Origin of the sequence: Rahnella sp. PD4 (assembly GCF_049199325.1) — a bacterium.
GTDB classification, from domain to species: domain Bacteria; phylum Pseudomonadota; class Gammaproteobacteria; order Enterobacterales; family Enterobacteriaceae; genus Rahnella; species Rahnella perminowiae.
The window spans coordinates 1-180,380 of record NZ_JBLZQF010000009.1; the positions used below are offsets into that span (position 1 = coordinate 1).

The window sequence follows — 180,380 nt, forward strand, 5'->3', positions numbered from 1 at the left end:
CGCTTTCCTCATTCAGTGTCAACCGTTTATTTCATCCGGTTGCCGCTGTTTTTAATCTTTCCGACCCGGTTACTTCGTGATGTTGTTCACGTTGTTCCCTGTCGATGGAGCGGCATTATAGGGAGTTGGATTTTAATGGCAAGCGAATAAATACAGTTTTATTCCGTTTGCCGTTTTTTTATCCAGAAGACGTTATTTATGGCCTTTTGCTATAAAGGAAGGCAATGCGGCAAGGCTTTCCAGTACTGCATCGGCGGCATTTTCACTTACGGAGGTTACGGGCTTGCCGGTACGCACTAAAATCTTATGCCCCACCCCCGCAGCGGCAGCTGCCTGCATATCCTCCAGTTTGTCGCCCACCATATAAGAAGAAGCCATATCAATGCCCAGTTCTTCTTTGGCCGTCAAAAACATCCCGGGTTGGGGCTTACGGCAATCACAAACCTGAGTAAACTCTTTAATGGATCCTTCCGGATGATGCGGGCAGAAATAGATACCATCGAGATCAACCCCGCGATCGGCAAGCGACCAGTCCATCCACTCTGTCAGAGTCATAAACTGATCTTCAGTAAATTTGCCACGTGCGATACCGGACTGGTTGGTAACCAGTACCAGTAAAAAGCCCATCTCTTTTAATTTAAGACAAGCATCAATGACCCCATCGATGAACTGGAAGTTATCGATTTCATGTACATAACCGTGATCGACATTCAGAGTGCCATCACGGTCAAGAAAGATTGCTGAAACTGGTTGTGCCACGAATTTGCTCCTGATGGCTGATTAACGGCGCCAGTATCGCATGTTTTCAATGTCTGTGAGAATGCTAACCTGGTTGACTTAGACGTCTAGACGCCTTAGCATCCACACCATACTACGGAGAAGACCTCCGCAGAGTTAAATTCACCACGTCACGGCAAAAAGACAGAATAAAAAAAATATGATTAAACTTTCTAACATCACCAAGGTTTTCCAGCAGGGTTCGCGCCAGATTGTCGCGCTCTCTGACGTGAGTCTTCACGTCCCTGCCGGACAAATTTATGGCGTCATCGGCTCTTCCGGCGCGGGGAAAAGTACTTTAATCCGATGCGTGAATTTGCTGGAGCGCCCGACTGAAGGCCAGGTATTGGTCGATGGTCAGGATCTGATGTCCTTTTCAGAGAAAGCACTTACCCGTGCACGCCGACAGATTGGCATGATTTTTCAGCACTTCAATTTGCTGTCGTCACGTACCGTTTTTGGCAACGTTGCTTTGCCACTGGAACTCGACAATCTGTCTTCAGCCGCGATTAAAAAGCGCGTCTCTGAACTGCTGAGTCTGGTCGGATTAGAAGATAAGCATGACGCCTATCCTGCCAATCTTTCCGGTGGACAAAAACAACGCGTAGCGATTGCCCGTGCGCTGGCCAGTAATCCAAAAGTATTGCTCTGTGATGAAGCGACCAGCGCACTGGATCCGGCCACAACCCGCGCAATCCTGGAATTGCTGAAAGATATCAACCGCCGTCTGGGGCTCACGATTCTGCTGATTACCCATGAGATGGACGTCGTAAAACGCATTTGCGATCAGGTTGCCGTGATCAGCGATGGCAAACTGATTGAGCAGGATAAAGTGAGCGAGATGTTCTCACATCCTAAGACTCCGCTTGCCCAGCAGTTTATTCAGTCAACATTGCACCTGGATATTCCGGATGATTACGCCGTGCGTCTGTTGACCACGCCTGAAGCGGGTCGAGTGCCCTTATTACGGTTAGAATTTACCGGCCAGTCAGTGGATGCTCCGCTGCTTTCAGAAGCGGTCCGTCGCTTTGACATTAATAATAATATCATCAGTGCTCAGATGGATTATGCCGGTGGCGTGAAGTTCGGGATTATGCTGACAGAAATGCACGGTTCAGAAGAAAACACTCAGGCGGCAATTCGTTTCCTGCATGAGAATCAGGTGAAAGTAGAGGTACTCGGTTATGTCTGAGGCAATGATGTGGTTAATGGGCCGGGGTATCTGGGAAACGGTCATCATGACGCTAACCTCTGGCTTCTTTGGTTTTGTCCTGGGTCTGCCTTTTGGTGTGCTGTTATATGTCACCCGTCCGGGTCAGATTGCAGAAAATAAAAACGTCTATCGCGTGATGTCAGCGCTGGTGAATATTTTCCGTTCTATTCCTTTTATTATCTTACTGGTGTGGATGATTCCGTTCACCCGCATGATCGTCGGTACCTCTATCGGTTTGCAGGCAGCGATTGTTCCGCTGACTGTGGGTGCAGCACCGTTTATTGCCCGCATGGTTGAAAATGCTCTTTTGGAAATTCCAAGTGGTCTGGTAGAAGCCTCCCGCGCGATGGGGGCAACACCGATGCAAATCATCCGTAAAATTTTATTACCGGAAGCTCTGCCAGGATTGGTCAATGCAGCTACCATCACGCTGATCACCCTCGTAGGCTATTCTGCTATGGGTGGCGCAGTGGGTGCGGGTGGTTTGGGTCAAATCGGTTATCAGTATGGTTATATCGGTTATGACGCAACCGTGATGAATACGGTATTAGTCCTGTTAGTGGTTTTGGTGTATTTAATACAATTTTGTGGCGACCGCATTGTAAAAGCAGTCACACATAAATAAAAACAGCTGTAATAGCTACCCTGTGAATGATTTATATCCGTTTATTGAGGAAAGGACATGTCTAACAAATTCAAATCCATTGCCATTGTCGGCGCGCTTCTGGGATCGCTGGCTTTAGTCGGCTGCGGGCCAAAAGAACAAGATCCAAACCATATCAAAGTGGGTGTGATTGTTGGTTCTGAACAGCAAGTGGCAGAAGTTGCACAGAAAGTAGCTAAAGAAAAATACGGCCTTGACGTTGAGCTGGTGACTTTCAATGATTACGTTTTGCCTAACGAAGCACTGAGCAAAGGCGACATTGATGTTAATGCCTTCCAGCATAAGCCTTATCTTGATCAACAGATCAAAGATCGCGGTTACAAACTGGTGCCGGTCGGTAACACATTCGTCTACCCAATCGCCGGATACTCTAAAAAAATCAAATCTATTGATGAACTGAAAGATGGCGATCAGATTGCGTTGCCAAACGACCCGACTAACCTTGGTCGTTCTTTGCTGCTGCTGCAAAAACAAGGTCTGATCAAACTGAAAGACGGTGTTGGCTTGCTGCCGACTGTTCTGGATGTGACCGAGAACCCTAAAAATCTGAAACTGGTCGAACTTGAAGCCCCACAACTGCCACGTTCACTGGATGATGCCAAAATCGCTCTGGCCATTATCAATACCACCTATGCCAGCCAGATAAACCTGACGCCGGAGAAAGACGGTATCTTCGTAGAGGATAAAGAATCTCCATACGTGAACCTGATCGTGGCACGTGAAGATAACAAAGATGCTGAAAACGTGAAGAAATTCGTTCAGGCTTACCAGTCTGATGAAGTGAACGCTGCAGCAAATAAAATCTTCAACGGCGGCGCAGTAAAAGGTTGGTAATTGTCCGAAATCAGGAACGTTACGTTTCTCCTGACTATTCATTTATAAGATAGTAGATTCGCAAATACATCTTTTCATAAATAAATAACAAGGCGGGCATATGCCCGCCTTGTTATTTCCTCAATACCTTGGTTCAATAACGCCACATTCTTTCCTGTAAACATATTAAAAAGCAGAGGATATACCATGCGTGCTTTACCTCTCTGTTTGTCGGCACTTTTGCTGGCGGGTTGTTCCCTGACTCAACACACACAGCCAACACCCCCTGCGCCTGTTGTTAAAGAAGAACCAAAACCTGTCAAACCCAAGCCGGCACCAGTGCGCCCCGCTCCTGTAAAGCTCTATAAAGATGCAGAAGCTTTAGTTGGAACCCCGTTCCGTGATCTTGGCGAAGTCTCCGGCGAATCTTGCCAGAGTGCTCAAAATGATACGCCACCAAGCCTGGCTGCGGCACGGAAGAGAATGCTGACCCGCGCATCCTATATGAAAGCCAATGCCGTGTTGTTGCATCAGTGCCAGATTATCAGCGGCGTACCTGGCTGTTTCCAGCAGGCAATTTGTCAGGGTTCTGCCCTGAACGTCACGTTTAAATGACCTCATTTTCTTTTGAGCAAATAGGGACCATTCACTCGCCCTATAAAGAGAAGTTTGCTGTTCCGCGCCAGCCCGGATTGATTCAGGACGGTGGCGGCGAATTACATCTGCATGCACCTTATAACCAGCCTGAAGCCGTCCGCGGGCTGGAAGAGTTCAGTCATTTATGGGTGATGTTTATTTTTCATCAGACGATGGAAGGCGGCTGGCGTCCGACGGTCCGCCCGCCACGTTTGGGCGGTAACGCGCGTACCGGTGTATTCGCCACCCGTTCAACTTTCCGACCGAACCCGCTCGGAATGTCTCTGATTGAACTGAAAGGGATCCGCTGTCAGGGCCAGGATGTCATTCTGCAGCTTGGCAGTCTGGATTTAGTAGACGGCACGCCTGTCGTGGACATCAAGCCTTACCTTCCCTTTGCAGAAAGCCATCCTGATGCACGCGCAGGTTTTGCCCAGCACGCCCCCGATGCCAATATGCCGGTCGAATTTTTACCTCAGGCAGAACAGCAAATTACCCAACATACGCATCAATACCCGCATCTGCGTCGATTCATCACGCAGGTTTTAGGGCAAGATCCCCGCCCGGCTTATCGCAAGGGTGAAGCCGCAGAGCGCGATTACGCCGTTCGCTTGCTGGAGTTTAACGTCCGCTGGCGGGTCTCAGGCTCAGTGAATCAGGTATTGTCTCTCGACAAAAACTAAATTTCCTCTGCGTCTCTTTTGACAATAGCAACTCGCTGGTAAACTAAACCACTTTTCACGTTTTGGCTGCTCATGGCAGCCCGATTGCAATTTGCAGTGCTAACGGAACCAACAACATCATGCGTACTACTCAATATCTGCTCTCTACTCTGAAAGAGACGCCAGCCGACGCAGAAGTTATCAGCCACCAGCTGATGCTGCGCGCGGGAATGATTCGTAAACTGGCCTCAGGCTTGTATACCTGGATGCCGACCGGCTTACGCGTTCTCAAGAAAGTTGAAAACATCGTACGCGAAGAAATGAACAACGCGAACGCCATTGAAGTGTCGATGCCGGTAGTTCAGCCCGCCGATTTATGGCAGGAGAGCGGACGTTGGGAACAATACGGTCCGGAGTTGTTGCGTTTTGTTGACCGTGGCGATCGTCCATTTGTTCTGGGCCCGACCCATGAAGAAGTCATCACTGATTTGATCCGTAATGAAGTCAGTTCGTACAAGCAATTGCCACTGAACTTCTTCCAGATCCAGACCAAATTCCGTGACGAAGTTCGTCCGCGCTTTGGTGTGATGCGTTCCCGTGAATTCCTGATGAAAGATGCCTACTCGTTCCACACAACACAGGAATCTCTGCAGGAAACTTACGATGCAATGTACGCAGCCTACAGCCAGATCTTCAACCGCATGGGCCTGGATTTCCGTGCCGTGATGGCGGATACCGGTTCTATCGGCGGCAGCGCATCTCATGAATTCCAGGTTCTGGCACAAAGCGGCGAAGATGATGTCGTGTTCTCGGACTCTTCGGATTTCGCGGCTAACATTGAGTTCGCTGAAGCGCTGGCTCCGGCGACTCCGCGCGCTGCAGCAACCGAAGCAATGCGTGTTGTTGAAACACCCAATGCCAAAACCATCGCTGAACTGACTGAACAGTTCCAGGTGCCGGTTGAGAAAACCGTGAAAACGCTGATGGTTCACGCAACAGCGGAAAGTGGCCATAAACTGGTGGCGCTGCTGGTTCGTGGTGATCATGAGCTGAACGAAATCAAAGCGGAAAAATTGCCACAAGTTGCTGTACCACTGACTTTCGCAACGGAAGCTGAAATTCGTGAAATCGTTGCTGCTGGTCCGGGTTCACTGGGTCCGGTGAACTTGCCGATGCCAGTTGTTGCTGACCGTTCCGTCGCCGCCATGAGCGATTTTAGCGCAGGTGCTAACATCGATGGTCAGCATTACTTTGGTATTAACTGGGATCGTGATGTTGCGCTGCCAGAAGTTGCCGATATCCGTAACGTCGTTGCTGGTGATCCAAGTCCGGATGGCCAGGGTACTTTAGTTATCAAACGCGGTATCGAAGTCGGTCATATCTTCCAGCTCGGAACTAAATATTCAGAAGCGATGAATGCGACCGTTCAGGGCGAAGATGGCCGTAATCAGGTAATGACCATGGGTTGTTACGGTATCGGCGTGACCCGCGTGGTCGCTGCGGCGATTGAACAGAACCATGATGACCGTGGCATTATCTGGCCGGATGCTATCGCTCCGTTCCAGGTCGCTATTTTGCCAATGAACATGCACAAATCCTTCCGCGTGAAAGATGCGGCAGAGGCGTTGTATAAAGAACTGCGTTCACACGGTATCGATGTGATCCTCGACGATCGTAAAGAACGTCCGGGCGTCATGTTTGCAGATATGGAACTGATCGGTGTGCCGCATCAGGTGGTGATTGGTGATCGTAATCTGGATGCAGAAGAGCTGGAATACAAAAACCGTCGCACCGGCGAAAAGCAGATGATCAAACAAAGCGATATCATTGAATATCTGCTGAGTCAGATCCCGCGTTAAGATCGGATAACAATTGTTTGCCATAAAAAATGCCCGCTTAAGCGGGCATTTTTATTGATGCTGTTGAGCCAGGCTTTCGTTATTAAAAAACGGTGTGCGCTATTAAGGGCAGGACTTCGTGGCGTCAAATTTGACATTTTTATCTGCCACGACAGCGTTCTGCATCTGCCCTTCTTCCATTGACGGTTCCGTCATGAAATGGCCATCCATAGAAAGGAAGACCAGCTGATTCGGTGCTTTACGTGCCGTAAGGTAGCCTTCTTCCAGTGACTGGTTTGCCGACATCGGGAACACTTTACCGGTCACACAATCTTTAAACGAGGCAACGTCTGCGCTGTATTGCATCATTCCATTCATTGCCATCGGCGTCTGAGGCAAATGTTGCTGCACCGGCTTCAATGTATAGTTGAACTGAGAAGTTATAGGCTCACCGCTCATGTCCAGCATTTCCAGATTTTCATCTTTCGGATGGAAATAACGTTTATCACCCTTGTTGCCAGTCAGCACCAATTTGTCGGCAGTCCGTGCCCAGCGTCCATAACTGGCAAATACCTGATCGCCCTCTTTGCTGCCCTGATATTCCTCCTGAAGAATGTAAGTACCATCCTGTTGCAGGAATAACGACATCTTCAAACCACTGCAATCAGCACACGGCAATACGCCGCTGTAACTCTGCTGCATAGCCTGCAAAGGTTTTTCATGATTGAAGGCGGCAGTATGACAACCGAACAATGATAACGCCCCGAGCGCCAGCACTGCACTAATAATGATTTTTTTCACAGTTTCTCCCCTACTGCTTTTTCCTGGTGCTGCGATAAAAATTGTCCTGCAACACGAATTTAGGGCTAACGTATTTTGCCCCGTAATGCTTTCGTCGCACCCTTGCGAACCTTACTTTCTACCCGGCGAATTTTAGACCCGCGGGTTGGTTTCGTCGCACGACGCGTTTTTTCTATCACCATCGCCTGGGAAATCAATGCTCCCAGCCGGGTCAAAGCCGCTTCACGATTCATCTCCTGACTCCGGTATTCCTGAGCCTTGATAATGACCCAGCCGTCGGCAGTAACAGAATGATGATTAAACGCCAGTAACCGCTCTTTATAGTATTCTGGCAAACTCGACGCTTTAATATCAAAGCGCAAATGGATGGCCGTTGATGTTTTATTGACGTTCTGGCCGCCGTTACCCTGAGCGCGAATCGCGGTTAATTCGATTTCGCTGTCGGGTATTTCCAGTTTTCCGGAAAGAATTAACACACTGATTACCTTGCTTCTTTAACAACAGACTCTTTCCATTCAGAAAAATGAATTTCTAAATTACTCTGAGCATCAGAAAGCCAAATAGTTCCGTCCTGCAAAGTCGCCTGTAAGTTCATGGTACGGTTGCCAAAAGCGGTCAACTGATTGAGCAACTCATCTTCTAAATAACGGATACGCAGGTTCTCAAAACCTCTGACTTTCCCCTCCATTTGTGACCACCAGACTTTTGCCGCACGCTCACCATACGCGTAAAGCACGACTTCGCGCGATTGGTTACAGGCTTTTTTCAGACGCTTCTCATCGGGTAGTCCTAATTCGACCCACAGTTCGATGCCATTGTGATCATTCTTACGCCAGATTTCGGGTTCGTCCTCTGCACTTAATCCGCGGGTAAAAGTCAGTCGTTCGTCAGCATGATAAATCCATGCCAGCAGGCGCAGCATCATGCGCTGTTCTGTTTCGGAAGGATGCTGTGCCAGAGTCAGGCTGACGTCATGAAAGAAATTACGATCCATATCAGCGATGTTGACCGCTGCTTTATAAATGGTTGCTTTTAACGCCATGGTAAACCCCTTGATAATAGACACACAGTGTACTTGAAAGCATCCTGCCGCGACCAGTTTTCCCCCGATGGTCATCCTCAATAATGGTTTTACACAAACGATTTACCTTTACAGGCCTGCTAATAACTCACACTCTCCTGTGCTATAGTCGGTAAATACTGAGAGCTTATCTTTCTGCGCTTTCCTCAGAGGGATACGCTTTTTAGGGAGAACTTATGCAACGATACTGTGAGTTGGTACGCCGTAAATATTCTGAAATCGCCAGCGGCGATCTCGGATATGTGCCCGATGCATTGGGCTGTGTATTGAAAGCATTGGACGAAGTCGCAGCGAATGCTGACCTTCCGTCTTCCGTTAGGGATCAGGCGGCCTACGCCGCCGCTAACTTATTGGTGAGCGATTATGTCGATGAATGATGAGTACCAACCCATCAATTGTGATGACTACGATAATCTTGAGCTCGCCTGCCAGCATCATCTGGTTTTGACGCTGAAGATGCGTAGCGGAGAAGTCGTTGAGGCAAAAGCCAACGATCTGTTAATGCGTAAAAAAGTGGAATATCTGGTGGTTGAGGTCAACGGCGAACAACGGGATCTTCGTCTGGATCACATTGAAAGCTTTAGCCATCCGGAAATTGGCACCGTTGTCGTCAGCGCTGAATAGCGATAACGATCGTCAATTTAACTCACGGGCAATCTCAGGATTGCCCGTTTGCATTTTACGATAAGCTTATTTTTGCAGCGGTGTCAGACTGGCGTAATATGCCGCCAGGTCACTGATATCCTGATCAGATAATGATGAACTAAAAGCCTGCATAATTCCCGCCTGCCCGCCACTTCTCTCGCCTTTTTTGTACGCGTGCAGTGACAGCGCCAGATAATCAGCATTTTGACCGGCAAGATTAGGGTAAATCGAATTAACGGCTTTACCCGTTGCACCGTGACATGCCGCACAACTGGCTGATTTAGATTGCCCGTCAGTCACGTTTCCGCCCGCCAGAGCAGGTGAAGTGATTAACATTAACAGCGCGATTCCTGCCACCGTTCTTTCCCCGACTTGCATCACTATTCCCTCAGGCAAATGACCACAGCCCCAATAAAGTGCTCTTTTGTTTATTACGCAGCTGACCAGACGATCCGCCATAACGCTTCGTTATTTTCAGTAAGAGACTGGCGGGTAGTAAACCAACCCGGTGCAGCCATCAGTTGATCATTATAATAAATCAAAGGAATACGATCCCGCTCCCATGGCGGTACACCTAATTCAGACCACAATTTTTTTGCCTGACGGGCACGATCCCGCCCGACCTTTTCGATAATTCCCTGTACCTGAAATCGCACAGTGATCTTTTCATCAGCACGTGGCTGGCGGATCAAACAATCAGCCGTCTGCGCGGTAAGAACATGATCCGCAATCAGACAACCCAGACCGTCTGGCAGCACCAGTTTTTCGACCGGATCCCAACAGAGGATCTGATCTTTAAGAGGCTGGTGTTCCGGCAATACATACAGACGCTGACGGAAACGCCGGACCATCATTTTCCCCAGCACTAACTGCGCCTGCGCATCTTCGCGACTTAAAGCGACTTCGTCCCATATTCTCTGCAATTGCTCACGCGAAGGCATTCTTGCGCCACATGCTCCCAGCCAGCGTCGTAATAACGCAGAGCGCCTCACCGCCGAGACATGTCTCAGCCCGTCTACCGACAAACTGCCTTGCTGGTCAGTGAGTGTTTTCAAAGATTCACTGAGTAATTCATCCAGCAACGCTTCCTGCTCTGCGCAAAGTAACGCGCTGCGGGCTGTAGCCTGAGCAAAGTGAGGCCAGCGGGCATAAAGATCAGGCAAAATATCCAGCCGCAAAAAGTTACGATCAAAGCGTGCATCCCGGTTGCTGTCGTCTTCGATCCAGGCAAGCTGATGCTGCGTGGCGTAAGCCTCAAGCTGGTTACGACTTAGATCAAGTAAAGGCCGTAACAAACGATATCCCTGAGCCGAACTGTCCGCGCTCATCGCCGAGAGACCAGCAGGCCCGCTCCCGCGTTTAAGCGCCAGCATAAAGGTTTCGCATTGGTCATTCAGGTGCTGTGCTGTCAGTAGCACTTCACCGGCCGTCAGGCTTTCAGAGAATGCCTGATAGCGTGCCGTTCGTGCCGCCGCTTCGATCCCACCATCCTGCGCATTGACCTGCACTTTAATCACGGAGAAAGGGATATCTCGCTGCAGACAAAATGTCTGGCAGTGCGCGACCCAGTCATCAGCAAACCGGCTTAATCCGTGATGGATATGCAATGCACGCAGCCTGATGTCCGGCAACGCGTTGTCGCGTAATTCTGCCAGGCCAGCGAGCAGCACGGAAGAATCCAGCCCGCCACTGAACGCCACGCAAAGTTTTCGTGCATCACCGATTTTATTGTGCAGGTGTTGTAAAAGAAATGTCGCCGGTTTTGAATTCATAAGATTATCAGGGTTCGTACAGTTCCAGCGGCAAGCCATCAGGATCGTTGAAGAAAGTGAATTTTTTACCGGTGTGAGGATCGGTTCTCACAGGCTCACAGATAATACCCGCTTCGGTAAGTGCGGAAACGGACTGGTCAATATTTTCAACGCTGAACGCCAGATGACGTAATCCGCATGCCTCAGGATGACTTGGCCGGGCGGGTGGATGCGGGAAGCTGAATAGCTCAATGGTGTATTGACCCTGGAGCGCAAGATCGGCTTTCCAGGAATCGCGTTCCTCACGGTAAAACTCACCCAGCAACGTGAACCCGAGAATGTCACAATAGAAGTGTTTGCTGGCCTGATAATCAGCGCCAATGATGGCGATGTGGTGGATCTGGCGAAGGTTAAGCATAGTCATGTCCTGTTGATTTATGATCTGCACGTTACTCAGCGCATCCGGACACGTCAATAAAAAGCCCTCCTGAAGAGGGCAGTTTGCTAGCTGGCTTCCGGAAGCTTTAAGACTTTGACCAGATATCGTCCGTCTTCTGTGAGCCGCGTTCCATGAATATCGGTTTCAAAGCCGGGATAACGCTCGCCTATCGAGCAAAGCATGATCAGGAAATCGAGCACGGCGCGGCTTTCTTCCGTGATCACCTCTCCCGGCATCACCACCGGTACTCCCGGCGGATAAGGCAGGATCATGTTTGCTGATACTTTGCCGACCAGTTCGTCAATGTCGCATTCATCAACATGGCCACGAACCTGATGCTGGAACATTTCGTAGGGCGTCATTTTCATTTCCGGCAGCACATCAAACGCCTCCAGCATTAAGCGTGGCAAATCGTGACGAACAATCAGTTTATGGATCCCTTGAGCCAGATCCTGAATACGCATGTTGCGATAAAAATCAGGATCTTCCGCATATAAATCCGGCAGCATATTTTTAATGCGCAGGTTAAGATCATAACTGCGCTTAAAATCCGTCAGGCCGCGCATCAGACTCATAGATTTGGTTTTATCAATGCCGATACTGAACAGGAAAAGCAGATTGTACGGGCCTGTTTTTTCAACAACTACCCCACGTTCATCCAGGAATTTGGCTACCAGCGCCGCCGGGATCCCCTCCTCTTCCAGCTTACCTGTTTCATCCATGCCTGGTGTCAGGATCGTCACTTTGATCGGATCCAGAAACATATGATCGGCATCTGCGTGCGCAAAACCATGCCAGTTCTGATCAGGATTTAATGGCCAGCACTCGGCCTCATCAATATGCTCAGGCTGCCAGATATCAAAGAACCAACCCTCAGTTTCTTCGCGTAACCGCTGGATCTCTTTACGGAAATGTAGTGCACGTTCAACCGAACGGTTAATGAGACGTCGTCCTGGATTACCACGCAACATCGCTGCGGCCGTTTCTGCGGAAGCCACAATACCGTAATTAGGTGATGTTGTAGTGTGCATCATATAAGCTTCATTAAAGGTACTTTCATTGTAATCGCCCTTAATGTGAATCATTGAGGCCTGCGAGAAAGCTGCCAGTAGTTTGTGCGTTGATTGTGTTTCGTAAATGACTTTCCCCGGAATGCGCTCGCCGCTCATTCCGCTTTTACCGTCATAAATCGGATGAAAATTAGTGTATGGCACCCATGCGGAATCGAAATGAATCGACGGAACATCCAGTGTGCTTTTGATGTAATCTGTGTTGTACAGCAAGCCGTCGTAGGTAGAGTTAGTGATCACGGCGTGGACAGGCCAGGTAGCGCCCGCGGTCTGCGCAATTTTCTCTTCGATACTTTCGCGGGTGAATTCACGCTTAGGAATTCCGCCAAGAATGCCATACGCGTTGCGATTGGGCCGCAAATAAACCGGTACGATATTGGTCATCATCATCAGATGGGCGAGCGATTTATGACAGTTGCGGTCAATCAGTACCGTACTGCCCGCCGGTGCCGCATACATTCCGACGATTTTATTGGCTGTTGAAGTGCCATTAGTAACGATATAACTTTGCTCGGCACCGAAAGTGCGGGCGATATATTCCTCCGCCTCGAGATGCGGCCCCGTGTGGTCAAGCAGGGAGCCAAGCTCCGTCACAGAAATCGACACATCGGCTTTCAGTGTTTTGGCCCCGAAGAAATCATAGAACAACGTTCCGACAGGGCTTTTTAAAAACGCTGTACCGGCCATATGGCCGGGCGTACAAAAAGTATATTTCCCTTCTTCAACATATGTAAATAGCGCTTTAGTCAGCGGTGGCGTAATGGTATCGATGTATTCATCAGTGTACTGGCGGATGCGTTTGGCAATATCCTCAGCCGCACTCAGGGCATATTCAAAGAAATAGAGCACCATGCGCATTTCATTAACGTCCACATCAAGCGTTGAATGCGTATTGATGAAAGCGTACAGCGGCAGATATTCATTCAGCTCATTAATGGCTGTACACAGCTCTTCACTGTGCTGATCCCAGTCAAAAATTGCGCCGCAAATACGGGCATTATTTTCGATGAGTTTGAGCAGATCTGCGCGGTCACGTGGATAAATGACCTGAAAACCAAGAAGTGTCAGCGCACTATCCAGTTCACGGATCGGCTCGTCTTTGTAGTAAGCCCCTTCCGGGCGCATGATAGCGATAATATTCATCTGACAAATCCTTCTGTTGTTTATTCTCTCAGGTAATTATAGAAACACGGTTAGTGCCTGCTGTGTACCCTTTACCGATGCGTTTACAGTGAATGGAGGAATATTTAAGAATGCTGGAAAGATCCAGCGATGAAAACGGACAATAAAAAAGGCCACGCTTTGCGTGGCCTTTTGAAATAACGAACAAGATCAGCAGTAGCCGTAAGTCATCAGACGCTGATAACGACGGTTACGCAGTTCTTCTGTACTCAGAACATCAAGATCACTGAGGTCAGCTTCCAGCTGTGCACGCAGGGAAGCCGCCATTGCTTCTACGTTACGGTGAGCGCCGCCCAATGGTTCAGGGATAACGGAGTCGATCAGTTTCAGTTCTTTCAGACGCGGTGCAATGATGCCCATCGCTTCCGCAGCAAGAGGGGCTTTATCCGCGCTCTTCCACAGAATTGACGCACAACCTTCCGGTGAGATAACCGAATAGGTGCTGTATTGCAACATGTTAACTTTATCGCCCACGCCGATAGCCAGTGCGCCACCAGAACCGCCCTCACCAATAACGGTACAGATAACCGGGACGTTCAGACGAGACATTTCGCGCAGGTTACGGGCGATCGCTTCAGACTGACCACGTTCTTCAGCACCCACGCCCGGATATGCACCCGGCGTGTCGATAAAGGTGATAATTGGCAGTTTGAAACGCTCAGCCATTTCCATCAGACGTAACGCTTTGCGATACCCCTCGGGAGCGGGCATACCGAAGTTACGACGAATTTTCTCTTTCGTTTCACGGCCTTTCTGATGACCAATGATCATCACAGCACGTTCACCCAAACGGGCGATACCGCCAACGATAGCTTTATCGTCTGCGAATGCACGATCACCCGCCAGTTCATCAAAATCAGTGAAGATATGTTTGATGTAATCGAGCGTATAAGGGCGACGAGGATGGCGTGCCAGTTGGGCAATTTGCCAGGCACCCAGATCAGAGAAAATCTTACGAGTCAGTTCAACGCTTTTCTCGCGCAAGCGTGCAACTTCTTCGTCCAGATTAATATCTAATTTTTCGTCTTGACGGCTGACTGCAGTCAGCGAGTCAATTTTCGCTTCCAGTTCCGCAATCGGCTGTTCAAAATCAAGAAAATTCAGACTCATAGCATTCCTATTTTAGTCAAATTCCAGTTCCACCTGCTCTGTACCGACCAGGCCTCGCAAATCCAGCAATAGTTTGTCCGTTGGCGTAACACGCCATGACGCCCCGAATCGTAGCCGGGCTCTTGCGTTTTCTCGTTGGTAATACAGATGCACTGGTATCGTCCCCGATCGATGAGGTTCCAACGATTGGCGGAGACGGTTCAAAAGCTGGTCATCAATTTGCCTGTCAGTCAGCGAGATAGCAAGACCGCGAGCATATTTTTCCCGTGCTTCACTGATGTCCATTATATCGCGGGCCATCATTTTAAGCCCGCCACTGAAGTCATCAAAGCTGACCTGTCCTGTGGCGATAAGGATACGGTCTTTTTCCAATAAATGCTGGAATTTTTCCAATGCTTCAGTGAACAACATGACTTCAAGACGACCCGAACGGTCGTCAAGTGTACAGATCCCAATACGGTTACCCCGTTTGGTGACCATCACGCGTGCAGCAAGGACAAGCCCGACCGCGACGGTCATTTTGCCCCGTTCCGTCGGGTGCATATCTTTCAAACGCTGGCCACCGCCATAACGTTCAATTTCTTTCAAATATTGGGTAATAGGATGGCCGGTCAGATACAGACCGAGCGTCTCACGTTCGCCATCAAGAACCGTTTGTTCCGGCCATGGCATTACATTCGCGTAAGATTTCTCAACCTGCTCAGGTGCTTCTGCCAGCACACCAAACATATCAACCTGACCAATTGCCTCAGCTTTAGCATGTTGATCTGCGGCTTTCAGTGCGTCGCTTAAGGAACTCATCAGCGCGGCACGATGGGGTCCCAGACGGTCAAACGCCCCGGACATAATCAGCTTTTCGAGGATACGTTTATTAAGCTTTTTGACGTCAGCACGCGCGCAAAGATCAAACAGTTCTTTGAAATAGCCACCTTCGTTACGCGCTTCAATAATGGCTTCAATCGGGCCTTCACCCACGCCTTTAATCGCGCCGATGCCGTAAACAATTTCGCCTTCATCGTTGACGTGGAAATGATAAAGGCCGCTGTTGATATCAGGCGGCAAAATTTTCAGCCCCATACGCCAGCATTCATCCACCAGTCCGACCACCTTTTCGGTGTTATCCATATCAGCCGTCATTACCGCTGCCATGAATTCCGCCGGATAGTGCGCTTTCAGCCACAGCGTCTGATACGACACTAAAGCATAAGCCGCTGAGTGAGATTTGTTAAAACCGTAACCGGCAAATTTCTCTACCAGATCGAAGATTTTAATCGCCAGTTCGCCGTCAATACCGCGAGATTTGGCCCCTTCTTCAAAGCCACCACGCTGTTTGGCCATCTCCACCGGGTTTTTCTTACCCATCGCACGGCGGAGCATGTCTGCGCCACCCAGCGAGTAACCGGCCAGAACCTGCGCAATCTGCATAACCTGTTCCTGATACAGGATAATGCCGTAGGTCGGCTCCAGCACAGGTTTCAGCGATTCATGCTGCCACTGGATATCCGGATAGGAAATCTCTTCGCGACCGTGTTTGCGGTCAATAAAGTTATCCACCATGCCGGACTGCAACGGGCCCGGGCGGAACAGCGCCACCAGTGCGATCATATCTTCGAAGCTGTCAGGCTTCAGACGTTTGATCAAATCCTTCATACCACGTGATTCAAGCTGGAATACCGCCGTGGTTTCCGAGCGTTGCAGCATGTCGAAGCTTTTTTTGTCATCCAGCGGGATGGCCGCAATGTCCAGCGGTGCCTCACCGGCTTTCGCCCGGCGGGCGTTGATCATCTCCAGTGCCCAGTCGATGATGGTCAGCGTGCGCAGGCCGAGGAAGTCGAATTTCACCAGTCCTGCGTATTCCACGTCATTTTTATCGAACTGCGTGACCGGATGGTTACCTTCGGCATCGCAATACAGTGGCGCAAAGTCGGTAATTTTGGTGGGCGCAATCACCACACCACCGGCATGTTTACCGGCGTTACGGGTGACACCTTCAAGCTGACGCGCCATGTCGATAAGCGACTTAACTTCTTCGTCAGCTTCGTAGATCTCTGGTAATTGCGGCTCAGCGGCAAATGCTTTTTCAAGCGTCATCCCAGGATCAGGGGGCACCAGTTTGGAAATGCGATCAACGAAACCATAAGGATGACCCAGAACCCGGCCCACATCGCGGATTACCGCTTTGGCCGCCATCGTACCGAAAGTGATGATCTGCGAGACCGCTTCGCGGCCATACATTTCTGACACGTGATCGATGACACGGTCGCGTTTTTCCATGCAGAAGTCGACGTCAAAGTCGGGCATGGAAACACGTTCAGGATTAAGGAAACGTTCGAACAGCAGGTCAAACTCGAGCGGATCCAGATCGGTGATTTTCAGGGCATACGCCACGAGAGAACCTGCACCGGAACCGCGCCCCGGCCCGACAGGCACGCTGTTGTCTTTCGACCACTGGATGAATTCCATTACGATCAGGAAGTAACCGGGGAAACCCATCTGGTTAATAACTTTAAGTTCGATGTCCAGACGCTCGTCATATTCAGGGCGTCTTTGTGCGCGCACTTGCGGATTCGGGAATAAAAACTCAAGGCGTTCTTCCAGTCCGATTTTTGATTTTTCGACCAGAAAATCTTCGGTGGTCATATCACCGGTCGGGAACTGCGGCAAAAAATACTCACCCAGACGGATGGTCACATTACAACGTTTGGCGATTTCCACACTGTTTTGCAGCGCTTCAGGCACATCCTCAAACAGCTCGCACATCTCATCTTCGCTGCGCATATATTGCTGAGATGTGTAATTTCGCGGACGTTTAGGGTCATCGAGCGTAAAGCCATCGTGGATCGCGACACGAATCTCATGAGCATCAAAATCACCCGGCACCATAAAGCGTACATCGTTGGTTGCCACTACTGGCAAACCACGTTCGGTCGCCAGGGCGACTGCCGCATGCAGATAGTTTTCTTCGTCTGCACGGCCGGTGCGGATCAATTCGAGATAATAGCGATCGGGGAAATACTGCTGATAGAAATCCAGGCACTGGCTGACTTGCAGATCATTTCCGCGGATCAGAAACTTACCGACATCACCCATTCTCGCGCCGGAGAGCAGGATCAGACCTTCATTCAGTTCTGCCAGCCATTCGAGATCAACGATCGGGCCGGCGGCGCCGTAACCGCGCTGATACGCTCTGGAAATTAATAACGTCAGGTTCTGGTAGCCCTGATTATTCATCGCCAGAACCGTCAGCTGTGCCAGTTCATCACCCAGGATTTCGCTTTGGACATTCACATCTGCACCGATAATCGGTTTTATGCCCGCGCCGTGTGCCGCGCCGTAAAACTTAACCAGTCCGCACAAGTTAGTGAAATCGGTAATCGCCAGAGCAGGCATGCCGAGTGACGCTGCGCATTTCACCAGCGGGCCTACCTTCGCAAGCCCATCCACCATGGAATAGTCGCTATGTACACGCAGATGAATAAAACGAGGTTCGGCCATATCCAGAGTCCAGAAATGAGTGAATTAAGGGTTTGTGTGCCTGTCTTTTTTAGCAATAAAAACGGGCAGGGACAAATGATACGTTATGCCAGCCCGAGCGCGCGTTTCACCGGAGAGAAACTTCGACGGTGGTGTGTAGTGGCTCCAAGACGGGCAAGACTTTCAAGGTGCACCGGCGTCGGATAGCCCTTGTGCTTCGCAAAACCATATTCGGGGAACTGAAGATCCAGTTCAACCATTTCACGGTCGCGGGTGACTTTAGCCAGAATAGAGGCGGCGCTGATTTCAGCGACTTTACTGTCCCCTTTTACTACCGCCTGGGAGGCCATCGGAAGTGCAGGACAACGGTTACCATCAATCAGCACCATATCAGGCGTGATGCATAAACCGGCAACAGCTCTTTGCATGGCCAGCATGGTGGCATGCAAAATATTCAGTTCATCGATTTCATGAGGCTCAGCGCGCCCGAGACTCCAGGCCAGTGCTTTCTCTTTGATTTCGATATATAACGCCTCGCGGCGTTTTTCGGAGAGTTTTTTTGAATCTGCCAGCCCGGTAATCGGATTCGCGGGATCAAGAATCACGGCAGCGGTGACAACGGCACCGACTAACGGGCCGCGCCCTACTTCATCCACGCCGGCGATACAAACGGCTTGTGGATAGATAAATACATCGTTCATCGGTTTGCCAGCTCCATGACAGCCTGAGCAGCCTGTTCATCTGCGTCACGACGAATACTTTCATGTAATTCAAGGAATGTCTCACGCAGTGCCTGACTTTTCTCCCCCCCTGCCAGTAACGGCAGCAAGGCGGCGGAAAGCTTGTCCGGCACACATTCAGTTTGCAGTAATTCGGTGACAATTTCCCGTCGTGCCAGCAGGTTTGGCAACGAAACATAGGGCGTTTTCACCAGACGCTCAGCCAGCCAGAAAGTGAAAGGCTTCATACGGTAACCCACCACCATCGGACATTTGGCCAGCATACATTCAAGCGCTGCTGTTCCTGATGCCAGCAAAGCAGCATCACTGGCAATCATCGCTTCCCGACCTTTGCCATCCAGTAAATGCGCAGGTAAGTCAGGCGCAATCTCAGCCTTAATTCGCTCAAACTGCCCGCGACGTTTGGCATTGACCAACGGCACTACGATGTGTAAATCAGGATAGGTTTGCCGCAGCTGTAAGGCTGTTTTCAGAAAATCCGCGCTGAGCATTTCTACTTCTGCATGGCGGCTTCCCGGCAATAACGCCAGACAGTGCACATCCTCTGGAATACCGAGTGACAAACGTGCAGCCTGTTTGTCCGGATGCAACGGCATTGCATCGGCCATCGTATGACCAATGAAACGACAAGGAACATTGAATTTGTCATAAAACGCTTTTTCAAAAGGCAGAAATGCCAAAACCAGATCAGTGGCTTTCCCGATTTTGAAAACGCGCTTTTGGCGCCAGGCCCAGACAGACGGGCTGACATAATGAATAGTGCGGATACCGCGCTGCTTCAAACGCCCTTCCAGCGTGATGTTGAAATCCGGGGCATCGATGCCCACAAATACATCAGGCTTCAGCTCGCTAAAGCGTTTGGTCAGATCTTTGCGGATTTTCAACAGACGTGGCAGTCGTTCAAGAACTTCCACCACGCCCATTACCGCCAGTTCTTCCATTTCGTACCAGGCTTCGCATCCTTCCGCCTGCATCAGCGGACCTGCGACCCCAACAAAACGGGCATCAGGATGATGCTTCTTCAAGGCTCGAATCAGTCCGGCGCCAAGAATATCACCGGACGTTTCACCGGCCACCAGGCCAATTGTCAGAACAGGCTTTTGCATTGTTTTCCGTAGCGCAGATCAGCGAATAATGCCACGCGTTGAACGCGCAAAGAAGTCACTGAATGGTTTAGCTTTCGGGAATTCAGCCGCGATAGCAGCGATTTCCGGTTGTGCTTCTTCCAGTGTTTTACCACTGCGATACAGTAATTTATAAGCATTACGGATAGCATGCAGATCGGCTTTTTCGAAACCACGGCGCTTAAGCCCTTCGATATTGATGCCGAAAGGTGTTGCATGGTTACCTTGCGCAATGACAAACGGAGGAATGTCCTGAGCCACCCCGGAACATCCCCCAACCATCACATGCTCACCGATAATACAGAACTGATGTACCGCCGTCATACCGCCAATGATCGCAAAATCATCCACCTCAACGTGACCACCCAGGGTCGCGTTGTTCGCCAAAATACAGCGATTTCCAATGACACAATCATGGGCAATATGTGCGTTAACCATCAACAGGTTATCACTGCCCACTTTTGTCAGACCACCGCCCTGAACAGTACCACGATGAATGGTAACGCTCTCACGAATATTGTTGCGATCGCCAACTTCAACGCGTGTTGGTTCACCGGCATATTTCAGATCCTGGTTAATTTCACCAATAGAAACAAACTGAAAAATGCGGTTATCGCGACCAATTTTGGTCACGCCATTAAGAACTACGTGTGATTTAAGCTCGGTACCTTCACCAATTTCTACCTGAGACCCCACGTAGCAGAAAGGACCGATATGAACTCCGGCACCAATAATGGCACCGTCTTCAACAATAGCGCTTGGATGAATAAAGGCGGTATTATCAATCATGTATTAAGACTCCCGGCGACGGGCGCACATCATTGATGCCTCGCAAGCGATCTCACCATCGACTTTCGCGACACCTTTGAAACGAGCAACGCCACGACGCTCTTTAATGAATTCAACTTCCAGAACCATCTGGTCACCCGGCAAGACCGGACGTTTAAAGCGTGCATCGTCGATTGCTGCAAAATAATACAGTTCGCCAGGCTCCAGTTTTCCCACGCTTTTAAACGCCAGAATGCCAGTAGCCTGAGCCATCGCTTCCAGAATCAAAACGCCAGGGAAAATCGGTTTGCCTGGAAAGTGGCCCTGGAAGAACGGTTCATTAAAAGAAACGTTTTTCACAGCGCGCAAAAATTTCCCTTTTTCAAAATCCAACACGCGATCAACCAGCAAGAACGGGTAACGGTGTGGCAGTAAATCCAGTATCTCTTCAATACGCAGAGTATGAGTGTCAGTAGTCAAAATACTCTTCCTGTCTATAAAAACTGATGGCATCAATAACACGGCCTGCCAGACCCTAAAAGAAGGTCATCAGGCAGGCCGCAAATAGGAACGTATGTCGCAGGTTCACTCAACGAAGGGAACACAAAGCAGCACCGTAGGTGGTAATTAATCTTTTTCGATTTTACGCTCGACAGCTTTCAGGCGCTTATTCATCTCGTCGATATTCATTACCAATGCAGCCGTCTTACGCCAAACTTTATTCGGCTGTAATGGGATACCGGAGGAGTATACCCCAGGTTCAGTGATTGGTCGCATTACCATTCCCATTCCCGTCACTACAGCCTGATCACAAATCTCCATGTGACCATTGATAACACTGGCTCCGCCGATCTGGCAGTAGCGCCCAATTTTCAGGCTACCGGCCATAATAACACCGCCAGCAACTGCCGTATTGTCTCCAATCACGACGTTGTGTGCAATCTGACATTGGTTATCAATGATAACGCCATTGCTAATGATGGTGTCGTCGAGTGCACCACGGTCAATCGTGGTACAGGCACCGATTTCAACGCGGTCACCGATAATGACAGTCCCCAGCTGTGGAATTTTGACCCAGTTGCCACGATCGTTGGCATAACCAAAACCATCAGCACCGATCACGGTACCTGACTGAATCAGACACTGCTCACCGATTTCAACGCGGTGATAAATAGAAACATTGGCCCACAACCGTGTGCCTGCGCCGATTTTTGCCTCTTTACCGATAAAGCAACCTGCACCGATGACAACGTTGTCACCCAATGCAACGCCTGATTCGATGACTGCATTTGCGCCAACCGAGACATTCTTACCTAGTGTTGCACTGTCTGAAATCACCGCACTCGCTGCGATATCCTGTGCCGGTGCTGGCGTGGTATCCAGCAATTGCGCCATCCGGGCGTACGTCAGGTAAGGGTTTTTAACCACTAATGCCGCTGTCGGGCAAAATGGCAGATCCGCTTCGGTCAACACTACGGCACCTGCATTGCAGAAAGCCAACTGTTCACGGTAACGGCTGTTTGATAAAAACGTGATTTGCTCAGAGTGTGCGGAATGCATTGAAGCAACGCCGGTGATGGCAATTTCGCCATCACCGTGCAATTGTGCATCCAACTGCTGTGCGAGATCAGCCAGTCGAATTGAAGACATGTTTATTTAACCTGTTTCAGCACATCAGCAGTAATGTCTTTGCTATTGTCAGCATATGCAATGGCATTAGCATCGATAACAACGTCATAACCTTCTTTACTTGCTACAGTTTTCACAGCGTCCTGAATACGGCTCAGAATTTTGTTACGTTCTTCGCCCTGACGACGACGGTTGTCTTGATCGAATTGCTGCGCTTTAGCAGAGAACGCTTCACGCTGAGCCATCACGTCTTTTTCAAGTTTAGAACGTTCACTGGCTTTCATTGTAGAGCCATCACGTTGCAGACGTTGCATTTTGGTTTGCAGATCACGTTCCTGAGATTGCAAATCTGTCGCACGGCTTTTGAACTCGTTTTCCAGTTGCTTTGCTACAGCTTCACGCGCAGGCATTTGTTGGAAAATACTTGCTACGTTAACGATAGCAATTTTATCAGCAGCCTGAACGCTAGCTGAAGAAGCCATCACTAAACCGAGGCCTGCGGCATATAACCACTTTTTCACTATAAACTCCTTCCATCACCCGTTGTGCCATGTGGCACATTAAATTACACAAAACACCTGATACGAAAACAATACACGGGCCGAAACCCGTGTATGAGATTTTTCATCAGGCCATTGCGATTCCGCTGAACAACTTCTGCCCTGACAGAACGTTACCAGGTTTTACCAATGTTAAACTGGAACTGTTCTGCCTTATCGCCTTCATATTTCTTGACCGGTTGTGCGTAGGAGAACACCAATGGTCCAAGTGGAGACATCCACTGCAACGCAAGACCTGAAGAAACACGAATATTACCTGGTTTACTGTAATCAGGAACACCAGCTGCCAATGTCTGCGGCGTATTTTCCCAACCTGTATCCCACACAGTACCGCTGTCCACGAACAGGGAAGTACGCAATGAGTTAGCGTATTTCTCACTAACAAATGGAGTAGGAACAATCAATTCCGCACTCAATACTGCCATTGCGTTACCGCCAACTGCGTCGTTTGAATTATCAATCGGACAGCCACTGTAAGACGTATTAGCCGTAGTACACTTGTAATATGCCGCTTTAGGACCAATGGTATTCGATTGGAAACCACGAACACTGCTTGAACCGCCAGCATAGAAGTTGTCGTAGAACGGAACTTCTTTACCCCCAAGACCATCTGCGTAACCTGCACGCGCACGGCCCATCAGCACCCAATCACGGTCCTGATTCAGTGGCATATAACTGGTTGAATCAAATGTAATTTTGTAGTATTCGTTATCAGAACCAGGGACAGTCACTTTACCGTTCAGGCTGGCTTTCGTCCCGGATGTCGGGAAGTAGCCGCGGTCGAGATTGTTATAACCCCAGCCGAGATTGGCAAAGAAGTCATTCGCACTGAAGTCAGCATCCGCATTGTCACTGGTGGTCACCGGCGGTTTTAGCCCGACAGAGTTCAGATAACGGAACATGGCGATCTGTGGCTCCATATTGGACAGATCGTTATGGACGTAATCTATCCCTAACCGCAATGAGTTGTTCTCATTGATTGGGAAACCAAGATTACCGCCAATACCGTAACTTCTGTTGGTATAGCTGGAGAGGTCTGCATCATCTGCTTTAAAGTCGTTATAGAAGATGCGGCCGCCCAGACTTACACCATCGACCGTGAAGTAAGGGTCAGTGATAGTGAATTCTGCATATGTCTGGTAGTCATTTTTAGTCCCGCTGATGCCAACGGAATTACCTGTACCCAGCCAGTTATCCTGCTGGACGCCTACCTGGAAGCTGACACCACTCTCAGTACCGTAACCCACACCAAAGTTAAAGCTACCCGTGTTACGTTCTTTCACTTTGTAGACGACATCAACCTGATCAGGGGAACCTGGAACACGCTGTGTATCTACATCCACGGTTTCGAAGTAGCCCAGACGGTTCAGACGCTCTTTACCTTTATCGACCAGATCGTTGCCCAACCAGGCTCCTTCCATCTGACGCATTTCACGGCGAAGTACGCTGTCCTTACTGGTGTCATTGCCTTCAAACCGGATATGACGAACATAGAAACGGTTTCCCGCATCAACGTTGATATGCAGTTTGACGGTTTTGTCTGCATCATTAATTTCTGGCTGAGTCGTCACACGAGGATAAGCATAGCCATAACGCCCCAGCATCTGCTTAATGTCGTTTTCCATTTTGGTGACTTTGGCGCCGTTATACAACTCGCCCTTATCAATTTTAGTCAGGCTTTGAACTTCTGCCGAGTGACCGGCCATGCTGCCCGTTACTTCAACGCCAGAAAGTTTGTATTGCTCACCTTCTGTAATGTTGAGCGTAATATAGATGCCTTTTTTGTCCGGCGTCAGGCTGACCTGAGTCGAATCAATGTTGAAACGGGCATAACCGCGATCCAGATAAAAACTGCGCAAGGTTTCAAGGTCACCCGCGAGTTTTTGTTTCTGATATTTACGGTCACCGACTACGTTCCACCATGGCACTTCATCACGCAGTTGGAAGCGTGAAATCAGATCATCGGTTGTGAAGGCATGGTTACCCACAATGTTGATCTGCTGAATTTTCGCAGAAACACCTTCGGTGAAGACCAGCTTCAGATCAACACGGTTACGTGGCAATGGGGTCACAACCGCTTTTACCGATGCACTGTATTTACCGACGCTGTAATAGAAGTCTTCAAGACCTTTCTCGATGCTACCGATGGTTGTACGGTCAAGAGCTTCGCCAACACGGACGCCAGAGGCCTCCAGGTTTTGCTTGAGCATGTCATCTTTCACCGATTTGTTACCGGAGAAAGTAATGCTGGCAATGGTTGGACGTTCTTTGACCTGAACAATCAGAGAATTACCATCGCGCAGGACACGAACGTCCTCAAAGTTGCCAGTGGCAAACAAAGCACGGATGGTATTACTGATATCATCGTCAGTCACCGTATCACCGACGCGAACCGGCATATTGAGTAACGCCGCACCGACGGCAACTCGCTGCAGGCCTTCGAAATGAATATCTTTCACTACGAAACCGTCTGCACCGTATACGGTGGCGCTGCCAAACAGCAGCGACGCTATGAGCAACTTTTTGATCGCCATCGTTGTTATGCGTTCTTCCTAACCTAATCTCCGGTCTTAAAGACGGGAGAAATCATTGAAAAGTGCAAGCCCCATCAACAACACCAGCAAAACTGAACCAATGCGGTAACTGAAGTCCTGAACTCGCTCGGAAACTGGCCCACCCTTAAGCTTTTCTATTGCGAGAAACAGCAGGTGTCCACCATCTAATACCGGTAATGGGAAGAGGTTGATGATCCCCAGATTGACGCTAATGAGCGCCAAAAACGTGAGATAAGACACCAAACCATATTCAGCTGACATTCCTGCGCCCTGTGCGATGGAGATTGGGCCACTCAGATTGTTCAGCTTCACATCTCCGGTAATTAACTTACCCAGCATGCTCACAGTGAGTTTCATCAGTTGCCAGGTTTTATCCCCGGCTTCATAAAACGCCACAAACGGACCATACTGACGGATTGTTTTATACTCATCAGGCAGCGGTATCACCTTCGGTACCACACCAGCAAAACCCTGTATTTTGCCTTTGCCTGCGGACTTCGTGTCCGGCGTCAGTGTTAACGTGACAGGATTTCCTGCCCTTTCAACCTCCAGCGCGATGGGTTTACCCGGATTGTCCCTTACCTGGATGACAAAAGACTGCCAACTTTCCAGAATCTGACCATCGACTTTAACGATCCTGTCCCCGGCTTGCAAACCCGCCTTTTGAGCGGCTGAATCTGGCTGCACCTCCTGCAGAACAGATTCTATCTGCGGCCCTCTCGGAATCATACCCAGAGATACCACGGGATCCTGCTTTTCAGGATCAAAGTGCCATTGACGCAGATCCAGGGTTTTCTCAACGACCTGGGACGAGCCAAATTGCGCCACGCCAACCGTCGTTTGATCATCACCAATTTCGCCCATTAACGCCATGCGAACTGAATCCCAATCAGGCGTTTCGATACCAGCAACAGATTTTAGTTCCATTCCGGGCGAAATATTGGATTGTGCGGCAACTGAATTGACAGTGACATTTGCCACGACAGGACGCACGCTCGGCACGCCGATGACGAAAACCAGCCAGTAAGCAAAAACCGCAAAAATGAAATTAGCGACAGGTCCGGCACTGATGATAGCAGCACGTTGCCAGATTTTTTTGTTATTGAAAGATTGGTGACGAAATTCAGGCGCGACTGCCTCGACACGCTCGTCGAGCATCTTAACGTAGCCCCCGAGCGGAATGATGGCCAGAACATACTCGGTCCCCTGACGGTCAGTACGGCGCCATAGCGCACGTCCAAACCCGACAGAAAAACGTTCAACACGGACACCACAACGACGAGCAACCCAGAAGTGGCCGAACTCGTGCACGGTGATAAGCACCCCCAATGCGACGATAAAGGCGGCCAGGCTCCAGAGTATGTTCATCATATGTCTAACTATTCCTTAGAAAACTTCTACCGTCATGGACGGATTAATACACTAACAGCATCAGACAGGCGAATACAGGGACTGCAGCCGTCAGGCTGTCGATACGGTCCAGTATACCGCCATGACCCGGGATCATATGACCACTGTCTTTGATACCTGCCTCGCGTTTGAACATACTTTCCGTCAGGTCGCCCAGCACAGACGCCAGTGCAGCCACAACGGAACAAATTAATAAGGTTGAAGGTACCACATCAAGAGGCGCATAGCGGCCAAATAGCCAGGCTATCAGGGCTGAAGTCAGAAGACCGCCAGTAAACCCTTCCCAGGTTTTTCCCGGGGATACTTTAGGAGCAAGCTTATGCTTACCCAGTAATTTACCAAACAGGTAAGCACCGGAGTCTGCCCCCCAGACCAGTAGCATCACATATAACAACCACCATGCGCCAGTATGATGATTTTCCGCATAACCGTATTGGCGCAGTGCGACCATCCCCCAAAAGAAAGGCACAATGGTCAGTATGCCAAAGACCAAACGCAGCACACGAGAGTGGCGCCAGAAGGCTGCCGAAGCCGGATACCCAACCACCAGCACCAGGGCCAGACACCACCAGGCAAGCGCTGCCCATAAGGAGCCTGCGACTTGCAACAAATGCACGCTTTGCTGGTAAGCCGGAATGCTCAGCATCATCGCCGCCAGCAGAAAACCACATAATATAGCCAGCCATATGCGCTGATTACGGCTTGCAAAACCGGCCAGTTGTCCCCACTCCCACGCAGCCAACATGCACACAACTAACGTCACGATGGCAAAACCGACAGGCGGTAACAAAAAGAGTGCTGCAATAACAATCGGTATTAAAATCAGAGCTGTGATAATGCGATACTTCAGCAAATGTTCTCCCTAGGACGCATCAGCGCCGATAGGTGTAGTCCCTCCGAAGCGGCGCTCGCGATGGGCAAAAGCCGTCAGCGCACCTTCAAAGGTATTTTCATCAAAATCAGGCCAGAGGACATCGGTAAAATAGAGCTCCGCGTAAGCAATTTGCCACAGCAAAAAGTTACTGATCCTATGTTCCCCACCGGTTCTGATCACCAAATCGACAGGTGCCAGTTCACTCATACAGACCGCTGAATTCAGCAATTCTTCGGTAATCTGTTCTGCCCGCAGTGTGCCCGCTTCAACCTGACCCGCCAGCGTTTTAACGCCTTGAATAATATCCCATCGGCCACCATAGTTCGCAGCAATGTTCAGGGTAAGTCCGTCGTTATTTTGAGTAAGTGTTTCTGAACGACGAATGCGTTCCTGCAGACGAGCACTAAAGCGACTGACATCGCCAATGACCCGAAGCCTGACATTATGTTTATGCAGGCTTTTAATTTCACTGTCTAATGCACGGACAAACAACTCCATCAATGCAGAGACTTCCTGAGCCGGACGATTCCAGTTTTCACTGCTAAAGGCATAAAGCGTGAGTGCATCGAGATGATGACTGGCAGCAAAACTCACCGCTTTGCGCACCGACTTCACTCCCGCTTTATGACCGAACACCCTCATTTTACCCTGACGTTTTGCCCAGCGTCCGTTACCGTCCATGATAATGGCAACATGGCGAGGCTGAGCGCAATACATATCAGACATCTGTTGATTTTCGAGGGACATAACGCGTACTCATTTCCTTTTATCAGAACACAACGGCTTTCTGGCTGGCATAACATTCTTCTGGCTGACGCCCGCTGGCGGCCTACCTTTCTGTCGCTGATGCGACTACACGCGCAAAAAAGCCGTGTCTCCCTTGCAGGCACGGCTTACACAGACAGATCACCGATTCCACCTTTAACATTCAGGCTCTGAAAAGCCAAATCTACTGTCAGTGTGGCGCAGACTATACCATTTCAATGTGATGCTAACAAACTGCTGCATAAGTACAAAAATAGCCTTAGAGCGCAAATCTATGAAGTTTCTCACACGCACTGGCTCTCGCCTGTGCGTCGATCTCCAACACTTCCTCAACAGAATCAGGTTCAGCACTCACTATCTGCTCCATCACCTGTCGATTCAGGAAAGCAATGTCGGTAAAACGAATCTTGCCATTGAGGAACGCAGCCACTGAAATTTCATTTGCGGCATTCAGTGCCGTCGTTGCTGCCTGACCGGTGTTGCTGGCTTCAATAGCGAGTTGCAAACAAGGATAACGGATGTAATCCGGTGCACTGAAAGTCATCGCACCCATATTACAAAAATCCAGCGCTTCGACTTCGGTTGTGACTCTGTGCGGATACGCCATCGCATGCGCAATCGGGGTGCGCATATCCGGTGAGCCCAACTGAGCCAGCACGCTACCATCGCAATAACGCACCATGGAATGGATCACAGATTGCGGATGAATAATCACTTCCATTTCAGCCGCAGAGGCATTAAATAACCAGCGGGCTTCAATATATTCCAGCCCTTTGTTCATCATGGTGGCTGAGTCGACGGAAATTTTACGTCCCATAGACCAGTTAGGATGTGCACAAGCCTGATCCGGTGTGACATCGCGGAATTTATCCAACGGCAATTCGCGGAACGGGCCACCGGATCCGGTTAAAATAATGCGAGAGATCCCATGGTTTTCGAGGGAAGCATATCCCAGTTGTTTCTGAACAGATTCAGGCAAACTCTGGAAAATCGCGTTGTGCTCACTGTCGATAGGCAATAGCTGAGACTGACTCTGGCGGACTGCGTCCATAAAAATGCGCCCGCAGGTCACCAGCGATTCTTTATTCGCCAGAAGTACCTGTTTACCTGCGCGCACAGCGGCGAGTGTCGGTAACAAGCCCGCTGCACCCACTATAGCCGACAGCACCTGATCCACATCATCAAGAGCAGCCAGTTCAGCCGCAGCATCAGAGCCAGAAAGCACCTCAGTACGGCTTGCGTGTTCTGCCAGAATGGCTCTCAGCGCGCGGGCAGACGGTTCATCCGCCATCGAAGCGTATTCAGGGTGAAACTCGAGACACTGCTGCGCCATAACGTCAACATTACGCCCCGCAACCAGTGCTTTAACGGAAAAATCGTCAGGATTAGACCGGACAACGGAAAGCGTGCTGGTGCCGACAGACCCTGTCGAACCAAGAATAGTCATTTTTTTCATGAAAATGCCCGGAATAGCGCTCGTAAATTTGGAAAGTGCACAGTCTGAAACCTCTTATCTGGCTTGTCTATGAGATTGTGCGAACCAGTAAAAAATTTAAAGCCTGCTAAAAAACAAAGCGCCGCAATTGCGGCGCTTTAGGAGAGACTTAAACCGGATTAAAATTCCATTAACTCGGTTTCTTTCTCGCTCAAAGCAACGTCGATTTTCTTGATGAAAATATCAGTCAGTTTCTGAATATCGTCCTGAGAACGACGGTCTTCATCTTCACTGATTTCTTTATCTTTCAACAATGCTTTGGTTTTATCGTTCGCATCACGGCGGACGTTACGTACGGAGACACGGCCCTGCTCTGCTTCGCCACGCACGACTTTGATGAGATCCTTACGACGTTCCTCTGTCAGTGCAGGCAATGGAACACGGATTGTCGCACCCGCAGAAGACGGGTTGAGGCCCAAATCAGAAGTCATGATCGCTTTTTCAACAGCAGCGCTGATGGAGCGATCGAATACAGAGATTGCCAGAGTACGAGAATCTTCCACCGTCACCTGGGCCAGTTGACGCAGAGGCGTTGCTGAACCGTAGTATTCCACCATGATGCCATCCAGGATGCCCGGAGATGCACGGCCGGTACGGATTTTGCTGATATGGGTTTTGAATGCTTCAACGCATTTTTCCATACGAATTTCAGCGTCTTTTTTGATTTCGTTAATCACGTTGTGAACCTTTGAAAGCTGATTACCTGGCAGACCATAACATCAGTATAGTCCGTGAATACTCATGCCAGCAGAGGCTGGCTGAACGTAATGTTCAATTGTGAAGGATCATTCCGCTTTAGAAATCAGCGTTCCTTCATTTTCACCCATCACCACGCGACGCAGTGCGCCAGGCTTATTCATGTTGAAGACGCGAATTGGCAGATTGTGATCGCGGGCCAGCGTAAAGGCAGCCAGATCCATTACTTTCAATTCCTGCTCCAGCACTTCCTGATAGGTCAGTGTTTCGTAAAGTGTCGCATCCGGGTTTTTCACCGGATCAGCTGAATACACACCGTCAACTTTGGTGGCTTTTAATACCACATCAGCTTCGATTTCAATACCGCGCAGACACGCGGCTGAGTCAGTGGTAAAGAAAGGATTGCCGGTACCGGCAGAGAAAATTACCACGCGGTTATGACGCAGCAAGCTGATGGCCTCAGCCCAGCTGTAATTATCACACACACCGTTCAAAGGGATCGCAGACATCAGGCGTGCGTTAACATAGGCACGGTGTAATGCATCACGCATTGCCAGGCCATTCATGACAGTTGCCAGCATACCCATATGGTCGCCTACAACACGATTCATGCCCGCCTGTGCCAGACCCGCGCCACGGAATAAGTTACCGCCGCCGATCACAACACCTACCTGAATGCCGAGTTCGACCAGCTCTTTCACTTCCTGAGCCATGCGATCTAATACACTCGCGTCGATACCAAAACCTTCACTACCCTGCAGGGCTTCGCCACTGAGTTTGAGCAGGATACGTTGATAAACGGGTTTCGCATTGGTAGCCATGGTGTCTGTCCTAGAAGCAATGTGTCTTAATGGATAGTCGGTTTTTACATCATAGCGTTGTCTGAATGACTTCACGCACAATGTAATAGGAATTTGGGGCTGGATAAAACGGAACCGCCCTTTCGTAGCGGTTCCATTTTAGGGTGTATCAGATACTGATTAAGACTGTTTAGTCATTGCTGCAACTTCAGCAGCAAAGTCAGTCTCAACTTTCTCGATACCTTCGCCCACTTCAAAGCGGATGAAGTTAATCACGTCAGCATTGTGTTCTTTCAGAACCTGACCCACAGTTTTGCTTGGGTCGATAACGAAAGGCTGACCTGTCAGAGAAACTTCGCCGGTGAATTTCTTCATGCGGCCTTCAACCATTTTCTCTGCAATTTCTTTCGGTTTGCCAGACTGCATCGCGATGTCCAGCTGAACCTGATACTCTTTTTCTACCACTTCAGCAGACACGTCCTCAGGCTTAACGAATTCTGGTTTGCTTGCTGCAACGTGCATAGCAATTTGCTTAACCAGTTCTTCATCAGCGCCTTTAGCCGCAATCAGAACACCGATACGTGCGCCGTGCAGGTAGCTGCCCAGCACATCGCCTTCAAGAATTTGAACGCGACGAATGTTGATGTTCTCACCGATTTTAGCAACCAGCTGAATACGCTCTTCTTCGAACTGAGCTTTCAGGACTTCAACGTCAGTCACTTTGCCTGCAACAGCAGCGTCCAGCACTTTGTCAGCAAAAGCCTGGAAACCAGCATCTTTAGCCACGAAGTCAGTCTGGCAGTTAACTTCCAGAATCACGCCGAAGTTGCCTTCGATTTTGGTTTTGATCACGCCGTCAGCAGCTACGTTGCCTGCTTTTTTCGCCGCTTTGATCGCGCCAGATTTACGCATGTTTTCAATTGCCAGCTCGATGTCGCCGTTAGCTTCAACCAGAGCTTTCTTACAATCCATCATGCCAGCGCCAGTACGTTCGCGCAGTTCTTTTACCAGGGCAGCGGTAATATCAGCCATTGTATTTTCCTCGATTATCTCAGTGCAAAAAGGGTTTTTGCGGTGAGATATTTCTCGCATTTAAGATAAGCAAAGGGGGCCAATAAAGGCCCCCTAACCAACATATTTCAATACCTGGTTAATAAGGGCTCTGCTGAGCTTGCCTTATTATTCAGCTTCTACGAAGCTTTCTTCTGCCTGAACAGCCAGATCTTGCGAACGGCCTTCACGGACAGTGGCAGCAACAGCGCTCAGGTACAGATTTACTGCACGGATTGCGTCATCGTTACCTGGGATAACAAAGTCAACGCCATCCGGATCGGAGTTGGTATCAACAATGGAGAATACCGGGATACCCAGGTTGTTAGCTTCTTTGATTGCAATGTGTTCGTGATCAGCATCGATTACAAACAGAGCATCAGGAAGACCACCCATATCCTTGATACCACCCAGGCTGTTTTCCAGCTTAGCCAGTTCACGAGTACGCATCAGCGCCTCTTTCTTGGTCAGCTTCTCGAAAGTGCCGTCCTGAGACTGAATTTCCAGATCTTTCAAACGTTTGATGGACTGACGAACGGTTTTCCAGTTAGTCAGCATGCCGCCCAACCAGCGATGGTTCACGAAGAACTGGTCGCAGTTGTGTGCAGCTTCTTTTACCGCTTCGCTTGCTGCGCGTTTAGTACCAACGAACAGGATCTTACCTTTACGGGAGGAGATCTTCTGCAACTCAGCCAGAGCTTCGTTGAACATTGGAACAGTTTTCTCAAGGTTGATGATGTGAACCTTGTTACGAGCGCCGAAGATGAATGGCTTCATTTTCGGGTTCCAGTAACGGGTTTGGTGACCGAAGTGAACACCGGCCTTGAGCATATCGCGCATGGAAACAGTTGCCATGATAAAACCTCTATTAAGTAGTTGGGGTTATGCCTCCACGTATCCCATACAACCGACCCTGCAGAACGAATTCCCAAGGCACCCCGGCGTATGTGTCGATACGTGTGTGTTATTACTTACGTTAATAAGTACACAATGAGTGATTTTGGCTTTAATCCCTCAGCGTCGTAAGACTCAGAGCGGATTGCCGGCGCGCTTTATACCATAAATAACGGCCCGGCAGCAACTTTTGTTCAGCAGATTGCTTCACGGGAAATGATAGTTTGGCAGCAAATATCAGGGCTGATACCATAAGTCACAGCTTATTATTGACGACATCGGTGTAGAAATAAAGCACACCTGATGCACAGAACCCGCAGGACAACACATGGCTATTTCAATCAAAACCCCCGAAGACATCGAGAAAATGCGCGTTGCTGGCCGTCTGGCCGCAGAAGTGCTGGAAATCATTGAACCTTTCGTTAAACCGGGCGTGAGCACGGGTGAGCTGGATCGCATATGTGCCGATCATATCGTGAACCAACAACAGGCGGTTTCAGCCTGCCTGGATTACCACGGTTTCCCGAAATCTGTTTGTATCTCCGTTAATGAAGTGGTGTGCCACGGTATTCCGAGCGAAGATAAGATTTTGAAAGAGGGTGACATCGTCAACATTGACGTTACGGTGATTAAAGACGGTTTCCACGGCGATACATCCAAAATGTTCATCGCGGGTAAACCGACGATTTTGGGCGAGCGTCTTTGCCGTATCACCCAGGAAAGCCTGTATATCGCCCTGCGCATGATCAAACCGGGTATCCGCTTGCGCACGCTGGGTAAAGAGATCCAGAAATTCGTTGAAGCCGAGAAATTCTCTGTGGTACGCGAATATTGCGGTCACGGCATTGGCGAAGGTTTCCACGAAGAACCTCAGGTGCTGCATTATGACGCAGATGACGGCGGTGTGGTGTTACAGGCTGGCATGGCCTTTACCGTTGAACCTATGGTCAATGCGGGTGATTACCGTATACGCACCATGAAAGACGGCTGGACAGTAAAAACTAAAGATCGCAGCTTGTCGGCTCAGTACGAGCATACTATTGTGGTCACAGATAACGGTTGTGAAATTATGACGCTGCGTAAGGATGACACCATCCCGGCTATCCTGACGCACGACTAAACAGTCACCCGCTCTGCGGAGAGGGTATAAATCTGTGAATCAAACCGGCGAAAGCCGGTTTTTTTATCTTTCACGTTTATTGGTCTCTCACGTGTAGGGCTGCGCACCCATGATTGAAAACTATTCGGCTGAAAAGAGCCTGCAACCGCAAACCACGCAGGATCTTATCCGCACTTACCCGCCACAGCCCGCCTCCCCTTCTGCCTATCCGGACGACGATTTAAACCGTCAGAGCCTGAAACAACATATGGAGCAGTTTCAGGTGTGGCTGGCAGATGCCTTCAATGCCGGGCAACGGGCGGAAGATCTGGTGGATGCCCGGACGCATTACATCGATCAACTTTTGCAGCGTCTGTGGACGTTCTATGGCTTCGACAATATTCCTGAAACTGCGATGGTGGCCGTCGGTGGTTACGGGCGCGGCGAATTGCATCCTTTATCAGATATTGATGTTCTGGTGCTCAGCCAGAAACGTCTCAACGATGAACAGGCGTTGCGGATCGGTGAGCTGATTACGTTGCTGTGGGACCTTAAGCTGGAAGTCGGACACAGCGTGCGTACGCTGGAAGAGTGTCTGCTGGAGGGATTAGCTGATTTAACGGTGGCCACCAACCTGATTGAATCCCGCCTGATTTGCGGCGATGTCGCGCTGTTTCTCAGTATGCAGAAACACATTTTCAGTGACGGATTCTGGCCTTCGCCAAACTTTTTCCGCGCCAAGATCGATGAACAGAATGAACGCCATCAGCGTTATCACGGTACCAGTTATAACCTTGAGCCGGATATCAAAAGCAGCCCCGGCGGACTGCGCGACATTCACACCATTTTATGGGTGGCCCGCCGCCATTTTGGTGCCACATCGTTAGATGAAATGGTGGCCTTTGGTTTCCTGACTAAAGCCGAGCGCAACGAACTGCTGGAATGTCAAAGCTTCCTGTGGCGCATCCGTTTTGCCCTGCACTTGCTGCTGCCACGCTACGACAACCGCCTGCTGTTTGATCGCCAGCAAAGTGTGGCACAGCTGTTGCAATATCAGGGGGAAGGCAATCAGCCCGTCGAACGCATGATGAAAGATTTCTACCGCATGACCCGCCGGGTCGGTGAGCTGAATCAGATGTTATTGCAGTTGTTCGATGAAGCGATTCTGGCCATCGGCCCGAATGAAAAACCACGGCCGCTTGATGAGGATTTCCAACTGCGTGGTGACCTGATTGACCTGCGGGACAGCACCCTCTTTGACCGCCGTCCGGAAACGATCATCGGCATGTTCCACCTGATGGTGCGCCATCGCGAAATCAAAGGCATTTACTCCACCACCGTCCGCCTGTTGCGCCATGCCCGACGCCATCTCAAAGAGCCTCTGTGTATGATCCCGCAGGCACGTGAAATGTTTATGTCGATTCTGCGCCATCCAGGGGCCGTGTCACGTGCGCTGGTGCCGATGCATCGTCACAGCGTGCTGTGGGCGTATATGCCGCAATGGGGGCAAATCGTCGGACAGATGCAGTTTGACTTGTTCCACGCTTATACGGTCGATGAACATACCATTCGTGTTTTGCAAAAACTTGAAAGCTTCGCCCATGAAGAAACCCGGCCAAAGCACCCTTTATGCGTGGAATTGTATCCGCGTCTGCCACAGCCGGAGCTGTTGCTGATGGCTGCCTTGTTCCACGATATCGCCAAAGGCCGTGGCGGTGATCACTCGATCCTCGGTGCGCAGGATGTGCTGGAATTTGCCGAACTGCACGGGCTGAATTCCCGCGAAACACAGCTGATGGCCTGGCTGGTTCGCTGTCACCTGCTAATGTCAGTGACAGCGCAACGCCGGGATATTCAGGATCCTAATGAAATTCAGCAATTTGCTGCGGAAATGCAAAGCGAAGTGCGCCTGCGCTATCTGGTCAGTCTGACCGTGGCAGATATTTGTGCCACTAACGAAACGCTGTGGAACAGCTGGAAACAGAGCCTGATACGCGAACTGTATTTTGCCACCGAAAAGCAATTGCGTCGCGGCATGCAAAACACGCCGGATCTTCGCGAACGTGTGCGTCATCACCGTCTGCAGGCGCTGGCATTGCTGCGTATGGACAATATCGATGAAGAAGCACTGCACCGGATCTGGAGCCGCTGTCGTGCAGATTATTTCCTGCGCCACTCACCCAATCAGCTGGCCTGGCACGCAAGACATCTGCTGGAACACGACTCCGCCAAACCGCTGGTGTTGGTCAGCCGTCAGGCAACGCGTGGCGGTACCGAAATATTCATCTGGAGCCCTGACCGGCCTTATCTGTTTGCCACCGTCGCCGGTGAGCTGGACAGGCGTAACCTGAGCATTCATGACGCACAGATTTTCACTAACCGCGATGGTATGGCGATGGACACCTTTATCGTGCTGGAACCGGATGGCAGTCCGCTGGCACAAGATCGTCATGAAGCGATCCGTTATGCGCTGGAACAATCCATGACGCAGGCTTACCAGCCACCCCGGACCCGGCATCCTTCGCCGAAACTGCGCCATTTCAGCGTGCAGACAGAAGTCAGTTTCCTGCCTACCCATACGGACCGCCGGACGTATATGGAACTGGTGGCGCTGGATCAGCCCGGCCTGCTGGCACGCGTCGGGGAGGTCTTCTCTGATCTCGGCCTGTCGCTGCACGGTGCGCGCATATCAACCATCGGTGAACGCGTAGAGGATTTATTTATTCTGGCAAATGGTGAGCGTCGTGCGCTGGATAATCAAACCCGCAAGGAAATCACACGCCGGTTAACTGAGGCACTCAACCCTGGCGACAAAATGTGATACAAGTACCACTATCTTTTAAAACCAATTCAGGAAAGAGAACAGGATGCAGCAACTACAAACCGTTATTGAACAAGCCTTCGAGCGCCGTGCAGATATCACCCCGGCTAACGTTGACAGCGTAACGCGCGACGCTATCACTGAAGTTATCAGCAAAATCGACAGTGGCGAATTGCGTGTTGCTGAGAAGATTGATGGCGAATGGGTGACGCATCAATGGCTGAAGAAAGCGGTACTGCTCTCGTTCAGAATCAATGACAACCAGGTTATGGAAGGCGGTGAAAGCCGTTACTTCGATAAAGTGCCGATGAAATTCGCGGACTACGATGAAGCGCGTTTTCAGCGTGAAGGCTTCCGCGTGGTCCCCCCAGCGGCAGTGCGTAAAGGCGCATTCATCGCACGTAATACAGTGCTGATGCCTTCTTACGTCAACATCGGCGCTTACGTTGATGAAGGCACCATGGTAGATACCTGGGCGACTGTCGGTTCGTGTGCACAAATCGGTAAAAACGTTCACCTGTCTGGTGGCGTGGGTATCGGCGGCGTTCTGGAGCCACTTCAGGCTAACCCGACTATTATCGAAGATAATTGCTTCATCGGCGCACGTTCAGAAATTGTTGAAGGCGTTATCGTTGAAGAAGGCTCTGTGATTTCCATGGGCGTTTACATCGGCCAGAGCACCAAAATCTATGACCGCGAAACTGGCGAAGTACATTATGGCCGCGTACCCGCAGGCTCTGTTGTTGTTTCCGGTAACCTGCCTTCAAAAGACGGTAAGTACAGCCTGTATTGCGCGGTTATCGTGAAGAAAGTAGATGCGAAAACGCTGGGCAAAACGGGTCTGAATGAGTTATTACGCACTATCGACTAAACTTGAGAAAAGCGGGTATTAATAACCCGCTTTTTTATCTTCTAAACGGCAAAGTGTGCAATTAATCAATGATTAAAGCCGCCGTTCAGTTCATCATGACACTCTGATTTATTCTCCTAAACGAAGGTGGCGCTATGTATGACAATCTGAAAAGCCTGGGCATTAATAATCCCGACGATATTGATCGTTACAGCCTGCGTCAGGAGGCCAATAACGACATTCTGAAGATCTATTTCCGCAGAGATAAAGGCGAGTTTTTTGCTAAAAGCGTGAAATTTAAATACCCGCGCCAGCGTAAAACTATCGTTGCCGATAATGCCGGCCAGGGTTATAAAGAAATTCATGAGATCAGCCCGAATCTGCGGTATGTGATTGATGAGCTGGATCAAATCTGTCAGCGTGATCAGGTCGAAGTGGATCTGAAACGTAAAATTCTTGATGACCTGCGTCATCTCGAATCCGTCGTGGCAAATAAAATTTCCGAGATTGAATCTGATCTGGAAAAACTCACCAACGGTCGCTGATAAATTCCGGTCAGAAGATGCGAATACAAAAAAGGTCAGGCTTTCGCCTGACCTTTTGAGGGTGCGGAGAACACGTCAGGGCGTGACGTTATTTAAGCAACTGTCCCCATTTTTCCACCCACGGAATCGCAACGGTTTCCGGCTCTGCAGTTTCCATCGCATCAATTTCCAGCATTTCGCCAATGCGCGACGCACCCTGCTCCTGCAATAAATCATCCAGTTTATGCCCGCCACCACAGAAATGATCGTAGCTGATATCACCCAGCGCAATCATACCGTAACGCAACTCCGGCTGATAACCGACAGTATCGCGGATGGCAACATATAACGGCGCGATATTGTCCGGTAAATCGCCCTGACCGGTAGTGGACGTCACAATCAGCACAAAATGATGGCGATAATACTGCCAGGCTTCCAGCGTGCCTTCCTCGAACAATTTCACCTCATGCCCCTGGCCTTTCAGCACGGTTTCCGCTTCTTCTGCCACCAGTAACGCATTGCCGTATACCGTACCGACAAAAATTCCGACTTCTGCCATGGGATTCACTCCTGTGTGAGGCCAATATTTCAATCAAAGGACTTAAATTTGTGGACTATCCTGACCGTAAGTTTCCGCAAACTCAACCCTTTCAAGCTGAGGGATTTTTCCCTGCCAGCCAAACTGCGTCACCACATTTTGCCAGCGATGATCCCAGCGCGCATGTAATGACAATAATTCTCCGGTCACCGGATGCGGCAGTTGCATATGGCTGGCGTGCAGCATCAGTCCTGAACAACCAAAATGCTGCGCCATGCCACGGTTTTGCTTTAAATCTCCGTGCGCGCTGTCACCGATAATCGGGTGGCGCAAATGCGACATATGGCGGCGCAACTGATGCTTGCGACCGGTTTCCGGTTTCAGTTCTACCAGGCTATAACGCGCCGTATCGTAACGACCGATAGCCACCGGCATTTCAACCTGAGCCAGGACGCGATAATGCGTGACGGCAGGCTGTGGCGCTTTATCCGGACTGGCAAATTTATCAGCGATTTTATCAAGCTCTTCCGTCAGCGCGTAATCGAGCGTACCGTCTTGCGGCACATATCCGCGAACCACCGCGTGATATACCTTGCTCATCTGATTATTTTCAAACTGCTGAGACAGCAAACGCGCCACCTCGCTGGACAGCGCCAGCAGCAACACACCGGATGTCGGCTTATCCAGCCGGTGAACCGTAAACACATGCTGACCAATCTGATCACGCAATGTTTGCATCACAAACACCGTTTCATGGCGATCCAGCCAGCTGCGGTGCACCAACATGCCCGCCGGTTTATTCACTGCGATCAGATATTCGTCCTGATACAAAATTTCCAGCATGTCAGTCTTCTATGTTCAGCAAATCGTCGAGGCGTTGCAACTGAGCCAGCAAACGTATTGCTTCAGGCATTGCCACTTCAAAATAAGGGGTGATAGCAAAACGGGTTGGCAAGGGCGCCTGGGCCTCAAGCAACGCGTACATACGGGGAACCAGAACCCATTGCAGCCATTGTTCAGCAGACAGGGTATCCACTGAAAACGGTTCTTTGCTTTCAAAGGCTTCCGCTTCCGGCGGCGTGGCATGCCACAATTTATCATCACGCATGACCTGTTCGATATCTTCTAAAATCTGGCGAACCTGGTTTTCTGTATTCATCAATGCCTCTCTTCGTTCATGGCCCCGGGCAGCCTACGCCGGGCGGCGCAAAGCATAACATTGAAGGACTGATGCCCCAACTTTCTGCATCGTATCCAATTTAACTATTCAGCCATAAGTTTTTCGTGGTAGCGATAAACGCCCGATACGGGCAAACTACCGCCACTTTTTTCTTTACAGATGTGTCCAATGTCCGCACAACACACTCAGAAAGCCCATGCAACACCCGCCAAAGCGATGCTGGCCTCCGTGACCGGGTACGCCATGGATGGTTTCGATTTACTGATCCTCGGCTTCATGCTCCCGGCCATCACTCACGAATTTAGCCTGTCGTCCTCACAAAGTGGTTCACTGGTCACCTGGACCCTGATTGGCGCCGTACTTGGCGGCGTGATTTTCGGGCCAATCAGCGATCGTTTCGGCCGCATCCGTGTACTGACCTTCACCATTGGGATGTTCTCCCTGTTCACCGGTTTATGCGCTTTCGCACAAGGCTACTGGGATTTGCTGGTCTATCGCACATTGGCCGGTGTCGGGCTGGGTGGCGAATTTGGTATTGGCATGGCGCTGATTGCAGAAGCCTGGCCCGCTGAAAAGCGTAACCGCGCCTCGGCTTACGTGGGTATGGGCTGGCAACTGGGCGTGTTAATGGCAGCCTTCCTGACGCCACTGCTGCTTGGGATTATCGGCTGGCGTGGCATGTTCCTGGTCGGTCTGCTGCCGGCACTGGCCTCTTTCCTCATACGCCGTACAATGGGCGAACCGGAAGCCTTTGTAAAAAACGCCCAGACCCGCAACGACGGCACGCTGTTTAGCCGTATCAGGCTACTGTTCCGTGATAAAGCCACCACCAAAGCCAGCATCGGCATTCTGATCTTATGTTCTGTTCAGAACTTTGGTTATTACGGTCTGATGATCTGGATGCCAAGTTATCTGTCGAAAAACTTTGGCTTCTCACTGACCAAATCTGGGCTGTGGACTGCTGTGACCGTTGTCGGTATGACCTTCGGCATCTGGCTGTTCGGCATGCTGTCCGACCGTTTCCCTCGCTGGAAAATCTTCCTGATTTATCAGATTGGCGCTGTTGTGATGGTGTTATGTTACGCGCAGTTAACTGACCCGACGCTGATGTTGTTCGCAGGTGCGCTGATGGGGATGTTCGTGAATGGCATGATTGGGGGTTACGGCGGCCTTATTTCCGATCTCTATCCGGTGCGTGTCAGGGCGACGGCGCAGAATCTGTTATTTAATCTCGGGCGCGGCGTCGGCGGTTTTGGCCCGCTGGTGATCGGAATACTTGTGGCACAGGTGTCATTTACCGCAGCAATTACGTTGCTGGCGGCGATTTATCTGCTGGATATTTTTGCCACCCTATTTCTGCTGCCGAAAAAACAAGGGCAGGATGATGTGTTAGGGGCGATTGGCTGAGTCAGTGGCTGGCGCTTCCGGCGGAATAGAAGCGTTTAACGAGGCAATATCTATATCTATCATTAAAAAGTTGGGGGCACTGTTTTCACAGTGCCCCCGGTTCGTTTTATAGCAATCCAGCTACCTCAGTGCTCCCTGCTCAATCCCTGAAAACTTTTCCTGTGGTTATCCTAACCGGCTATCCTTTGCATCGTCCCACTTTCATCCTGACGGGCTATCCTAAATCATCCTGACTAAAGTCCCTTGGTCATCTGTGACCCGCTCAGCTTCCTTTGTGAGCTCTCTTCTCCGTCCTGGAGGTGTCCCTGGTTTCGTCCTGAAACATCCTGGCATAATCCGATGCCGTCCTGACTCTTCCTGAGCCGTCCCCTTCTTTTATGAATCAGCCATCATCCTGATGTTCTGCTTCATGCTTCCTTAGTGCACAACTAGAATCGTTGATTTCGCGCTTCCGGGCAAGACAGGCTGTAAGCCAAAATCAGGCCAGGTAAGCCATGCCACAAACGATTCTGCTTTTAACTTATTGATTATAAAAATTATAAGTATTTTTATCGCAAACTTACTAAGTCAAATTAACGAGATCTCTTACAGGCTTTGTGAGAGATCTCTCACACGCTTGTGAGCCATTTATGCTCTGCGGGACGGAGTTTCAGATCATGATCAGGCGGGATAAACCGGGGTCAGCATTGTAAGGAATTCTGATAGCGATGGCGAGAGCAGCGTTCGTTTTTTACTGCCGAACTGTTCCAGCACGACATTACCGGTCACATTGCATAACGACACCATATCCAGCTCGGAATCTGTAGTCGCCAGGAAAACTGTTGGCGTCAGTTTCAGCCGCTTTTGGGTAACCAGATGCCCGATCAGATTTTCCTGCAAACGGGTGAAATCTTCCTGGCTCCAGACCTGCAACAGCGTCAGCGGATTTCCCTGCCAGCTGGCGGTCATATCCCCTGCATACTGCGTTGTGTAAAACTCATGAGCCTCAGAACGCAGTTGTAACTCCAGCGCCCGCTCCACATTTTGCAACGTCGCGTCAGGTGTAAATGTCTGCGTCAGCCAGAAAACTTTTTCATCTTCGGTTTTGATCACGCACGGCGAATCAACACCAAAAAGGGCTTCGCTGGCGGGTGGCATGCCGGTTTCCTCCTGCCAGAGTTCGACATAACGCTGAGTAAATCCTCGCAATGCTACAGAAACTTCAGACTCCATAATTCTCTCATCTTCCGGTAAGGCTGGGGTAAACTAGGGGATTATTTTCTATTGTACCTATTTCGTAAGGTGACAGCATGCCCTCATATCAGGATAACCCCGCACTGGCGCAACTGACGCTGGGCAAAAGCACGGCTTATGTCGATCAGTACGACGCCTCTTTATTGCAGGCTGTTCCGCGCAGCATGAACCGGGAGCCGCTGGGCCTCTATCCGGATAACTTACCCTTTCATGGCGCAGATATCTGGACGCTATATGAATTGTCCTGGCTGAATGCCAAAGGCCTGCCGCAGGTTGCCGTGGGTGAAATCAGTCTGAATGCCAACAGTCAGAATCTGATCGAATCCAAAAGTTTCAAACTCTATCTGAACAGTTTCAATCAGACCGTTTTCCCTGACTGGCAGGCGGTGCAGGAAACACTGACTCGTGATTTAAGTGCCTGCGCGCAAGGCGAAGCCACGGTAACCGTCAGCCGCCTGTCTGAGATTGAAGGTTCACCTGTCGGACATTTTGACGGTGTTTGCATTGATGAACAGGACATTGAAATCGACAGCTATGAGTTCAGCACCGATTATCTGGCCGGTGCCAAAGGCGACGAGATGGTTGAGGAATCGCTGGTCAGCCATTTGCTGAAATCCAACTGTCTGATCACCCATCAGCCTGACTGGGGTTCCGTTCAGATCCACTATCGTGGCCCGAAAATTGATCGTGAAGCACTACTGCGTTACCTGGTTTCTTTCCGCCATCATAACGAATTTCACGAACAGTGCGTTGAACGCATCTTCAATGATCTGCTGCGTTTCTGCCAGCCGGAAAAGCTCGCCGTTTATGCGCGCTATACACGCCGCGGCGGTCTGGACATCAATCCATGGAGATCCAACTTCCCGTTTGAACCTGCAACGGCAAGACTTGTCAGACAATAATGCGAGACGTTGCTCAAGAACTGAGCTAACGCTCTGTCAGCATTGGTAAAAGCCTGATGGCGGGGTTACTGTTAAATCGCATACGGCGCAAAAAACATGATCCGAAAATCATGCGTCGCAATCAGGTAGCAGAAAGAATCACTGCACCCGTTGGTGTCAAGGAGCAACTTTGATTACACATATCAGCCCGTTAGGCTCAATGGATTTGTTGTCACAGCTGGAAGTTGACATGCTCAAACGTACAGCGAGCAGCGACCTCTACCGTCTTTTCAGAAATTGTTCACTGGCCGTGCTTAACAGCGGCAGCCAGACTGACAGCAGTAAAGAACTTCTCGACCGTTACGAAAGCTTTGATATCAATGTGCTGCGCAGAGAGCGTGGCGTAAAACTCGAACTGGTAAACCCGCCGGAAGACGCTTTTGTTGATGGCAGGATTATCCGCTCACTCCAGGCCAATCTGTTTGCGGTCCTGCGGGATATCCTGTTCGTGAGCGGGCAAATCGACAATGCCGGTCGTTTTCAGAACCTGAATACTGAAAATTCAGCGCACCTGACCAACCTGGTGTTCTCTATCTTACGCAACGCCCGCGCCCTGCATCTGGATGAAGATCCGAACATGGTGGTGTGCTGGGGCGGACACTCAATCAATGAAATTGAATATCAGTATGCCCGCAACGTCGGCAGTCAGTTGGGTTTGCGCGAACTGAATATTTGTACCGGCTGTGGTCCGGGCGCAATGGAAGCACCGATGAAAGGTGCTGCCGTCGGCCATGCTCAACAACGCTACAAAGCGGGCCGTTTTATTGGCATGACAGAGCCGTCGATTATTGCCGCTGAGCCACCCAACCCCCTGGTCAACGAACTGATCATCATGCCGGATATCGAAAAACGGCTTGAGGCGTTCGTCCGTATTGCCCACGGGATCATTATCTTCCCGGGCGGTGTAGGTACCGCTGAGGAATTGCTGTATCTGCTGGGTATTCTGATGGATCCGGAAAATAGCGATCAGGTTTTACCGCTGATCCTCACCGGTCCGAAAGAAAGCGCCGATTACTTCCACGTTCTCGATGCCTTCATTAAAGAAACGCTGGGTGAAGAAGCCTGTAAGTTCTACACCATCATCATCGACGATCCGACAGAAGTCGCCCGCCAGATGAAACGCGCCATGCCGCTGGTGAAAGAAAACCGTCGTAACAGCGGTGATGCCTACAGTTTCAACTGGTCGATTCGCATTGCGCCCGATTTGCAGCATCCGTTCGAGCCAAACCATGAAAACATGGCGAACCTGAATCTTTATCCGAACCAGCCACCGCAGGAACTGGCCGCTGCACTGCGCCGCGCCTTCTCCGGTATTGTGGCGGGTAACGTGAAAGAATTTGGAATTCAGGCTATCGAAAAACACGGCCGCTTCAAGCTGCACGGCGATCCGGCATTAATGAAAAAAATGGACAGCCTGCTGCAAGGTTTCGTCGCACAGCACCGCATGAAATTGCCGGGCAGCGCCTATATTCCTTGCTATGAGATTTGTGCCTGATTTACCGGCCACACTTCGAAAGCAGATCTAAGGGCGACGTGAGTCGCCTTTATTATGGAGATTATCATGGCTATACATCTGCTGATTATCGATGCCCTGAACCTGATCCGCCGTATTCATGCGGTTCAGGGGTCGCCTTGTCTGATGACATGCCAGAACGCCATCGGCCAGCTGATTCAGCATACACAGCCCACACATGCCGTGGCCGTATTTGACGAAGATGACCGGGCAGACAGCTGGCGTCATCAGTGTCTGCCAGACTACAAAGCCGGGCGCTCACCGATGCCCGATAACCTGTTTGCGGAAATGCCCAGTCTGAAGGCCGGTTTTGAAGCGCAGGGGATCGCCTGCTGGCATTCTGCGGGTAATGAAGCGGACGATCTGGCGGCAACGCTTGCAGTCAAAGTGTCATCCGGTGGCCATCAGGTCACCATCGTTTCAACTGATAAAGGCTATTGCCAGCTGCTGGCACCGAATATTCAGATCCGCGATTACTTTCAGAAACGCTGGCTGGATATGCCTTTTGTGCAGGATACATTTGGCGTATTGCCTCAGCAACTCACCGATTACTGGGGTCTCGCCGGGATCAGCAGCAGTAAAATTCCGGGTGTACCGGGAATTGGTCCGAAAACAGCGGTGACATTACTGAAACAGACCGGTTCGCTGGACGAGATTTACGACAATCTGGAGGGTGTGCCGGAAAAATGGCGTAACAAGCTTGAAGAGCATCGTGAACTGGCATATGCCTGCAAACGGGTTTCGACGCTGCAAACCGACGTCGTCCTGGACGGCAACTTACAGCAACTGCGCCTGCCATAAAATGGGGGTAAAAAGGCGCTTCTTATTAAGAAACGCCATAACCAGATACTCAAAATAATTCGAGTTGCAGGAAGGCAGCAAGTAAGTGAATCCCGATGAGCTTACATGAGTAAGTGATTCGGGTGAGCACATGCAGCCAACGCATCAGCAACTCGAAGTATGACGAGTATCAGCGATCACGCTCGTCGCGGCGCCCGCCAATAGCCGACCAGAAACGGCGGATATGTACGGTGACTTCTTCACGATCGTGATAAAGCTGTTTCGCAAAGATCTCGGCATTCACGCCATTTTCTTTCAGACGTTCGTCGATGCGCTCAAGAATGTTAGAGACTTCTTCGTAGCGCTTTTTCATCGGCAACTTAAGATTGAAAATTGCCTCACGACACCAGCCATTGACCAGCCAGTCACACATGAGTGCAGCCACTTTCGCCGGTTTTTCGACCATGTCACACACCAGCCAGTAATTCTTGGTACTGGTGGATTTATAACGAAAGCCGTCTTCACGCAGATGAATAACCTGACCGGTTTCCATCAGGCTTGGCGCCATCGGACCGTTGTCGACTGCCGTGACCATCATGCTGCGTTGTGTCAGCTGATAGGTCCACCCGCCCGGACAAGCCCCTAAATCGACCGCGTACATGCCACTTGCCAGCCGTTCATCCCACTCATCAGCCGGAATAAAGACATGGAAAGCCTCTTCAAGTTTCAGCGTCGAGCGGCTTGGCGCTTCGGAAGGGAACTTAAGGCGCGGGATACCCATATAAAACGGTGAATTGTTATTGCTGTAGGAATACCCCACATAACAGCACCCCGGCGCGATAAAGAACACATGCACGACCGGACGCAGCGCATTTTCTTTTTTGCCCAGAACCTTGCATTCGCGCATCGCAGAACGCAGCGGCACCGTCAGTTTGCGACAGAACTTGGTCAGCTCTTTACTTTCATTAGTATCCGGCACTTCAACGCGAAGTTCCCCCCCGTTGGTGATCACGTTCTGGACCATCCCGACGATCGGAGAAACACGATCTTCCGGCGGTAAATCTTTGAGTAATTCACCTACCACAATTAACTGACGGGCAAAAATCAGCTCACGGAAAGGCAGTTCTTTAGCGATGCGGTCAGCATCATCAGGCTGATAACATTCAAATAATACATAACCGCTGTTTTCTTTGACGCGGGCAAAACCGAAGATTTCCATCTTTGCGGCTTTATCGGTAATTTCTGCTGCGCATTCTTTTTCAAAACCCTGACGGCAGTAGAGAGCAACTTTATTCATGGCGTTCGGCCTTTTTCTTCAGGCGCAATGCGCCGATCAACAACAAAATCCAACCGACCAGAAACATGGTACCGCCAATCGGAGTTACAAAAACGAATAAACGGAGGTGTGACAGCGCAAGGCAATAAAGGCTGCCGCTGAATAAAACGGTTCCCAGCGCTAAAAAGGCGCTGCTCCAGTAGAACCACACATTGCGCTGGCGTTGCATCGCAACACCCAGAATCATTATCGCAAGCGTATGTATACTTTGATAAGTTAAGCCGGTATGGATCCACGTCATTTCGGCTTCGCCAAGCGACTGGCTCAATACGTGTGCGCCAAAAGCACCGAAAGCGACGTAAATAAAACCGCTGATCGCGGCGAAAATCAACATTGCACGACTGGTCATTATGCGATACCCGTTATCGTTATTTGCCGATGAAAATCCTGATTAACCCATCTCATCAGCAGACTCACGGTTTCTATCCCCGGCGATCAGGCCTCATGCCTGATCGAAACGAAAGCGCAGTTTTTCCTGCTCGCTGGCTGCACGCGCGAGGATCCACTGACGAAAGGCGGCTATTTTACCCAGTTCTGCCTGACTGTCATGACAAACCAGATAAAAAGCATTTTTACTGATTAAAACTTCACTGAACGGACACACCAGACGTCCGGCCTCAATTTCGGTCTGCGCCATAACATTATTAACCAACGCAATACCCTGACCGTGGACAGCAGCCTGAACCACCATCGCACTGTGGCTGAAGATAGGTCCCTGCTGCACGTTCACGTGTTGTAACCCAAGCTGTTTGGTGTACGCCAGCCAGTCGCGACGGGAAGCATCGTGCAGCAAGGTATGATGGCTTAAATCGGCGGGCTCCTTCAGCGGATTATCCCCCATCAGCAATGAAGGAGAGCAGACCGGCAGTAAATATTCCGCATACAATCGCTCTGCCCGCAGCCCCGGCCAGTTACCCCGGCCGTGGAATATGGCGACGTCAACATCGTCGGCCAATTTATCTTCTTCACGGTCCACAGCCTGGATACGCACATCAATGCCCGGATAAGCTGAGTTAAAGCCAGACAACCGTGGCACCAGCCATTGAATCGCAAAACTTGGCGGCAAACTGACGGTCAGCGCGCCTTTGGCACTGCGTGCCTGAAGTTTACGCGTGGCTTCATTGAGAGCAGAAAATATCTCTTTAATATCCAGATAATAACTCTGCCCTTCTTCGCTCAGTAACAAAGAGCGATTGCGTCGGCGAAACAGCTTTAGCCCTAAAAAGTCCTCAAGTGACTTAATCTGGTGGCTAACCGCGGCTTGCGTGACAAATAATTCCTCGGCAGCCTTAGTAAAACTAAGGTGGCGCGCTGCGGCATCAAATACCCGCAAAGAGTTCAGAGGCGGTAAACGTTTTGACATAGAATGGATACTTCTTATTCGCCGGTTAGCGGGACGCCTGTCCGTAGGTTTTGGTATTAGTTTTTTTAATCCGAGACATTATAATTTGTCCGTTGAGGATGTACAGGCAAAAACCTATAGTGGCGCCACTTCCTGAGCCGGAACGAAAAGTAAATTGGTATGAGGATGCTGAGATACTTTTGGCTTGTGGTTGTGATGTTGTGTTTGCAATTGTCTGGCAATCCAGACGCGTAGCGTAAATGCTACTCACTTTTCACTTCCTGTACATTACCCTGTCTGTCCAAAGTGATTTTTTAGCACCGCAATTTGCGGTGCTTTTTTTTGCCCTTTTTACTGCAAAAGGGCCGCAAAGAAAGCACAATGCGGTACAAAGGCGAGCGCATAATGTGACAAAACCGGCCTCATCGCAAGAGGGGCCGGTTTTGTCATAAAGCAACGTGTGAGGTTACCTGAGCGACTGGCTCAAGGTATTCACGTCAGGGATCAATTCCCTTCTGCCATTTCTTTGATTTCAGATTTATTGATCTGCTGCTTGTTGCCATACGCATCGGTATAACTGATCATACCGGTATCACTGTCCGTGCTAGGTTTGCCTTCAGCAACAATGGTACGGCCATCATTGGTATGCATCACATAGTTGCTCGAACAGGCGGCAAGTGTTGTCGTCAGCAGTGCAGCTGAAATTACGGCGGCGATCTTCTTCATCTTAGACTCCTTGCAGATTAATATGCTTCAAATTCCTGGTAGGACTCCAGGCTAATGCTTCTAGTCTTCGTAATTCAGCATAACAAACCTCTGATAAATTTCCAGGTAACCATTCCTAAAATGAATAAGCGGCGGCTATTACAGATAAAACTGTATTCTTTCACTCAGGCCGAAGGATCTGATTTCGTATGACTGATTTTAACCCCCGGGATTTTCGTCAACAGTTTCCTGCGCTGTCTCAGGGACAATGTTATCTAGACAGCGCTGCCACGGCGCTGAAGCCACAGGCGGTGATCGAGGCCACCCTGAATTTCTACTCGCAGGAAGGAGCCACCGTTCACCGTAGTCAGCATCATGCGGCACAAACCCTCACAGATCACTACGAGCAGGCCAGAATGCTGGTGGCGCAGTGGATTAACGCCCCACTTCCTGAAAATATCGTCTGGACGCGGGGGACAACAGAGTCCGTCAATATGGTCGCGCAAGGCTGGCTGCGCCCGCGTTTACAGCCCGGCGACGAAATTATTGTCAGTCAGGCTGAACATCACGCCAACCTTATTCCGTGGCTGATGGTAGCTGAGCAGTGTCAGGCGCAGGTGATTACGTTGCCGGTGGATGAACACGGTATTGCGGATATCACCGCCCTCTCTGCCCTGCTGAACAATAAATCCCGCCTGCTGGCACTGACGCAAATGTCCAATGTCACCGGTGGCATGCCCGATATAGCCCGCGCCATTGCGCTGGCACACGCTAACGGCACCGTCGTTCTGATCGATGGCGCGCAAGGCGTTGTTCATTGCCCGCCAGACGTACAACAACTCGATATCGACTTTTACGCCTTCTCCGGCCATAAGCTGTACGGGCCGACAGGCATCGGCGTGTTATATGGCAAAACTGAATTACTCGAGAATATGGCCCCCTGGCAAGGCGGCGGCAAAATGCTGACTCAGGCCTCCATGACCGGTTTTACCCCGCAGGCTGTTCCTCACCGCTTCGAAGCGGGTACGCCCAACATTGCCGGTGTAATCGGCATGTCAGCAGCCCTGAAATGGTTAACAACCGTTGATCTGCACGCCGCGGAGAAATATACGCAAAATCTGGCGAATCTGGCTGAAGAACAACTTAAACAGATTGACGGTTTCCGCAGCTTCCGCTGTCAAAATTCATCCGTTCTGGCATTCGATATCGCCGGTGTGCATCACAGCGATCTGGTGGCATTGCTGGCTGAACAGGCCATTGCCGTGCGCGCCGGACAGCATTGCGCCCAGCCATTGATGGACGCTCTGGGCATCAGCGGAACATTACGGGCCTCATTTGCGCCATATAATAATGAACAGGACGTTATGCGGCTGGTCAGCGCGGTAGAATATGCCCTCGACCTGTTAGCCGGTTAATTCATTTTTTTTGAGGAATACCATGTTAGCGCCACATCCTTTTGGCCATGAGATCACCGAAAACTCCCTGACCGAAAAATTCGCGTCATTCCGCCAGTGGGAAGATCGTTACCGCCAGTTAATTTTGCTGGCGAAATCTTTACCGCCGCTGGATATATCGCTGAAAACGCCCGAAAATGAGCTGAGTGGTTGCGAAAACCGTGTCTGGCTGGGCGCAGAAAAAACGGAGAATGGAACGATGCATTTCTATGGCGACAGCGAAGGGCGGATCGTTAAAGGTCTGCTGGCAGTGCTGCTGACTGCCGTGGAAGGTAAAACGCCGGCAGAGATTCTGATGCGGGATCCACTGATGCTATTTGATGTATTGGGGTTGCGTGAGCAACTCAGTACCAGCCGTTCCAGCGGACTTAATGCGCTGGCAGAAGGCGTAATCACCCTCGCCCGTCAGGCTGCCTGAGCCTGACGCTGTGCTTTAGCCATCATTTTCTTCAGTACGTGGGATACCGCGACAAAACCAAACGTCGCGGTCACCATCGTCGCAGCACCGAAACCAGACGCGCAATCCATGCGTTTAACGCCTTCTGCGCTTGCCTTTGCAGCACATACTGTGCCATCAGCCTGCGGGTACATCAGCGGTTCGCTGGAAAATACACAGTCGATCCCAAGCTTACCTTTGCTGTTCTTCACCACCTTGAAATCATTTTTCAGACGTTCACGCAGTTTTGCCGCCAGCGGATCCTGAATTGTTTTCGCCAGATCCACCACGGAAATTTGGGTCGGATCAATTTGTCCGCCCGCCCCGCCTGTGGTCACCACCGGGATCTTAAAACGACGGCAATAGGCCAGCAGCGCAGCTTTAGGCCGGACGCTGTCAATAGCATCAATCACATAGCTAAAACCCTGATCAAGCATCTCAGCCACGTTATCGGGCGTAATAAAATCATCGATACAGGTGACTTTGCATTCCGGATTAATCGCCAGAATACGCTGTGCCATGATTTCCGTTTTTGCCTGCCCGACATTTTCACGCAACGCATGGATTTGACGGTTGGTATTGGTCACGCAAACATCATCCATATCAATCAAGGTGATCGCGCCAATGCCGGTGCGGGCCAGCGCTTCCGCCGCCCAGGAACCCACTCCGCCAATACCGATCACACAGACATGCGCCTGCGAGAACAACTCCAGCGATTGCTGACCATAAAGCCGGGCAGTTCCGCCAAAACGTTGCTGATAAGCGTCGGAGTAAGTAGCTGTCATGAAAAAATAAACCTCAGTGCGTTCGTAAACTTTGTCGTTTGAAATATTAACGGGTGAAAACTAGTTGGACGGCGCGTATGCCGTAAACAGCGGCTTGCCGTTCTGCGCTGATTTTAACACCCAGACGCGACCATAGTGATTATAAAATCCTGCTGAATGCCCGGCATCAGGGCCAATTCCCTGATACATATCGAAATGTTGTCCTTTAATCGCACCACCGACATCCAGTGCCACCATCAGACGCATATGATATTTACCGGTGAACTTGCCTTTATCGTTAAGCTCAGGCACTTCCGCCAGTAATGTTGTTCCTGCCGGGATCAGTGAACGGTCAGAAGCCACAGAGGCTTTGGCAATCAGCGGCACACCGCTGGCACCACGAACCGGAGCAAAAGGCTCTGGTTTGAAGAAAACGAATGACGGATTCTGCTCCAGCAATTCACGCACTTGTGCCGGTGTGTGGGTGTCCGCCCACTGGCGGATCGCCTGCATCGACATATTTTCGCGCGCCACTTCCCCACGATCAATCAACACTTTGCCGATGCTGCGGTAGGCATGGCCGTTTTTACCGGCATATCCGAAGAACATGAACGGGCGCCCGTCGCCGTAATCGACATAACCGCTGCCCTGCACTTCCATCATAAAGTTATCCATCAGGGAATTAGTCCAGGCAACCACGTAGTTATCGCTCAGTGCACCGGAATAAATTGAGGCGCGATCAGGCAGACGGCCGCGTTTTGGCGGCATACGATAAAGCGGATACTGGAATTCACCCTGACGGGTGTAGCGCGCCTGCACCACCGGCGTGTAATAGCCGGTCAGTTGCACATTACCAAAATTGTCAGCACCTTCCATCTGATACGCGCTGATGCCGTACTGGCTAAGGTTGCGGGTATCAGCCCCGGAGCGCAGCCATTGTTCGACAGCCTGGAATGTTGTGTTATTACGACCATATAAAGAAGAAGAGGCAATTTGTACCGCGGCGACCTGATTAGAGTAATCCAGCGCATTCACTGGTTTGCCTGTGGCATTCGGCTCATTCACATATTCGAGTGCATTATCCAGACGGCCATCTTTGTACTGCTGGCCCCGGTCAGTAGGTCGCGAAGAACAACCCGCCAGCACCGCTAACACCAAACCACCCAGCAGATATTTACTCCAACGTCCTTTCATTATTGCCGCGCTCTCTTACTTTCAGGAAAATGACTGGCGAAACGATAACAAACGCCCTATCAGAAAGGAATTGCCACAGCCGAAAAAAGTGTACTGAGCCAAATTGAACATCAAACGGCAATTTTGTGGATAAAAAGCCAGCAACTAAGTGCTTTATTTGAATAAATTCAAAAAAGGGTTGCACGAAATCTCATGGGGAGTATAGTTCGCCTCCATCGGACGCGGGGTGGAGCAGCCTGGTAGCTCGTCGGGCTCATAACCCGAAGGTCGTCGGTTCAAATCCGGCCCCCGCAACCAATTCGATTTCGATGCATAAAATGCTCAGTTGAATTGTACGATGAATTAAAGCAGTATACGGACGCGGGGTGGAGCAGCCTGGTAGCTCGTCGGGCTCATAACCCGAAGGTCGTCGGTTCAAATCCGGCCCCCGCAACCAATTCGAGACCGATGCATGAAGATGCTCAGTTCGGATAATGTGATGAAGTAAAGCTGTAAGAGTAGTGACGGACGCGGGGTGGAGCAGCCTGGTAGCTCGTCGGGCTCATAACCCGAAGGTCGTCGGTTCAAATCCGGCCCCCGCAACCAACTACTAAAAATCGGTTACAAACATCAGGCACCCTAACGGGTGTTTTTTTGTCTCTGAATTCCGCCAAGCGGCGGGAATAATCACCTCGCAGCCTCTCTGGTTATCCCCTGGCCAACATCCCACCTTCTGCAAAATATGCTTTGATCCCGGCCAGAATAGACTCTGCCACCTGCTGCTGAAAATGTGCAGTCCGCAATTTCTTCTCTTCACTGATGTTACTGATAAACGCCGTTTCCACCAGAATTGACGGGATATCCGGCGCTTTTAATACCGCGAACCCGGCCTGATCCACTTTATTTTTATGCAGATGATTAATCCTGCCCATACGCGTCAGCACTTCTTTGCCAAATTTCAGGCTATCGCTGATGGTTGCTGTCTGAACCAGATCAAACATCGTGTGATCCAGATAGCGGTCACCGCTTTTACTGACGCCGCCTATCAGGTCAGATTCATTCTGTGTTTGTGCGAGAAAACGTGCTGCGGAACTGGTTGCCCCTTTGGTCGACAGAGCGAAAACCGACGAGCCTTTTGCTGCACGGCTGGTAAATGCATCTGCGTGAATAGAGATAAAAAGGTCTGCCCGCAGTTTTCGTGCCTTTGCCACGCGGACTTTAAGCGGAATAAACACATCCTCATTGCGGGTCATATGCGCTTTCATATTGGGTTCACGCATAATCAGCTTCTGTAATCTGCGGCCGATCTGCAATACAACATCTTTCTCACGGGTCTTATATTTGCCAATCGCCCCCGGATCTTCACCGCCATGACCAGGATCAAGCATGATCACCAACGGCCGGCTTCGCCCCGCCTGACCATCTTTTGCCTTTTCCGGAGGTAGCGTTCTCGCCACATCTCCGCGGTTGTAATCTTCCAGTAACGCCAGCAGCGGATCGTCCTGAGCACTGATTTCACCCTCTTGCGGATAAAGATCGAGCACCAGCCGGTTATGGAATTCAGCGACCGGTTTCAGCGTGAAGACATGTGGATTGATTACACGCTTGAGCTCAAACACCAGGCGGACCGTTTTGGTATCAAACTGCCCCACCCGCGCCTGTCTGATATAAGGATCACTTTGCTGGACTTTTTCGCCCAACCCTTTTAACACACTGTTGAGATGCACATCTTCGATATCCACCACAACGCGCGGCGGATCGCTGAGCAGAAACTGCTTATATTTTAAGGGAGTGCTGGATTCAAGCGTAATTCGGGTATAAGTAGACGAGGGCCAGATACGTACAGCAATGACCTGTGAGCTGGCAGCAAAACCCACTTTACTCACGCTCAGTATCCAGGAAGCAGCTACGGTTTGCAGGAGGCGTCGTCTTCCGGGATTGTGGGTATCGTCAGTCATGCAGTCTCAAAAAGTGTCCAAAAGTAAAAAATAGCTGATAAAAAACTCATTTTACGAATTCTAACGAATCATATCCTGCATGTCATTCCTAAACATTTATTCGATTTATCAATTTGTTGTATGTTTGTGATGGGTGTTAAAACAAAAACAGAGATTTCTTACTTGCCACAGCGCCGCAAAAGAATAAAAATACAAAAATTACGAATAAAAATTCATACGAGGTTTTGCCGTGAAGGAACGTAGTACTGAACTGGTTCAGGGATTTCGCCACTCAGTTCCCTATATAAATGCTCACCGAGGCAAAACATTCGTTGTCATGCTCGGTGGGGAAGCCATTGAACATGAAAATTTTAGCAATATTGTCAACGATATCGGCCTGTTACACAGTTTAGGCATCCGTCTGGTCGTCGTTTATGGCGCCCGTCCGCAGATTGATGAGAACCTTTCTGAGCATAATTACGAGCCGATTTATCATAAGAATATTCGCGTCACGGATGCACGTGCGCTCGAACTGGTTAAGCAAGCCGCCGGGCTGCTGCAGCTCGATATCACGGCGCGGCTGTCAATGAGTCTGAATAATACGCCACTTCAGGGCGCGCATATCAATGTCGTCAGCGGCAATTTTATCATTGCTCAGCCGCTGGGCGTCGATGACGGTATTGATTACTGTCACAGTGGGCGTATCCGCCGTATTGATGAAGAAGCGATTCACCGTCAGCTCGACAGCAATGCGATTGTCTTGCTCGGTCCGGTTGCAGTTTCGGTTACCGGTGAAAGCTTCAACCTGACTTCCGAAGAAGTCGCAACACAACTGGCGATCAAACTGAAAGCAGAAAAAATGATCGGCTTCTGCTCTTCGCAAGGGGTAATCAACGAGGAAGGTAATATTATTTCCGAACTGTTTCCTAATGATGCACAGCAAAAAATTGATCAGATGGAATCCGGCGGCGATTATCTTTCCGGTACCGTTCGCTTCCTGCGCGGCGCGGTGAAGGCCTGCCGCAGCGGTGTACGTCGCAGTCACCTGATCAGTTATCAGGAAGACGGTGCACTGGTTCAGGAACTGTTTTCGCGCGACGGCATTGGCACGCAAATCGTGATGGAAAGTGCCGAACAAGTTCGGCGAGCAACCATCAACGACATCGGTGGCATTCTGGAACTTATTCGTCCGCTGGAACAACAGGGTATTCTGGTACGCCGTTCCCGCGAGCAGTTGGAAATGGAAATCGATAAATTTACCATTATCGAGCGGGATAACCTGACCATCGCCTGTGCGGCGCTTTATCCGTTTCATGATGAAGGGATTGGCGAAATGGCCTGCGTGGCGGTTCACCCGGACTACCGCAGCTCTTCACGGGGTGAAATGTTACTGCAACGCGTTGCCAGCCAGGCGAAACTCATGGGGCTGAACAGGCTGTTTGTACTGACGACCCGCAGCATTCACTGGTTCCAGGAGCGTGGTTTCAAACCAGCAGAAGTGGATGTGTTGCCGATTCAGAAACAGGAAATGTATAACTACCAGCGTCGTTCCAAAATACTGATCGCTGAGCTGTAACTCTCTCACTACCTGGCCTCAGTTATAAAAAGGACGCTTCCGCGCCCTTTTTATTTTGCTTTACACATCAGCGGGTTATTTACCCGTGTGCGGTTCCAGCGCCTGTTGCAACGTTGAGGTATCAGACCAGGTTTTAAAGCCCTCAGGCGCCGCGTATTGTGGCGACTTGCTGTCATTGCCTGAGACCTGTGACAACATCGCCAGACCAACCTGTTTTATTACGGCCTGATTGAAGTAATCCGCCAGCTGAGTTTGCGTCAGCCCGGCAATAACCCGGATAACATTCGTGCGGGTGTCAAATTGTGGATTTCCGCGGCTAAAATCATTTCCCAGACGGTCAGCTTCCTCATCTAACGTTTGCGGGTTTTGCTGCATTTCATTCACCAGCCCCTGTTTGTATTGCAGGAACTCGTCATCCTTCATTTCACGCAGACGTTTTTCGGCCTGCGGATAAAATGCCAGATAGCGCTGATACAGATAATCAGGTTGCCTGCTGTTACTTTGCAGCAGGAAACCAATCCCCCACTGTTTGCCTACCGGAATAGGAAAAGCAAACACTGCGTAACCCAGTTGTTCTTGTGTCCGAAGCTGACTGTAGAACCATGGCTGAATAATTTGTCCCAGCAAAGCACTGTACGCCATGCTCTGAACTTCATCATAACCGGTGGGGACATACACCGCTGCCAGCGCAGAGTCCGAACTTGTCCCGATACGCTGAATATTCGCTTTCAGCGGTCCGGTCACTACGGCCTGCTTGCCGCGCCACCACTGTGTCCCATGCTCACCCAACTTTTGCATGATTTGCGAAGACATCGCTTTAACCTGATCAGCCGTCATATTCCCCACGACCATCACTTCTACCGCAGCATGATGAACCAGTTGTTCACGGTAGGCGTTCACCTCTTCCAGTGTGATGGCGGAAACCAGCTTTTCACGCTCGCTGCGCTCGGTATAAGGCACCCGCGAAAGCAACTGAACCGGTTGTAACGCCAGCTCAAACGCTTTCCCTTTATCTGCTGAAGCTAAACGCTCGAGATACCATGATTTCGCCTGATCAAGCTGTTCCTGTGTCGGTTTGAAATCAGGGTAGTTATCGACCAGTGCGGCCAGTAAATCAGGCAGACACTCGGTGAAACCGGTAGCAGTAAATTGTAATCCGTTATCAGGCGATGTGCCGAACGTGATCCCACCAATGGATGCCTGATAGCTCAGCTGATCAAAAGCAACGCCGGTGAGGTAATCTGTCAGGCCATACAGCACCTGATTTTTAGCCGTGCTGAGAGACTGCTCATTGCGGAAAGAAACGGTCACATTCGCTTTAGGCTCATCAGCAAAATAGCGACTCGGCATGTAGAACACCCGCAACCCTTTATCTTCAACTAACAATTCAGGTTTCGTCGCCGTCGAATCTTTAGTGACCAGCGCAAGTGAGTCCGGAATGTACGGATTCAGCGCAGGCAGCGACAGAGAAATCCCCTGCCCCAGCGTCTTCCACTGCGAGTAGGTTTGTGCGGGAACTTTATCGATCTCATACGGCGCATTAACAAAGTAGGCCACTTTATTGTGAGGCTCATTCGGGCTGATGATCCAGTAACGTGCATTTTGCGGCGTCATTTCAGTTAGCCGTGATTCAATCGCTTTAGGATCATACTGGTCAGTAAGATACGGCGAGTCGAGAACATGCCCGACAGGTACCCGCAGCATGGTATCCACCAGCCATTCGACATAATCCATATCACGCGTCAGTGCCGGATAGCGGAAGTCGAGCGCCATAACGTGTGCAATCTCATCAAAATAGGATTTCCGGATCCCCTGAGCGCGCATTTCATTGAGATAGTTGAAAATGGCGGCAATAACGGTATCGCGTTGCGCCAGCCCCTTATCCGTCAGGGAAACAGAAATATTGAATACGCCCATATTACGGTTAACCATCGGATCCGCACCTGCACTGATCCCGTCGGCATAGCCCTGCTTCTGTAACCAGTCGGATAGGGTATTCGGGCTGCGGTTACCAATAAGGTAGCTGATATAGGTATCGGTTTTACTGCGAAAATCGGCACTATTGTTATCAATGGCAAATTCAATCCGCAATTCTTTGCGCGGCTGTGCAGGAACGAAATGGATAAACTCGCCCTTTTGGTCTGCAGTTAACGTCGGGACTGTAATCGGCGGCACGGCGGCATGATGATTGGCGATCTGGCCAAAGGTTGTGGAGGCCAGTTCAGCAAGTTCAGGCAAAGGTTTATTGCTATAAATCACACCGACCATGAGGTTAGCGGAATAGTAACGCTGATAAAAAGCCGTCAGCTGGTCATGAAGCTTACTGCCCGGTTTATCTTTCAACGTATCCAGATTACCCCCTGAGAAGCGGGCTGCCGGGTGCATAGGATTTAATGTTTCTGCGCGAACTTGCGCCATCCGCATACCGTCACGCGATCGGGCCATCGTCAGTTCAGCGTTCACGGCATTACGCTCACGGTCTCCGTTGGCGGGATCTAATAGTGGTTGGCCGATAGCATCCGCCAGGCGATCTACCGCTTCTGGCAAGGCATCGTTTTCTACTTCAAGATAAAACGCCGTGCGGTAAGAAGCTGTACTGCCATTATGGCTCCCACCGTGTTTCTTAAGGAATTCAGACAGGCTTTCCGGCTGAGGATATTTCTTCGAGCCCATCAGCAACATATGCTCAGTATAATGGGCAAGGCCTAACTGAGAATCAGGATCCTCCAGCGAGCCGACAGGAAGGGCCAATGCGGCGAGAGATTTGGGCGCCTGAGGGTCAGAAACCAGCAAAACGGTCATATCATTGGCCAGTCTTATTGCCTGATAGTGACGAGGGTCGTTTTGACTTTTATTGATAGCTTGTGCAAAAGGTTGCCAGTCAGCTGCACTTGAAACAACAGGAATCCCAACGCTCAATAACAACAGTACCCCGAAAACGCGGGTAACCTGTTTTAACATTGCCACTCTCCCTCAATCGAATAAATGTGCCACGCAGGCAATAAATACACGGTTCAATAACCGATGAACCTCAACACGCTGTTTTGAGCGATTGAGTCTGTTCAGACCGCGCAGAAACAGGATAGTTGTGAAAAAAAATCGAATCGGGATTTTCTTCCTGTGCTCCGTTATGTTTTAGCCACAACACTCATGGTTCCCAATAGGGGAAAAACACCCGGTTAAACCACTCTAAGCTGTTAACCCGCCATTGCAAGTAGCTTAACAGTATTTTTGCCCGGTAATATGCGGCTGACAGATGCCACTTCAGGGGGCAAAATCACATATCAAACGCTGCAATATGGCCTGATATTTTGTCGGCGTTTGAATTGCCGCAGTAACCAACTTGCAGGATTGTGCATATGAAGTGCCGTTAATCAGATATTCCCAATTTTTCGCAAAAGGCTCCGTCCCCTTCCCGGCTACAGAATAGGCTTCAAGCTGGGAGTGCGCTTCTGCCCACGCCTGTTGAACCTGCCACTGGCGCATAAAACCGTGGCTCAGTGACTGGTAATAATTCAGGAGCCCCAGAATGGAAACTGACAAGAGCAACATGGCGATCAGCGCTTCTGTGAGGCTGAAACCTTGCTGTGCTGAGCAGCTTTCATTCATTGCAGGCCTGCGCATCAGTCTCAGGACAAAAATCCAGCCATCCTTGTTTTAGTGGCGAAAAAATCAGATCTCCGCCAGCCTGCTTTTTACTACTGACTTGCTGATACTGTACAACGGGTTCATTGTCTTGAGTTAACCGGCCTTCACCACGGACCAGAAAGATATCCTCCCGAAAGGCAGGGCGGACACAGGCCCGGCCACTTCCTGAAATAATGATCCCAACCGCCACCTCCCGGCACTGCCAGTAGGGATCATGGCTGTCGCTCCATGATTGTCCTATGCCCCACGCCAATGCCGAAGCTGCATTTTCCCAGGCAACATTATAGCGATGCTGATTTGACGTCAGCGAAAGCCCGGCGGAAAGTTGCTGTTGCAGCGAATTAAGGACAATCAAGCCTAATCCCATCATCACCAGAATACTCAGGATCATGGCGCTCCCACGTTGTCTGAGTGAATCGCTTCTTTTGACTACGCTCGTCATAAAACATGGCCTGCAATCATCTCGTTAACCTGACGGTGGATAAAAGGATCTTTGCTCCAGCGGGCTTCCAGTTGCAGAGAATACAGACGGCCGGAGGCACTTTCTGCTACCTGCGTAATCGTAAATCGGGTCACGTTAACTTCAGCCGGATCAAGGAGTTTTTCCCAGCCAGAACTCCCGCAGTCATCTGTTCCGCGCTGGATTTCAATCCCCCCCTGTCGTAAACGATAACCAAAGTATTCAGATTCCGGTGAGCTGGTTTTATCCCATATTCCGTTACGGTTCAGGTCATAGATAACAATGATGCAGGAGCCAGGCGCTTCGCCGAGAGCGTTACTTATGATAAAAGATTTGCCCTCACAGTTTCCGTTACAAAAACCGGCCCGACGGATATCTTTGCCGATAGCAGAAATACTCTGGCGCAACAATTGTTCCAGCTGATAATGCCGGCCCAGACTCTGGCTTCTCTGGCGCATAAGCGGATAGATTTGTGCGGCACTGAGCATCAGCATGCTGCCAATACCCATCGCAATCATAACTTCGGGCAGCGTGAATCCCTGACAACGGGATGTGTTCACTGACATAGCCCGATACCCAGTAAAGGCTGAGTTTCACTACACATACGCAACCGCCCTCTGACGGAGAGAACGATTCGCACACTCCCTGCTGGATTTCTCAGCGTGATATGCCCGGCAAGTGCCGCATTCCGCAGGCCGTAAAAGCCCATATTTTTTTCAGGAACGTCGGCTAATTCAATGCCAGCTTCATGAAGGGCGAATATTTTACCCGCCGCATTACGGCAATCAGAGGGGCGGATGCCGGTTCCCACACACCCGTTTGCGCCGGAAATCCCCCATAAAACAGCAGAACGATTGTAATTATTGGCTTCGGCCTGGACTCCGTATAAATACAAACGCAGTTGCTGAGCCGATTGTTCAAGCTTCAATGCCTGCTGGTAACTGCGCCAGCTGTGGATTCCCCATAACGTACACATGGCAATCAGAGCCACAACAACCATCATTTCGATCAGCGACATTCCCTGCTCTCCTGCCCGCTCAAATGTTTTCATACCGCCAAAATAAGCGTGTAGATTTTTATCGCCACCGGCAAAGTCATTTTTTCCAGGATGTCTTCAGAGCAATCGGTGCAATAAAATACACGCGGCAAAAAATTTGCGTGATATCTCGCAGGGATAACATCAGGATAAAAATCGGAGTGGGAATCGTCAGGGAAAGGTGTAAAAAATGCAGCAAGAAACGTGAGAAGGGATAAATTACCGCCTGACCAGGCTGTCAGGCGGCACACCACAAAAAATCAGATCGCCACAGGCGCTTTGATTGCAGGATGTGGATCGTACCCTTCAATCTCGAAATCTTCGAAGTTGTAATCAAACAGGGAGGCCGGTTTGCGCTTAATCACCAGTTTTGGCAATGCACGAGGCTCACGCGTCAGCTGCAGATGTGTCTGTTCCATATGGTTGCTGTACAGATGCGTATCGCCACCGGTCCAGACAAAGTCACCGACTTCCAGATCACACTGCTGTGCCATCATATGCACCAGCAGCGCGTAGCTGGCGATGTTAAACGGCAGACCCAGGAAGATGTCGCATGAACGCTGATACAGCTGGCAAGAGAGTTTCCCGTCGGCCACATAGAACTGAAAGAAAGCGTGGCAAGGTGCCAGCGCCATCTGATCCAGCTCACCGACATTCCATGCCGACACAATAATGCGGCGTGAATCCGGATCTTTTTTTAGCTGTTCAACCACATTTGTCAACTGGTCGATTTGCCTGCCGTCAGCCGCACCCCAGGCACGCCATTGCTTGCCATAAACCGGACCGAGGTCACCCTTTTCGTCTGCCCACTCGTCCCAGATGCTGACATTATTTTCACGCAGGTAGGCAATATTCGTTTCGCCTTTCAGAAACCATAGAAGTTCATGAATGATGGAGCGTAAATGACAACGTTTGGTGGTGACCAGCGGAAAACCTTCCTGCAAGTTGAAACGCATCTGATGGCCAAAAATCGACAACGTGCCCGTACCGGTACGGTCCGCTTTAGGGGTGCCCTCATCGAGCACTTTCTGCATTAAATCCAGATACTGTTTCATGTTACCTCACGACAATTGTTTCTGCGGACGGCGATATGCCCAGACCATCATAATCAGGCCAATGACCACCATAGGAATGGACAGAACCTGCCCCATGCTGATGATCCCATCGAACAGGCCTAGCTGGGCATCCGGCTGACGATAGTGTTCAACGATGATGCGGAATAAGCCATATCCGATCAGGAACAAACCTGATACGGCGCCCATCGGGCGTGATTTTCGGATGAACACATTCAGAATAATAAACAGTACAACGCCTTCAAGCAGCAGTTCGTACAGTTGGGAAGGATGACGCGGCAATACGCCATACTGATTCAGCAATGGCTGCCATTTAGGGTCAGCCGCAGCAATCGCGATGTCTTCCTGACGTGAGCCCGGAAACAGCATCGCCCAGGGAACATCTGTGGTCACACGCCCCCACAGTTCGCCATTGATGAAGTTACCCAAACGACCTGCGCCAAGTCCAAACGGGATCAGCGGAGCGATAAAGTCGGAAACCTGGAAGAAGTTGCGTTTGGTACGACGGGCAAAAATCAGCATGACCACGATCACGCCAATCAGGCCGCCGTGGAAAGACATGCCGCCATCCCAGACTTTGAAAAGATAAAGCGGATTATCGAGGAATAAAGGCAGGTTATAGAAGAAAACGTACCCGATACGGCCACCGAGGAATACCCCCAGGAAACCGGCGTACAGCAAGTTTTCGACTTCATCTTTTGTCCAGCCGCTGCCTGGCTTATTGGCACGGCGTACCGCCAGCCACATCGCGAAGACAAAACCGACCAGGTACATCAGTCCGTACCAGTGGAGAGATACCGGTCCGATTGAGAAAATTACCGGATCAAACTGGGGAAACGCCAGATAGCTGTTGCTCATCTATCACCACAAATTGTTTATCATTATTGCCCGTTCAGGGGCCAGCAGGGAGCGAATAGTAGCATAGCCGGAAGGTTTTCCGGGGCTAAGCTGCTGGAAAAGTTCTGTAAAAAATCATCTCATCCAGCGCCGTGAGGCGAGCAGGATGAGGGTAACCTGGGGCAAAGCGTGGTATCCGGCGCTTATTTACCCCCGCGGATCAGGCCGCCCAGACCGCGTCTTTCCATAAAAGCAGCCGTCATATGACGCACGTCCGTCGTGAAATGCGCCTGTAACACCCGGCTGGCCAGTTCCTGGGCATCATGGAGTTCAATACGGCGAAGCAGATATTTTACACGGGCAACGCTGCGTCCGTTCATGCTGAGATTGCGAAAACCCATACCGGTAAGCAGTAATGCGCCCATCGGGTCACCCGCCATCTCGCCACATAAGCTGACATCCAGCCCGGCAGCCTCAGCGGTGGTAACAATTTGTTTGAGCACCCGCAGCATCGCCGGATGCAGGCTGTCATAAAGCCCTGCAACACGGGTATTGTTACGATCAACAGCCAGCAGATATTGCGTCAGGTCGTTGGTGCCGACGGAAATAAACTCCACTCTCCCGGCCAGTGCAGGCAGCATAAAGACCATCGACGGCACTTCTATCATCACGCCCAAACGCGCGCGCGGCAGTTCATAACCCAGTTGTTCTTCCACTTCACGTCCGGCGCGATCGATTAAGCGACGGGCCTCATCAATTTCTTCCAGGCTGGTGACCATTGGCAGAAGAATGCCAAGATTTCCGGTTGCGGCATTCGCACGCAACATCGCACGGACCTGGATCAGGAAAATTTCAGGCTGATCGAGGGTAATTCGAATCCCGCGCCAACCCAGACAAGGATTTTCCTCGCTGATCGGCATATAAGGCAATTGCTTATCAGAGCCAATATCCAGCGTTCGCAGGGTCACGGGTTTTTGCGGAAACAGCTGTAACATGCCCTGATATTGCGCGACCTGCTCTTCCTCAGAAGGAAAACCGCTTTGCAACATGAACGGAATTTCGGTGCGATAAAGCCCAACGCCGTCAACGCGACTGCCAAACAATTTTTCATGATCTGCGCTCAGACCGGCATTCAGCATCACTTTCACCCGTTCGCCGCTTTTCAGCGCTGCGGGTTGCTCAACGTCATCTTCAGCCTTCTGACTCAGCTCCATTTCTTCGCTAATCAGACGCTTGTATTCTGTGACCAGTACGGCTTCCGGATCAATGAGCAACTCACCACGGTAGCCGTCAACGATCAGTTGTCTCTGGCTGAGCAGTGCAGGCTGTATATCAGCGCCCATAATGGTCGGCACGCCCATTGCGCGAACCAAAATCGCCGCATGTGAGTTAGCTGCACCATCGCGAACCACAACGCCTGCCAGACGGTCTTGCGGCATTTCAGCCAGCAAAGTGGCTGTCAGTTCATCTGCAACCAGAATAAAACGTTCTGGCCACTGCGTGTTGCCCTGGATCGTATCATCAAGATGAAACACCAGCCGCTGCCCCAGCGCCCTTAAGTCACTGCCACGCTCACGCAGATAGGTATCCTGCAAGCTGGAAAACTGCGCCGCAAATTCTTCGACAACCTTTTTGACGGCCCACTCCGCCACTGCACCCTGATCTATCTGGGCGAACAGTTCGCGTTTGAGACGGGCATCATTAAGAAGGTGAGAATAGAGGTCAAAAATCGCTGCGCTTTCTTTCTGCGCACTCGCCGCGAAACGTTTACTGAAGCGACGGAACTCTGCACCGGCATCTTCCAGAGCGCGGGTCAGGCGCTCGCGTTCACGCACAGTATCAAGCGTAGACGCCATATAAACGTGGTCGAGCGAAGGCTGAGAGCTGTCCTGCCAGCCAACACCGATGGCCACGCCTGGAGATGCGGCAAGCGCACGAACGCGCGTCTGGCGAAAGCGTCCATAAAGCACATTAAGCTGTGCCTGAGAAAGGATCGCCGCCAGTTGGGTGGCAAGCGTGACCATAAACGACTCTTCACTTTCGTCGAACTGCCGGTGTTCACGTTGCTGGATAACCAGCACACCCAGCAACTGACGACGATGAATGATCGGCACACCCAGGAAGGATCGGAAAAGATCTTCTTTTACGGCAGGAATATATTTGAAGCTTGGATGGCTCTGCGCATCGGCAAGGTTGATGGGCTCGGCCAGACGCCCTACCAGACCGACAATACCCTGATCAAAAGCCAGCGTAATAGTCCGACCACGAGGTTTTTTCAAACCTCGCGTCGCCATCAGATAATAACAACGACGGTCATTGTCAGCGAGATAGACGGAACACACTTCCGTGTCCATCGCCAGGCAGGTTTCGTTGACCAGTACGTCCAGCGCATCATTGAGGCTGGACGCCATTGCTACCTTTTCAACAATTTCTCGCAAACGCGTGAGCATCTCTTCGTGACTTAGCCTCTTTTACGACGATAAGCGGGCGATATCCTGGGAAGGGAGACTTCCTGCATCGGCATAATAGTAGTGGAAAACTCTTTCATTACGCGACGATAAACATCGCGTTTAAATGACACCACCTGACGAACCGGATACCAGAAACTGACCCAACGCCAGCCATCAAATTCAGGCGTACTGCTGCGCTGCATATTGATATCAGCATCGTTACACATCAGTTGCAGCAAGAACCATTTTTGCTTTTGGCCGATACAAACCGGCTTTGTGTCCCAACGCACCAAACGTTTCGGCAATTTATAACGTAACCAGTTACGGGTTGAAGCCAGAATACGTACATCTTTACGGCCAAGCCCCACTTCCTCAAACAGCTCGCGGTACATGGCCTGCTCAGCGGTTTCACCAGGGTTTATCCCCCCTTGTGGAAACTGCCAGGAGTGCTGGCCGTATCGTCTGGCCCACAATACCTGACCCTGCTTGTCACAAATTACAATACCAACATTCGGGCGGTAGCCATCATCATCGATCACCGGACTACCTCAATCGCTTAAACTCATAGATGTTCTGATTGTTTCATACTACCAACAGGCGGTAAACCACTGGTTAATGCCGATCCGCATGAATAAAAATGGGATAACTCACAGTTATACGCAAAGTTATAAACAGATTTTTGGAATCACCCGCGATTTTATGCACTTTTTCTGTGGATAGGTATGTGAAGAACTTCAGAGTAAGCGGGGTAAAACTCTTCTTAACTTATTTTTAGCGGGAAAATATATTCATATTAAATCATTTTAAAACAGTATATTACCAATAATAAATGGAGTTATCCCATGCTTAAAAATGAGAGTTATCTCACACCTGAAAGTGATCTGGTGAAAGATCCACCAATGTCGTTTTTATCCACAGCGATCGTCTAAAAGTTGACGCTATCCCGCCAAAAAATGGATAAAACCCAGGCCGTCAAGCCTGTAAATCGAACCAGTGCTCTCATTCAGACAGGGTTATCCAAGAAATCTGTGGATAAGTAGGTGGAAGATCCTGTTCATTGTCGCCTTCAACAGGTGATCAACCTCAGCGGCGATGCACTCAATACGCCAGAAACCTCAAAAAAAACTAAGGCAAATCATGCTATTATTTCATTGATCCACAGGAACAACTTTTTATTCACTGTGCATGACAAAAGCAGTACGAAATTTAATCTATCGAGTGAGCATTGTTTTTTATGTCTATTCCTTTCCCTGCCGCCCGGCCCCCGCTCAATGAACAGGAACTGTTGTTGCGCGCGCAATCGCTGGCGGGTCATACATTGGGTGAACTCGCCGCCCGGGCCGGATTGCCCATCCCTGAGAATCTTAAACGGGAGAAAGGCTGGGTTGGTATGTTGGTTGAGGTGTATCTCGGTGCGGTAGCAGGAAGCAAAGCCGAGCAGGATTTTGCTGACATTGGCATTGAGCTCAAAACAATCCCGGTTGATTCCCGGGGCAGGCCGCTGGAAACCACCTTTGTTTGCGTTGCCCCGTTAACCGGCAACAGCGGCGTGACCTGGGAAAACAGCCACGTGCGCCATAAACTGGCCCGGGTTTTGTGGATACCGGTCGAAGGTGAGCGCCAGATCCCCCTGGCCGGGCGCCACATCGGAGCACCTTTATTATGGCAACCCTCTGAGGAAGAAGATGAGCAACTGCGTCAGGACTGGGAGGAACTGATGGATTTGATCGTGCTGGGTAAAGTCGAAAGCATCACAGCACGCCATGGCGAATATCTGCAAATTCGCCCCAAAGCCGCCAACAGCAAAGCGCTGACGGAAGCGATCGGGGAATTAGGGCAACCCATTTTGACACTGCCGCGCGGCTTCTATTTGAAAAAGCGTTTTACCGCAGCGCTTCTGGCCCGTCATTTTCAGCTTTAACCGATACCATTCCACGCGGTCTGCGGGATAGTTTGCTACGCTAAATATCACTATCTTCGGTACAACAAAAAGGAACGTTAACGATGATGAAAAAAACTTTAATGGCAGCCGGTGCTGCGCTTGTGGTGCTGAGCCTCGCAGGTTGTGCCAGCGACTATGTGATCTCAACCAAAGACGGCAATATGATCCTCACTGATGGTAAACCTAAGCTGGATAAATCTACCGGACTGCTGAGTTACACCGATGAACAAGGTAACGATCGCCAGATCAATAATGACAACGTCAGCCAGGTGATGAAGCGTTAAGCAAAACGCCTCTTAACCCGTTAAAGAGCCAGTTATCAGGACTGGCTCTTTGTTATTTTATCCACCGCCCGCATCGTTCTTCCCGCACACACTGCCACTTCCCCCATCTGCCAGCCTTGTATATAGTCAGTTAAGGCGCTTTTTCTAACAGGCTGACATTCTCAGATATAAAGGAAGACCGGCAATGCAATATCACCGTATACCCCACAGTTCTTTAGAAGTGAGCTTACTGGGACTTGGCACCATGACTTTTGGTGAACAAAACAGCGAAGCCGACGCCCACCAGCAACTCGATTACGCCGTTGCGGCGGGTATCAACCTGATTGATACCGCAGAGATGTATCCCGTTCCGCCGCGTCCTGAAACTCAGGGGCTGACGGAAACCTATATCGGTAGCTGGCTGAAAGCCCGTGGCAATCGTGAAAAGATCATTCTGGCGAGTAAAGTCTCCGGCCCTTCCCGGGGTAGTGACAACGCCATTCGCCCGGATCAGATGCTGGATCGCAAAAATATCCGCGCGGCACTGGATGCCAGTCTGAAACGTCTGAACACCGATTATCTCGATCTTTATCAAATTCACTGGCCTCAGCGCCAGACCAATTTCTTTGGCAAACTGAGCTATCAGTACACCGAAGAACAATCTCCGGTGACTTTGCTGGAAACGCTGGAAGCGCTGAATGAACAGGTTCGCGCCGGTAAAATCCGCTATATCGGTGTTTCTAACGAAACGCCGTGGGGCGTGATGCGTTACCTGCAACTGGCTGAGAAACACGATCTGCCGCGTATTGTGTCGATTCAAAACCCGTACAGTTTGCTGAACCGCAGCTTTGAAATCGGTTTATCCGAAATCAGTCAGCACGAAGGGGTTGAACTGCTGGCCTACTCCAGCCTGGCGTTTGGCACACTGAGTGGCAAATACCTTAACGGTGCGAAACCGGCCGGGGCACGTAATACGCTGTTCAGCCGTTTCACCCGTTACTCTTCACCGCAGGCTGAAGCGGCGATTGCCGAATATGTCGCGCTGGCGAAGAAACGTAACCTGGATCCTTCGCAGATGGCGCTGGCCTTTGTGCGCCAGCAACCGTTTGTGGCCAGCACACTGCTGGGCGCAACCACGCTCGAACAGCTGAAGATCAACATCGACAGTCAGGATCTGACGCTCGATGAGGAGATCCTTGCTGATCTGGAAAATATCCACAAACGCTTCACTATTCCTGCGCCGTAAACCCTGGTCGCAGGCAGTAAAAAAGGGCGCTCAGCGCCCTTTTCTTTTTTCACCTGCCCGGTCACGCCAGGCGGCGTTTCTGCATATTCTTCCAGATCCACAACCCGGCTATCGCCAGTGCGAATACCACACCGAACCCGATGCCAATCGCCACCACTGGCGCGCCAACCATCACCACCAGCGAATACAAACCGAGCATCAGCAGCATGGCGGTGTTTTCACCCAGGTTCTGCACTGCAATCGCATTACCGGCACCAACGGAAATTTTACCGCGATGCTGCAAGAGTGCATTCAGCGGCACCACAAAGAAGCCGCCCAGAATCCCCACCACCACCAGCACAATGTAAGCACTCAACATGCTGGTTTGCAGTGCGAAGACCACCACGGCGATACCGATAGCGACGCCTGCAGGCAGGCAGCGTTTCACGGTATCCAGACGGATTAATTTCGCCGCCGCGCCCGCACCCAACACAATCCCGACCGCCACCATCGCATTCAGCAACGTAGGGGTTTTGTTATCGGTGATGCCCAGCGCCACTGGCACCCACAGCACCAGCAGGAAACGCAGCGTCACGCCCGCGCCCCAGAACAGGCTGGTACCGACCAGCGAGAAGCGGGTTTCGCCATCCTGCCATAATGTTTTGCAGGCAGAGAAAAAAGTCCGGCTCATTTTTGCCGGATTCCATGACTGTCCCGGACGCGCAGGACTCAGCTTCGGAATAAACCAGTTTGCGACCACCGCCGCACCATACGCCAGCACGCAGATACCCAGCGCCGCCAGAATGCTCCAGTCAGCCAGCGCGCCACCGGCCACAGAACCCAGCAGAATCGCGGCAATGGTAGAGGCTTCCATCAGGCCATTGGCTTTCACCAACTGTTCACCACTGGCGATCTCGCCCAGAATGCCGTATTTGGCTGGCGAATACGCCGCTGCGCCAATACCGACCAATGTATAACCGAGGAACGGATTCAGTCCGGCGCAAATCACCGCCGCGCCTGCCAGTTTGAGCAGGTTGGCGACCATCATCACGCGGCCTTTGGAGAAACTGTCGGCAAACTGCCCGACAAACGGCGCGAGGATAATATAGGTCGCCACAAACGCCATTTGTAAAACAGGCTGACTCCAGTCGGGGTAAAGTTGCTGTTTGATCAGCGCCAGCGCGGCGAACAGCAGCGCATTGTCACCGAAAGCCGACAGGAACTGCGCCACGATCACCGCAATCATACTTTTTGACATCAGCGGCGATGCCGCCTTTACTGGCTGGATCATGCCTCAGTCTCCGGGTTTTCTGCCATCTGACGCAGGGTGACAAAATCGGGTTTACCGCTGCCGAGCAACGGTAACGCTTTAACGACACGAATATCACGCGGCACCGCCAGTTCCGGCAGCCCGAGTTCACGGGCGGCCTTGCTCAGTGCATCACGACGTAATTCAGGATCGGTGGTAAACAGCACCAGGGCCTCGCCTTTGCTGGCATCGCTGCGGGACGTCGCCGCATGCTGTTTATCCGGTGAAGCGCTGATCGCCAGTTGTTCGACGCTTTCCAGCGAGACCATTTCCCCCGCCAGTTTGGCAAAACGTTTCACGCGGCCCCGGATGGTGCAGAAACCTTTTTCATCCAGCGTGACGATATCGCCGGTGTCATACCAGCCCGCCTGCATTTCACCTGCGGCATTTTCAGCCTGCGGTGTTTCCAGCACACCCGGATTTTCAACGCGCAGGTAACCCTTCATGATGTTAGGCCCGCGCAGTTGCAGACGACCGCCCTCTTCAATGCCCGGCACGGTAATCAGACGTGACTCCATGCCCGGCAAAATCTTACCGACGGTATTCACTTTCGTCGCCATCGGTACGTTGATTGCAACCACCGGTGCGCACTCGGTCACGCCGTAGCCTTCCAGAATGCGGATACCGAATTTGTTCTGCCAGATTTCTTTGGTGCCTTCCGCCAGTTTCTCCGCTCCGGCGACCACATACCGCAACCGTGCAAAATCATACGGATGCGCAAAGCGGGCGTAATTGCCGAGGAACGTTGAGGTGCCAAACAATACGGTACAGTTCTGGTCATACACCAGTTCCGGCACAATGCGGTAATGCAGCGGGCTCGGATACAGGAAAACCCGCGCGCCGGTGATCAGCGGCGTCAGCAATCCGACCGTCAGGCCAAAGGCGTGGAACAGCGGCAGCGACGACATAAACCGGTCGCGCGGCGTGAAGTCAGCAACAGTGCGGATTTGCTCGACGTTAGCCAGCAGGCTGGCGTGCGAATGCACCACACCTTTCGGGTTACCTTCAGAACCGGAGGTGAACAGTACCAGTGCTGCGTCATCGGGCTTTTGCGGCAACATCGCGCGGCGAGGAAAGATCAGATGGAACAGGATCCACAGCTTATCCTGCGTGGTCACCGTGTCTTTCAAATCTTCCAGATAAACCCAGTTCGCCTCAGGTACATTCTCCGGCAGATGCGTCAGCTTGCCTTTTTCAAGGAACTGGCGGGAGGTAATAATGGTGTTGATCTGCGCCGCTTTCATGGCGCTTTGCAACCCTTTTGCACCCGCTGTGTAGTTGAGCAGCGCCGGAATACGGTTACGCATTGACGCGCCAAACAGCGCAGCCGCCATGATCGTCGCATTGGGTAACAGCATCCCCACATGTTCACCTTCGCGGGTAAAACGTTGCAAAATGCGACTCACGCCCAGGCATTTTTTCAGCAGGCCCTGATAGGTATCTTCTTTGAATGCGATATCAGCGATACAGGGTTTGCGACGGCCATAACGGGTTTGTGCGGATAATAATGCCTGATACAAGGTTTCCGGCTTGCGGGTATCCATACGCGCCTGCATCATAATTTTATGCAGTTGCTCACCGGCGAGAACACGGCGGTCGCGCGAGCGCGGCGCGTCCGGCATCGCAATGGTGGTCGGCGGTAAGAGGCTGATGGTAATTTTCGGGAACCAGCGGATTTTAAAGCTGCCGAACAACCGGCCAAACGGCGTGTATTCCGCGCCATCAATGCGCACCGGCATGACGGTCGCCTGTGACTTCGCCGCCACAAAGGCCGCACCGTCGTAAATCTTCATTAAAGAACCGGTAACCGTAATACGCCCTTCCGGAAATACAACCACCGGACGCCCTTTTTCCACTTCGCGGATCAGATGCTTAATCGCCATCGGTTTGGTCGGATCCAGCGGCATAAAATCCACGTACGGTTTCAGCCAGCGCATAAACCAGCTGTCGGTGATGTCGGAATACACCGCAAAGACCGGTTTTATCGGCAGGAAAAGCGCCAGCAGCATGCCATCAATAAACGAGACATGATTCGGCGTGAGGATTAAACGCGGGTAATCATATTTATTGTTCGCCGGGGTCACGCTGACTCTGAACATCAGGCGGAAAAGCCACCTGAAAGTAGCGAAAAGAAAGTGATACATGTTGGCCATCTCCTTATGTGTCATCCCTGATCTTGAAGAAAAGGTTGGGGAAACAGCATACTATAAGCCGCTGAAAAATGACGACAGTCAGAGAGAATTTAGGAGGGAACTGATCGGCGTGCCGGAGCTGAGGCAAAAAAAAACCTACGCATCCGCGTAGGTTGGTGCAAATTTAATCGGTATCAACATGCAGAGCACGTTGATGATTCACCAATCAATACCTCTGGGACGTTCAATTTAGCTGGTTTAGGAGAATCACCGCCAGCAGGCAATCGAAACATAATCCCGCAAAATGTAACCAGTGGTGAAAATAGGCCCGATTTATCATAAATCAGGCTAACTGTTTAAAAACCACCTTAAATACTTTGGACCTCGACTAAACAACTCATGGCATTTGGCCCCTGCGTCAGGCGCGACGTACCGATATCCAGCGTCAGCACATTCGGATTCCCCGCCTGCTCCGTTTCCTGCCACTGGCCGCCAAAGCCCGGATCAAACCAGGCGCCGGTGGACATCAGCACCACGCCACGCGTAATGCAGTCGTTAAGCGAAACACCCGCCAGACAACTGCCGCGTGCGTTGTGCACTTTCACCCGGTCGCCGTCCTTAAGCTGACGGCTGAGGGCATCTTCCGGATGCATGAACAGGGTTTCCTTACCGGCGGTTTTGTTCGACTGCGCCAGCGGCGACTGATCGAGCTGGCTGTGCAGACGATCTTTGGGCTGAATGGAAATCAGGTGCAATGGCCACTGTCTGGCACTTTCCGCGCCCAGCCATTCTACCGGCGGCTGCCATTCCGGATGCGGTGCGAAATCTTCATAGCCGTAACCGGCGATGGTTTCGGAGAACAGTTCGATTTTGCCACTGTGTGTCCCCAGCGGATTAGCGCGCGGACTTTTACGAAATTCCTCAAAGAACACGTAATCTTTTTCCGGTACCGGCAGTTCAACAAAACCGCGCTCCCAGAAGGTTTCAAAATCAGGCCATTCCACACCCGTGCCTTTTTGCGCTTCGCCGCACTGACGGTAAATATGGCGCAGCCACTGATCCTCATTACGCCCCTGAGTGAACTGCTCGCGGTAACCGAGACGGTCGGCAATATCCGCGAAAATATCAAAATCATTGCGCGCCTGATGTTGCGGCGCAACGGCCTGATGCATCGCCAGCACGAAGCGGTCACGCGATGAACCGCCGATATCGTTACGTTCCAGCGATGTTGTCGCAGGCAGCACGATATCGGCCATCTGCGCGGCCGGCGTCCAGACGTTATCCTGCACAATCACGGTATCCGGCTTCTGCCAGCCTTCGACCAGACGGTTAAGCTGCTGATGATGGTGGAACGGATTACCCCCCGCCCAGTGCACCAGATGAATATCGGGATAATGCAGCGTCTCGCCCTGAAATTCATACGGCTGGCCCGGATTGAGCAACATATCGCTGATGCGCGCCACCGGGATCGACAAACCAGACGGATTCGGCCCGGCACTGACGGCAGGCCCCGGCGTGTCATAACGCGGATTACCCACGCTGTTCATCGAGCCGTGACCGAAGGAGAAACCACCGCCCGGCAAACCGACCTGCCCGAGCATGGCAGAGAGGGCGATCATCATCCAGTAAGGCTGCTCGCCACGGTGAGCACGCTGTACGGAGTACGAACAGGTAATAAAGCTGCGCACACCGATCAGGTCATCCGCCAGACGCGCAATACGTTCAGCCGGCACGCCGGTTATAGCGCTCGCCCAGTCAGGCGTTTTGGGTGTGCCGTCCGTGTCGCCGCGCAGATACGCGGCAAGTTGCGGATAACCCACGCAATGGCTGGCAAGGAACGCCTCATCCTGCGCTTCTTTACGCTGAATTTCATACGCAACGGCCATCATCAGCGCCGCATCGGTGTTCGGGCGGATCGGGATCCACTCGGCATTAACGAATTCCGGACAATCGTCGCGCATCGGGCTGATGTTGATGACGCGGGTGCCTTTTTTCGCCAGCTGTTCCAGCGCCGGTTTCAGGGTATGTTCCACTGCACCGCCGGAAGCGACCTGCGCATTTTTCAGCGCCAGGCCGCCAAACGCGACCAGAATGTCAGCATGTTCGACCACACTTGGCCATGAAGTAACGCGTCCGGTCAGCGGCGTAAAAGTACCGATAACATACGGCAGGAAAAATTGCGCCGAGCCCCAGCTGTAATTGCCCTGCTGATCAACCCCGCCGCCGCCGGTGAAATAAAAACGACGCACCAGAGAACGGGCGTGGTGTAAACGCCCTGCGGATGACCAGCCATAAGAACCGTTAAAGATACCGGCAGCGCCGTAACGGTCGCGCACGCGTTTATTCTCTTCGGCCACCAGATCCAGCGCCAGATCCCAGTCCACTTCGACAAAATCCTCACGGCCACGCAGCGAGCGATCGCTGTTTTCGCGGTGTTTCAGCCACGAACGGCGCACTGCCGGTTTACGGATACGCTTGTCGGAATAAACCAGCGGCGCAATGGAATCCAGCAAAGGGGAAGGATCGGCATCCGCCTGATAAGGTTCACAACGGATCAACCGGCCATCTTCTACCACGGCAGTATACGCGCCCCAGTGGGCCAGTTGCGGATAGCGTTTTATCGACATATTTTCTATTTTTCTCAGCGCAGATAAGTGACTTTAAAAATACCATTCACTGCGCTGATAACTCAAAGCACAAATGTGGATAAACAGAAAAGGGGATGTGCTCCCCATTATTCATCGTTTGAGACGGGATGACCGTTTCAGGCCTGTGGCTGAGCGATCACAGGCGGTAGCCAGCTGTTGTAGCCGAAAGCACGGCGGCCGATGACGATCAACATCAATCCTAATATCAGTGCAAAAATCAGAATGATGGCGATAATTTGCAACGGCATAAAGCTGCCTGCCAACGCTGTCACCGCCAGACCGCTAACGGGTACCGAACACATATTCATCAGGCCTATAAGCCCCATGGTTTTCCCCAGATGTTTCTGCGGGATAATCTGGCTGCGTAAGGTGCGCAGGTAGACGCTGAATGCACCATCAAAAGCCATCAGTAATGCGTAACCGGCCAGATACATCGCATAATCGAGTGAAAGCGACATCAGGGCACCTGACAATATCATGCCGCAAAATGACAGGGTCCCCAGCGTGGAAAGCCCAAAACGTTTGGCAATTCGCGGCACAAAGAAAAACGTAATGATGGTGACCAGCGCTGCCGAGGTCTGTAATACCCCGAAGTAACTCTCAGGCAGATGAAACTCTTTGAGGATCACCGCAGCACTCACCACCAGCGCCGCACCGTATACCAGATTCACTACCCAGGTCAGCGCACACAGATGCAGCAGGATTTTATTCTGCTTAAGCACCTGAATCGCCGTAATGTTGGATTGCACAATGGACCGCAGACTCATCTTTTCTGCAATTTCCACGTCATGAGTTTCGAGGAACAGATAGTTAATAGCAGAGACAGCAAACAGCACGGCTGCACAGGCTAAAATCGCCCCGACGCCACCATAAACGGAAATTGCCACCGCCAGCGCCGGGCCGAGAACCTGCGTGGTCTGGTCGACACCCTGTAACATTGAATGGGCTTTCGGCAGAGCCTCTGCGGGGATATGGCGCGGTAACAGCGCCTCAGTGGCGACAAAGTTCAGCACATAGGCCACCGACAGCAGCGCCATCATGACCGCCAGCACCGGGAATGTGGCGCCGGGATGAAAGGTCAGGGTCAGGAAAGCGACCACCATTAACACACAGCGTCCGGCTTCCACGTTAAAGAAGATAAAGCGGGGCTTGATACGGTCAGCCAGAAAACCTGACAGCGGGAAAAACAGAATGCGCGGCAACCACTCAATCACGAATGCCAGCGAGGAAAAGGTGAGAGAACCGGTCGCTTTTAAAATCGCCAGCGGCACGGCAAACAGCAAAAACTGATCGCACAGTGACCCGGCAAAGCGGGAAAAGACGAAACGTTTTAATCCAAAACGATCACTGTTCATATCATTGCTTTCCTTAAAGGAGTTCAGGAGCCACCACAAATGAGGTGGCTCGGGGGATATCAGACCTGACGAAGGGTAAACAGCGATCGGGCGTATTGATCGGCAATCGTTAAGTGCTCGTCAAAACCCTGTTCTGCGGCACGCTGTGGCCAGAAATACTCGATAGAACCTTCACGGGTTTTCCACGACACCAGCTTTTTCGACAGATCCAGCGGCTTAGCGGTAACCTGCATATTCACCACATGAGCCGGCAGGCTGGCGGGCAATGTGATTTTCTCAATCACACCCACGTCGGCTTTAATAAAAGCAACGGCGCTCAGGCCGCGAGGTTTGAGAGTATCCGGCAGCGGTTTAAGTTTGTTCAGATGGCTGAGTACGTGCAGTTCATACGGGTTGATACCGTAGGTTCTTTCCACCAAATCCATTATGGTGTCGCCCCCTGTGCGCGCGCCCACTTCGATGATTTTGATTTCACCGGCAGGCGTAATACGTGCTTCAAAGTGCGCCACCCCGTAACGGATCCCCAGTGCATGACAGGCCCGTTCAGCTATGTCACGCAGTGATTGATTGTCACTGTGCAGCGACGGCATGCTGTGGCCGACTTCAACAAAATTCGGCTCTTCACCCAGATATTTGTCCGTAACTGCTATTGCCCGGTGATAGTCGCCCTGATTGATCACCTCAACGCTGACTTCCTGCCACGCCGGAATATATTCCTCGATCTGGAACAAGTCTTCCGGCGCAAAGGATTCACCATTGAGTGAAATCACATCGGTAACGCAACGGGCGAACACTTCTTCGATTTCCTGTTCGTGAGTGATTTTCAATACACCCAGACTCCCCGCCAGTTCACGCGGTTTAATCACCACCGGCAGACCGAACTCTGCAATCAATGTTTTCAGTTCGTTGAGCGTACGGAACGCAGCGAAGCGAGGCACCGGCAGGCCGGCGGCTTGCAGGATCTGCTTCATCACAAATTTGTCACGGCAGTGGGTGATCGTTTGGCAATCATTTCCGTAAAGCTGGTAATGCTCAGTCAGAAGGCTGGCGGCGCGCACGGTAAAATCATTCATCGGGATAACCGCCGCAGGAGTTTCACCGGTTTCCTGTTGATGGGCCTGTACGGCACGTAGCACAGCCTCTGCATCGGCCACATCTCCCGGTATAAAGCCGTCGAAAAATTTGATTGTCGGCGAGGTGCGATTTTTTGCCATCGTCAGTACCCGCATTCCGCCTGAAGCACGTAAAGCCCCCGCCAGCACACGCTCACGCAAAGCAAACTCACCGCCCAGAATCAAAATATAGGTGTTGTTCATAATAAAACTCCTGCAAGTCAGTAGTGGCCGTTATGCCGGCCATCGGATTAAAGGTCTTTACCAATCGTCCAGCCGCCATCAATAACCAGCGTGGAACCGGTCACAAATCGTGCATCGGAAGAAGTGAGATACATTGCCGCTTTTGCCACATCCTGCGTTTCGCCCAGCACAGGCAGGAACTGACCACGTTGGATCTTCTCCATCTGTGCCGGGTTGTCGTAGTAAGGTTCGGTAAGCGGTGTGCGGATAACGCCGGGCGCAATGGCATTCACCCGGATTCGATGCTTGCCGTATTCCAGCGCCAGCTGTTTCGTCAGGCCGATAACGGCGTGCTTTGATGAGACATAGGCGGTGCGATCAGGCTCGCCCATCAGGCCGGAGACCGAGGCGATATTGACGGCATTGCCCGGCAGGTTATGGCGAACCAGCTGCTGACAGAATGCACGTCCGGCAACAAAACTGGCGGTCACGTTAACGGCAAAAACACGTTCCCACAGTGACAGTGATAATTCATCGATCCGGCAGATTTCACGCGTACCGGCGCAGTTTATTAAGACATTGTTATCGCTGGCGTATTCTGCCGCTTCAAATACGCCATTCAGATGCACTGAATCGGTAATATCCAGCTGGTGGTGAACATACTCAGGTTCATTGGCGAAAACGGACGGGGAACAGTCAATACCCTCTACCGCATAGCCGGCGGCCAGATAGGCCGCCACCATCGATTGACCGATACCACTGGATGCGCCCGTGATAAACACTTTATATTTCAGGCTCATGCCGCTTCCTTCATCGTGCGCTGGAACGTCACCAGAATAATGTCACGCAGTGCCGTCTCCCCCGGCTGGCGACAGCCTATGGGTGTCACCGCATGGTATTTGTCGTGATTTACCACCAGCGTGTCGAATAACGTCTCCAGACGCAGCACCCGCTCAATATTTTTAGGGGTCGGGGCAATCAAATTATCGCCACCCAGCATGTTGGCGGAGGCATGGATCAGGTGAACAAACACCACATCCTCATCATCTTTATGCAGCCAGACAGGCGAGCTGTACGCGGGCGCATCACACTGCGCCTCATAGCGGAATAAATGAATGCCGACGGACAACTCTTCCAGCGGTCCGATACGCTTATAAGCTTCAACAAAAGCGATGTCGTCCTGCAAAATCGTCTGCATCAGGCGGTTAGCAGTAATATTTTCGGGCAGCAAAGGATAATGGCGAACAATACCGCCGGTGTCCGGATTGTATTTTTTAGTTTGCTTATATTCCGTAAAATGACCAAAACTGAGCTCACCCTGCTCATTACGCCGGCATTGCGCATAACCGCGCCAGCGATTCCCTGCAGAATAAGGATCCAGCGTCAGTTTTTCATATGCCAGTTTTAATTGCTCAAGTTCAGAAAGAAAAATATCTTTATTATCGCAATTGATATCAGGCAACGTTTGATAATAACTCCCGGGGATAAATGCATATCCCCCGGCCGCAAGATGATTAACATATTCCATATAAGACTCGTTATTAATTCAGGACAAAGAGATAAGGAACCACCATGATTAATTCGCTCCGGTTATGTCCAATACACCACTTTGCTATTATTGAGTCTGCCAATAAAGCGCCCGGCCGTAAGACGGCTTCCCTGACTGACGCTGCTGACACCGTGCAGATGACAGGCGTTCATGAAGTAAATATCCCCGGCATTCAGTCGCACTGAGAGGGATTCCACGCCCTGCAACTGGTGCGGAGGATAGGGATAACCGGTGTCCGTCACACCAAAGCGGGTGCGGCAAGGCTCATCCGGATCGAGATTCCACATTTTCAATTCGCCACCGCCCTGCGCCGCTTCCAGGCACACATTAAACGCAGTCACCGTCATGGCATCGGCAATTTCAAAATCATCCTGTTGCGCAAACTTAAGCTGGGCGCGGTCTTCATGCGGCATCAGCGACATGACACCGTTATCCAGCCAGCGACGGAACGTGGCAAAACAGGCGTAAGAATTCTTATAACGCGCCGGACCAAAATGGATCCCTTCGTCAAGGAATAAATCTTCCAGCGTACGGTTGAGGAACAGGGATTCGGTGGCATAACTGTCCGCGACGGACATCAGTTCTGCAACACTGGCGTTTACCCGGTTCACTTCCGCCATATAGTTTTCACCGTTACGTGAAAACTGCGTGGCGCCAATCTGATTGGTCAGAACAAAACCGTCATCGGCGCGGTTTCCGCCACCGTTGCGATTCACCATCTGATTAAACTTTTCTGCTACATCCTGGCAGATTTCTTTATCCGCAAAATTACGGATAATATACAGAACATTACCCTGATGATGACCGTGCAGAATAATATTTTTGATAATGCTGAAATCTACATTATCAGGCTCTGTTTCTAAATAACTAAAACCTTTTTTTACTGAACCGGACAATACCATCTTTTGCTGTTTTTCAGCCAATAACTCACTCATGACGTTCCTGCCAAAGAATATTAAAATGATAATCGTAAAAAAAATGTGTTATTAAATTAACTTGGGTGAAATAAGATGTCAGACAAATAAAGGCGAATACAGCATTCCCCCCTGAGACCATAAATTATTATCCCGACGTTCCTGATTAAGCTCTGAGTATTTACCTAAATTACGCTGGAATATTTCACCGTAATTTCCGACCTGATGAATGATCGCGCGGATAAAATCCGGACGCAGCCCCAGATTTTTACAATGCTGCTCTGACGGGTAAAGGAAAGTGCGCAGGTAGCCCGTCGCCTCCTGACTCATTTCAAGAATGTTTTTGCTGGTGACCTGTAAGTTTTCCGCTTCTATCAGCGTACGCATGATCCAGGTTACCGCTTTCAGCCACTGCGTGTCATGCGAGGACACTGCCGGTGACATGGCTTCCAGCGAGATACGATCCTGCAAGATAATATGCGCTTCTTTATCTTTCAGCTGAGCACGTTCGCCGGCCAGCAAATAGGAATCGAGACAGTAGATATTGCATTCGCCTAGCTGATAAGCCTGACGGGCCTGAGTCGGCGAATCAAACAGTCGGATCTCGCAAGAGAGATTTAAATTTCCAAAGTAACGCTTCAGATTCTCTTCGGTGGTGGATCCCCGCATGGCCGCTATCCGGCGCTCGCGGGTATACTTTACCTGTTCAACGGGTTCGAGCAAATTACCCGCCGGCGTCATCAGCACTTCGCCATCAAACAGCATCGGATGAACAAAACTGACTTCTGACTCGGTTTCACGCTGGAAAGTTATGCTGGAATTAAATGACCCCAGGTCAATCACTCCGTCACGCAGCGCCCGAAACCGGTCACCGGACTGCAACGGCATATAATGAATTTTTCCGACATCACCTAACACCGCCACTGCTACCGCCCGGGCTAAATCAATGTCGAACCCTTCCCAGCAATTGTGTAATACATTGCGAAACGACAATCCTTTAAAACCCAGACTAACACCAACATTCAGCACATCGTGCTGGCGGATCCGTTCAATAACCGTTTGGTTCAACATAGCTAACCTGTTAATTAAATTGATTATTATGACTAATTCTCACCAGAGGTTGCCTCTGTTGAACATCATACGGCTTGATGATAATTTGGATAGATATTCCAGAAACAAAAGAGCTATGCGTGAAAAGCACAAATGAGTTAGCCGAACTCCTTCCCAGTTTGTCCGTTTTTATTCAGGTGGTTGAAAAAGGAAGTTTTTCTTCAGCAGGACGGGAGACTTCGCTGGCCCCCTCTTCTGTGAGCCGGATGATTGACCGTCTGGAGAAACGCCTCAACGTGGTGTTATTTACCCGCTCGACCCGCTCTGTTGCCATAACCGAGATCGGACTGGAAATTTACCAGCAGGCGCTGACGGTACTGTCCGCTACGCAGACACTTTTCTCCCGGGCGGATAGCTTCAGCGATACCCCTCAGGGTGTGTTGCGTATCACCGCGCCAAACACACTCGGTAAGATTCTGCTCACCCCTTTTCTGCCCGCATTTTTACGCCGCTATCCGGAAATAAACGTCGAGCTTTCGCTGACCGATCGCGTCACTAATTTGACGCAGGACGCCTACGATCTGGCACTGCGCGTAACCGAAAGTCCACCGGAGAATATGGTAGCCCGTGCCCTGATGCCTATCGATTATGTATTGGTTTGTGCTGCGGATTACGACGAAGTACTGCCCGATTTCCCGGCTGCACTCACCAAACACAACATTTTTTTCCCCGATGAACGGCAATTTCGCGGTGCCTGGCGTTTTTGGCACAATGATATAGTGGAGACCGTGACGCTGGTTCCACGGTTGATGATCAATAACAGCGACGCCATGATTGATGCCATCTTGCAGGGTGTCGGCATTGCGCTGATCCCCACTTTCATCGCCAACCGATATATCGCTAATGGTAAATTGCATCGCGTGTTGCCTGAATGGCGAGTGGAGAATCCCCTGCCGCGTAACACCTACGCAATCACCCTTCCCAATAAACTGCTGCCACTTAAAACAAGAGTGTTTATCGATGATTTTATGCAGTGGATTAAGGAGGAAGGAAGGGTGTAGTCAGAATGAAACCAGATTGACGTTTACGCCGGAAATCGTTTCCCAGCAAAATCGCTCTCCCCGCCGCCGCCTGCGCAGGGGAGGCGCAAAACCTTCAGGTATTTTTCCCGTTACATCCCGCTTACATCCTAAAGTTGCGATCAGCATCCTTGCAGCCAGCGGTCTTTTCCGCAAAACTGGTCCGTGTAAACGATTACCCTCACGGAAACAGAAGTGTTATGGCAACGATTAAGGATGTAGCAAAACTGGCAGGCGTATCGGTTGCGACCGTATCACGCGTGATTAACCATTCCCCGAAAGCCAGCGACAGCTCGCGGGAAGCCGTACAGAACGCCATGCAACATCTGCAATATCATCCCAATGCCAACGCCCGTGCCCTCGCCCAGCAGGCGACCGAAACACTGGGGCTGATCGTGGCTGATGTATCCGATCCCTTTTTCGGTGCGATGGTGAAAGCGGTTGAACAGGTCGCCTATGCCACCGGTAATTTTCTGCTGATTGGTAACGGTTATCACAACGTTGAAAAAGAGCGTCAGGCCATTGAGCAATTGATCCGCCACCGCTGTGCGGCATTAGTCGTGCATGCCAAAATGCTCCCGCAAGATGAGCTGACCAGCCTGATGCAGCAAATCCCCGGAATGGTGCTGATTAACCGCACGTTACCGGGCTTCGAACAGCGCTGTATTGCACTCGATGACCGCTACGGTTCCTGGCTGGCGACGCGTCATCTGATCCAGGCCGGGCATCAGCGCATCGCGATTTTGTGTTCTAACCATGGCATTTCCGATGCCAGCGACCGCCTTCAGGGCTATATCGACGCCCTTAACGAACACAACATCCCTGTCGATGACAAGCTGATTGCATACGCCGAACCCGATGAAATCGGAGGCGAAAAAGCCATGGCGGACTTATTAGGATTGGGCAAAGGTTTTACGGCAGTGACCTGCTACAACGACCCGATGGCCGCCGGTGCATTATCAGTCTTAAGCGATAACAGTATTGATGTACCGGGCGAAATTTCGCTGATTGGCTTTGATGATGTGCTGATTTCGCGCTACCTGCGCCCGCGTCTGACCACCGTACGTTATCCGGTCGTGGCCATGGCAAGTCAGGCAGCGCAACTGGCATTAGCGCTGGCAAATGGTCAGCCGTTACCGGAAACCACTCACATGTTCAGCCCGACGCTGGTGCGGCGTCACTCGGTGAGCAGCCCGGCCAACAGCTAAAGAAGTTGATGAAAAAGATGCACCGGCTTATCCGGGTAATCCAGGGCATCGCCGATGTATTTCCAGCCAAAACGTTCGTAATAACCGGTGAAGTCGGCGTACAGATATAACTCCCCGAAGCCGCTGCGGCGGCTCTGTTCCTGCACAAACTGCTGTAACTGCTGCCCCAGTCCGCGCGAGCGGAAATGCTTATCCACGTATAACGCCGCCAGCCACGGGGTAAGATCCTGACGACTGATTAAATCGCAGCGCCATAACCCCACGGTGCCTGCCAGTCTACCTTCGTCGAGTGCAATAAAAGTTTGCGGTAAGTCCGCGCCGGACAGGCTGCTTCGCACCACACTGGCAAAAAATTCGCGACTATTTTCGCTGCCAAACGCCCGCCAAAGCCAGTCTGTCACCGCGTCCTGAAATTCAGGACGTTCACTCAGATTAATAATCTTCATGGTGTTCAGACCAGCTTTCCCTGAAAAATCGGTACAGATTCAAACAGATACCCGTCAAACTCCGGCGCATCAACATCTGACAATTCCATCAGTGTATTTTTTACATTTTCCATATGCTGCCACATCGCCTGGTACGAGCCCATGACGTCGCGGCGTCGCAGGGCAGCCAAAATATTCTGATGATCAGCCAGCCATTTCAGGCGGTAACCCCGGGTAGCAATATGGCTGTGTAACTGTTTCCACAGCGGACTGGAATCCCGGTGCATCCAGATATTTTTCACCGAATCGAGCAGCATCTGGTTTTGTGTCGCACCGGCAATCAGCAGGTGGAACAACTTGTCGTTGTCACCGCTTTCATCGTTAGCCACGATAGCGGTTTGTTCCTGCTCAAGCGTGCGACGCAGATTTTCGATATCCGCTTTGGTCGCCATTTTGGCGGCAAACGCGGCAATATTACTTTCGAGCAACTGCCGCGCCTGTAAGATTTCAAAGGGCCCGATCTGCCCCTGATACATCAGCTCGTCTTCCCCTTCTTCCTGAGAAGGAATGCGGATCACATACACGCCGGAACCCTGACGGATATCGACTGTGCCCTCAAGTTCCAGCATCAGTAAGGCTTCACGCACTATCGTCCGGCTGACGCCGTAGTTTTCCGCCATATTGCGTTCGGGCGGCAGGCGGGATCCCACGGCAAAATGCCCTTGCTTGATTTGCTCACGCAGGTCGTGCCCGATTTCCTGATACTGCTTTTTGTCCTGCGAAACCACACCTTTTTCCACACAATCACCCTGATACACGAAACAAGAAAGACCGGATGTTACTGTATCAGAGATAGTGCCTGATCCAGCACTTTTGCACCGTTTAACGTGCCGTAAGCCACCATGTCGATCACTGCGATCGGAATACCGTGTTCATCGGTCAGCTTTTTATTCTCCGTCAGCTTAAAACGCACCTGCGGCCCGAGCAGCACGGCGACGATATCGCGTCCATACGCCTCAAGCTCATCGCGCAGATTGTTTTCCGGGATCGCGTAGATCTGATATTCCATACCCCGGGCAGCGGCTTCTTTTTCCATTTTGGTGACCACCAGTGACGTGGACATTCCTGCCGAACAAGCTAAAACAATTCGTTTCATGGTATTTCCTTAGGTTATTTTTCCTGGTCATCCAGCGTTAAAGACAACACACCACTTTCACTGAGCGATTTAAACCAGTGAGATGATTTCTTCTGACGGCGATCACGGTTGTTCTCCAGATCAATCTCGATCAGTCCGTAACGGTTTTTAAAGGCGTTCATTGGCGAGACATTATCGGTAAAGGCCCAGAGCATATATCCCTGACAATTGGCACCGTCCTCCCGCGCTTTTAACGTCCAGTAAAGATGCTCGGCAATAAATTCAATACGATAGTCGTCCTGAATTTCCCCGCTGATGGCATCGCGGAACTGATCTTCATTTTCGATACCCATGCCGTTTTCCGCCACAAACCACGCAATATTTCCGTATTCGGTTTTAATGCGCATCGCCATGTCGTAAATAATTTTCGGGTATATTTCCCAGCCACGCGATTTATTCATCCGGCGACCGGGTAATTCAAAGTGTTCGTAGTAATACGCCGGATGGAATGGCGTGTTTTTATTCCATTCGCGGGAAGGTGCTTTCACCCGGTGCGGGTAATAGAGATTAATACCCACTTCATCCACAGTATTGTTCCGAATAACGGCCAGTTCCTCTGCGGAATAATCAAAATGCACGCCATGCTTTTGCAGTAATTCCAACAACTCCTGCGGATATTCGCCGTTAATCATCGGATCTAAAAATACGCGGTTATAGAATAAATCGTATAAATGTGCCGCCTGCTGATCATGTGCTGCTGTTGAGCGGGCGTAAGTCACTTCCGGATTTAAAATGACCCCCACCGTGCCCGAGGCGTTATAGCCTTTACGGTAGAACAGTTCGACAACGCTGGCGGTCGCCAACACTTTGTGATGATTCCACTGCATCCATTTGGCGGTATTTTGTTCAAACGGCCAGCGAATTGCATCCAGATAGACACGGGTTTGTACCACCACCGGTTCGTTGAAGGTAAACCAGCGACTGACTTTTCCGGCATAGCGCTCAAAGACTTTTTCTGCGTACAACACAAATAATTCGACAACTTTTTTCGAACTCCAGCCGTCGTATTTCTCGATCAGAAACGCCGGTAATTCATAGTGTTCCAGGCACAACATCGGTTCGATGCCGTGACGTTTCATTTCATCGAGCAGGTCGTCAATATATGCGGCATACTCTTCATCGACGGTACCCAGTTCGTAATCTGTCAGAAAGCGTGACCAGTTGACGGACGTGCGGTAGTGGCTCAGTCCGCTGGCTTTCATCAGCGCCACATCTTCCTGATAACGATTGATAAAATCGGTGGCTTTCGCCGGACCGTAGCCGTTGTGCCAGACGTGGCGGTTATTTTTGTACCAGAGATCCAGATACGAATCCTGCCCGTCTTTTTTGCCGCTCCAGCCTTCGGTCTGCCATGCAGAGGCTGCTGCACCGAGAATAAATCCCTCGGGGATGGCGATTGAAACCTGACTCATAACGTTCCTCTTTGTCCGAATAGTTTTACGCCGTGGCGGCCTGTTTCTGGCTTTGTTGCGCGGCTTCCAGCTGCGCCTGATCGGCACGACGCGCGGCCACTTTCACGAACGGCAGATAGATCAGTACCGCCACCAGAATGCAGCCAATTTGGGTGATCACCGCCCCCATCGACCCGGCAGTCGACAACCAGGCATTGATCACCGGCGGTGTGGTCCACGGCACCATCACCACCGCACGTCCGGCGAATCCGAGGCTGGTGGCAAAGTAGCCGATGGTGCCGGTAATCAGCGGCGTGATGATGAACGGAATGGCGAGGATCGGGTTGAGCATGATCGGCATACCAAAAATTACCGGCTCATTGATGTTAAAGAAGCTTGGCCCAAGCGACAGTTTGGCAATTTCGCGCATTTCTTTACGGCGGGTAGCAATCATCACCGCCAGCAGCAGACCGATAGTGCACCCTGAACCACCGATACTCATATAGACATCCCAGAACGGCATGGTGATGATGTTCGGCACTTCATGGCCCTGCTCAAATGCGGTCATGTTAACCATGATGGCGCCGAGCAACAGCGGTTCACGGATCGGTTTAATCATCTGGTTGCCGTGAATACCAATCACCCAGAACAGCTGCGCGACAAACATCAGCAGCAAAATACCCGGCAGGCTTTGCATTACCGATTCCAGAGGACGCTGGATCACCTGATACACCGCGTCGTACAAATACATGCCGGTAACGCGATGGAAAACAAAGCCGAAGGTGGCAACGAGAACCACGGTAATAATGGCAGGGATCAGAGCCGAGAAGGATGCCGACACATTGGGTGGCACGCTCTCCGGCATTTTTATGCGCAGGCTGTTAACCCGCTCCAGACGGGAATAAATCTCAACCGACAAAATGGCAATAAACATGCCGAGGAACAGACTTTTCGTATCGGAGAATTGTTTTGCCAGCACATCTTTCACTTCCTGCATCTGGCCGTTAACCATCATATCGACAGTGGTTGGCGTAACGGCGATAAAACAAATCACCGCCAGCAGGCCGGGAAATAACGAACGCGAACCGTTAATTTTTCCCAGTTCAATACCAATTAAAAACACCGCGCCAATGGTCAGAAAACTCAGCGTGGCATAGTTAATACTGCTCATGATGGGTTTGAGTGTTGCCAGCCAGGAGAACATTTCAAAATGTGCTAGTCCGTTTTTCGGATCCATCACCATGTTTGAAATTAAAACTGAGAATGCCCCCACAATAATGACGGGCATTAACGTGATAAAAGACGCCTTAATAGCCATGATGTATCTGAAGCTATTAAAGGTATTGGCGAATCCCCCCAGCGAATCGATAAAGCGATCTTTCAATGACATGACAGCACCTCATTTTCTTTTTTCTATACTTCACAGGTGTTGGTTTCGTCTTCACCTTTTACATGGCATGAGGAATAAAGGTGTCGTACGAAGCAGGGTCAGAGTCCGGTTCTGTATATCATCCTGTCGGCCATATTTCGGGATTACTTACGTAATGTGGCATGCCAAAAAATAGCGTAATACGAATTAATTTCTGTGACAGCGTTCTCACATGTGAATATTGGAATTCCAATATCATGAATTCACACTCATCTGGTATACCAATTTGGAGTTTTCGATGGAATTCGATCTGGAACAAACAGTAATGGAATTATTGATCAACGCCGGCGAAGCACGATCTAACGCCATGATGGCCATTCAGCACGCACGTAAAAAAGAATGGGCGCAGGCCGATGCGATGCTGAAAGCCTCTGACGATGCGGCCCGTGTCGCGCATAAAGTGCAGACACAACTGATTAGCCTGGATGAAGGCGTAGGCAAAATTCCGGTGAATTTAATCATGGTGCATTCGCAGGATCATCTGATGACCGCCATGCTGTGCCGTGATCTGGCAGAAGAGATCGTGTTACTGAGAAAAGAGATGTTTGATAAGTAAGCTCCCTGCTTTGCGAAGAAGTAAAAGCAACGCGATTAGCTCCCTCTCCTGCGAAGGGGAGGGCTGGGGTGGGGTATTAAGGTCAAAAACTAAATTCAAAGTGTGCTTTAACTCATTGCTTTGTATTTAAAACCCCCTCCCCCTTCGCAGGGGGAGGAGCAAAGACTAAAGCTCCAGAGCAATTAACTCTTCCACCGTCTGCCTGCGACGAATCAATCTCGGCACGCCATTCTCAAACAACACTTCCGGCAGCAGCGGTCGGGTGTTGTAGTTGGATGACATGGATGCGCCATAAGCCCCGGTGTCATGGAACACCAGATAATCGCCAATATTTACCGGTGGCAGCGGGAAGGTTTCAACGCCGCCGCCTGCCTGTTGGGTAAAGACATCGCCGGACTCACACAGCGGCCCCGCAATCACCGATTCAGTCAGCGGCTGCCCGCTGACATCGCGGCCATCGGCCGGTAACAGCGAAATATGGTGATAACTGCCGTACATCGCCGGACGCATCAGGTCGTTAAAGCCCGCATCACACAGCACGAAATGACGGCTGCCCATATTTTTCACCGCGCGTATTTGCGCCACCAGTACACCGGACTCTGCCACCAGGAAACGACCCGGTTCGATCTCCAGTTTAATTTCATGGCCAAGATGCGCGGCGATTTGCTCACGCGCACGGTTCCACAGGCCAAAGTAATGGCCGGTATCAATGGATTCTTCTTCAAAATGATAGGGAATCGACAGACCGCCACCGGCGGATATCGCTTCAATATCTTGTCCGGTTTCAATCACCTGACGCACCATCGCATCGCAAACCTGCTCAAGGTGACCGTAATCCACACCGGAACCGATATGCATATGAATGCCCACCAGTTTCAGACCGTAACGGGCGATCTCCGCCAGTGCCTGCGGTAAATCGGCATACCAGATCCCGTGCTTGCTGTTTTCTCCGCCGGTATTGGTTTTCTGGCTGTGACCGTGACCAAAGCCCGGGTTAACGCGCAGCCACACCGGATGTCCGGCCTGGTGCTGACCAATCTGGCTGAGCATGTCGATGGAACCGGCGTTCACCGGAATATTCAGCGCGGTCACACGTTCCAGCGTCGGTTGATCCAGCACGTCAGCGGTAAACACAATCTCGCTGTCTTCGCCGCCCGGAATAAAACCGGCCACCAGTGCACGTTCAATTTCACCCAGAGAAACAGAATCGACCTTCACACCCTGCTCATGCATCAGGCGCAGAATATGAATATTAGAACAAGCTTTCTGCGCAAAACGAATGACGTCAAACTGGCGCAACTGCGCTATACGCTGTTTGATAATTGCAGCGTCATATGCCCACACAGGGCAGCCAAATTGTTGCGGCAGGGCCCGTAAATTCGCGGCGTTAAGTGCGGTGGACATGTCGTTCAGGGCGCGTGGCATAAGATTTTCCGTCAGGTGAATTCAGTCATATTTCCCTCAGTATGCCGCGTGGCGCAACACTGATAAAATATCTATTTCAGGCAAGTCTATTCATTTATGATATGGGTTACTGTCATCGTCCAGCGGATAAAACCATGCCAGCAATTTCCCTGCGCCATATCGAAATTTTCCATGCCGTAATGACCACCGGAAATCTGACCGAAGCCGCTGCGTTGCTCAATACGTCACAGCCAACAGTCAGCCGCGAGCTGGCACGCTGCGAAAAGTTACTGGATTTGCAATTGTTCGAACGCCTGCGCGGGCGGTTGTATCCGACCGTGCAGGGTTTACGGTTGTTTGAGGAGGTGCAGCGGTCATATTACGGGCTGGAGAGGATCATCAGCGCGGCAGAAGGCATCCGCCAGTTTGAGCAGGCGCAGTTGTCGATCGCCTGCCTGCCGGTATTCAGCCAGTCGCTGTTGCCTGCGGTCTGCAAGCCGTTTCTCGACCGCTATCCTGAGGTCAGTTTCAATATCGTGCCACAAGAATCACCGCTGCTCGAAGAGTGGCTGTCGGCGCAGCGCCATGATTTAGGACTGACGGAAAACACTCAGACGCCCGCCGGGACCGAGCGGCAAACGCTGCTGACGCTGAATGAAGTCTGTGTGCTGCCAGCCAGACATCCACTGGCAGCCAAACCGCGCCTCACACCGCAGGATTTCAGCGGCCTGAATTTTATCAGTCTGTCAGCAACGGACAGTTACCGCCAGTTGCTGGATACGTTGTTTACGGAACAACAGGTTATGCGACGGCTGGTGATGGAAACCCACAGCGCCGCATCGGTATGCAGTATGGTAAGGGAAGGCGCGGGCGTCTCTATCGTCAACCCGCTGACTGCACTCGATTATGGTGACAACGGACTCGTCCTGCGGGAATTCAGCGTCGCCGTGCCGTTCACCGTCAGCCTGATAAGACCGTTGCACCGCCCCGCTTCCGCGCTGGTGAGCACCTTTATTGAGCACTGCCATCAGCAGGCGCAACGCTTCGCCGGGGATCTTGAGGCGGCGCTGATGCGCTGAGTCCAAACGTCAGGGCCACGCCGGAGACATCCCGCATAGCCCTGACGTTTTCAGCGGCAAAATTACATGGCCGCTTTTTTCACTTTCTTCGCCGCACGACGGAAAGTGATCACACACAATACGAAGCCGGTAGCGCCGAGTGCGCCCGCTGCCAGCGGCACGGTGCCCAGCCCCATTCCGCGTTCAATCACCGCGCCACCCACCCAGGCACCCAGAGCATTGCCGACATTAAAGGCTGCAATATTGAGGGTCGATACCAGATTTGGCGCGTTTTTACCGTAAGTCACAACGTTGACCTGCAACGCCGGAACTGCCGCGAAATTCACCATCGCCCAGATAAACAGTGTGATTTCTGCCGCCACCAGATGAGCACTGGTGTAGCTGAACAACACGGAAAATATCGTGATCATCAGGAATGTCATGGTCAGCGAAATCCCCAGACGCCAGTCCGCCAGACGTCCGCCCAGCACGTTACCGATGGTAAGACCGAGGCCGATCAGCAGCAGCGTCCAGCTGACTCCATGTTCAGACACGCCGGTGATTTGTGTCAAAATCGGCGCGATATAAGTGAACAGCGCGAACATTGCCGCCGAAAAGAAAATAGTGATCGACAGCGACAGCCATAACCCCAGACTGCCCAGCGCACGGATCTCCTTACGCAGATCAGTCGGCTCTTCTTCTTTCTTATCTGGCAGCTTCTTATAAAGCGCGAACAGCGATGCCACACCAATCACCGCCACTACCCAGAACGTTGAACGCCAGCCGAAAGCCTGTCCGAGCGCGGTACCGAGCGGAACGCCCAGCACGTTAGCCAGCGTCAGACCGGTGAACATCAGGGCCACCGCAGAGGCGCGGCGGTTAGGTGCCACCAGACTTGCCGCTACCACGGCGCCAATCCCGAAGAATGCGCCATGACACAGCGCAGTGATCACGCGTGCCAGCATCAGGAAACCGTAACTGTAGGACAGAGCGCACATCACGTTACCGACGATAAAGATGCTCATCAGCAGCAGCAGGGTTTTCTTGCGCGGCAGTTTCGCCGTCAGTACAGCCATGATCGGCGCGCCAATCGCTACGCCCAGTGCATATCCGCTGATTAACCAGCCTGCAGAAGGAATACTGACATGCAGATCCCCCGCCACGTTGGGGAGCAGCCCCATGATGACAAATTCGGTGGTACCGATGGCAAACGCGCTGAGCGCCAGTGCCAGAAGTGCGACAGGCATAAAAACTCCGGATATTTTTGTTATGGTTAAAGGCACCGGCATTGCGCCGGAAGGGCTTAAATACCACGTTGATCACACTTTTGACCAGACGCAGTCTGTGCCCTGAGCGCCTGAAACGCACCCGATATCCGCATAATTCTTTACATAACAAAAGATTATACAAAACACATTCAGACAAAAAAGGAACCGATTCCAGGGATTCAGCGGATCAATATTTTTCTTCTTTCAGTGACAGCCAGCGCGGGTGGCTTTTAAACCACGCCACCAGAAAATCGAGCAATGCACGCAACGCGGCAGGCATTTGTCGCCGTGATGCGTAAATCGCATAAATTCCCATTCCCTGTGGCTGCCACTGACCCAGTAAGGCAACCAGTTGCCCGCTGGCAATCAGCGGGGCTGCCGAATAATAAGGTTGCATGACTATCCCCGCGCCCTCCACTGCGCCGGTCAGCAGCACCAGCGATTCGTTGGCGCTCAGATTTCCGCTCACCGGAATCGCAACCTTTTCGCCCTGGCGCTCAAACTGCCACAGGCTTTTGCCGAAATAGGTGTATGTCAGACAATTGTGAACCGCCAGATCCTGCGGATGTTGCGGTGTGCCCTGCGCGGCCAGATAAGCCGGGGACGCACAGACGATCGACGGACATTGTGCCAGGGGCCGGGCGATGAGATTGGGGTCCAGATCGTTAGTGATACGCAGCGCCATATCAATACGGTCTTCCACCAGATTGATCGCCCGGCTTTCCAGCTGAAGATCGATGCTCAACTGCGGATGTCGCCGCAAAAACTCGCTGACCGCAATCACCACGGCACCCTGTCCGAAAGACTGCGAACAACTCAGACGCAGCAATCCGCGTAACGCTTCATTTCCTGTATCCGCCACGCTGCCCATCTCGGCCGCTACCGACAGCATTTTCCGGCAGCGGGCCAGCGTATTTTCACCCGCATCCGTCAGACTAAGTTTGCGGGTGGAACGGTGCAGCAGGCGTGCGCCCGACCACTTTTCCATCTCCGACAGATAACGCGTCACCATCGCCCGCGACATATTCAGCGATTCGGCAGCACTGACCATGCTTCCGCGTTCAACAATGGCAACAAACACTTGTGCAGCGGTAATTCTGTCCATGATTCGTCCGGTTTATGCAACAAACAGTTGCACATTATCCGGTTTTTCCTGCGGATTATGCAACGTACAGTAGATGCTTACTGAATGTGATTATTTATACCTCTGAGGAAATCCCATGCATCTGAAACATCTGACGTTACTCGCCGCCCTGCTGGGCAGCAGCCTGTCTGCTCATGCCGCCAGCGCACTGAAAATGGACGTTTACAACCCCGGTGAAAAAAGCGCTTTCCCGGTTTCCTCTGAAATTATTACCGGGGACAAAGAAGCGGTGCTGATCGACGCCCAGTTCCAGCGCAATGATGCAGAGAAACTGGTGGAGATGATCAAAGCTACCGGCAAAAAACTGACTACCGTGTACATCAGCCAGTCCGATCCGGATTATTACTTCGGGCTGGACGTCATTCACGCCGCCTTCCCGGAAGCAAAAATCATCGCCACGCAGGCCACCGTCAATCAGATCAACGCCAGCAAAGACGGCAAGGTCGCTTTTTGGGGCCCGCAACTTAAAGACAACGCGCCAAAATCTGTCGTGGTTCCCGAGCCACTGAAAGGGAAAACGTTTGAACTGGAAGGTCATAAATTTGAAGTGAAGGGGGTGAACGCAGAGCGGACATTTGTGTGGATCCCGTCGCTGAAAGCGGTAGCGGGCGGCGTGCTGGTCAATGGTAATAACACGCATGTCTGGACAGCAGATACGCAGACGCCGAAATCCCGTCAACAGTGGGTAGAAACGCTTGATGAAATGACCGGTCTGCATCCGCAAGTGGTGGTACCGGGCCATTTCCTGCCAGGTGCGCCGGATAGCGTGGAGTCGGTGAAATTTACCCGTCAGTATCTGCTGACGCTGGAAAAAGAATTACCGAAAGCGAAAGATTCCGCCGCACTTATTGCTGCAATGAAAAAACATTACCCGCAGCTTAAAGAAGAATCCTCTTTAGACCTGAGCGCAAAAGTATTGAAAGGTGAAATGAAGTGGCCGCAATGAATATAAACTGAGTCGGCGCCCTCTTCTGCTAAAGGCATACATCGATCGGCTCCTCCCCTGCGAAGGGGAGGAGCGCAAACCCAATTACAATTAGCCTGGTTTACTCTTTCTGATACTTACTGCGTCACCCGCACAAATTCGCCTTCGGCCTGCACGTTGTGACCAAAACCGCAGTCACCGGTGGTGTGAAGTTTAACGCTCTGTGGCGCAAAGTTCATGTCAACGCTGCACTCGTCACCCGCAGCGGAGGCGTCGTCGGTTTCATGATAAACCGCGTGGTTATCTTTAATGGCCGTCACCACGGAAAACTCTCCTATGTTCGGGCCATAGTAGAGCGACATTTGCCCCATATATAAGCCGCTGAAATCAATTTTGAACTGTGCCTCTTCGGCTTTCACTTCAACGATATTCCAGCTGCCAAAGCCCGCATATTGCCAGTAAATCCCTGCCGGGCTTTCCGCTGGCGGCAAGGCATCCAGTTTTGGCTGTATCAGACTCAGGTTGTATTGTGATTTTTTGTCAGCAGGCGCCAGCAACAGCCAGGCTTTGGCTTTCAGATAATCGCCCTGCTTTATGTAGGTCAGCGCAATGTTGTTGTAGGCCGTGGCGATCTGATCCTGCGGCTTATGGCAAAACTCGCTCCAGGCGACCTGATTACGGAAAATGTCCCGGGCTTTGCCCATATCGCCCTGCTGGTAAGCCACTTTTCCGGCAGCGGCATAAATCCCGGCTTTAACACAATCGGCGCTGATATCCGGTTCATCAATCTGAGCCAACGCCTGAACACTGGCAAAACATCCTGCCACCAGCAGTAAATTCACTGCGACTTTCATCAAACATCCTTCTACTTTTGTGGTCTACAGAGCTTCGTGCTGGAAAAACATCCTTACAAGTGGCTCATTGCCCTATCGCACTGAGCCACTCATTCTGGGATGATTGGTTTTACAACATATCGATTACACATGGCAATTATGGCTAAAAAACCTGGGAAATCGGCGCAATGGGGCGCCGTCTGGCAGTTAATTAAGCCTTACTGGCGCTCAGAAGAAAAGTGGCGTGCCTGGGGCATGTTGACCACTATCATCATCCTTTCACTGGCCGGCGTGTACCTCAGCGTACAGTTTAACGAATGGAACCGTGTCTTTTATGACGCGCTGCAAAACAGAAACTATCCGGTTTTCAAAGCCCAGTTGTGGAAATTTACCTGGCTGGCGCTGCTGTTTATCGTCATTGCCATCTACCGGGTTTACCTGACGCAAGGCTTGCAAATGAGCTGGCGGCGCTGGATGACAGAAGAGTATATGGAGAAGTGGCTGACCAATCACGCCTATTATTACACGGAGCATCAGCACCAGGTGGATAACCCCGATCAGCGTATTTCCGACGACCTGAATGCCCTGACCAGCGGGACTCTTTCTCTGGTGCTCGGTCTGCTGTCGAGCGTGGTGACGCTGTTCTCCTTCGTGTTCATTTTGTGGTCCATCAGCGGGCCGCTGAATTTTATGCTGGCAGGCCATCATTTTGAAATCCCCGGCTATATGCTGTGGTTTGCCCTGCTGTATGCCGCCGTGGGTTCCTTTATCATCTGGTATATCGGTAAGCCCCTGGTAAAACTCGGGTTTAATCAGGAATGGTTTGAGGCTAACTTCCGTTTTGGCCTGATTCGTATTCGGGAAAACAGCGACGCTATCGCGTTATATCATGGCGAGAAAAACGAGCACGACCAGCTGACGGGCAAGTTTGAGTCCATCAAAACCAACTGGTGGTCAATCATGCGCGTCACCCGTCGCCTGAATGTCGCGTCCAACTTTTACGCCCAGTTTGCCAATATCTTCCCGATACTGGTGGCGTCACCGCGCTATTTCTCCGGCGCGATCCAGATGGGTGCCCTGATGCAGATTGCCTCAGCATTCGGTCAGGTACAGGGCGCGCTGTCCTGGTTCATCGATGCCTTTACCGATCTGGCAAACTGGAAAGCCACCGTTAACCGCCTTGCCGGTTTCAATGCGGCAATCGATCAGGTTAACGCTCAGCCGCGCGGGATCAGTGTAGGCACCAGTACCCGACACGCCTTACAGCTTGATCAACTGACACTAAACCTGCCGAACGGTAATCCGCTGTTTTGTAATATTTCTGCTGCCATGCAACCGGGCGAACGTGTGCTGATTGCCGGGCCGTCCGGCTGTGGTAAATCAACGCTGTTGCGCGCGATTGCCGGTATCTGGCCTTACGGTTCGGGCAATATTACACTGGCGGAAGGTAAACGTTATCTGTTCCTGCCACAGCGCAGTTATATTCCAATTGGCACATTGCGCGATGCGCTCAGTTATCCTGACGCCAGCCGTGAATATACGGATGAACAGTTGCAACAGGTACTGACACAATGTCGCCTGTCGCATCTGGCGGCGGTAGAAATTCTGGATGATTACGCCAACTGGAGCCAGCGCCTCTCGCCAGGGGAACAACAGCGGCTCTCCTTTGCCCGTGCGCTGTTGATTAAACCCGATACGCTGTTCCTCGACGAAGCCACCAGTGCACTGGATGACGAAACCGAACAACAGGTATACGCTCTGCTGCTGAGCGAATTGCCGGACACTTCGGTTATCAGTGTGGCGCACCGGAATTCGGTCGCGAAATACCATCAACACTGCTGGCGTTTCAAAAATCAGGAAAATGGCCCGTGCGGATTCACTTCCACTGCGCTGTTGCCTGAATAACGCCTGATTCCGGCGAAAAGGTTTCAAAATGCACAAAGGTTGCTGATGTCAGCAACCTTTCTTTTTTGTGTGTGCTGAAACCCATTTCGGACAGAAAACCAACAGAGTGGCTGGCTGATTTGTATAGCTGACCATACAATTATTCTTAAGTTAAATTTACAATGATCGGAGGTAAGAATTAATGAAGATAGATAAAAATTCGTTCACACCACTTTATCTGCAAATTGAGCAGCAACTTACCGAAAAAATAAGCACCGGCGAAATCCGCCCCGGTGATCCGATCCCGACCGAAGCGGCTATGTGTGAAATCTATGGCGTATCGCGTATGACCGCGCGAAAAGCGGTGGATTATCTGGTGCGTCAGGGGCGTGTAGCCCGTTTTCGCGGTCGGGGCACCTTTGTGGTTGCCCCACCGCAACAACAGAAAATTATTTTGCCGCTCGACCGGCATCTCACTGCCAGCGAAGTCGCCCGGGAAAATAACCAGCGGATTGAAAATCAGGTGCAGGAATTTCGCCGTATGCCGGCCAGTGAAGACATCGCCCGCGAGCTGAATGTTCCGGCAGGTACTGAAGTTTACTTTATGATCCGCCTGCGTCTGCTCGGTGATGAGCCGTTTGTGTATGAACAATGCTGGATGCTGTGCGACCGGTTCCCGGATATCACCCGCGCTGCCATGACCTCGTCAAAATATGCTTATATCCGCTCGAAAGGTTTCCAGCCTGCGGGCAGCACCAAACTGATTTCAGCAGAACTGCCATCTAACGAGATACGTCTCGCACTGAACCTGTCACGCGACCAGCCGGTACTGCATTCCCACGCAATTGTGTCGTTCACCGACGGCACGCTGTTTGAAGTATCAGATGTCTACTACAACCAGAAAAACTATGGCTTCAGCGTCCATGCCAAAGTTAAAGCTTAAGAGCCGTCAGGCAATGCCCGACAACTCTGCTTTCACCAGATTCGCCACCTGTTCAACCTGCGGGCCATAAATCACATGCACGTCCGTGTCGGTGATGCGTTTCACCCCCATCGCGCCGGTTTTCATTAATGTTCCATCCTGTATCTGAGCCATATCTTTCACCTTCACGCGCAGACGGGTGAAACAGCAGTCGACCGCCGTAATATTGCCCTCGCCGCCCAGTCCGATGATAATATTTTTGGTTTTTTCGCCCGTGCCCTGCGCCGGTTTTGCACGTTCTTCGGCATCATTTTCATCCTCACGCCCCGGCGTTTTTATCTGCATTCGCAGAATCACCCAGCGGAAAGAGAAGTAATACAGTGGCGCGTAGATGATGCCGAGGATCAGCGGATACCACCAGTGCGTGCGGCTGCCACCGAGCACACCGAAGATCAGGAAGTCGATCGCCCCGCCCTGCACGTTACCGATCATCACATGCAGCATTTGCATTAATACGAACGACAAACCGGTCAGCACCGCGTGCAGGATATACAGAACCGGCGAGACGAAAATAAAGCAAAACTCGAGGGGTTCAGTAATCCCGGTGGTAAACGACGCCAGCCCACCTGCCAGCATCAGAGCTTTCACGCGGCCTTTATGTTCCGGACGCGCGCAGTGATACATCGCCAGCGCTGCCGCCGGCAGGCCGAACATCATTACCGGGATTTTCCCCTGCGCCAGGAAGCGCGTTGCCTGCTGCGTGACGGCATCAGGGATCAGGCCCGGATTTGCCAGTGCGGCATTAAAGATATTCAGCGCCCCGACAATGCTCTGGTTATCCACCGTAGTCACGCCGCCAATTGGCGTAAAGCGCACGGTTTCATTGATAATGTGATGCAAGCCGGTTGGGATCAGCAAACGTTCTGACGTGGCATAAATAAAGGTACCGATCTCCCCGGTACGCCCGATCAGTTCGCCGATCCACTGGATCCCCTGCGCAATCGTCGGCCAGATCAGCGACATCAGCACGCCGACGACCGGCAGCACCAGCACGGTCACAATCGGTACAAAACGCCGCCCGCCAAAAAACGCGATCGCCGTCGGCAGCACGATGGTATAGAAGCGGTTGTGCAGCCACATCGTGATCAGCCCGACCAGCACCCCGCCCAGCACACTCATGTTGTAGGTAAAGATCCCCAGTGTGTTGGTGAATTCCGCGGCGTAAATCATCGCGTCGCTTTCGGTCATACCCTTCGCTGTCAGTTTGGCGACGGTAATGGTTTCCGGGGTAATATTCTGGGCAAGCAGGCTGTAATTAACCCCGACATGCAGGCCGACAAAGCCGATCACTGCGGAAAAGGCCGCCGTGGCCTTCTCTGCATTGGCCAGCCCCATGGCCGTTGCAACCGCAAAAAATAGCGGCAGGTTGGCAAACAGCGCCCCCGACACCTGGCGGATAAAGCCGATCACCAGTTGCAATGTTTTCATCTGAGTGAAGGTTTCACCGGTGACCGCCGGGTTCTGCAATGCAGCTGCAAGACCTAAAAAAATTCCGGCGGCGGCAATTACCGAGATAGGCGTCATCAGGGCTTTCCCCAGATCATGTATCTTGCTGCCAAGTTTTATCATCTGTCTTCCCTCAACTCGCTGGCTAAAAATAAACCGTTAATTGAGTTAAGTCACAGAATGTATAGTTGTATAGACATAGTAGTCAGGAGTATGAAAGGGATCACAGTTTTGCGGGAGGAAAGCAGGTGTGGAGGTAAAACAAAAAAAAGCCCACATCGGACTGTGGGCGCAGGGGTTGCAACTGGCCGCTGTTCAGAACGGCTGGCAACAAGCAAATGTGAGAACTGCTCGCTCTCGGCCTTTAAGATAATGGCAGTTGCCCGGATCCCGGCGTCTTTTCTTGTAAGTGGCAGGTTAAAATGTATAAATTTGTTTGATTTGCATCACACTTTTTTAACACCTAACAATTCATTCACTTTTAGAATATTCAACTGGAAATTATTCTTACAACCCATTAGTTAGTTTACTAAGCAACAAGTTTATTGCTATTTCACACTGCACGAAAAGATTAAAACCCCATAACAATAAGGGGTTATATAGCAACATCATCCTCATGTTTTGAAATATAGAAACATAGGTGATGACAATATGCTTACACAGAGAAATCAGGCGCTCTCGTATAGTAGAGGACTTGTTGAGAATGGTTGTTCTCAATTTCCCCAAAAGAGTGAATTCTATGCGCCTGAAGTTACTTTCTGTCAGTACAGTGCTACTGCTTTGTGCATGTGACGGGACCGCCAGCTCTGCTTCTCCGGCAGGGCAGGTTCCTGCGGTAAATGTCATTACTTTGCACAGCCAGCCCGTTACCCTCACGACCAGCCTGCCCGGCCGCACCACTGCCGTACGCAGCGCAGAAGTCCGGCCGCAGGTGAATGGTGTGATCCAAAAACGCCTGTTTGTGGAAGGCAGTGAAGTCAAAGCCGGTCAGCAACTTTATCAGATTGATCCGTCAACCTATCAGGCGGCGTTTGACCGCGCCATGGCGACCTGGAAAAGCGCCGATGCGACAGCCCGCCGTTACAAGCCGCTGGTTGATGCGCAGGCCGTCAGCCGTCAGCAATATGACGATGCCGTGGCTGCTGAACGCGAAGCCGCAGCGGATGTCGAAACCGCCCGCGTCAATCTGCAATACACCAAAGTATACGCGCCGATCTCCGGCCACATTGGCCGCTCGGTGTATACCGAAGGTGCACTGGTTACCAGCGGCCAGACGGCGTCTCTGACCACCATCGATCAGCTCAATCCTATTTATGTCGATGTGAACGAATCCTCGCAGGACTTACTGAAACTGCGCCGCGCGCTGGCTTCCGGTAAGTTGCAAAGCGCCGGTGAAAATGCGGCACGGGCCACCCTGACGCTGGAGGACGGCAGCAAATATCCCCTGCAGGGCAAACTGGAATTCTCTGAAGTCACCGTGTCGCAAAGCACCGGTTCCGTTATTTTGCGTGCCTCCTTCCCGAACCCGCACGATGAACTGCTGCCGGGCATGTTTGTACACGCCCAGCTGCAACAAGGTATTGATGAAAAAGGCCTTCTGGTGCCACAGGAAGCCATCATGCATGACGTAAAAGGCTCGCCGTATGTGTACGTGGTGAAAGCGGATAACAGCGTTGAGCAGCGCGCCATTACCACCGGTCAGATGATGAACGGTAACTGGTTAGTGAATCAGGGACTCAACGATGGCGACAAAGTCATTACCGATGGGTTACAGAACGTCAGACCAGGCGCCAAAGTCAACGCCACCGAGCGTAAAGCCAGTGCCCCTGCCGAACAGGCTAATCTCGCGATGACCGATCCTTCCGCGCAATAGGTGAGCTGAATGTCTACTTTCTTTATTAACCGCCCCATATTCGCCTGGGTTGTCGCCATCGTCATTATGATCGCCGGTGCGCTGTCAATCATGAAACTGCCGATCAACCAGTACCCGAATATCGCGCCTCCGGCGATTTCCGTCAGTGTCACCTACCCGGGTGCGTCAGCGGAAACGGCTCAGAACACGGTGGTTCAGGTTATTGAACAGCAACTGAACGGGCTGGATAACCTGCGCTATATCGAATCGCAAAGTAACAGCGATGGCAGTGCTACCATTATTGCCACCTTTGATCAGGGCACTAACCCGGATATTGCGCAGGTTCAGGTACAAAACAAAGTGTCTCTGGCCGAATCACAACTGCCAACCGAAGTGGTTAATCAGGGGATCCGTATTGCCAAATACCAGGCCAACTTCATGCTGCTGGTCAGCCTGATTGCGACTGACGGTAAAATGAGTAACTCGGATCTGAGTAACCTGTTGGTGACCAAACTCGAAGACCCGATTGTGCGTACCAAAGGCGTCGGTGACTTCCTGATGCTCGGTTCAGAATACGCGATGCGTATCTGGCTCGATCCGGCAAAACTGTATAAATATAAGCTGATCCCAAGTGATGTCAGCGCAGCGATTGAAGCGCAAAACGTGCAGGTGTCGTCCGGCTCCCTCGGCGGCCTGCCGACGGTAAAAGACAGCAAACTCAGTGCCACTATCATCGGTAAAACCCGTTTTGACAGCATTAATCAGTTTAAAAATGTGCTGCTGAAGGTGAATGCCGACGGCTCTCAGGTACGCCTCAGCGATGTCGGGAATGTGGATTTGGGACCGGAAAGTTATTCGATTTCCTCCACCTTTAACGGCAAACCGTCAACCGCTATCGCCCTGCGTCTGGCAAGCGGCGCGAACGTGCTGGACACCGACAGAGCAGTAAGACAAACCATCGCCGGGCTGAAAGACTCTCTGCCAGCCAACGTAAAAGTCGAGTTCCCGTACCAGACCGCGCCGGTAGTCAGCGCCTCAATCGAGGAAGTGGTAAAAACGTTGCTCGAAGCCATCGTGCTGGTGTTTTGTGTCATGTTGCTGTTCCTGCAAAACCTGCGTGCGACACTGGTGACCACGCTGGTGGTGCCGGTGGTTCTGCTCGGGACATTCGGTATTCTGGCAGCTGCGGGGTATTCCATTAACACCCTGACCATGTTCGGGATGGTACTGGCGATCGGCCTGCTGGTGGATGACGCCATCGTGGTGGTGGAAAACGTCGAACGTGTGATGACGGAAGAAAAGCTCTCGCCAAAAGACGCCACGATTAAGTCGATGAAACAAATTCAGGGCGCGCTGTTTGGTATCGCACTCGTGCTGTCTGCCGTCCTGGTGCCAATGGCCTTCTTCGGTGGCTCGACCGGGATCATCTACCGTCAGTTCTCCATCACCATTGTGTCTGCCATGGCGCTTTCGGTGCTGATGGCGCTGATTTTCACCCCGGCACTGTGTGCCACTATCATCCGGCACAATGACGAAGAGAAAGCCAAAAGCGGTTTTGCGGGCTGGTTTAACCGTAACTTCGATAAAGGTGCGATGCGCTACACCGCAGCCGTCGGCACGGTGATCTCCCGCCGTCGTCTGTTTTTGGGTCTCTACCTGCTGATTGTCATCGCCACCGGTTTTATGTTCACACGCGTGCCGACCACCTTTCTGCCGGATGAAGATCAGGCTGTGATGTTTGTTCAGGCGACATTGCCCGCCAATGCCTCAGCAGAACGGACCCAGCAGGTGCTGGATAATGTCCGCGAATATCTGTTGAAACAGGAAAGCGGTATTGTCTCCTCGGTGTTTACCGCCAACGGTTTCAGCTTCGCCGGGCGGGGTCAGAACGTCGGCATTGCGTTCGTGCAGTTGAAAACCTGGGCAGACCGTCCAGGTGCCGCGCAAAAAGTCCAGGCGCTGGCCGGTCGTGCGATGGCGCATTTCGCCACTATCAAAGACGCCCGTGTGTTTGCTTTCGTTCCGCCAGCGGTTATGGAACTGGGTAATGCCACCGGGTTCGACTTCTTCCTGCAAGACACTGACGGCAAGGGGCATGAAGCGCTGATGGCCACGCGTAATCAGTTCCTGCAACTGGCCTCGCAGGACAAACGTCTGATGGCGGTGCGTCCGAACGGGATGGAAGATGAACCGCAATATCAGCTGGAAATTGACGATGAGCGCGCGCAGGCGCTGGGTCTGAGCCTCGACGACATCAACAACACGCTGTCTGCGGCCTGGGGTTCAGCGTATGTGAATCAGTTCATGTATAACAACCGCGTGAAGCGTGTTTATATCCAGGGTAAGGCGGCTTCCCGCGTCACGCCTGAAGATTTGAATAACTGGTATTTCCGTAATTCCAGCGGCGATATGGTGCCATGGAGCGCCTTCGGCAGTGGCAAATGGGTGTACGGATCCCCGCGTTATGAGCGTTTTAACGGCGTGTCTTCCGTTGAACTGATGGGTTCGCCGGCACCGGGCTACAGCTCAGGTGATGCCAACGAGGCAGTGATGGAAATCGCGGCCAAACTGCCGCCGGGTTATAAAGTGGCCTGGCACGGTCTGAGCTATGAAGAGAAGCTTTCCGGCTCACAAACACCGGCGCTTTACAGTCTGTCAATGATCGTGGTGTTCCTGTGTCTGGCGGCGCTGTACGAGAGCTGGTCAATTCCGTTCTCCGTCATGCTGGTGGTACCGCTGGGGATTTTAGGCACCATCGGCGCCGTGCTGCTGCGCGGGCTGTCGAACGACGTTTTCTTCCAGGTCGGCCTGCTGACAACCGTCGGGCTGGCGGCGAAGAATGCCATATTGATTGTTGAGTTCGCCAAAGAGTTGCATGAGAACGAAGGGATGTCGGTGACTCAGGCGGCCATCGAAGCGGCCAAGCTGCGTATCCGGCCGATCATCATGACCTCAATGGCGTTTATTCTCGGCGTATTCCCGCTGACCATTTCCAGCGGTGCGGGTGCGGGCAGCCAGCATTCCATCGGGACGGCGGTGGTCGGCGGTATGCTCACCGCCACCTTCCTGGCCATTTTCTTCGTGCCAATGTTCTACGTCACGGTGGTGAATCTGTTCACCCGCAAATCGAAAAAACACGATAAGGCGCTTCCTGCACCCGAGGCCACACACCATGAATAAACCGCATTTCGCGCTCTCGCTTGTCAGCGCGTTTTCACTCACCCTGCTGGCGGGCTGTACCCTGGAACCTGATTATCAGCGCCCTGCACTGCCGGTCGCCAGCAACTGGGACAGTGCTTCCCCTGGCGCGGCACAGGATATCGGCTGGAAAGCGTTCTTCAATCAACCGGCGATGAATCAGCTGATTGGCATGTCACTGGCTAACAACCGCGACCTGCGGGTCGCGGCATTAAATGTCGATACCGCGCGCGCTACCTTCCGGATTGACCGCGCCGCCCTGCTGCCGACGCTCAACGCCGGTGCCAGTGAAACCAACCAGCATCTGCCGGGCGGATTGTATTCAACACAAAGCACCGGACCGGTGACGTATCAGCAATACAGTGCCAATCTGGGCGTGACGTCTTATGAGGTTGACCTGTTTGGCCGCTTACGCAGCCTGCGCGATCAGGGGCTGGAGACTTACCTGGCGACAGAAGCCACGCAGCGCGCGACGCAAATCTCGCTGGTGTCTGAAGTGGCTTCCGGTTATCTGAGTCTGGCGGCGGATAACGATTTGCTGAAACTGGCAATCAGCACCGCCGGCAGTCAGGAAAAATCTTACGAACTCACCAAACACAGCTATGATGCCGGCATCGACACCTCACAGGATCTGGTGCAGGCCGAAACCACGGTGCGTGCGGCACAGGCTGATATCGCCCAGTACACACGTCAGGTGCGTCAGGACGTCAACGCGCTGACCCTGCTGGTCGGCACCACCATCCCCCAGAGTTTGCTGGCGAACGCCACCCTGCAACAGGACTGGAAATTCCCGCAGACACCGGCCGGTTTGCCCTCTGATCTGCTGACCCGCCGTCCGGATATTATTTCCGCTGAACATACGCTGAAAGCCGCTAACGCCAATATCGGTGCGGCGCGGGCGGCGTTCTTCCCGAGCATCACGCTGACCGGCACGGCAGGCACAGAAAGCGGCAGCCTGAGTAAACTGTTCGATGGCGGTACCGGCGCGTGGTCATTTATGCCTTCGGTTAACATCCCGATCTTCGACGGCGGCGTGAATCAGGCCAATCTCGACATCGCGAAGGACACCAAAAAAATTGATATCGCTAACTATGAGAAAGCGATTCAGACGGCGTTCAAGGAAGTGTCCGACGGCTTAGCCGGTCAGGCGACTTACAAAGACGAACTGCTGGCCCGCCAGCAGGACGCCGACGCCAACCAGCGCAACTACGATCTGTCGCAGATGCGCTTCAAAGGCGGTGTCGACAATTACCTCAGCGTACTGGTCGCGCAACGCTCCCTGTATTCTGCTCAGCAAACGCTGATCACCACACAACTTGCCCAACTGAATCAGGACATCAGTTTGTATAAAGCTCTGGGGGGCGGCTGGAAGGAGTGAGTGTTTGAGTTAATGGAAACGCCGACGGAAGTCGGCGTTTTTGTTTTTAAGCCGGAGACACCTTATCCCGCAACATATTCATCGCAGAATCTTCTTCACCAGCTCACCCCGCGCATCAAAATAACGGCTCGGCCAGATCACGCTCGGATGCACCTCCAGCGCCTGCGCAATCACCTTCTCCCCTTTCGGCCATGATCGTGACAGCGCATTCGACAACGTGGATGAACTCAACCCCGCACTGCGCGATACCGCCGCCAATGTCGTACCTCTTTTACGCAATGCCGCAATAATGTCTGCCTGATGCCAGTCGGTATGATTCTGTGCTTTGTTCATGGAGGATCCTTTCCTTTTAGTGGTTAGTTTTCATACTTAACAAAACCATTATCCCGTTTTGGGATATTTGAGTAAAGCGTTGATATTCGTTTTTGGGATTTTTTATGACGAGTATTTTCGATGGCATCAATCTATGATCGTGATTATCAGGAAGTGATTGGTTTATTGAAGAAAGCCAGGCTGGAAAAAGGGATCACTCAGATCGAACTGGCTAAGATGTTGGGAAAACCGCAGTCATTTATCGCGAAGTTTGAAAACGGCGAAAGGCGGCTCGATGTGGTTGAGTTTGCCAGGATTGCGCGGCTGTTAGGAGTTAAGCCGCAAAGTGTTTTGGAAATGCTATTTGATTCGAATAATAGCGACAGTTAATGAATCAATATCAAATTATTCAACCTTCTCTGTTCCAAGTGAAGGTTGAATAAGAGCTGAAGCGAGTGAAATACTCACGATTCCTTGAGTATCGTCCAGCATTACATGAAGAAATTCTATAGAGAAATCTCGCAAAATAACGCATTCAAGGTTCGCCCGGATGACGCCGGGCTATGAACGAGAATTTTCGACTGGGTCTATGAGGATTTTCGAGCATCGTTTGCTTTGATCTCTTCGACCCAAGCTTCCATTATCCACAGGCAAGTGGCGGCTTGTGGTCCTGCATCTAATAATGAAAGGCGGATGCGGTTATATATCACCATGTCGCTATTCGTTATCTTGTCAAATGGCGGAACACAGGCTATATCCGTTCCTTGCTGGTGCTTGTAATGATGCTTATCGAGAATTGACATCACTTTTAGCGTTTCTTTTGCGTTCGCATCGAGCGCGTAATAGAGCGCGCCAGCAAGTTGATTGGATTGTTGTAGATTCACTACAGGCGCTAAATCCGGGACTAACAATAGCCATTCATTGTCACCCTTAGAGATTTTTTTAATCGCCTCAGCCCAGTCTTCTGCTGTTATTTTAGATGAAAAACTGTTGCTTCCATATTTATGAATACTTGCTCTTATATCCTTCGGTGTAGCAGAAGCAAAAGCCATTATTGGAACGAGAAAAAGTAAGGGAAGAATTTTCATCTCACCACCTCTAGTACTTCTGAGGTTCCTCTTATTAAACGGCGGGTAGGATTGCTCATAATGATACAACCTGTCGAAGCAAACCCTGCCGGGCCTTCTCTCCTCTCGCCGTGTATGCGAAATAAGTTTCTGCCATATGATTCACCGGAAGTTTGATGCAGTTCAATCGTAAGTGGTCCTTTCGAGCTGGTGGCAATACCCACACGATATGTACCTTGGGGAAGCGGTCCCATCCCTTTGACATGCTGACGGTCTGGATTATTTTTATTTGTAAGGACGCCAGAATAGCCCTGCTCGATGAATACTCCATCATGAAATAATTCACCGGTGCTTTGTTTATATGTCCAGGTCATAAATCCTCCTTATGCGGTTGAGCGTTCGTTCCATGAGTCTGAATGAATAATGTTGCCGTCAGTGTAAGTCCAGATTATTTTTTCGTAACGCAGCTCCACGCATTCAATGTGCCCATACTTTTCAAAATTAGGATTTTTCACGTCATACATCATTGGCGAAATTGAAACCAATTTAACATTTTCAAGTTTCACACTGAAATATACAACTTCCTGTCCAGCATCATTGATCCGATACAATTTTACCTCAGCGGATTTAAGGGTTTTTCCTGAAGTAACAGCCCTGTAAAGATATGGACTAGATGAATCTATTTCTTTATCAAAGACGAAAGGATGATGGATCCTGGTGCCCGTAAGTTTCCCGGTATTAGAATCAGTGGGGATCTCCAGAGCATGAGCTAAACCAATAATTTCGATACTCCCCTCGCGGCCATTTACGTCAACTGAACCTTTGATGTCTGCACCGCCATCGTCTTTTAGCCATAAGTATGCTGGTATTGCCATTTTTCATAAATCCATTTTAAAAAGAGAGGCTTTACGTTATGACTCTATGTCTTGGCATACCATTAGTTAAGTTGGAAAACCGAGATTTTCAGAAGTTTATTACTAACAATCGGTCGCTTATTTTTTTGGTTGTCAACATTAAGATTTTTCAATCCGCCTTGAGCAAATCGATTTACGCTAATTTAAACGAATTAATCAAAACAATAATTTCCTGCGTCAATATAAACCTACAGAACATAATTAATTACTATCATTAAAAAAATCATTAAAAAAAACTTTGCAATCATTACCTTGCGGAGTAGTTTATTTATCACATTCCAACAGGGTGATTTAAAAACGGCTATTCCTGATTACTTATGGCTTAAAGATGACAATATCGCCCATATCAAGGATTCCTTTGATATGAAAGAAGGCAAGGAATTATTAAGCACTCAGTTCATAAAAATCAGCTCTACTTTAAATGCTTTCGGAACCGTACAGGTATATTAAATGCCCCCTTGAAATGTGTGATTATTTGGCTAGGAAGTGTTTTCTTGTTTACAATGACATTTACGACACTTTTCGCTTTATGTTCTGAACAATGGTTCTATTCGAAACTTAGAGAGTATGCAGAATTTATTCAGGAAAACACCTGGGATAATATTTATATGAGCATTTTGTTTGGAGGTTCGGCTCTGGTAGATATGCTTTTAATTATTGTGATCGCAAAGTTTTTCGCATATCGAAAACAGGCAACCTAGTGTCATTGCTCCCCGACACTTTAATTGCTATATCTAAAGTGATTGAGACCACTTACGATGAACGGCAACATTCGCGCTGAAACTGAAATCAATAATGATCTCTACACCAAAGACACTTTTATGTGTCCTTCGTGTAGAGATAATTCACACTCTCTTATTTCCCTACATCCCCGTTCCATCCCCCGCCCAGGGCTGCGATCAGCTTAACGCTGGTGACCATCTGGGTGCTGAGCAGTGACAGGACGCTTTGCTGCTGAGTCAGGCTGGTGTTCTCAGTGGTGGCGACGTCAAGATAGTCGATCATCCCAGCCTGATACTGGTTGTAGGTCACGCGGGCGGACTCTTTGGCGGCATCGGCAGCGTTCTGCCGGGCGACCAGCTCGCTGTCCAGCGTGTGCAGTTCGACCAGATAATCTTCTACTTCCTGCATCGCGGTTAACACGCTCTGGCGATAGCTGGCGACGTCGGCGTCATACGCGGCTTCGGCCTGTGCCACTTTGCCACGGGTGGAACCGAAATCCAGTACCGTCTGGCTGAGTTCCGGGCCTAAAGACCAGACGCGGTTTGGCAGCGAGAACAGATTGTGGAAGGCCGAGCTGGCGAAACCGCCGCTGGCGCTTAAGGTCAGATCAGGATAGTACGCGGCAGTCGCCACACCGACGGCGGCGTTGGAAGAGGCCATCGTACGTTCGGCGGCGGCGATATCAGGACGGCGCTGCAACAGTTGCGACGGAATCGCATCCGGCATCGCAGGCAGGTTGAGTTTGACGTCACGTGCCGCGAGGCTGAACTGTGCGGGGGGTTTGCCGATCAGTACGGCGATAGCGTGCTCAAGCTGGGCGCGCTGCCATTGCAGATCCAGCGCCGAGGCTTTGGTGCTTTCCAGCTGAGTTTGCGCCTGCGCCAGTGTGGCACGCGAGGTGCTGCCACCGGCATACTGGTTCTCAATCACGGTCAGATAACGCTGATAGGCATCGATGCTTTGCTTATACAACGCGATTTGCTGATCCATCACCCGCAACTGGAAATAATCCTGCGCCAGTTCCGACTGCGCACTGAGCGTGGCATCGGCCAGATCGGCCTTACTGGCCTGCGCGCTGGCGTCCTGTTCTTCTGCCGTGCGGCGCAGTTTGCCCCACAAATCCAGCTCCCAGCTGGCACTCAATTGTGCGGACTGGCTGTTGGTGGTGGAGGTTGATGTGCCACTGCGCGTGCTGCCGACGGTCGCATCCACGGAAGGATACAAATTGGAACGCGCCTGTGTCACCAGCGCCTGTGCCTGACGGTATTGCGCGGCATACTGCGCGACGTTCTGGTTGGAAATCTGCACCTGCGTCAGCAGCGATGACAATTCAGGATCCTGATACACCGCCCACCAGTCGCCTTTGGCCTGGTTATCTTTCGGGATGGCGGCGGTCCAGCCTTTGGCTTCTTTAAATGCCGTCGGCATCGCCACGTCAGGCCGCTGGTAATCAGGGCCGACGGCACAGGCGCTGACAAGCATGGCCAGCACCAGCGGGGCAAGACGGAACACCATAGAACGTGTTTTTTGCAGAGTCATCAGATTCGCTTCAGGGTAATGAGTTTCAGTGTGATCAGTCATGTGTGCGGGCCTCCGGCGGCGTCGTGTGAGGACGCAGACGTTGCCACAGACGATGCGTCGCGCGGCTGGTACGATCCATATACAGGTAAACCACCGGCGTGGTGAATAACGTCAGGATCTGGCTCAACGCCAGGCCGCCGGCAATCGCCATCCCCAGCGGGCTGCGCAGATCCGCGTCACCACCGCTGCCCATCGCCAGAGGCAGTGCGCCGAAGAATGCCGCCAGTGTGGTCATCAGGATCGGACGAAAACGCATCAGACATGCCTGAGTGATCGCCTGTTGCGGCGTCAGACCGAGCCGTCGTTCGGCATCGAGGGCGAAGTCGATCATCATGATCGCGTTCTTTTTCACGATGCCGATCAGCAGCAGGATGCCAATCAGTGCGATCACTGTCAGTTGCGTACCCGTCACCAGCATCAGCAGCAGCGCACCAAGTCCGGCGGAAGGCAGCGTGGAAAGAATGGTCAGCGGGTGAATATAACTTTCATACAACATGCCGAGCACGATATATACCGCTGCCAGCGCGGCCAGGATCAACCACGGCATGGAACTGGCCAGCGCTTCAAATGCCTGCGCTGTCCCCGCATAACTGCCATGAACGGTATCCGGCAAGCCGATTTGCGCCATAGCGGTTTTCAGCGCAGCCTGGGCATCCTCCAGCGCATAGCCGTCAGCGAGATTGAATGCAATGGTGGTAGTGGCTGTCTGCCCCTGATGGGAAACCGACAGCGGTGCGTTGGCGCCACTGAAGGTGGCAAACGCGGACAGCGGCACCTGATCACCGGCTTCGGTCACCACGTATAACTGATGCAGGACATCCGGGTTGCTGGTGTAATCCGATGTCAGGTTCATCACTACATGATACTGGTTCAGCGTCTTATAGATCGTCGCGACCTGCCGCTGGCTGAAGGCGTTGTTGAGCAACGTGTCGATCATCTTCACGTTCACGCCCAGTTGCGTGGCGCGATCCCGGTCAATATTGAGCATGACCTCCTGACCGCCGGTCTGTGCATCGGAATCCACCCCGGTCAGTTGTGGCAATTTCGCCAGTGCTTTCTGCACCTTCGGTGCCCATTCACGCAGCACGGAAAGATCATCGGATTGCAGACTGTACTGATACTGCGCGTTAGCGCTGCGTCCGCCGATGTGCAGATCCTGCGCGGCCATCAGGAACAACTGCGCGCCAGGCTCTTTGCCCGTCGCCATCATCAGACGGTTAGCCACCTGGTTGGCGGTGGCAGTACGTTTGTCGAAATCTTTCAGTCGTACAAAGAAGGTCGCGGTGTTACGTGATCCGAAACCGCCGCTGCCCGCTGAACTCATCACCGCTTCGACCGCCGGATCATCCTGAATGATCTTGCTGTATTTCAGCACCTGCGGCTGGATCGACTGGAAGGAGGTATTCTGATCCGCACGCAACATGCCCATCAGCATCCCGGTGTCCTGGTCCGGGAAGAAACCTTTTTCTACTACGGTATAAAGATAGAAATTGAGGATCACGGTGAGAAACAACCCCACCAGCGTCATTAGCTGATGACGCATCACCCAGCCGAGCGCCGCAGAATAGGCCGCCAGCAGTTTGTTAAGGCCGCGTTCGATCATGCGGTAAATGCGCGGCTGACGTTTTTCCACCGGTGGTTTGCGTTTAAGGAAACGCGCACACAGCATCGGCGTCAGGCTCAGCGATACCAGCATCGAGATGATCAGTGAGACACTCAGCGTCACCGCAAACTCACGGAACAAGCGCCCGACAATGCTGCCCATCATCAGGATTGGGATGAATACGGCGATCAGCGACAGCGTCATCGACAGTACGGTGAAACTGACTTCCTGTGCACCTTTCAGCGCCGCACGCACGGGCCCCATTCCCTCTTCGATATGCCGGGTAATATTCTCCAGCACCACAATGGCATCATCGACCACGAAACCGGTGGAGATAATCAGCGCCATCAGCGAGAGGTTATCCAGGCTATAGCCGAGCAGATACATTACCGCGCAGGTGCCGATCAGTGACACGGGCAGCGCCACGGCGGGGATCAACACCGCATTCCAGTTACGCAGGAACACAAACACCACCGCGATCACCAGCAGCGTGGCTTCCAGCAGGGTCATTTCAGTATCACGCAAAGAAGCGGAAACGTTCGGCGAACGGTCAAGGGCCAGATTAAGCTGCACATCTCCTGGCAGACTTTCTTTCATCAGCGGCAGCGCGGCTTTAATCGCCTCAATGGTTTCAAGCATGTTCGCGCCAGCCTGCCGCGTCACGCCGATCATGACCGACGGTGTGCTGTTGTAATACCCGACGTTATATTTGTCTTCGACAGAATCGTAAACATTGGCGATATCACTAAGGCGGATTGCCGAGCCATTGATGTAGGTGACAATCAGCGGTTTGTACTGCGCGGCAGTACTTTGCTGACCATTACCTTCAATCATCCATGACTGATCCGAACCTTGCAGCAAGCCTTTCGGCAAGTTGCTGGTACTGTTGGCAATCGCAGTGCGAATGGTATCGAGAGAGATGCCATAAGACGTGACCGCCTCAGGACGCAAATCAATGCGCACGCCCGGCAGTGCAGAACCCACCAGTGAAACCTGACCGACGCCGTTGACCTGTGCGATTTTCTGTTGCAACTGGCTCGAGGCAATATCATACAGTTCACCTTTACTGCGCGTAGCCGAGGTCAGGGCCAGCATGATAATCGGCGCATCCGACGGGTTGGCTTTGCGGTAAGTTGGCAGCGACGGCATGCTGCTCGGCAATAACGCACGGGAGGCATTAATCGCCGCCTGCACGTCACGCGCCGCCCCATTGATATCGCGATCAAGATCGAATTGCAGGATAATGCTGGTCGAACTCTGCGAACTGCGCGAGGTCATTTCCGTGACACCGGCGATTTGCCCGAGCGCCCTTTCCAGCGGCGTAGCCACCGTTGCCGCCATGGTTTCAGGGCTGGCACCCGGCAGACTGGCACTGACCAGAATGGTCGGAAAATCCACCTGGGGCAGCGGCGCGACCGGCAGCAGGCGATACCCAAGCAAACCGAGCAGAAGTATCGCCATCGTCAGCAGTAATGTTGCGACCGGACGAAAGATGAAGAAACGCGAAATGTTCATTTATTCCGCCTGCTTCGCTGCACGCCGGTGACGTGGATTGAGGCGGTGAGAAAGCCGGTCAAACATTAGGTAGATCACCGGCGTGGAGAACAGCGTCAGGATCTGACTGAAGATCAGGCCGCCGACGATCACCAGCCCCAGCGGCTGACGGAGTTCCGCGCCGGATCCGCTCGCCAGCATCAGCGGCAGTGCGCCGAGCAAAGCAGCCATCGTCGTCATCATGATCGGACGAAAACGCAGTAAACACGCCTGATGAATCGCCTCACGCGGCGAAAGCCCCTGTTTATTTTCCGCATCCAGCGCAAAGTCGATCATCATAATGGCATTCTTTTTCACGATACCGATCAGCAGGATCACCCCGATCAGCGCGATCAGGCTGAATTCCGTACCGGCAAAGATCAGCGACAGCAAGGCGCCCACCGCCGCTGATGGTAATGTGGACAGAATGGTCACCGGATGGATAAAACTTTCATACAGAATACCGAGCACGACATACATGGTCAGCAGCGCGGCAAGGATCAACCACAGCGTGTTGCCGGTGGCACTTTCAAACGACGCCGCCGCCCCCTGATAACGCAGGGTGATACTGTCCGGCATCGCGATATCGGCCACAGTCGTTTTAATCGCCTGTTGCGCCTGCTCCAGTGAATAACCGTCTTTGAGGTTAAACGACACCGTTACTGCCGGTAGCTGGTTGAGACGCGCCTGCAACAGCGCACCGGTGCGCATGTGGATTTTGGCAACCGACGTCAGTTTGACCATGCCATTGGTGGCACCGGCATTAGTGGTTGTGGTCGAGGTGCCGCTGTCAGACGTAGAAGATGTACTGCTGGTGGTGGTCGCCACCGTGCCGGACGTCGAAGTACTGTTGTTAGTCGCCAGGTAGACATCGTCAAAAGAGGCCGGTGACTGCTGGAATTGCGGCGCCACTTCCAGCACGACGCGGTACTGATTCGCCTGGGTAAAGATGGTGGAAACCAGCCGCTGACCGAAAGCGTTGTACAGCGCAGTATCGACGTCAGATGCCGTGATCCCGTAGCGTGCAGCAGCATCGCGATCCAGTTCTACGTAAGCAATCTGCCCCTGATTTTGCAGGTTACTGACGACTTCGCTGAACTCAGGTAATGCACTGAGTTTCTCAATCAGCTTCGGTGTCCACTCCACCAGATTTTCGCTGTCGGAATCATCAAGCGTGAACTGGTACTGGCTTGGCGTCACCTGATCGTCAACGGTCAGATCCTGCGAAGCCTGCATATAAAGTGTAATGCCCGGTACGCCTGCGGTTTCCTGTTTCAGGCGCTCAATGATTGCCGGTGCACGTTCGCTGCGTTCATCAAAGGATTTCAGGCTGATCTGCAAACGCCCGCTGTTCAGGCTGGTATTATTGCCGTCCACGCCGATGGTAGAGGAAACGCTTTCCACATCCGGATCACTGAGGATGGCAGCGGTCAGTAATTGCTGACGACGCCCCATTTCGCTGAAGGAGACATCCTGTGACGCCACGGTGATCCCCTGGATCATGCCGGTATCCTGCGACGGGAAGAACCCTTTTGGCACAATCACATACAGCAACGCGGTGAACACTAACGTCGCGGCGGCCACCAGCAGCGTGATCTTCTGATGGTTCAGCACCACGATCAGCATGCGGTCGTAACCGGCGATCAGCTTGTCGAAAAACTCACCGCCTTTACGATAAAACTTGCTCTGTTTTTCTTCCGGCGTGTGACGCAGTAAATAGGCGCATAACATCGGTGTCAGGGTGAGCGACACGATCATCGACACCAGAATCGACACCGCCAGCGTAATGGCGAATTCACGGAACAGGCGCCCGACCACATCCCCCATAAATAACAACGGGATCAACACGGCAATCAGCGAGAAAGTCAGGGAAATAATGGTGAAGCCGATCTGCTGCGAGCCTTTCAGCGCCGCCTGCATCGGTGTTTCACCCTCCTCGAGTCGTCGTGAAATGTTTTCTACCACCACGATAGCGTCATCAATAACAAAACCGGTGGCGATGGTCAGCGCCATCAGCGAAAGGTTATTGAGGCTGAAACCGCACAGATACATCACGCCAAAGGTGCCGACCAGTGAGAGCGGCACGGCCACGCTTGGGATAAGCGTCGCCGCGACATTGCGCAGGAACAGGAAGGTGACCATGACCACCAGCGCAATAGACAGCAATAACTCAAACTGAACATCGCTGATCGAGGCACGGATGGTTTGTGTCCGGTCCGAAATTACGCTGATTTTGACGGACTCCGGCAGGGACTCCTGCAATTTCGGCAACTGTGCTTTGATAGCATCCACGACCTGAATCACGTTCGCGCCCGGCTGACGCTGAACGCTGATAATGATCGCCGGTTGCTTATTGGCCCATGCAGAAAGGTACTGATTTTCCGGTGCTTCGGAGAGCGTCGCAACATCGTGCAAACGCAACGCTGCCCCGTTTTCATAATTGATGATCAGATTGCCGTATTCACCTGCGGTGCGCAGCTGATCGTTGGCATCAATAGTGATGGAATGATGCGGGCCGTCAAAGCCGCCTTTGGAACCGTTGACGTTACTGTTGCCGATCAGCGTGTTGATAGTTTCCATGCTGAGGTTATGCGCCGCCAGCTTACGCGGATCTACCTGTACGCGGATCGCAGGCTGATTTCCTCCTGCCAGCGTCACCATACCGACGCCGGAAATTTGCGACAGTTTCAGCGCCACGCGGGTATTAACCAGATCCTGCACTTTGGTCAGCGGCAGCGATTCAGACGTTGCGGCCAGTGTCAGCACTGCCGCATCCGCCGGGTTGACTTTTTTATAGGTCGGCGGATTCGGTAAATCGCTGGGCAGCAGACTGTCAGCGGCATTAATCGCCGCCTGCACTTCCTGCTCGGCCACATCAAGGGACAAGTCCAGCGAGAATTTCAGCGTAATAATCGATGAACCGCTGGCGCTGGTGGAATACATCTGACTCAGCCCCGCCATCTGTCCGAGCTGACGCTCAAGCGGTGCGGTAATACCGGAAGCCATCACATCCGGACTGGCCCCCGGATACAGCGTGGTGACCTGAATGGTCGGGTAATCGACCTGCGGCAGCGCCGAAGTCGAGAGCATGTTGTAGGCAAAAATTCCCGACAACAGCACGGCGACCATCAGCAGAATGGTCGCGACAGGCCGGAGTATAAAGAGGCGTGAAGGATTCATTTAGACCCGCTGTCTTTACCGGCAGTGTTTTGGTTTACCTGCGGAGCGACAGCCGTTTTATCCGCACCCGTCGTGGCCTTATCTACACCACCGCGTTGCTCACGTTCTTTCGACGAACTGCCTGCGGCGACAGCATCGTCTGAGCCTGGTGTCACAATCTCGACTTTAGTGCCGTTGTTCAGCCGGTCAATACCGGTAGTCACCACCTGCTCTCCCGGCGCTACGCCGGACAAAATCGCTACCTGGTCATCACCAAAATCCGGGCCGGATTTCACGCTGCGACGCTCAATGGTGCTGTCGGCTTTCACAATATAAACAAAGTCCCCGTCACTGCTCAGTTGCAATGCCGCCGCCGGGATCACGGTGGTGTCTTTCAGCGTCGCCACCTGTAAGCGGGCGTTCACAAACTGGTTCGGATAAAGTTTTTCATCGGCGTTATCGAATAATGCTTTCAGCTTGATGCTGCCGGTACTGGTATCAATTTCGTTACTGATAAATTGCAGTTTCCCTTGTCCGAGCACCTCACTGCCGCTCTGGTCAAAAGCCGTGGTTGGCAACAGATTTCCCCCACGCAACGCTTTCAGCAGGGTTTGCAGATTACTTTGCGGCACACTGAAAGTGACGGCGATAGGCTGAGTCTGGGTAATGGTGACAATGCCGGTAGTGGAGGAACTGGAGACCATATTGCCCGGATCGACCAGTCGTAAACCGACATGCCCGCTGACCGGCGCGGTAATTTTCGCAAATTCAATATTCAGTTTTGCGGCGGCGATTTGTGCCTGATCGGCTTTGACGGCACCGGCATACTGACCCGCGGTCGCGATCTGGCTTTCCAGATCCTGACGTGCCAGGGAATCCTGCGCATACAATTTGCGGTAGCGCGCCAGCGTCAGTTCAGCACTTTTCAACAGCGCCTGATTTTGGGCCAGTGAGCCCTGATATTGATCCAGCGTCGCCTGATAGCTGCGCGGGTCAATCTGCGCCAGTAACTGCCCCTGCGCCACTTTCTGCCCTTCGGTGAAGTACACCTTCATTAGCTGGCCATCAACCCGGCTGGTCACCGTCACCGTGGCATTCGCCACAACCGTACCCAGCGCGCGCAAATACACCGGCACGTCCGCCTGTGTGGCCTTTCCGGCCTGTACCGGTGTTGCCATCCCCGCCATCATCTGGCCGCGCATCGCACGCATGCCGCTACGGCCCGGCTTTTTCTGGGCAGAAGGATCGGACGCACTGTGGTGAAAAGCAAAGAACCAGACCAGGATCGCGGCAACGATAATGGTGACAACAATCCACAGGAATGTGTGTTTTTTGGGACGAGACGAGGCAGTCGGCAGCATAAATTTCTTGGTTTCGCAGTAATAATGAGAAGAAAACAGCTGAAAAATGACCTTCAACCAGAGATTTTCAATATCAGTCAAAAACACATTATCTCTAAAAGCGTCAATGGCTGTTTTTAGGACAACGTAAAGATTTTGCTAACAATTAAGAATTTTTATTTCATTCAGCAGGATGAATGATACCCGCTAATTTATCCTTTCACGCCTGCTAATGTTAAGAACTAAATGAGAATGAATATTGAAGATGGCGACAGAAAAGCATCAGGAAGTGTCAGGCTGCTTTAGAATTTTGTCAGGAAAACCCGGGAATAGCGCGAAATTCCCTCTGCCCACACACCTTACAGGGTTATAAAACCAGAGCTAAATCCTGAAAATATGACCTATTGATAATTTATATTGTTTGCGCCAGCCGCGGCTTGATATGGTGAAATTTCTGATTGTTTTTCATCTCCATGCAGGGACTCAGGCGAATGCAGACAAAATTTCAATCCAGGCCGGTCATTGGGGTAACACTCGACAGTGAGGAGGCCGGTGGCTATGCCGATTATCCGTGGTATGCCTTGCGTCAGAACTATATGACCAGCCTGGCGGAATTGGGCGCGGTACCGCTGGCTTTGCCGCATCACGCGACGCTGGCCGATGAATACCTGGCGCTGTGCGATGCCATTGTCGTGACCGGCGGGGCATTTGACGTGCCGCCTGAACTGTTTAATGAACCACAAACCAGTGATCAGGTTCGCCTGAAACCCGCCCGTACCGAATTTGAAAAAGCCATCGTCAAAGGTGCCATGCAGCGCAACATGCCGCTGCTCGGGATTTGCGGCGGTCAGCAGTTGCTCGCCGTGTTAACCGGCGGCACGCTGTATCAGCATATTCCCGATGCGTTACCCGATGCCCTTGAACACAGCACCACCATTGACACCGAAAACGCAGGCGGAAAAAAACGTGCGCACCATCCGGTAGAAATCGTTGAAGGTTCGCTGCTCAGCCGCTGCGTGGATCGCGATAATTACGATGTTAACAGTTCGCACCATCAGGCGGTGAAAACCGTGGGGCCCGGTTGCATCGTGAATGCATATGCACCCGACGGGGTGATCGAAGGCATTGAATGCGAGGACTATGATTTTTGCCTCGGCGTGCAATGGCATCCTGAATATCAGCAAAATACGCAGGACACACAGCTTCTTAATGCATTCGTGGCCGCCGCCTCACGTTATCAGCAGTCGATGCGCTCAGCAGGTAAAGCGATGACGGAGGCCATGAACGAGGTGATGGGTCGTTCGGGGGACGAACCGGCATGAGACAGGCGCAACTTAAGGCGCAAACGGAGCAGATACTGCGGGGTCTGCATATCGATCCGGCGGTTATTGCACACCGCACACTGCCGTATTTCGAAGACGTAAGTGAACACTTACTGGTGGAGACGGAAACCGATGCCGACACTGGTAGAATATACCGTCTGACCGCCCCCGCTTCTGCCGCCTGGCACACCATGAAACAACATGCTGCCGCAGACGGCGTGGCCATTTATCTGGTTTCCGCCTACCGAAGCCTGAGTTATCAGGCTGATTTAATCCGCACCAAACAACAGGCAGGCATTGCACCGGAAGTTTTCTTCACCTCACTGGCCCCGCCAGGATGCAGTGAACATCACACCGGCTGCGCAGTGGACATCAATACCCCCGGCTGCGATGAAGTGACAGGTGTTTTCGGCGAAACCGCGGCTTTTACGTGGCTGCAAAATAACGCTGCCCGCTTCGGGTTCGTGATGTCATTTCCGCAGGGTAATCCGTGGGGATTTATTTACGAGCCGTGGCACTGGTGCTGGCATCCGCAATAAAACACAGTGACCTGCGTCTCAGTTTCCATCACTAAAATTGTTGCCTGAAGATTTATCTGACAGGCCAATTTTCTGTTCCATTTTTCGAACAAATAAAACACACTATGTGTTCAACAGGTGTCTGCCAGACAGATGCCTGATTCCAACATCTTCTTATAAGTCATAAATTTCAATGCAATCAGATACCGTTTCGCGCAGGACAGCATGGCTTCGCGTTGTGATGATGGCTATTGCCGCATTCATCTTCAATACCACCGAATTTGTGCCCGTTGGGTTACTCTCCGACATCGCCGCCAGTTTCAATATGCAGACAGCACAGGTCGGCCTGATGCTGACCATTTATGCGTGGGTTGTCGCGCTGATGTCGCTGCCACTGATGCTGTTAACCCGCAATGTTGAACGAAAGCGCCTGCTGATCGTTATCTTTTGCCTGTTTATCGCCAGCCATGTGTTATCTGTCATTTCCTGGAGTTTCTGGAGTCTGGTGGCCTCACGCGTTGGTATCGCCCTCGCCCATGCCATTTTCTGGTCGATCACCGCCTCGCTGGCGATCAGGGTGGCACCGGCCGGTAAAAAGACGCAGGCACTCAGTATGTTAGCGACCGGCACCGCGCTGGCGATGGTACTTGGTTTACCGCTGGGCCGCCTGATCGGGCAGTATCTTGGCTGGCGCACCACCTTTATGAGCATCGGCATCGTTGCGCTGCTGACGCTGATTTGTCTGATTAAACTGCTGCCACCGTTGCCAAGTGAACATACCGGTTCCCTGAAAAGTGTGCCGATGTTATTCCGCCGCCCGGCACTGGTCGGTATGTATCTGCTTACCGCATTGATAGTGACCGCTCACTATACGGCGTACAGTTATATCGAACCGTTTATCCAGAGCGTGGCCCACATGGGTGAAAACTTCACGACTTTCCTGCTGCTTATTTTCGGCGGCGCCGGCATTCTCGGCAGCATTGCGTTCAGTTTGCTCGGCAACCGCTTCCCGGCTGCCATGCTCAGCGGCCCGATCTTACTGGTCACGCTTAGCATGCTACTGTTATTTGTGGCAGTCATGAATCCGGTCGCGATTTCAGTGCTTTGCGTGATCTGGGGGCTGGCGATGATGATTATCGGCCTGGCGATGCAGGTGCGCGTCCTGACGCTGGCGACCGACGCGACTGACGTCTCAATGGCATTGCTTTCCGGTATTTATAATATCGGTATCGGTGCCGGTGCACTTATCGGTAATCAGGTGAGTCTGCATCTGGAAATGAGCAACGTCGGCTATGCCGGTGGCCTGATCGGCTGCGTCGCATTCGTCTGGTGTCTGACAATTTTCAAACGCTATCCGCAGCTGAAAGCGACGAACTGAATACGGATTAGCAAAACGCTTAGACCGAATACAAACCCTGTATTCGGTCTTTTTTATACCCGTTGCTTCAATACGTTAGCGCAATAACTTCAGATTACCGGTCAGCGATTTAATCCATTTTTCCGGCCCCACCAGCCCGACGCCATCTATAACTTCATCGTATAAATCCCGCAGCGGAAAAGCGGTTTCGTACTGTTCGAACTGATGCATAGTGCGGGCAAATGCCGGGAACGGCACCACGCCGTGCTCGCCTCCGGCATCCAGTGCTTTAAACATCAGCGCCTTAATGTGATCGGGCGTGGCCTGCAAAATGGGCAACGGAGTTTTAGAGATAGTATCGGTCGTGACGCCCTTCACATCGCTCAGAGAAGTGCCTGCCAGCATCGGGAATTTTGCTGCTAATCCGATACCAATCACACCTGCTGTATTTGCCAGTAATCCCGGCGGGAGTTCAGGATTGAGGATAATTGCCACCCGCAGGTTATTTGCCATTTTGTCCGCCCTTTTCATCATTATTGATGACAAAAATGATAGCGTTAAGCTGCGGAAAGGTGCTTTCTTTTTGCGCGGTAAAATGCCCTAATTTGGTTATCTCTTTCTAAAAATCACATTTAAAAGGCAGATTATGTCCATATCTGAAATTTCACCGGCAGACCTTCGCATTCTTAAACAGCTTCAGGGTTCGGGCAGAATGACCAATCAGGAGCTGGCCGAAAAAGTGGGCATGGCGGCATCACCCTGCTGGCGGCGCATGAAACAGCTGGAAGACAGCGGCGTGATCACCGGCTATCAGGCGAATATCGACCGGAAAAAAATCGGGCTGGGGTTGCTGGCCTTTATCCGGGTGAAAATCGACAGTCACAGCGAGGAAGATGCACAACGTTTCGAGTTACAGGTTGGCGCACTACCTTCGGTAATAGCCTGTTATGCCATTGCCGGAGACGCAGATTTTCTGTTGCAGGTGGTGGCGAAAGATCTCGACAGTTTTTCCAGTTTCGCGATGGAAGTGGTACGCCGCTTACCCGGCATCAAGGAGATGCAAACTTCGTTTGTGCTCAGGGAAATCAAACCGCTGGATGTACTGCCGCTGGAGGGAATTTAAGGACGATGCGACAAAAAACCCATCATTTTCGCGTATGCTGAAACCTCAAGTTTTCAACAGGGATGAGATAATGAGTGCTGATACAAGAACCGTAGAGATTCTGCAATACACCTTACAACCGGGTATGGGAGCCGCGTTTCATCGCATCATGAGTGAAATCAGCGTTCCCCTGCATCGCCGCTGCGCAATCGATGTCGTGTCATTCGGTAATTCGTTGCATAATCCGGACTGCTATTACCTGATCCGTGCATTTGAGAGTATCGAAAGTATGGATAAGATCCTGGAAGAGTTTTATGCAGGCGATGACTGGCGCCTCGGCCCGCGTGAAGAGATTATCGGTTGCATTGAAAACAGCCTGAAAACGATACTGATTTTGCCCCTGCAGAGTGTCGAGGGCTTGCGCGTACAGTGAATAATTTTGAATCAAATGCCGCTTTGAGGGCATGACAACTAGATAGTTATGCGATAAAATTTACATAAATATGCAAAATCCCTTTTACCCGACGCCGGTTTTGCGATATCAATATAGGCATTGAAACCTTAAGCAGACAGACCCCATTCATACAGGATCTAACGATGACAACTATTCTCAAGCACCTTCCGATTAATCAGCGTGTGGGGATTGCATTCTCCGGCGGTTTGGACACCAGTGCAGCCCTGCTGTGGATGCAGAAAAAAGGGGCCATCCCTTATGCCTACACAGCTAATCTGGGTCAGCCTGATGAAGACGATTACGATGCTATCCCACGTAAAGCGCTGGAATACGGTGCAGAGAAAGCCCGTCTGATTGACTGCCGTAAGCAGCTGGTTGCAGAAGGGATTGCCGCCATTCAATGTGGTGCATTCCACAACACCACCGCAGGTGTCACCTACTTCAACACCACACCGCTGGGCCGTGCCGTTACCGGTACCATGCTGGTGGCTGCGATGAAAGAAGATGGCGTCAATATCTGGGGTGACGGCAGCACGTATAAAGGTAACGACATTGAGCGCTTCTATCGTTACGGCCTGCTGACCAATGCTGAACTGAAAATTTATAAACCGTGGCTGGATACCGACTTTATTGATGAACTCGGTGGCCGTCATGAGATGTCTGAATTCATGATTCAGTCCGGTTTCGATTACAAAATGTCGACCGAGAAAGCCTACTCTACTGACTCCAATATGCTGGGCGCAACGCACGAAGCCAAGGATCTGGAATTCCTCGATTCCGGCGTCAAAATCGTTAACCCGATCATGGGCGTAAAATTCTGGGACGAGAATGTAGTCGTGAAAGCTGAAGAGGTGACTGTTCGTTTCGAGCGTGGTTATCCTGTTGCGCTCAATGGCATAACCTTTGATGACAGCGTTGAGCTGATGATGGAAGCCAACCGCATCGGTGGCCGCCATGGTTTAGGGATGAGCGATCAGATTGAAAACCGTATCATCGAAGCCAAAAGTCGTGGTATCTACGAAGCCCCGGGGATGGCACTGCTGCACATCGCTTACGAGCGTCTGCTGACCGGTATTCATAACGAAGACACCATCGAGCAATATCATGCGAATGGCCGCGTGCTGGGTCGTTTGCTGTATCAGGGCCGCTGGTTCGATCCACAGGCGCTGATGTTGCGTGACTCCGCACAGCGTTGGGTCGCCAGCGAAATCACCGGTGAAGTGACGCTGGAACTGCGTCGCGGCAATGACTACACCATCATGAATACAGTCTCTGATAACCTGACTTACAAACCAGAACGCCTGACCATGGAGAAAGGTGATTCAGTGTTCTCACCTGATGACCGTATTGGTCAGCTGACCATGCGTAATCTGGATATCACTGATACCCGCGAGAAGCTGCAAAACTATGTTGAGACAGGATTACTGACCTCTTCCGCCTCTACCGGTTTACCCCAGGTGGATAACAATAATCTGCCGCGCGGATTACAGGTGAAGAATAAGTAATTGTTGTTAGCATAAAAAGAAGCAGGTTTAGGTAACTCCCTGAACCTGCTTTCTACTCCCAAATACCCGCGTCTTTCCCCCTTTTTTGGATGCCCTGTCGGGACAAAGACATGCAGCTACTTACTGCGTGTACGGCGTTCTAATAACTGATGTGTTTTCGGGTCATAATAACGGCTCGGCCAGATAACCGCGGATGAACGCCAATCGCCTGACCAATCAGTATTTCCCCTTTTTGAGTGGATTCCACGAAAAGGCTCATCAGGCTAGAAAGCAGTTTTGGTGTTCACCACTAAGCATTCCCCCGTAAAACGACGAACAAAGATTAGTTTCTCTATCTTTGGCTTTGACCGTTTTGATTTTTTGATATTAATCAACCCACAAAGCCAAATTAGGTGTAACCTCAGCCAATATTTAATCAAAAAGGAGTATTAAATATGGCTATACCTGTTTATTTATGGCTTACCAATGATGCAGGGAACCTTGTCAAAGGCTCTGTAGATATCAACGGACGGGAAGGAAGCATTGAGATCGTTGAATTTATGCATGCGATTGAATTACCGACCGACGACCGCACCGGAAAGATCACGTCTAAACGGATACATGGGGACTACGCGATAATTAAAGAATTAGACAGCTCTTCACCCTATCTCTATCAGGGCGTGACAACAGGGCAACGTTTCCAAAAAGCCGAACTGAAGTTCTACCAGATCAATGAGAATGGGCAGGAGGTCGAATACTTCAGGACAACGTTAGAAAACGTGCGCATTAACGAGATCGAACCATTTATGTTCGATATTAAGGATCCAAAGTTCGAGAAGCATAACCACCTTGAAGCACTGTATCTCAGCTATGAAAAAATCACTTGGCACTACATCGACGGAAATATTATCCACTCCGACTCATGGAATGAAGCGAGGATTGCATAATGGCTTGGGTGTATAAAGTTAACGATAATGCTTTTTATCTGAACGGAACATTCAAATTTAACGCCATGTATTCAGGCCGACCAGGCTATAAAAACAATACGGCTTATGAATGCGTTCAAGGAAAAGGACCCTTACCGCGTGGAACGTATAATATCAGCGAACCCTTTTATCATCACAAAACGAAAGCCTGGACAATGCGCCTCACGCCGTCTGCATCTAATCATATGTGCGGACGTGATGGTTTTCTCATTCATGGCGGTAGTTCAAAGCATCCCGGCGAAGCGTCGGACGGCTGTATCATTGCGACAATTAAAGAACGTAAAGACATCGCGGCCAGTGGTGATCATACGTTGATTGTGGAGTAATCCTGATGAATAACGCCCTCTTGCTTTTACTCACATTCCCGTTACTGGCACAAGCGTCTGATTATAATTGTGCTTCTGTGGGCAGTATGATGGAAAATGCATTATTTTCGGCCGTCACTCATGATCTGAAAATTGACGCAAACAGCATTCAACGCGACAAAACAAAGATTGAACAACTGGGTATTTACCCTGTTGGTAAGCCATACGCCGAACAGTTAGGACACATTGATTATCAATATGACAAGAATCAGTCTGGCAAAGCCCTTTTGCCGGAAAGTGAATACGTCATGACTAATTATGAAAATGGTGCCCGAACGATAACGGCAAAATATACATACCTGAACACAGACAAGAAACGAGATGTTTTTATCGCCACCAGCATCATGAACTCCGATGAATGTACAGTACGTTTTAACGGCTATTTGACACTTTCCCGCGAGTTCTGACCGGTGAAGGTCAGGATTTACCCTGTACCTAAGCTATTTATCAGTCCTTCAATTTTGACCGTCATTTGTTATACATCACAACAGTACCGTGCTGTGAATCCCATTCATAAATCTTCCCGCTATTATCTTTCCAGCGAGAACGAAGGGCTCCACCTCCTTTCACCGGCGTTTTTTTCTTCGCCTTTTGGGCATCAGGGAATGCGGGTAATGGTGGTCGGCAAATAGGGTTGATTGCGATTGCCGGTATTGGCTGGCGCTTTAAACTCCAGTTCATCCGGCTTCCAGATAATCATGGGTTTATCTGCACCCTCTTCCCAAAACTCATAGTTCCCCGCTTGCGAGTCTTTCCACATCGAACGCACACGCACCTGATCCAGACCGCTAACAGCGCCAATATGATACGCCACCAGTCGCGACAAATGCTTTACCATCCTCCGACATATCATCGACGGTACCCGCTATCTGATATGTCCCGCCACACTTACTGCAGGAGGCAAAATCCCCCGTTAATGCTAATGCCCGCGTACCTTCGAACCACGTCGACGACGCAGACAAAACCGCCCCGTATGTGGTTTTATCCCCCAGAAAAACTTAAGACAAATTATTTTAGCCAATGGACTTCAAGCGTTTAATAATTTGGGATTTTTTCATCGTGTTTACGCCGTATTTATCGTTCGGAGTTATTAATCGTAGGTCGGTAGCGCAAATCCCTAACTGCGTATATCCATATGATTTTAATCGTTTTTTATTATAAAAAATTTTAGATGTGCGAAAGCGTCGTCAGAGGGAAACGAATAAGCAGAGCCAGGTGGTGGATTTTTATGGGATCTTGAGTGATTTTTGAGAAGAAAATCTTTGGAGCGGGTGAAGGGAATCGAACCCTCGTATAGAGCTTGGGAAGCTCTCGTTCTACCATTGAACTACACCCGCCTAGGTGTGCGACTGGCATTATAACCGGTTACGACGGCGGAGCAAGACGTGATTGCGGATAAGCGCTGGAGTTTTAAGCAGTTAGCATTTGTCGTGATCTGCAGCATGAAAAAAGGCGCCGGAGCGCCCTTTTGTAGTTTCTGAAGAAAACTTATTTCTGAGTCTGCGGACGCATCGCCGGGAACAGGATAACGTCGCGGATGGTGTGGCTGTTAGTGAACAGCATCACCATACGGTCAATACCAATGCCCAGACCGGCAGTCGGTGGCAGGCCGTGTTCCAGCGCTGTCACGTAGTCTTCGTCATAGAACATCGCTTCGTCATCGCCTGCATCTTTCGCAGAAACCTGATCAGCAAAGCGCTGTGCCTGGTCTTCTGCATCGTTCAGCTCGGAGAAGCCGTTACCGATTTCACGCCCACCGATGAAGAATTCGAAACGGTCAGTGATTTCAGGGTTCACATCATTACGGCGCGCCAGCGGAGAAACTTCTGCCGGATATTCCGTAATGAACGTTGGCTGGATCAGCTGTGCTTCGGCAGTTTCTTCGAAGATCTCGGTCACGATACGGCCCAGGCCCCAGCTCTTCTCGATTTTGATACCGAGTGATTCTGCAATAGCGGTCGCTTTTGCCAGATCGTCGAGATCCGCAACGTCAGTTTCCGGACGGTATTTGCAGATCGCTTCACGCATGGTCAGTTTGGCGAACGGCTTGCCGAAATCGAAAGTCTGCTCGCCGTACCGCACCACACTGCTGCCCAGAACGGACTCAGTCAGGGTGCGGAACAGGGATTCGGTCAGAACGATCAGGTCTTTGTAATCCGCGTACGCCATGTAGAGTTCCATCATGGTGAACTCTGGGTTGTGACGCGGAGAAACGCCTTCGTTACGGAAGTTACGGTTGATTTCGAATACGCGATCGAAGCCGCCAACAACCAGACGTTTCAGATACAGTTCCGGCGCGATACGCAGGTACATGTCGATATCAAGCGCATTATGGTGAGTGATGAACGGACGCGCCGCCGCACCGCCAGGGATCACCTGCATCATCGGGGTTTCGACTTCCATGAAGCCGTTTTCCACCATGAAGCTGCGGATGCCCGACATGATCTGAGAACGGATCTTGAAGGTTTTACGGGAATCTTCGTTAGCGATCAGGTCGAGATAACGCTGACGGTAACGCGCTTCCTGATCCTGCAAGCCGTGGAATTTATCCGGCAACGGACGCAGCGCTTTGGTCAGCAGACGCAGTTCAGAACAATGGATCGACAGCTCGCCGGTCTTGGTTTTGAACAGCTTACCGGTCGCACCCAGAATATCGCCCAGATCCCATTTTTTGAATTGCTCGTTATAGATACCTTCAGCGAGATCATCACGAGCCACGTAAAGCTGGATACGGCCGCCGACATCCTGCAGGGTGACAAAAGACGCCTTGCCCATGATACGGCGGGTCATCATACGGCCACCCACGGTGACTTCGATGTTTAATGCTTCCAGTTCTTCGTTGGTCTTTTCGCCATATTTCGCATGCAATTCATCAGAGATGCTGTCACGACGGAAATCGTTAGGGAAAGCGATACCGGATTCGCGCAGTAAAGCCAGCTTCTCACGACGAGATTTCAGCTCGTTGTTAAGATCTGGTACATTTTCTGCACTTTGCGCTGCTGGTTGTTGCTCAGACATTTTGGTTCCTCATAACCCGGCTTTCAAACTTGCCTCAATGAATTTATCCAGGTCGCCATCCAGTACGGCCTGCGTATTTCGCGTTTCAACACCCGTGCGTAAATCTTTGATACGGGAATCGTCCAGCACGTAAGAACGAATCTGGCTGCCCCAGCCGATGTCAGACTTGTTGTCTTCCAGCTGCTGTTTGTCCGCATTTTTCTTTTGCATCTCATACTCATAAAGCTTCGCACGCATCTGCTTCATGGCCTGATCTTTGTTTTTATGCTGGGAGCGGTCGTTCTGACATTGGGTCACAATGTTGGTCGGAAGGTGGGTAATACGTACCGCAGATTCCGTTTTGTTGACGTGCTGACCACCCGCACCTGACGCGCGGTATACGTCGATACGCAGGTCGGCAGGGTTAATTTCGATTTCGATATCGTCATCCACTTCCGGATACACAAACGCGGAACTGAACGAGGTATGGCGACGACCGCCGGAATCAAACGGGCTCTTACGCACCAGGCGATGGACGCCGGTTTCGGTACGCAGCCAGCCAAACGCATAATCGCCGATGATCTTGATGGTCGCAGATTTAAGCCCTGCCACTTCACCATCCGATTCTTCGATAACTTCAGTTTTGAAACCTTTGGCTTCCGCCCAACGCAAATACATGCGCAGCAACATGCTCGCCCAGTCCTGTGCTTCCGTACCACCGGAACCAGCCTGGATATCGAGGTAGCAGCTCGCACTGTCGTATTCACCGGAGAACATGCGGCGGAATTCAAGCTGTTCCAGTTTGGCGGTCAGTACATCGAGTTCAGCAACCGTCTCATTGAAGGTGTCTTCATCGTCGGCTTCTACAGCCAGTTCCAGCAGGCCGGTGACATCTTCTGCGCCCTGCAACAACTCATCGATGGTTTCAACGATAGCTTCCAGAGAGGAACGCTCTTTGCCCAGCGCCTGCGCACGTTCTGGCTCGTTCCATACGTCCGGCTGTTCCAGCTCGGCGTTTACTTCTTCGAGGCGTTCTTTCTTGGCATCATAGTCAAAGATACCCCCGAAGAACCACTGTCCGATCGGACAGGTCCTGAATGCGGTTTTTAACCGGATTAATTTCAAACATGATTTTCGCGTCTTACGTTAGATTCGGAGTTGGCCCAATGCCATTCGAACCGCAGATTCTAACGGAATTAGCGGTCTTTTTATAGCAAGGAGCCGTTTTTTTGCAGGGTTTATTGCCGGCGTAAATCGCTTATTTCGGCCATAAATGTTCGATAATCAACTGAACGTTGCGATTTCCACGGAATTCATTGATATCCAGCCGGTAGGCCAACTGCACTTCACGGATACTGCTGTCCGGCCAGAAAGTCGGATCGATATTAAAGGCAATGCCGTCAAGAAGCGGACCACCGCCGACAGGTTCAATCATCAGCTTGAGATGACGCTCCTTCAGCAGTTTCTGTTGCAGGATGCGGAACCTGCCGTCAAAGGTTGGTTCCGGGAACGCCTGTCCCCACGGGCCGCCATCGCGCAGCATTTCAGCTGTATCAAGGGTCAGCTCGCGGGCAGTCAGTTCCCCATCCGACCAGATCACACCTTCAAGATGAGCGGGATCCAGCCATTCGCCCACCAGTTCAGCGAATTTATCGCGAAATTCATCGAACTTGCTCTCTTCAAGCGATAAGCCAGCCGCCATCGCATGGCCGCCAAATTTCATCATCAGTCCGGGATTGAGTGTATCGAGACGCTCCAGCGCATCACGCATATGCAAACCGGCGATAGAACGGCCGGAGCCTTTGAGAATGCCTTCACCCGCTGGTGCAAAGGCTATCACCGGACGGTTAAAGCGCTCTTTCAGGCGTGATGCCAGAATGCCAACCACACCCTGATGCCATTCGGGGTGATACATCGCCAGCCCGAACGGCAGCGCGTCGGTGCTGCGTTCCAGTTTGTCACACAGCGCCAGTGCTTCGACCTGCATGCCCTGCTCTATCTCACGGCGGGTCTGGTTCAGCGCATCCAGATCACTGGCCAGCGCACGCGCCTGCCCGATGTCTTCGCTGAGTAAAAGCGCCACACCAACCGACATATCATCAAGACGTCCGGCGGCATTCAGCCGTGGCCCGAGCGCAAAACCTAAATCACTGGCGCACAGCGTACGGGCTTCGCGCCCGGCCACTTCCAGCAGAGCACGGATCCCCGCCCGGCATTTTCCGGCACGAATACGGTTCAGCCCCTGATACACCATGATGCGGTTGTTGGCATCGAGCGGCACGACGTCAGCCACGGTGCCAAGCGCCACCAGATCCAGATGTTCCGCCAGATTCGGGATAGCCAGGCCGTGTTGTTCAAACCAGCCGCTCTCGCGTAATGCACTGCGCAACGCCAGCATCAGATAAAATGCCACGCCAACACCCGCCAGCGATTTGGACGGAAACTCGCAGCCGACCAGATTCGGGTTAATGATCGCTTCGGCATCCGGCAATGTTTCGCCCGGCAAGTGGTGATCGGTGACCAGCACCTGGATGCCTTTTTCATGGGCAAGCGCCACACCCGCGTGGGAAGAAATGCCGTTATCAACGGTGAGGATCAACTCTGCACCGCGTGACGCCGCCTGTTCGACCACTTCCGGGCTGAGACCATAGCCATCTTCAAAACGGTTCGGCACCAGATAATCCAGGTTCCCACAGCCCATACTGCGCAACGAGAGCAATGTGAGCGCAGTACTGGTTGCGCCATCAGCATCAAAGTCGCCAACGATAATTATGCGCAGACGTTCAGCCAGTGCTTTTTGCAGTAAGGCAACGGCGGTATCAATACCATCAAGTTGCTGATAAGGCAGCATGCCACGTACGCTGCGCTCAAGCTCCTGGCTTTGTGTCACACCGCGGGCGAGATACAGGCGGCGTAAAAGCGGGGAGAGTTCGGCGGGAAGATCCACGCCAGCCGCCGCCTCCCGACGGCGAAGTTGGGTCTGCAAGGTCACGAAAAATCAACCACCGGTTTTATGTGAAGGATCCTGCTGGTCGAGCATGGCAGCCATTTCTTTTGGCGGCTGATAGCCAGGGATCAAAGTACCGTCTTCCAGCACAATGGCCGGAGTGCCTGTCACTCCGAACTGGACGCCCAGCTCAAAGTGTTTCGCAATATCACTGGATTGACAGGTTGCCGGCGTAACATCATCGCCACGCATTGCCGCATCAAAACTGGTTTTGCGGTTGCCTGTACACCAGACCGACTGCATGTCTTTCTCGGTTTTAGAATTCAATCCCTGACGCGGGAAGGCCAGATAACGCACGGTTATACCAAGATCGTTATAGTCCTGCATCTGCTGATGCAGCTTGTGACAATAGCCACAGGTGATGTCGGTAAATACCGTGATCACATGCTTTTCGTTTTTGGCTTTGTAAATGATCATCTCGTTTTGTAATGCATCCATCTTCTTCACCAGCGCTTTGTTGGTGACGTTAACCGGATGACTGCCGCTGACGTCATACAGCGGCCCCTGCAAAACGTGTTTTCCGTCGTCGGTAATGTAAAGGGTGCCGCTGTCGGAAGAGACCGCGCTCAGGCCGGTTACCGGCGAAGGCTGGATTTCGGCATGGCTCATGCCCAGTTTGCCCAGCGTGGCTTTGATGGCTGCTTCGTCAGCATGGACGGCGGAACTCATACACGCAGCCATAAGCGTCAGCAGCATTAAACCTTTTTTCATCATGTCGTCCTTTTTCTCCGGCCTGTTACGCACGGGGATGATGTTGTTGATGTAGCTGTTTGAGTCGTTCAGTCGCTACATGGGTATAGATTTGTGTGGTCGATAAGTCGCTGTGACCTAACAACATTTGCACCACGCGCAGATCTGCGCCGTGATTCAATAAGTGGGTGGCGAAAGCGTGGCGCAGAACGTGGGGAGACAGCCGCTCTGCATCAATGCCCGCAAGGATCGCATAGTGTTTGATGCGATGCCAGAATGTCTGGCGTGTCATTTGCTGCGCCCGGTTGCTGGGGAACACGATATCCAGCGATTGCCCGTTCAGCAGCCACGGCCTGCCATGCTCGAAATAGTTTTCAATCCAGTACACGGCTTCTTCGCCCATCGGCACCAGCCGTTCTTTATTGCCTTTACCGATAACCCTTACCACTCCCTGCCTCAGGCTCAGATCACTGAGCGTCAGCCCGACCAGTTCGGAAACTCGCAAACCGGTGGCATAAAGCAGTTCCAGCATAGCTTTGTCGCGCAGTTCAAGAGGCACATCGACACTCGGTGAAGACAGTAAGGCGTCAACCTGCGCTTCGCTGAGGTCTTTCGGCAGGCGTTGCGGTAATTTTGGCGAAGACAGCAACGCGGTCGGATCATCCTGACGCACGGATTCGCGGTTCATGTACTGAAAGAGGCGACGCATCGCGCTGAGCAACCGCGCTGAGCTGGTGGCTTTATATCCCCCTTCGATCCTCTCAGACAGAAACAACTGCAGATCTTCGGGGCTGACATGCAGCAGATCCGTATTATTATGATGCAGCCAGCCCAGCAGAGATTTCAGATCCTGACGATAGGATGACAGTGTATTTTCAGCAAGATTGCGTTCAATCCAGAGCATGTCCAGAAACTGCTCCGTCAGACTCTGATCGGCTTCGTTGACCGCCCGGGCCATCTGCTCAGGTGTCACATCCCGCTGGCTCGCATTATCTTGTTTTGGCATCCCGACTCCTCTTACTCATGACGGCCATTATGCCTTTCCTGTGCCCGGATCTGCTACACTGCCTGTCATTCGTATTCTGATAACGTTATGGCAGCAAGTATGAAGATCGGACTTTTCTACGGTTCCAGTACCTGTTACACCGAAATGGCAGCGGAAAAAATCCGCGACATTTTAGGTGAAGAACTGGTTGATTTGCATAACATAAAAGATGTTGATCCCGACAGGATGGAAGACTACAACATCCTGATCCTGGGCATCCCGACATGGGATTTTGGTGAAATCCAGGAAGACTGGGAAGCGGTCTGGAATCAACTCCCGACGCTTAAATTACGCGGCAAAATCGTAGCCATGTATGGCATGGGCGATCAGCTCGGCTACGGCGAATGGTTCCTTGACGCGCTCGGCATGCTTTATCATCAGCTGGTTCCCCTTGGCGTGCATTTCATTGGTTTCTGGCCGACAGAAGGCTTTGAGTTTACCAGCCCGAAACCGCTGAGTGCGGACGGTAAACATTTCGTCGGTCTGGCTCTGGATGATGTGAACCAGTTCGATCTCACCGAAGAACGTCTGCAACAATGGTGCGAACAGATCCTGCTGGAAATGGATGCGCTGCTTTAACGCCGCATAAAATCCCGGCGTCAGCTTTCCATGAACATGGTCCTTTCAGCCCGGTTTTGCCGGGCTGCGCGGTGCACCGCTGAGCAATATCTGTCGCAACCGCCGCCATTCTTCCAGACTCATGCTGTCCGATGCCAGCCATAACCGCTGCCTTGAACTGCGCATCGCCTGTGCCAGCCCGCCTTTACGCTTTTCGCGACGCAACGAGAGCAGCACACCATGGCTTATCATCCATACCGGCTGTTTAATCTGCCATTCATGGCCGCGCCACAAAAGACGATTATCTTCAAGCAGGATCATTTCGCCCGTGCGTGCTGTAATGCGCCGCTGGCTACGGATGCATTCAAACAACACCAGCAAAAGCAACGTCATCCATACCGGCCAGTAACCTGCAGGCCAGGGTGCCAGCAAAATAAGCAGCATCACGCCACCGTAACATCCCAGTGAAATGAGCTGACTGCGCCAGGACACCCGGAGATCACATCGCCACAGGGCCACGGGCTTTGTTTCGAGTCTGAATAAGGGCAACCATACGCTGTAATTCGGTGTCTTTCGGTTCACCGTGATTCATCAGCCAGTTGAACAAATCCGGATCGTCACAGGTCAGCAGGCGGACAAACACTTCTTTATCAGTATCGCTCAGCGAATCATATTCATACTCGAAGAACGGCATGATGGAGATATCCAGCTCGCGCATACCGCGGCGGCAAGCCCAGTGAACGCGGGAACGATTATTAATATCCAGTGGGTTTTTGCTTTCCATAACAAGACTCTTTTTTAGGATACACAATGAGAATTCTTTTATATAGAAAGCGATTCTAACAGCCCGTTGCGCAGGGGCGTAATTTTTCAGTGCCCTGTTTTGTCAATCTATGTGATGTGCTGGAAAACCTGATGCAAACCTGTCGCTTATCTTACATTCTCTGGAAGGTATCCTGGAAAAGGCACCAATAACTGTTTTCAAAGCGGGTGGGCTCTTTTACCATGAGGCATCAGTCACATTTCATAGACCGGGATCAGAAAATGGCTAACGAATTTCCCTTTCCACCGCAAAAACCTTCAGCATCCTCCCATCTTCCGCTCACGCTGATTTCACTGGAAGACTGGGCACTGGTGACCATGACCGGTGCAGACACCGTGAAATACCTGCAAGGTCAGGTTACCGCGGATGTCGATGCGCTGGCCGCCGATCAGCATATTCTCTGTGCGCACTGTGATGCGAAAGGGAAAATGTGGAGTGATTTGCGTCTGTTCAAGCGTGGCGATGGTATGGCGTTTATTGAACGCCGCAATGTGCGCGACACCCAGTTAACGGAAATCAAAAAGTACGCCGTATTTTCTAAAGTGACTTTCACTGCCGATGATGATGTGGTGTTGCTCGGTGTGGCAGGTTTTCAGGCCAGTGCTGCACTGACCGGGCTTTTTTCAACCTTGCCAACGGCTGAACAGCAAGTCGTGCAACAAGATGAAACTACCCTGCTGCATTTCTCTCTGCCAGCCGAACGTTATCTGATTGTCACCAGCCCGGAAAAAGCCCGTCAGGTGGCGGAAGAACTGGGTGAGCAGGCACAACGCAACGACAGCCAGCAATGGCTGGCGCTGGATATCGAGGCCGGTTTCCCGGTGATTGATACCCTCAACGCCGTACAGTTTATCCCGCAGGCCACTAACATTCAGGCGCTTGACGGCATCAGTTTTACTAAAGGCTGCTACGCCGGTCAGGAAATGGTGGCTCGTGCGAAATACCGCGGTGCGAACAAACGTGCATTGTACTGGCTGGCAGGTAAAGCGAGTAAAGTGCCAGCACCGGCTGACGACCTCGAATTACAATTGGGTGAAAACTGGCGCCGGACAGGCACCGTACTGGCGGCGGTTCAGCTCAGCGACGGTACGCTTTGGGTTCAGGCCGTACTGAATAATGATCTGGAAGCCGATGCCAGTCTGCGGGTGCGCGATGACGCCACCAGTCAGTTGAGCATTCAGCCGTTGCCTTATTCCCTGGAAGAAACGAAGTAGCTTTCAGCATGAAGTCACTTCAGCATATTGCCGCCTTAAAGATATAGGGCGGCAATGGTAAATTTAATCGTGAGGGCGTCGGCCTTGCGCATTCAGCAAATCAACATACGCCTGATCCACCAGTTCCTGCCGGTTAATCCCCAGCCGTTCCAGTAAGTCCTCAGCAATGACAATGCCCTGCTCCGGTGTTTCGTCATCAGCAAGTACGACTTCGAATTCCAGATAATCGCCCAGTCCTTTTACCCTGTCGAGATGCAGTCGGGTTTGTCCGATCATAAAAAGGGTGCGCTGTTTGATGACCCGCCCGGCAGCGCCATAGGCCAGTGTCAGGGCTTCGCGCAAACTGTCAGGATCCTGCGTGGGTGAAAGCGTGTAGAAACTGGTTTTAGGGCCAACCTTGTCAGGGCGCTGATAGAAAATCAACTCACCGCGATCGGGCGCTAATGTGCGTAATTTCAGGCGGCCGTGCGGACACACGAAAAAGGTATCATCCTGATCAATGAGATCCGGCAATCCATCAGATAGCAGCGCAATTTTTTCATACAGTGCGGAAAAATCATCGATCCGGGCTTTAATCTCAATATTTCTGGCCATCACTTACTCCCTTAAAAGTTTATGTTATTTACACGGGTATAATGAACGTTAAATGACCGTACCGTGGTTTTGTGAAGATCATCATCTCCACAGAGCGCAAATTCTTTGTCACTCCTTCACGTATTTCCCCCCATTAGCAGATAAACTCGCAGCATCGGGTGTTGCATGCACCTTTCACATCACGCCAGAAAAGGCCGGAGGCCAGAGTCCAGAATGATATGGATTATGCTTGCTGCAGTAGTTGTGGTTTTTATTGTGGGTTATTGGTTTATGACAGCAGATACCCGAAAAGCGAATGATTCTCTCGCCAGTCTGTTGAAAATAAAGCCGGTTTATATCGATTCCATGCTGCTGGAAATGGGCAAACGTCAAAGCGAGATGTTTATCCGCTCAATCAGCGGCGGCTATGCTGAAGAAATCCGCAAAGCCGCGTATGTCGTTTTTATTTATCAGACATTTATTAAAGACGCTTCAGAAGAAAATATCGTCCGCTGGCGGAACATTTTAGTGCGCGCACATCTGCCGCCACAGTTAAGCAGTGAACACGCAGAACTGGCGTTGTTCTATTTTGCCGAACTGGATATCGAACCCTTCGAGCTGGCGCAATTTCGCCGCGACTACAATGAAACCTATAATCAGATCCATCTGGTTTAAAACGTAAAAAAGCCACTGAGTTCAGTGGCTTTTTTGCATCACCCGCCTGTGTATGAAGATTATCTGAATACGTTATCCAGATAGCTGGCCAGGATCTGGCGTGAACTGAAACCGTGGCAGATGCCGTAGTAGGTCTCATTGTCACTGGAAACATCCAGCGGGAAATTCTTGTAGGCTTCACTGCTGCGAAACGATGCTGTCGGTTCAGCAAAACGCTCACTGCGCTCTTTCAACGCCGGGTGTATTACCAGGGCAGTCCGGCCAAACCGCGCTTCCCGGTTTACATACACATAATGCTCACCCCGGCGGTAACCGTAGGCTTTATCATCAATAAAATCACGTTCAAACCCTGAGGTTTCTAAAACACGTGCCACTTCATCTGGCCGTAAATACATGGTTGCTCCTCGCTTCTTTAACCGCAAGGCGACCTTACCGCAATAACTCTGCCAGACAATGCGTTTATCCCAAATTTCGGCGAATTTAGGATTTATCCAAACACCTTAACCCTGAAAAGTAAAGGGGTATTACACAGGCGTTTGCCGCGAAGTGTTTACCCACAGTCTGAGGGTCAGCAGCCAGGCAATTACCACCATAAATGCCGCTGCAAGATAAATAGACGGCGTGCCAAAATGCGAAATAATTAACCCGGCCACCGGCCCGGTAATGCCGAGCCCCAAATCCAGAAAAGCGGAATACAGCCCAAGTGCCGTGCCCTGATTTTGCGGCGGCACTTGTTTTACCGCTTCAACGCCCAGCGCAGGGAAAATGAGCGAGAAGCCGGAACCGGTAAGAAAGGCACCCAGTTGCACCGACAACGGATCCTGTCCCCACCAGATCATCAGTAATCCCGCGACTTCCAATACAAAAGACACCAGTGAGACCCGCAAACCGCCGAACCGGTTAATCATATTGCCGAAAATAAGGCGCGCACCGACAAATCCGAGGCTGAATAATGTGAGCGTAAATGCCGCCCCGCTCCAGCCTTTATCGGCATAGTAAAGGGTAATAAAGGTGGCGATAACGCCGAAACCGATGGTGCCGAATCCCAGCCCGAGGCCATAAAGCCAGATGCGCCCGACAACCGCTTTGAAGGCAATCCGCTTACCGGCGGTGACAGAAATCGCCGCTTTCATGCAGGCCAGTATGGCGGCAAACGCAGCTGCGACAATAATCAGTACCGCCACACCCATCAACCCGTAAGCATGGTTGAGCAGTACGCCGAGAGGTGCACCGACGGCCATCGCACCGTATGTTGCCACACCATTCCAGGAGATCACTCGCGCGGTATGTTTCGCACCCACTGCACCAATTCCCCACAGCGTAGTCCCGGTGCTGCCAAAGCTTTCACCGACGCCCAGGAAGACACGGCCGACACAAAGCATCAGCAGACTCACCAGCGGAAACGCCGAAAACCAAAACGCCATTGCGTAAAAAATGCCGCTGACTCCGCAGCAAATCAGGCCAAAAATGACCACCCGCTTCGGGCCAAGGAGATCGGCGTATCGTCCGGCATGCGGACGACTGATGAGTGTCGAGAAATACTGAACGCTGATCACCAGCCCTGCCAGCACAGAGTTGTATCCCAGCGTGTTATGCACAAATCCCGGCAGTACCGCGAGAGGTAAACCAATGGTCAGATAAACAACGAAAGTGAACAGCATGAACGACAAAATGCGTTTGTTGAGCAGCGCGTTAGAACGAAGCGTACTTAAAGACATGGGCGGACCCGAAAAATGAGATCACAAAGAATAGATTAAACAGTATAAACGGGTTTCGCCTTCAAAACGGGCTAAAAATGTTATGGCCTGTAACGCGAATTTCATTTTGCAGAAGAATCTGAACTGCATCACGCCAGCCCGCACCCCGCCTGTCTTTATGACACAGTGTCATGGACTAAAAAGCGTGGTCATCACAGACCTTTGTCCTTAAAGAACCAGCCGGTACAACATTATGGTCTATGCTTAATTCAGCAGTCACACAAGGAGAGACGGAATGTTTAAGAAAAAAGATAAAATTGAAAAAAATATCGATCAGGACGTAACCCTGCTGGCAGACACGCTGGATGAAGTGCTTCAGTCTGCAGGTGATAAATCCAGGGATGAATTGGATAAAATCCGCAGTAAGGCACAGGGTGTTCTGCGTGAAACCCGTGCTCGTTTCAACAGCGAAAAATTGAGTCAGCAGGCGCGTGATGCGGCGGCTACGGCCAATGATTATGTGAAAGATAATCCGTGGTACGGCGTCGGTGCAGGTGCCGCAATTGGTATTGTTATCGGTGTTCTGCTGGGACGCCGCTAACGTAAAGAGGCAATTTGTGATGTTTCACTCCTGTGTCGGGAATATAGCTTAAAAGCTGAAACATCCGCGTGGCTCCCTCATTGCCGCGCAGTTGCTAAAAAGACGACGGAGCCTTCGGGCTCCGTTTTCTATTTTTGCAACCCGTTAACGTTAAAAATGAATGCGAAAACTCTTTGACTGGCAGGGTTTAAACGTCCCCAGATCACCTTTTTTATGTTGAGAAGAGGCCTGCGTTTCATCCATGCGAACTTCCTGCCATTCGGCCACAGTGACATTAATCTGCAAATTATCCTGCGTGCTTTGCGTTTCCGAGGGGTTATAAACCCGCACAATCAACGCCTCTTCATCTTCGGCTTTTTTCAGGGCGCTTAACACCGTACCCGAAATGCATTTGTGCATCAGGCTGAAACGCGACGGGGTCTTGTTTTTCGTCAGATTCAGCTTCATCGCGTCATACGGCATTTTGTTGTAGGTGCGCACCGGCGTCAGATAATCCCGCGCATGTTGCATAACATTTGCCTGAATAGGATCGCCGCTGAAACCGAACAGGGCGAAACGGTAAACCTGTTTGCCCGCCATCTGCGAATCCGGCGTCGGCATTTTAATGCCGGAAGGACGTCCAGGACGCAGCAACAGATTTTCCTTACCCAAAACACCGACGGCGCGAAACAGCGTCAGGGCGAAGATATTATAGGATTCGCCGACCACCTCAAACTCACGCAACCCTTCGGTAAACAACGCCAGCCCATGATTGCCGTCCTGTAATGCCGCGAAATTCATTAGCTGCCATACCGGTACCGGCGCTTCTTTCCAGTTTTCTGCTTCCCAGTTATCCATCGCCGCATCATTTACCGGGCGGGTAATACAACCAAACTGATTGTCGGCCACCACTGTCTGGCTGGCAAACGGCGTCGGGATCAGTACCCGCAACCGGTGATCTTCCGCGCAGTTTTCCAGCGCCAGTTCGATCTCAATCCGGCGGCTGTTTTTCGCCAGCGTCACGTTGATTGTTACAGGCATTTCACGGCTCAAAGTTCGCGTGGCGCGATCTGCCAGCGTCCCCGGCAGCGGCATCGTCAGCGAAATGGTCGCCGTGCTTTGCCACGGCTGATGCTGATAACTCACCTCAGCCGTCAGGCTTCCCGAGGTTAGCACCCATTCGTCACGCGCCGGAGAATAGTCATATTCATCGCCATCGTCAGAGCCGTTTTCCAGTTCCAGTACCTGCTGATAACGGTGGGAAGTCTGTTTATCAAGAATATCCAGCGTACCGTTCGGGTTAACCGTCACGCGGTAATAATCGTTTTCCAGCACCTCTTCGCCCTGCGGCGCGGGCTGCAAAATGCCCGGCTGATGCGGCGTAACGTTCAGGGTGACGTAGCCCATCGCGGGCAGCGTGGCGCAAAGCTGGATGTCGTATTCCATAAAGGGTTCGTAATTGCCGTAGTGCACAATCTGCCTGTCCACCAGCCCCGGATCGATTTCCCGCGCTTCGCGGATGAAATAAGGCACCGTACTGCCCTGCCCGTCAGTCAGGCTGAAAGAGGACGCCCGTATCCGCACGGTGGTATTGACCGTTTCCTGCCGCGGATGCAGTGAGAAGTTGAACAGCGCCAGCCGGTCAGCGATGTGACCGTCAGGTTGCAGGTTATCGATGATTTTACGCATCGTGAACTGAATGAGGTTTTCGGCCATGTCGTCAGCGAGAATAAAGCGCGACATAATTTCCTGATGAACCTTGTCGCTGCAACAACAGCCGATGCTGTCATGCGCGTGGTTCTTCATAATTTCCTTCCACATTTTTTCGATCAGGCCATGATGGTAATCAAAACCTAAGCGCCAGGCTATGGAACACAAGGGTTCGAGCACATTGACGATTTTGTTTTCAATCGCTGCGTTGGCTTGTTTGATGTCCATACGGGTAGAGGAAATGGTGCGGTGAACGCGCATGTATTTGCCATCGTTAAATTCCCCCCGCAACAACGCCAGTTGTGGTTTGATGGCATCGATGCGTTCAAAAATTTCTTCAAAACGGCTGAGCTGGAAACTGCGCTGCGGGTAAATACGCCGCAGCATCTCCATGATGGTAAAGATATTTTGCTGCAGCGGCATCTGATCATGACCGTTAGGCAGCAGAATATCGCCGGTCAGCGAAGCCGCTTCCAGCACCGGCAGATACTTATCCAGCCGTTCGCGCAGCGCCTCTTCATTCTCGGGTAAATATTTGCCGATGGCATAACCCAGCGGCAGCACCTGCACGGTGACTTCGCTGCCGTCGTTACTCTGCCAGCGGAACTCGGTTTTATCCGTGCCGTGGCGTTCCGAGCAGCCGCGCCAGAACATGGCATGTTGCAGGCCAAACCCGTTAAAGATATGCGGAAGCTGGGAGGACATACTGAAGGAATCCGGCAGATAGCCGATTTTCATGGGCTCACCAAACTCGCGGCAATCACGCATGCCGTACAGCAGGTTGCGCAGGATGGACTCACCACTGACCACCATCGTGTCGGTCTGCGTATACCACGGCCCGATAATCAGCTTTCCGGCCCTGGCCAGCGCCTTCACACGGGGACGGTTTTCCGGGCAAACCGCAAAATAATCTTCGAGGATCGCCGTTTGTCCGTCCATGACGTAAAACGGATAGTCAGCGTCATTTTCCAGACGATCGAGGATCTCCGCCATGTTATTGACCAGCAGGATCCGCGAGGCTTCCGTCGTGAAATACCATTCGCGATCCCAGTGCATATGCGGGGTCAGATGAACGCGGGAAACAGTCATAAAATCATTCCTTTCAAGCCCTGCAGGGCACAATGTGAATTAACCCGAAATTAAGAAGAAGGGATGTCGCCGGTGAAATGTCCCTGTCGTACCGCGTAACCCCGCCAGCTCAGCAAAACCACCGTGGAAATCACCGTGCCCGCCAGCGCGGCACCCAACCAGATAGCTGCCGACAGCCAGCCACCCCATCCGCCATCATGCAGCAGGAACATGGAGAAAATGCCCGCACCTGGCGTGGAAAGGCCGATCCCCGAAGCCCCGACGATCGCGCCAGTCACGACCGATCCCGCCAGGAAGGAGCCGATGACGCGTAGCGGATCTTCAATCGCCATCGGGATCGCGCCCTCGGTGATCCCCGCCAGGCCGAGCAGCCAGGTGGACTTTCCGGTTTCGATTTCAAAAGATTTAAACAGTTGGGGTGCCAGCAGAGTTGACGCGGTCACGGTAAATGCCGAGACCATTTTGGTCGCACCGAAAATAGCGTAAGGGCCGTAAACACCGTTTGCCATCGCGCCCAGACAAAACGCATAAGCCGCTTTGTTGATCGGCCCGCCCAGATCAAAGGAACACATAAAGGCAATCAGCGCGCCGAGTACCATCGCGTTACTGCCGGATAATCCGTTCAGCCATGCGGTCAGACTGGTATTGAGCCACGCCACCGGTTCGCCGATCACAAATAACATGACGCTGCCGGTGACCAGCGTGCCGAGCACCGGATAGAGGTAAAACATCAGGAAGCCGTTGAAGCTGGCGCGCAGGCGGACGTGTTTTTTCATCCAGCGCATGACATAACCGGCAATCAGGCCCCCCGCCACACCACCGAGAAACCCTGCGCCGATCATGTTGGCGCACAGTCCGGCGGCAAAGCCCGGCGTCAGCGCCGGTTTGTCTGCCAGCGAATAAGCGGTGTAGGCCGACAGCACCGGTACCATCAGAATGCCCAACATGCCGCCGCCGAGCTGACGGTACATCCACAACCATGACTCTTTCTGCGCGTACAGTTCCTGCCAGCCAAACAGTTGCGCGATCAGCACAGTCACCGCCAGCAACGAGCCACCGGCGACAATCAGCGGCACGGCAAAGGAAATTCCGCTCAGCAAAGCCTGTTTTAAATCTGCTTTTATGCTAGTTTTCTGCGGCTTAACCGGCGCTGAAGCCACGATTTCACCGGGCTGCCGCCGTATCGCCAGCGCCTGTTGCAGCACCGCTTCGGCGTGGCGGATCGGTTCCGCCACCGGCACCTGAACGCAGGGGATCCCGTCAAAACGCTGGCTGTCTTTGATTGCCACTTCAGCGGCAAAAACGCAGGCAACGGCACGATCACATTGCGCGGCAGTGATCGCATTCTCAATGCCGTTAGCGCCCTGCTTTTCCACATCAATGTGGATACCTAATTTTTTCGCCGCTTTTTCCAGATATTCCGCCGCCATATAAGTGTGCGCGATCCCCGCCGGACAGGCAGTGATGCACACTACCCGCGGCGCATCGTCAGGCAAAGCCCTCAGTTTCTGAGTTTCCGGCACAGACTCTTCGCCCAGTAACGCCAGCACCTCCTGCACGTGTCGCGCCACCAGCAGCGCTGCACGGGTTTGATCATCAACCAGCCGCGTGGTCAGTGCCGTCAGCAGTTCCATGTGAGTCGAACCCGCCTCCGCTTCGGGGATCGCCAGCAGGAAGATCATGTTTACCGGCTCCTCACCATCCACGCCCTGCCACGGCAGCGGATTTTCCAGCGTTGCCAGCGCAAACGCCGCGCGCCGTACACTGGCCGATTTGCCGTGCGGTACCGCCAGTCCTTCGCCCAGCGCGGTCGGGCCTTCGTTTTCACGTTCCGTCACCGCCTGCAAAAAATCCTGTGCGTTATCAAGGATCCCCTGCTGATCGAGTTGCTGAACAAGAAAAGCGATCGCCCGTTCACGGCTGGAAAAATGGCTATTGAGGTGTATCAGTTCGGGAGACGTCAGTAATGTAAGATCCATAAGTTGTCCTGTCTGAATCGATGAAAAACGATATTTGTATTATTTTTGTATTGTATTTGTATTAAACATCAGACCCGCAAGAGATGACTGTGATCCAGATAGAAGATCTTTCGTGGGGTTGTATTGTTTTTGCAGGGTCTGTGAACTGTTACACTCGTCCGAACGTGCCCGACAGGAACCTGAAACGTGAGTAATCAGCCGCTTTACCGCCAGATCGCTTCGCAGATCCGCGATCAGATCCAGCGCGGAGAAATCAAAACAGGCGATGCGCTGCCGACAGAATTGCGTCTGCGCGAGCAGTTTGGCGTCAGTCGTGTGACGGTACGGCAGGCGATCAAGCTGCTGGTCGAACAGGATGTGCTGGAAAGCGTGCAGGGCAGCGGGACTTACGTGAAGGAAGCGAAGGTCAATTACGCTATTTATCAGCTGACCAGCTTTGATGAGAAGTTACAGCCTCTGGACAGACCCTCGCACAGTGAGGTTCTGGCGTTCTCCATCGTGAAACCGCCGATCGGTATCGCCGAAGCGCTGGCACTGGCTGAACAGGCGCGGGTGTATTACATCAAGCGCCTGCGCTATATCGCCAGCAAACCTGTGACGCTGGAAGAAACCTGGATGCCGCTGGACTTGTTCCCTGACCTGACTTACGAGGTGATGCAGGGTTCGAAATATGCCTGGATGGAGCAGACCAAACATCTGGTAATTGACCGCAGCGAGCAGGAAGTTATCCCGCTGATGCCGACCAAAGAGATGGTGTCGCTGCTGGGCGTGGCCGCAGATCAGCCGATTTTACAGAAGATCTCGAAGGGTTTTCTGGCGGATGGCACGGTGTTTGAATTCAGCCGCAATACCTTCCGCACGGATGATTATAAATTCACACTGGTCGCCAGACGGATGCCGCACTGATTAACGGCTGTTTTCAAACACGACAGCCAGCCGTTGTACCAGTCCGTCCGCCTGTTGCTGAGAACTGATATTCACAAACCCCATCAGCAGGCCATTCGGACGTAAAGCCTCCCCCCTCACGCGGCGCTCAACCTGCCAGTCAGACAGCGCCTGCACTGCCAGCCCCTGTTCGCGGGCATTTTTCGCGATCAGCGCATCGTCCAGAACGGCATTGAGTGTGGTGCAAAGTTGGATCCCGCCGATCTGCTGACTGACGCGCAATATCTGCGCCGGAAACGCCGCCGTCAGTGCCTGTTCCAGATAGCCGCGCCGCTCAGCATAAAGCTGGCGCATCCGCTTCAGGTGCCGGTAGAAATACCCCTGCTCGATAAAATCCGCAATGCTGCTTTGCACCAAAGGCGGCGTGCCGCAAATACGCAGCGGACAATACGCCTCGATTTTTTCCACCAGACTCTCCGGCACCACCATATAGCCGCAGCGCAGCGCCGGAAACATCACTTTGCTGAATGTACCGGCGTAAATCACCCTTCCCTGCGTATCCAGGCTTTTCAACGAAGGCAGCGGCTGGCCGTGATAGCGGAACTCACTGTCGTAATCATCTTCAATAACCCATGCCTGCTGATTCGCCGCCCAGTCCAGCAGCGCCAGACGTCGCGATAAGCTCATGGTCACGCCGGTCGGGCTTTGATGCGCAGGCGTCACCACGGCAAAACGGGCATGGGGGAAATGTTTTACCGCCTGCGGCACGTTCATGCCTTCGTCATCGACATTCACCGCCATCGGAGTGGCACCTGCCGCGCGGAAAAATGCCTGCGTCACCGGATAACCGGGATCTTCCAGCCAGACGCCGTCACCCGGTTGCAGCAGGCTGCCGGTAATCAAGTCCAGTAACGGCGCATAGCCACCGCAGATAAATATCTGTTCCGGACGGCAGGTAAATCCACGGGAGAGTTGCAGATAACGGGCGACGGCGTGGCGTAAAACGTCCGTACCGGTCAGCGGCGGATGGCCTAAATCATTCATGCTGGTATGACGGATTTGCCGCGAGACAATGCGCGACCAGATCGCACGCGGGAACGCATCCAGCGCCGGCAGCCCGAGCTGGAAAGGAAGGGAAGAAACTGAAGGCAGCATCGGATTGATGGGTTTACGTGCAGCGTCTTTCCTGATCACCTTTGGCGCAGGTGCGGATAAGCTCTCCGGCGCGCTGACCACCGTGCCAGCCTGACCGCGGCTTTGCAGAAAGCCTTCCGCCATCAGCAGGCTATAGGCATTTTCAACCGTGGCCCGCGCCACGCCGAGCTCGCTGGCCAGCGCACGGACAGATGGCACACGGCTGCCGTGCCTGAGTTGCCCTGCCATGATCGCCTGCTTCACCCGCTGATAAATCTGCCGGTAAAGAGGTTGTTTGTGTCGGGGATCGAGAGGGAAGGCAAGACTGAAGCGGCTCATCATGACCTGCTTAAAGAGACATTTTATGGCCCTGTAGTATAGACCATGTACCGCGTAAAGTAGCGCCTGTTGAGACGCGCTTTGCGTCGCTGTTTAGTCCAGAAATCCCAGAGGAAATCATCATGAATGCACTTCGCCTGCCTTACTATTCCCTGTCTTCTTCCGTGATGGAATCAATGAAAGCGGCGCTCGGCGCACTGGAAAACGGTCCGCTGGATAATGTGATTATCGAGCTGGCTTTTCTGCGTGTGTCACAAATTAATGGCTGCGCGTATTGCCTGGATATGCATTCCAAAGCGTTGCGCAAAATGGATGTCGAACAAACCACACTGGATCAGCTGGCGGGCTGGCAGGTCAGCCATGCATATTCGGAACGTGAACGCGCGGCACTCGCCTGGGCAGAATCACTTACTCTGATTGCCGCCACCGGCGCACCGGATAGCGCCTTTGAACCGCTGAAAGCGCAGTTCAGCGACGTGGAAATCTCGGAACTGACCTTCGCCATCAGCCTGATGAATGCCTTTAACCGCCTCGCCGTCGGTATGCGTCAGTAATTATTCTGTTGTTTTTTTGAACTGAAAAAAGTTTTCTCTCTCCAGCCCGCTCCCTGCGGGCTTTGCCATTTTTGCAACAGGCAAAATTGGAAAATCTACATATTGTGTGGTTGAAAATTTAAATCACCACATCTAGTATTCAAAGCATCGGGACGCCACGATGGCACCGACTATCACGCCTTTCCCCCGGCTGAAGCAGCCGCACAGCGGGAAGGCAAAAATTGTCTCTGATTTTTCACTAAATGGAAATACGAATCATGAGCATTATTATTTACAGTAAACCAGACTGTGTCCAGTGCAACGCGACTTACCGTGCATTAGATAAACAGGGCATCGCTTATCAGGTAGTGGATTTGACTCAGGATGAGCAGGCGTTCGGCCAGGTGCGTGCCATGGGCTATCAGCAGGTACCGGTGATTGTGGCCGGTGACGACCACTGGTCCGGTTTCCGTCCGGATAAAATTTCCGCCCTGCGTCAGCTCCAGAACACGTTCTGAGGCCCGGCGGATGAATCCGTTGGTCTATTTTTCCAGCAGTTCAGAAAACACCCATCGCTTCGTGGGCAGAACGGGATTACCGGCGATCCGCATCCCGATAGATCGTCAGCCTGAAAAATTGCGGATGGACTTGCCGTATATTTTGGTGGTCCCAAGCTATGGCGGCGGTTCGGCCAAAGGCGCGGTGCCGACACAAGTGATCCGTTTTCTGAACGATGAACATAATCGTTCACTCATCCGCGGCGTGATCGCCGCCGGAAACACCAACTTCGGCGCAGCGTATTGCATTGCCGGCGATATTATTTCCCAGAAGTGTCAGGTCCCTTACCTGTACCGTTTTGAGTTACTGGGAACGCCGGAAGACGTTGCAAAGGTCAGACAGGGAGTAACAGAATTTTGGCAGCGACAGAACTAGCAATTACCGACCCCGGCACCCGCAGCCCGGACTATCACGCGCTTAACGCGATGCTGAATCTGTTCGACGCTAACGGCCAGATCCAGTTTGATAAAGACCGCCTGGCCGCGCGTCAATACTTCCTGCAACACGTCAATCAGAATACGGTTTTCTTCCATAACCTGGCGGAGAAACTACGTTATCTGGTGGAAGAAGGCTATTACGAAGCCGACGTGCTCGGCCAGTATGAATTTGACGACATTAAACGCCTTTTCAAACAGGCTTATGCCAAAAAATTCCGCTTCCAAACCTTTCTGGGTGCCTTCAAGTATTACACCAGTTACACGCTGAAAACTTTCGACGGCAAACGCTACCTTGAACGTTATGAAGATCGCGTGTGCATGGTGGCACTGACGCTGGCACGTGGCGACATTCAGCTCGCCAGCCATTTTGTCGATGAGATCATTTCCGGCCGCTTCCAGCCTGCCACGCCGACGTTCCTCAACTGCGGCAAAAAACAGCGCGGCGAGCTGGTTTCCTGCTTCCTGTTGCGCATTGAAGACAACATGGAATCCATCGGACGCTCGGTCAACTCGGCATTGCAACTTTCCAAACGCGGTGGCGGCGTGGCGTTTATGCTGACCAATATCCGCGAAGTCGGCGCGCCGATTAAGCGCATCGAAAACCAGTCTTCCGGCGTGATCCCGATTATGAAAATGCTGGAAGATGCTTTCTCTTATGCCAATCAGCTCGGTGCGCGCCAGGGCGCGGGCGCGGTCTATCTCAACGCTCATCACCCGGATATTCTGCGTTTCCTTGATACCAAACGTGAAAACGCTGACGAAAAAATTCGTATTAAAACGCTGTCGCTGGGTGTGGTTATTCCTGATATCACCTTCGAACTGGCGAAGAATAACGAAGATATGTATCTGTTTTCGCCCTATCACGTCGAGAAAGTGTATGGCGTGCCGATGTCAGAAATCAGTATCAGCGAGAAGTACCGCGAGATGGTGAATGACAAGCGCATTCATAAAAGCAAAATCAATGCGCGTGAATTCTTCCAGGTGCTGGCAGAAATTCAGTTCGAATCGGGTTATCCGTACATGATGTTTGAAGACACGGTTAACCGCGCCAATCCGATCAAAGGCCGCATCAACATGAGCAACCTCTGTTCGGAAATTTTGCAGGTAAATTCGCCGACAATCTACGGCGAAGATCTGTCGTATCAGGAGATTGGTAAAGACATTTCCTGTAACCTCGGTTCGCTGAACATCGCCTCGGCGATGGATTCGCCGGATTTCGGCAATACCGTAGAAATGGCGGTTCGTGCGCTGACGGCGGTGTCTGACATGAGCCATATCCGCTCGGTACCGTCTATCGATCAGGGGAATCAGGATTCGCATGCCATCGGCCTCGGCCAGATGAATTTGCACGGTTATTTGTGCCGTGAGCGTATTTACTACGGCTCGGCAGAAGGTCTGGATTTCACCAACATCTATTTTTGCGCCGTGGCGTTCCACGCAATCCGCGCATCAAACCAGATCGCCATCGAACGCCGGCAGTCGTTTAAAGGCTTCAGCGATTCCACTTACGCCAGCGGCAGCTATTTCGACAAATATGTCGATGAGGCGCAGGCTGAGAAATGGCAGCCGAAAACAGCGCGCGTGCGCGAACTGTTTGCAAACGCCGGAATTGCCATTCCGACGACCGCTGACTGGGAGGCGCTGAAAACCTCCGTCATGCAGCATGGCCTGTATAACCAGAATTTACAGGCAGTGCCGCCAACCGGTTCTATTTCTTACATCAATAATTCAACATCAAGTATTCACCCGATTGTGTCCCGCGTGGAAATCCGCAAAGAGGGCAAAATTGGCCGTGTGTATTATCCGGCGGCGTTTATGACCAATGACAATCTGGATTATTACCAGGATGCGTACGAAATCGGTCCGGAAAAAATTATTGATACCTACGCCGAGGCCACGCAGCACGTCGATCAGGGGCTGTCGCTGACACTGTTCTTCCGCGATACCGCCACCACACGCGACATCAACAAAGCGCAGATTTATGCCTGGCGCAAAGGCATCAAAACCATTTATTACATCCGTCTGCGCCAGATGGCGCTGGAAGGCACCGAAGTTCAGGGCTGTGTTTCCTGCACGCTGTAACCGATTGAAAGGATTTAAAAATGAGCGCAGTAAAACAATTGTTAGTGCCACAACCGGTCAGCAAAGCCATCAACTGGAACAAAATCCAGGATGATAAAGATCTGGAAGTATGGAACCGCCTGACGTCGAACTTCTGGTTGCCGGAAAAGGTGCCGTTGTCGAATGATATTCCCTCCTGGGCGACGCTCAGCGCACAAGAGAAACAGCTGACGATCCGCGTATTTACTGGCCTGACGCTGCTGGATACGGTCCAGAACGTGGCTGGCGCACCCACGCTGATGAAGGATGCGGTGACGCCACACGAAGAAGCGGTTTACTCGAATATCTGCTTTATGGAAGCAGTGCATGCGCGTTCTTACAGTTCGATTTTTTCGACGCTGTGCGCCACCGTTGACGTGGATGAAGCCTACCGCTGGAGTGAGGAAAACGTCGCACTGCAAAACAAGGCTGCAATCATTTTGTCGTATTATGACGGTGAAGATCCGCTGATGAAGAAAGTTGCCAGCGTGTTCCTTGAATCCTTCCTGTTCTATTCCGGTTTCTATCTGCCAATGTACTGGTCAAGCCGCGCCAAGCTGACCAATACCGCCGATCTGATCCGTCTTATCATTCGTGATGAAGCGGTTCACGGTTACTACATCGGTTATAAGTTCCAGAAAGCCCTGGCGCTGGAAAGCGCAGAACGGCAACGTCAGATTAAGGAGCAGACTTTCGATCTGATTCAGGATTTGTATGACAACGAGATCCGCTACACCGAAGAACTTTATGACGGCGTAGGCTGGAGCGAAGACGTGAAGAAATTTTTGCACTACAACGCCAACAAAGCGCTGATGAATCTCGGCTACGAAGCCCTGTTCCCTGCCAGCATGGCCGACGTCAATCCGGCGATCCTCTCCGCCTTATCGCCAAACGCCGACGAAAACCATGACTTCTTCTCAGGCTCCGGATCGTCGTATGTGATCGGCAAAGCCGTCAACACCGAAGACGAGGACTGGGATTTCTGATTCTCCTCGAGAAGAGCAAGGTTTGCTTGTGCTCCTTCCCCTCTCACGAGGGGAAGGTTGGGATGGGGTGTGGGTCAGCGACTCAGTGGCCATTTGTACGGCCCTCCCCTTCACAGGGGAGGGCGCTAAAACCCACTTTCTGATGTTGCCGTTATTTTTCCCCGCGCTAGTATAGAAACAGTGTTTCAAAACCCTACGCGATCAGAAAAAGGAAACATCATGACGCCTTATACGGCTTCCCCTTCCCGCTATGAAACCATGCAATTCCGTCGCTGCGGCCAGAGCGGTTTAAAACTCCCCGCTCTTTCTCTTGGCCTGTGGCACAGCTTTGGCCATGTCAGCCCGCTGGAATCCCAGCGGGCCTTGCTGCAAAAAGCCTTCGATTTAGGCATTACCCATTTTGATCTGGCGAATAACTACGGCCCGCCACCGGGCTCGGCGGAAGAAAACTTTGGCCGCTTGCTGAAACAGGATTTCGCGCCGTATCGCGATGAACTGATCATCTCCACCAAAGCAGGTTACGACATGTGGCCGGGGCCGTACGGTTCCGGCGGCTCGCGCAAATATCTGCTCGCCAGTCTGGATCAGAGCCTGCAACGTATGGGGCTGGATTACGTTGATATCTTCTATTCGCACCGTGTGGATGAAGCAACACCGATGGAAGAAACTGCCGCGGCGCTGGCTTATGCGGTGCAAAGCGGTAAGGCGCTGTACGTCGGGATTTCTTCATATTCGCCGGAACGTACGCAGAAAATGGCGGAACTGTTACGCGAGCTGAAAGTGCCGCTGCTTATCCATCAGCCGTCCTACAATCTGCTAAACCGCTGGGTAGACAAGAGCGGGTTACTGAATACGCTGGAGCAAAATGGCACAGGCTGTATCGCGTTTACCCCGCTGGCGCAGGGGCTGCTGACCGGTAAATATCTTCAGGGTATTCCGGACGGTTCACGCATGCAGGTGGAAGGCAATAAAGTACGCGGTCTGAATGCCAACATGCTGTCAGAAGAGAACCTGAACAGTCTGCGGTTGCTCAATGACATGGCGCAACAGCGCGGACAGACCATGGCACAAATGGCGCTGAGCTGGTTGCTGAAAGATGATCGGGTAACGTCGGTGCTGATTGGTGCCAGCCGCCCGGAGCAACTGGATGAAAATGTGCAAGCGCTGAACAATCTGCGCTTCACCGCTCAAGAACTGGCGACGATCGATAAGCATGTGGCGGATGGTGAGCTGAATCTTTGGCAGGCTTCGTCAGATAAGTAGTGTTATAAAGATCAGCATTCTGAATTAACACTAAAATTAAAGTGTTAATTCAGATGCCGGGGGGTTTTAAATGAATACGGGTTAACGAATAACAATGAGATTATTTTTTGGCTTCCGGTGTTTTAACCGTCGGCTGCGGTGCCACTTTCGGCATCAGTTTAGGCATTTCGGCAAAAGTCACTTTTTCATTTTTCAACTGAGCCGCTAACTCTTTACTGATATCCAGATCTTTCGAATAACTTACCGTCGTTTGGACAGGGAAGATAACATCGATCTTATGGGCAACACGGTATTGTTCAGCCGACTTTTTAACCTGATCTGCAACAACCTGACGCGCCGCTTGCAGCTGTACCTGCCATTGGGCATCCAGAGCTTTAGCATCAGCCTGACGAACCTGGGCTGCTTTTTCCGGTGTCATGGTTTTATAAAGTTCTTCCGCTTGTTTAGCCGTGCCCTGAAGGCTCTTGTAAACCGCTTCGAGATGGGTTTTTTGTTGGGTAGCAAGACCAGATTCATCGACCACTTGTTGAATGTTTACGAATTTCACTTCCTTTTCCCCACCAGTTTGTGAATCACACCCGGAAAGCAAGCTTCCTGCAAGAATGGCTAAAGCAAGCGCTTTGCTGAAACGACGATTAATGACTGAATTCATAAAAATCCTAATTTGAATTGCTATATTAAATAAGAAATGAAAAATTATTATCCATAATTAATCGAACAATTCTAATTAATGAATTCTAAAGCATTCGTTAATCGAAAGCTTAATCCTGAAAATTCATAAGATTAATAAAATCTTCTTATATCGATCAGCATTTTGGAAGTGCTTATTCTTCCCCGGGTAGGAAAATCCCTTTTGTATAGGAAAGGAGAAGGCATCGGCACTCAATTAAAAGGGAATAAGAAGCATTAAGGCTGAATAAGCGCGTTAATACGGGACATGCGGAGGATTATTTCATCGGAAAAATACCCCCGCAATGTGTCTAAAAACAGACGCAGGGGCGTTCTCTGTGTCCCCCTTCGGCTGAAGGGGGGAAGATGTTATGCGAAGAATTTCGCCAGCACGAATAATCCGACAGATACGTTAATTGCGCCGCCTATGCGGGTAGCAATTTGCGCGAAGGGCATCAGCGTCATGCGGTTACCGGATGTCAGAATTGCCACGTCACCGGTGCCGCCCTGCCCGCTCTGACAGCAGGAGACGATCGCCACATCGATAGGATGCATGCCGATTTTCTTACCCACATAAAAGCCGGTGCCGACCAGCGCCATTACGGTGGTCACAATCACCAGCAGGTTCTGAATAGTGAAAGCGTTGATCAGCTCCTGCCAAGGCGTAATGGCCACCCCTACCGCGAATAACACCGGATAAGTTACCGCCGTACGGAAGAATTTATACACCGTCATTGAACCGTGCTGAATAGTCGGCGAAACGCCGTTAGCCAGTTTCACCAGCACCGCCGCAAACAACATGCCCACGGGCGCCGGCAGGCCAATCCATTTCTGGCCCAGCATTCCGACCATGTACAACAGGATCGCCAGCAGTGCGCCACAGGCCAGCGCATTGACGCCCGGGTTACCGTTAAATTCCTCAGTACCGCTGCCCATCTTGCCGTTGCCCGACGGCATCAGCTGGCCTTCACCCGTCAGATGTGGATAACGTTTCCCCAGCTGATTCAGCACACCCGCCAGCACAATGGCCGTCAGACCGCCAAGCATAACAATCGGCAGAATGCGCCCAAGCGCCACACCTTGCTCCATATGCAGGATGGTCGCGTAACCCATCGACAGCGGGATTGCGCCTTCTCCTACACCACCGGCCATGATTGGCAGGATCAGGAAAAAGAAGGTTTGCACCGGCGGTAAACCTAAAACCGTGCCCATCGCCATACCGGCGATCATCCCGACAACTTCGCCGCACAGCATCGGCACAAAAATACGCATAAAGCCCTGAATCAACACCTGACGATTCATGCTCATGATGCTGCCGACAATAATGCAGCAAATATAGAGGTAGAGAATATTGGTGGATTTATAAAATTTGACCGTGGAGTCAACAACAACATCCGGCAGCAGACCATAATGCACCATCGCCGAAGGAATAAACGTGGCACAAATCGCCGCGGCCCCCAGTTTCCCTACCACAGGTAAGCGTTTACCGAACTCACCGCAGGCAAAGCCGAAGAAGGCCAGCGTGGCGACCATCACCACGATGTCGCTCGGCAACTTGCCGTTCAGGCAGTCAAGCAGGATCAGTACGCCCGCCAGCAGAAAAAATGGCAGCGGGATGATGCCTATTTTGTAGTTATCAAGAATGTGCCACCATTTTTGTCTGGCTGAAAGGCCGGAGGTTTTCGTTTCTTTGACAGCGATGTAGGAATCGTCGGTTGTGCTCATGACATTGCCTCTTTCTTCGGAAGTCTTTTCTTATTGATGGTCTGAGCATATGAAAACGACCGGTCAGCCGGATGTGAGGTTGTTCAAATTAAAATCGCAGGGATAAAGGTTGTTATGGTGTTTATGGTGTTAATGCACCTTGCTTTATAAGGATTATAAGATTAGTAGTAAAACCCACCCTTAACCCTGTCATTACTGTGTGAAATCATCGCCATTTTAATCTCCTGTTCACAACTCTGCTTCTCTGCGATTACGGCTCACATTTTGCCGTGATAGGCTTATTCAATGTATGTTTTAAGTTCGCCTTGCAGCAGGTCGTATGAAATTCAGATTACCTTTTCAGGTAAAACTCTTTTTATCTCTGGTGGTATTTTCCTGCGTGTTGCTGGCACTGCTGGGGGCGATTTTATTTCATATTATCGACCGCCAGTTGCATCATGATCTCGGTCAGCGTGCCCGGGTTCAGGCCAGCGAGATTGCGCTGATGCCAGGGCTGGCGCAGAAAGTTAAGGCGCGGGATATTTCCGGCATCGCACAGCTTATCCAGCCATTACGCGATAAAAGTGACGCCAGTTATATCGTCATCGGCGACACCCGCGAGCTGCATCTTTATCATTCCGAATCGCCGGATCGCGTAGACCTGCCGATGATTGGCGGTGATAACGCCGGTGTACTGGCCGGTAAAACCATTATTTCTGTGCGTCAGGGCGGCATTGGCGTTTCATTACGCAGCAAAGCCCCGATTCTGGATGCGAATAACCAGGTGATCGGGATTGTTTCGGTCGGTTATCTCACCTCATATATCGACAATATTAATGGCCGCCGTCTGGCGCAGGCCGGTTTATACGGTTTGCTGCTTTTATTATTGTTGTTTATCTTTTCCTGGATGTTTACCCGCAACGTTAAAAGACAGATGTTCTGGCTGGAACCCAAAGATATCGCCCTGCTGGTTCGCCAGCAAAAAGCTTTACTGGAAGCCATGTATGAAGGCGTATTTGCGGTTAACGCTGAAAAGCAGCTGATTTCCATTAACCGGGCTGCGCGTGAATTGCTCGATATCCGCCGGCCCGAAAACGAACTGCTGGGTAAACCCCTGGCGGAGGTGCTTCAGACGCCTCCCGCATTCTTCACGCAAAGCGGCGTCAGTGGAAATAACAGTCAACATGATCAGATTACGGTACTTAATCAGCGCCAGGTGATCGTCAACCGCGTGCCAATCGAACTGGAACCCGGTGCAGAAAGTGGCTGGGTATTCAGTTTCCGCGATAAAAATGACATTAATACGCTGAGCAGCCAGTTGAGTCAGGTGAAACGCTATGCTGATAATCTGCGCATCATGCGCCATGAACAGCTCAACTGGACCGCCACGCTGGCAGGTTTGTTGCAAATGCAGCGTTACGATGACGCCATGCACTATATACAGGCGCAATCGGAAGGCGCACAGGCGGTGCTGGATTTCGTCTCAGCGCGCTTTACCTCACCCGCGCTGTGCGGCCTGCTGCTGGGGAAATACGTCAGCGCGCGTGAAAAAGGCGTCGGGCTGAGTTTCGACCCGGCTTGTCAGCTCACCCGCATTCCGGCAGGCATTAGCGAAACCGAGCTGATGTCCGTAGTCGGTAACTTGCTCGATAACGCCGTGGACGCCACGCTGAAAGCGCTGTCGCCGCCTGCACCGGTTGAATTGTATATTTCCGACAGAAACCAGGAACTGCTGATTGAAGTCGCCGATCAGGGCAACGGTGTGGAAGATGCGCTCAAACCGCACCTGTTTGAACAAGGCGTCACCAGTAAGCCTTCCAGCGGACAGGACGCCACGGGTGCAGAACATGGCATCGGCCTGTATCTGGTTGCCGGTTATGTCCGTCAGGCGGGTGGTAGCATCGAAATATCAGACAACACGCCGCAAGGTACGATATTTTCAGTCTTTATCCCGTACCCGGCTGAAGCGTTAACAGGACAGAACCATGAATAACAGCAGCGCACTTGATGTCGTGATTGTGGAAGATGAGCCGCATCTGGCCGGTCTGCATCGTGATTTTATCGAGCAAAATTTTAATCTGCGCGTGGTGGGCATTGCGGCCACACTGGAACAGGCGCGTTCTCTGCTGCGGCTGCATCAGCCGCGGTTGATCTTGCTGGACAATTATTTGCCCGATGGTCAGGGCGTGGATCTGATCGACAGCCCGTTGCTGAAAAGTGTCGAATGTTCGGTCATTTTCATCACCGCCGCCAGCGACATGCAAACCTGCAGCCAGGCAATGCGCAGTGGCGCGTTCGATTACATTATCAAGCCGGTGTCATTTCATCGCCTGCGCAGTTCACTTGAACGCTTCATGCAACTGGTGCAAACCCTGCGTAATGTCAAAGTTGTTGATCAGCGGGCGCTGGATAAACTGTTTAATCTGCCCGCTACCGACACACCTTCAGCGCCTTCAGCCAAAGGCATTGAGCCGAATACGCTGGAACTGGTTCAGCGTGCGTTCACCACCAAACCTGATGTCAGCTGGTCAGTCGAGCAGGTGGTAGAAGAAGTCGGGATCAGCAAAACGACAGGCCGCCGTTATCTGGAATATTGCGTGGAAATTGGCTTTATCGCCGTGGAGATGCAGTACGGAAATATCGGTCACCCGAGGCGCCTGTATCGCAAAATAGCCGATGGCGGGAAATCTGCGTCATGATGTCCAATTGTGTCGGTTTCCCTGAGCGAATTACCCCCTCCTGCCGGTGTTCTCACCGGCCAATTTCCGGCTTACCCCACCTGTTCAGGCTATTATTTCAGTGCATATTCATGTTTCAGACAACCGGTAAATTTCCGGCTTTCACGCAAATCTGAAATCTCTATTTACACCTGCCAATATGCACCGGCCATCACGCATTAATTTCATTTAAATTACAAAATTCAAACCCGCTAAAACCCCACAAAGAAAAAAGTTATTAATTTTATTAAAATCAAGTAATTAACTATATTCTTAACGGATTACCCTGTCCTTTAATTAGGGGAATAACCTCAAATATTTTCACCCGGAAATTTGTCATTAATTGTCAACGTTCACCGGGCGAAATTAGCCCCTCAAATACCAACAAATACAAAACCTGGAAATCAATCATGATTATTCCCCGGAAACATTGAGACTTGTCTCAGAATTTCGATGTGTTAGGGTATAACGCGTTCACTATTTCGTTACAGGCAAAATCCTATACGGTCCAACACAAAAACTAGACATCGAGCCGATACGGCTATTTATATCCAAGGAATGCACATTGCATGGCAATTAAAATCGAAGTAAAGAATCTTTATAAGGTATTTGGTGAAAATCCGGATCGCGCTTTCAAGATGATTGACGCAGGTAAGGGTAAAGAAGAAATTTTTGAGAAAACCGGTCTTTCACTTGGCGTTAAGAATGCCAGTCTGGCCATTGAAGAAGGCGAGATTTTCGTCATCATGGGGTTATCCGGTTCAGGTAAATCCACCATGGTACGCCTTCTCAATCGTCTGATAGAGCCCACCCGCGGCGAAGTCCTGATCGACGGCGAAGATATCGCCAAAATCTCAGAAGCAAAATTACGCCAGGTACGTCGCAGTAAAATCAGTATGGTGTTTCAGTCCTTTGCGCTGATGCCACACCTGACCGTGTTGAATAACACCGCGTTTGGTATGGAACTGGCCGGCGTGCCGGTGGAAGAGCGCAACGCCAAAGCGATTGACGCATTGCGTCAGGTCGGGCTGGAAAACTATGCCAATTCTTATCCGGATGAATTGTCAGGCGGGATGCGTCAGCGTGTCGGTTTAGCCCGGGCGATGGCCAACAACCCTGACATTTTGCTGATGGATGAAGCCTTCTCCGCACTCGATCCGTTAATTCGTACTGAAATGCAGGATGAGCTGGTGAAGCTTCAGGCTCAGCATCAGCGCACCATCGTGTTCATTTCTCATGATCTGGACGAAGCCATGCGTATCGGTGACCGTATCGCTATTATGCAGGGCGGCGAAGTGGTGCAGGTCGGCACGCCGGAAGACATTCTTAATAATCCGGCCAATGACTACGTTCGCACGTTCTTCCGTGGTGTCGATATCAGTCAGGTCTTCAGCGCCAAAGACATTGCCCGCCGTCGTGGCGCGCTTATTCGTAAAACCCCCGGTTTTGGTCCGCGTGCCGCGCTCAAGCTGCTCGAAGATGAAGACCGCGAATATGGTTATGTGCTTGAACGTGGTCAGAAATTTATCGGCGTGGTGTCGATTGAATCCCTGAAAACTGCGTTGAAAGCCAATCAGTCGCTGGAAAGTGCCCTGCTGGAATCGCCGGCAGCCGTACAGGCGGATATGCCGCTCAGTGAACTGATCTCTCACGTTGCCGCTGCGCCTTGCGCCGTGCCGGTTATCAATGAGGACAATAACTATATCGGCATTATTTCCAAAGCCATGCTACTTCAGGCTCTGGACAAAGAAGGGGGTAACGAATGAGCACTTCAATCCTAAATAACACCATTACACAACACGCTCAGGCCGCTCAGGCACAGGCTCTTGATCCTTCCGTGGATCCGTGGAGTGCTGATAACGCCAGTGGCGGTGTCGCACCGCACGCTGACGCCGCAACCTCTGCCGCACCGGCCGATACGGGCAGCAGTGATCCGTGGGGCGGCGGCAGCGATGCCGCGACCAGCACCCCGGATGCGACTCACCACGCCGCGGCCCAGACCAACGACTGGCTCAGCATCGCGCCGGAACATCATCAGCATTTTAATGTTCTCGATCCGTTCCACAGTACGCTGATCCCGCTCGACCGCTGGGTCACTGAGGGAATCGACTGGCTGGTAGGTAACTTCCGTCCGGTATTCCAAGGGATCCGTGTTCCGGTCGATTTCGTCCTGAGTGGTTTCCAGCACGGTCTGGAATCCCTCCCCGCGCCGATTGCGATCCTGGTCTTCGCCTTGCTTGCCTGGCAAATGGCCGGTTTCGGCATGGGTGCCGCCACGCTGGTTTCGCTGGTGCTTATTGGCGCAATCGGTGCCTGGTCACAGGCCATGGTGACACTGGCGCTGGTTCTGACGTCACTGTTTTTCTGTATTTTGATAGGGTTACCCCTCGGCATCTGGCTGGCACGCAGTCAGAAGGCGGCCAAAATTATACGGCCGTTGCTTGATGCCATGCAGACCACACCGGCGTTCGTGTATCTGGTGCCGATCGTTATGCTGTTTGGTATCGGGAACGTGCCAGGCGTCGTGGTGACAATCATCTTCGCCCTGCCACCGGTGGTGCGTCTGACCATTCTGGGTATTAATCAGGTTCCGGAAGATCTGATTGAAGCAGCCAAATCCTTTGGTTCAAGCCCGCGGCAGATGCTGTTTAAAGTTCAGCTACCGCTGGCTATGCCGACCATTATGGCCGGGATTAACCAGACGCTGATGCTGGCGCTGTCGATGGTGGTTATCGCCTCCATGATCGCCGTAGGCGGGCTTGGCCAGATGGTACTGCGTGGTATCGGACGTCTGGATATGGGTCTGGCATCAGTGGGTGGCGCGGGTATCGTTATTCTCGCCATTATTCTCGACCGTCTTACCCAGTCGATGGGTCGCGACAGCCGCAGCAAAGGCGGTCACCGCTGGTTCACCCGTGGCCCTGTCGGTCTGGTGATGAAGCCTTTCACCAGGAAAGCCTGATTCACATCCTGCATTTTTCCCGGCGGTCCGCTGCCGGGAACACTCAACAGCTAAAACAACGCAGTCCACTCTTAGGTATTCATAAACAATCCTCAAAAACATTCGGGCAGCCAACGCAGAGGCAACCTGAATGATAAAGAGGAAAAGAAATAAGGGTTCACCATGCGCACAACGCCTATTTGGGCACTAGCCCTGAGCACACTCGTCACATCCTCAACAACGTTCGCTGCCGATTTACCGGGTAAAGGCGTGGTCGTCAAACCGTTGCAAAGCACCATTGCAGAAGAAACTTTCCAGACCGAACTGGTTAACCGCGCGCTGGAAAAACTGGGCTACGACGTTCAGCAAACCGGCGAAGTGGATTACAACGTCGCGTATACCGCCATCGCCAGCGGCGATTCCACCTACATGGCGGTGAACTGGGAGCCGCTGCAAAAAGACATGTATAACGCAGCCGGTGGCGACCAGAAGTTCTACCGTCAGGGCACTTATATCAGCGGCGCAGCACAAGGCTATCTGATCGACAAAAAAACCGCCGACAAGTACCACATCCACGATTTGTCGCAGTTGAAAGACCCGAAAATCGCCAGACTGTTTGACGAAGACGGTGACGGCAAAGCTGATATGGCGGGCTGTAATCCGGGCTGGGTCTGCGGCCAGGTAATCAATACCCAAATCAAAGCTTACGGACTGAGCAATACCGTGACGCAAAACGAGGGCAACTATTCGGCCATTATTGCCGACACCCTTACCCGGTTTAAATCCGGTAAGCCGGTTCTGTACTTCACCTGGACGCCTTACTGGGTCAGCAACGAGATGAAACCGGGCAAAGACGTGGTCTGGCTGACCGTGCCGTTCTCGGCAAATCCGGGTTCGCAGAAAGATCTCGATACCACGCTGCCGAACGGTAAGAACTACGGCTTCCCGGTCAACAACGAACACATCGTGGCGAACAAAGCCTGGGCTGAGAAAAACCCGGCAGCAGCGAAACTGTTCGCCATCATGAAATTGCCGCTGGCCGACGTTAATGCACAGAACCTGCGGATGCATGAAGGGGAATCGTCTTCAGATGATATCCGGCAGCACGTTGATGGCTGGATCAAAGCGCATCAGGCGACCTTCGATGGCTGGATCAAAGAAGCTGCCGCCGCAGCAAAATAACACATGATAAAAACTGAGGTAATGATGAAAAAGACAGGACTCTGGGCCGTTGCCGCCCTCACCACATTTGCAACAGCAACCCCATTCGCTGCCGAACTGCCGGGTAAAGGTGTCACCGTGACGCCAATTCAGAGCACCATCAGCGAAGAGACATTTCAGACTGAGCTGGTGAATAAAGCGCTGGAAAAACTGGGCTACGATGTACAGCCAATCCGCGAAGTCGATTATAACGTCGGCTACACCACCATTGCGGCCGGAGATGCGACATTCACCGCCGTCAACTGGTCACCGCTGCACGATGAAATGTACAAAGCCGCCGGGGGCGATAAGGTATTTTACCGCGAAGGGACTTATGTGACCGGCGCGGCGCAGGGCTGGTTAATCGATAAGAAAACTGCTGAGAAATATCACATCACCAATATTGAGCAGTTGAAAGACCCGAAACTGGCTAAGTTGTTTGATACCAACGGCGACGGTAAAGCCGATCTGACCGGTTGTACACCGGGCTGGGGTTGTGAAGCGGCACTGAATGAACAGCTGAAAGCCTACGGCCTGGAAGATACCGTGACCCACAATCAGGGTAACTATTCTGCAATGATCGCCGACACCATCACGCGTTACAAAGAAGGTAAACCGATCTTCTATTACACCTGGACGCCATACTGGGTCAGCAATGTGCTGGTTCCTGGCAAAGACGTGTTGTGGATGCAGGTACCGTTCTCTGTCGTACCGGGTGATAAAAATGCCGATACCACACTGCCAAACGGTAAGAACTATGGTTTCCCGGTGAGCACCATGCACATCGTGGCGAACAAAGCCTGGGCTGAGAAAAACCCGGCGGCGGCGAAACTGTTTGCCATCATGAAACTGCCGCTGAAAGACATCAATGCGCAGAATGCTGCCATGCATGCCGGTAAAAATTCAGAAGCCGATATCGACGCACAAACCGACGGCTGGATCAAAGCCCACCAGGAACAGTTCGACGGCTGGGTAAAAGAAGCGGCTGCTGCAGCGAAATAACGCTACATCAGATTCAGTCAGTCCAGCGGGCGGGGAGAAATCTCCGCCCGTTTTTTGTGAAGAAAATGTCCATTACAAAACCAAATAGTTGCCATGAAAACTATTCATTGGTTTAATATTTCAACCAAAACGATAATTACCTTTCGCTTTCCTCTGCTCCTTCAATAAGATACGTTTATTCATATTATGAAAAAAACTACCGCACATTCTCCACTCAGCCCGGCGCTGATTATTCTAATGGCAGTGGCCACCGGGCTTGCCGTCGCCAGTAACTATTATCCACAACCGCTGCTGGAAACCATCGCCCGGGCGTTCAGCCTGTCGGTGAATCAGGCCGGATTTATCGTCACGGTGGCGCAGCTCGGTTACGCCTGTGGCCTGATGTTTATCGTGCCGCTCGGCGATATGTTTGAACGCCGCAGTCTGATTGTGCTGATGACGTTACTTTCTGCCGCAGGTCTTCTGATTACTGCGATGGCGCCCACGCTGACCATCATGCTGATCGGGACGGCGCTCACCGGATTGTTCTCGGTAGTGGCACAAATTCTGGTGCCGCTGGCTGCCACGCTGGCAGAACCGGAGCGTCGCGGTAAAGTCGTCGGACTGATTATGTCTGGCCTGTTACTGGGGATCCTGCTGGCACGTACCGTCGCGGGTGCGCTGGCATCACTGGGAGGCTGGCGGACGGTGTACTGGGTCGCCAGTGCGTTGATGGTCGTGATGGCGCTGGTGTTGTGGCGTAAATTGCCAAAGCACCAGCAGAAAACCGATCTCAATTACCCGCAGTTACTGAAATCTATTTTCACACTCTTCATCCGTACGCCAGTTTTACGCACCCGTGCGCTGATAGGCATGTTCTGTTTCGCCAACTTCAGCATTCTCTGGACCTCGATGGCATTCCTGCTCGCGGGCCCGGCGTATCACTATTCCGAAGGGGTTATCGGCCTGTTTGGTCTGGTGGGTGCGGCGGGTGCGCTGGCAGCCACCCGCGCAGGGAATCTGGCGGATAAAGGCAAAGCCCATCTGACCACCACGGCGGGTCTGATCCTGCTGTTGCTATCCTGGGCAGCGATTGCATATGGGCAATATTCGGTGATCTCACTGATTATCGGTATCATCGTTTTGGACCTTTCGGTTCAGGGCGTCCACATCACCAATCAAAGCGTTATCTATAAAACGATGCCGGAAGCGCGTAACCGCCTGACAGCGGGTTACATGACGACATACTTTATCGGGGGTGCGGTGGGGTCACTGGTGTCTGCTTCGGCTTATCAGGCGGCGGGTTGGTACGGGGTCTCAGCAGCGGGTACTGTCATGTGCGTGCTGAATTTACTGGTCTGGTGGAAAGGACATCAATACACCCTGGCCTGATAACGTACGAAACTACATCAGGAGGGAACCATCACTCCTCCTGATTAGCTTGCGAATAGTCATTAAAGAAATTTATTTGAACCAAAGGGTGTCAACAATACTTACAGTCTGGTAATGTTTACGCCATGAATTATTTGCCGGCAACCATCCGGTTTCACAATGTTTTAAACACCCATGCAAACCAATCCAGATCTCGAAGCACCCGACCCCGTTCGTGTTTCCACTTTCGCACAAGGTATTACCGATAGCCTCCCTATCGTGATGGGTTATCTGCCCATCGCTTTTGCATTCGGTCTCAGCGCCGTCAAACTGGGTTTCACCCCTTCTGAAAGTCTGCTGTTTTCCATTCTTATCTACGCTGGCGCCAGCCAGTTTGTGATCACCGCGTTGCTCAGTGCAGGCATGTCGTTATGGGTTTCCGCCCTGACAGTGATGGCGATGGATGTGCGGCATGTGCTGTATGGTCCTTCACTGCGCAATCGTATTGTGGGAAAACTCTCTGGCAAAAAAACCGCGCTTTGGGCATTCGGCCTGACGGACGAAGTCTTTGCTGCCGCAACGGCCAAACTGATCCGCAATAAACGTAGCTGGAGCGAAAACTGGATGTGCGGCATTGCGCTGTCATCATGGCTTTCATGGGTTTTTGGCACCGCAGTGGGTGCGCTGTTTGGTAATGGTCCGCTGGAAGATTTCCCCGCCATCGAAGCCGCACTCGGATTTATGTTACCGGCGCTGTTCCTGAGTTTCCTGCTCGCGGCCTTTAAGCGCCAGCAGAGTGGAGTGTTTGTCGCCTCACTGACCGGTGCGCTGGGCGGGTTGCTGTTCTGGTCGATTCCCGCCGCCATCGCCTGCGGCCTGGGTGCGGGGTGCCTCGCCGCCTTGCTGCAACGCCCCGTTCCCCCTTCTGCCACGGAGATCACCTCAGATGAGCACTGATGTCATTTTGGTTTGTCTGCTCGTCGGCACCGTCAATTACCTGTTCCGGTATCTGCCTCTGCGCCTGGGTTCGCGGCAGAAGTCAGCACTGAAAAGTGGCCCGTTATCCCGCGTACTCGACAGCATTGGTATCGCATCAATTTGTGCGCTGCTGGTGGTTTCAGGCACCCCAGAAATTCTGCGCGATCAGCAAAAGCTGCTGCCGTCACTGGCCGGTTTTGCTCTGCTGGCACTGATTTTCTGGCGTACCAAAAGCATTGTTATTGCCACCCTGACCGGCGCCGTGGCGTACGGTCTGGTGTTCAAGCTGATGCTGATGGCAGGCTGAAGACCATTTTTATCAGGGGGATAATCAACGGGCGAAGTCCGCCTGTTACAGTCAATATCGAATAATTCACCGGAGTTATGAATAACACTAATTGCTAAAGAATTGGTGATTCATAACATTGATATTATTAATTACCGTCGTTACTATGTCATTCGTAACTAATGAGGCTTCTCATATGGACAGTTCGTTCACGCCAATTGAAAACATGTTAAATTTCCGGGCTAAAAAGCAAAAAGATTTCCCCTATCAGGAAATTTTGCTGACCCGCCTGTGTATGCACATGCAAAGTAAATTGCTTGAAAACCGTAATAAGATGCTGAAAGCGCAAGGCATTAATGAAACGCTGTTTATGGCGTTGCTCACCCTTGATGCACAGGAAAGTCACAGTATTCAGCCTTCGGAGCTCAGCTCTGCGCTGGGTTCATCACGCACCAACGCCACCCGGATTGCGGATGAGCTGGAAAAGCGCGGATGGATCGAACGCCGTGAAAGCGATAACGACCGCCGGTGTCTGCATTTGCACCTGACAGCTGACGGTGAAGCCTTTATTCAAAAGTTACTGCCGCCTCAACATAAGAGCCTGCATTTTCTCTGGTCGACATTAGACGCAGATGAACAGAAGCAGTTAGAAACCCTGACGCGCAAACTGTTAACTCGCCTTGATCAGATGGATGCGACAGCACTACAACAATTCTAGATTTCTGTTCAGGTAAACTACACATGTCACTCCAAGTTCGCTGGAGGCTTACACCGCTGTTTGCCGTTTTTATTTTGGCCGGCTGCGCTTCCGGTAATAATATTGCTCCTCAGTCGTCGCTGCTCGATACGCAACAGCTTCATCTGCAGCAGGCAAAAGTCAGTTCCCTGACCATCGGTCCCCAGTGGTGGCGCAGTCTTAATGATCCGCAACTCGATAATCTGATGACCACGACGTTGCAGAACTCGCCATCATTACGTCAGGCAGCCGCACGGGTGCGCGAAGCGCAAAGTGTGATGGGCGAAGCCGATGCCGCCAATGGCCCTTATCTGGATTTGAACGGTTCAACGCGTCGTGAACGTGTCGCAAAAAACACGATCCCGCCGTTTCTGACCAGCTATCCCGAAGCGCCAATTTACGACAGCAGCAACAGCCTCGGGCTGAATCTGAGCTATGAGTTTGACTGGTGGGGTAAATACCGCAATCAGGTGAATGCCGCGAAAGCACAGGTGGATTCTGCCCGTGCAGAACAGGCTGAAGCCGCCCTGACGCTGACCAGTTCGGTGGCGTCAGCTTATTATCAGTTGCAGGCAAACCTTGCCTTGCAGGATATTCTGCAACACGAAGTGGATAATAATCAGCACCTTGCCGATTTGCGCAAAGCGCAATATCAGGCAGGCGTCTACGGCGTTGAAATTCCGCAACAAACTCAGGCTCAGGCCGACAGCGCCAAACAGCAGATCATCAATCTGAAATCGCAAACTGAACAGCTGAGACATCAGCTTTCTGCGCTGGCCGGACGTGGTCCGGACGCGATGGACGGTTTGCATGCCGTTGCGTTGCCATCACCCGACACGCTGGCACCCAAAGGTGAACTGACCCTGGATTTACTCGGCAAACGCCCTGACATCGCCGCACAGCGTGATCTGGTGGAGTCCTATTCCCAGAGCGTCAGTGCCGCGAAAAAAGAGTTTTATCCAAGCCTTTCTATCAGTGCCTTCGGGGGTCTGACGACCACCAACTTCGGCGGCACCAGCCCGAATCTTTTTGAAGCAGCCAGCAAAGCCTGGAATATCACACCGGCGATTTCGCTGCCGATTTTCCACGCCGGTGCGTTGCGCTCCAAATTGGGCGAAGAGTCCGCGTTATATGACCAGTCCGTTGAGTCGTATAACCAGACCATCCTGAACGCCATCCAGCAAACTGCGGATGCCATTACTGTCTCGAAAAGCAGCGTTGAACAATTGCAGCAGGCTTCTTCTGCCGCTAAATCGCTGGAAGAGGTGTATCGCGTTTCAGATGCAAGGTACAACGCTGGCGTCATCGGACGGGATGAGCTGTTAACCAGCCAGTCAGCACTCCTGCAACAACAGCAGGCACAACTTACCGCCAGCAGTCAGTTGATGCAGGCAAAAATCAGTCTCGTCCGTGCGCTTGGGGGAGGTTATCAGGCCCCGGCAGCGGATCCAAAATCATAATAAAAGACTCAGTGTGGAGAAGACCATGAGCGCAAATGCCGATACTCAGGCAACGCCGCAAGCTCCGAAAAATAAGAAGAAAACGCGCAAAGTCGCGATGCTCTTGTTAACCGGGATTTTCATTATTATTGCCATCGCCTACCTGTTTTACTGGCTGCTGGTATTGCGTCATTTCCAGTCTACCGACGATGCTTATGTGGCCGGTAACCAGGTGCAGATTATGGCGCAGGTGTCGGGCAGCGTAACCGACGTCAATTTCGACAGCACCGACTTTGTAAAAAAAGGTGACGTGCTGGTGACCATCGATCCTACCGATGCTGAGCAGGCGTTCGAACGCGCTAAAACGGCGCTGGCGAACAGCGTGCGGCAGACGCATCAGCTGATCATCAACGGTAAGCAATACCAGGCCAATATCGCGCTGCGTCAGACGCAACTGCAACAGGCGCAGACAGATCTTAAGCGCCGCATTGTGCTGGGAAATGTCGATGCGATTGGCCGTGAAGAACTGCAACACGCACGTGATGCCGTCGATACCGCAAAAGCGCAATACGATGTCGCTGTTCAGCAATACAACGCCAATCAGGCGATGATTCTGGATACCCCGGTCGATAAGCAGCCACAAGTTCTGCAGGCCGCCGCTCAGGTCCGTGACGCATGGCTTGCCCTGCAACGTACTAAAGTGCGCAGCCCTGTTGACGGTTTCGTCTCGCGCCGTGCTGTTCAAATCGGCCAGCAGATCAGCCCGACAATGTCCCTGATGGCTGTGGTGCCCGCGCATCACATCTGGGTCGATGCCAACTTTAAAGAAACCCAGCTGGCGAACATGCGTATTGGTCAGGTGGCCACCGTGGTCAGCGATATGTACGGCGATGACGTGAAATATCACGGTAAAGTGGTCGGCATGGACATGGGCACCGGCGGTGCGTTCTCGCTGTTACCGGCGCAGAATGCCACCGGCAACTGGATCAAAGTGGTTCAGCGTCTGCCGGTACGTATCGAACTCAACGATCAGGAAGTGGCTGAACACCCGCTGCGTATCGGGTTATCCACGCTGGTGACGGTTGATACTCAGAACCGTGATGGCCTGGTGCTGGCCAATAAAGTGCGTAGTGAACCGCTGTACCAGACTTCAGCGCTGACGCTGGATCTGACACCGGTTAATGCCATCATTGCTGACGTTATTCATGCTAATGCAGGCTAAAACATCCGGAGGCCTCTGTGGCAAATAAACCGCTGGTAGGCGCCCCGCTGGCCTGGATGACGGTGGCTTTGTCTATGGCCACCTTTATGCAGGTGCTGGACTCTACCATCGCCAACGTGGCGATCCCGACCATTGCCGGGAATCTGGGTGCCTCGAACTCACAGGGTACCTGGGTTATCACCTCGTTCGGGGTGGCAAATGCCATCTCGATCCCGATCACCGGCTGGCTGGCAAAACGCATCGGTGAGGTCAAACTGTTCCTGTGGTCCACCGTGCTGTTTGCCCTCGCCTCCTGGTTGTGCGGGATGTCCAACAGCCTGGAAATGCTGATTTTCTTCCGTGTGGTACAGGGCGTGGTAGCAGGTCCGCTGATCCCGCTTTCACAGAGTCTGTTACTGAATAACTATCCGCCGGCCAAGCGAAGTACCGCACTCGCGCTCTGGTCGATGACGGTGATTGTCGCCCCGATTTGCGGGCCGATCCTCGGCGGGTATATCAGTGACAACTACCACTGGGGCTGGATCTTCTTCATCAACGTGCCGATCGGTCTGGCCGTGGTGTTCCTGACGCTCAGAACGCTGAAGGGGCGCGAGACCGCCACGCAGATCCGTCCGATCGACAGTGTGGGGTTAGTACTGCTGGTGCTGGGTATCGGGGCTTTACAGGTGATGCTCGACCGGGGTAAAGAACTCGACTGGTTTAACTCGACGGAAATTATCGTGCTGGCGGTCGTGGCCGTGGTCGCGCTGTGCTTCCTTGTCGTCTGGGAGCTGACCGATGACCATCCGATCGTTGATTTGTCCCTGTTTAAATCACGAAACTTCACCATCGGTGTGTTGTGTATCAGTCTGGCTTATATGCTCTACTTCGGTGCCATTGTATTGCTGCCGCAGCTATTGCAGGAGGTCTACGGATATACCGCCACCTGGGCCGGTCTGGCGTCCGCGCCGGTCGGTATTTTGCCAGTACTGATGTCGCCGATCATCGGGCGTTTTGCGCACCGTCTGGACATGCGAAAGCTGGTGACTTTCAGCTTTATCATGTATGCCTATTGCTTCTTCTGGCGCGCCTATACGTTCGAACCGGGGATGGATTTTGGCGCATCCGCCTGGCCGCAGTTTATTCAGGGCTTCGCGGTGGGTTGCTTCTTTATGCCGCTGACCACCATTATTCTGTCGGGATTACCGCCGGAACGTATGGCGGCGGCATCGAGTCTGTCAAACTTTATCCGTACGCTGGCGGGGTCGATTGGTACTTCAATCACCACCACCTTGTGGTCGAACCGTGAATCGCTGCATCACGCGCAGTTAACGGAAAATATCACACCGTTTAATCCGACAGCGACGCAGACCTACCAGCAGCTCGAAGGCCTCGGCATGAGCCAACAGCAAGCTTCAGGATGGATAGCACGGGAGATCACGAATCAGGGATTAATCATCTCTGCCAATGAGATTTTCTGGTTATCCGGTGGCGCATTCCTGGTGTTGCTGATTTTAATCTGGTTCGCCCGTCCGCCGTTCACCAGTGGCGGGGGCGCGGGTGGCGCGCACTGATTCAGATAAACCCTGAGTATCAGAAAATAAAACGGACGCCTTAAGCGTCCGTTTTTTTATGGCTAAAACCAGGTTATTACGCCTGGTTCTGGCGCCACCATTCTGCCAGTAAAATACCGGATGCGACGGAAACGTTGAGGCTTTCCACTTTACCCGTACCACCGATAGAGACACTCAGGTCGCCCTGCTGCCATGCACTGTCAGACAAACCATCACTTTCTTCACCCAATACCAGCACCATTTTGGCCGGTAATTGTGCTTTGCCCAACGCCGTACCTTTATGGCTGGAGGTGGTGACGATGGTGTATCCCGCTTTACGGAAGGTTTCCAGAACATCAAGGAAGTTATCCGCGTTAATGGCTTTAACGTGTTCCGCGCCGCCTTCTGCCGTACGCACTGCCGCACCGGATTCCAGTTGTGCCGGATCCTGAACCATCATCCCGTTGATACCAAAATGCGCACAAGAACGCATGATACCGCCGAGGTTGTGCGGGTTGCCGACGTTTTCCAGCGCCAGTACACAGTCTTTTGCCGGCGCAGTTTGCAGATAAGTTTCCGCATCCAGACCCTGACGTTTTTTAATCAGGAAACATACGCCGCCGTGGTGTTCGGTGCCGGAGGCTTTCGCCAGTTCGTCATCTTCAACCACATGATAGGCTTTGCGGTTAGCTGCCATCCAGCGCAGCGCTTCACGAAAACGCGGAGTGACGGATTGCACAAACCACGCCCGCACAATCGCGTCCGGACGGCTGGCAAACAGGGCCTGACAGGCGTTTTCGCCATACACGCGGGTCTCTTCCTGACGCTGACGACGCAGCTGCTCAGGATCGATAAAACTTTTACCGCTGATACCGCCGTGATCCGGTACGGCATCATCTGCCGGTGGACGTGAGACCGTTTTCCACGGCGAAGAGTACGGGCCGTCGTCGTCACGGGCCGGACGACGCGGGCGATCGTCCCCACCACGGCGCGGTGCCGGGCCGCGGGAATCACCACGGGAATCGCTGCTGCGACGCTCATTGCGGCGGGCATCGTCTGGACGGGAACCCTGGCGAGGTTTATCGCCCGGACGTCCTTTATTGTTGGAAGGACGTTTATCGTTATTGCGGTTATCGCCGTCGTCGTCACTACGGACGTACATCACTTTGACTTTGCCGTTCTTGCCACTGAATGAATCGTTCATTTTTCTCTCCACCTACGCGCAGGGCGCGAAGATTACCTGATGTCTGTGAGCTTAGCCACAGGCTTTGGACCAAAAGCTAAAAACTATCGTAATCATTGAATAAACCACGTTGTTTACATGACGTAGCAACCTCATACTTACAACATACAAGTAACATATCAGCCGTGTTGTTTACCGCTTTTAAGGATAAAACCGGGGTTGTGGTTGATACCATTCTCACGTTAAGCAATGTAGAGGCTATTTTATGAATACGGTTTGTTCATCTTGTCAGGCCACCAACCGCCTGCCTGAGGATCGTATCGACGACGGCGCAAAATGTGGCCGATGCGGCCATGCACTTTTTGAAGGCGATGTCATACACGCGACTGCCGCCACGCTGGACAAATACCTGCAGGATGATCTGCCGGTTGTCGTCGATTTCTGGGCACCATGGTGTGGCCCTTGTGTTAATTTTGCGCCGATTTTTGAAGATGTGGCGCAGGAGCGCGCCGGTAAAATCCGCTTCATCAAAGTGAATACCGAGGCAGAACCTGAACTGAGCGCGCGATTCCGCATCCGCAGTATTCCGACCATTATGGTGTTTAATGAAGGCAAAATGGTCGATATGTTGAGCGGGGCGATGCCTAAAGCGCCGTTCAATAACTGGCTTAATGAATCATTGTAACGCATAAGCGGTTATAAAGCCCTTGAAGGCCCGTCACTGTGCGGGCCTTTTTCTGTTTATAACAGATGTCCCTTGCCTGCCAGCATCGGGGGATTAGAATAACCGTTTTTCAAAAACCGGAATGCCTATGTCAGACAACGCCGTCCTTCGCCTGCGTGAGCAGCGTCTAGCCCGCTCCACCCGCCCTTTTCTTGCACGCGGTTCACGGGCGATACGCTGTCAGCACTGTCTGTTGCCCAAACGCAACTGCATCTGTGCTACGCGCGAAATTCATCAGGCTGCCAGCCGTTTTTGTCTGGTGATGTTTGACACGGAGCCGATGAAACCGAGCAATACGGGTCGCTTAATCGCGGATGTACTGCCCGATACGCAGGCGTTTTTGTGGTCACGCACGCAAACTGATCCGGCTCTGCTGGAAGCCATTGCCGATCCGCAGCGGCAGGCTTATGTGGTTTTTCCGGCCTCTTTCGCCGCACCGCCACGTCAGGTGTTTACCGACGTTCCGGCAGGCAGCAAACCGCCTTTGTTCATTATGCTCGACGGTACCTGGAACGAAGCGCGTAAGATGTTCCGCAAAAGTCCTTATCTGGATAATCTTCCCGTTTTCTCTCTCGATGTGAGTGCCAGCTCTGGCTATATCCTGCGTGAAGCCTCACGTCCGGAATTGCATTGCACCGTAGAGGTCGCCGCCGCATTGTTGGAAAAAGCCGGGGATCTCAATGCCTCAGCGGGCCTCTCGCGCCACTTTACCCATTTCCGCACCCAGTATCTGGCCGGAAAACCCCATCATCCGGTGCATCAGCTCACAGCAAAGAACGAAGAAAGCCTCTAGAATCAGTTAAGGATAATTGTTCGGAGTACTCATGAGTCAGCGCGGACTGGAAGCACTACTACGACCTGAATCTATTGCGGTCATCGGCGCCAGCAATAAAGCGGGACGGGCCGGATATCTGATGATGCGCAATCTGCTCGACAGCGGATTCAACGGCCCGGTCTTACCGGTCACTCCGGCTTATCGCGCGGTGTGTGGTGTGCTGACCTGGCAGGACGTCGCCAGCTTGCCGATGTCACCGGATCTCGCCATTCTTTGCACACACGCAGACCGCAATCTTACGTTACTTGAACAACTCGGCGAACGTGGCTGTAAAACCGTCATTGTGCTTTCCTCACAGCCACAACAATTCGCTGAACTTAAAACCTGCGCCCAGCGCTTTTCGATGCGTCTGCTCGGCCCCAACAGCCTTGGTATTCTCGCGCCGTGGCAAAAGCTAAATGCCAGTTTTTCGCCCGTGCCCATTATTCCCGGCAAACTGGCATTTATTTCGCAGTCGGCGGCAGTTGCCAATACCATTCTGGACTGGGCGCAACAGCGTGCCGTGGGCTTTTCCTATTTCGTATCGCTGGGCGACAGCCTGGATATCGATGTCGATGATCTGCTTGATTTCCTCGCCCGTGACAATAAAACCAGCGCCATTCTGCTGTATCTCGAACACATCAGTGATGCACGACGTTTTCTTTCCGCCTCACGCAGCGCCTCACGTAATAAACCGATTCTGGTGATCAAAAGTGGCCGCAGCGGACAGGCGCAGCAATTACTTAATAGCCCGCTAAGCCTTGATGCCGCTTACGACGCGGCGATTCAGCGCGCCGGTTTACTGCGTGTGCAGGATACCCATGAGCTATTTTCCGCTGTTGAAACGCTGAGCCATATGCGGCCGTTACGTGGCGAGCGGTTGCTGATCGTCAGTAACGGTGCCGCGCCCGCTGCGATGGCGTTGGATCAGTTGCTTTCACGCAATGGTAAACTGGCGCAACTGAGTGAGGAAACCTGTCGAACAGTGCGTGCCATTTTGCCTGAGAATATCACTGTTTCGAATCCGCTGGATTTGCACGATGACGCCACACCGCAGTTGTATCAGGCGGTGATGACCGCTCTGCTCGGCAGCACCGATTACGATGCAATACTGGTGATCCACGCACCCAGCGCTGCCGCACATGGCACGGTGACCGCCAGCCACGTCATCGACGCTGTGCATACGCATGCCCGGGGTAAATACATCACACTGCTGACCAACTGGTGCGGTGAGTTTTCCTCGCAGGAAGCCCGTAAGCTGTTCACAGAAGCAGGGATCCCGACTTACCGGACCCCGGAAGGGACAGTGACGGCGTTTATGCATATGGTGGAATACCGCAGGAACCAGAAGCAACTCAAAGAAACGCCGGCACTTCCGGCCGACCTTGGGCAGAACACCGGTCAGGCGCATCAGGTGATCGCCCGCACGCTGGCGGAAGGTACGACACAGCTGGATACGCATGAGGTACGCGCCATTTTGCAGGCATACGGCATGAATGTGCTGCCGACATGGATTGCCAGCGACAGCGCAGAAGCGGTGAACATCGCCAGCCAGGTGGGTTATCCGGTGGCGCTGAAATTGCGCTCCCCGGATATCCCGCATAATTCTGAAGTACAGGGCGTAATGTTGTATCTGCGTACCGCCAGCGAAGTTGCACAGGCTGCCAATGCTATTTTTGACCGTGCCAGACAGGCGTTTCCGCAGGCAAAGATCCTGGGGCTGTTGGTGCAAACCATGGCCAACCGGCCGGGTTCACAGGAACTGCGCGTGGTTGTCGAACAGGATCCGGTATTCGGCCCGCTGATCATGTTGGCAGAAGGCGGTACTGACTGGCGACCGGAAAGACAGGCGGCGATTTCTCTCCCTCCGCTGAACATGACGCTGGCGCGTTATCAGGTGGTTCAGGCACTCAAAAGTGGCAAAATTCGTGGCCGTAATGCCCTGCATCCTTTTGATATTCCGGCGCTGAGCCAGTTACTGGTGAACGTGTCGAACCTGATCATCGACTGCCCGGAGATCGAAAGGCTGGATATTCATCCTCTGCTGATTTCCGGCAGTGAACTCAGCCTGCTTGATGTGTCCATGCAGCTTTGTGTACAGGGAGCAGACACCCGATCGCGACTGGCGATTCGCCCTTATCCGCGTGAACTGGAAGAGCACGTTATACTTAAAGATGGTTCACCGGCGCTGTTCCGCCCCATCCTTCCGGAAGATGAGCCGCTGCTAAAAGCGTTTATCCTGAAGGTCACTAAAGAAGACCTGTACTACCGCTACTTCAGTGAGATTAATGAGTTCACACATGAAGATTTAGCGAACATGACACAGATCGACTATGACCGTGAAATGGCATTCGTCGCCATTCATAGTGTGGATAATGAAAACGAAATTATTGGCGTTACCCGGGCGGTGTCTGATCCTGATAATATTGATGCAGAATTCTCGGTGCTGGTACGGTCGGATCTGAAAGGACTGGGGCTCGGAAGACGGTTGCTTGATAAGATGATTCATTACGCGGCAGAGCACGGCCTGCAACGCCTCACAGGCATTACGATGCCCAATAACCGCGGCATGATCACGCTGGCCAGGAAACTCGGATTCGACGTTGATATTCAGATCCAGGACGGCATTGTGAACCTCTCACTGACACTGGAAAAGGCCCGGATTTCGCAGCAGAAAACCGTGAGCCTGCGCCGCGAACAGGCAAAAGATGCGCACATGAGACAGGACTAATGGTATTATCGACCGATTGTGCGGTCACCACTGTCTGCTTGTGCCGCTAAAGCCATTACATAAAGAGAGAAGAAGCGCACTGTGATGTTGTCAAAATTGAAACGTAATAAACATCAACAACACCTTGCTCAACTGCCCAAACTCCCCCAAACGGTTGATGCTGTAAAAACGCTCTACTGCCCTGCAGATTTCCGTAAGACGCTGCTCGAAGCGATTGCCAACGCCACCCAACGGATTTATCTGGTCGCGCTCTATTTAGAGAATGATGACGGCGGTCGTGATGTGCTTTCGGCGTTGTATGCCGCCAAGCAGCGACGTCCTGACCTGGAGATTTGTGTGCTGGTTGACTGGCACCGCGCTCAGCGTGGCCGCATTGGCGCGGCAGCCTCAAACACTAATGCTGACTGGTATTGTCGCATGGCAAAAGAGCATCCTGAGCTTTCCGTGCCGGTGTATGGCGTTCCGGTTAATACCCGTGAAGCGTTAGGTGTTTTGCATCTGAAGGGCTTTATTATTGACGATCAGGTGATCTACAGCGGTGCAAGCCTCAATGATGTTTACCTGCATCGCCATGAAAAATACCGCTACGATCGCTACCAGTTGCTGACTAACGCTCCGCTGGCCAATACCATGATCGACTTTATGAAGAAATCGATCCTGACTGCGGCTGCCGTACAGCGTCTTGATCGTGAAGATCGTCCTAAAAGCATTGAGATCAAAAACGAAACGCGTCAGTTCCGTCAGAACCTGCGCGCCAGCGGTTATCATTTCAAAGACAGTGCAGGAAATGATGAACTGGCAGTGACGCCTATCGTGGGTCTGGGCAAACAAAATGAACTAAACCGGACCATCCATCATCTGATGTCCAGTGCGGAACATAAGCTGACGCTGTGTACGCCTTATTTCAATATGCCTGCGATGCTGGCGAGAAATATCATTCATCTGCTGCGCCGGGGTAAGCAGGTGGAAATTATCGTGGGTGATAAAACCGCCAACGATTTTTATATCCCGCAGGATCAGCCATTCAAAATCATCGGTGCCTTACCCTATTTGTATGAAATTAACCTGCGTCGCTTCCTGAGCCGCTTACAACGTTTCGTTGACAGCGGGCAGCTGATTGTTCGCCTGTGGAAAGATGGCGATAACAGTTACCATCTTAAGGGAATGTGGGTTGATGATCGCTGGCAGTTGATCACGGGCAATAACCTGAATCCACGCGCATGGCGTCTGGATTTGGAAAATGCCATTCTGATCCATGATCCGCATAAGGAGCTGGCATCCGCGCGACACAAAGAGCTGGAAGAAATACGCCAGCACACGCAGGTTGTTTCGCATTATATGGAACTGGAAAGTATTCCTAATTATCCGGTGAAAGTCCGTAAACTTATCCGCCGTCTGCGCAGGATACGTATCGACAGATTAATCAGCCGGATTCTGTAATTGCCTATACTAAAAGCCTGATCATTCTGATCGGGCTTTTTTATATCAGGAAATCCACTTTATGATACAAAAATTATCGTGGGCCCTCAGGCTTCCCGTCATTATTCTGATATCCGCATGTAGCGGATGTACGCATTACGCAAATGACGCCTGGACTGGCAAAGATAAGGCAGAGCACTTTGTAGGTTCCGCTGTATTAGCAGCAGCGGGGGCAGCATACGGTGATCATCAGGGATGGAATGAAGCACGCAGCCGCTCATTTGGATTACTGTTTTCCGTCGGACTTGGCGCGACCAAAGAAGTTTATGACAGCCGCGCGGGTGGCAGCGGCTGGAGCTGGAAAGATTTTAGCTGGGATATTGCAGGCGCAGCCACTGGTTACAGCGCTTATCATCTGACTCATTATTAAAGTGCATCCGTGCACCCTCTCAGCGCGGACTACAGCTGTATTTCCTTTCCCTTACGATGTAATTTCATCGACACAATAAATGCAACGAAACACATTACGCAGACATACCAGAAAAACACTTCTTCAATATTCCATGATTTAAAGGTCAGCGCGACATATTCTGCCGAACCGCCAAACACAGCATTAGCAACCGCATAAGATAATCCCACACCTAATGCCCTGACTTCAGGTGGAAACATTTCTGCTTTTAATAATCCGCTGATGGATGTGTAAAAACTGACAATCAGCAGTGCCAAAACAATAAGCCCGAAGGCAATATAAGGACTGGTAACGGTTTGTAGAATATACAAAATCGGTAGGGTTAAAACAGTCGCCAGACCGCTAAATATCAGCATAGAACTGCGCCGACCTATTTTATCTGACAGCCCGCCAATAATAGGTTGCAGGCACATGAAGACAAAAAGAGCGATAGTCATTAAGGCGCTCGCTGTTTTGGTTTCCATACCGGCCGTATTCACCAGGTATTTTTGCATATAAGTCGTGAAGGTATAGAAAGTCAGGGAACCTGCCGCAGTAAATCCTAATACCATGAGGAATGCTTTTTTATGCTTCCATAACCCCGAGAGTGTACCGGCATCTTTATGCTCACGGGTTTGTTTATCTGATGTTTCATTCAATGAACGACGCAGAAACAGCGCCACAACAGCAAGTATCGCGCCCAATGCAAAGGGGATGCGCCATGCCCAGGATTTCAGCTCATCATTTGAGAATATCTGCTGCAATATAACCAGTACCAGAAGTGCCAGTAATTGCCCTCCGATAAGGGTCACATATTGGAATGAAGCATAAAAACCGCGACGGCCTTTAATCGCCACTTCACTCATATAAGTGGCGCTGGTTCCATATTCACCACCAACGGAAAGCCCCTGGAACAGGCGGGCGACCAGCAATAATATCGGGGCCCAGCCGCCTATAGTTGCGTAAGTTGGCAAACAGGCAATCACCAGCGAACCACAGCACATCATACAGACTGAGATCATCATAGAGTTTTTACGCCCATGTTTATCGGCAATGTAGCCAAATAACCATCCACCAATCGGACGCATAAAGAATCCGGCGGCAAACACACCTGCAGTTTGTAATAACTGAGTTGTGCTGTTTCCGCTCGGGAAAAATGAAGAAGCGAAGTAGAGCGAACAAAAGGAATAGACATAAAAATCGAACCATTCGACCAGATTTCCCGAAGAAGCCCCCACAATAGCGAAAATACGTTTCTTCTTATCCTGCTGATCGTGATTCCCAGACTGAGATCCCAGAGTATCCATTGTATTAATATCCCCAATAGTTCCTGTTAAAAACGAGATTATGGCTATTTTTTATCGATAGGAAATATTGAGTTAAGCAACGAATCGGCGAGTTGGGGAGATGAATTTGAATATTACCTGGAGTTGCGGTGCCTTTTGTGAAGTGAAGCGCAGTAAAAGGTGATTGTAATCACCACCTGATAGCAATAAAGCCAAAAGCCCCGCACTTTCGTACGGGGCTTTTGGCTTTATTTGATGCCTGGCAGTTCCCTACTCTCGCATGGGGAGACCCCACACTACCATCGGCGCTACGGCGTTTCACTTCTGAGTTCGGCATGGGG

At 51.7% G+C, this 180,380-nt stretch carries 164 protein-coding genes, 4 tRNA genes, 1 rRNA gene and 1 pseudogene; 74 read left to right on the forward strand and 96 right to left on the reverse strand.

What is annotated here, in order from left to right; genetic code table 11:
* Window positions 1-192 precede the first annotated feature (192 nt).
* Window positions 193-759, reverse strand: coding sequence for a D-glycero-beta-D-manno-heptose 1,7-bisphosphate 7-phosphatase (gmhB, locus tag ACOZIO_RS19465; RefSeq protein WP_217218733.1), 567 nt, complete (start codon window positions 757-759; stop codon window positions 193-195).
* 178 nt (window positions 760-937) lie between these two features.
* Between gmhB and metN the strand changes: the two genes are divergently transcribed.
* The 6 genes from metN (at window position 938) to proS (ending at window position 6,624) form a co-directional block, all read left to right on the forward strand.
* Window positions 938-1,969, forward strand: a complete 1,032-nt coding sequence (metN, locus tag ACOZIO_RS19470) for a methionine ABC transporter ATP-binding protein MetN (protein WP_129955001.1) — start codon at window positions 938-940, stop codon at window positions 1,967-1,969.
* The gene (locus tag ACOZIO_RS19475; RefSeq protein WP_015696115.1) at window positions 1,962-2,615 is read left to right on the forward strand and encodes a methionine ABC transporter permease MetI; all 654 of its coding nucleotides are present in this window, start codon (window positions 1,962-1,964) and stop codon (window positions 2,613-2,615) included. Before metN ends, ACOZIO_RS19475 begins: the two co-directional genes overlap by 8 nt.
* Before the next feature lie 57 nt (window positions 2,616-2,672).
* A complete protein-coding gene (locus ACOZIO_RS19480) occupies window positions 2,673-3,488 on the forward strand; it encodes a MetQ/NlpA family lipoprotein (RefSeq protein ID WP_129955000.1) in 816 nt (271 codons plus the stop codon).
* 186 nt (window positions 3,489-3,674) lie between these two features.
* Window positions 3,675-4,082 carry an Rcs stress response system protein RcsF gene (rcsF, locus tag ACOZIO_RS19485; RefSeq protein WP_129954999.1) on the forward strand — a complete coding sequence of 136 codons (408 nt, stop codon included), beginning with the start codon at window positions 3,675-3,677 and terminating at the stop codon, window positions 4,080-4,082.
* The gene (tsaA, locus tag ACOZIO_RS19490; RefSeq protein ID WP_129954998.1) at window positions 4,079-4,786 is read left to right on the forward strand and encodes a tRNA (N6-threonylcarbamoyladenosine(37)-N6)-methyltransferase TrmO; all 708 of its coding nucleotides are present in this window, start codon (window positions 4,079-4,081) and stop codon (window positions 4,784-4,786) included. The genes rcsF and tsaA overlap by 4 nt, the downstream gene beginning before the upstream one ends.
* Before the next feature lie 119 nt (window positions 4,787-4,905).
* Window positions 4,906-6,624, forward strand: a complete 1,719-nt coding sequence (gene proS, locus ACOZIO_RS19495) for a proline--tRNA ligase (protein WP_129992067.1) — start codon at window positions 4,906-4,908, stop codon at window positions 6,622-6,624.
* Window positions 6,625-6,726: 102 nt separating this feature from the next.
* Here proS and nlpE read toward each other — a convergent pair whose 3' ends face one another.
* The 3 genes from nlpE to ACOZIO_RS19510 form a co-directional block, all read right to left on the reverse strand.
* Entirely contained in the window at window positions 6,727-7,404 is a 678-nt protein-coding gene (gene nlpE / locus ACOZIO_RS19500) for an envelope stress response activation lipoprotein NlpE (RefSeq protein WP_421595604.1), read from the reverse strand.
* A gap of 65 nt (window positions 7,405-7,469) precedes the next feature.
* The gene (arfB, locus tag ACOZIO_RS19505) at window positions 7,470-7,880 is read right to left on the reverse strand and encodes an alternative ribosome rescue aminoacyl-tRNA hydrolase ArfB (protein ID WP_129992066.1); all 411 of its coding nucleotides are present in this window, start codon (window positions 7,878-7,880) and stop codon (window positions 7,470-7,472) included.
* A 5-nt stretch (window positions 7,881-7,885) separates the two neighbouring features.
* Window positions 7,886-8,446: a YaeQ family protein gene (locus ACOZIO_RS19510; protein ID WP_421595605.1), complete on the reverse strand. Its 561-nt coding sequence runs from the start codon at window positions 8,444-8,446 to the stop codon at window positions 7,886-7,888.
* 215 nt (window positions 8,447-8,661) lie between these two features.
* On the opposite strand from ACOZIO_RS19510, the gene ACOZIO_RS19515 reads away from it, so the two are divergent.
* On the forward strand, window positions 8,662-8,862 hold the full coding sequence (locus ACOZIO_RS19515) for a YaeP family protein (RefSeq protein ID WP_129954993.1): 201 nt from the start codon (window positions 8,662-8,664) through the stop codon (window positions 8,860-8,862).
* Window positions 8,849-9,109, forward strand: coding sequence for a Rho-binding antiterminator (rof, locus tag ACOZIO_RS19520; protein ID WP_129992064.1), 261 nt, complete (start codon window positions 8,849-8,851; stop codon window positions 9,107-9,109). The genes ACOZIO_RS19515 and rof overlap by 14 nt, the downstream gene beginning before the upstream one ends.
* A 66-nt stretch (window positions 9,110-9,175) precedes the next feature.
* Here the strand turns inward: rof and ACOZIO_RS19525 are convergent, their stop codons facing one another.
* The 21 genes from ACOZIO_RS19525 to rpsB form a co-directional block, all read right to left on the reverse strand.
* Complete coding sequence (locus ACOZIO_RS19525; protein ID WP_421595606.1) at window positions 9,176-9,466, reverse strand: c-type cytochrome; 291 nt, start codon at window positions 9,464-9,466, stop codon at window positions 9,176-9,178.
* A gap of 95 nt (window positions 9,467-9,561) precedes the next feature.
* A complete protein-coding gene (gene tilS, locus ACOZIO_RS19530) occupies window positions 9,562-10,902 on the reverse strand; it encodes a tRNA lysidine(34) synthetase TilS (RefSeq protein ID WP_421595607.1) in 1,341 nt (446 codons plus the stop codon).
* 7 nt (window positions 10,903-10,909) lie between these two features.
* Complete coding sequence (locus ACOZIO_RS19535) at window positions 10,910-11,299, reverse strand: VOC family protein (RefSeq protein ID WP_129954989.1); 390 nt, start codon at window positions 11,297-11,299, stop codon at window positions 10,910-10,912.
* 86 nt (window positions 11,300-11,385) lie between these two features.
* Window positions 11,386-13,533 (reverse strand): lysine decarboxylase LdcC, encoded by a 2,148-nt coding sequence (locus ACOZIO_RS19540; protein ID WP_129954988.1) that lies wholly within the window; start codon window positions 13,531-13,533, stop codon window positions 11,386-11,388.
* 189 nt (window positions 13,534-13,722) lie between these two features.
* Window positions 13,723-14,682, reverse strand: a complete 960-nt coding sequence (accA, locus tag ACOZIO_RS19545) for an acetyl-CoA carboxylase carboxyl transferase subunit alpha (protein WP_013574209.1) — start codon at window positions 14,680-14,682, stop codon at window positions 13,723-13,725.
* Between the two features lie 12 nt (window positions 14,683-14,694).
* Complete coding sequence (gene dnaE, locus ACOZIO_RS19550; RefSeq protein ID WP_129992063.1) at window positions 14,695-18,177, reverse strand: DNA polymerase III subunit alpha; 3,483 nt, start codon at window positions 18,175-18,177, stop codon at window positions 14,695-14,697.
* A gap of 83 nt (window positions 18,178-18,260) precedes the next feature.
* Window positions 18,261-18,857 carry a ribonuclease HII gene (rnhB, locus tag ACOZIO_RS19555; RefSeq protein ID WP_129954986.1) on the reverse strand — a complete coding sequence of 199 codons (597 nt, stop codon included), beginning with the start codon at window positions 18,855-18,857 and terminating at the stop codon, window positions 18,261-18,263.
* Window positions 18,854-20,002, reverse strand: coding sequence for a lipid-A-disaccharide synthase (gene lpxB, locus ACOZIO_RS19560; RefSeq protein WP_129992062.1), 1,149 nt, complete (start codon window positions 20,000-20,002; stop codon window positions 18,854-18,856). Before lpxB ends, rnhB begins: the two co-directional genes overlap by 4 nt.
* Before the next feature lie 18 nt (window positions 20,003-20,020).
* Complete coding sequence (lpxA, locus tag ACOZIO_RS19565) at window positions 20,021-20,809, reverse strand: acyl-ACP--UDP-N-acetylglucosamine O-acyltransferase (protein ID WP_129992061.1); 789 nt, start codon at window positions 20,807-20,809, stop codon at window positions 20,021-20,023.
* 3 nt (window positions 20,810-20,812) lie between these two features.
* A complete protein-coding gene (fabZ, locus tag ACOZIO_RS19570) occupies window positions 20,813-21,268 on the reverse strand; it encodes a 3-hydroxyacyl-ACP dehydratase FabZ (protein WP_095923207.1) in 456 nt (151 codons plus the stop codon).
* Window positions 21,269-21,415: 147 nt separating this feature from the next.
* The gene (lpxD, locus tag ACOZIO_RS19575; RefSeq protein ID WP_129992060.1) at window positions 21,416-22,438 is read right to left on the reverse strand and encodes a UDP-3-O-(3-hydroxymyristoyl)glucosamine N-acyltransferase; all 1,023 of its coding nucleotides are present in this window, start codon (window positions 22,436-22,438) and stop codon (window positions 21,416-21,418) included.
* A 2-nt stretch (window positions 22,439-22,440) separates the two neighbouring features.
* Entirely contained in the window at window positions 22,441-22,938 is a 498-nt protein-coding gene (gene skp / locus ACOZIO_RS19580) for a molecular chaperone Skp (protein WP_129954982.1), read from the reverse strand.
* A gap of 152 nt (window positions 22,939-23,090) precedes the next feature.
* Window positions 23,091-25,511 carry an outer membrane protein assembly factor BamA gene (gene bamA, locus ACOZIO_RS19585; RefSeq protein WP_129954981.1) on the reverse strand — a complete coding sequence of 807 codons (2,421 nt, stop codon included), beginning with the start codon at window positions 25,509-25,511 and terminating at the stop codon, window positions 23,091-23,093.
* A gap of 36 nt (window positions 25,512-25,547) precedes the next feature.
* A complete protein-coding gene (gene rseP, locus ACOZIO_RS19590) occupies window positions 25,548-26,903 on the reverse strand; it encodes a sigma E protease regulator RseP (protein ID WP_129954980.1) in 1,356 nt (451 codons plus the stop codon).
* 43 nt (window positions 26,904-26,946) lie between these two features.
* A complete protein-coding gene (gene cdsA, locus ACOZIO_RS19595; RefSeq protein ID WP_129954979.1) occupies window positions 26,947-27,795 on the reverse strand; it encodes a phosphatidate cytidylyltransferase in 849 nt (282 codons plus the stop codon).
* Window positions 27,796-27,804: 9 nt separating this feature from the next.
* Entirely contained in the window at window positions 27,805-28,563 is a 759-nt protein-coding gene (gene ispU, locus ACOZIO_RS19600; protein ID WP_129954978.1) for a (2E,6E)-farnesyl-diphosphate-specific ditrans,polycis-undecaprenyl-diphosphate synthase, read from the reverse strand.
* A gap of 277 nt (window positions 28,564-28,840) precedes the next feature.
* Window positions 28,841-30,037, reverse strand: coding sequence for a 1-deoxy-D-xylulose-5-phosphate reductoisomerase (gene ispC / locus ACOZIO_RS19605; protein ID WP_217137770.1), 1,197 nt, complete (start codon window positions 30,035-30,037; stop codon window positions 28,841-28,843).
* Between the two features lie 158 nt (window positions 30,038-30,195).
* Window positions 30,196-30,753, reverse strand: coding sequence for a ribosome recycling factor (frr, locus tag ACOZIO_RS19610; protein WP_129954976.1), 558 nt, complete (start codon window positions 30,751-30,753; stop codon window positions 30,196-30,198).
* 108 nt (window positions 30,754-30,861) lie between these two features.
* Entirely contained in the window at window positions 30,862-31,593 is a 732-nt protein-coding gene (gene pyrH / locus ACOZIO_RS19615; protein WP_129954975.1) for a UMP kinase, read from the reverse strand.
* A 159-nt stretch (window positions 31,594-31,752) separates the two neighbouring features.
* The gene (gene tsf, locus ACOZIO_RS19620) at window positions 31,753-32,604 is read right to left on the reverse strand and encodes a translation elongation factor Ts (protein WP_129954974.1); all 852 of its coding nucleotides are present in this window, start codon (window positions 32,602-32,604) and stop codon (window positions 31,753-31,755) included.
* A gap of 147 nt (window positions 32,605-32,751) precedes the next feature.
* A complete protein-coding gene (gene rpsB / locus ACOZIO_RS19625) occupies window positions 32,752-33,477 on the reverse strand; it encodes a 30S ribosomal protein S2 (RefSeq protein WP_013574193.1) in 726 nt (241 codons plus the stop codon).
* Window positions 33,478-33,844: 367 nt separating this feature from the next.
* Between rpsB and map the strand changes: the two genes are divergently transcribed.
* The 4 genes from map to ACOZIO_RS19645 all read left to right on the forward strand — a co-directional run bounded on the left by map (window position 33,845) and on the right by ACOZIO_RS19645 (window position 38,831).
* Window positions 33,845-34,636: a type I methionyl aminopeptidase gene (gene map / locus ACOZIO_RS19630; protein ID WP_129992059.1), complete on the forward strand. Its 792-nt coding sequence runs from the start codon at window positions 33,845-33,847 to the stop codon at window positions 34,634-34,636.
* Window positions 34,637-34,745: 109 nt separating this feature from the next.
* Window positions 34,746-37,436 carry a bifunctional uridylyltransferase/uridylyl-removing protein GlnD gene (gene glnD, locus ACOZIO_RS19635; RefSeq protein WP_421595608.1) on the forward strand — a complete coding sequence of 897 codons (2,691 nt, stop codon included), beginning with the start codon at window positions 34,746-34,748 and terminating at the stop codon, window positions 37,434-37,436.
* Window positions 37,437-37,482: 46 nt separating this feature from the next.
* Window positions 37,483-38,307, forward strand: coding sequence for a 2,3,4,5-tetrahydropyridine-2,6-dicarboxylate N-succinyltransferase (gene dapD, locus ACOZIO_RS19640; RefSeq protein ID WP_013574190.1), 825 nt, complete (start codon window positions 37,483-37,485; stop codon window positions 38,305-38,307).
* Window positions 38,308-38,441: 134 nt separating this feature from the next.
* Window positions 38,442-38,831 carry a DUF3461 family protein gene (locus ACOZIO_RS19645; protein WP_013574189.1) on the forward strand — a complete coding sequence of 130 codons (390 nt, stop codon included), beginning with the start codon at window positions 38,442-38,444 and terminating at the stop codon, window positions 38,829-38,831.
* 88 nt (window positions 38,832-38,919) lie between these two features.
* Here ACOZIO_RS19645 and ACOZIO_RS19650 read toward each other — a convergent pair whose 3' ends face one another.
* The 3 genes from ACOZIO_RS19650 to ACOZIO_RS19660 are packed head-to-tail and all read right to left on the reverse strand — an operon-like array spanning window position 38,920 to window position 40,507.
* Window positions 38,920-39,369, reverse strand: a complete 450-nt coding sequence (locus tag ACOZIO_RS19650) for a flavodoxin (protein WP_129954971.1) — start codon at window positions 39,367-39,369, stop codon at window positions 38,920-38,922.
* A gap of 42 nt (window positions 39,370-39,411) precedes the next feature.
* Window positions 39,412-40,191 (reverse strand): tRNA pseudouridine(65) synthase TruC, encoded by a 780-nt coding sequence (gene truC / locus ACOZIO_RS19655; RefSeq protein ID WP_129992056.1) that lies wholly within the window; start codon window positions 40,189-40,191, stop codon window positions 39,412-39,414.
* A 1-nt stretch (window position 40,192) separates the two neighbouring features.
* Window positions 40,193-40,507 (reverse strand): YqcC family protein, encoded by a 315-nt coding sequence (locus ACOZIO_RS19660; RefSeq protein ID WP_129954969.1) that lies wholly within the window; start codon window positions 40,505-40,507, stop codon window positions 40,193-40,195.
* A 189-nt stretch (window positions 40,508-40,696) separates the two neighbouring features.
* Here ACOZIO_RS19660 and ACOZIO_RS19665 point away from each other — a divergent pair, with 189 nt between their 5' ends.
* Window positions 40,697-41,935 carry an MFS transporter gene (locus tag ACOZIO_RS19665; protein WP_129954968.1) on the forward strand — a complete coding sequence of 413 codons (1,239 nt, stop codon included), beginning with the start codon at window positions 40,697-40,699 and terminating at the stop codon, window positions 41,933-41,935.
* Window positions 41,936-42,595: 660 nt separating this feature from the next.
* On the opposite strand, the gene syd is transcribed toward ACOZIO_RS19665, so the two are convergent.
* Complete coding sequence (gene syd, locus ACOZIO_RS19670; protein WP_129992055.1) at window positions 42,596-43,147, reverse strand: SecY-interacting protein; 552 nt, start codon at window positions 43,145-43,147, stop codon at window positions 42,596-42,598.
* Window positions 43,148-43,224: 77 nt separating this feature from the next.
* Here syd and queF point away from each other — a divergent pair, with 77 nt between their 5' ends.
* The 3 genes from queF to xni all read left to right on the forward strand — a co-directional run bounded on the left by queF (window position 43,225) and on the right by xni (window position 46,423).
* Window positions 43,225-44,070: an NADPH-dependent 7-cyano-7-deazaguanine reductase QueF gene (queF, locus tag ACOZIO_RS19675; RefSeq protein WP_129954966.1), complete on the forward strand. Its 846-nt coding sequence runs from the start codon at window positions 43,225-43,227 to the stop codon at window positions 44,068-44,070.
* A gap of 169 nt (window positions 44,071-44,239) precedes the next feature.
* On the forward strand, window positions 44,240-45,604 hold the full coding sequence (ppnN, locus tag ACOZIO_RS19680) for a nucleotide 5'-monophosphate nucleosidase PpnN (RefSeq protein WP_129954965.1): 1,365 nt from the start codon (window positions 44,240-44,242) through the stop codon (window positions 45,602-45,604).
* Window positions 45,605-45,670: 66 nt separating this feature from the next.
* On the forward strand, window positions 45,671-46,423 hold the full coding sequence (gene xni / locus ACOZIO_RS19685) for a flap endonuclease Xni (protein WP_129954964.1): 753 nt from the start codon (window positions 45,671-45,673) through the stop codon (window positions 46,421-46,423).
* 169 nt (window positions 46,424-46,592) lie between these two features.
* Here the strand turns inward: xni and rlmM are convergent, their stop codons facing one another.
* From rlmM to ACOZIO_RS19705, 4 genes are all read right to left on the reverse strand, one after another.
* Window positions 46,593-47,699 (reverse strand): 23S rRNA (cytidine(2498)-2'-O)-methyltransferase RlmM, encoded by a 1,107-nt coding sequence (gene rlmM / locus ACOZIO_RS19690; RefSeq protein WP_015696079.1) that lies wholly within the window; start codon window positions 47,697-47,699, stop codon window positions 46,593-46,595.
* Window positions 47,692-48,087 carry a DUF423 domain-containing protein gene (locus tag ACOZIO_RS19695; protein WP_129954963.1) on the reverse strand — a complete coding sequence of 132 codons (396 nt, stop codon included), beginning with the start codon at window positions 48,085-48,087 and terminating at the stop codon, window positions 47,692-47,694. The genes rlmM and ACOZIO_RS19695 overlap by 8 nt, the downstream gene beginning before the upstream one ends.
* Window positions 48,088-48,180: 93 nt before the next feature.
* Window positions 48,181-49,101, reverse strand: a complete 921-nt coding sequence (locus tag ACOZIO_RS19700; RefSeq protein WP_129954962.1) for a transcriptional regulator GcvA — start codon at window positions 49,099-49,101, stop codon at window positions 48,181-48,183.
* Between the two features lie 483 nt (window positions 49,102-49,584).
* Window positions 49,585-49,806, reverse strand: coding sequence for a YgdI/YgdR family lipoprotein (locus tag ACOZIO_RS19705; RefSeq protein WP_013574177.1), 222 nt, complete (start codon window positions 49,804-49,806; stop codon window positions 49,585-49,587).
* A 188-nt stretch (window positions 49,807-49,994) separates the two neighbouring features.
* Between ACOZIO_RS19705 and csdA the strand changes: the two genes are divergently transcribed.
* Window positions 49,995-51,200 (forward strand): cysteine desulfurase CsdA, encoded by a 1,206-nt coding sequence (csdA, locus tag ACOZIO_RS19710; RefSeq protein ID WP_129992054.1) that lies wholly within the window; start codon window positions 49,995-49,997, stop codon window positions 51,198-51,200.
* A gap of 22 nt (window positions 51,201-51,222) precedes the next feature.
* Window positions 51,223-51,657, forward strand: a complete 435-nt coding sequence (csdE, locus tag ACOZIO_RS19715; RefSeq protein ID WP_217137774.1) for a cysteine desulfurase sulfur acceptor subunit CsdE — start codon at window positions 51,223-51,225, stop codon at window positions 51,655-51,657.
* On the opposite strand, the gene tcdA is transcribed toward csdE, so the two are convergent.
* Both tcdA and mltA read right to left on the reverse strand, forming a co-directional pair.
* On the reverse strand, window positions 51,645-52,460 hold the full coding sequence (tcdA, locus tag ACOZIO_RS19720) for a tRNA cyclic N6-threonylcarbamoyladenosine(37) synthase TcdA (RefSeq protein WP_217137775.1): 816 nt from the start codon (window positions 52,458-52,460) through the stop codon (window positions 51,645-51,647). The genes csdE and tcdA overlap by 13 nt on opposite strands.
* 60 nt (window positions 52,461-52,520) lie before the next feature.
* Window positions 52,521-53,633, reverse strand: a complete 1,113-nt coding sequence (gene mltA / locus ACOZIO_RS19725) for a murein transglycosylase A (RefSeq protein ID WP_129954958.1) — start codon at window positions 53,631-53,633, stop codon at window positions 52,521-52,523.
* Window positions 53,634-53,853: 220 nt separating this feature from the next.
* Between mltA and ACOZIO_RS19730 the strand changes: the two genes are divergently transcribed.
* The 3 genes from ACOZIO_RS19730 to ACOZIO_RS19740 all read left to right on the forward strand — a co-directional run bounded on the left by ACOZIO_RS19730 (window position 53,854) and on the right by ACOZIO_RS19740 (window position 54,218).
* Window positions 53,854-53,930 (forward strand) — tRNA-Met (locus ACOZIO_RS19730).
* 62 nt (window positions 53,931-53,992) lie between these two features.
* A tRNA-Met gene (locus tag ACOZIO_RS19735) sits at window positions 53,993-54,069 on the forward strand.
* A 72-nt stretch (window positions 54,070-54,141) separates the two neighbouring features.
* A tRNA-Met gene (locus ACOZIO_RS19740) sits at window positions 54,142-54,218 on the forward strand.
* A 101-nt stretch (window positions 54,219-54,319) separates the two neighbouring features.
* On the opposite strand, the gene amiC is transcribed toward ACOZIO_RS19740, so the two are convergent.
* Window positions 54,320-55,570 carry an N-acetylmuramoyl-L-alanine amidase AmiC gene (gene amiC / locus ACOZIO_RS19745; protein WP_217157815.1) on the reverse strand — a complete coding sequence of 417 codons (1,251 nt, stop codon included), beginning with the start codon at window positions 55,568-55,570 and terminating at the stop codon, window positions 54,320-54,322.
* 229 nt (window positions 55,571-55,799) lie between these two features.
* Here amiC and argA point away from each other — a divergent pair, with 229 nt between their 5' ends.
* Window positions 55,800-57,125, forward strand: a complete 1,326-nt coding sequence (argA, locus tag ACOZIO_RS19750) for an amino-acid N-acetyltransferase (protein ID WP_129954956.1) — start codon at window positions 55,800-55,802, stop codon at window positions 57,123-57,125.
* A 75-nt stretch (window positions 57,126-57,200) separates the two neighbouring features.
* Here the strand turns inward: argA and ptrA are convergent, their stop codons facing one another.
* From ptrA to rppH, 9 genes are all read right to left on the reverse strand, one after another.
* On the reverse strand, window positions 57,201-60,086 hold the full coding sequence (gene ptrA / locus ACOZIO_RS19755) for a pitrilysin (RefSeq protein WP_421595609.1): 2,886 nt from the start codon (window positions 60,084-60,086) through the stop codon (window positions 57,201-57,203).
* A 303-nt stretch (window positions 60,087-60,389) separates the two neighbouring features.
* The gene (locus ACOZIO_RS19760) at window positions 60,390-60,734 is read right to left on the reverse strand and encodes a prepilin-type N-terminal cleavage/methylation domain-containing protein (RefSeq protein WP_129954954.1); all 345 of its coding nucleotides are present in this window, start codon (window positions 60,732-60,734) and stop codon (window positions 60,390-60,392) included.
* Window positions 60,727-61,215: a YgdB family protein gene (locus tag ACOZIO_RS19765; RefSeq protein WP_240782865.1), complete on the reverse strand. Its 489-nt coding sequence runs from the start codon at window positions 61,213-61,215 to the stop codon at window positions 60,727-60,729. The genes ACOZIO_RS19760 and ACOZIO_RS19765 overlap by 8 nt, the downstream gene beginning before the upstream one ends.
* Window positions 61,212-61,799 carry a prepilin peptidase-dependent protein gene (locus ACOZIO_RS19770; protein WP_421595610.1) on the reverse strand — a complete coding sequence of 196 codons (588 nt, stop codon included), beginning with the start codon at window positions 61,797-61,799 and terminating at the stop codon, window positions 61,212-61,214. The genes ACOZIO_RS19765 and ACOZIO_RS19770 overlap by 4 nt, the downstream gene beginning before the upstream one ends.
* Window positions 61,790-62,284: a prepilin peptidase-dependent protein gene (locus tag ACOZIO_RS19775; protein ID WP_255466772.1), complete on the reverse strand. Its 495-nt coding sequence runs from the start codon at window positions 62,282-62,284 to the stop codon at window positions 61,790-61,792. Before ACOZIO_RS19775 ends, ACOZIO_RS19770 begins: the two co-directional genes overlap by 10 nt.
* 245 nt (window positions 62,285-62,529) lie before the next feature.
* Complete coding sequence (gene thyA / locus ACOZIO_RS19780) at window positions 62,530-63,324, reverse strand: thymidylate synthase (protein WP_129954951.1); 795 nt, start codon at window positions 63,322-63,324, stop codon at window positions 62,530-62,532.
* Between the two features lie 6 nt (window positions 63,325-63,330).
* Window positions 63,331-64,200 (reverse strand): prolipoprotein diacylglyceryl transferase, encoded by an 870-nt coding sequence (gene lgt, locus ACOZIO_RS19785; protein ID WP_129954950.1) that lies wholly within the window; start codon window positions 64,198-64,200, stop codon window positions 63,331-63,333.
* Window positions 64,201-64,382: 182 nt separating this feature from the next.
* On the reverse strand, window positions 64,383-66,629 hold the full coding sequence (gene ptsP, locus ACOZIO_RS19790; RefSeq protein WP_129954949.1) for a phosphoenolpyruvate--protein phosphotransferase: 2,247 nt from the start codon (window positions 66,627-66,629) through the stop codon (window positions 64,383-64,385).
* 11 nt (window positions 66,630-66,640) lie between these two features.
* Complete coding sequence (gene rppH, locus ACOZIO_RS19795) at window positions 66,641-67,168, reverse strand: RNA pyrophosphohydrolase (RefSeq protein ID WP_129954948.1); 528 nt, start codon at window positions 67,166-67,168, stop codon at window positions 66,641-66,643.
* Window positions 67,169-67,863: 695 nt separating this feature from the next.
* On the opposite strand from rppH, the gene mutH reads away from it, so the two are divergent.
* The 3 genes from mutH (at window position 67,864) to ACOZIO_RS19810 (ending at window position 70,080) form a co-directional block, all read left to right on the forward strand.
* Complete coding sequence (gene mutH, locus ACOZIO_RS19800) at window positions 67,864-68,550, forward strand: DNA mismatch repair endonuclease MutH (protein ID WP_129954947.1); 687 nt, start codon at window positions 67,864-67,866, stop codon at window positions 68,548-68,550.
* An 86-nt stretch (window positions 68,551-68,636) separates the two neighbouring features.
* The gene (locus tag ACOZIO_RS19805) at window positions 68,637-68,855 is read left to right on the forward strand and encodes a YgdI/YgdR family lipoprotein (RefSeq protein ID WP_015689428.1); all 219 of its coding nucleotides are present in this window, start codon (window positions 68,637-68,639) and stop codon (window positions 68,853-68,855) included.
* Window positions 68,856-69,039: 184 nt separating this feature from the next.
* Entirely contained in the window at window positions 69,040-70,080 is a 1,041-nt protein-coding gene (locus ACOZIO_RS19810; protein WP_129992047.1) for an NADP(H)-dependent aldo-keto reductase, read from the forward strand.
* A gap of 61 nt (window positions 70,081-70,141) precedes the next feature.
* On the opposite strand, the gene lplT is transcribed toward ACOZIO_RS19810, so the two are convergent.
* The 9 genes from lplT to ACOZIO_RS19855 all read right to left on the reverse strand — a co-directional run bounded on the left by lplT (window position 70,142) and on the right by ACOZIO_RS19855 (window position 82,332).
* The gene (gene lplT, locus ACOZIO_RS19815) at window positions 70,142-71,350 is read right to left on the reverse strand and encodes a lysophospholipid transporter LplT (protein ID WP_129954945.1); all 1,209 of its coding nucleotides are present in this window, start codon (window positions 71,348-71,350) and stop codon (window positions 70,142-70,144) included.
* Entirely contained in the window at window positions 71,347-73,512 is a 2,166-nt protein-coding gene (aas, locus tag ACOZIO_RS19820; RefSeq protein ID WP_217137781.1) for a bifunctional acyl-ACP--phospholipid O-acyltransferase/long-chain-fatty-acid--ACP ligase, read from the reverse strand. Before aas ends, lplT begins: the two co-directional genes overlap by 4 nt.
* Before the next feature lie 356 nt (window positions 73,513-73,868).
* Window positions 73,869-76,127 carry a molybdopterin guanine dinucleotide-containing S/N-oxide reductase gene (locus ACOZIO_RS19825; protein WP_421595611.1) on the reverse strand — a complete coding sequence of 753 codons (2,259 nt, stop codon included), beginning with the start codon at window positions 76,125-76,127 and terminating at the stop codon, window positions 73,869-73,871.
* A 137-nt stretch (window positions 76,128-76,264) separates the two neighbouring features.
* On the reverse strand, window positions 76,265-77,503 hold the full coding sequence (locus tag ACOZIO_RS19830) for an MFS transporter (protein WP_129954941.1): 1,239 nt from the start codon (window positions 77,501-77,503) through the stop codon (window positions 76,265-76,267).
* 59 nt (window positions 77,504-77,562) lie between these two features.
* Window positions 77,563-78,819 (reverse strand): ATP-grasp domain-containing protein, encoded by a 1,257-nt coding sequence (locus ACOZIO_RS19835; protein WP_129954940.1) that lies wholly within the window; start codon window positions 78,817-78,819, stop codon window positions 77,563-77,565.
* Window positions 78,820-78,866: 47 nt separating this feature from the next.
* Window positions 78,867-79,598: an SDR family NAD(P)-dependent oxidoreductase gene (locus ACOZIO_RS19840; RefSeq protein ID WP_421595612.1), complete on the reverse strand. Its 732-nt coding sequence runs from the start codon at window positions 79,596-79,598 to the stop codon at window positions 78,867-78,869.
* Window positions 79,595-80,326, reverse strand: a complete 732-nt coding sequence (gene hilB, locus ACOZIO_RS19845; RefSeq protein WP_421595613.1) for a 3(1)-hydroxy-L-isoleucine 4-dioxygenase HilB — start codon at window positions 80,324-80,326, stop codon at window positions 79,595-79,597. The genes ACOZIO_RS19840 and hilB overlap by 4 nt, the downstream gene beginning before the upstream one ends.
* Window positions 80,327-80,388: 62 nt before the next feature.
* A complete protein-coding gene (gene hilA, locus ACOZIO_RS19850; protein WP_421595614.1) occupies window positions 80,389-81,282 on the reverse strand; it encodes an L-isoleucine 3(1)-dioxygenase in 894 nt (297 codons plus the stop codon).
* 78 nt (window positions 81,283-81,360) lie between these two features.
* Entirely contained in the window at window positions 81,361-82,332 is a 972-nt protein-coding gene (locus ACOZIO_RS19855) for a transporter substrate-binding domain-containing protein (protein WP_421595615.1), read from the reverse strand.
* A 119-nt stretch (window positions 82,333-82,451) separates the two neighbouring features.
* On the opposite strand from ACOZIO_RS19855, the gene ACOZIO_RS19860 reads away from it, so the two are divergent.
* Entirely contained in the window at window positions 82,452-83,372 is a 921-nt protein-coding gene (locus ACOZIO_RS19860; protein WP_129954935.1) for a LysR family transcriptional regulator, read from the forward strand.
* 218 nt (window positions 83,373-83,590) lie between these two features.
* Entirely contained in the window at window positions 83,591-84,598 is a 1,008-nt protein-coding gene (gene galR / locus ACOZIO_RS19865; RefSeq protein WP_129954934.1) for an HTH-type transcriptional regulator GalR, read from the forward strand.
* Here galR and ACOZIO_RS19870 read toward each other — a convergent pair.
* From ACOZIO_RS19870 to ACOZIO_RS19890, 5 genes are read right to left on the reverse strand one after another with little or no spacing between them, the layout of a single operon-like run.
* Window positions 84,595-85,044: a GNAT family N-acetyltransferase gene (locus ACOZIO_RS19870; RefSeq protein ID WP_421595616.1), complete on the reverse strand. Its 450-nt coding sequence runs from the start codon at window positions 85,042-85,044 to the stop codon at window positions 84,595-84,597. The genes galR and ACOZIO_RS19870 overlap by 4 nt on opposite strands.
* Before the next feature lie 5 nt (window positions 85,045-85,049).
* Window positions 85,050-85,823 carry an FCD domain-containing protein gene (locus tag ACOZIO_RS19875; protein ID WP_129954932.1) on the reverse strand — a complete coding sequence of 258 codons (774 nt, stop codon included), beginning with the start codon at window positions 85,821-85,823 and terminating at the stop codon, window positions 85,050-85,052.
* Between the two features lie 38 nt (window positions 85,824-85,861).
* Complete coding sequence (locus ACOZIO_RS19880; RefSeq protein WP_129954931.1) at window positions 85,862-86,179, reverse strand: PTS sugar transporter subunit IIB; 318 nt, start codon at window positions 86,177-86,179, stop codon at window positions 85,862-85,864.
* Window positions 86,180-86,193: 14 nt separating this feature from the next.
* Window positions 86,194-87,630 (reverse strand): glycoside hydrolase family 1 protein, encoded by a 1,437-nt coding sequence (locus ACOZIO_RS19885; protein WP_129992042.1) that lies wholly within the window; start codon window positions 87,628-87,630, stop codon window positions 86,194-86,196.
* Between the two features lie 25 nt (window positions 87,631-87,655).
* The gene (locus ACOZIO_RS19890; RefSeq protein ID WP_129954929.1) at window positions 87,656-88,999 is read right to left on the reverse strand and encodes a PTS sugar transporter subunit IIC; all 1,344 of its coding nucleotides are present in this window, start codon (window positions 88,997-88,999) and stop codon (window positions 87,656-87,658) included.
* A 277-nt stretch (window positions 89,000-89,276) separates the two neighbouring features.
* On the opposite strand from ACOZIO_RS19890, the gene ACOZIO_RS19895 reads away from it, so the two are divergent.
* Window positions 89,277-89,594: a PTS lactose/cellobiose transporter subunit IIA gene (locus ACOZIO_RS19895; protein ID WP_129954928.1), complete on the forward strand. Its 318-nt coding sequence runs from the start codon at window positions 89,277-89,279 to the stop codon at window positions 89,592-89,594.
* Between the two features lie 165 nt (window positions 89,595-89,759).
* On the opposite strand, the gene lysA is transcribed toward ACOZIO_RS19895, so the two are convergent.
* Window positions 89,760-91,019 carry a diaminopimelate decarboxylase gene (gene lysA, locus ACOZIO_RS19900; protein ID WP_217156819.1) on the reverse strand — a complete coding sequence of 420 codons (1,260 nt, stop codon included), beginning with the start codon at window positions 91,017-91,019 and terminating at the stop codon, window positions 89,760-89,762.
* Window positions 91,020-91,153: 134 nt separating this feature from the next.
* Here lysA and ACOZIO_RS19905 point away from each other — a divergent pair, with 134 nt between their 5' ends.
* Window positions 91,154-92,077, forward strand: coding sequence for a LysR family transcriptional regulator (locus ACOZIO_RS19905; protein WP_129992040.1), 924 nt, complete (start codon window positions 91,154-91,156; stop codon window positions 92,075-92,077).
* Window positions 92,078-92,139: 62 nt separating this feature from the next.
* Here ACOZIO_RS19905 and ACOZIO_RS19910 read toward each other — a convergent pair whose 3' ends face one another.
* Window positions 92,140-93,303: an MFS transporter gene (locus ACOZIO_RS19910; RefSeq protein WP_129992039.1), complete on the reverse strand. Its 1,164-nt coding sequence runs from the start codon at window positions 93,301-93,303 to the stop codon at window positions 92,140-92,142.
* 208 nt (window positions 93,304-93,511) lie between these two features.
* A complete protein-coding gene (locus ACOZIO_RS19915; RefSeq protein ID WP_129992038.1) occupies window positions 93,512-94,429 on the reverse strand; it encodes a LysR family transcriptional regulator in 918 nt (305 codons plus the stop codon).
* 115 nt (window positions 94,430-94,544) lie between these two features.
* On the opposite strand from ACOZIO_RS19915, the gene ACOZIO_RS19920 reads away from it, so the two are divergent.
* Complete coding sequence (locus ACOZIO_RS19920; protein ID WP_129992037.1) at window positions 94,545-95,414, forward strand: MBL fold metallo-hydrolase; 870 nt, start codon at window positions 94,545-94,547, stop codon at window positions 95,412-95,414.
* 116 nt (window positions 95,415-95,530) lie between these two features.
* Here ACOZIO_RS19920 and ACOZIO_RS19925 read toward each other — a convergent pair whose 3' ends face one another.
* Window positions 95,531-96,247 carry a tetratricopeptide repeat protein gene (locus ACOZIO_RS19925; RefSeq protein WP_129992036.1) on the reverse strand — a complete coding sequence of 239 codons (717 nt, stop codon included), beginning with the start codon at window positions 96,245-96,247 and terminating at the stop codon, window positions 95,531-95,533.
* 129 nt (window positions 96,248-96,376) lie between these two features.
* On the opposite strand from ACOZIO_RS19925, the gene ACOZIO_RS19930 reads away from it, so the two are divergent.
* Window positions 96,377-98,131, forward strand: a complete 1,755-nt coding sequence (locus ACOZIO_RS19930; protein ID WP_129992035.1) for an ABC transporter ATP-binding protein/permease — start codon at window positions 96,377-96,379, stop codon at window positions 98,129-98,131.
* Window positions 98,132-98,312: 181 nt separating this feature from the next.
* A complete protein-coding gene (locus tag ACOZIO_RS19935) occupies window positions 98,313-99,053 on the forward strand; it encodes a GntR family transcriptional regulator (RefSeq protein WP_129954920.1) in 741 nt (246 codons plus the stop codon).
* 6 nt (window positions 99,054-99,059) lie between these two features.
* On the opposite strand, the gene ACOZIO_RS19940 is transcribed toward ACOZIO_RS19935, so the two are convergent.
* Window positions 99,060-100,661, reverse strand: coding sequence for a PTS transporter subunit EIIC (locus ACOZIO_RS19940; protein WP_129954919.1), 1,602 nt, complete (start codon window positions 100,659-100,661; stop codon window positions 99,060-99,062).
* Window positions 100,662-101,277: 616 nt separating this feature from the next.
* Between ACOZIO_RS19940 and ACOZIO_RS19945 the strand changes: the two genes are divergently transcribed.
* From ACOZIO_RS19945 to ACOZIO_RS19955, 3 genes are read left to right on the forward strand one after another with little or no spacing between them, the layout of a single operon-like run.
* Entirely contained in the window at window positions 101,278-102,411 is a 1,134-nt protein-coding gene (locus ACOZIO_RS19945; protein ID WP_129992034.1) for an efflux RND transporter periplasmic adaptor subunit, read from the forward strand.
* Between the two features lie 9 nt (window positions 102,412-102,420).
* Entirely contained in the window at window positions 102,421-105,570 is a 3,150-nt protein-coding gene (locus ACOZIO_RS19950; RefSeq protein WP_421595617.1) for an efflux RND transporter permease subunit, read from the forward strand.
* Window positions 105,563-106,966: an efflux transporter outer membrane subunit gene (locus tag ACOZIO_RS19955; protein WP_129954916.1), complete on the forward strand. Its 1,404-nt coding sequence runs from the start codon at window positions 105,563-105,565 to the stop codon at window positions 106,964-106,966. The genes ACOZIO_RS19950 and ACOZIO_RS19955 overlap by 8 nt, the downstream gene beginning before the upstream one ends.
* A 78-nt stretch (window positions 106,967-107,044) precedes the next feature.
* Here ACOZIO_RS19955 and ACOZIO_RS19960 read toward each other — a convergent pair whose 3' ends face one another.
* On the reverse strand, window positions 107,045-107,299 hold the full coding sequence (locus ACOZIO_RS19960; RefSeq protein WP_037035188.1) for a helix-turn-helix domain-containing protein: 255 nt from the start codon (window positions 107,297-107,299) through the stop codon (window positions 107,045-107,047).
* Between the two features lie 120 nt (window positions 107,300-107,419).
* On the opposite strand from ACOZIO_RS19960, the gene ACOZIO_RS19965 reads away from it, so the two are divergent.
* Window positions 107,420-107,668, forward strand: a complete 249-nt coding sequence (locus ACOZIO_RS19965) for a helix-turn-helix domain-containing protein (RefSeq protein ID WP_421595618.1) — start codon at window positions 107,420-107,422, stop codon at window positions 107,666-107,668.
* Between the two features lie 197 nt (window positions 107,669-107,865).
* Here the strand turns inward: ACOZIO_RS19965 and ACOZIO_RS19970 are convergent, their stop codons facing one another.
* From ACOZIO_RS19970 to ACOZIO_RS20000, 7 genes are all read right to left on the reverse strand, one after another.
* The gene (locus ACOZIO_RS19970) at window positions 107,866-108,366 is read right to left on the reverse strand and encodes a hypothetical protein (RefSeq protein WP_421595619.1); all 501 of its coding nucleotides are present in this window, start codon (window positions 108,364-108,366) and stop codon (window positions 107,866-107,868) included.
* A complete protein-coding gene (locus ACOZIO_RS19975; protein ID WP_421595620.1) occupies window positions 108,363-108,719 on the reverse strand; it encodes a tlde1 domain-containing protein in 357 nt (118 codons plus the stop codon). Before ACOZIO_RS19975 ends, ACOZIO_RS19970 begins: the two co-directional genes overlap by 4 nt.
* Before the next feature lie 9 nt (window positions 108,720-108,728).
* Window positions 108,729-109,220, reverse strand: coding sequence for an Hcp family type VI secretion system effector (locus ACOZIO_RS19980; RefSeq protein WP_421595621.1), 492 nt, complete (start codon window positions 109,218-109,220; stop codon window positions 108,729-108,731).
* Between the two features lie 894 nt (window positions 109,221-110,114).
* Entirely contained in the window at window positions 110,115-111,563 is a 1,449-nt protein-coding gene (locus ACOZIO_RS19985) for an efflux transporter outer membrane subunit (protein ID WP_421595622.1), read from the reverse strand.
* Complete coding sequence (locus tag ACOZIO_RS19990) at window positions 111,556-114,681, reverse strand: efflux RND transporter permease subunit (protein ID WP_217137797.1); 3,126 nt, start codon at window positions 114,679-114,681, stop codon at window positions 111,556-111,558. Before ACOZIO_RS19990 ends, ACOZIO_RS19985 begins: the two co-directional genes overlap by 8 nt.
* Entirely contained in the window at window positions 114,682-117,879 is a 3,198-nt protein-coding gene (locus tag ACOZIO_RS19995; protein ID WP_421595623.1) for an efflux RND transporter permease subunit, read from the reverse strand.
* Window positions 117,876-119,219, reverse strand: coding sequence for an MdtA/MuxA family multidrug efflux RND transporter periplasmic adaptor subunit (locus ACOZIO_RS20000; protein WP_421595624.1), 1,344 nt, complete (start codon window positions 119,217-119,219; stop codon window positions 117,876-117,878). The genes ACOZIO_RS19995 and ACOZIO_RS20000 overlap by 4 nt, the downstream gene beginning before the upstream one ends.
* Before the next feature lie 470 nt (window positions 119,220-119,689).
* Here ACOZIO_RS20000 and ACOZIO_RS20005 point away from each other — a divergent pair, with 470 nt between their 5' ends.
* From ACOZIO_RS20005 to ACOZIO_RS20015, 3 genes are all read left to right on the forward strand, one after another.
* Complete coding sequence (locus tag ACOZIO_RS20005) at window positions 119,690-120,520, forward strand: gamma-glutamyl-gamma-aminobutyrate hydrolase family protein (RefSeq protein WP_129954909.1); 831 nt, start codon at window positions 119,690-119,692, stop codon at window positions 120,518-120,520.
* On the forward strand, window positions 120,517-121,059 hold the full coding sequence (locus ACOZIO_RS20010; RefSeq protein WP_129992028.1) for a M15 family metallopeptidase: 543 nt from the start codon (window positions 120,517-120,519) through the stop codon (window positions 121,057-121,059). Before ACOZIO_RS20005 ends, ACOZIO_RS20010 begins: the two co-directional genes overlap by 4 nt.
* Before the next feature lie 172 nt (window positions 121,060-121,231).
* On the forward strand, window positions 121,232-122,416 hold the full coding sequence (locus ACOZIO_RS20015; RefSeq protein ID WP_129954907.1) for a sugar transporter: 1,185 nt from the start codon (window positions 121,232-121,234) through the stop codon (window positions 122,414-122,416).
* 75 nt (window positions 122,417-122,491) lie between these two features.
* On the opposite strand, the gene ACOZIO_RS20020 is transcribed toward ACOZIO_RS20015, so the two are convergent.
* A complete protein-coding gene (locus ACOZIO_RS20020; protein ID WP_129954906.1) occupies window positions 122,492-122,908 on the reverse strand; it encodes a DUF2000 domain-containing protein in 417 nt (138 codons plus the stop codon).
* A gap of 133 nt (window positions 122,909-123,041) precedes the next feature.
* Between ACOZIO_RS20020 and ACOZIO_RS20025 the strand changes: the two genes are divergently transcribed.
* From ACOZIO_RS20025 to argG, 3 genes are all read left to right on the forward strand, one after another.
* The gene (locus ACOZIO_RS20025) at window positions 123,042-123,518 is read left to right on the forward strand and encodes an Lrp/AsnC family transcriptional regulator (RefSeq protein WP_129954905.1); all 477 of its coding nucleotides are present in this window, start codon (window positions 123,042-123,044) and stop codon (window positions 123,516-123,518) included.
* Window positions 123,519-123,588: 70 nt separating this feature from the next.
* A complete protein-coding gene (locus ACOZIO_RS20030; RefSeq protein WP_129954904.1) occupies window positions 123,589-123,930 on the forward strand; it encodes an NIPSNAP family protein in 342 nt (113 codons plus the stop codon).
* Between the two features lie 164 nt (window positions 123,931-124,094).
* Complete coding sequence (gene argG / locus ACOZIO_RS20035; RefSeq protein WP_377426188.1) at window positions 124,095-125,456, forward strand: argininosuccinate synthase; 1,362 nt, start codon at window positions 124,095-124,097, stop codon at window positions 125,454-125,456.
* Window positions 125,457-125,572: 116 nt separating this feature from the next.
* On the opposite strand, the pseudogene ACOZIO_RS20040 reads toward argG, so the two are convergent.
* Window positions 125,573-125,691: pseudogene (locus ACOZIO_RS20040) on the reverse strand (helix-turn-helix domain-containing protein); the annotation flags it as partial.
* A 199-nt stretch (window positions 125,692-125,890) separates the two neighbouring features.
* Between ACOZIO_RS20040 and tssD the strand changes: the two are divergent.
* Genes tssD through ACOZIO_RS20055 form a run of 3 tightly spaced genes read left to right on the forward strand, consistent with a single transcriptional unit; the run spans window position 125,891 to window position 127,193 of the window.
* A complete protein-coding gene (gene tssD / locus ACOZIO_RS20045) occupies window positions 125,891-126,382 on the forward strand; it encodes a type VI secretion system tube protein TssD (RefSeq protein WP_421595625.1) in 492 nt (163 codons plus the stop codon).
* Entirely contained in the window at window positions 126,382-126,747 is a 366-nt protein-coding gene (locus tag ACOZIO_RS20050) for a tlde1 domain-containing protein (RefSeq protein WP_421595626.1), read from the forward strand. Before tssD ends, ACOZIO_RS20050 begins: the two co-directional genes overlap by 1 nt.
* A 2-nt stretch (window positions 126,748-126,749) precedes the next feature.
* Complete coding sequence (locus tag ACOZIO_RS20055) at window positions 126,750-127,193, forward strand: Shiga toxin A subunit (RefSeq protein WP_410175508.1); 444 nt, start codon at window positions 126,750-126,752, stop codon at window positions 127,191-127,193.
* Window positions 127,194-127,254: 61 nt separating this feature from the next.
* On the opposite strand, the gene ACOZIO_RS20060 is transcribed toward ACOZIO_RS20055, so the two are convergent.
* From ACOZIO_RS20060 to xerD, 9 genes are all read right to left on the reverse strand, one after another.
* On the reverse strand, window positions 127,255-127,467 hold the full coding sequence (locus tag ACOZIO_RS20060; protein WP_421595627.1) for a colicin E3/pyocin S6 family cytotoxin: 213 nt from the start codon (window positions 127,465-127,467) through the stop codon (window positions 127,255-127,257).
* Window positions 127,385-127,624 carry an S-type pyocin domain-containing protein gene (locus ACOZIO_RS20065; protein WP_421595628.1) on the reverse strand — a complete coding sequence of 80 codons (240 nt, stop codon included), beginning with the start codon at window positions 127,622-127,624 and terminating at the stop codon, window positions 127,385-127,387. The genes ACOZIO_RS20060 and ACOZIO_RS20065 overlap by 83 nt, the downstream gene beginning before the upstream one ends.
* Window positions 127,575-127,748, reverse strand: coding sequence for a hypothetical protein (locus ACOZIO_RS20070; protein ID WP_421595629.1), 174 nt, complete (start codon window positions 127,746-127,748; stop codon window positions 127,575-127,577). Before ACOZIO_RS20070 ends, ACOZIO_RS20065 begins: the two co-directional genes overlap by 50 nt.
* 301 nt (window positions 127,749-128,049) lie before the next feature.
* A tRNA-Gly gene (locus ACOZIO_RS20075) sits at window positions 128,050-128,123 on the reverse strand.
* Window positions 128,124-128,274: 151 nt separating this feature from the next.
* On the reverse strand, window positions 128,275-129,804 hold the full coding sequence (gene lysS, locus ACOZIO_RS20080; RefSeq protein WP_421595630.1) for a lysine--tRNA ligase: 1,530 nt from the start codon (window positions 129,802-129,804) through the stop codon (window positions 128,275-128,277).
* Between the two features lie 9 nt (window positions 129,805-129,813).
* Window positions 129,814-130,912, reverse strand: a protein-coding gene (prfB, locus tag ACOZIO_RS20085) for a peptide chain release factor 2 (RefSeq protein WP_129954899.1) whose coding sequence is annotated in 2 segments (ribosomal slippage) — window positions 129,814-130,836 and window positions 130,838-130,912 — 1,098 coding nt in all. Because the reading frame shifts where the segments join, the coding sequence is not laid out codon by codon here.
* 129 nt (window positions 130,913-131,041) lie between these two features.
* Window positions 131,042-132,775: a single-stranded-DNA-specific exonuclease RecJ gene (gene recJ / locus ACOZIO_RS20090; RefSeq protein ID WP_129954898.1), complete on the reverse strand. Its 1,734-nt coding sequence runs from the start codon at window positions 132,773-132,775 to the stop codon at window positions 131,042-131,044.
* A 6-nt stretch (window positions 132,776-132,781) separates the two neighbouring features.
* Window positions 132,782-133,501 carry a bifunctional protein-disulfide isomerase/oxidoreductase DsbC gene (dsbC, locus tag ACOZIO_RS20095; protein ID WP_129954897.1) on the reverse strand — a complete coding sequence of 240 codons (720 nt, stop codon included), beginning with the start codon at window positions 133,499-133,501 and terminating at the stop codon, window positions 132,782-132,784.
* 25 nt (window positions 133,502-133,526) lie between these two features.
* A complete protein-coding gene (gene xerD, locus ACOZIO_RS20100; RefSeq protein WP_129992071.1) occupies window positions 133,527-134,438 on the reverse strand; it encodes a site-specific tyrosine recombinase XerD in 912 nt (303 codons plus the stop codon).
* 147 nt (window positions 134,439-134,585) lie between these two features.
* Here xerD and fldB point away from each other — a divergent pair, with 147 nt between their 5' ends.
* A complete protein-coding gene (gene fldB, locus ACOZIO_RS20105; protein ID WP_013574110.1) occupies window positions 134,586-135,104 on the forward strand; it encodes a flavodoxin FldB in 519 nt (172 codons plus the stop codon).
* A 45-nt stretch (window positions 135,105-135,149) separates the two neighbouring features.
* Here fldB and ACOZIO_RS20110 read toward each other — a convergent pair whose 3' ends face one another.
* Complete coding sequence (locus ACOZIO_RS20110) at window positions 135,150-135,602, reverse strand: protein YgfX (protein WP_129954896.1); 453 nt, start codon at window positions 135,600-135,602, stop codon at window positions 135,150-135,152.
* A complete protein-coding gene (gene sdhE, locus ACOZIO_RS20115; protein WP_129955005.1) occupies window positions 135,583-135,849 on the reverse strand; it encodes an FAD assembly factor SdhE in 267 nt (88 codons plus the stop codon). Before sdhE ends, ACOZIO_RS20110 begins: the two co-directional genes overlap by 20 nt.
* A 278-nt stretch (window positions 135,850-136,127) precedes the next feature.
* On the opposite strand from sdhE, the gene ygfZ reads away from it, so the two are divergent.
* The gene (gene ygfZ / locus ACOZIO_RS20120) at window positions 136,128-137,120 is read left to right on the forward strand and encodes a tRNA-modifying protein YgfZ (protein ID WP_129992024.1); all 993 of its coding nucleotides are present in this window, start codon (window positions 136,128-136,130) and stop codon (window positions 137,118-137,120) included.
* Window positions 137,121-137,183: 63 nt separating this feature from the next.
* Here ygfZ and ACOZIO_RS20125 read toward each other — a convergent pair whose 3' ends face one another.
* Complete coding sequence (locus tag ACOZIO_RS20125; RefSeq protein ID WP_421595631.1) at window positions 137,184-137,714, reverse strand: class IV adenylate cyclase; 531 nt, start codon at window positions 137,712-137,714, stop codon at window positions 137,184-137,186.
* Window positions 137,715-137,927: 213 nt separating this feature from the next.
* Between ACOZIO_RS20125 and ACOZIO_RS20130 the strand changes: the two genes are divergently transcribed.
* Complete coding sequence (locus tag ACOZIO_RS20130; protein ID WP_129954893.1) at window positions 137,928-138,368, forward strand: DUF1198 domain-containing protein; 441 nt, start codon at window positions 137,928-137,930, stop codon at window positions 138,366-138,368.
* 59 nt (window positions 138,369-138,427) lie between these two features.
* Here the strand turns inward: ACOZIO_RS20130 and ACOZIO_RS20135 are convergent, their stop codons facing one another.
* A complete protein-coding gene (locus tag ACOZIO_RS20135; RefSeq protein ID WP_013574102.1) occupies window positions 138,428-138,763 on the reverse strand; it encodes a DUF2002 family protein in 336 nt (111 codons plus the stop codon).
* 129 nt (window positions 138,764-138,892) lie between these two features.
* On the reverse strand, window positions 138,893-140,086 hold the full coding sequence (locus ACOZIO_RS20140) for an MFS transporter (protein WP_129954892.1): 1,194 nt from the start codon (window positions 140,084-140,086) through the stop codon (window positions 138,893-138,895).
* A 274-nt stretch (window positions 140,087-140,360) separates the two neighbouring features.
* Here ACOZIO_RS20140 and ACOZIO_RS20145 point away from each other — a divergent pair, with 274 nt between their 5' ends.
* The gene (locus ACOZIO_RS20145) at window positions 140,361-140,666 is read left to right on the forward strand and encodes a DUF883 family protein (protein WP_129954891.1); all 306 of its coding nucleotides are present in this window, start codon (window positions 140,361-140,363) and stop codon (window positions 140,664-140,666) included.
* A 150-nt stretch (window positions 140,667-140,816) separates the two neighbouring features.
* Here the strand turns inward: ACOZIO_RS20145 and mngB are convergent, their stop codons facing one another.
* Together mngB and mngA are read right to left on the reverse strand one after the other, a co-directional pair.
* Entirely contained in the window at window positions 140,817-143,444 is a 2,628-nt protein-coding gene (gene mngB, locus ACOZIO_RS20150; protein ID WP_421595632.1) for a mannosylglycerate hydrolase, read from the reverse strand.
* Window positions 143,445-143,494: 50 nt separating this feature from the next.
* On the reverse strand, window positions 143,495-145,423 hold the full coding sequence (gene mngA / locus ACOZIO_RS20155; RefSeq protein ID WP_129992021.1) for a PTS 2-O-a-mannosyl-D-glycerate transporter subunit IIABC: 1,929 nt from the start codon (window positions 145,421-145,423) through the stop codon (window positions 143,495-143,497).
* Window positions 145,424-145,609: 186 nt separating this feature from the next.
* Between mngA and ACOZIO_RS20160 the strand changes: the two genes are divergently transcribed.
* Window positions 145,610-146,329 (forward strand): GntR family transcriptional regulator, encoded by a 720-nt coding sequence (locus ACOZIO_RS20160; protein WP_129954888.1) that lies wholly within the window; start codon window positions 145,610-145,612, stop codon window positions 146,327-146,329.
* Here ACOZIO_RS20160 and ACOZIO_RS20165 read toward each other — a convergent pair whose 3' ends face one another.
* On the reverse strand, window positions 146,330-147,781 hold the full coding sequence (locus ACOZIO_RS20165; protein ID WP_421595636.1) for a PLP-dependent aminotransferase family protein: 1,452 nt from the start codon (window positions 147,779-147,781) through the stop codon (window positions 146,330-146,332).
* Between the two features lie 122 nt (window positions 147,782-147,903).
* On the opposite strand from ACOZIO_RS20165, the gene ACOZIO_RS20170 reads away from it, so the two are divergent.
* The 6 genes from ACOZIO_RS20170 to mgrA all read left to right on the forward strand — a co-directional run bounded on the left by ACOZIO_RS20170 (window position 147,904) and on the right by mgrA (window position 153,658).
* Window positions 147,904-148,335, forward strand: a complete 432-nt coding sequence (locus tag ACOZIO_RS20170; protein ID WP_129954887.1) for a carboxymuconolactone decarboxylase family protein — start codon at window positions 147,904-147,906, stop codon at window positions 148,333-148,335.
* Between the two features lie 257 nt (window positions 148,336-148,592).
* A complete protein-coding gene (gene nrdH / locus ACOZIO_RS20175; protein ID WP_421595633.1) occupies window positions 148,593-148,832 on the forward strand; it encodes a glutaredoxin-like protein NrdH in 240 nt (79 codons plus the stop codon).
* Window positions 148,833-148,842: 10 nt separating this feature from the next.
* The gene (gene nrdI, locus ACOZIO_RS20180) at window positions 148,843-149,247 is read left to right on the forward strand and encodes a class Ib ribonucleoside-diphosphate reductase assembly flavoprotein NrdI (protein ID WP_129954886.1); all 405 of its coding nucleotides are present in this window, start codon (window positions 148,843-148,845) and stop codon (window positions 149,245-149,247) included.
* On the forward strand, window positions 149,229-151,391 hold the full coding sequence (gene nrdE, locus ACOZIO_RS20185) for a class 1b ribonucleoside-diphosphate reductase subunit alpha (protein WP_421595634.1): 2,163 nt from the start codon (window positions 149,229-149,231) through the stop codon (window positions 151,389-151,391). The genes nrdI and nrdE overlap by 19 nt, the downstream gene beginning before the upstream one ends.
* Window positions 151,392-151,411: 20 nt before the next feature.
* Window positions 151,412-152,395 carry a class 1b ribonucleoside-diphosphate reductase subunit beta gene (nrdF, locus tag ACOZIO_RS20190; RefSeq protein ID WP_217137546.1) on the forward strand — a complete coding sequence of 328 codons (984 nt, stop codon included), beginning with the start codon at window positions 151,412-151,414 and terminating at the stop codon, window positions 152,393-152,395.
* Between the two features lie 219 nt (window positions 152,396-152,614).
* Window positions 152,615-153,658 carry an L-glyceraldehyde 3-phosphate reductase gene (mgrA, locus tag ACOZIO_RS20195; protein ID WP_217137545.1) on the forward strand — a complete coding sequence of 348 codons (1,044 nt, stop codon included), beginning with the start codon at window positions 152,615-152,617 and terminating at the stop codon, window positions 153,656-153,658.
* A gap of 100 nt (window positions 153,659-153,758) precedes the next feature.
* On the opposite strand, the gene ACOZIO_RS20200 is transcribed toward mgrA, so the two are convergent.
* Window positions 153,759-154,310 (reverse strand): hypothetical protein, encoded by a 552-nt coding sequence (locus ACOZIO_RS20200; protein WP_129954882.1) that lies wholly within the window; start codon window positions 154,308-154,310, stop codon window positions 153,759-153,761.
* A 386-nt stretch (window positions 154,311-154,696) separates the two neighbouring features.
* Entirely contained in the window at window positions 154,697-156,052 is a 1,356-nt protein-coding gene (locus ACOZIO_RS20205) for a 2-hydroxycarboxylate transporter family protein (RefSeq protein ID WP_129954881.1), read from the reverse strand.
* 319 nt (window positions 156,053-156,371) lie between these two features.
* Here ACOZIO_RS20205 and ACOZIO_RS20210 point away from each other — a divergent pair, with 319 nt between their 5' ends.
* The 13 genes from ACOZIO_RS20210 (at window position 156,372) to emrB (ending at window position 171,455) form a co-directional block, all read left to right on the forward strand.
* Window positions 156,372-158,024 (forward strand): ATP-binding protein, encoded by a 1,653-nt coding sequence (locus ACOZIO_RS20210; protein ID WP_217137544.1) that lies wholly within the window; start codon window positions 156,372-156,374, stop codon window positions 158,022-158,024.
* Window positions 158,017-158,730 carry a response regulator gene (locus tag ACOZIO_RS20215; protein ID WP_129954879.1) on the forward strand — a complete coding sequence of 238 codons (714 nt, stop codon included), beginning with the start codon at window positions 158,017-158,019 and terminating at the stop codon, window positions 158,728-158,730. Before ACOZIO_RS20210 ends, ACOZIO_RS20215 begins: the two co-directional genes overlap by 8 nt.
* 587 nt (window positions 158,731-159,317) lie before the next feature.
* Window positions 159,318-160,514, forward strand: a complete 1,197-nt coding sequence (gene proV, locus ACOZIO_RS20220) for a glycine betaine/L-proline ABC transporter ATP-binding protein ProV (protein WP_129954878.1) — start codon at window positions 159,318-159,320, stop codon at window positions 160,512-160,514.
* A complete protein-coding gene (gene proW, locus ACOZIO_RS20225; protein ID WP_129992020.1) occupies window positions 160,511-161,710 on the forward strand; it encodes a glycine betaine/L-proline ABC transporter permease ProW in 1,200 nt (399 codons plus the stop codon). Before proV ends, proW begins: the two co-directional genes overlap by 4 nt.
* 162 nt (window positions 161,711-161,872) lie before the next feature.
* Window positions 161,873-162,871: a glycine betaine/L-proline ABC transporter substrate-binding protein ProX gene (gene proX / locus ACOZIO_RS20230; RefSeq protein WP_129992019.1), complete on the forward strand. Its 999-nt coding sequence runs from the start codon at window positions 161,873-161,875 to the stop codon at window positions 162,869-162,871.
* A 24-nt stretch (window positions 162,872-162,895) separates the two neighbouring features.
* Entirely contained in the window at window positions 162,896-163,891 is a 996-nt protein-coding gene (gene proX, locus ACOZIO_RS20235; RefSeq protein ID WP_129955003.1) for a glycine betaine/L-proline ABC transporter substrate-binding protein ProX, read from the forward strand.
* A 186-nt stretch (window positions 163,892-164,077) separates the two neighbouring features.
* Window positions 164,078-165,262, forward strand: a complete 1,185-nt coding sequence (locus ACOZIO_RS20240) for an MFS transporter (RefSeq protein ID WP_129954875.1) — start codon at window positions 164,078-164,080, stop codon at window positions 165,260-165,262.
* A 174-nt stretch (window positions 165,263-165,436) separates the two neighbouring features.
* Window positions 165,437-166,198, forward strand: a complete 762-nt coding sequence (locus ACOZIO_RS20245) for an AzlC family ABC transporter permease (RefSeq protein ID WP_129954874.1) — start codon at window positions 165,437-165,439, stop codon at window positions 166,196-166,198.
* On the forward strand, window positions 166,188-166,526 hold the full coding sequence (ygaH, locus tag ACOZIO_RS20250; RefSeq protein ID WP_129954873.1) for an L-valine transporter subunit YgaH: 339 nt from the start codon (window positions 166,188-166,190) through the stop codon (window positions 166,524-166,526). The genes ACOZIO_RS20245 and ygaH overlap by 11 nt, the downstream gene beginning before the upstream one ends.
* Before the next feature lie 175 nt (window positions 166,527-166,701).
* Window positions 166,702-167,223, forward strand: a complete 522-nt coding sequence (gene mprA, locus ACOZIO_RS20255; protein ID WP_101079342.1) for a transcriptional repressor MprA — start codon at window positions 166,702-166,704, stop codon at window positions 167,221-167,223.
* 23 nt (window positions 167,224-167,246) lie between these two features.
* Window positions 167,247-168,701 (forward strand): efflux transporter outer membrane subunit, encoded by a 1,455-nt coding sequence (locus ACOZIO_RS20260; protein WP_129954872.1) that lies wholly within the window; start codon window positions 167,247-167,249, stop codon window positions 168,699-168,701.
* Between the two features lie 25 nt (window positions 168,702-168,726).
* Window positions 168,727-169,902 (forward strand): multidrug efflux MFS transporter periplasmic adaptor subunit EmrA, encoded by a 1,176-nt coding sequence (emrA, locus tag ACOZIO_RS20265; protein WP_421595635.1) that lies wholly within the window; start codon window positions 168,727-168,729, stop codon window positions 169,900-169,902.
* A gap of 17 nt (window positions 169,903-169,919) precedes the next feature.
* A complete protein-coding gene (emrB, locus tag ACOZIO_RS20270) occupies window positions 169,920-171,455 on the forward strand; it encodes a multidrug efflux MFS transporter permease subunit EmrB (RefSeq protein ID WP_129954870.1) in 1,536 nt (511 codons plus the stop codon).
* Window positions 171,456-171,531: 76 nt separating this feature from the next.
* On the opposite strand, the gene ACOZIO_RS20275 is transcribed toward emrB, so the two are convergent.
* On the reverse strand, window positions 171,532-172,638 hold the full coding sequence (locus tag ACOZIO_RS20275; RefSeq protein ID WP_129954869.1) for a tRNA/rRNA methyltransferase: 1,107 nt from the start codon (window positions 172,636-172,638) through the stop codon (window positions 171,532-171,534).
* Between the two features lie 244 nt (window positions 172,639-172,882).
* Between ACOZIO_RS20275 and trxC the strand changes: the two genes are divergently transcribed.
* From trxC to ACOZIO_RS20300, 5 genes are all read left to right on the forward strand, one after another.
* On the forward strand, window positions 172,883-173,302 hold the full coding sequence (trxC, locus tag ACOZIO_RS20280) for a thioredoxin TrxC (RefSeq protein ID WP_013574074.1): 420 nt from the start codon (window positions 172,883-172,885) through the stop codon (window positions 173,300-173,302).
* A gap of 127 nt (window positions 173,303-173,429) precedes the next feature.
* A complete protein-coding gene (locus ACOZIO_RS20285) occupies window positions 173,430-174,134 on the forward strand; it encodes a tRNA-uridine aminocarboxypropyltransferase (protein ID WP_129954868.1) in 705 nt (234 codons plus the stop codon).
* A 31-nt stretch (window positions 174,135-174,165) separates the two neighbouring features.
* Entirely contained in the window at window positions 174,166-176,886 is a 2,721-nt protein-coding gene (locus tag ACOZIO_RS20290) for a bifunctional acetate--CoA ligase family protein/GNAT family N-acetyltransferase (RefSeq protein ID WP_129992018.1), read from the forward strand.
* 87 nt (window positions 176,887-176,973) lie between these two features.
* A complete protein-coding gene (pssA, locus tag ACOZIO_RS20295; protein ID WP_370278362.1) occupies window positions 176,974-178,326 on the forward strand; it encodes a CDP-diacylglycerol--serine O-phosphatidyltransferase in 1,353 nt (450 codons plus the stop codon).
* 61 nt (window positions 178,327-178,387) lie between these two features.
* Window positions 178,388-178,735 carry a YfiM family lipoprotein gene (locus ACOZIO_RS20300; RefSeq protein ID WP_129954865.1) on the forward strand — a complete coding sequence of 116 codons (348 nt, stop codon included), beginning with the start codon at window positions 178,388-178,390 and terminating at the stop codon, window positions 178,733-178,735.
* A gap of 29 nt (window positions 178,736-178,764) precedes the next feature.
* Here ACOZIO_RS20300 and ACOZIO_RS20305 read toward each other — a convergent pair whose 3' ends face one another.
* Both ACOZIO_RS20305 and rrf read right to left on the reverse strand, forming a co-directional pair.
* Window positions 178,765-180,060 (reverse strand): MFS family transporter, encoded by a 1,296-nt coding sequence (locus ACOZIO_RS20305; protein WP_129992017.1) that lies wholly within the window; start codon window positions 180,058-180,060, stop codon window positions 178,765-178,767.
* A 236-nt stretch (window positions 180,061-180,296) separates the two neighbouring features.
* Window positions 180,297-180,380, reverse strand: a 5S ribosomal RNA gene (gene rrf / locus ACOZIO_RS20310); the annotation flags it as partial.

Bases quoted from the DNA above. Each gene is read 5' to 3' on its own strand.
- ACOZIO_RS19535 (WP_129954989.1), bottom strand. From the start codon at position 11,299: ATGCTTAACCTTCGCCAGATCCACCACATCGCCATCATTGGCGCTGAT.
- ygfZ (WP_129992024.1), top strand. From the start codon at position 136,128: ATGGCTAACGAATTTCCCTTTCCACCGCAAAAACCTTCAGCATCCTCC.
- ACOZIO_RS19825 (WP_421595611.1), bottom strand. From the start codon at position 76,127: ATGTCGATAAAACGCTATCCGCAACTGGCCCACTGGGGCGCGTATACT.
- ACOZIO_RS19935 (WP_129954920.1), top strand. From the start codon at position 98,313: ATGAAGATAGATAAAAATTCGTTCACACCACTTTATCTGCAAATTGAG.
- tsaA (WP_129954998.1), top strand. From the start codon at position 4,079: ATGACCTCATTTTCTTTTGAGCAAATAGGGACCATTCACTCGCCCTAT.
- ACOZIO_RS20210 (WP_217137544.1), top strand. From the start codon at position 156,372: ATGAAATTCAGATTACCTTTTCAGGTAAAACTCTTTTTATCTCTGGTG.
- ACOZIO_RS20205 (WP_129954881.1), bottom strand. From the start codon at position 156,052: ATGAGCACAACCGACGATTCCTACATCGCTGTCAAAGAAACGAAAACC.
- xerD (WP_129992071.1), bottom strand. From the start codon at position 134,438: ATGGCCCGGGCGGTCAACGAAGCCGATCAGAGTCTGACGGAGCAGTTT.
- ACOZIO_RS19705 (WP_013574177.1), bottom strand. From the start codon at position 49,806: ATGAAGAAGATCGCCGCCGTAATTTCAGCTGCACTGCTGACGACAACA.
- aas (WP_217137781.1), bottom strand. From the start codon at position 73,512: ATGTATCACTTTCTTTTCGCTACTTTCAGGTGGCTTTTCCGCCTGATG.
- ACOZIO_RS19995 (WP_421595623.1), bottom strand. From the start codon at position 117,879: ATGAATCCTTCACGCCTCTTTATACTCCGGCCTGTCGCGACCATTCTG.
- rseP (WP_129954980.1), bottom strand. From the start codon at position 26,903: ATGATGAACATACTCTGGAGCCTGGCCGCCTTTATCGTCGCATTGGGG.
- metN (WP_129955001.1), top strand. From the start codon at position 938: ATGATTAAACTTTCTAACATCACCAAGGTTTTCCAGCAGGGTTCGCGC.
- ACOZIO_RS20305 (WP_129992017.1), bottom strand. From the start codon at position 180,060: ATGGATACTCTGGGATCTCAGTCTGGGAATCACGATCAGCAGGATAAG.
- ACOZIO_RS19830 (WP_129954941.1), bottom strand. From the start codon at position 77,503: ATGAACAGTGATCGTTTTGGATTAAAACGTTTCGTCTTTTCCCGCTTT.
- mprA (WP_101079342.1), top strand. From the start codon at position 166,702: ATGGACAGTTCGTTCACGCCAATTGAAAACATGTTAAATTTCCGGGCT.
- ACOZIO_RS20290 (WP_129992018.1), top strand. From the start codon at position 174,166: ATGAGTCAGCGCGGACTGGAAGCACTACTACGACCTGAATCTATTGCG.
- proX (WP_129992019.1), top strand. From the start codon at position 161,873: ATGCGCACAACGCCTATTTGGGCACTAGCCCTGAGCACACTCGTCACA.
- ACOZIO_RS20170 (WP_129954887.1), top strand. From the start codon at position 147,904: ATGAATGCACTTCGCCTGCCTTACTATTCCCTGTCTTCTTCCGTGATG.
- lgt (WP_129954950.1), bottom strand. From the start codon at position 64,200: ATGAGCAACAGCTATCTGGCGTTTCCCCAGTTTGATCCGGTAATTTTC.
- queF (WP_129954966.1), top strand. From the start codon at position 43,225: ATGCCCTCATATCAGGATAACCCCGCACTGGCGCAACTGACGCTGGGC.
- ACOZIO_RS19880 (WP_129954931.1), bottom strand. From the start codon at position 86,179: ATGAAACGAATTGTTTTAGCTTGTTCGGCAGGAATGTCCACGTCACTG.
- ispU (WP_129954978.1), bottom strand. From the start codon at position 28,563: ATGTCCCTCGAAAATCAACAGATGTCTGATATGTATTGCGCTCAGCCT.
- ACOZIO_RS20065 (WP_421595628.1), bottom strand. From the start codon at position 127,624: ATGGTAAAGCATTTGTCGCGACTGGTGGCGTATCATATTGGCGCTGTT.
- ACOZIO_RS19805 (WP_015689428.1), top strand. From the start codon at position 68,637: ATGAAAAAAACTTTAATGGCAGCCGGTGCTGCGCTTGTGGTGCTGAGC.
- ispC (WP_217137770.1), bottom strand. From the start codon at position 30,037: ATGAAAAAAATGACTATTCTTGGTTCGACAGGGTCTGTCGGCACCAGC.
- ACOZIO_RS20165 (WP_421595636.1), bottom strand. From the start codon at position 147,781: ATGAGCCGCTTCAGTCTTGCCTTCCCTCTCGATCCCCGACACAAACAA.
- ACOZIO_RS20145 (WP_129954891.1), top strand. From the start codon at position 140,361: ATGTTTAAGAAAAAAGATAAAATTGAAAAAAATATCGATCAGGACGTA.
- galR (WP_129954934.1), top strand. From the start codon at position 83,591: ATGGCAACGATTAAGGATGTAGCAAAACTGGCAGGCGTATCGGTTGCG.
- ACOZIO_RS20025 (WP_129954905.1), top strand. From the start codon at position 123,042: ATGTCCATATCTGAAATTTCACCGGCAGACCTTCGCATTCTTAAACAG.
- ACOZIO_RS19985 (WP_421595622.1), bottom strand. From the start codon at position 111,563: ATGACTGATCACACTGAAACTCATTACCCTGAAGCGAATCTGATGACT.
- ACOZIO_RS19975 (WP_421595620.1), bottom strand. From the start codon at position 108,719: ATGACCTGGACATATAAACAAAGCACCGGTGAATTATTTCATGATGGA.
- fldB (WP_013574110.1), top strand. From the start codon at position 134,586: ATGAAGATCGGACTTTTCTACGGTTCCAGTACCTGTTACACCGAAATG.
- proW (WP_129992020.1), top strand. From the start codon at position 160,511: ATGAGCACTTCAATCCTAAATAACACCATTACACAACACGCTCAGGCC.
- ACOZIO_RS20010 (WP_129992028.1), top strand. From the start codon at position 120,517: ATGAGACAGGCGCAACTTAAGGCGCAAACGGAGCAGATACTGCGGGGT.
- rcsF (WP_129954999.1), top strand. From the start codon at position 3,675: ATGCGTGCTTTACCTCTCTGTTTGTCGGCACTTTTGCTGGCGGGTTGT.
- lysA (WP_217156819.1), bottom strand. From the start codon at position 91,019: ATGCCACGCGCCCTGAACGACATGTCCACCGCACTTAACGCCGCGAAT.
- ACOZIO_RS19960 (WP_037035188.1), bottom strand. From the start codon at position 107,299: ATGAACAAAGCACAGAATCATACCGACTGGCATCAGGCAGACATTATT.
- ACOZIO_RS19810 (WP_129992047.1), top strand. From the start codon at position 69,040: ATGCAATATCACCGTATACCCCACAGTTCTTTAGAAGTGAGCTTACTG.
- ACOZIO_RS20000 (WP_421595624.1), bottom strand. From the start codon at position 119,219: ATGCTGCCGACTGCCTCGTCTCGTCCCAAAAAACACACATTCCTGTGG.
- ACOZIO_RS20030 (WP_129954904.1), top strand. From the start codon at position 123,589: ATGAGTGCTGATACAAGAACCGTAGAGATTCTGCAATACACCTTACAA.
- accA (WP_013574209.1), bottom strand. From the start codon at position 14,682: ATGAGTCTGAATTTTCTTGATTTTGAACAGCCGATTGCGGAACTGGAA.
- ACOZIO_RS19925 (WP_129992036.1), bottom strand. From the start codon at position 96,247: ATGAAAGTCGCAGTGAATTTACTGCTGGTGGCAGGATGTTTTGCCAGT.
- ACOZIO_RS19965 (WP_421595618.1), top strand. From the start codon at position 107,420: ATGGCATCAATCTATGATCGTGATTATCAGGAAGTGATTGGTTTATTG.
- truC (WP_129992056.1), bottom strand. From the start codon at position 40,191: ATGCTGGAAATTTTGTATCAGGACGAATATCTGATCGCAGTGAATAAA.
- ACOZIO_RS20200 (WP_129954882.1), bottom strand. From the start codon at position 154,310: ATGAATTCAGTCATTAATCGTCGTTTCAGCAAAGCGCTTGCTTTAGCC.
- glnD (WP_421595608.1), top strand. From the start codon at position 34,746: ATGATTGAAAACTATTCGGCTGAAAAGAGCCTGCAACCGCAAACCACG.
- ACOZIO_RS19700 (WP_129954962.1), bottom strand. From the start codon at position 49,101: ATGTCAAAACGTTTACCGCCTCTGAACTCTTTGCGGGTATTTGATGCC.
- nrdI (WP_129954886.1), top strand. From the start codon at position 148,843: ATGAATCCGTTGGTCTATTTTTCCAGCAGTTCAGAAAACACCCATCGC.
- mgrA (WP_217137545.1), top strand. From the start codon at position 152,615: ATGACGCCTTATACGGCTTCCCCTTCCCGCTATGAAACCATGCAATTC.
- thyA (WP_129954951.1), bottom strand. From the start codon at position 63,324: ATGAAACAGTATCTGGATTTAATGCAGAAAGTGCTCGATGAGGGCACC.
- ACOZIO_RS20245 (WP_129954874.1), top strand. From the start codon at position 165,437: ATGCAAACCAATCCAGATCTCGAAGCACCCGACCCCGTTCGTGTTTCC.
- hilB (WP_421595613.1), bottom strand. From the start codon at position 80,326: ATGGAATATGTTAATCATCTTGCGGCCGGGGGATATGCATTTATCCCC.
- ptsP (WP_129954949.1), bottom strand. From the start codon at position 66,629: ATGCTCACGCGTTTGCGAGAAATTGTTGAAAAGGTAGCAATGGCGTCC.
- trxC (WP_013574074.1), top strand. From the start codon at position 172,883: ATGAATACGGTTTGTTCATCTTGTCAGGCCACCAACCGCCTGCCTGAG.
- ACOZIO_RS20020 (WP_129954906.1), bottom strand. From the start codon at position 122,908: ATGGCAAATAACCTGCGGGTGGCAATTATCCTCAATCCTGAACTCCCG.
- map (WP_129992059.1), top strand. From the start codon at position 33,845: ATGGCTATTTCAATCAAAACCCCCGAAGACATCGAGAAAATGCGCGTT.
- lpxB (WP_129992062.1), bottom strand. From the start codon at position 20,002: ATGCAAAAGCCTGTTCTGACAATTGGCCTGGTGGCCGGTGAAACGTCC.
- ACOZIO_RS19890 (WP_129954929.1), bottom strand. From the start codon at position 88,999: ATGTCATTGAAAGATCGCTTTATCGATTCGCTGGGGGGATTCGCCAAT.
- ACOZIO_RS20260 (WP_129954872.1), top strand. From the start codon at position 167,247: ATGTCACTCCAAGTTCGCTGGAGGCTTACACCGCTGTTTGCCGTTTTT.
- ACOZIO_RS19970 (WP_421595619.1), bottom strand. From the start codon at position 108,366: ATGAAAATTCTTCCCTTACTTTTTCTCGTTCCAATAATGGCTTTTGCT.
- nrdF (WP_217137546.1), top strand. From the start codon at position 151,412: ATGAGCGCAGTAAAACAATTGTTAGTGCCACAACCGGTCAGCAAAGCC.
- ACOZIO_RS19955 (WP_129954916.1), top strand. From the start codon at position 105,563: ATGAATAAACCGCATTTCGCGCTCTCGCTTGTCAGCGCGTTTTCACTC.
- pyrH (WP_129954975.1), bottom strand. From the start codon at position 31,593: ATGGCTACCAATGCGAAACCCGTTTATCAACGTATCCTGCTCAAACTC.
- ACOZIO_RS20135 (WP_013574102.1), bottom strand. From the start codon at position 138,763: ATGTATTTACGGCCAGATGAAGTGGCACGTGTTTTAGAAACCTCAGGG.
- mngB (WP_421595632.1), bottom strand. From the start codon at position 143,444: ATGACTGTTTCCCGCGTTCATCTGACCCCGCATATGCACTGGGATCGC.
- ACOZIO_RS19885 (WP_129992042.1), bottom strand. From the start codon at position 87,630: ATGAGTCAGGTTTCAATCGCCATCCCCGAGGGATTTATTCTCGGTGCA.
- dnaE (WP_129992063.1), bottom strand. From the start codon at position 18,177: ATGGCCGAACCTCGTTTTATTCATCTGCGTGTACATAGCGACTATTCC.
- ACOZIO_RS19855 (WP_421595615.1), bottom strand. From the start codon at position 82,332: ATGTTGAACCAAACGGTTATTGAACGGATCCGCCAGCACGATGTGCTG.
- ACOZIO_RS19645 (WP_013574189.1), top strand. From the start codon at position 38,442: ATGTATGACAATCTGAAAAGCCTGGGCATTAATAATCCCGACGATATT.
- emrA (WP_421595635.1), top strand. From the start codon at position 168,727: ATGAGCGCAAATGCCGATACTCAGGCAACGCCGCAAGCTCCGAAAAAT.
- ACOZIO_RS19840 (WP_421595612.1), bottom strand. From the start codon at position 79,598: ATGAGCCTGAAATATAAAGTGTTTATCACGGGCGCATCCAGTGGTATC.
- ACOZIO_RS19760 (WP_129954954.1), bottom strand. From the start codon at position 60,734: ATGAATGAAAGCTGCTCAGCACAGCAAGGTTTCAGCCTCACAGAAGCG.
- rlmM (WP_015696079.1), bottom strand. From the start codon at position 47,699: ATGAATAAAGTTGCTCTCTACTGCCGTCAGGGTTTTGAAAAAGAATGC.
- xni (WP_129954964.1), top strand. From the start codon at position 45,671: ATGGCTATACATCTGCTGATTATCGATGCCCTGAACCTGATCCGCCGT.
- lplT (WP_129954945.1), bottom strand. From the start codon at position 71,350: ATGATCCAGCCAGTAAAGGCGGCATCGCCGCTGATGTCAAAAAGTATG.
- ygaH (WP_129954873.1), top strand. From the start codon at position 166,188: ATGAGCACTGATGTCATTTTGGTTTGTCTGCTCGTCGGCACCGTCAAT.
- tssD (WP_421595625.1), top strand. From the start codon at position 125,891: ATGGCTATACCTGTTTATTTATGGCTTACCAATGATGCAGGGAACCTT.
- ACOZIO_RS19660 (WP_129954969.1), bottom strand. From the start codon at position 40,507: ATGAATACAGAAAACCAGGTTCGCCAGATTTTAGAAGATATCGAACAG.
- ACOZIO_RS20140 (WP_129954892.1), bottom strand. From the start codon at position 140,086: ATGTCTTTAAGTACGCTTCGTTCTAACGCGCTGCTCAACAAACGCATT.
- ACOZIO_RS19895 (WP_129954928.1), top strand. From the start codon at position 89,277: ATGGAATTCGATCTGGAACAAACAGTAATGGAATTATTGATCAACGCC.
- ACOZIO_RS19990 (WP_217137797.1), bottom strand. From the start codon at position 114,681: ATGAACATTTCGCGTTTCTTCATCTTTCGTCCGGTCGCAACATTACTG.
- mutH (WP_129954947.1), top strand. From the start codon at position 67,864: ATGTCTATTCCTTTCCCTGCCGCCCGGCCCCCGCTCAATGAACAGGAA.
- ACOZIO_RS20215 (WP_129954879.1), top strand. From the start codon at position 158,017: ATGAATAACAGCAGCGCACTTGATGTCGTGATTGTGGAAGATGAGCCG.
- tilS (WP_421595607.1), bottom strand. From the start codon at position 10,902: ATGAATTCAAAACCGGCGACATTTCTTTTACAACACCTGCACAATAAA.
- ptrA (WP_421595609.1), bottom strand. From the start codon at position 60,086: ATGTTAAAACAGGTTACCCGCGTTTTCGGGGTACTGTTGTTATTGAGC.
- rpsB (WP_013574193.1), bottom strand. From the start codon at position 33,477: ATGGCAACTGTTTCCATGCGCGATATGCTCAAGGCCGGTGTTCACTTC.
- lpxD (WP_129992060.1), bottom strand. From the start codon at position 22,438: ATGTCTTCAATTCGACTGGCTGATCTCGCACAGCAGTTGGATGCACAA.
- ACOZIO_RS20240 (WP_129954875.1), top strand. From the start codon at position 164,078: ATGAAAAAAACTACCGCACATTCTCCACTCAGCCCGGCGCTGATTATT.
- ACOZIO_RS19940 (WP_129954919.1), bottom strand. From the start codon at position 100,661: ATGATAAAACTTGGCAGCAAGATACATGATCTGGGGAAAGCCCTGATG.
- rof (WP_129992064.1), top strand. From the start codon at position 8,849: ATGTCGATGAATGATGAGTACCAACCCATCAATTGTGATGACTACGAT.
- ACOZIO_RS19775 (WP_255466772.1), bottom strand. From the start codon at position 62,284: ATGAAAACATTTGAGCGGGCAGGAGAGCAGGGAATGTCGCTGATCGAA.
- ACOZIO_RS19665 (WP_129954968.1), top strand. From the start codon at position 40,697: ATGTCCGCACAACACACTCAGAAAGCCCATGCAACACCCGCCAAAGCG.
- ACOZIO_RS20285 (WP_129954868.1), top strand. From the start codon at position 173,430: ATGTCAGACAACGCCGTCCTTCGCCTGCGTGAGCAGCGTCTAGCCCGC.
- nrdH (WP_421595633.1), top strand. From the start codon at position 148,593: ATGAGCATTATTATTTACAGTAAACCAGACTGTGTCCAGTGCAACGCG.
- ACOZIO_RS19945 (WP_129992034.1), top strand. From the start codon at position 101,278: ATGCGCCTGAAGTTACTTTCTGTCAGTACAGTGCTACTGCTTTGTGCA.
- ACOZIO_RS19515 (WP_129954993.1), top strand. From the start codon at position 8,662: ATGCAACGATACTGTGAGTTGGTACGCCGTAAATATTCTGAAATCGCC.
- ACOZIO_RS19905 (WP_129992040.1), top strand. From the start codon at position 91,154: ATGCCAGCAATTTCCCTGCGCCATATCGAAATTTTCCATGCCGTAATG.
- ACOZIO_RS19920 (WP_129992037.1), top strand. From the start codon at position 94,545: ATGCATCTGAAACATCTGACGTTACTCGCCGCCCTGCTGGGCAGCAGC.
- ACOZIO_RS19480 (WP_129955000.1), top strand. From the start codon at position 2,673: ATGTCTAACAAATTCAAATCCATTGCCATTGTCGGCGCGCTTCTGGGA.
- ACOZIO_RS20005 (WP_129954909.1), top strand. From the start codon at position 119,690: ATGCAGACAAAATTTCAATCCAGGCCGGTCATTGGGGTAACACTCGAC.
- ACOZIO_RS19930 (WP_129992035.1), top strand. From the start codon at position 96,377: ATGGCAATTATGGCTAAAAAACCTGGGAAATCGGCGCAATGGGGCGCC.
- ACOZIO_RS19770 (WP_421595610.1), bottom strand. From the start codon at position 61,799: ATGTCAGTGAACACATCCCGTTGTCAGGGATTCACGCTGCCCGAAGTT.
- ACOZIO_RS20130 (WP_129954893.1), top strand. From the start codon at position 137,928: ATGATATGGATTATGCTTGCTGCAGTAGTTGTGGTTTTTATTGTGGGT.
- proX (WP_129955003.1), top strand. From the start codon at position 162,896: ATGAAAAAGACAGGACTCTGGGCCGTTGCCGCCCTCACCACATTTGCA.
- bamA (WP_129954981.1), bottom strand. From the start codon at position 25,511: ATGGCGATCAAAAAGTTGCTCATAGCGTCGCTGCTGTTTGGCAGCGCC.
- argG (WP_377426188.1), top strand. From the start codon at position 124,095: ATGACAACTATTCTCAAGCACCTTCCGATTAATCAGCGTGTGGGGATT.
- tcdA (WP_217137775.1), bottom strand. From the start codon at position 52,460: ATGACAGCTACTTACTCCGACGCTTATCAGCAACGTTTTGGCGGAACT.
- ACOZIO_RS20060 (WP_421595627.1), bottom strand. From the start codon at position 127,467: ATGAACTGGAGTTTAAAGCGCCAGCCAATACCGGCAATCGCAATCAAC.
- tsf (WP_129954974.1), bottom strand. From the start codon at position 32,604: ATGGCTGATATTACCGCTGCCCTGGTAAAAGAACTGCGCGAACGTACT.
- ACOZIO_RS19525 (WP_421595606.1), bottom strand. From the start codon at position 9,466: ATGTTAATCACTTCACCTGCTCTGGCGGGCGGAAACGTGACTGACGGG.
- dapD (WP_013574190.1), top strand. From the start codon at position 37,483: ATGCAGCAACTACAAACCGTTATTGAACAAGCCTTCGAGCGCCGTGCA.
- ACOZIO_RS19475 (WP_015696115.1), top strand. From the start codon at position 1,962: ATGTCTGAGGCAATGATGTGGTTAATGGGCCGGGGTATCTGGGAAACG.
- ACOZIO_RS19765 (WP_240782865.1), bottom strand. From the start codon at position 61,215: ATGACGAGCGTAGTCAAAAGAAGCGATTCACTCAGACAACGTGGGAGC.
- mltA (WP_129954958.1), bottom strand. From the start codon at position 53,633: ATGAAAGGACGTTGGAGTAAATATCTGCTGGGTGGTTTGGTGTTAGCG.
- ACOZIO_RS20125 (WP_421595631.1), bottom strand. From the start codon at position 137,714: ATGGCCAGAAATATTGAGATTAAAGCCCGGATCGATGATTTTTCCGCA.
- lpxA (WP_129992061.1), bottom strand. From the start codon at position 20,809: ATGATTGATAATACCGCCTTTATTCATCCAAGCGCTATTGTTGAAGAC.
- hilA (WP_421595614.1), bottom strand. From the start codon at position 81,282: ATGAGTGAGTTATTGGCTGAAAAACAGCAAAAGATGGTATTGTCCGGT.
- proS (WP_129992067.1), top strand. From the start codon at position 4,906: ATGCGTACTACTCAATATCTGCTCTCTACTCTGAAAGAGACGCCAGCC.
- ACOZIO_RS20275 (WP_129954869.1), bottom strand. From the start codon at position 172,638: ATGAACGATTCATTCAGTGGCAAGAACGGCAAAGTCAAAGTGATGTAC.
- ACOZIO_RS20015 (WP_129954907.1), top strand. From the start codon at position 121,232: ATGCAATCAGATACCGTTTCGCGCAGGACAGCATGGCTTCGCGTTGTG.
- ACOZIO_RS20300 (WP_129954865.1), top strand. From the start codon at position 178,388: ATGATACAAAAATTATCGTGGGCCCTCAGGCTTCCCGTCATTATTCTG.
- amiC (WP_217157815.1), bottom strand. From the start codon at position 55,570: ATGACTGACGATACCCACAATCCCGGAAGACGACGCCTCCTGCAAACC.
- ACOZIO_RS19835 (WP_129954940.1), bottom strand. From the start codon at position 78,819: ATGAACAACACCTATATTTTGATTCTGGGCGGTGAGTTTGCTTTGCGT.
- ACOZIO_RS19915 (WP_129992038.1), bottom strand. From the start codon at position 94,429: ATGGACAGAATTACCGCTGCACAAGTGTTTGTTGCCATTGTTGAACGC.
- rnhB (WP_129954986.1), bottom strand. From the start codon at position 18,857: ATGAACGATGTATTTATCTATCCACAAGCCGTTTGTATCGCCGGCGTG.
- ACOZIO_RS19540 (WP_129954988.1), bottom strand. From the start codon at position 13,533: ATGAATATTATCGCTATCATGCGCCCGGAAGGGGCTTACTACAAAGAC.
- ACOZIO_RS19980 (WP_421595621.1), bottom strand. From the start codon at position 109,220: ATGGCAATACCAGCATACTTATGGCTAAAAGACGATGGCGGTGCAGAC.
- ACOZIO_RS19695 (WP_129954963.1), bottom strand. From the start codon at position 48,087: ATGACCAGTCGTGCAATGTTGATTTTCGCCGCGATCAGCGGTTTTATT.
- csdA (WP_129992054.1), top strand. From the start codon at position 49,995: ATGACTGATTTTAACCCCCGGGATTTTCGTCAACAGTTTCCTGCGCTG.
- proV (WP_129954878.1), top strand. From the start codon at position 159,318: ATGGCAATTAAAATCGAAGTAAAGAATCTTTATAAGGTATTTGGTGAA.
- ACOZIO_RS19510 (WP_421595605.1), bottom strand. From the start codon at position 8,446: ATGGCGTTAAAAGCAACCATTTATAAAGCAGCGGTCAACATCGCTGAT.
- csdE (WP_217137774.1), top strand. From the start codon at position 51,223: ATGTTAGCGCCACATCCTTTTGGCCATGAGATCACCGAAAACTCCCTG.
- ACOZIO_RS19870 (WP_421595616.1), bottom strand. From the start codon at position 85,044: ATGAAGATTATTAATCTGAGTGAACGTCCTGAATTTCAGGACGCGGTG.
- ACOZIO_RS20050 (WP_421595626.1), top strand. From the start codon at position 126,382: ATGGCTTGGGTGTATAAAGTTAACGATAATGCTTTTTATCTGAACGGA.
- dsbC (WP_129954897.1), bottom strand. From the start codon at position 133,501: ATGAAAAAAGGTTTAATGCTGCTGACGCTTATGGCTGCGTGTATGAGT.
- ACOZIO_RS19910 (WP_129992039.1), bottom strand. From the start codon at position 93,303: ATGCCTGTCGCACTTCTGGCACTGGCGCTCAGCGCGTTTGCCATCGGT.
- ACOZIO_RS19650 (WP_129954971.1), bottom strand. From the start codon at position 39,369: ATGGCAGAAGTCGGAATTTTTGTCGGTACGGTATACGGCAATGCGTTA.
- syd (WP_129992055.1), bottom strand. From the start codon at position 43,147: ATGGAGTCTGAAGTTTCTGTAGCATTGCGAGGATTTACTCAGCGTTAT.
- lysS (WP_421595630.1), bottom strand. From the start codon at position 129,804: ATGTCTGAGCAACAACCAGCAGCGCAAAGTGCAGAAAATGTACCAGAT.
- ACOZIO_RS19950 (WP_421595617.1), top strand. From the start codon at position 102,421: ATGTCTACTTTCTTTATTAACCGCCCCATATTCGCCTGGGTTGTCGCC.
- mngA (WP_129992021.1), bottom strand. From the start codon at position 145,423: ATGGATCTTACATTACTGACGTCTCCCGAACTGATACACCTCAATAGC.